This is a genomic window from Duganella rivi, from assembly GCF_009857435.1.
GTDB lineage: Bacteria > Pseudomonadota > Gammaproteobacteria > Burkholderiales > Burkholderiaceae_D > Rugamonas > Rugamonas rivi.
Genome location: NZ_WWCK01000004.1, coordinates 57,672 through 288,357, shown reverse-complemented (window position 1 = coordinate 288,357; position 230,686 = coordinate 57,672). Strand labels below are relative to the sequence as shown.

The 230,686-nt window shown below is 61.3% G+C and carries 202 protein-coding genes and 4 tRNA genes (2 of these 206 only partly in view); 126 read left to right on the top strand and 80 right to left on the bottom strand.

Annotated features, from left to right (window positions below):
- A protein-coding gene (locus GTP45_RS13715; protein ID WP_161014448.1) for a sensor histidine kinase crosses the window boundary here: on the top strand, nt 1–144 show its final stretch. It extends 990 nt beyond the left edge of the window; 144 of the gene's 1,134 nt are visible here — the last part of the coding sequence; the start codon falls outside the window, past its left edge; it ends in the stop codon at nt 142–144.
- Here the strand turns inward: GTP45_RS13715 and GTP45_RS13710 are convergent.
- Together GTP45_RS13710 and GTP45_RS13705 are read right to left on the bottom strand one after the other, a co-directional pair.
- Nucleotides 141–362 carry a 2-hydroxymuconate tautomerase family protein gene (locus GTP45_RS13710; protein ID WP_161014447.1) on the bottom strand — a complete coding sequence of 74 codons (222 nt, stop codon included), beginning with the start codon at nt 360–362 and terminating at the stop codon, nt 141–143. The two genes, GTP45_RS13715 and GTP45_RS13710, sit on opposite strands and share 4 nt — an antisense overlap.
- Complete coding sequence (locus GTP45_RS13705) at nt 350–1,735, bottom strand: MFS transporter (RefSeq protein ID WP_161014446.1); 1,386 nt, start codon at nt 1,733–1,735, stop codon at nt 350–352. The genes GTP45_RS13710 and GTP45_RS13705 overlap by 13 nt, the downstream gene beginning before the upstream one ends.
- Nucleotides 1,736–1,834: 99 nt before the next feature.
- Between GTP45_RS13705 and GTP45_RS13700 the strand changes: the two genes are divergently transcribed.
- Nucleotides 1,835–2,707 carry a LysR family transcriptional regulator gene (locus tag GTP45_RS13700; protein WP_161014445.1) on the top strand — a complete coding sequence of 291 codons (873 nt, stop codon included), beginning with the start codon at nt 1,835–1,837 and terminating at the stop codon, nt 2,705–2,707.
- A gap of 24 nt (nt 2,708–2,731) precedes the next feature.
- Here the strand turns inward: GTP45_RS13700 and GTP45_RS13695 are convergent, their stop codons facing one another.
- Nucleotides 2,732–2,995, bottom strand: a complete 264-nt coding sequence (locus GTP45_RS13695; protein WP_161014444.1) for a hypothetical protein — start codon at nt 2,993–2,995, stop codon at nt 2,732–2,734.
- A gap of 148 nt (nt 2,996–3,143) precedes the next feature.
- On the opposite strand from GTP45_RS13695, the gene GTP45_RS13690 reads away from it, so the two are divergent.
- Nucleotides 3,144–4,121: a ribonuclease T2 family protein gene (locus GTP45_RS13690; protein ID WP_161014443.1), complete on the top strand. Its 978-nt coding sequence runs from the start codon at nt 3,144–3,146 to the stop codon at nt 4,119–4,121.
- A gap of 10 nt (nt 4,122–4,131) precedes the next feature.
- Here the strand turns inward: GTP45_RS13690 and GTP45_RS13685 are convergent, their stop codons facing one another.
- On the bottom strand, nt 4,132–4,875 hold the full coding sequence (locus tag GTP45_RS13685; RefSeq protein ID WP_161014442.1) for an SDR family oxidoreductase: 744 nt from the start codon (nt 4,873–4,875) through the stop codon (nt 4,132–4,134).
- A 109-nt stretch (nt 4,876–4,984) separates the two neighbouring features.
- Between GTP45_RS13685 and GTP45_RS13680 the strand changes: the two genes are divergently transcribed.
- From GTP45_RS13680 to GTP45_RS13655, 6 genes are all read left to right on the top strand, one after another.
- Nucleotides 4,985–5,914, top strand: a complete 930-nt coding sequence (locus GTP45_RS13680; protein ID WP_161014441.1) for a LysR family transcriptional regulator — start codon at nt 4,985–4,987, stop codon at nt 5,912–5,914.
- Between the two features lie 14 nt (nt 5,915–5,928).
- Nucleotides 5,929–6,990: an SGNH/GDSL hydrolase family protein gene (locus tag GTP45_RS13675; protein WP_161014440.1), complete on the top strand. Its 1,062-nt coding sequence runs from the start codon at nt 5,929–5,931 to the stop codon at nt 6,988–6,990.
- Nucleotides 6,991–7,054: 64 nt separating this feature from the next.
- A complete protein-coding gene (locus tag GTP45_RS13670) occupies nt 7,055–8,578 on the top strand; it encodes a hypothetical protein (RefSeq protein WP_161014439.1) in 1,524 nt (507 codons plus the stop codon).
- The gene (locus GTP45_RS13665; RefSeq protein ID WP_161014438.1) at nt 8,578–9,144 is read left to right on the top strand and encodes a hypothetical protein; all 567 of its coding nucleotides are present in this window, start codon (nt 8,578–8,580) and stop codon (nt 9,142–9,144) included. Before GTP45_RS13670 ends, GTP45_RS13665 begins: the two co-directional genes overlap by 1 nt.
- Before the next feature lie 11 nt (nt 9,145–9,155).
- On the top strand, nt 9,156–9,551 hold the full coding sequence (locus GTP45_RS13660; RefSeq protein WP_161014437.1) for a hypothetical protein: 396 nt from the start codon (nt 9,156–9,158) through the stop codon (nt 9,549–9,551).
- Nucleotides 9,552–9,653: 102 nt separating this feature from the next.
- Complete coding sequence (locus GTP45_RS13655; protein ID WP_166454622.1) at nt 9,654–12,038, top strand: glycoside hydrolase family 127 protein; 2,385 nt, start codon at nt 9,654–9,656, stop codon at nt 12,036–12,038.
- Here the strand turns inward: GTP45_RS13655 and GTP45_RS13650 are convergent.
- Together GTP45_RS13650 and GTP45_RS13645 are read right to left on the bottom strand one after the other, a co-directional pair.
- The gene (locus tag GTP45_RS13650) at nt 12,025–13,992 is read right to left on the bottom strand and encodes an AsmA family protein (protein WP_161014436.1); all 1,968 of its coding nucleotides are present in this window, start codon (nt 13,990–13,992) and stop codon (nt 12,025–12,027) included. The two genes, GTP45_RS13655 and GTP45_RS13650, sit on opposite strands and share 14 nt — an antisense overlap.
- Nucleotides 13,993–14,024: 32 nt before the next feature.
- Nucleotides 14,025–18,437, bottom strand: coding sequence for a DEAD/DEAH box helicase (locus tag GTP45_RS13645; protein ID WP_161014435.1), 4,413 nt, complete (start codon nt 18,435–18,437; stop codon nt 14,025–14,027).
- A 101-nt stretch (nt 18,438–18,538) separates the two neighbouring features.
- Here GTP45_RS13645 and GTP45_RS13640 point away from each other — a divergent pair, with 101 nt between their 5' ends.
- The 4 genes from GTP45_RS13640 (at nt 18,539) to GTP45_RS13625 (ending at nt 28,305) form a co-directional block, all read left to right on the top strand.
- Entirely contained in the window at nt 18,539–22,249 is a 3,711-nt protein-coding gene (locus tag GTP45_RS13640) for an ATP-binding protein (protein ID WP_161014434.1), read from the top strand.
- 96 nt (nt 22,250–22,345) lie between these two features.
- Nucleotides 22,346–25,084 (top strand): bifunctional diguanylate cyclase/phosphodiesterase, encoded by a 2,739-nt coding sequence (locus GTP45_RS28705; RefSeq protein ID WP_229258454.1) that lies wholly within the window; start codon nt 22,346–22,348, stop codon nt 25,082–25,084.
- A gap of 12 nt (nt 25,085–25,096) precedes the next feature.
- The gene (locus tag GTP45_RS13630; protein WP_161014433.1) at nt 25,097–27,388 is read left to right on the top strand and encodes an FdhF/YdeP family oxidoreductase; all 2,292 of its coding nucleotides are present in this window, start codon (nt 25,097–25,099) and stop codon (nt 27,386–27,388) included.
- A complete protein-coding gene (locus tag GTP45_RS13625; RefSeq protein ID WP_161014432.1) occupies nt 27,385–28,305 on the top strand; it encodes a bestrophin family protein in 921 nt (306 codons plus the stop codon). Before GTP45_RS13630 ends, GTP45_RS13625 begins: the two co-directional genes overlap by 4 nt.
- Nucleotides 28,306–28,319: 14 nt before the next feature.
- On the opposite strand, the gene GTP45_RS13620 is transcribed toward GTP45_RS13625, so the two are convergent.
- The 3 genes from GTP45_RS13620 to GTP45_RS13610 form a co-directional block, all read right to left on the bottom strand.
- Entirely contained in the window at nt 28,320–29,582 is a 1,263-nt protein-coding gene (locus GTP45_RS13620) for an EAL domain-containing response regulator (protein ID WP_161014431.1), read from the bottom strand.
- Nucleotides 29,579–31,207 (bottom strand): methyl-accepting chemotaxis protein, encoded by a 1,629-nt coding sequence (locus GTP45_RS13615; RefSeq protein WP_161014430.1) that lies wholly within the window; start codon nt 31,205–31,207, stop codon nt 29,579–29,581. The genes GTP45_RS13620 and GTP45_RS13615 overlap by 4 nt, the downstream gene beginning before the upstream one ends.
- Before the next feature lie 62 nt (nt 31,208–31,269).
- Nucleotides 31,270–32,721 (bottom strand): aminotransferase-like domain-containing protein, encoded by a 1,452-nt coding sequence (locus GTP45_RS13610; RefSeq protein ID WP_161014429.1) that lies wholly within the window; start codon nt 32,719–32,721, stop codon nt 31,270–31,272.
- A gap of 157 nt (nt 32,722–32,878) precedes the next feature.
- Here GTP45_RS13610 and GTP45_RS13605 point away from each other — a divergent pair, with 157 nt between their 5' ends.
- The 6 genes from GTP45_RS13605 to GTP45_RS13580 all read left to right on the top strand — a co-directional run bounded on the left by GTP45_RS13605 (nt 32,879) and on the right by GTP45_RS13580 (nt 39,717).
- Nucleotides 32,879–34,288 carry a sensor histidine kinase gene (locus GTP45_RS13605; protein ID WP_217363354.1) on the top strand — a complete coding sequence of 470 codons (1,410 nt, stop codon included), beginning with the start codon at nt 32,879–32,881 and terminating at the stop codon, nt 34,286–34,288.
- Entirely contained in the window at nt 34,275–34,898 is a 624-nt protein-coding gene (locus GTP45_RS13600; protein ID WP_161014427.1) for a response regulator transcription factor, read from the top strand. Before GTP45_RS13605 ends, GTP45_RS13600 begins: the two co-directional genes overlap by 14 nt.
- Nucleotides 34,899–34,996: 98 nt before the next feature.
- The gene (locus GTP45_RS13595) at nt 34,997–35,398 is read left to right on the top strand and encodes a response regulator transcription factor (protein ID WP_161014426.1); all 402 of its coding nucleotides are present in this window, start codon (nt 34,997–34,999) and stop codon (nt 35,396–35,398) included.
- A gap of 4 nt (nt 35,399–35,402) precedes the next feature.
- The gene (locus GTP45_RS13590; protein ID WP_161014425.1) at nt 35,403–37,331 is read left to right on the top strand and encodes a putative bifunctional diguanylate cyclase/phosphodiesterase; all 1,929 of its coding nucleotides are present in this window, start codon (nt 35,403–35,405) and stop codon (nt 37,329–37,331) included.
- 14 nt (nt 37,332–37,345) lie between these two features.
- Nucleotides 37,346–39,004 (top strand): methyl-accepting chemotaxis protein, encoded by a 1,659-nt coding sequence (locus tag GTP45_RS13585; protein ID WP_161014424.1) that lies wholly within the window; start codon nt 37,346–37,348, stop codon nt 39,002–39,004.
- 47 nt (nt 39,005–39,051) lie between these two features.
- Nucleotides 39,052–39,717, top strand: a complete 666-nt coding sequence (locus GTP45_RS13580) for a FecR family protein (protein WP_161014423.1) — start codon at nt 39,052–39,054, stop codon at nt 39,715–39,717.
- Here GTP45_RS13580 and GTP45_RS13575 read toward each other — a convergent pair.
- Entirely contained in the window at nt 39,707–40,699 is a 993-nt protein-coding gene (locus GTP45_RS13575; RefSeq protein WP_161014422.1) for a zinc-dependent alcohol dehydrogenase family protein, read from the bottom strand. The genes GTP45_RS13580 and GTP45_RS13575 overlap by 11 nt on opposite strands.
- A 125-nt stretch (nt 40,700–40,824) precedes the next feature.
- Here GTP45_RS13575 and GTP45_RS13570 point away from each other — a divergent pair, with 125 nt between their 5' ends.
- Nucleotides 40,825–41,742 (top strand): LysR family transcriptional regulator, encoded by a 918-nt coding sequence (locus tag GTP45_RS13570; RefSeq protein WP_161014421.1) that lies wholly within the window; start codon nt 40,825–40,827, stop codon nt 41,740–41,742.
- Here the strand turns inward: GTP45_RS13570 and fur are convergent.
- Nucleotides 41,705–42,157, bottom strand: a complete 453-nt coding sequence (gene fur, locus GTP45_RS13565; RefSeq protein WP_161014420.1) for a ferric iron uptake transcriptional regulator — start codon at nt 42,155–42,157, stop codon at nt 41,705–41,707. The genes GTP45_RS13570 and fur overlap by 38 nt on opposite strands.
- A 306-nt stretch (nt 42,158–42,463) precedes the next feature.
- Between fur and GTP45_RS13560 the strand changes: the two genes are divergently transcribed.
- The 3 genes from GTP45_RS13560 to GTP45_RS13550 are packed head-to-tail and all read left to right on the top strand — an operon-like array spanning nt 42,464 to nt 46,754.
- On the top strand, nt 42,464–43,708 hold the full coding sequence (locus GTP45_RS13560) for a porin (RefSeq protein WP_229258453.1): 1,245 nt from the start codon (nt 42,464–42,466) through the stop codon (nt 43,706–43,708).
- Nucleotides 43,709–43,743: 35 nt separating this feature from the next.
- On the top strand, nt 43,744–44,157 hold the full coding sequence (locus GTP45_RS13555; RefSeq protein ID WP_229258452.1) for a phosphate ABC transporter substrate-binding protein: 414 nt from the start codon (nt 43,744–43,746) through the stop codon (nt 44,155–44,157).
- Complete coding sequence (locus GTP45_RS13550) at nt 44,154–46,754, top strand: bifunctional diguanylate cyclase/phosphodiesterase (protein ID WP_161014418.1); 2,601 nt, start codon at nt 44,154–44,156, stop codon at nt 46,752–46,754. The genes GTP45_RS13555 and GTP45_RS13550 overlap by 4 nt, the downstream gene beginning before the upstream one ends.
- Here GTP45_RS13550 and GTP45_RS13545 read toward each other — a convergent pair.
- Genes GTP45_RS13545 through GTP45_RS13535 form a run of 3 tightly spaced genes read right to left on the bottom strand, consistent with a single transcriptional unit; the run spans nt 46,751 to nt 50,727 of the window.
- On the bottom strand, nt 46,751–48,856 hold the full coding sequence (locus GTP45_RS13545) for a TonB-dependent siderophore receptor (protein WP_229258451.1): 2,106 nt from the start codon (nt 48,854–48,856) through the stop codon (nt 46,751–46,753). The genes GTP45_RS13550 and GTP45_RS13545 overlap by 4 nt on opposite strands.
- Nucleotides 48,857–48,892: 36 nt before the next feature.
- Nucleotides 48,893–49,513, bottom strand: coding sequence for a helix-turn-helix transcriptional regulator (locus GTP45_RS13540; protein WP_161014417.1), 621 nt, complete (start codon nt 49,511–49,513; stop codon nt 48,893–48,895).
- Complete coding sequence (locus GTP45_RS13535) at nt 49,510–50,727, bottom strand: MFS transporter (RefSeq protein WP_161014416.1); 1,218 nt, start codon at nt 50,725–50,727, stop codon at nt 49,510–49,512. Before GTP45_RS13535 ends, GTP45_RS13540 begins: the two co-directional genes overlap by 4 nt.
- A 123-nt stretch (nt 50,728–50,850) precedes the next feature.
- Here GTP45_RS13535 and GTP45_RS13530 point away from each other — a divergent pair, with 123 nt between their 5' ends.
- Together GTP45_RS13530 and GTP45_RS13525 are read left to right on the top strand one after the other, a co-directional pair.
- Entirely contained in the window at nt 50,851–51,189 is a 339-nt protein-coding gene (locus tag GTP45_RS13530) for a hypothetical protein (protein ID WP_161014415.1), read from the top strand.
- Between the two features lie 47 nt (nt 51,190–51,236).
- Nucleotides 51,237–51,764, top strand: coding sequence for a hypothetical protein (locus tag GTP45_RS13525; protein ID WP_161014414.1), 528 nt, complete (start codon nt 51,237–51,239; stop codon nt 51,762–51,764).
- On the opposite strand, the gene GTP45_RS13520 is transcribed toward GTP45_RS13525, so the two are convergent.
- The 3 genes from GTP45_RS13520 to GTP45_RS13510 form a co-directional block, all read right to left on the bottom strand.
- Complete coding sequence (locus tag GTP45_RS13520; RefSeq protein WP_161014413.1) at nt 51,712–52,737, bottom strand: transporter; 1,026 nt, start codon at nt 52,735–52,737, stop codon at nt 51,712–51,714. The genes GTP45_RS13525 and GTP45_RS13520 overlap by 53 nt on opposite strands.
- Before the next feature lie 6 nt (nt 52,738–52,743).
- Nucleotides 52,744–53,583, bottom strand: coding sequence for an HDOD domain-containing protein (locus tag GTP45_RS13515; protein WP_161014412.1), 840 nt, complete (start codon nt 53,581–53,583; stop codon nt 52,744–52,746).
- A gap of 198 nt (nt 53,584–53,781) precedes the next feature.
- Nucleotides 53,782–55,065 carry a D-amino acid dehydrogenase gene (locus tag GTP45_RS13510; RefSeq protein WP_161014411.1) on the bottom strand — a complete coding sequence of 428 codons (1,284 nt, stop codon included), beginning with the start codon at nt 55,063–55,065 and terminating at the stop codon, nt 53,782–53,784.
- Between the two features lie 98 nt (nt 55,066–55,163).
- Between GTP45_RS13510 and GTP45_RS13505 the strand changes: the two genes are divergently transcribed.
- Nucleotides 55,164–55,661, top strand: coding sequence for an Lrp/AsnC ligand binding domain-containing protein (locus GTP45_RS13505; protein WP_161014410.1), 498 nt, complete (start codon nt 55,164–55,166; stop codon nt 55,659–55,661).
- A 39-nt stretch (nt 55,662–55,700) separates the two neighbouring features.
- Nucleotides 55,701–57,236: a hypothetical protein gene (locus tag GTP45_RS13500; RefSeq protein WP_371874451.1), complete on the top strand. Its 1,536-nt coding sequence runs from the start codon at nt 55,701–55,703 to the stop codon at nt 57,234–57,236.
- A 110-nt stretch (nt 57,237–57,346) separates the two neighbouring features.
- Here GTP45_RS13500 and GTP45_RS13495 read toward each other — a convergent pair whose 3' ends face one another.
- Genes GTP45_RS13495 through GTP45_RS13480 form a run of 4 tightly spaced genes read right to left on the bottom strand, consistent with a single transcriptional unit; the run spans nt 57,347 to nt 61,910 of the window.
- Nucleotides 57,347–58,495, bottom strand: coding sequence for an HlyD family secretion protein (locus GTP45_RS13495; RefSeq protein ID WP_161014408.1), 1,149 nt, complete (start codon nt 58,493–58,495; stop codon nt 57,347–57,349).
- A 17-nt stretch (nt 58,496–58,512) separates the two neighbouring features.
- Nucleotides 58,513–59,949: an efflux transporter outer membrane subunit gene (locus GTP45_RS13490; RefSeq protein WP_161014407.1), complete on the bottom strand. Its 1,437-nt coding sequence runs from the start codon at nt 59,947–59,949 to the stop codon at nt 58,513–58,515.
- A 12-nt stretch (nt 59,950–59,961) separates the two neighbouring features.
- Nucleotides 59,962–61,479 (bottom strand): MDR family MFS transporter, encoded by a 1,518-nt coding sequence (locus GTP45_RS13485; RefSeq protein ID WP_161014406.1) that lies wholly within the window; start codon nt 61,477–61,479, stop codon nt 59,962–59,964.
- Nucleotides 61,476–61,910 carry a MarR family winged helix-turn-helix transcriptional regulator gene (locus GTP45_RS13480; RefSeq protein ID WP_161014405.1) on the bottom strand — a complete coding sequence of 145 codons (435 nt, stop codon included), beginning with the start codon at nt 61,908–61,910 and terminating at the stop codon, nt 61,476–61,478. Before GTP45_RS13480 ends, GTP45_RS13485 begins: the two co-directional genes overlap by 4 nt.
- 143 nt (nt 61,911–62,053) lie before the next feature.
- On the opposite strand from GTP45_RS13480, the gene GTP45_RS13475 reads away from it, so the two are divergent.
- Together GTP45_RS13475 and GTP45_RS13470 are read left to right on the top strand one after the other, a co-directional pair.
- Nucleotides 62,054–62,527 (top strand): hypothetical protein, encoded by a 474-nt coding sequence (locus GTP45_RS13475; protein WP_161014404.1) that lies wholly within the window; start codon nt 62,054–62,056, stop codon nt 62,525–62,527.
- 37 nt (nt 62,528–62,564) lie between these two features.
- A complete protein-coding gene (locus tag GTP45_RS13470; protein WP_161014403.1) occupies nt 62,565–63,845 on the top strand; it encodes an NAD(P)/FAD-dependent oxidoreductase in 1,281 nt (426 codons plus the stop codon).
- Here GTP45_RS13470 and GTP45_RS13465 read toward each other — a convergent pair.
- Both GTP45_RS13465 and GTP45_RS29310 read right to left on the bottom strand, forming a co-directional pair.
- Entirely contained in the window at nt 63,832–64,557 is a 726-nt protein-coding gene (locus tag GTP45_RS13465; RefSeq protein ID WP_161014402.1) for a sensor histidine kinase, read from the bottom strand. The genes GTP45_RS13470 and GTP45_RS13465 overlap by 14 nt on opposite strands.
- 74 nt (nt 64,558–64,631) lie before the next feature.
- Entirely contained in the window at nt 64,632–66,257 is a 1,626-nt protein-coding gene (locus GTP45_RS29310) for a response regulator (protein ID WP_161014401.1), read from the bottom strand.
- A gap of 164 nt (nt 66,258–66,421) precedes the next feature.
- Here GTP45_RS29310 and GTP45_RS13455 point away from each other — a divergent pair, with 164 nt between their 5' ends.
- Complete coding sequence (locus tag GTP45_RS13455) at nt 66,422–66,841, top strand: hypothetical protein (RefSeq protein WP_161014400.1); 420 nt, start codon at nt 66,422–66,424, stop codon at nt 66,839–66,841.
- Between the two features lie 44 nt (nt 66,842–66,885).
- Here GTP45_RS13455 and GTP45_RS13450 read toward each other — a convergent pair whose 3' ends face one another.
- From GTP45_RS13450 to GTP45_RS13440, 3 genes are all read right to left on the bottom strand, one after another.
- Entirely contained in the window at nt 66,886–67,863 is a 978-nt protein-coding gene (locus GTP45_RS13450) for a GGDEF domain-containing response regulator (RefSeq protein ID WP_161014399.1), read from the bottom strand.
- A gap of 205 nt (nt 67,864–68,068) precedes the next feature.
- Nucleotides 68,069–70,261, bottom strand: a complete 2,193-nt coding sequence (locus GTP45_RS13445) for a hybrid sensor histidine kinase/response regulator (protein WP_161014398.1) — start codon at nt 70,259–70,261, stop codon at nt 68,069–68,071.
- Between the two features lie 65 nt (nt 70,262–70,326).
- Nucleotides 70,327–71,145: a response regulator gene (locus tag GTP45_RS13440; protein WP_161014397.1), complete on the bottom strand. Its 819-nt coding sequence runs from the start codon at nt 71,143–71,145 to the stop codon at nt 70,327–70,329.
- A 205-nt stretch (nt 71,146–71,350) separates the two neighbouring features.
- Here GTP45_RS13440 and GTP45_RS13435 point away from each other — a divergent pair, with 205 nt between their 5' ends.
- The 8 genes from GTP45_RS13435 (at nt 71,351) to udk (ending at nt 75,105) form a co-directional block, all read left to right on the top strand.
- Nucleotides 71,351–71,587 carry a hypothetical protein gene (locus GTP45_RS13435; RefSeq protein ID WP_161014396.1) on the top strand — a complete coding sequence of 79 codons (237 nt, stop codon included), beginning with the start codon at nt 71,351–71,353 and terminating at the stop codon, nt 71,585–71,587.
- A gap of 208 nt (nt 71,588–71,795) precedes the next feature.
- Nucleotides 71,796–71,872: transfer RNA gene (locus GTP45_RS13430), tRNA-Arg, on the top strand.
- A gap of 76 nt (nt 71,873–71,948) precedes the next feature.
- Nucleotides 71,949–72,025: transfer RNA gene (locus tag GTP45_RS13425), tRNA-Arg, on the top strand.
- A gap of 57 nt (nt 72,026–72,082) precedes the next feature.
- Nucleotides 72,083–72,159, top strand: a tRNA-Arg gene (locus GTP45_RS13420).
- A 117-nt stretch (nt 72,160–72,276) separates the two neighbouring features.
- Nucleotides 72,277–72,720: a hypothetical protein gene (locus GTP45_RS13415; RefSeq protein ID WP_161014395.1), complete on the top strand. Its 444-nt coding sequence runs from the start codon at nt 72,277–72,279 to the stop codon at nt 72,718–72,720.
- Between the two features lie 79 nt (nt 72,721–72,799).
- Entirely contained in the window at nt 72,800–73,945 is a 1,146-nt protein-coding gene (locus tag GTP45_RS13410; RefSeq protein WP_161014394.1) for an alpha-hydroxy acid oxidase, read from the top strand.
- Between the two features lie 2 nt (nt 73,946–73,947).
- Nucleotides 73,948–74,436, top strand: coding sequence for a VOC family protein (locus GTP45_RS13405; protein WP_217363353.1), 489 nt, complete (start codon nt 73,948–73,950; stop codon nt 74,434–74,436).
- Between the two features lie 27 nt (nt 74,437–74,463).
- Nucleotides 74,464–75,105 (top strand): uridine kinase, encoded by a 642-nt coding sequence (gene udk, locus GTP45_RS13400; RefSeq protein WP_161014393.1) that lies wholly within the window; start codon nt 74,464–74,466, stop codon nt 75,103–75,105.
- Here udk and GTP45_RS13395 read toward each other — a convergent pair.
- From GTP45_RS13395 to GTP45_RS13385, 3 genes are read right to left on the bottom strand one after another with little or no spacing between them, the layout of a single operon-like run.
- A complete protein-coding gene (locus GTP45_RS13395; protein ID WP_161014392.1) occupies nt 75,102–75,896 on the bottom strand; it encodes an alpha/beta fold hydrolase in 795 nt (264 codons plus the stop codon). The two genes, udk and GTP45_RS13395, sit on opposite strands and share 4 nt — an antisense overlap.
- Nucleotides 75,893–76,861, bottom strand: a complete 969-nt coding sequence (locus GTP45_RS13390; RefSeq protein ID WP_161014391.1) for a D-2-hydroxyacid dehydrogenase — start codon at nt 76,859–76,861, stop codon at nt 75,893–75,895. Before GTP45_RS13390 ends, GTP45_RS13395 begins: the two co-directional genes overlap by 4 nt.
- Nucleotides 76,858–77,808: a LysR family transcriptional regulator gene (locus GTP45_RS13385; protein ID WP_161014390.1), complete on the bottom strand. Its 951-nt coding sequence runs from the start codon at nt 77,806–77,808 to the stop codon at nt 76,858–76,860. Before GTP45_RS13385 ends, GTP45_RS13390 begins: the two co-directional genes overlap by 4 nt.
- A 124-nt stretch (nt 77,809–77,932) precedes the next feature.
- Here GTP45_RS13385 and GTP45_RS13380 point away from each other — a divergent pair, with 124 nt between their 5' ends.
- From GTP45_RS13380 to GTP45_RS13360, 5 genes are all read left to right on the top strand, one after another.
- Complete coding sequence (locus GTP45_RS13380) at nt 77,933–78,145, top strand: hypothetical protein (RefSeq protein ID WP_161014389.1); 213 nt, start codon at nt 77,933–77,935, stop codon at nt 78,143–78,145.
- A complete protein-coding gene (locus tag GTP45_RS13375; protein WP_161014388.1) occupies nt 78,142–79,008 on the top strand; it encodes an alpha/beta hydrolase in 867 nt (288 codons plus the stop codon). Before GTP45_RS13380 ends, GTP45_RS13375 begins: the two co-directional genes overlap by 4 nt.
- 142 nt (nt 79,009–79,150) lie before the next feature.
- The gene (locus GTP45_RS13370; protein ID WP_161014387.1) at nt 79,151–80,377 is read left to right on the top strand and encodes an efflux RND transporter periplasmic adaptor subunit; all 1,227 of its coding nucleotides are present in this window, start codon (nt 79,151–79,153) and stop codon (nt 80,375–80,377) included.
- Between the two features lie 4 nt (nt 80,378–80,381).
- Nucleotides 80,382–83,570 (top strand): efflux RND transporter permease subunit, encoded by a 3,189-nt coding sequence (locus GTP45_RS13365; protein WP_161014386.1) that lies wholly within the window; start codon nt 80,382–80,384, stop codon nt 83,568–83,570.
- Nucleotides 83,570–85,066, top strand: a complete 1,497-nt coding sequence (locus tag GTP45_RS13360; protein WP_161014385.1) for an efflux transporter outer membrane subunit — start codon at nt 83,570–83,572, stop codon at nt 85,064–85,066. The genes GTP45_RS13365 and GTP45_RS13360 overlap by 1 nt, the downstream gene beginning before the upstream one ends.
- A 157-nt stretch (nt 85,067–85,223) precedes the next feature.
- Here GTP45_RS13360 and GTP45_RS13355 read toward each other — a convergent pair whose 3' ends face one another.
- Nucleotides 85,224–85,559: a hypothetical protein gene (locus tag GTP45_RS13355; protein WP_161014384.1), complete on the bottom strand. Its 336-nt coding sequence runs from the start codon at nt 85,557–85,559 to the stop codon at nt 85,224–85,226.
- 157 nt (nt 85,560–85,716) lie between these two features.
- Here GTP45_RS13355 and ligD point away from each other — a divergent pair, with 157 nt between their 5' ends.
- Nucleotides 85,717–88,164 (top strand): DNA ligase D, encoded by a 2,448-nt coding sequence (gene ligD, locus GTP45_RS13350; protein ID WP_161014383.1) that lies wholly within the window; start codon nt 85,717–85,719, stop codon nt 88,162–88,164.
- On the opposite strand, the gene ku is transcribed toward ligD, so the two are convergent.
- Nucleotides 88,145–88,984, bottom strand: a complete 840-nt coding sequence (gene ku, locus GTP45_RS13345; RefSeq protein WP_161014382.1) for a non-homologous end joining protein Ku — start codon at nt 88,982–88,984, stop codon at nt 88,145–88,147. The genes ligD and ku overlap by 20 nt on opposite strands.
- Nucleotides 88,985–88,987: 3 nt before the next feature.
- Nucleotides 88,988–89,854: an SDR family oxidoreductase gene (locus GTP45_RS13340; RefSeq protein WP_161014381.1), complete on the bottom strand. Its 867-nt coding sequence runs from the start codon at nt 89,852–89,854 to the stop codon at nt 88,988–88,990.
- A 199-nt stretch (nt 89,855–90,053) separates the two neighbouring features.
- Here GTP45_RS13340 and GTP45_RS13335 point away from each other — a divergent pair, with 199 nt between their 5' ends.
- Nucleotides 90,054–91,541 carry a GGDEF domain-containing protein gene (locus GTP45_RS13335; protein ID WP_161014380.1) on the top strand — a complete coding sequence of 496 codons (1,488 nt, stop codon included), beginning with the start codon at nt 90,054–90,056 and terminating at the stop codon, nt 91,539–91,541.
- Here GTP45_RS13335 and GTP45_RS13330 read toward each other — a convergent pair.
- Nucleotides 91,538–92,674 carry a thiolase family protein gene (locus GTP45_RS13330; RefSeq protein WP_161014379.1) on the bottom strand — a complete coding sequence of 379 codons (1,137 nt, stop codon included), beginning with the start codon at nt 92,672–92,674 and terminating at the stop codon, nt 91,538–91,540. The genes GTP45_RS13335 and GTP45_RS13330 overlap by 4 nt on opposite strands.
- Nucleotides 92,675–92,761: 87 nt before the next feature.
- On the opposite strand from GTP45_RS13330, the gene GTP45_RS13325 reads away from it, so the two are divergent.
- The 8 genes from GTP45_RS13325 to GTP45_RS13290 all read left to right on the top strand — a co-directional run bounded on the left by GTP45_RS13325 (nt 92,762) and on the right by GTP45_RS13290 (nt 103,870).
- A complete protein-coding gene (locus tag GTP45_RS13325; protein ID WP_161014378.1) occupies nt 92,762–93,328 on the top strand; it encodes a TetR/AcrR family transcriptional regulator in 567 nt (188 codons plus the stop codon).
- 26 nt (nt 93,329–93,354) lie between these two features.
- Nucleotides 93,355–93,561, top strand: coding sequence for a hypothetical protein (locus GTP45_RS13320; protein ID WP_161014377.1), 207 nt, complete (start codon nt 93,355–93,357; stop codon nt 93,559–93,561).
- A gap of 164 nt (nt 93,562–93,725) precedes the next feature.
- The gene (locus GTP45_RS13315) at nt 93,726–95,210 is read left to right on the top strand and encodes an ATPase domain-containing protein (protein WP_229258450.1); all 1,485 of its coding nucleotides are present in this window, start codon (nt 93,726–93,728) and stop codon (nt 95,208–95,210) included.
- Nucleotides 95,211–95,220: 10 nt separating this feature from the next.
- Entirely contained in the window at nt 95,221–95,625 is a 405-nt protein-coding gene (locus GTP45_RS13310) for a response regulator (protein ID WP_161014376.1), read from the top strand.
- A gap of 322 nt (nt 95,626–95,947) precedes the next feature.
- Nucleotides 95,948–97,594: a SulP family inorganic anion transporter gene (locus GTP45_RS13305; RefSeq protein WP_161014375.1), complete on the top strand. Its 1,647-nt coding sequence runs from the start codon at nt 95,948–95,950 to the stop codon at nt 97,592–97,594.
- An 88-nt stretch (nt 97,595–97,682) separates the two neighbouring features.
- Nucleotides 97,683–99,845, top strand: coding sequence for a sensor histidine kinase (locus GTP45_RS13300; RefSeq protein ID WP_161014374.1), 2,163 nt, complete (start codon nt 97,683–97,685; stop codon nt 99,843–99,845).
- A 49-nt stretch (nt 99,846–99,894) separates the two neighbouring features.
- Nucleotides 99,895–102,078, top strand: a complete 2,184-nt coding sequence (locus tag GTP45_RS13295; protein ID WP_161014373.1) for a two-component system response regulator — start codon at nt 99,895–99,897, stop codon at nt 102,076–102,078.
- 16 nt (nt 102,079–102,094) lie between these two features.
- Nucleotides 102,095–103,870: a DUF885 domain-containing protein gene (locus GTP45_RS13290; RefSeq protein ID WP_161014372.1), complete on the top strand. Its 1,776-nt coding sequence runs from the start codon at nt 102,095–102,097 to the stop codon at nt 103,868–103,870.
- A 9-nt stretch (nt 103,871–103,879) separates the two neighbouring features.
- Here the strand turns inward: GTP45_RS13290 and GTP45_RS13285 are convergent, their stop codons facing one another.
- Nucleotides 103,880–104,539: a sigma-70 family RNA polymerase sigma factor gene (locus tag GTP45_RS13285; RefSeq protein ID WP_161014371.1), complete on the bottom strand. Its 660-nt coding sequence runs from the start codon at nt 104,537–104,539 to the stop codon at nt 103,880–103,882.
- Nucleotides 104,540–104,688: 149 nt separating this feature from the next.
- Here GTP45_RS13285 and clpP point away from each other — a divergent pair, with 149 nt between their 5' ends.
- A complete protein-coding gene (gene clpP / locus GTP45_RS13280) occupies nt 104,689–105,282 on the top strand; it encodes an ATP-dependent Clp endopeptidase proteolytic subunit ClpP (RefSeq protein ID WP_161014370.1) in 594 nt (197 codons plus the stop codon).
- Here clpP and GTP45_RS13275 read toward each other — a convergent pair.
- The 3 genes from GTP45_RS13275 to GTP45_RS13265 form a co-directional block, all read right to left on the bottom strand.
- Nucleotides 105,263–106,174 (bottom strand): NAD-dependent epimerase/dehydratase family protein, encoded by a 912-nt coding sequence (locus tag GTP45_RS13275; RefSeq protein WP_161014369.1) that lies wholly within the window; start codon nt 106,172–106,174, stop codon nt 105,263–105,265. The genes clpP and GTP45_RS13275 overlap by 20 nt on opposite strands.
- A gap of 198 nt (nt 106,175–106,372) precedes the next feature.
- The gene (locus GTP45_RS13270) at nt 106,373–106,894 is read right to left on the bottom strand and encodes a Csu type fimbrial protein (protein ID WP_161014368.1); all 522 of its coding nucleotides are present in this window, start codon (nt 106,892–106,894) and stop codon (nt 106,373–106,375) included.
- Between the two features lie 227 nt (nt 106,895–107,121).
- On the bottom strand, nt 107,122–108,096 hold the full coding sequence (locus tag GTP45_RS13265; protein ID WP_161014367.1) for a hypothetical protein: 975 nt from the start codon (nt 108,094–108,096) through the stop codon (nt 107,122–107,124).
- Nucleotides 108,097–108,267: 171 nt separating this feature from the next.
- On the opposite strand from GTP45_RS13265, the gene GTP45_RS13260 reads away from it, so the two are divergent.
- From GTP45_RS13260 to GTP45_RS29010, 10 genes are all read left to right on the top strand, one after another.
- Complete coding sequence (locus GTP45_RS13260; protein WP_161014366.1) at nt 108,268–109,143, top strand: urease accessory protein UreD; 876 nt, start codon at nt 108,268–108,270, stop codon at nt 109,141–109,143.
- Nucleotides 109,144–109,157: 14 nt separating this feature from the next.
- Nucleotides 109,158–109,460: an urease subunit gamma gene (locus tag GTP45_RS13255; protein ID WP_092269656.1), complete on the top strand. Its 303-nt coding sequence runs from the start codon at nt 109,158–109,160 to the stop codon at nt 109,458–109,460.
- An 11-nt stretch (nt 109,461–109,471) separates the two neighbouring features.
- On the top strand, nt 109,472–109,798 hold the full coding sequence (locus tag GTP45_RS13250; protein ID WP_161014365.1) for an urease subunit beta: 327 nt from the start codon (nt 109,472–109,474) through the stop codon (nt 109,796–109,798).
- A gap of 8 nt (nt 109,799–109,806) precedes the next feature.
- A complete protein-coding gene (ureC, locus tag GTP45_RS13245) occupies nt 109,807–111,507 on the top strand; it encodes an urease subunit alpha (RefSeq protein ID WP_161014364.1) in 1,701 nt (566 codons plus the stop codon).
- 2 nt (nt 111,508–111,509) lie between these two features.
- Entirely contained in the window at nt 111,510–112,019 is a 510-nt protein-coding gene (gene ureE, locus GTP45_RS13240) for an urease accessory protein UreE (protein WP_161014363.1), read from the top strand.
- The gene (locus tag GTP45_RS13235; protein WP_161014362.1) at nt 112,019–112,699 is read left to right on the top strand and encodes an urease accessory protein UreF; all 681 of its coding nucleotides are present in this window, start codon (nt 112,019–112,021) and stop codon (nt 112,697–112,699) included. The genes ureE and GTP45_RS13235 overlap by 1 nt, the downstream gene beginning before the upstream one ends.
- A 9-nt stretch (nt 112,700–112,708) precedes the next feature.
- Nucleotides 112,709–113,332 (top strand): urease accessory protein UreG, encoded by a 624-nt coding sequence (gene ureG / locus GTP45_RS13230; protein WP_161014361.1) that lies wholly within the window; start codon nt 112,709–112,711, stop codon nt 113,330–113,332.
- A gap of 116 nt (nt 113,333–113,448) precedes the next feature.
- Nucleotides 113,449–113,988, top strand: a complete 540-nt coding sequence (locus GTP45_RS13225) for a HupE/UreJ family protein (protein ID WP_161014360.1) — start codon at nt 113,449–113,451, stop codon at nt 113,986–113,988.
- Between the two features lie 250 nt (nt 113,989–114,238).
- Entirely contained in the window at nt 114,239–115,024 is a 786-nt protein-coding gene (locus GTP45_RS13220; protein ID WP_161014359.1) for an NF038120 family PEP-CTERM protein, read from the top strand.
- Entirely contained in the window at nt 115,021–118,245 is a 3,225-nt protein-coding gene (locus GTP45_RS29010; protein WP_161014358.1) for a S8 family peptidase, read from the top strand. The genes GTP45_RS13220 and GTP45_RS29010 overlap by 4 nt, the downstream gene beginning before the upstream one ends.
- A 21-nt stretch (nt 118,246–118,266) precedes the next feature.
- Here the strand turns inward: GTP45_RS29010 and GTP45_RS13210 are convergent, their stop codons facing one another.
- Nucleotides 118,267–118,833, bottom strand: coding sequence for a 1-acyl-sn-glycerol-3-phosphate acyltransferase (locus GTP45_RS13210; protein ID WP_308494606.1), 567 nt, complete (start codon nt 118,831–118,833; stop codon nt 118,267–118,269).
- A 193-nt stretch (nt 118,834–119,026) separates the two neighbouring features.
- Here GTP45_RS13210 and GTP45_RS13205 point away from each other — a divergent pair, with 193 nt between their 5' ends.
- The 8 genes from GTP45_RS13205 to GTP45_RS13175 are packed head-to-tail and all read left to right on the top strand — an operon-like array spanning nt 119,027 to nt 125,105.
- Entirely contained in the window at nt 119,027–120,367 is a 1,341-nt protein-coding gene (locus tag GTP45_RS13205; protein ID WP_161014356.1) for a sigma-54 dependent transcriptional regulator, read from the top strand.
- Entirely contained in the window at nt 120,368–120,496 is a 129-nt protein-coding gene (locus GTP45_RS29005) for a hypothetical protein (protein ID WP_267876197.1), read from the top strand.
- A 53-nt stretch (nt 120,497–120,549) separates the two neighbouring features.
- The gene (locus tag GTP45_RS13200) at nt 120,550–121,605 is read left to right on the top strand and encodes a hypothetical protein (protein ID WP_161014355.1); all 1,056 of its coding nucleotides are present in this window, start codon (nt 120,550–120,552) and stop codon (nt 121,603–121,605) included.
- A gap of 49 nt (nt 121,606–121,654) precedes the next feature.
- Entirely contained in the window at nt 121,655–121,942 is a 288-nt protein-coding gene (locus GTP45_RS13195; RefSeq protein WP_217363352.1) for a hypothetical protein, read from the top strand.
- The gene (locus GTP45_RS13190) at nt 121,939–122,604 is read left to right on the top strand and encodes a C39 family peptidase (RefSeq protein ID WP_161014354.1); all 666 of its coding nucleotides are present in this window, start codon (nt 121,939–121,941) and stop codon (nt 122,602–122,604) included. Before GTP45_RS13195 ends, GTP45_RS13190 begins: the two co-directional genes overlap by 4 nt.
- A gap of 14 nt (nt 122,605–122,618) precedes the next feature.
- Complete coding sequence (locus GTP45_RS13185) at nt 122,619–123,029, top strand: hypothetical protein (protein ID WP_161014353.1); 411 nt, start codon at nt 122,619–122,621, stop codon at nt 123,027–123,029.
- Between the two features lie 10 nt (nt 123,030–123,039).
- Nucleotides 123,040–124,098, top strand: a complete 1,059-nt coding sequence (locus tag GTP45_RS13180; protein WP_308494605.1) for an acetate kinase — start codon at nt 123,040–123,042, stop codon at nt 124,096–124,098.
- 59 nt (nt 124,099–124,157) lie between these two features.
- Entirely contained in the window at nt 124,158–125,105 is a 948-nt protein-coding gene (locus GTP45_RS13175) for an MBL fold metallo-hydrolase (protein WP_161014352.1), read from the top strand.
- A gap of 75 nt (nt 125,106–125,180) precedes the next feature.
- On the opposite strand, the gene GTP45_RS13170 is transcribed toward GTP45_RS13175, so the two are convergent.
- Both GTP45_RS13170 and GTP45_RS13165 read right to left on the bottom strand, forming a co-directional pair.
- Entirely contained in the window at nt 125,181–126,236 is a 1,056-nt protein-coding gene (locus GTP45_RS13170) for an alkene reductase (protein WP_161014351.1), read from the bottom strand.
- A gap of 11 nt (nt 126,237–126,247) precedes the next feature.
- Nucleotides 126,248–126,538, bottom strand: a complete 291-nt coding sequence (locus GTP45_RS13165; RefSeq protein ID WP_161014350.1) for an ArsR/SmtB family transcription factor — start codon at nt 126,536–126,538, stop codon at nt 126,248–126,250.
- Nucleotides 126,539–126,666: 128 nt separating this feature from the next.
- On the opposite strand from GTP45_RS13165, the gene GTP45_RS13160 reads away from it, so the two are divergent.
- Nucleotides 126,667–127,674, top strand: coding sequence for a hypothetical protein (locus GTP45_RS13160; protein WP_161014349.1), 1,008 nt, complete (start codon nt 126,667–126,669; stop codon nt 127,672–127,674).
- A 2-nt stretch (nt 127,675–127,676) separates the two neighbouring features.
- Here GTP45_RS13160 and trbK read toward each other — a convergent pair whose 3' ends face one another.
- From trbK to GTP45_RS13135, 5 genes are read right to left on the bottom strand one after another with little or no spacing between them, the layout of a single operon-like run.
- Entirely contained in the window at nt 127,677–127,874 is a 198-nt protein-coding gene (trbK, locus tag GTP45_RS13155; protein ID WP_161014348.1) for an entry exclusion lipoprotein TrbK, read from the bottom strand.
- A 2-nt stretch (nt 127,875–127,876) separates the two neighbouring features.
- A complete protein-coding gene (locus GTP45_RS13150; protein ID WP_161014347.1) occupies nt 127,877–128,236 on the bottom strand; it encodes a DUF1304 domain-containing protein in 360 nt (119 codons plus the stop codon).
- Nucleotides 128,237–128,259: 23 nt separating this feature from the next.
- On the bottom strand, nt 128,260–129,201 hold the full coding sequence (locus tag GTP45_RS13145) for a M14 family metallopeptidase (protein WP_229258449.1): 942 nt from the start codon (nt 129,199–129,201) through the stop codon (nt 128,260–128,262).
- A gap of 58 nt (nt 129,202–129,259) precedes the next feature.
- Nucleotides 129,260–129,634 carry a DP-EP family protein gene (locus GTP45_RS13140; protein WP_161014345.1) on the bottom strand — a complete coding sequence of 125 codons (375 nt, stop codon included), beginning with the start codon at nt 129,632–129,634 and terminating at the stop codon, nt 129,260–129,262.
- On the bottom strand, nt 129,631–132,900 hold the full coding sequence (locus GTP45_RS13135; RefSeq protein WP_161014344.1) for an nSTAND1 domain-containing NTPase: 3,270 nt from the start codon (nt 132,898–132,900) through the stop codon (nt 129,631–129,633). Before GTP45_RS13135 ends, GTP45_RS13140 begins: the two co-directional genes overlap by 4 nt.
- 182 nt (nt 132,901–133,082) lie before the next feature.
- Here GTP45_RS13135 and GTP45_RS13130 point away from each other — a divergent pair, with 182 nt between their 5' ends.
- Nucleotides 133,083–133,700, top strand: coding sequence for a glycoside hydrolase domain-containing protein (locus tag GTP45_RS13130; protein ID WP_161014343.1), 618 nt, complete (start codon nt 133,083–133,085; stop codon nt 133,698–133,700).
- Between the two features lie 2 nt (nt 133,701–133,702).
- Entirely contained in the window at nt 133,703–133,990 is a 288-nt protein-coding gene (locus tag GTP45_RS13125) for a hypothetical protein (protein WP_161014342.1), read from the top strand.
- Here the strand turns inward: GTP45_RS13125 and GTP45_RS13120 are convergent.
- Nucleotides 133,987–134,451, bottom strand: coding sequence for a hypothetical protein (locus GTP45_RS13120; RefSeq protein WP_161014341.1), 465 nt, complete (start codon nt 134,449–134,451; stop codon nt 133,987–133,989). The genes GTP45_RS13125 and GTP45_RS13120 overlap by 4 nt on opposite strands.
- A gap of 133 nt (nt 134,452–134,584) precedes the next feature.
- Here GTP45_RS13120 and GTP45_RS13115 point away from each other — a divergent pair, with 133 nt between their 5' ends.
- Together GTP45_RS13115 and GTP45_RS13110 are read left to right on the top strand one after the other, a co-directional pair.
- Nucleotides 134,585–135,013 carry a hypothetical protein gene (locus GTP45_RS13115; protein ID WP_161014340.1) on the top strand — a complete coding sequence of 143 codons (429 nt, stop codon included), beginning with the start codon at nt 134,585–134,587 and terminating at the stop codon, nt 135,011–135,013.
- Complete coding sequence (locus GTP45_RS13110) at nt 135,010–135,270, top strand: hypothetical protein (protein ID WP_161014339.1); 261 nt, start codon at nt 135,010–135,012, stop codon at nt 135,268–135,270. The genes GTP45_RS13115 and GTP45_RS13110 overlap by 4 nt, the downstream gene beginning before the upstream one ends.
- A gap of 42 nt (nt 135,271–135,312) precedes the next feature.
- On the opposite strand, the gene GTP45_RS13105 is transcribed toward GTP45_RS13110, so the two are convergent.
- A complete protein-coding gene (locus GTP45_RS13105; protein ID WP_161014338.1) occupies nt 135,313–136,182 on the bottom strand; it encodes a pirin family protein in 870 nt (289 codons plus the stop codon).
- A 14-nt stretch (nt 136,183–136,196) separates the two neighbouring features.
- Nucleotides 136,197–136,796 (bottom strand): FMN-dependent NADH-azoreductase, encoded by a 600-nt coding sequence (locus GTP45_RS13100; protein WP_161014337.1) that lies wholly within the window; start codon nt 136,794–136,796, stop codon nt 136,197–136,199.
- Nucleotides 136,797–136,910: 114 nt separating this feature from the next.
- Here GTP45_RS13100 and GTP45_RS13095 point away from each other — a divergent pair, with 114 nt between their 5' ends.
- A complete protein-coding gene (locus GTP45_RS13095; RefSeq protein ID WP_161014336.1) occupies nt 136,911–137,822 on the top strand; it encodes a LysR family transcriptional regulator in 912 nt (303 codons plus the stop codon).
- Here the strand turns inward: GTP45_RS13095 and asd are convergent, their stop codons facing one another.
- Entirely contained in the window at nt 137,823–138,668 is an 846-nt protein-coding gene (asd, locus tag GTP45_RS13090; protein WP_161014335.1) for an archaetidylserine decarboxylase, read from the bottom strand.
- A gap of 103 nt (nt 138,669–138,771) precedes the next feature.
- Between asd and GTP45_RS13085 the strand changes: the two genes are divergently transcribed.
- The 6 genes from GTP45_RS13085 to GTP45_RS13060 all read left to right on the top strand — a co-directional run bounded on the left by GTP45_RS13085 (nt 138,772) and on the right by GTP45_RS13060 (nt 145,727).
- Nucleotides 138,772–140,991 carry a TonB-dependent receptor plug domain-containing protein gene (locus tag GTP45_RS13085; RefSeq protein WP_161014334.1) on the top strand — a complete coding sequence of 740 codons (2,220 nt, stop codon included), beginning with the start codon at nt 138,772–138,774 and terminating at the stop codon, nt 140,989–140,991.
- 23 nt (nt 140,992–141,014) lie between these two features.
- Nucleotides 141,015–141,380, top strand: coding sequence for a hypothetical protein (locus tag GTP45_RS13080; RefSeq protein WP_229258447.1), 366 nt, complete (start codon nt 141,015–141,017; stop codon nt 141,378–141,380).
- Nucleotides 141,377–143,650: a GAF domain-containing protein gene (locus tag GTP45_RS13075; protein ID WP_161014333.1), complete on the top strand. Its 2,274-nt coding sequence runs from the start codon at nt 141,377–141,379 to the stop codon at nt 143,648–143,650. The genes GTP45_RS13080 and GTP45_RS13075 overlap by 4 nt, the downstream gene beginning before the upstream one ends.
- The gene (locus GTP45_RS13070; RefSeq protein WP_161014332.1) at nt 143,651–144,565 is read left to right on the top strand and encodes a LysR family transcriptional regulator; all 915 of its coding nucleotides are present in this window, start codon (nt 143,651–143,653) and stop codon (nt 144,563–144,565) included.
- Between the two features lie 123 nt (nt 144,566–144,688).
- A complete protein-coding gene (locus GTP45_RS13065; RefSeq protein WP_161014331.1) occupies nt 144,689–144,979 on the top strand; it encodes an H-NS histone family protein in 291 nt (96 codons plus the stop codon).
- A 127-nt stretch (nt 144,980–145,106) separates the two neighbouring features.
- Entirely contained in the window at nt 145,107–145,727 is a 621-nt protein-coding gene (locus tag GTP45_RS13060) for an LON peptidase substrate-binding domain-containing protein (RefSeq protein WP_161014330.1), read from the top strand.
- Here the strand turns inward: GTP45_RS13060 and GTP45_RS13055 are convergent.
- From GTP45_RS13055 to trpS, 3 genes are all read right to left on the bottom strand, one after another.
- A complete protein-coding gene (locus GTP45_RS13055; protein ID WP_161014329.1) occupies nt 145,724–146,683 on the bottom strand; it encodes a DMT family transporter in 960 nt (319 codons plus the stop codon). The two genes, GTP45_RS13060 and GTP45_RS13055, sit on opposite strands and share 4 nt — an antisense overlap.
- Before the next feature lie 11 nt (nt 146,684–146,694).
- Nucleotides 146,695–146,913 (bottom strand): DUF1294 domain-containing protein, encoded by a 219-nt coding sequence (locus GTP45_RS13050; protein WP_371874464.1) that lies wholly within the window; start codon nt 146,911–146,913, stop codon nt 146,695–146,697.
- Between the two features lie 71 nt (nt 146,914–146,984).
- Entirely contained in the window at nt 146,985–148,034 is a 1,050-nt protein-coding gene (gene trpS, locus GTP45_RS13045; RefSeq protein ID WP_161014328.1) for a tryptophan--tRNA ligase, read from the bottom strand.
- Nucleotides 148,035–148,266: 232 nt separating this feature from the next.
- Here trpS and GTP45_RS13040 point away from each other — a divergent pair, with 232 nt between their 5' ends.
- Nucleotides 148,267–150,135, top strand: a complete 1,869-nt coding sequence (locus GTP45_RS13040) for a CocE/NonD family hydrolase (protein WP_161014327.1) — start codon at nt 148,267–148,269, stop codon at nt 150,133–150,135.
- Nucleotides 150,136–150,140: 5 nt separating this feature from the next.
- Here GTP45_RS13040 and GTP45_RS13035 read toward each other — a convergent pair whose 3' ends face one another.
- The 3 genes from GTP45_RS13035 to GTP45_RS13025 are packed head-to-tail and all read right to left on the bottom strand — an operon-like array spanning nt 150,141 to nt 152,828.
- Complete coding sequence (locus GTP45_RS13035) at nt 150,141–150,932, bottom strand: substrate-binding periplasmic protein (RefSeq protein ID WP_161014326.1); 792 nt, start codon at nt 150,930–150,932, stop codon at nt 150,141–150,143.
- Entirely contained in the window at nt 150,929–152,149 is a 1,221-nt protein-coding gene (locus tag GTP45_RS13030; protein ID WP_161014325.1) for a TCR/Tet family MFS transporter, read from the bottom strand. The genes GTP45_RS13035 and GTP45_RS13030 overlap by 4 nt, the downstream gene beginning before the upstream one ends.
- A 19-nt stretch (nt 152,150–152,168) precedes the next feature.
- Nucleotides 152,169–152,828, bottom strand: coding sequence for an HD domain-containing protein (locus GTP45_RS13025; RefSeq protein WP_161014324.1), 660 nt, complete (start codon nt 152,826–152,828; stop codon nt 152,169–152,171).
- Between the two features lie 197 nt (nt 152,829–153,025).
- Here GTP45_RS13025 and GTP45_RS13020 point away from each other — a divergent pair, with 197 nt between their 5' ends.
- Both GTP45_RS13020 and GTP45_RS13015 read left to right on the top strand, forming a co-directional pair.
- Nucleotides 153,026–153,520 (top strand): chemotaxis protein CheW, encoded by a 495-nt coding sequence (locus GTP45_RS13020; RefSeq protein WP_161014323.1) that lies wholly within the window; start codon nt 153,026–153,028, stop codon nt 153,518–153,520.
- Nucleotides 153,521–153,594: 74 nt separating this feature from the next.
- Nucleotides 153,595–155,217, top strand: a complete 1,623-nt coding sequence (locus GTP45_RS13015; protein WP_161014322.1) for a methyl-accepting chemotaxis protein — start codon at nt 153,595–153,597, stop codon at nt 155,215–155,217.
- 91 nt (nt 155,218–155,308) lie between these two features.
- On the opposite strand, the gene GTP45_RS13010 is transcribed toward GTP45_RS13015, so the two are convergent.
- From GTP45_RS13010 to GTP45_RS13000, 3 genes are all read right to left on the bottom strand, one after another.
- A complete protein-coding gene (locus GTP45_RS13010) occupies nt 155,309–155,977 on the bottom strand; it encodes a ribonuclease HI family protein (protein WP_161014321.1) in 669 nt (222 codons plus the stop codon).
- The gene (locus GTP45_RS29185; RefSeq protein WP_161014320.1) at nt 155,977–156,717 is read right to left on the bottom strand and encodes a YXWGXW repeat-containing protein; all 741 of its coding nucleotides are present in this window, start codon (nt 156,715–156,717) and stop codon (nt 155,977–155,979) included. The genes GTP45_RS13010 and GTP45_RS29185 overlap by 1 nt, the downstream gene beginning before the upstream one ends.
- 116 nt (nt 156,718–156,833) lie before the next feature.
- The gene (locus GTP45_RS13000; RefSeq protein WP_161014319.1) at nt 156,834–157,058 is read right to left on the bottom strand and encodes a hypothetical protein; all 225 of its coding nucleotides are present in this window, start codon (nt 157,056–157,058) and stop codon (nt 156,834–156,836) included.
- A 226-nt stretch (nt 157,059–157,284) separates the two neighbouring features.
- Between GTP45_RS13000 and GTP45_RS12995 the strand changes: the two genes are divergently transcribed.
- The 8 genes from GTP45_RS12995 (at nt 157,285) to GTP45_RS12960 (ending at nt 169,403) form a co-directional block, all read left to right on the top strand.
- Nucleotides 157,285–160,443, top strand: coding sequence for a penicillin-binding transpeptidase domain-containing protein (locus GTP45_RS12995; protein WP_229258446.1), 3,159 nt, complete (start codon nt 157,285–157,287; stop codon nt 160,441–160,443).
- Nucleotides 160,444–160,525: 82 nt separating this feature from the next.
- Complete coding sequence (locus GTP45_RS12990; protein WP_161014317.1) at nt 160,526–161,878, top strand: hypothetical protein; 1,353 nt, start codon at nt 160,526–160,528, stop codon at nt 161,876–161,878.
- Between the two features lie 11 nt (nt 161,879–161,889).
- Nucleotides 161,890–162,474 (top strand): hypothetical protein, encoded by a 585-nt coding sequence (locus GTP45_RS12985; RefSeq protein ID WP_229258445.1) that lies wholly within the window; start codon nt 161,890–161,892, stop codon nt 162,472–162,474.
- 4 nt (nt 162,475–162,478) lie between these two features.
- Nucleotides 162,479–163,561 (top strand): hypothetical protein, encoded by a 1,083-nt coding sequence (locus tag GTP45_RS12980; protein ID WP_161014315.1) that lies wholly within the window; start codon nt 162,479–162,481, stop codon nt 163,559–163,561.
- Nucleotides 163,558–164,595, top strand: coding sequence for a hypothetical protein (locus tag GTP45_RS12975; protein ID WP_161014314.1), 1,038 nt, complete (start codon nt 163,558–163,560; stop codon nt 164,593–164,595). The genes GTP45_RS12980 and GTP45_RS12975 overlap by 4 nt, the downstream gene beginning before the upstream one ends.
- 89 nt (nt 164,596–164,684) lie before the next feature.
- On the top strand, nt 164,685–166,712 hold the full coding sequence (locus tag GTP45_RS12970) for an SPFH domain-containing protein (protein ID WP_229258444.1): 2,028 nt from the start codon (nt 164,685–164,687) through the stop codon (nt 166,710–166,712).
- A gap of 6 nt (nt 166,713–166,718) precedes the next feature.
- A complete protein-coding gene (locus GTP45_RS12965) occupies nt 166,719–169,022 on the top strand; it encodes a bifunctional serine/threonine-protein kinase/formylglycine-generating enzyme family protein (RefSeq protein WP_161014313.1) in 2,304 nt (767 codons plus the stop codon).
- A 36-nt stretch (nt 169,023–169,058) separates the two neighbouring features.
- The gene (locus GTP45_RS12960; RefSeq protein ID WP_161014312.1) at nt 169,059–169,403 is read left to right on the top strand and encodes a zinc ribbon domain-containing protein YjdM; all 345 of its coding nucleotides are present in this window, start codon (nt 169,059–169,061) and stop codon (nt 169,401–169,403) included.
- Here the strand turns inward: GTP45_RS12960 and GTP45_RS12955 are convergent.
- Complete coding sequence (locus GTP45_RS12955; RefSeq protein ID WP_161014311.1) at nt 169,387–170,058, bottom strand: GNAT family N-acetyltransferase; 672 nt, start codon at nt 170,056–170,058, stop codon at nt 169,387–169,389. The genes GTP45_RS12960 and GTP45_RS12955 overlap by 17 nt on opposite strands.
- A gap of 158 nt (nt 170,059–170,216) precedes the next feature.
- Between GTP45_RS12955 and GTP45_RS12950 the strand changes: the two genes are divergently transcribed.
- Both GTP45_RS12950 and GTP45_RS12945 read left to right on the top strand, forming a co-directional pair.
- A complete protein-coding gene (locus GTP45_RS12950; RefSeq protein WP_161014310.1) occupies nt 170,217–170,615 on the top strand; it encodes an OsmC family protein in 399 nt (132 codons plus the stop codon).
- Nucleotides 170,616–170,619: 4 nt separating this feature from the next.
- Entirely contained in the window at nt 170,620–171,498 is an 879-nt protein-coding gene (locus GTP45_RS12945) for a pirin family protein (RefSeq protein WP_161014309.1), read from the top strand.
- Here the strand turns inward: GTP45_RS12945 and GTP45_RS12940 are convergent.
- From GTP45_RS12940 to GTP45_RS12900, 9 genes are all read right to left on the bottom strand, one after another.
- Nucleotides 171,495–173,063, bottom strand: coding sequence for an adenylate/guanylate cyclase domain-containing protein (locus GTP45_RS12940; protein ID WP_161014308.1), 1,569 nt, complete (start codon nt 173,061–173,063; stop codon nt 171,495–171,497). The two genes, GTP45_RS12945 and GTP45_RS12940, sit on opposite strands and share 4 nt — an antisense overlap.
- 39 nt (nt 173,064–173,102) lie before the next feature.
- Entirely contained in the window at nt 173,103–174,647 is a 1,545-nt protein-coding gene (locus GTP45_RS12935) for an FHA domain-containing protein (RefSeq protein WP_161014307.1), read from the bottom strand.
- 94 nt (nt 174,648–174,741) lie between these two features.
- A complete protein-coding gene (locus tag GTP45_RS12930; protein WP_308494603.1) occupies nt 174,742–175,806 on the bottom strand; it encodes a PP2C family protein-serine/threonine phosphatase in 1,065 nt (354 codons plus the stop codon).
- The gene (locus tag GTP45_RS12925) at nt 175,803–176,297 is read right to left on the bottom strand and encodes an SH3 domain-containing protein (RefSeq protein ID WP_161014306.1); all 495 of its coding nucleotides are present in this window, start codon (nt 176,295–176,297) and stop codon (nt 175,803–175,805) included. Before GTP45_RS12925 ends, GTP45_RS12930 begins: the two co-directional genes overlap by 4 nt.
- Before the next feature lie 6 nt (nt 176,298–176,303).
- Nucleotides 176,304–177,833, bottom strand: a complete 1,530-nt coding sequence (locus GTP45_RS12920; RefSeq protein ID WP_161014305.1) for a hypothetical protein — start codon at nt 177,831–177,833, stop codon at nt 176,304–176,306.
- Nucleotides 177,834–177,836: 3 nt separating this feature from the next.
- The gene (locus tag GTP45_RS12915) at nt 177,837–180,275 is read right to left on the bottom strand and encodes an FtsW/RodA/SpoVE family cell cycle protein (RefSeq protein WP_229258443.1); all 2,439 of its coding nucleotides are present in this window, start codon (nt 180,273–180,275) and stop codon (nt 177,837–177,839) included.
- On the bottom strand, nt 180,275–181,312 hold the full coding sequence (locus tag GTP45_RS12910) for a serine/threonine-protein kinase (RefSeq protein ID WP_161014304.1): 1,038 nt from the start codon (nt 181,310–181,312) through the stop codon (nt 180,275–180,277). Before GTP45_RS12910 ends, GTP45_RS12915 begins: the two co-directional genes overlap by 1 nt.
- Before the next feature lie 54 nt (nt 181,313–181,366).
- A complete protein-coding gene (locus GTP45_RS12905) occupies nt 181,367–181,795 on the bottom strand; it encodes a glycine zipper domain-containing protein (RefSeq protein WP_161014303.1) in 429 nt (142 codons plus the stop codon).
- Nucleotides 181,796–181,935: 140 nt separating this feature from the next.
- Nucleotides 181,936–182,466 (bottom strand): GNAT family N-acetyltransferase, encoded by a 531-nt coding sequence (locus GTP45_RS12900; RefSeq protein WP_161014302.1) that lies wholly within the window; start codon nt 182,464–182,466, stop codon nt 181,936–181,938.
- Nucleotides 182,467–182,602: 136 nt separating this feature from the next.
- Between GTP45_RS12900 and GTP45_RS12895 the strand changes: the two genes are divergently transcribed.
- The 6 genes from GTP45_RS12895 to GTP45_RS12870 all read left to right on the top strand — a co-directional run bounded on the left by GTP45_RS12895 (nt 182,603) and on the right by GTP45_RS12870 (nt 188,862).
- Entirely contained in the window at nt 182,603–184,036 is a 1,434-nt protein-coding gene (locus GTP45_RS12895; protein WP_161014301.1) for a M20/M25/M40 family metallo-hydrolase, read from the top strand.
- A 58-nt stretch (nt 184,037–184,094) separates the two neighbouring features.
- Nucleotides 184,095–184,334, top strand: a complete 240-nt coding sequence (locus GTP45_RS12890; RefSeq protein WP_161014300.1) for a hypothetical protein — start codon at nt 184,095–184,097, stop codon at nt 184,332–184,334.
- 32 nt (nt 184,335–184,366) lie between these two features.
- Nucleotides 184,367–184,750, top strand: a complete 384-nt coding sequence (locus GTP45_RS12885; protein ID WP_161014299.1) for a hypothetical protein — start codon at nt 184,367–184,369, stop codon at nt 184,748–184,750.
- 61 nt (nt 184,751–184,811) lie between these two features.
- Complete coding sequence (locus GTP45_RS12880) at nt 184,812–186,194, top strand: TolC family protein (RefSeq protein ID WP_161014298.1); 1,383 nt, start codon at nt 184,812–184,814, stop codon at nt 186,192–186,194.
- Complete coding sequence (locus tag GTP45_RS12875; protein WP_161014297.1) at nt 186,191–187,564, top strand: multicopper oxidase family protein; 1,374 nt, start codon at nt 186,191–186,193, stop codon at nt 187,562–187,564. Before GTP45_RS12880 ends, GTP45_RS12875 begins: the two co-directional genes overlap by 4 nt.
- A 41-nt stretch (nt 187,565–187,605) precedes the next feature.
- On the top strand, nt 187,606–188,862 hold the full coding sequence (locus GTP45_RS12870) for a voltage-gated chloride channel family protein (RefSeq protein ID WP_161014296.1): 1,257 nt from the start codon (nt 187,606–187,608) through the stop codon (nt 188,860–188,862).
- Here GTP45_RS12870 and GTP45_RS12865 read toward each other — a convergent pair.
- Nucleotides 188,819–190,393: a mechanosensitive ion channel family protein gene (locus GTP45_RS12865; protein WP_503826743.1), complete on the bottom strand. Its 1,575-nt coding sequence runs from the start codon at nt 190,391–190,393 to the stop codon at nt 188,819–188,821. The two genes, GTP45_RS12870 and GTP45_RS12865, sit on opposite strands and share 44 nt — an antisense overlap.
- Nucleotides 190,394–190,569: 176 nt before the next feature.
- On the opposite strand from GTP45_RS12865, the gene GTP45_RS12860 reads away from it, so the two are divergent.
- Nucleotides 190,570–190,654 (top strand) — tRNA-Leu (locus GTP45_RS12860).
- 163 nt (nt 190,655–190,817) lie between these two features.
- Here the strand turns inward: GTP45_RS12860 and infA are convergent.
- The gene (infA, locus tag GTP45_RS12855) at nt 190,818–191,084 is read right to left on the bottom strand and encodes a translation initiation factor IF-1 (protein ID WP_161014295.1); all 267 of its coding nucleotides are present in this window, start codon (nt 191,082–191,084) and stop codon (nt 190,818–190,820) included.
- Between the two features lie 479 nt (nt 191,085–191,563).
- Between infA and GTP45_RS12850 the strand changes: the two genes are divergently transcribed.
- Entirely contained in the window at nt 191,564–191,755 is a 192-nt protein-coding gene (locus tag GTP45_RS12850) for a hypothetical protein (protein ID WP_161014294.1), read from the top strand.
- 7 nt (nt 191,756–191,762) lie between these two features.
- On the opposite strand, the gene GTP45_RS12845 is transcribed toward GTP45_RS12850, so the two are convergent.
- From GTP45_RS12845 to GTP45_RS28675, 3 genes are all read right to left on the bottom strand, one after another.
- The gene (locus tag GTP45_RS12845) at nt 191,763–192,419 is read right to left on the bottom strand and encodes a PEP-CTERM sorting domain-containing protein (protein ID WP_229258441.1); all 657 of its coding nucleotides are present in this window, start codon (nt 192,417–192,419) and stop codon (nt 191,763–191,765) included.
- A gap of 188 nt (nt 192,420–192,607) precedes the next feature.
- On the bottom strand, nt 192,608–192,898 hold the full coding sequence (locus GTP45_RS12840; RefSeq protein ID WP_161014293.1) for a hypothetical protein: 291 nt from the start codon (nt 192,896–192,898) through the stop codon (nt 192,608–192,610).
- Nucleotides 192,899–192,978: 80 nt separating this feature from the next.
- Entirely contained in the window at nt 192,979–193,674 is a 696-nt protein-coding gene (locus GTP45_RS28675) for a PEPxxWA-CTERM sorting domain-containing protein (RefSeq protein WP_161014292.1), read from the bottom strand.
- Between the two features lie 245 nt (nt 193,675–193,919).
- On the opposite strand from GTP45_RS28675, the gene GTP45_RS12830 reads away from it, so the two are divergent.
- Together GTP45_RS12830 and GTP45_RS12825 are read left to right on the top strand one after the other, a co-directional pair.
- Nucleotides 193,920–194,759 (top strand): hypothetical protein, encoded by an 840-nt coding sequence (locus tag GTP45_RS12830; protein ID WP_161014291.1) that lies wholly within the window; start codon nt 193,920–193,922, stop codon nt 194,757–194,759.
- Nucleotides 194,760–194,835: 76 nt separating this feature from the next.
- Nucleotides 194,836–196,977, top strand: a complete 2,142-nt coding sequence (locus GTP45_RS12825; protein WP_229258440.1) for an acylase — start codon at nt 194,836–194,838, stop codon at nt 196,975–196,977.
- 6 nt (nt 196,978–196,983) lie between these two features.
- Here the strand turns inward: GTP45_RS12825 and GTP45_RS12820 are convergent, their stop codons facing one another.
- Genes GTP45_RS12820 through GTP45_RS12805 form a run of 4 tightly spaced genes read right to left on the bottom strand, consistent with a single transcriptional unit; the run spans nt 196,984 to nt 200,269 of the window.
- A complete protein-coding gene (locus GTP45_RS12820) occupies nt 196,984–197,358 on the bottom strand; it encodes an HNH endonuclease (protein WP_161014289.1) in 375 nt (124 codons plus the stop codon).
- A 17-nt stretch (nt 197,359–197,375) separates the two neighbouring features.
- On the bottom strand, nt 197,376–198,551 hold the full coding sequence (locus GTP45_RS12815) for a trans-sulfuration enzyme family protein (RefSeq protein WP_161014865.1): 1,176 nt from the start codon (nt 198,549–198,551) through the stop codon (nt 197,376–197,378).
- Nucleotides 198,545–199,912 carry a pyridoxal-phosphate dependent enzyme gene (locus GTP45_RS12810; RefSeq protein ID WP_161014288.1) on the bottom strand — a complete coding sequence of 456 codons (1,368 nt, stop codon included), beginning with the start codon at nt 199,910–199,912 and terminating at the stop codon, nt 198,545–198,547. The genes GTP45_RS12815 and GTP45_RS12810 overlap by 7 nt, the downstream gene beginning before the upstream one ends.
- Before the next feature lie 60 nt (nt 199,913–199,972).
- A complete protein-coding gene (locus tag GTP45_RS12805) occupies nt 199,973–200,269 on the bottom strand; it encodes a DUF4148 domain-containing protein (protein WP_161014287.1) in 297 nt (98 codons plus the stop codon).
- Between the two features lie 172 nt (nt 200,270–200,441).
- Here GTP45_RS12805 and GTP45_RS12800 point away from each other — a divergent pair, with 172 nt between their 5' ends.
- From GTP45_RS12800 to GTP45_RS12790, 3 genes are read left to right on the top strand one after another with little or no spacing between them, the layout of a single operon-like run.
- Nucleotides 200,442–201,002, top strand: coding sequence for a thymidine kinase (locus GTP45_RS12800; protein WP_161014286.1), 561 nt, complete (start codon nt 200,442–200,444; stop codon nt 201,000–201,002).
- 50 nt (nt 201,003–201,052) lie between these two features.
- The gene (locus GTP45_RS12795; RefSeq protein WP_371874449.1) at nt 201,053–201,928 is read left to right on the top strand and encodes an alpha/beta hydrolase family protein; all 876 of its coding nucleotides are present in this window, start codon (nt 201,053–201,055) and stop codon (nt 201,926–201,928) included.
- A gap of 10 nt (nt 201,929–201,938) precedes the next feature.
- Complete coding sequence (locus GTP45_RS12790) at nt 201,939–202,757, top strand: trypsin-like serine peptidase (RefSeq protein WP_161014284.1); 819 nt, start codon at nt 201,939–201,941, stop codon at nt 202,755–202,757.
- 52 nt (nt 202,758–202,809) lie between these two features.
- On the opposite strand, the gene GTP45_RS12785 is transcribed toward GTP45_RS12790, so the two are convergent.
- Nucleotides 202,810–203,394 carry an exosortase/archaeosortase family protein gene (locus GTP45_RS12785; protein WP_161014283.1) on the bottom strand — a complete coding sequence of 195 codons (585 nt, stop codon included), beginning with the start codon at nt 203,392–203,394 and terminating at the stop codon, nt 202,810–202,812.
- A 290-nt stretch (nt 203,395–203,684) separates the two neighbouring features.
- Nucleotides 203,685–205,049: an MFS transporter gene (locus GTP45_RS12780; RefSeq protein WP_161014282.1), complete on the bottom strand. Its 1,365-nt coding sequence runs from the start codon at nt 205,047–205,049 to the stop codon at nt 203,685–203,687.
- 256 nt (nt 205,050–205,305) lie between these two features.
- Here GTP45_RS12780 and GTP45_RS12775 point away from each other — a divergent pair, with 256 nt between their 5' ends.
- From GTP45_RS12775 to GTP45_RS12700, 16 genes are all read left to right on the top strand, one after another.
- A complete protein-coding gene (locus GTP45_RS12775; RefSeq protein WP_161014281.1) occupies nt 205,306–207,534 on the top strand; it encodes an NADP-dependent isocitrate dehydrogenase in 2,229 nt (742 codons plus the stop codon).
- 72 nt (nt 207,535–207,606) lie between these two features.
- Nucleotides 207,607–208,137, top strand: coding sequence for a hypothetical protein (locus GTP45_RS12770; protein WP_161014280.1), 531 nt, complete (start codon nt 207,607–207,609; stop codon nt 208,135–208,137).
- Nucleotides 208,138–208,247: 110 nt separating this feature from the next.
- Nucleotides 208,248–208,793, top strand: coding sequence for a hypothetical protein (locus GTP45_RS12765; RefSeq protein ID WP_161014279.1), 546 nt, complete (start codon nt 208,248–208,250; stop codon nt 208,791–208,793).
- Entirely contained in the window at nt 208,786–209,313 is a 528-nt protein-coding gene (locus GTP45_RS12760) for a hypothetical protein (protein ID WP_161014278.1), read from the top strand. The genes GTP45_RS12765 and GTP45_RS12760 overlap by 8 nt, the downstream gene beginning before the upstream one ends.
- A 3-nt stretch (nt 209,314–209,316) precedes the next feature.
- Nucleotides 209,317–211,614 carry a secretin GspD/PilQ domain-containing protein gene (locus GTP45_RS12755; protein WP_161014277.1) on the top strand — a complete coding sequence of 766 codons (2,298 nt, stop codon included), beginning with the start codon at nt 209,317–209,319 and terminating at the stop codon, nt 211,612–211,614.
- Nucleotides 211,615–211,619: 5 nt separating this feature from the next.
- Nucleotides 211,620–212,099 carry a prepilin-type N-terminal cleavage/methylation domain-containing protein gene (locus GTP45_RS12750; protein ID WP_161014276.1) on the top strand — a complete coding sequence of 160 codons (480 nt, stop codon included), beginning with the start codon at nt 211,620–211,622 and terminating at the stop codon, nt 212,097–212,099.
- On the top strand, nt 212,099–212,473 hold the full coding sequence (locus GTP45_RS12745; protein WP_161014275.1) for a type II secretion system protein: 375 nt from the start codon (nt 212,099–212,101) through the stop codon (nt 212,471–212,473). The genes GTP45_RS12750 and GTP45_RS12745 overlap by 1 nt, the downstream gene beginning before the upstream one ends.
- Nucleotides 212,474–212,479: 6 nt before the next feature.
- Nucleotides 212,480–212,950, top strand: a complete 471-nt coding sequence (locus GTP45_RS12740) for a type II secretion system protein (protein WP_161014274.1) — start codon at nt 212,480–212,482, stop codon at nt 212,948–212,950.
- On the top strand, nt 212,947–213,366 hold the full coding sequence (gene gspG / locus GTP45_RS12735) for a type II secretion system major pseudopilin GspG (RefSeq protein ID WP_161014273.1): 420 nt from the start codon (nt 212,947–212,949) through the stop codon (nt 213,364–213,366). The genes GTP45_RS12740 and gspG overlap by 4 nt, the downstream gene beginning before the upstream one ends.
- Nucleotides 213,367–213,375: 9 nt before the next feature.
- The gene (locus tag GTP45_RS12730; protein WP_161014272.1) at nt 213,376–214,560 is read left to right on the top strand and encodes a type II secretion system F family protein; all 1,185 of its coding nucleotides are present in this window, start codon (nt 213,376–213,378) and stop codon (nt 214,558–214,560) included.
- An 18-nt stretch (nt 214,561–214,578) separates the two neighbouring features.
- Nucleotides 214,579–216,225 carry a GspE/PulE family protein gene (locus GTP45_RS12725; protein ID WP_161014271.1) on the top strand — a complete coding sequence of 549 codons (1,647 nt, stop codon included), beginning with the start codon at nt 214,579–214,581 and terminating at the stop codon, nt 216,223–216,225.
- On the top strand, nt 216,206–216,976 hold the full coding sequence (locus tag GTP45_RS12720) for a hypothetical protein (protein WP_161014270.1): 771 nt from the start codon (nt 216,206–216,208) through the stop codon (nt 216,974–216,976). The genes GTP45_RS12725 and GTP45_RS12720 overlap by 20 nt, the downstream gene beginning before the upstream one ends.
- Entirely contained in the window at nt 216,973–217,488 is a 516-nt protein-coding gene (locus GTP45_RS12715; RefSeq protein WP_161014269.1) for a hypothetical protein, read from the top strand. The genes GTP45_RS12720 and GTP45_RS12715 overlap by 4 nt, the downstream gene beginning before the upstream one ends.
- A gap of 140 nt (nt 217,489–217,628) precedes the next feature.
- Nucleotides 217,629–219,443 carry a hypothetical protein gene (locus tag GTP45_RS12710; protein ID WP_161014268.1) on the top strand — a complete coding sequence of 605 codons (1,815 nt, stop codon included), beginning with the start codon at nt 217,629–217,631 and terminating at the stop codon, nt 219,441–219,443.
- A gap of 276 nt (nt 219,444–219,719) precedes the next feature.
- Nucleotides 219,720–229,649 (top strand): polymorphic toxin type 10 domain-containing protein, encoded by a 9,930-nt coding sequence (locus GTP45_RS12705; protein WP_161014267.1) that lies wholly within the window; start codon nt 219,720–219,722, stop codon nt 229,647–229,649.
- On the top strand, nt 229,634–229,936 hold the full coding sequence (locus tag GTP45_RS12700) for an Imm27 family immunity protein (RefSeq protein WP_161014266.1): 303 nt from the start codon (nt 229,634–229,636) through the stop codon (nt 229,934–229,936). Before GTP45_RS12705 ends, GTP45_RS12700 begins: the two co-directional genes overlap by 16 nt.
- A gap of 505 nt (nt 229,937–230,441) precedes the next feature.
- Here GTP45_RS12700 and GTP45_RS12695 read toward each other — a convergent pair.
- Nucleotides 230,442–230,686 carry the 3' portion of a hypothetical protein gene (locus GTP45_RS12695; protein ID WP_161014265.1) on the bottom strand. Its footprint extends 22 nt past the window's final position, so only the last 245 of its 267 coding nucleotides appear in the window; its start codon lies off the right edge, out of view; it ends in the stop codon at nt 230,442–230,444.

Sequence of the window (230,686 nt, the reverse complement as noted above, 5' to 3'; positions counted from 1 at the left end):
GGATGGGGCATCGGCCTGCCGTTCGTGCGCAGTGTGGCCGAGGGGCACGGTGGCAGCGCCGCTGTCGACAGCGCAGCCGCGACCGGCACCACCTTCATCATCGACATTCCGGTCGATTGCCGGCCGTATGTCGCGACGGCTTAGGACTTTGCCGCGGCTTCTCTGGCGCGCTTGCGCAGCGTGGTAACCGCCGTGCCCCCGACGCCCCAGTTGTCGGTTTCCACTTCGTCGATGATGACGAAGGTAGTGGCCGGATTCTTGTTCAGCACTTTTTGCAGCAAGTCGGTCACGCCCTGAATCAATTCCTGCTTTTGCTCAGCGGTCGCACCTTCATTGGTGATGCGGATATTTACGAATGGCATAGCTTTTCTCCTTGGTTAAAAATCGTCAAATAGGCCAACAGGGCGCCGCCCAGCAGCAGCGCCGTCGATACGGCCATCGCGGCTTCGATGCCGGCCAGAATAGCAGCCGTGGTCGGCGTTGCCACCAAGGCGCCGTACACCGCCACCCCCATCGCGCCACCCACCTGGCGCGCCGTGTTCAATACTGCGGACGCCGTGCCCGCTTGCTGCTTGCTGACCGAGGCCAGGATCGAGGTGGTCATGGCCGGCACCGCCAAGCCCATGCCGGCCGGGATCAGCGCCAGCCCCGGCAGCATGGCCCAGAAACTCGCCGATTCCGAAATCCCGAATATCCCCAGCAGCGCATAGCCGCTGCCGCCGATCAAGCCGCCAATTATCATCGGCAGCCGCGAGCCAACGCGTGCTTGCAGCCAGCCGCTAGTAATGTTCGCAAACAGGAAGGTGCCGGTCAGCGGCAGGAAAATCAGTCCCGCATGCAGCACCGAGAAGCCGCGCACTTTTTGCAGGTAAAAACTCAGCACAAAGATCACGCCATAGTAAGCAAAGTTGACGAATACGCCGAACAGCACGGCTGGCGTAAAGCCGGTCAGCCTGAATAATTGCAGTGGCAGCATGGGGCCGGCGCTGCGTTGCTCAACGCGGATAAACAGCACGCCCGCCGCCACGGCCACCAGCAGCGCAGCCAGCACCGCCGGATGCGTGAGGCCCAGCGCATGCACTTCAATCACTGCGCCGATAAAAGCGGTCAGCGCAATCACGGCCAGCACTTGCCCCGGCAGGTCGAAGCTGCGCGCCGGGCCGCTGTGGCGCAGCGCCGGCACCACGCGCAGCGTCAGCCAGAAGCCGAGCACGCAAATCGGGATATTCACCCAGAAGATGCTGCGCCAGCCAAATGCCGACATCAGCAAGCCGCCCAGCACCGGCCCGGCCGCAATCGACACGCCGCCTGCCGCCGTCCACCACGCAATGGCCTTGGCCAGCATGGCGCGGTCTTGCGCGTAGACTGCATTGAGGATGGACAGCGAACTTGGCACCAGCAAGGCCGCGCCGATGCCTTGCGCAGCGCGCGCTAGGTTGAGCGACAAGGCATCCGGCGCCATCGCGCAAGCGAGCGAAGCCAGCGTGAATAGCGCAAAGCCGCCAAGGAACACGCTGCGTGAACCAAAGCGGTCGCCCATGGCGCCGGCCGACAGCAGGAACACCGCAAAACCCAGCGTATAGGCGTCGACCACCCATTGCAACTGGCTCACGCCCGCTTGCAGCTCGCGGCCGATCTCAGGCAAGGCTACATTCACAATGGTAACGTCCAGCTGGACGATGATGAAGGCAAAGCTGCAAGCGAGCAGAATGGCCAGGGATGGAGAGGATTTCATGATGACGCCCCGTGTATCGATATTGCCACTATAGGCGTAACAACGCATCATGAAAAATGAATTATACTGAATCAATAATTCTTTAATTGAGAATGAATCATGGAACTCTCATCCCTGCGCATCTTCAAGACCGTGGCTGAGGAGGGCGGCGTGACCCAAGCCGCTGCCCGTCTCAACCGCGTGCAATCGAACGTCTCCGCGCGCCTGACGCAGCTGGAGGAATCGCTGGGCGTCACGCTATTCCACCGTTCCGGGCGGCGCATGCTGATCACGGAAGAGGGCGAGCGCCTGCTGGCGTACACCGAGCGCCTGCTGCAATTAGCGGACGAAGCGCAGGAAGCCATGCGCGGTGACCGCCAGCCGTCCGGCCCGCTGCGCATCGGTTCGATGGAAACCACGGCCGCCGCGCGTCTGCCGCAAGTGCTGGGACAATTCCACCGCCAGTATCCGCAAGTGGACTTGCTGCTCGATACCGGCCCCACCGATTATTTGGTGCAAGCCGTGCTGAATCATCGGGTCGATATGGCGCTGGTGGCCGCGCCAGTCGAGCGTCCCGAGTTGATGCAATTGCCGGTGTTTGATGAAGAGTTGGTGCTGCTGACCGACAGCCTGCACGGCCCGGTTAAATCGCCAACGGATGTGGCGCGCCGCACCTTGCTGGGATTCCGCAGCGGCTGTTCCTACCGGCGCCGCCTGGAGCGCTGGTTCGCTGAAGGCGGCGTATCGCCGGCGCGCATTGCGGAATTTGGCACCTACGAGGCCATCATTGGCTGCGTGGCGGCAGGCATGGGCGTGGCGATGATGCCGCGCGAAGTACTGAAGCTGCGCGAGTTGTCTCAATCCGTCCGCATTCACACCTTGTCCGCCGACATGGCGCGCGTGCAAACCATGTTGATCTGGCGGCGCGATATCGCCCAGCACGCGGCCCGCGATGCCTTTGCTGCCGCATTCGACGCGCTGCAAGAGCGCTAACCGAAGCGGCAAAACGGCCTTGGCTTACTGCTTTACCGGAGGCTGCTCGGTCGTGGTCGGCGGCGTGGTGGTTTGCGGTGGCACGTCCGGGGTAGGCGCATTTGGATTTGGCTGGGTCGCGGTGCCGCCTTCCGTGGCCGGCATGTTGCTGACTGGCGGCGTGGCCGGAGCCGGCGTGGCTTCAGGCACTGGTGGCGGTGCGGTTTCCTTTTTCTGGCAGCCGCTGATAACGGCCACGGTAGCGATCAGTGCGCAAGCGATTTTGCCGGTGAGATGCAGTGGTTTCATGGTGGAATTCCTCCTGTTGGATGGCTAGAATGTCCATCGTATCCATTCCTGAGATCCGTCGTGTCGGCGTGCTTGCAGTGCGCTTGTAGGACTACTGCCCGTGCTTGCGGTTAGAATATTGGCATTTCGTTCAACACCGGGGGATTCCATGCGTCGTTACCTTGCAGTCGCACTGTTGGCCTTGTTCTCGCTGGAGTCTGGCGCCAGTGAATCGGCCAACGGCAGCTTCACCGCCACCAAGAGTTGCGAGGCATTTTCCTCCTTCGCCAAGCGCGCCAATCCCGGCGAGGTAAAAGTCGCCGCCGGCACCGCTTACACCGTTCGCGAAATCAACAAGACCGACTACGACTGGCTGCGCGTTGAAGTGCCGGGCGCGCAACCGTCGCTGCGCTGGGTGCAGCGCGAGTGCGGCACGCCGTCGCTGGATGAAAAGCAGTCCGGCCGTCCTGCGCCGGAAGCATCGGGCGAAGTGTGCTCGGCGCCGAATCAGCAAGACAGCTACGTGCTGGCCATCACATGGCAGCCGGGCTTCTGCGAACACGCCAAATACAACGGCAAGAAGCCGGAATGCGACGCCATGAACAGCGGCGCGCTGGAAGCCAAGACGCTCAGCCTGCACGGCCTGTGGCCAAACAAGAAGGAATGCGGCACGCAGTACGGCAGCTGCAACGGCCCGGCCTTCGCGCTGAGCAAAGACACCATCGAGAAAATCGCGCCGTGGATGCCCAACTTCTTCTACGAGCGCAGCTTCGGCGCGTATGAGTGGAACAAGCACGGCAAATGCCAATCGCTGCCGCCGGACGATTACTTCATCAAGGCCGTATCGGCAGTGCGCGTGGTGAACGAATCGGAAGTGGGCAAGATCGTGCTGGGCAATACCGGCAAGAGCTTCAAGGTGCAGGATTTCTTCGACCGCGTGAAGAAACGCTACGGCGATAAGGTGGCCGACACCATCACGCTGGTCTGCGTGCAGCGCAAATATCTGCAAGAGATCCGCGTATCGCTGGCGCTGGACTTCAACACCGAGCGCGACCTGCCGCAGATGGTGGCGAACGCGCGTCCGGCAGGCCCGCGCGTTCTCGGCTGCGATGACGAGATTTATGTCGAAGCAGCCGGCAAGAACTAACGCTTAAAGCTTACGCTGCGAAGCCGCCGTCGATCAGCAGGTCGGCGCCGGTAACGAAGGCTGCTTCAGGACCAGCCAGGTAAGCCACCATCGCTGCCACTTCTTCTGCTTTGCCGTGGCGTTTCAGTGCCATCAGGCCGTGCAGGGCGGTAGCGAAATCGCTGTCGGCCGGGTTCATGTCGGTGTCGACTGGGCCAGGGGCAACGTTGTTGACGGTGATCTTGCGGGCGCCCAAGTCGCGCGCCATGCCTTTGACCAGACCGGTCAGCGCCGATTTGCTCATCGCGTAAGCGGCGCCGCCTTCGAACGGCATGCGCTGGGCGTTGGTGCTGCCGATGTTGATGATGCGGCCGCCGTCTTTCATGTGCTTGGCTGCTGCTTGCGATGCCACGAACACCGAGCGCACGTTGATGGCAACGGTGCGGTCGAAGTCTTCCAGCGAGAATTGGTCGACTGGGCCCAGGGCCAGCACGCCGGCGCTGTTGACCAGGATGTCCAGGCGGCCGAAGCGTTCTGCCACGCTGTCGATGGCTTTGGTCAGGGCTGCTGCATCAGCGGCGTCGGCTTTCAGGGCGATGGCTTCGCCGCCGGCGGCCTTGATTTCTTCGACCAGTGCTTCGGCAGCGATGGCCGAGGCAGCGTAGCCGATGGCGACTTTGGCGCCTTCGCTAGCGAGGCGACGGGCGGTTGCAGCGCCGATGCCGCGCGAACCACCGTTGATGAAAGCTACTTGACCGTTGAGTTTGGTGTTCATGATGTTTTCCTTTCGGGTTGGTTGATGAACACAGTATGGTCTTCCCCGGCTTGTCTTTGTAGTCATGAATTTGCGTGTACAGTTTCAACCTTTGGTATAAGATAAGCGCATGTTTACCGAACTCAGCAGCTATCTCGATGCCTTTATTGCCTCTGCCGACGAGGGCAGCTTCTCTGCGGCCGCGCGCCGTCTTGGACTGACGCCGGCGGCGGTCAGCAAGAGCGTCAACCGGCTGGAGCTGCGGCTGGGCGTGCGCCTGTTCCAGCGCAGCACCCGCAGCTTGGCGCTGACCACCGACGGCGAGCGCTTGTACGGGCAGGTGCGCCTGCCGTGGAATGAAATCGGCGATGCGCTTACCGACCTGAGCCAGGGCGCGGGCAAGCCGGCCGGGACGTTGAAAGTATCGCTGGCCTACACCGTGGGGCGGCAGTATTTCGTGCCGCTGCTGGAGGAATTCTCGCGCCGCTACCCGGACGTGGTGCCCGACCTGTATTTCGATAACCGGCAGGTCGATTTGATCGCGGAAGGTTTCGACATCGGCATCGGCGGCGGCATTGAATTGACCGATGCGCTGATCGCGCGCGAACTGGCGCGGGTTGATATTGTGCTGGCCGCATCGCCGGCCTATCTGAAAGCGCACGCCGCGCCCACCACGCCGCAGGAATTGACGCGCCATCGCGGCCTGCTGCGCCGTTCGCTGAGCACTGGCCGCCTGGTGCCGTGGACGCTGAAGCATCGCAGCGGGCAGGAGATCGTCGCCAGCGTGCGCCCGGTGGCGGTGCTGGACGACCCGGAAGCCATCGCCCGCGCCGCAGCGTGCGGCATGGGCATCGCCATGCTGCCGCTGCCGCACGCCTTGCCGCTGCTCGATAGCGGCGAGCTGGTGCGCGTGCTGCCGGACTGGCATGCGGAGACGCGGCCGCTGTCGATCTACTATTCCAGCCGCAAGCTGGTGCCGGCCAAGGTAAGAGTGTTTGTTGATTACATGGTGGAGCAGTTCCGCGCCAGCGGCCACGCCAAGCGCTTCCGCCAAGACTAAAAGGAGACGGTTCGATGAAGTTCCAGGCAGGATTTGTAGCATTGCTGTTGGCAGGGCAGGCATGGGCCGGTGTCGGCATTCAAGCCGATAACGCGCAGTTGCAGTACACCGGACGTATCGACTTTGCGGATCGTACGCGCCCCGTGTTGTCGTGGCCCGGCACCAGCATTGAAGGGAACTTCACCGGTTCGAGTCTCGCGGTCAAGCTGGACGACCAGTTGGGCAAAAACTTCTTCAACGTTTTCGTCGACGGCAAACTGGCCGTGATCGAGGCGGCGCAGGGAAGCAAGAGCTATGCGGTCTTCAACGGCTTGCCGGCCGGCGCGCACCACTTCCTGATCACCAAGCGCACCGAGGGCGAGGAGGGCGGCACGGTGTTCCAGGGACTGGAACTGGCAGACGGCGGCAAGCTGCTGCCGCCCCCGCCGCGCAAGCAGCGCCGTATTGAATTCTTTGGCGACTCGATCACCAGCGGCATGGGCAATGAATCGCCGGACGACGGCCCCGATGACCTGCGCAAGGACAAGAATAACTACATGTCCTACGCTTCGATCACGGCGCGCGCGCTCAATGCCGAGGCGCACATCACCTCGCAAAGCGGCATCGGCGTGATGATCAGCTGGTTCCCGTTCACCATGCCGGATTTTTATGATCAGCTGAGCGCCGTCGGTAACAACGACAGCAAGTGGGATTTCAAATCGTGGACGCCGGACGTGGTGGTGGTCAATCTGTTCCAGAACGACCGCTGGCTGATCGACCGCGAGAAGCGCCTGTCGCCAATGCCGGACGACGCGCAGCGCATCCAGGCTTATCGCACTTTTGTGCAGAAGATCCGCGCCTTGTATCCGCGTGCCTACATCGTCTGCGCCTTGGGCAGCATGGACGCGGTGCAGGAAGGTTCCAAGTGGCCGGGCTATGTGCGCACGGCGGTGGATCAGATGCGCGACGGCGGTGATCAGCGTATCGACACCATCGTCTTCCCATGGAACGGCTTCGGCGGACATCCGCGCGTGAAGCAGCATCAAACCAATGCCGCGCTGCTGACGGCCTTTATCCGCCAGAAGGCCGGCTGGTAAGTTTTATCAAAAAAACATTTTTAATATACAATCTCCGGTAGGAATTTTCCTACGGGGGAGATTGATGCGAAATGTCATCGGAGTGTTGGCCGGGGTGATGCTGGCGGGCGGGCTGTCGGGCTGCTCGTCGCTGCGCATCCATAGCGAGGCGCGGGACAAGCAGGGGCAGGCGGCGCAGGAGGCTTATAAAAAGGTCGACCTGTCGGCCATCTTCTCCACGGCTTCCGATAATCTGAACAAGCAGCTGGTGACGGAGCTCGATTCGCAAGACCGGTTGGGGGCGGCGATCCGCGCCACCGATTTGGCCGCCATCGTTCAGTCGAGTAACTTGCATAACAGCGTGGTGGCCAAGATTGACCAGCGGCTGCTCGAGGTGGGAGGTGCAACGGCGACCTCGCCGGAGGCCATGCAAAAGTATCTCGACAAGCTGTCGACGTTTAAAGAGATCAAAGAGGCGCAAGAGGATGTAACGCGCTACTTCAAGCGCGCCGGGCTGCCTGCGCCGCAATGTAATCAGCCAGTCCCGGACGCGATACAGCAGGCGCTCCAGAATGCCTCCGGCAATCTGCGGTTTGGCATCCAGGGCCAGCTGGATAAGGCGGCCCGCACCTGCGCTAAAGCTGCGGAACTGGGCACGGTATGGAATAGCTTCGACGGTTCGGAAATCGCCAAAGCCGTGGCAACCGCCAACGCCGACCAAAAAGATTACGACGCGCTTGCCGCCGCATCGAAGGTGCTGACCGTCGCTTACAACAAGGCCCGCAAAGAGTACGACGAAGCAGCCGCCCAGGGCGACAGCGAAGAGAACAAGAAAAAAGTCCAGGAAAAAGCCAAGCAGCTTGGCGATGCGATCGACAAGCTGGATCAGGCCAAGGACGCCATTTCGACTGAATTCATCAGTCAAGAGCGGATCGACGCGGTGCAGAAGTTTGTCGATGTGGTGCTGCGCGGACTGGAAGAGGGCAAGGCTCCGAGCGACGCCACCTCGGCGCAAGCCGCATTCATCCTGATTCCGCAGCAAGTGGACAGCTTCAAGAGCGCCATGGCAGCGGCCCAAACGCCGATGCTGGAACCGCTGGCGATCCGCAAGAACCTTGAACAGATTAAGCTCGATGCCGCCAAGCGCGAACTGGCGCTGCTGAAGCGCCGCATCCAGCTATCCACTCAAATCGTGGATGCGCTGAATACGGAGTTGATGGCGTTGTCCCGCGCCTCGCGCCAGCTGCATGAAGCCAGCAGCGACGGCAAGTCGTCGCTGGATGCGCTGTACGGCAACGGCCCGGTGATGCAAGCCTTCGCCAAAACCAGCGGCGCCGATGCGACCAAACTGTATGACGCCGTCGCTACTTATCTTGATGATCAGGCCCGTTTGCGCCCGACCGTGGACAAGCTTAAGTACCAGCGCTTGGCCACCTATCACCAGGTTTCGCTAGTCTATGCCGAGACCAATGCGCGCCAGTGGATGAATCTCATCGCTGCATCGGTGGATCAAACCGCGGAATCGGCCAGCGGCGGGCTTAAGCCGGACACCATCAACCAAGCCATTCAAGCATTGGCTTTGTTCTGGATCGCTCACGGAGTGAATTGATGAAAATATCCTCTCTCTTTTTGTTGGCATTGCTGGCGCTGGGCGGCTGCGCTTCTACGCCTCAAGCCGCGCTGGATCAAGCCAACCACGGCGCGGCGCTATCGATGGGACTATCGGCGGAACTGCAGCGCTTTAGCGAGCAGGAACAGCGCGTGATGGCGATCCGTCAGGCAGAAATCGCCAGGAACAATGCAGCGGTAGCCGCCGTCAGCGCGGATCAAGAGTACGACCTTGCGCTGCTGCGGGCGTCGAACCGCAAGGCAGAAACCGATTTGTACAAAACGCTGCTGGCGCTGAGCGACGCCCGCGCGGCCGCTGCAAAAGCGGCGCTGATCGACGCTGAGAAGGCTGCCAAAGAGTTCGATAACTTGCTGGCCGCGCTGCCAGACCGCACCAAAGAAATCGACGGCGTAACTACTGCGCTGACTGCGCTCGGGCGGCAGTTATCGGCCGGCGAACGCTATCACGCGGCCAAGGATTTTGTCGATCCCGTGCGCAAGACCATCAAGGATAGCAAGGAAAAAATCGAAGAAGCAAACAAGGCGGCACAACCCAAAATTGACTAACGGAGAGTGTGATGGCTGATAATCCCCCATTGTTGGCGGCAGCGTCCAACAGCCCGGAGATGCTGTATGTGCGCATGTACCACGAAACCATCGATGCGTTGAACAGCGCCATCGCCAAGTGCGACGTGCTGGCCACCAGCGCGACCGATGCTGGTGTGCGCTCCGACGCTCGCGCCAGGTATCTTGAGGCGCGGCGCGACAAGCATTTGGCCGAAGAGCTTTACTATGCTTGGGAAAGCGGTAGCGACACCACCGTTCACGCGCCGTCGCAGGAGGTGTTGGACGTGACTATTAAACTGGCCAAAGAGCTTGCCGACATCACTACCTCCGAGAAAAAACTGACGAAGATTATCGAGCTATTCACCAAAGTTGCAACGGCCTTCACCTCGTTGCATCCCAATGCCTGAGATGGGCATTATGCGGAAATCGTCATTTTTTAGGGCCGTACCCTACAAGACGAAGTAAAGCTGGAAGCTTACATTACTAGCTTGACCAACTCTCCGGCCTTTATGATGCGCTACGCACCCTCATTCCATCATCGTCGCTTGTTGTTGCAGGGAGCCGCTGGCGTGGCGCTGGGTTCTGCCTGGATTTCACCAGCATCGGCCGCCGCCGCGCATAACGTGATCGCAGCCAAGGCCAGGGCGCTGCCGCTATCGTCGGTGCGCCTGCTGCCATCAATCTACGCCGACGCGCTGCAAGCCAACCAGGCCTACTTGCTGCGCCTGAGCGCCGACCGCTTCCTGCATAACTACCATCGCTTTGCCGGCCTGCCGACCAAGGGCGCAATCTACGGCGGCTGGGAGTCCGACACCATCGCCGGCGAGGCGCTGGGCCATTATCTGTCCGCGTTGTCGCTGATGTACGCGCAAACCGGCACGCCGGCGCTGAAGCCGCGCATCGATTACATCGTGGCTGAACTGGCGCGCGTGCAGCAAGCGCAAGGCGATGGCTACGTGGCCGGCTTTATGCGCAAGCGCAAAGACGGAAAAGTGGTCGACGGCAAAGAGATCTTCGCGGAGATTATGCGCGGCGAAATCCGCTCGGCAGGCTTTGATTTGAACGGCTGCTGGGTACCGCTGTATAACTGGCACAAGGTGTTTGCAGGCTTGTTCGACGCGCAGACTTACGCCGGCAATCAGCAGGCATTGCAAGTGGCGCTGGGCCTCGCGGGCTACATCGATAAAGTGTTTGCGTCGCTGAACGACGAGCAGGTGCAGCAGGTGCTGGCTTGCGAGCATGGCGGCATCAACGAGAGCTTTGCCGAGCTATATGCGCGCACGCAGGATAAGCGCTGGCTGTTGCTGGCGCAGCGCCTGTATCACACCAAGGTGCTGGCGCCGCTGGCGCAAGGCCGCGACGAATTGGCCAATCTGCACTCGAATACGCAAATCCCCAAGCTGATCGGCCTCGCGCGCTTGCACGAATTGACCGGCCGCCAAAGCGACGCCGATGCGGTGGACTTTTTCTGGAAGCGTGTCACGCAGCATCACAGCTACGTCATCGGCGGCAACGGCGACCGTGAATACTTCTCGGCGCCTGACTCCATCGCCGCCCACATTACCGAGCAAACGTGTGAAGCCTGCTGTAGCTACAACATGATGAAGATGACGCGCCATCTATACAGCTGGGCCCCGGATGCGGCTTACTTCGATTACTACGAACGCGCGCACTTGAACCACATCCTCGCGCATCAGAATCCGCGTACCGGCATGTTCACTTACATGACGCCGTTGATGTCCGGCGTGGCGCGGGAGTTTTCCAGCGAGGAGAATGACTTCTGGTGCTGCGTGCTGTCCGGCATGGAGAGCCACGCCAAGCATGGCGATTCGATCTATTGGGAGAATGGCGATACGCTGTTCGTCAATCTCTACATTCCTTCAACGGTGGAATGGAAGGCGGCGCGGCTTGAGCTGAACACCGGCTATCCGTACGAGGGCGATATCGATCTGAAGGTGCGGCGCTTGGCAGGGCAGCGCGAGTACACGCTGGCATTGCGCATTCCTGCTTGGGCATCGAGTCACACAGTGCTGGTCAACGGCAAGCCGCACGCGGTCAACAAGGACAAGGGCTATGCGTTGATACGCCGCCGCTGGAAGGCTGGCGATACGGTGCGCTTGTCGCTGCCGCTGGAGTTGCGGATGGAGGCTGCGGCGGGAAATGCCAACGTGGTAGCGCTGCTGCGCGGGCCGATGGTGCTGGCGGCCGATCTTGGCCCGTCGGATAAGCCGTTCAGCGGTCTCGCGCCGGCGCTGGTGGGGGCGAATATTCTCGGTTCGTTTGCGGAAGCGGATAAGCGCAAGGCGGTGTATCGCAGCGAGGGCAGCGGGCGTCCGGGTGATATGAAGTTCACGCCGTTCTATGCGCAGTATGAGCGGCGCGCGGCGGTGTACTTCAATGCGTACACGGAGGCGGAATGGGCGGCGTCGGAAGTGGCGTTCCGCAAGGAGGAAGCGCGGTTGAAGGATCTGGCGGATCGCTCGGTGGATGTGATGCACCTGGGCGAGATGCAGCCAGAGCGAGACCATGACCTGCAATCGGATATTTCATACCCTGTGTCCTACCGTGGCCGCAATGGCCGCGATGCGCGCACCGGCGGCTACTTCAGCTTCCGCATGAAGTGCACCAACGGGCCGCTGGTGCTGCAAGCCAGTTATTGGGGCGAAGAGCGCAATCGCGACTTCTACATCAGCATCGATGGCGAGCGGATAGCGCACGTGAAGCTGGACGGCAGCCATCCGGGCGTGTTCATCGACGAGGAATACGCGGTGCCGGAGAGGCTCACCAGCGGCAAGGCTAGCGTGACGGTGCGCTTCGAACCGGAGCCAGGCCACACCGCCGGGCCGGTATTCGGCGTGCGGTTATTCACGCAGCGTGCCGTCACTTCTTCTTGATCGGCTGTGTTTTTGCGACGCTGCGGGTTTGATTGGCTTGCGCCAGCGCGGCGGCGCAGTCTACCGGTTCCACTTTGCCGGGATTGACCAACGGGATAATCGCAGCCACCGGATTGACCATGGTTGCCAACGCCACCGCCGCACCAGCCTTGAGCGCCAGCGGGCCTTTCTGCGGGCCGACATCGGGGTTGGTGAACGTACCCTTGGCATACAGCGGCGTGCGCAGCGAGATAATGCGCACGCCCTTGGTTTGCGGCCGCACGTCCAGATCCAGCGTTTCCTTGGCCATGTTCACATTGCCGCTCACGTTAATCACTGCTTCCTGCGTATCGACCACGAAGCGGCGCGTCTGCGCTTTACCGTTTTCCACCACGAAGTCGCCGGCCGCGCAGTTCAACTGAATCTGCTTATCGCCAAACAGCTTAACGAAGACCAGATTGGCGATGTTCAGGCCAGCCGCTTCCAATATGAATTTGCTGACGGAGCCTTCGCTGACCGTAGCGCCCATCTCGCCGCTGGACGTCGCCAGCATGGCAGACACCGAGTTGCCCCTGCCGGCCAGCGCAGCATCGGCACTCACTTCGCCCACGCTGGCCTGCATCGATTCCAGTTTTGGGAATAGCTGACGGATCTTCAGGTGGCGCGCGGCCATGCGGATCTGCGCGTCGATCTGCTTCTGGCGACCATCGAGCTTGATGTTGGAGGTGATGTCGCCACCCGCCATGCCGAAGTTGAGCGGCGTGAGCGTGAGAACTTTGTCCTTCATGATGATATGAGTGTCGATGTCTTGCAGCGGAATGTCGTGTGTGCGCACCAGCTTCTTGCCGCTGAATTTAACGTCGGCGTCCAAGGCATCCCATTTGGCGGTGTTGAATTGTTCGGCGGGGAGAGCCTTGTTTTCGGCCGTGCCGTTGGTGCCGATGGTGGGGCCGAGGTCTTCCAGCCGCAGTTGGCGCGAGGTGATTGTGCCTGTCAGCAGCGGGCGTGGTTTGCGTGGCGTATAGGCCAGCGTGCCTTCAAGGTCGCTGCCGCCGACGGTGCCGCTGAAGTTCTTGTAAGTCCAATTCCATACCTCGCCGGATTTTTTACCAATCAAGCGGCCGGTGGTAGCGTAGGGCGGCGTCGTGGGCAACAGCACGCCGGTTAGCGGATACAGGTCGGCCATGCTGGCGCCGGCCAGTGACAGTTTCAGATCAAGTCCTGCAGGGGAGCGCGGGTCGGTCACCATGCCTTCGATAGCGATTTTGTTCTTGCCCAGATTGGCGTTGGCTTGCACCGGGAAGTTGGCGTGTTCATCGCGTAGTGCCAGCACTTTGCCGATCTTGCCACCACCGGTGACCGGTGCGTTGCGGTAGCTGCCGCTGAGATCAAAGCGCAGGCCGTATTGTTGGGCGTCCTGGTTGATGCCGCTGGCTTTGGCGCGCAGATCGAGTTGAATGGCGTCGTCAAGATAGCGCAGATCGCCTTCGCCTAGCGTCAGGCGCTGGATATCGATGTCCCATTCAGACGGGCCGTTGTCTTTGAACGTCCACGTATTGCTGCCATCCGCGCGGCGCTGTGCGGCAACATTGACTTTATCGACGGCGAGGTCGGTGATGGCGACTTCCTTGTGCAGCAGAGGCAGCGGATGCAGCGCGACCTCAATGCTGCCGATATCGACCAGCCGCGGGCCGCTGGTCGTCCAGGTGGGATTGGCGATGCTGACATTGGCTGCGTTGATGCGCGGACGCGGCACGTAGCGCCGCCAGCCTGCTTCGTCGCCGCGCTCCCAGCGCACGCGCAGATCGCCGTTGATGGCGAACTCGCGGCCTATGGATTCGGACACGCGCTTGTTGATCCACGGGCGGGCGCGATTCCAGTCGAAAGTCAGCACGAATATGACAGCCGCGACCAGCACCAGCAGCAGCGCGGTGGACAGGCCAAGCACGATTTTGAGTGGGCGTGATAGTTTCATGGTTGCCCATGCTACGCCGCGCGTGTCCGGTGTTATGTGCGCCACGCCACAGAGGAGTTAAACCGGCGGCTTGCCCACGAGGTAGGCGTGCAGGAGTTCGCGGTCTTCTGAGCCGAGCAGGTAGTGGAATTCCCCGCCACCTGCGTAGCGACGGGCAGGCCGTCGCGGAACAGCACGCGGTTGCCCGCCAATGCCGGTACTTTGTCGCCGGGGAGCAGGGTGCCGCAAAGGTTCAGCGGGTCGATGGCGGAGATGCACACGTAGCTGCCGTCGTGCGGACGGCGGCGCATGTCGCGCAGCAGCGGGATGGCTTCGGGCAAGGCGAATTGTTCGCCCGAGAGACCGGCGACAAAGCGGCCGCCGCGAATTTCGCCGCGCGCTTCAAGGCGATGGTAGACCGGCAGCAGTTCGCGCCAGCTTGGCATCCAGGCCGCCTCGCGCTCCAGCAGCCGCCAGAACATCACGCCGTAGCGCCGCAGCAGCGTCATCGCCACGTGTTCCAGCACCGCCGGCTCGGTGCGCGGCTTGCGTCCCGCCGGCGCCGCAGTGCGCGCGCCATCGCCTCGGCGGATGATCGCCCAGCGGCCGGCTTCTTCCATCGTCGGGCCGGCGCCTCGGCGGCGGCGCTTGTCGTTGCTGGCGCGCTTGTTGGCGGGGACGAGCATCGCGCGCAAGCCGGCGTAGCTGTCGGCGTTGACCAGGCCTGTCGCTACCAGCTCGCCTAGTGTGTTCTCCAGCTCTACCGGCAGCAGGCGCGCGTCGTGCGATAGCTCATCGAAGAACATGGCGCCGTGTTGCTGCAGCGTTTCCAGCACGCGGGCCGCGCGCGGCGATAACTGCACATCGCCCGCCGTTGCGGGCAGCGCGTGCCACGCGCTCACTTGGCGGCGCGGCAGCAGCACCAGCGGCGTGCTGCGTACCGGCCCGCCCGCCGCACTGGCTGGCGCACCGACACGCGTCCACACGATTTTGCCAGCCCTGCATAAGTCATCCAGCCACAAAGCCGAATAGTCGCGCAGGCGCAGGGCTAGTAGATCGCTTTCCCATGCACCGGCGGCGGCTTCGTAGCCTTCCAGTTGCGTCAGCAATTCCGGCAGCGCATCGATACCTTGCAACTGCGAGTCCGGCGCGAGGTGCTGCCACTCGAACAGGAAGCGCATGAAATCCTGCCGCTCGACCGGTTCGATCTCGCGCCGCAGGCTCTTGATCGTGTAGCGATGAATGCGCGCCAGCAGATGCCGCTCGCACCATTCCTCCGCCGTGGCGCCGGGCGTGAAGCGGCCGCGCATGACGTAGCCCTCGCTCTCCAGCTGCGTCAGCGCGATGACGACCGTGGATGCAGGCAGCGCAAGCGGCGCCGCAATCGCCGCTACCGTCTGCGGACCAAAGCCACTCAAGCGCGCCCGCAAAATCTCCACCAGCGCCGCATCCCGCGTCCACTCCTCGTCGCTCCCGCCGCTCCGTGCAGCCTCCGCCCCCTCAGCGCCGCCCGCCACCATCGCGCCGTCCGCCGCCGCAACCTTCACGCTCCCCGGCGGCTGCGCGCACGTCGCATCGGGCCACGCGGCGCGGGCGCAGGCCGCTCGCTCGCGGGCGATCCAGAGGTCTGCGCCGCTGTGCGCATCTTGCAGCCGCATGGCGCGGCCGCTGGCCGCAAGACCATCTATCCATTCCTGCCAGCCGCTTTCCCGCGCCACCTCGAACGGCGTAACGCAAGCCAGCGACATCAACGCCTCGTGCATCTCATCGCTATTGCGCACCGTCGGCCAAGCCTCCGCCGCCACCGCCGCAATTGCGCCCACATCCAGCGCACCCATATCATCGGTAGACGCCGGATCCGTCCAGCGCCGATTCATCACCGCCTGCGTACGCCGCTCCTCTAGCGGTGCGTCATCCAAAAACGCATACGGCCGCGCATTCAAAATCTCCATCGCCAGCGGGGAGGGTGCAGGCAAATCACGCGCCAACAGCCGCACCTCGCCAGCCTCCATGCGCCGCAACAGCGCCAGCCAGCCTTCGCTATCCATCGCCTCGTGCAGGCAATCATCCAAGGTTTGATCCACCAGCGGATGGCTAGGCAGCTCGCGCTCTCCAACGATATTCTCCAGGCACGCCGCCTGATCCGGGAACACCGCCGCCAGCAAATCGTCACTCTTCATGCGTTGAAGCTGCGGCGCGACCTTGCGCCCGCCGGTAAAGCGCGGCAAGGCCAGCGAAGTGGTCGCATTCCACCGCCAGCGCACATTGAACAAGGGCGCATCGAGCAAAGCCTGCACCAGCACATGCTCCGCTGTGCTGGACTTCAAATAGCGCCATACCTCATCGAGCGGAAAACTATGGCTGTCCGACAGCGACAGCACGATTGCATCCTCGGTGGCCGCCGCCTGCAACTCAAAATTAAACGTGCGGCAGAAGCGCTTGCGCAGCGCCAGCCCCCACGCCCGATTAATCCGGCTGCCGAACGGCGAATGCAGCACCAGCTGCATGCCGCCCGATTCATCGAAAAAGCGCTCCATTACCAGCGTATCGCGCGTCGGCAGTGCGCCGAGCGCGGCCCGCGAACGCGCCATGTATTCGGCAATCTGACGCGCCGACGCATCCTGCAAACCGAGGTGCTCCATCAGCCAGTCAACGGCGCTGTCAATCGCCTCCTCGCCATCCGGCGCCGCCGCCAGCAAGCGGTCAATCTCGCCACGCAGCCGTGCGACGCCCATCGATAATTCATCACTGCGCCCCGGCGCCTCACCGAGCCAGAACGGAATATTCGGCGCCGCGCCATGCGCGTCCTCCACCCGCACCTTGCCGGCTTCAATGCGCTGGATGCGATACGAGGTATTCCCAAGCTGGAAGACATCGCCGGCCAAACTCTCGACCGCAAAATCCTCGTGCACCGTGCCGATGTTATGGCCCTGCGGTTCCAGCAGCACCGTGTAATCGGCGTTGTCCGGTATCGTCCCGCCAGACATGACCGCCGTCATCTTGCCGCCGCGCCGTCCGCGCAGCGTGCCGCTGACCGTATCGCGGTGCAGATACGAACCGCGCACGCCTTGGCGGCTGGTGTAGCCATCGGTCAGCATATGCAGCACATCGTCATACTGCTTGCGCTGCAATTGCGCGTAGGGCGAGGCGCGAAGCAGCATCTGATACAAGCCTTCTTCGCTCCACTCGCGGCAAGCCACTTCGGCCACGATCTGCTGCGCCACCACGTCCAGCGGCGCAGGCGGGATGCGCAGCGCATCCAATTCATCGCGCCGCACGCAATCCAGCAGCGCCGTGCATTCGATTAAATCATCGCGCGAGGTAGGGAACAGCCGTCCCTTGGGTAGTCCGCCAACATGGTGGCCCGAACGGCCCACGCGCTGAAGGAATGCGGCAATACTGCGCGGCGAACCAATCTGGCACACCAGGTCCACATCGCCAATGTCGATGCCCAGCTCCAGCGAAGCGGTAGCGATCAACACCCGCAACTCGCCGCGCTTGAGACGCTGTTCGGCATCCAGCCGGTATTCCTTGGCTAAGCTGCCGTGGTGCGCGGCCACGTGCTCTTCACCCAGGCGATCCGCCAGATGGCGCGCCATGCGTTCGGCCATGCGCCGCGTATTGACGAAGACCAGCGTGGTGCGGTGCATGACGGTCAACTCGGCCAGCCGGTCGTAGACGCGGTCCCACACGTCATTTGCCATTACGGCTTCCAGCGGCACCGGCGGCAGTTCGAGATTCAAATCGCGCGCCCGCACGTGGCCTACGTCCACCACCGCACACGGACGCCCAGTCCCGGCCAGGAACTGCGCTACCGCCGATATCGGTTTCTGCGTAGCCGACAAGCCAACCCGCACCGGCGGCTGCGCGCACAGTGCGTCCAGCCGCTCAAGACTCAGCGCCAGGTGGCTGCCACGCTTGCCGCCTGCCACCGCGTGGATCTCGTCCACGATCACCGTGCGCACGCCTGCCAGCATGGCGCGGCCGCTGTCCGACCCTAGCAGCACATACAGCGACTCCGGTGTCGAAACCAAAATGTGCGGCGCGCGCTTGCGCATGGCGTTGCGTTCGGCCTGCGTAGTGTCGCCGGTGCGCACCGCCGTGCGGATGCCGTGTGGCGGCAGGCCCATGTCCTCCAGCGCCTGGCCGATGCCTTCCAATGGCGCCAGCAGGTTGACGCCGATATCGTTGGACAGCGCCTTCAATGGCGATACATACAGCACCCGTGTCTCATCGGGCAGCGGCGTGTGGCGGCTTTCACACACCAGCGCATCGATGGCGGCTAAAAAAGCGGTGAGGGTCTTGCCGGAGCCGGTCGGCGCGGCAATCAGCGTGGTCTGGCCGGACTGGATTAACGGCCAGGCGCGCCGCTGCGCCTCCGTCGCGCCGGGGAAGGCCGCTTCAAACCACGCCGTCACGGCGGGATGGAAGCGATACAAATCGGCAGCGTGCAGGGCGTCATTCATGAGGGCTAGATGGCGACGTTGGGACGGATCTCAATCAAACGTAGAGTTGTTTCTAAGCATGATAAGCTTGGAAACATTGTAAATCATGAAGCAAGCTAGCCATGCCCAACTCTGTGCCCCACGATATTCCCCGGTTTTTAACCGCGCCCGGCGAGATGGGCGCGCGTATCTGGGCGCATGACTGGGAAAGTACGCCACTGGGTCCGATCGCCGGCTGGCCGCACAGCTTAAAGACCGTGATTAACCTGATGCTCAACTCTCCGCAGCCGATGTGGATGGGCTGGGGCGAGCAGGTGACGTTTTTATACAACGATGCTTACATCGATGTCCTCAGCATGGCCAAGCACCCGTGGGCGCTGGGCCGGCCCACGATCGAGGTCTGGGCCGAGATCTGGGACTATTGCGGGCCGCTGGTGGAGCGTGTGTTCACGCACGGCGTTTCCACCATGGCCGACGACGTGCGCCTGTTCATGCGCCGCGGCGACTTCCTGGAAGAGACCTTTTACGCCTTCTCCTATAGCCCGGTGCGCGACGAATCGGGCAATGTGGCCGGCCTTTTTTGCGCCAACCTGGATGTCACCAGCCGCCACCTGAACGCACGCCGGCTGCATACGGTGTCGGATCTGAGTAACAGGACGCTACAGGAGAAAACGGTGCAAGGCGCCTGCGCCATGGCGCTTGCCGTCATCGGCGAGAATCCCAGCGATCTGCCGTTTGCGCAGTTGTACCTGGCCGGCGGCGACAATCCGGCGCAACTGCTGCAAGCCACCCACCCGGATATTGAAGATGCCGGTACGCTGTTTGCGGTGGACGCGGTGCTGGCCGACGCTGCGTCGCGCGTGATTGCATTGGATGCCGCCCCGGTACGCGGCCTGCCTCCCGGCCTGGCGCAACAGTCCTTGCGCCAGGCGCTGGTACTGCCTTTGCAGGATTCCACGGCGGGGAACGCGATCGGCGCCCTGGTGCTAGGCGTGAATGCGGCGCGGCGGCTGGACGAGGACTATCGCAGCTTTCTTGAATTGATCGCCGCACAAACCGCCAACGCGATCCGGCAGGCGCGCGCCGCCGAGGATGAGCGTTTGCGTGCCGACATGCTGGCCGAACTGGATCGCGCCAAGACCCAGTTCTTCAGCAATATCAGCCACGAGTTCCGCACGCCGCTCACGCTGATGCTGGGGCCAATCAACGATGCGCTGCAGGACGATAGCGCGCCCTTGCCACCGACGCAGCAGGAGCGCTTGAGGCTAATGCAACGCAATGCGCTGCGGCTGCAAAGACTGGTCAACACGCTGCTGGAATTTTCGCGCGTGCAGGCTGGCCGCGCGCAGGCTCGTTTTGCGGCTGTCGATCTGGCGGGACTGACTGCGGATCTGGCCAGCAGCTTCCGCTCCGCGATTGAAGGTGCAGGCATGCGGCTGGAGGTGGATTGCCCGGCGCTGGAAGCGCAGGTGTACGTTGATCCGGCGATGTGGGAAAAGATCGTGCTGAACCTGATGTCGAATGCGTTCAAATTTACCTTTGAAGGCGAAATCCGGGTGCGCCAGCGCATCGTCGGTGACCAACTGCGGCTGGAGGTGGCCGATACCGGCACCGGCATTCCGCACGATCAGCTGCCGCAGCTGTTTGAACGTTTTCACCGCGTTGAGGGTGCGCGTTCTCGTACCCACGAGGGTTCCGGCATCGGCCTGGCGCTGGTGCACGATTTGGTGGCGCTGCATGGCGGCCAAATAGGCGTGGAGAGTGTGGTGGGGCGTGGCACGGTGTTCAGCGTTGCTATACCGCTGGGATCCGCCCATTTGCCGCAAGCGCAGCTAGGCGTTACGGCCTCGCCGCTTGCTTCAACCGTCGCCGCCTATGTCGCGGAAGCGGAAAGCTGGGCGCAACCGAGCGGCGTTGCGCTCACCGGCGACGGGGCGGATGCCGATGCCGCCGTAGTGAGTGCATCCCATGGCCGCCTGCTGGTGGTGGACGACAATGCCGACATGCGCGACTACCTGCAACGGCTGCTGCAAGCGCAATGGCAGGTGGAGGTCTGCACCAACGGCGTCGAGGCGCTGGCCGTGGTGGAGCGCAATCCGCCTGACTTGATCCTGTCGGATGTGATGATGCCGCAGCTTGACGGTTTTGGCTTGCTGGCGGCGTTGCGCGCCCATCCTGCCACGCGCGATATTCCGTTCATGCTGTTGTCGGCGCGCGCCGGCGAGGAAGCGCGGCTCGAAGGCCTGCAGGCCGGCGCCGATGATTATCTGGTCAAGCCATTCTCCGGCCGTGAACTGGCGGCGCGCATTGAAGTGCTGCGGCTGCGCCAGCGCATGCGGGTGGTGGAAGGCACAGCGGCACGCCGCTTGCGCAGTGTGTTCAGCCAGGCGCCGGTTGCCATCGCCATCCTGAATGGCCCGGATCATGTGTTTGAACAGGCCAACGACTACTATCAGCAATTGGTCGGGCCGCGTGCCCTGCTAGGGCAGACGGTGCGCCAGGCTTTCCCGGAACTGGCGTCGCAGGGCATCTATGAATTGCTGGATGGCGTGCTGGCCAGCGGCCAGCCTTTTGTCGGCCGCTCGGTACAGCTATTCATGCGCCGCCAGCCGGATCAGGCGCCGAGCGAGTGCTGGTTTGACTTCGTCTACCAGCCTTTGCTCGACGACGCCGGCAGGCCGTATGGCGTGGCGGTGGTGGCTTTCGACGTGACGGAGCTGGCCGCAGCCAAGCGCGCGGCGGAATCGGCCAACCGCGCCAAGGATGAATTCCTGGCGATGCTGGGCCACGAGTTGCGCAATCCGCTGGCGCCCATCGTCACTGCCTTGCAGCTGATGCGCATACGCGGCAGCGACTTCGCGCTGAAAGAGCGCGCCGTCATCGAGCGCCAGACCAAGCACCTGGTGGCGCTGGTGGACGACTTGCTTGATGTCTCGCGGGTGGCCGAAGGCAAGGTGCAATTGCAGCGCAAGCCGGTGGAAATGGCAGAAATGATCACGCGCGCAATTGAAACCGCTAGCCCCCTGATCGAACAACGGCGCCATCAACTGGCGCTGGATGTCGCGCCTTACGGCCTGGTGGTGCTGGCCGATCCCGTACGCTTTGCACAGGTGATATCCAACCTGCTGGCCAACGCCGCCAAGTACACGGAGCCCGGCGGGCAGCTTGCCGTGCGGGCCAGGCGCGAAGGCGAGCAAGTGGTGGTGGAGGTGGAGGACAACGGCATCGGCATCTCGGCCGAGATGCTGGGCTCCGTGTTCGAGCGCTTTACGCAAGAGCGGCAGGCTCTGAGCCGTTCGCAAGGAGGGCTGGGGCTTGGATTGGCCATCGCGCGCAGCATGATGGATCTTCATGGCGGCAGTGTCGAAGCACGCAGCGGCGGCATCGGCTGCGGCAGCACCTTCACGGTACGCATGCCATTGCTACAGCAGGCCGCGCATCAGGCGGCAAGCGTGGCGCCGCCGCCGTGCGACATGGCGACGGGCTGCCTGACGATTATGGTGGTGGACGATAACGAGGATGCTGCGCGCGCACTGGGCGAAGGCCTTGAACTGCTGGGACATAAGGTGTCGGTGGTGTTTAGCGCACCGGAAGCACTGTTGCTGGCGCCGCAGTTTCGTCCCGATGTAGGCCTGCTCGACATCGGCCTGCCGGGCATGGATGGCTATGAACTGGCGATGCGTTTGCGCGAGTTGGACGGCGCCCAGTCCATGCGCCTGTTCGCCGTCACCGGCTATGGACAGGAAGCCGACCGCCGCCAAGCAATGGCAGCCGGGTTTGAACAGCACCTGACAAAACCTATCGATTTGACCCGCCTGATTACTTTGTTGTAGAGACCCTAAACCTTGGTATAGCTTGATATACCAAGATCCGATTTCGCCCTGCCGTTCCCGCAACTATATTGACGACTAGTCAAACCGGGAGGGCATATGTTCATCCAACACTACAAGAAATTGACCGCCGAGTGGCTGATGCTGGGGTTTGTGCTGGCCCTGAGCGGTTTGCTGATCGTGTATTTCGTCTGGAATGAGCGCGGCCTGATCATGGCCTCCAACGTTGAGCGCATGCGCTTGCAGACGCTGATCATCGACGAGAACCTGAGCCACCAGCTGGAGGGCGTGCGCAGCGCCTTGGACAGCATGCGCGCCACGCTGCATGGCGCCAGCTCGTGCAGCGCCGATTGCCGCCGCACCTTGCTGCAATCGCTCAAGCGCGCCATGCCCGGCGTGCGCGCCTTGCTGGTGTTGGATCGCAAGGGCGACATCGTACTGTCCGACGACGACCTGCGCGACCGCCGCCTTGACGATCACGATTACACCAGCCGCGTGGAACGCATGCGCGACCCGGACACCATGTACCTGTCGCAGCCCTACGAAAACACGCCGGGTGTCTTTAACATCAAGCTGTCGATGGCGGTGATCGGCGCGGACGGCTCCAACGACGGCGCGGTCAGCGCCATTCTCAATCCCGAATACTTCGACGCCGTGATGCGCTCGGCCCTGTACGCGCCGGACATGAATAGCGCCATCACAGAGGACAGCGGACGCCGCATCCTGTTCGTTCCCGCAGACCCCACCGCCATGCGCAATACCAGCGCCGCTCCCGATCCCTTCTTCGTGCGCCATCAGCGCAGCCGCCGCGCCGAGACGGTGCTGGACGGCCCATCCACCAGCGGCGAGCAGCGGCTGGTAGTTCAGCGCACCATGCTGCTGCGCGGGCTGGGGCTGGACAAGACGCTGGTGGTCAGTCTGGGGCGCAATCAAGCCCTGATGGCGGCCGGCTGGCACAGCATGGCGTGGACTTGCGGCGTGGCGTGGCTGGTATTCGGCCTGACGTCCAGCGGTGCGCTGGTGCTGGTGCAGCGCCGCCGCCGGGTGCTGGAGGATTTGGCCGAGGCGCGCGCCAATGAGCAGGCGCTGGCGGCGGAAAAAGTGGAACTAGCGCTAAACGGCGCCAATCTCGGTTTGTGGGAATGGAATATGGTCGATGACGTGCGCACCGTGGACGGCCGCGCCGCCGCCATGCTGGGCTACACGCGCGATGAACTTAACTCCGGCGCCATCGACTGGCGCACCTCGGTCAAAGACGACGACATTCCAGCCATCGAAGCGGCGTTGAGCGCCCATCTTGCCGATAACTCGCGCTCCTTCGAGGCCGAGTACCGCATGCGCCACCGCGCCGGCCACTGGATCTGGGTGCAGAGCCGGGGCAGGGTGGTGGAGCGCGCCGCCGACGGCAAGCCGATGCGCATGCTCGGCACGCGCATGGACATCAGCGCCCGCAAATTGGCGGAAGCCGAAATCGCCCATCTCGCGTTTTACGACGGCTTGACCAATCTGCCGAACCGCCGCCTGCTGTTGGACCGCCTGCATCACGCTATCGCCAAGGCTGCGCGCGGCGGCAATCATGGCGCGGTGCTGTTTGTCGATCTCGATAATTTTAAATCGCTCAACGACACCATGGGCCACGACATGGGCGACCGCCTGCTGGAAATGGTGGCGTTCCGCCTCAGTGAAGTCACGCGCGAAAGCGACACCGTGGCGCGCCTCGGCGGCGATGAATTCGTGATCCTGCTGGAAGACCTGGGAGAAGACCAGCAGCAAGCCATGGGCAACGCCGCCGCTGTCGCCGGCAAGGTGCTCGATTCGCTGAGCCGCTGCTACACGCTGGACGCGCACGAACTGCGCAGCACCCCGAGCATCGGCGTGGTGCTGTTCGGCGCCGAGCATCACACCATCAACGACTTGCTGCGGCAGGCCGATATGGCGATGTACGAAGCCAAGGCGGCCGGCCGCGCCACGTTCCGCTTCTTCGATCCACACATGCAGGTGGCGCTGGACGCATCGGCCACGCTGGAGGCGGATTTGCGTTTCGCCTTGCAGCGCGATGAGCTACGGCTGTATTACCAGCCGGTGGTCGGCCATAGCGGCAGCATCACCGGCGTGGAAGCACTGCTGCGCTGGCAGCATCCGCAGCGCGGCTTGATCCCGCCGGGCGACTTCATTCCGCAGGCAGAGAAGTCAGGCCTGATCGTGGAACTGGGCCAGTGGGTGCTGGAAGCGGCTTGCCGCCAATTGGTGCAGTGGGCGGGCAGCGCCGATAACGCGCACCTGAGCATGGCCGTCAACGTCAGCGCGCGCCAGTTCCGCCAGCCTACCTTTGTCGATCAAGTGCTGGCGGTGCTGGAGCGCACCGGCGCCGATCCGCGCCTGCTCAAGCTGGAGCTGACCGAGAGCATGCTGCTCACCGATATGGATGACGTGATCGCAAAGATGACAACCTTGAAAGCCCATGGCGTCGGCTTCGCGCTGGACGATTTCGGCACCGGCTATTCCTCGCTCAGCTATCTGAAGCTGCTGCCGATCGATCAATTGAAGATCGACCGGTCGTTCGTACACGACATGCTGCTCACCCGCCACGCTTCCAGCATTGTGCGCGCCATCATCACGCTGGCCTACAGCATGGATCTCGCCGTGGTGGCAGAGGGCGTGGAGACGCGCGATCAGTGGGAAGCGCTGGAAGCCTTTGGCTGTAATGCTTTCCAGGGATTTTTGTTCGGCCGCGCGACGCCGGTAGCGGAGCTGGCACTGGCTGTACTCCCCGGTGGCGATACAGACTGTACTCCTTCTTCGAAGCAGCTCGCCGCTATGCTGGACATGTCGATATAAGGGAGCATAAGCATGGCCATCAAACCCTATCACCACGCTGCCGCAGGCTGGGGCGCACTGAAATACGTGGCGATCAATCTGCTCAAGGAACGGGTCAGCGGCATCAATTACAAATCGCTGTTTGCACAGAACCAGCCGGACGGTTTCGATTGCCCCGGCTGTGCATGGCCCGACCGCGAGCACGCTTCCACTTTCGAATTCTGCGAGAACGGCGTCAAGGCCGTGGCGGCCGAATCGACCAGCAAGCGCGTGACGCCGGACTTCTTCGCCCAGCACACGGTAGCGGAATTGCTGATGCAATCGGATTATGAACTGGAGCAGCATGGCCGCCTGACGCATCCGATGGCCTACGATCCGGCAAGCGACAAGTACGCGCCCATTGCATGGGACGACGCCTTCAAACTGATTGCGGACGAACTGAATGCGCTGGACGATCCGAATCAAGCTGCGTTCTACACCTCCGGCCGCGCCAGCAACGAGGCGGCTTTCTTGTATCAGCTGTTCGTGCGCGCTTACGGCACCAACAACTTCCCGGATTGCTCGAATATGTGCCACGAAGCGACCAGCCGTGGCTTGCCTGGCACGGTCGGTATCGGCAAGGGCACGGTGACGCTGGACGACTTTGAACACGCCGACACGCTGCTGATCTTCGGCCAGAACCCGGCCACCAATCACCCGCGCATGCTGGGCGAGCTGCGCGAATGTGCGCGCCGCGGCGCCACCATCGTCTCCATCAATCCGCTGCGCGAGCGCGGCCTGGAGCGCTTTACCAGCCCGCAGCACCCGGTTGAGATGCTGACCATGTCCAGCACGCCGATCAGCTCCATGTTCGTGCAGCCTAAGCTGGGCGGCGACCTTGCGCTGATCAAGGGCGTGGCCAAGCGCGTGCTGGAACTGGATGACCGCGCGGTGCTGATCGGCCTGCCGCGCATACTGGATATGGATTTCATCAACGAGCACACGGTCGGCTTCTCCGAGTTTGCGCGCGACCTGCGCGCGGAAAAGTGGGCGCTGCTGGTGGACGATTCCGGTGTGCCGCGCTCGCAGATCGACCAGCTGGCGGATATTTACATCAAGGGCGAACGCGTAATCGCCACATGGGGCATGGGCCTGACCCAGCACAAGAACTCGGTGCCGACGGTGCAGATGCTGTCCAACCTGATGATGATGCGCGGCCAGATCGGCAAGCGCGGCGCGGGTTTGTGCCCGGTGCGCGGCCACTCCAATGTGCAGGGCGACCGCACCATGGGCATCGAAGAGCAGCCGACAGCCGCTTTCCTCAACCGCATGGAACGCGTGTTCGGCTTTGCGCAGCCGCGCCATCACGGTTACGACGTGGTGGCCACCATCGGCGCCATGGCGGAAGGGAAGGTCAAGGTGTTCATTGGCCTTGGCGGCAACTTCGCCATGGCGACACCCGATACGCCGCTGACTTTCAAGGCGCTGCAATCGTGTGCGCTGACGGTGCAAATCGCCACCAAGCTAAATCGCGGCCACTTGATCCACGGCCGCAAGGCGCTGATCCTGCCCACCTTGGGCCGCACCGAGATCGATCTGCAAAACGGCAAGCCGCAAGGCGTGACGGTGGAGGACTCCATGAGCATGGTGCACATCTCATTCGGTTTGAATAAGCCTGCTTCGCCGAACCTGCTGTCGGAAATCGCCATCGTCTCGCGCATGGCCGAGGCTACGCTCGGCGGGCGCCATCAACTGAAGTGGAAGGCCTACCGCGACGATTACGCCATCATCCGCGATGACATCGAAAAAGTATTCGATGATTTTTACGACTACAACGCCCGCGTCGCCAAGCCTGGCGGCTTTCACCTCAGGGTGGCATCGCGCGAGCGCGAATGGGTAACCACCAGCGGCAAGGCGCAATTCGTGCCGCAGAAGATTGACCTGGATACGCCGATCCGCCGCGCCCAAGCCAAGTACGGCAAGCGCTTGATGGTGATGATGACCACCCGTTCGCACGACCAGTACAACACCACCATCTATGCGCTGGACGACCGTTATCGCGGCGTGTTCGGCATGCGCCGGGTGATCTTTATCAATCAGCTGGATATCGATATGCTGGGCATGAAGGCAGGCGATTGGGTCGATGTGGAAAGCGTGTGGGATGACGGCGTGGAGCGCCGCGCTGGCGGCTTTATGTTGGTGGCTTACGATATCCCGCGCGGCTGCATCGGCGCCTACTACCCGGAGACCAATCCGCTGGTGCCGCTGAACAGCGTGGCCGACGGCGCTGGTACGCCAACCTCCAAGTCCATTCCAGTGTTGCTCACGCCTGCGGAATCATCATGATTATCCGTCCGCCAACCAACTGGTTGCGGATGCTGTTCGTATGGGATGGCTCCGTACTTAAAACCATCGTGCCGCAGTTGCTGCTGATCCTCGCGATCAGCGTGCTGGCGGTAGTCACCCGCGGCCATATTTTCGGCGCCAGGATTCCGCTGGATACGGTGCCATTCCCGCTGGTGGGCGTCAGCCTGGCGATCTTTCTCGCCTTCCGCAACAACGCGGCCTATGCCCGCTACGTGGAGGCGCGCCAGATCTGGGGCCGCATCCTGATCGCGGCGCGCGCGCTGACCTCGCAGGTCATCAACTATCTGCCCGAAGACGGCGACGGCTTTGAGCGCAAGCTGTTCGTGCAGCGCCTGATCGCTTTCGTGTACGCGCTGACGCACCAGCTGCGCGGCACCGATCCGTCCGAGGATCTGGCGCGCTACCTGTCCCGGGAAGAAGCGGAAGAACTGCGCGGCATGCACTACATCCCGGTCGCGCTGCTGGATCGCATCCGCCTGATGCTGGCGCGCGCCGGCCGCAAACGCGGTGCGGGCGAACCGCTGCTGTGGATACTGGATGCGCAAGTGAGCGAACTGGCCGCGTCGGTCGGCGGCTGCGAGCGCATCTCGAATACGCCGATCCCGTTTGCTTACGGCGTGCTGGTACACCGCACCGTCTACCTGTACTGCTTCATGCTGCCATTCGGCCTGGTGGCGGATCTGGGCATGGCCACGCCGCTGGTGTGCGTGTTCGTCGCCTACACCTTGTTTGCGCTGGAAGCCATTGCGCAGGAAATTTCCGAGCCATTCGGCACCGATCCTAACTGCCTCGCGCTCAACGCCATGACGCGCAATATCGAACGCTCGCTGCTGGAGCAGTGCGGCGAAGAGATGCCGGAACAGCTGGAGCCGTGCAAACGCTATAACATCTCGTGAGGAATGCGGCTGTTTTATGGCCGCAGCTGTATGACCGTCCCCGTCACTTTTCCTGCCGCAGCTGATTTTTCGCGCCACAGCGGCAGTGCACGCGCGTGCATGGGCCGCGCGATCAAATAGCCTTGCGCCAGGTCGCAGTTTAATTCCCGTAGCAGTTGGCGGTCTTCTTCCAGCTCGATGCCTTCTGCTACCGTCGTCACGCCCAGTTCACGGGCGGAGGCGATGGTATGGCGCAGCAGCGGCAGCATGTGCGGGCGCTTGGCGGCGCCGTGTATCAGGCGGCGATCCAGTTTCACTTCGGTGAAGGGGAAGCGCGACAGTTGCAGCATGGAGGCATGGCCGGCGCCGTAGTCGTCCAGCGCGAGGCCGAAGCCGTGCATGCGCAGCTTGATGAGGATGCGCAGCGCGGTCGCCAGATCGGCGATTTCTTCGTGTTCGATAATTTCGAAGATGATGGCGCGCGGCGGCACGCCGGCCTGGTTCACGGCCGTGATCAGTTCTTCGGCGAGGTGAGGATCGGCCAGCGATAGCGGCGACAGGTTGATGGAGATCGGCAGCGACAGGCCTTCGGTGTGCCAGCGTTTCCAGTCTTGCAGCGCCATGCGGACAACTTCCACGGTCATCACATCGACCAGGTTGGCAGCCTCGGTTTGCGGCAGGAAGCAGGCAGGGGAGAGCAGGCCGTGTTGCGGGTGGCGCCAGCGGATCAGACCTTCGGCGCCGCGCAGCGAGCCGTCTTGTAGGGAGGCTTTGGGCTGGTAATGCAGTTCGAATTGGTGGTGATGCAGGCCGCTTAGCACTTCGCCGGCGTCGGGACGCGGCAGGCCGGCGTCGCAGTGGGTGCGCGCCGGAGCGGTGTTGCGGGCGCTGGCTGGCTCGCAGTTGAGTGCAGCGTCTTGCAGCGCCTGGGCGTTGAGTGGCTTGGGCAATGCGGCCAGCGCGTCAAGGCCGAGCGCGGACGCGAGTGTGAGTGCGGCGTCGTGCAGGCGCGCGCTGTGGCGGCTGGTGATGATGACGGGAAGGCCCGGTTCAAGCATGGAGAGCGCTTGCAGCAGGTCTGGGCCGTCCATATCTGGTAGGTCTAGTTCCATGATGACGAGATCCGGCGGCGCCGGCAGCGATTCAATCAGCTCCAGCGCGGCAGCGCCATTGTCAGCCCAGCCGTTGACGATGATGCCGGCAAGGCGGCATTGCGCGACGGCGGTCTCGAGATCCGAGCCGCTGCCGTCAATCAGGACGGCGCGCAGGGCAGGAGCGGTATCATGGTGAGCACTCATACGCGGACGGTGCGGAATGCCACGCGGCCGTCGGTGATGACTTTGGCGGTGCTCTTGTGAGGCTGCCGCGCGGCGCCGATCTTGAAGCGTGAAACGGCTTGCTCAAGCTGGCCCGATTGTTCTTGCAGCGCCTGCGCTGCGGCGGCGACTTGTTCCACCAGTGCGGCGTTCTGCTGCGTGCCTTGATCCATCTGCATCACGGCGTGGCTGCATGCGAGGATGCCGGCGTGCTGCTCGGCGCTGGCGTGCTTAATCTGCGCCATGATTTCTTCCACGCGGGCGACGCTGTCGACGATATCCTGCATCGCGGCCGCCGCTTCGCTCACTTGCTGGTCGCCGGCGCCGGCTTGCGCCACCGCCGCCTGAATCAGCGCGCCGATATCGCGCGCCGCATCGGACGAGCGATGCGCCAACTGGCGCACCTCGCCGGCCACCACGGCGAAGCCGCGGCCGGCATCACCGGCACGCGCCGCTTCCACGGCCGCATTTAGCGCGAGGATGTTCGTCTGGAAGGCGATACCGTCGATCAAACTGATGATGTCCGCCATTTGCGCCGCCGAGGCGCGGATCGACTCCATGCGCACGGTGACGGCGGCTACGGCTTGCCCACCTTTGCTGGCTGCACTGGAAGCATGCTGCGCAAGGCTGTTGGCGCGCGCCGCGTGATCGGCATTCTGCTGCACGGTCACGGTCAATTCTTCCATCGCGGCCGCCGTCTCCTGCAAGCTGGATGCCTGCTGCTCGGTGCGCGCCGACAAATCCAGGTTGCCGCTGGCGATTTGGCTGGAGGCGGCAGCGATCATCTCCGTATCCGAACGCACCTGCGTTACCAGTTGGCTGAGGTTATCGCGCATGTGCTCCATTTCGTACAGCATGCTGCTACGGTCGCCCTCTCGCAAAGTGATCGCGCGCGTCAAATCGCCGTCGGCGATGCAGGCCGCAGTGCGCGCTGCCTGATCCGGCTCGCCGCCCAAATCGCGCCGCAAGCGGCGGATGATGGAGGCTGCCACGGTGATCGAAATCAGCATCGCTGCGGCGCCCAGGCCCAGCATTTTGATACGGGTGGCCGTGTAAGCTTCGGCCGCTTGCTCGCGTGCCTCGCGCATCAGCGTTACCTCGTTGCCGATTTGTGCAGCCAGCGTTTCGCGGCAGGCGGCCAGCATGGGCTTGACGTGTTCATTCAGGTAGGTGCGGGCTTCCTCGTCGCGGCCTGCCTGCACCAGCGCGATCAACTTGTTCTGGCCCAATGTGTAATCCTTGTACGCTGTCACCACTTTTCCCAGCGCGGCACGGCCCGCAGGCGTGACGACGCGCTTATCCAGTTCGGCGATGCTGGCTTCCGCATCGCGGCGATAGCCCTCGATGCTCTCGACCTGGCGCGCGCGCACGCTGGCGTCAGTAGTGAGCATCAGGTTGCGCAGCGAGACCGCGATATCGGTCACGCGCAGGCGCACGTCGGTGGCCAACTCGATCTTGGGCCAGCGGTCATCGGCCATGGCGGCAGTGGCGGCATTGAGCTTGGCCTGTTCCGACAGGCCCAGTGCAATCACGGCGGCGAGGAATAAGCAGATCAGGCCAAAGCCCGTGAGCAGGAGATTGGCGACCTTGATGCGAGCGGTTTTCATGACAGTTTTACCCTGTGGAGTGGCATGCTGTCAGAATAAGTGAGACCGTGCCTGGTCGATGGCTACAGATTGGCCTTTTTGCGGGGAGTACAGTTGGTCAGTTCCTCGGCCAGCAAGCCCAGTGTGCGCACGGCCGCTTCCACTTCCGCTGTCCACGGATAGCTGTAGTTAAGACGAATGCAATGTTGGAAAGCGTCGCCGGTGGCGAAGATATTCCCGGCGCCGACGCTGATGCCGCGCTCCTGTGCCCGCGCATACAGTTCCAGCGCCCGCACGCCGTCCGGCAGATTCACCCACAGCAGGTATCCTCCCGCCGGCGTCGATACACTGGTTCCCGGCGGGAAGAAGCGCCGCACGGCTGACGCCATGATGTTGGCCTGCTGCGCGTAGGTCTTGCGCACTTTGCGCAGGTGGTAATCGTAGCCGTCGTTCTTCAGGTACTCGGCAATCGCCAGCTGCGGCAGGGCAGGCGTGTTCAGGGTATTGAGGAATTTCAGCTTCTCCACTTGCGCCCTGTAGCGACCGGGCAGCGCCCAGCCGATGCGGTTGGCGGGGCTGAGCGTCTTGGAGAAGGAGTTGCAGTGCAAGACCAGGCCGCGCGTGTCGTAGTTCTTCAGCGAGGTGGGATGGACGTCGCCGTAATACAGCTCGTGATAGACATCGTTCTCGATGACCGGCACGTCGTGCCGCGCCAGCATCTCCACCATGGCGCGCTTGCGCTCATCGCTCATTTGGAAGCCCAGTGGATTCTGGAAGTTGGGCATGACCATGCAGGCCGCTACGCCTTTTTCTACTATCGCGCGCTCCAGTGCTTCGAGGTTGATGCCGTGCGCCGGATCGGTCTCGATCTCCACCACGTGCATGCGCATGCGCTCTATCGCCTGCAGCAGTGCGTAATAGGTAGGCGACTCCACTGCGATCACGCTGCCCGGCGGCGCCACGGCTTGCAGGCACAGATTGAGCGCCTCGGTAGCGCCGGTGGTGACGATGATCTCACCGGCATCGACCGACAGGCCGTTTTCCAGGTGGCGGCGGGCGATCTGGCGGATCAATTCAGGATTCCCGGGCGGCAGGTCGGCGGTCATGCCCATTTGACCGACGCGGCGCCCCAGCGCGTTGGCATATTGGTTCAGGCGCGCCCATGGGAAGGACGCGGGATCAGGGTAGGGGGAGCCTAGCGGTACGCTGCCTTGCTTGATCGAGCGCAGGGTGGTGAGCACGAACTCGCTGGTGTCGAGCGTTGCGCCGCGCGCCATCGCGGCCGGCGCGGGCGGTTCATCGGCGACGGTGCTGGCCTGCACATTCGGCTTGCGGCGCACGAAATAGCCCGATTGCGGACGGCTTTCGATCAAGCCTTGGCTCTCCAGCAGCAGAAAAGCGCGGATCACGGTCGAGACACTGAGGTTGTGGTGTTGGCTGGTCTGGCGCACGGAAGGGATTTTCTCTCCTTCGCGGATCACGCCTTGTGCGATCTGGCTGGCGATATCGGCGGCCAGCGTTTCATACAATTTCACGTTCGCTCTCCCCGGTGATGCGTTACCCATACCGGAGTATAGGGTGCAAGCCCGTCAAACCACACTATAATTAAGTAGGTTGCCAATATAACCCATAAGGATAGGCATGTTACGGGTACCCCGCACTCCCTGGATGTCCGCGCTTCTAATTTGTCTCATGCTGTTGATCTTTGCGATCGACACCTTCTCGCCGCTCGACATGGCCATCGCCGTCATGTACGTGGTGGTGGTTCTCATCTCGTCCAGCATATGGGGCCGCCGCGGCGTGCTGCAAGCGACGGCCAGCTGTATCGGCCTGACGCTGCTGTCCTATGTGCTGACGCATAGCGAGGTATTTTCCGCGGCAGCTTCCGGCCGCTTGCTGGTCGGGCTGTTGGCAATTTGCGTCACGTGCGTGCTGGTTCTGCGCGGCCAGGCCGCCACCAACGCCTTGCTGGCGCGCGAAGAAGCGCTGCGCCGCAGCGAGGCCTTTTTGGCCGGCACCCAGCGCATCAGCAAGACCGGCAGCTTTAGTTTCAAGACGCCCAGCGGCGAGATGTGCTGGTCGGACGAAGCAGCCCGCATTTATGGCTATCCGCTGGATCTGAAGCCGACCATGGAGCTGGTGCTGGCCCACACCGCGCCGGAGGATCGCGGCATCGTGCAGGCTTCGATGGAGCAGTCGCTGCGCGGCGAGAGCGAAGTCGAAGTGCGCCACCGCCTCCTGATGCCGGACGGCGAACTCAAATACGTGCATGTGCTGGCGCGTCCGCGCCACACCAATGATGGCGAGATCGAATATCTGGGCGCGCTGACCGATGTGACGGCGGCGGTGCTGGCGGAGCAGGCGCTGCACCGCTCGCAGGTGCAACTGGCGCACGCCACCCGCGTCACCATGCTGGGCGAGCTGGCCGCTTCCATTGCCCACGAGGTCAATCAGCCGCTGGCCGCCATCTCGACCAACGGCGAGGCCTGTCTGCGCTGGCTGAATCGCCCGCAGCCCGAGTTGGACGAAGCTCGCGCCAGCGTCACCAGCATCCTGGAAGCCAGCGCCCGCGCCACCGGCGTGATCAAGCGCATACGCGCGCTCGCGCGCCGCAGCGAGCCGCAGCAGGCGGAGTTGGATTTGAAAGCGGTGGCGGAGGAGAGCGTGGACTTGGTTCGGCGCGAACTGAATAACAACCATGTGGCGCTGATGCTAGGCCTGACGCCCAATCTGCCGCCGGTGCTGGGCGACCGCGTGCAGCTACAGCAGGTCTTTATCAACCTGCTGATGAACGCGATACAGGCCATGGCAGCGTGCCCGCCGGGGCAAGCGGTGCTGACGGTGCAAACGTACCTGAATGCGGACGGCGCGCTGCAAGTCACTGTTAGCGACTCCGGCCCCGGCATCCCGCCGGCCGCCGTTCCGCGCCTGTTTGAAGCCTTCTACAGCACCAAGGAAGACGGCATGGGCATGGGCCTGCCGATCTGCCGCTCCATCATCGAAAACCACGGCGGCCGTATCTGGGCCAAGCCTTCCGCACCAGACAGCCCGGTGGCCGGCGCCACCATCCTCTTCACCTTGCCCGTCCATGACTCCAATTGATTATTCAGACTCGCTGATTTACATCGTCGACGACGAGGCGCCGCTGCGCGACGCCATCTCCAGCCTTTTGCGTTCGGTCGGCATGCAGATTGCCAGTTTCCCCTCGGTGGCCGCGTTCCTGGCCGAGCCGCGCAAGGAAGTCACCAGCTGTCTGCTGCTGGACGTGCGCATGCCGGGCGTGAGCGGGCTGGATTTCCAGGCCGAGCTGAATCGCGACGGCGTGGCGCTGCCCATCATTTTCATGACCGGCCATGGCGATATTCCGATGTCGGTGCGGGCCATGAAGGCCGGCGCGGTTGATTTTTTGGCAAAACCATTCCGCGACCAAGACCTGCTGGACGCCATTCACACGGCGCTGGCGGCCGACCGCGAGCGGCGCGAACGCGACCAGGCCCGCAACGGCGTCACCGCGCGCTATGCCACTTTGACGCCGCGCGAACGTGAAATCATGGCGCTGGCTGCGCGCGGCTTAATGAATAAGCAAATCGCCGGCGAGGTTGGCACCAGCGAAATCACGGTCAAAATCCACCGTGGGAACGCCATGCGCAAGATGCAAGCCAAGACCTTTGCCGACTTGGTGCGCATGGCCGAAGCCCTGGGTTTAGCCTGACCTATACCCTCGTATAATTTTCACAAACTCGCCCTGACTGTATTGTTCTCCCATGCGCTGGACGGCCGCGAGTCGCCGTCCGAACATGGGAGTAGCCAGTGTCTTATCCTGATCCACAATTTTCCAGTATCGCCATCGTTGACGACGACGCCGCAGTGCGCGTCGGCCTGCGCAGCCTGTTACGTTCCTACGGCTACGCTGTTGAAGTCTACGATTGCGCGGCGGCCCTGCTGGCGGCCGGCGCGCTGAATCAACACCATTGCGTCATCACCGACCTGCAAATGCCGGGCATGAGCGGCATCGAGCTGCTGGAGCAGTTGCGCCGCGACGGCAATCCTACGCCGGTAATTCTGATGACCGCCTTCCCTGAAGCTGCCCTGCGCAAGCGCGCCTTCCAGGGCGGCGCCTCCTGCTTTTTGAGCAAGCCCTTTGAAGCGAACGAACTGCTGCTGTGCCTAAAACAAGCCAGCGGCAACGCCACCACTCACGTCGAGGAGTAATCCCATGAATCACACCACCAGCAGTTCGCGCCGATTGATTTATATTTTGCTGCTGCTGGTGATCATCGCCAGCGTCACGCTGTCGGTTTTCATGGAGCGCACCGCGCACAATATCCGCCGCAACGAGACGCCGCTGCTGAACAGCACCATTCCGCAATTGCGCTACCTGGGCGATTTCGAAAGCGCGGTGCTGCGCTATCAACTGGCCTTCGACAAACGCTTCACCGATTCGATTACGCCGGATCGCTTCCAGTTCCTGGAAAGCATGGGCCGCAGCGAGATCGACGCCACCCTTGCGCAACTGCGTCCCAGCCTGGGTGATGGCCCGGAGCTGGGTGCACTGCGCGATGGCTCTCAGCGCATCGTCCAGATGGCGCCGGAGTTTGAACGCTATATCGGCCGCAACCCCGCTGCTGCGCGTGCAGTCCTGATCAAGATGAACGAAGAAGTCAAGCGCCTGCGCCTGCGTATCGACGACATGCAGCAGCACGTGCAGGAGGAGATTGTCGACAGCGGCAGCATGGCGAATCACGCCATCGGCTGGATCACGGGGCTGGTGCACGTATTCGACGTGCTGGCCCTGGTGACCTGCGTGTTCATGATGTACCACGTGCGGGCCCGCGTTCGCGTTGAAGATGAATTGAGCCATCAGGCGCGCCATGATCCGCTGACCGGGCTCGCACATCGCCGCAGCTTCGAGGCGCGTCTTGACTCGCTGCCTGAGGTACCGCACGTGGTGGTACTCGGCACGATTGACCGCTTCTCGCGCATCGTCGGCGGCTTTGGCCACGCCTTTGGCGACCGTATCATGGTCGGTTTGGCACAGCGCATTCGCGGCGCGGCGGAACGCAGCGGCGGCGAGGTATTCCGCCTCGACGGCGCCAACTTCGCGATCCTGTACCGTATGGCGTGCGAGGACGTGGAGTTTGCCGAAGCCCTGAGCGGCCTGCGCGACGAGGTGCGCAGCCCTTACGATTGCGAAGGCCATGAAATCTTCACCACCTTGAGCCTCGGCGCGGTCAGCTTCCCGCTGCATGGCGAGACACCGGACACCCTGCTGCGCAACGCCGACGCCGCGCTGCAGGCAGCGCGCAAAGCGGGCGGCGACCAGCTAGTGGTGTACTCGCATCAGCTCAACGCCGCAGCGGGCGAGCGGCTGGACATGGAGTCGCTGCTGCGCCACGCGGTGGAGCGCAACGAGCTGGAACTGCATTATCAGCCGCAGCAAGCGCTCAACGACGGCGGCTTGATCGGCTTTGAGGCGCTGGTGCGCTGGCGCCGGCAAGGCAAGCTGATTTCACCCGCGGAGTTCATTCCGCTGGCCGAGGAATCGGGCTTGATCGTCGCTATTGGCAACTGGGTGCTGGAAGAAGCCTGCCGCCAGATCAGCGTATGGCAAGCGGAGACCGGCCAGCGCGTGGTGGTGGCGGTGAATATCTCGCCGCGCCAGTTTGCCGCGCCGGGCTTCCTGGCGCATCTTGAAGACCTGCTGGCTACGACGCATGTCGATCCGGCCTGCCTTGAACTGGAGATTACCGAAAGCGTGATGGTGGAAGATGCGGAAAGCGCCATCGCCCTGCTGCACCGCCTGCGCGCCCTGGGCCTGAAGCTGGCGATCGACGATTTCGGCACCGGCTATTCCAGCCTTGCCTACCTGTCGCGCTTCCCGATTCATAAACTGAAAATCGACCAATCCTTTGTCCGCAATATGCATGCTGTCAGCGAGCAGGGCGCCATCGTGCAGGCCACCATCAGCCTTGGCCACAGCCTGGGCCTGACCGTGATCGCCGAAGGCGTGGAGTCCGAGACCCAGCGCGCCATGTTGAGCAACTGGCGCTGCGACGAGATACAAGGCTATTACTACAGCCGTCCTTTGCCGGCGGCATCCGCATTGAACTTCCTCGAAGGAAGCCTGCAATTGCAGGCAGCATAATTAAGGAGATTGCCATGAAATGGTTCTGCAACTTGAAGATCGCCAAAAAACTCAACGTGGTGGTTGCCGCCGTGCTGGCGCTGATGATGGCGCTGGGGGTGTTCTCCGTGTTCCAGCTGTATGAGCTGGATCGCGTGACCAACGAAATCGACCACCGCTGGGCGCCGGGCGTGCGCAATGCGCTGGACGTGAAGTACGGCCTGACCCGCTTCCGCACCTTTGAGCTGTTCCACGTGGTGTCGACCGAGCCGGATATCCTGCGCAAGTACGAGCAGGATATGGAAAACCAGATGCAGCAAGTGCAGCAATCGCTGACGGCGTACGCCTCGCAACCGCGCAGCAGCGCGGAGATGGAGATTATCGGCCGGCTGCAAACCTCGCTGAATGCCTATCGCGGCGCGGTGCGGCAGGTGGTGGCACTATCGCGCAGCGGCGACGACATCGGCGCGCTGGCGGTAGTGCGCGGCGAATCGCGCAAGTACGACTTCGAGGCCATGGATTTGATCGACCAACTGGTGGCGATCAACGAGACCGGCAGCGCGCAGGCGGCGCAATCGGCTGATCAAACCTACCTGCATGCGCGTCACCTGATCTTCGGCTTCATGGCCGGCGCGCTGGTGCTTGGCCTGCTGCTGGCTGGCCGCGTGGCGCGTTTGATCTCGGTACCATTGGCGCGTGCGGTGGAAGTAGCGCGCCGCGTAGCTGAAGGCGATCTGCGGGTAGACCCGGACATCGCCGGCAAGGATGAAACGGCGGAGCTACTGCGCGCCATGAACAAGATGAGCGCCAACCTGCAACGCATGGTGACGCAGGTACGCAGCGGCACCGACACCATCGCCACGGCGTCGGCGCAAATTTCGGCCGGTACCGGCGACCTGGCGCAGCGCACCGAAGGGCAGGCGGCCACGCTGGAAGAAACCGCAGCAACGGTAGAGGAATTGACCAGCACCGTGGCCAACAACGCTGACAAGGCCGAGCAAGCCTACAAATTGATGGATCAAACGGCGACCGTGGCGCGCGAAGCCGAAGCAGCCGTATCGACGGTGACTGCGACCATGGAACGCATCAGCACTTCGTCGCGCAAGATCGGCGACATCGTTGGCCTGATGGACAGCATCGCCTTCCAGACCAATTTGCTGGCGCTGAACGCGGCAGTGGAAGCGGCTCGCGCGGGTGAACATGGCCGCGGCTTTGCCGTGGTGGCGGGCGAGGTGCGGGCACTGGCCCAGCGCAGCGCGCAATCGGCGAAAGAGATTAAAGAGTTGATCGCACATTCGCTGGCGGAAGTCAGCGGCGGCAGCCGCGCCGTGCAAGACGCCAGCGCCACCATCGACGACGTGGTGCAAGGCGTGCTGCGCGGCGCCACGCTGATGGGCGACATCAGCAACGGCACCCGCGAGCAAAGCCTCGGCCTGCAACTGGTGAACCGCACGCTGGCGACCATGGACAGCGTGACCCAGCAAAACGCCACGCTGGTGGAGGAATCGCTGGCCGCCATCGTTTCGCTGCAAGAGCAAGCCGAGCGCCTCGCGCGCAGCGTCAGCCTGTTCAAACTGGCCGCCCCGCGCGAAGAACTGACCGTCATAGACATGCCGGCAGCAGTAACGCCGAAAGCCAAGCCACGTCCAGTTTCTTCAAACAACGGCCTCAATTACGTGGCAGGACTAGTCTGAATGTATTTGATGTATGCTTGCGGTTTTGGTATCGGAGCATACAGGCCATGCGGCACATCCTTCTAAGTTTATTGCTGGTGTTTAGCGTGGCCAGCGCACAGGCCGCGCAGGTTGCGGGCGTGGTGGTGCAGGTGAGTGGGCCAATGAGTGCGCGCTCGCCGGCGGGCACGGTGAAAGCTTTGCAGGTGAAGTCGGAGGTGGAGAGCGGCGATACGCTGGTCACTTCGGCCGGTGCGTACGCGGTAGTGCGGTTTATCGATAACAGCGAATTGGCGCTCAAGCCGGGAACCACGGTGAAGATCGACCAGTTTGCGTTTGATGAGGCCAAGCCGGAAGCCGACGTCGCCGCGTACACACTGGTGAAGGGCGGTTTGCGTTCGATTACCGGTTTTCTCGGCAGGCGTAACAAGGATAAGTTTTCGATGAAGACGCCTAGCGCCACTATCGGCATACGCGGCACTACGTTCTTCCTTGAATACTTGACCGGCAAGGGGGATGTTGATGCATCGCCGGGTTTGGAACCGGGCTTGCACGTGCATGTGAGCGCGGGCGGCATCTCCATCGTCAACAGCGCCGGCGAGTTCCGCTACGATCCCGGGCAGTTCGGTTTTATCAAGGACGATAAAACCAAGCCGGTGAAGATGTTCACCAATCCGGGCATGCAGTTCACTCCACCAGCGTCCTTCGGCGACGCAGAAACCCTTACGCCGTAAGCTCTACCACTATTTTGCCGCGCGCAGTGCCCTCGGTGAGCGCACTGTGGGCGGCACTGACGCTGTCTGCGCTCAGCGTGTAGCGGGTTGAATCCAGCATTACTTTCAGTTTGCCCTCGGCGATCAATGCGCTGGCTTCGCGCATGATGTGGCCGTGGTTGTCGCGGCCTTCGCCGGTCAGCAGCGGCATCAGGGTGAACACGCCGGAGTAGGTCGCCGCGCGGAATGACAGCGGCGCCAGCGCGTGCGTTCCCCAGCCCAGGCAGCTGACGACGTGGCCGTGGTAGCGGCGCGCGGCGCGGAAAGAAGCGTCCAGCACTGCACCGCCGACGGTGTCGTAGACCACGTCGAAACCTGCGCCGCCGGTATGGCGCAAAACATAATCTTCCACTTCGGATTCCCTGTCGATAAAGATGGCGCCCATGCTTTCGATGGCGGCGCGCTGGCTTGCGCTGCCGGTGGCGTAGACTTTCGCGCCCAGCGCCACCGCCAATTGCACCGCCATGTGACCGACGCCGCCTGCGCCGCCTTGCACCAGCACTGTTTTACCGGCGCTGACCCGGGCACGATCGACCAAGCCTTCCCACGCGGTGATGAAGATCAGCGGCAGGGCGGCGGCTTCGCGCATCGACAGGCTGTCCGGCATATGAGCCAGCAGGCGCGCGTCGACGGCGACGTATTCGGCCAGTGAGCCGGCCACGCCGCCGACGCCGCCGGTCATGCCGAAAACGCGGTCGCCGGGAGCGAAGGCCGTATCATTGCCTTCACCCACGCTCACCACCACGCCGGCCATATCGATACCTAGCACCGCTGGCAGCACGGCGCGCGCGTGATCGGCTTTGCCGGCGGCGATCTTGGTGTCGAGCGGATTGACGCCGCTGGCGTGCACGCGCACCAGCACCTGTCCGGGGCCGGCGGTGGGGCGTGCGATATCCTGTTGTGTAAGCGGTTCGCCGAAGGCGTTAAGTACGATGGCTTGCATGATGACTCCCGAGGTTAATTGATGGAGTCATTCTGCGGCCACAGCGCGCAACAAAAAACAGGGCAAGCCAGGACGCAGTATCCCGAAATCGTGAATAATCACGCTACAGGAGAGGGAGAGCGAAGATGGACAGGTTGGATGCCTTGAAGGTTTTTTGCGCAGTAGTGGACACGGGAGGCTTCAGCCGCGCCGCCGCCAAACTGGGGATTTCCACCTCTTCGGTCACGCATCAAATCGGCCTGCTCGAGGCGCACTTCGGCGTCAAGCTATTGAACCGCACCACGCGCAGCATGTCGCTCACGGACGAAGGCCGCCGCTGCATCGAGCAAGCGCGCCGCCTGTTGGACGAGATGGACGAGCTGGAATCGAGCATGAGCGACTCGCTGCACGAGCCGCGAGGCAGCCTGCGCGTCGATATGCCGGGCATACTGGCGCAGCGCTACGTGGCGCCAGCCTTGCCGCGCTTTCTCGCTGCTTATCCTGAATTGAGCGTGCGCCTCACGGCCAGCGACCGGCTAATCGATATGGTAGATGAAGGCGTGGACGTGATGCTGCGCATCGGTGAGCTGCCCGATTCTGCGCTGGTCGGCCGCAGCATCTTCAAGAACCAATATGTCTGCTGTGCCTCGCCGGACTTTATCGCTAAATACGGCAAGCCCGAACATCCAGATGACTTGGACCGCTTGCCCTGCCTTACCTTCATCTATCCCAAGGCGCGTCAACTGCGGCCATGGAGCTTCCAGCAAGACGGCCAGCCGTTCACCGCCATGCCGCGCGGCGTGGTGTCGATGGATCACGTGGACTCGCTGATTGAAATGGCGGTGCAGGGCGGCGGCATCGTGCAGCACTTGTCGGTGTCGCTGATCGAGCAGCTACGCAGCGGCGCCTTGGTGCCAGTGCTGGAGCAGTGGCAGGCCGCAGGCCCGGACGTTTCGGTGCTATACCCACAGCGTCACCAGCGCGCCGCCAAGATCAAGGTGTTTGTCGATTTTGTAGAAGACGTGTTTAAGTCCGCCGCAGCTTCTTGGCCGCCATCGGCTTGATGGTTGCGGCGCAGTCGCCGCAAAAACCATATAGCGACAGCGAGTGCTCGTGCAGCACGAAATTGCGCTCGGCCGCTACCGCTTCCTGGCGCTGTTCGATTTCAGCGTCGAGGAATTCTTCCATGCGGCCGCAGTTGGTACAGATCAGGTGATCGTGATGACCGCCCTCATTCAATTCAAACACCGAGGCCACCGATTCAAAGTGGCGGCGAATCAGGATGCCGGCGTCGGCAAACTGCATCAGCACGCGATAGACCGTCGCCAATCCCATATCGATATTTTCATCGTGCAGCAGGCGATAGACGTCGTCCGCACTCAGATGCTTGCTCTTAGATTCCTGGAACAGTTGCAGGATGCGTAAGCGGGGCAGGGTGGCTTTCAAGCCGAGTTTGCGCAGTTCTTGAGGGATATCCATGTGTCTCTATAATGATAATGATTCCTATTCTCACTATATCTGAAATTTATTTTCTTAGCAATGTACGAGTGAATTCGATATCCCCGTGATATCAGAATTGATTTAAGCGCATCAAAAATGTGTGATTTCTGGAGAGTATTTGCTCTAAAGCATCGACAATTGCTTTTTGGAAGTATAAAGTTGATGGCTCTAATTAAATACCTCGGTCCGGCACCCCATCCACGTGCCACCTGCCGAACAACCCCCGCCCAGCCCAAATAAACGCTGCTACTGCGTGGATCACGCACGCGCGTAAGGAACTGTGTAATGAACGTCAATCTTTCGATTCTGCGCGCCATTGCGGCCGTTGTCGCGATGCCGGGCTGCGCCACCGCAGCGCTGGCAGGCGAAGACACGCCGCGCGCGAGCTTCGGCGGGTTCGGCACGGTGGGCGTGGTGCACAGCAGCGACGAGCAATCGGATTTCACCGCCAACGGCCTCAATCCGGGCGACGCCGGCTACAGCCGCCGCTGGGGCGCCGCCGTCGATAGCCGCGTGGGCGTGCAGCTTGGCGTGAACATGGACAGCAAGTGGTCGGCCGTGCTGCAACTGGTATCCGAGCGCACACTGCAAAACAGCTATGCGCCGGTGGTGGAGTGGGCCAACATTCAATACCAGGCGACGCCGGATCTGAGCCTGCGCGTAGGCCGCATTGCGCTGCCGCTGTTTTTGACCGGCGATTATCGCAAGGCCGGTTATGCGCTGCCGTGGGTGCGGCCGCCGGTGGAACTGTACGGCGCTATTCCGATCTCCAACAGCGACGGCGTGGACGCCAGCTATCGCTGGCAGAGCGGCGATATCAACCACGTCACGCAAGTGTCGTTTGGCCGCGCCGACATGCCGCTGACGCCTGGCGCGCGGGCGCAGGCGCGCGGCTTGGCTGGCGTGTCCAATACCACCACGGCCGGCGCGCTGACGGTGCGCGCCAGTGTGCTGACGGCGGAGCTGAGCGTGGGCCTCGCGCGCGACCTGTTTGACGGCTTGCGCCAATTCGGCGCGCAAGGCAACGCGCTGGCCGATGAATACGAACTCGCCGCCAAGCGTGCCGTGGTCTACTCGCTCGGTTTCAATTACGATCCCGGCCACTGGTTTGCGATGGGCGAGATCGGCCGCATTAATGCCAACTCCTTCCTCGGCGATAAGACTGCGGCCTATCTCGGCGCCGGCTACCGCATTGGCGATGTCACGCCGTACGTCGTGTATTCCGCCTCGCGCGCGAACATGGAAACTGCGACGGCAGGCCTTGACCTCAGCGCCATGCCGCCGCAGCAAGCGGCAGTGGGTGCGCAGTTGAACGCAGGCTTGAACCAATTGCTGGCGACGATCCCGCGCCAGCACAGCATCAGCGCCGGTGTGCGCTGGGACTTGTGCCCGAACTACGCGCTCAAGCTGCAGTACGACCGCATCACGCCGCACCAAGGATCGAACGGCACTTTCATCAACGTGCAGCCGGGCTTCCGCTCCGGCCAGCCGATCACGGTGCTGAGCGCCGTCCTTGATTTCGTGTTCTGACCATGCAGCAGCTATTCACAATTTTGCGATGGCGGTTGCTGCTAGCAGGCTTGCTGCTATGGGGCGCGGCTGCGTTTGCGTCGGCGGCGGACTTGGTGGTCGTGGTCTCGGCCAAGAGTGCCGTGACGTCGCTGCGCGCCGAACAGGTGGCGGCCATCTTCATGGCGCAGACCGGCCGCTTCCCTAGCGGCGAGGAAGCGATTGCGATTGATCTGCCGGTCGGCAGTCCACTGCGCGATGAGTTCTACAACAGGGTCGCGGCGCGCACGCCGGCCTTGATGAAAGCCTATTGGACCAAGATGGTGTTCACCGGCCGCGGACAGCCGCCGCGTGAGCTGCCCAATAGCGCCGCCGTGCGCAAGATGGTGGCCGATAATCCGGCCATGATCGCCTACATCGACCGTTCGGCGCTGGACGCCAGCGTCAAAGCCATACAGGTGATGCCATGAGTTCGACCACGGAAACCCTGCGCGCGCGCTGGCTGCGGCGCGGTCTCGACACCCACGTCTCGCTGCCGCTGTTCGCCTTGCTGCTGCTGGTGGCGATTTGGGTGGTGACCTTCCACGAGATCGACGCCGAGCGCGAACACGCACAGGAAGCGGCCACCGATTCGCTGCACGAAATGCTGGGCACCTACGAAGCCCAGGTAGCGCGCAGCATCGACGGCATCGATCAAACGCTGCGCATGCTGAAATACGCGGTGGAGCGCAAGGGCGCGCTGGGCGCCTTGCCGGAGCTGGGCCGCGAGGGCTTGCTGCCGCCGGGCGTGGTGTTCGTGGTCAGCATCGTCGACCGCAACGGCATGACGGTGGCCAGCAATCCGAGTGCGCTGCCGATTTCGGTGGCGGAGCAGAACTACTTCAAATTCCACTTGGAGCGCGACAGCGGCGCCACCTACGTCAGCCCGGCCACGCGCGATGCGGCCAATAGCGAATGGCATTTGCACTTCACGCGCCGGCTCGATGACAGCAACGGCAACTTCGCCGGCATCGTCATCGTTGAAACCGATCCGGCTTACTTCACCAGCAGCTATGAACGCAGCCGCCTCGGCGAGCGCGGCATGCTGGGCCTGGTCGGCACTGACGGCGTGGTGCGCGCGCTGCGCAGCGGCGACAAGATGACCTTCGGCCACAAGCTGGACGCCCGCATCGGCAAATACAGCGGCATGCGCGAGCTGCACGGCATCGGCTTGAATGTGCTGATCGGCCTCGATGAAAAAGAATTGATGGCCGGCTTTGAGCGCCAGCGCCGTGAAAAGATTTGGGAAGCCGGCATTCTAAGCGGTGCGCTGGTGTTCGTGACCGGTCTGCTGTGGTTGTGGTCATGGCAGGGCGCGCGCAATCGCACCCACATGCGGCGCGCGCAGGAAACCTATGCCGCCGCATCGGCCGCCAGCCTTGATGCCTTCTTCGTCATGCGCGAAGTGCGAGACGAACGGGGCGTGATTGTCGACTTCAAGATCGTTGACGCCAACGTGCGCGCGGAGCAGATGACCGGTTGCAGCAAGCACTACCTGTGCGGCACTACGCTGTGCACATTGATCCCGGAAGCGCGCGACAACGGCATGATGAAGCATCTGATCGACGTCACGCGCAAGGGCGGCGTGCACGAACAGGAATGGCAAAACACCGTGCCGCTGCTGCGCGCGCGCTGGCTGCACCAGCAAGTGGTGGCGGTGCAGGGCGGCCTGGTTGCCATCGTGCGCGACATCTCGGAGCGCAAGCTGGCCGAGGAGCGCATGGTGCACCTCGCGCACCACGACACGCTCACCGGCCTGCCGAACCGCAGCCTGATTGCCGATCGTCTCGACATGACCATCGCGCAGGCGCAGCGCAATGGCGGCTCGGTGCTGGTGGCGTTTATCGATCTTGACGGTTTCAAGCTGGTGAACGATGGCCTGGGACACAACGCCGGCGATGAGCTGCTAAAGGTGGTGGCGGAACGCATGTCCGGCTGCCTGCGCGCGGCCGACACCGTGGGCCGCTTCGGCGGCGATGAATTCGTGCTGCTGCTGACCGAGCCGGGATCGGGCGTCGATGCCGCGCCGGTGCTGGAGCGCGTGCGTGAAGCGGTGCTGCAATCGATTTGCCTGTGCGGGCAAGAGGTGCAGGTTAGCTGCAGTATCGGCGTGGCGGTCTACCCGAACGACGGCACGGATGCGGAAACCCTGCTGATGAACGCCGATGCGGCCATGTACCGCGCCAAGGACAAGGGCAAGAACAACTGTCAGTTCTACACCCGCGAGATGAACGCCAGCATCGAAGAGAAACTGGTGCTGCTGGAAGGCTTGCGCAATGCACTGGACGACGGCCAGTTCCGGCTCGTGTATCAGCCGAAGGTCGACCTGCACACCGGCCGCGTGTTCGGCGTCGAAGCGCTGGTGCGCTGGGATCACCCGGAGCACGGCGTGATCGGGCCGGATCGCTTCATCCCGCTGGCCGAGGAAAGCGGCATGATCGTGGCGCTGGGCGAGTGGGTGCTGCGCACTGCCTGCGTGCAAAATCGCGCGTGGCAGGATGCGGGCTTGCCGCCGCTGTGCATCTCGGTCAACGTCTCGCCGCGCCAGTTCGAGGAAGCGCGCCTGGTCGAACGCGTGCAGCAGGCATTGGCCGATAGCGGCCTGGCGCCGGAATGGCTGGAACTGGAAGTGACGGAAGGCGTCATCATGCGCGATTTGCAGCAGGCCGTGGCCAAGATGGCGCAAGTCAGGGCGATGGGCGTGTCGTTGTCGATCGACGATTTCGGCACCGGCTATTCCAGCCTGTCGGCGCTGAAGTCGTTCCCGATTTCCACGCTGAAGATCGATAAATCGTTTGTGCGCGACCTGGGCCGCAGCAGCGGCGACGAGGCGATTGCCAGCTCCATCATCGGGCTGGCCCACCGCCTGCGCTTGCGCGTGATTGCGGAAGGCGTGGAGACCGAACAGCAGCGCAGCTTCCTGCGCGAGAACGGCTGCGACGAGATGCAGGGCTATCTGTTCAGCCGTCCGCTTCCTCCGGCACAGCTGGCGGCGTTACTCAACGCGCCAGCCATGCAAGCAGCTTAGTACGACCAGGTCAGCGTCGCGCTGCCGTTACGTGGCGCGGCGTAGTAGGCCTGCGTCCAGTACAAGCTGGTGAGGTGCTTCTTGTCGTTGACGTTGTTCAGATTGACCGACAGCGCCAGGTGCTTGTCGATGTCGTAGCGCGCCATCAAACCCAGCGTTCCGTACGACGATTGCACCGAGCGGATGCCGCCGCCTTGATCGACCGAGGTCTCGCTCTGCCATGCGAAGGTGCTGCCCACCTTCAGCGCCGGCAGGCCCGGTAGCACGTAGGTGGTGTTCACGCGCAGCGTGGTGCGCGGCACGAAGGTGCGCACGGCTTGACCATGGTCGCCTTTCAGCGAAGTCAAACGGGTCAGGCCTGCGCTGGCTTGCCAGCCTTTGGCCACTTCGCCCGACAAATCAAACTCGAAGCCCTGCGATTCCGCATTCACGCCGCGGTAGTAGGTCTTGGTGCCGATCATGCCCGCTGCTTCGGCGGTGTTGTCTTGCCTGGTCTTGAAGATCGCGGCCGATGCATTGAGCTTGTTGTTGAACAGCGCGGCTTTCAGGCCGGCCTCGGTGGTCTTGCCTTCGATCGGATCGAGCGGCGTGCCGGTGGCGTCGATCTCGCTTTGCGGATTGAAGATCTCCGTGTAGCTGGCGTAGGCCGACAGGTCGCGGTTGATGTCATACACCACGCCCACGTATGGCGTAGTTTTGCTGGCCGACTTGTACTTGCTGGTGCCGTAGGAATTGCCATTGCTCTTGGCGCGCGTGCTGTTTAAGCCTGACAGCAGTTTCCAGTCGTCGGCCAGATTGAAGCGGGCGGCCAGGAACACGGTGTTGCGGCGGTCTTCGTAGTTGCTGCCGTCGGTGGCGGCGTCGAAGCTTGGTTTCGGATAGTTGCCGTCAAATGCGGTTTGGCCCGGCATCTCGGTGCCGATGCCTTGGCCGTAGTGCGACACGTCATTCAGCTTGGAGCGCGACCAGTTGTAGCCGAAGCTGAGGTCATGCCGGCGGCCGCCCAGTGCGAATTTGCCATCGACCGAGATATCGGCCAGCGTTTGCTTCTGATCCGCCGCGTACTGCGAAGGGTAGGAGTACAAGCCGCCACCACCCACCTTGTTGGGCGTGCCGTAAACATAGAGCAGATCCGAGTCCGATTTGTCGGTGATGTAATTCAGCGTGCCTTGAACCTTCCAGCCTTGGCCGAGGTTGTGGTTCAGTTCCACGAAGCTGGTGTTGGTGGTGGTGTCCCAGCGCGACCAGTTGGCCGAGGTGCTGGTGCCGATCGGGTAATCGGTCGGGCTGCCGTCGGCATAGTTGAGCGGCAGCGCGCCCCACATCACGCCCTTGTTGCGATTGGCTTCGTAGGTGTGGCCGACACTGAGCAGGGTGTCTTTGCCCAGCTGTGCCTCGACCACGGCGTAGGCCACGGTTTTCTGTGGCGAATAGCGGTCGAGATAGGAGTCGCTTTCCTGCTGCACCAGCACGGCGCGGCCGGCCACGCTGCCGCTTTCATTGAGCTTGGTGCTGACATCGCCTTCGACGCGGCGGTTGCTCCACGAGCCGAGCGTGACGCTGGCGCTTGCCGTGGTGCTGGCGGTAGGGCGCTTGCGGATGAAATTGACGGTGGCCGATGGATTGCCGGTCGACGCCATCAAGCCGTTGGCGCCGCGCACGATGTCGATACGGTCGTACAGGGCGGTATCGAGATCGCCTTGCACGTTGCCGAACACTTGCGGCAGGCCGATGCCGTCGTACTGGAAGTTGACCACGTCGAAGCCGCGCGCGGTGTAGTAGGTGCGGCTGGTTTCGACTTTTTCGACGGTGACGCCGGTGGTGGCGGCCAGCACCTGGTTGATGTTATCGAGCTTGAAGTCGTCCATCAGCGCGCGGGTGACCACCGAGACCGATTGCGGGGTCTCGCGCAGCGTCAATTCCAGCTTGCCGGCGGACTTGGTCTCGCGGGCGGTGTAGGTATGCTCGGCGGCGCCGGTGACCGTCACAGTTTGCAGTTGGGTGTCGGGCGCATCGGCCGGGGCATCGGCGGCGACGCCGTGGCCGGCGTAAATCATCGACAGCGCCAGCAGCATGGGGCGCAAAGGCAGGTGACGGGGCATGCACTACTCCTTGAATAAGAATGAGAATGATTCTTATTATATGGATTTAATGACATAGACGCAACGTCGCGCTCCGGCCAGCATGTGCTCGACGCGGCCGACCGAGCAATCGGGGCCGAGCACGCGCTGGAAAACGTCCAGCTCGGAGCGGCAGAATTGCTGGCATTGCTGGGCGGCGGCGCAGATCGGGCAGTGGTTTTCGATCAGCAGCAGGCTGCCGTCGTCCTGCGGCTGGAGTTCGGCCATGTAGCCTTCGGCGCTGCGCGCTTGTACCAGCGCTTGCACGCGCTCGGGCAGGGTGCGGCTGCCGGCCAGATGCTCGCGGTAATCGCGTTCGCTGGCCGCTTCGCGCGAGCCGATCAGCTTATCGAGGCCGGCGTCGCCGAACAGGGCGCGCACTTGGTCGATCAATTGCAGCGTCAGCTCGGCGTGGCGGTCGGGGAAGCGGGCGTGGCCGGCGGCGGTCAATAGCCAGCGGCGCGCAGGCCGGCCCGGCTTGTCGGCCACCTCTTCATAAGTGACCATGCCTTTTTCCTGCCATGATTCCAGCTGCTTGCGCGCGCCCATCGAGGTCAGATTGAGCAGCGCGCCCAGTTGCTGGGCGGTTTGCGGACCGCGGGTCTTAATCAGGAACAGCGTTTGCTCGGCGGTGTTCATGGCATGGCGCCTTCCACGCGGGTAGTCATGCTGTGGTGCCATTGGTGCATGCGCCATGCCGACCATGCGCTGAGCGCCGCGCCCAGCAGCAGGATCAGGCGGGTGTCGATCAGTGTCAGCACGGCGCCAGCCAAGGCCATGATGATGTTGGCCAGGCAGAAGGTGGTTGAGATCAAGCCCATTACCGCGCCTTGGCCATGGGCGCCGCCGAATCGTTCGGCGCAGTAATTGGGCACGATGGCGTTGTAGAACGAATGCGGGATGCCGTACAAGATGATGCAGATCAGGCCGAGCGTGGCGTTGCTGGCGGCCAGCAGGGCAATGATGGCCGCCACGGTGAACGCGTAGATGCGCGCGCGCAGCAGCGGCTCGCCCTTGAATGGACGGCCGGCGACGATGGTGGTGGCGGTCATCACGGCGCACATGGCGGCGGTGACCCAGGCGATGCCTTGGGCGCCGTAGCCGGGCACTTCCACCAGCCACAGCGGGTAGAACTCGTAGAACGCGGTCACGCCGCAGGTGTAGGCCAGCGTCACGATGAAGAGGCTGCGCAGATCCGGTTCGCGCAGCAGGTTGAGCGAGTGGCGGTCGCGCGCCACTTGCCACCACGAGGTGGTAGCGCTGGAAGCGGCTTCGCGCGGCAGGGTAACGGCGACCAGCGCCGCCACCAGCAGCAGGGCGGCGACGGCGACCCAGAACGGCGTGGTGATGCCGAATTGCAGCGTGGCGCCGGCCAGCAGCGGCCCGGCCAGCCAGCCCATGTAAAAGGCGCCGTTCAGCCACGACAGCGCTTTGCGGCGCAGGTCGCCTTCGAGACGGTCGGCCAGCAGGGCGCGCGCGACCGAGCCGCTGCCTTCCAGCAGGCCGGTGACGAAGCGGGCGACGATGAACAGGGGGTAGTTCTCAATGATCAGCGCACCGGCCGTGACGGCATGGCCGATGGCGGCGCCGACGGCGGTAATCAGCAGCACCGGGCGGCGGCCGTAGCGATCCGACATCGGGCCGAGCAGGGCGGAACCGATCAGCAGGCCGAGCGGATTGATGGTCAGCGCCAGGCCGAACAGCAGCTTGGGCGGCAGGCCGAGGAAGGTATTGAGGCCATTGGTAGCGCCGGCAGCGAACAGTGGCGGCAGGATCGGATACGGCAGCGCTGCACCGATGGTGGAGAGCAAAGCCAGCAGGCAGGCGGAAGCAATCAGTAAATGCGTTTTCATGCGCTCTACTGTAAGCCTGGCTGAACAATAAGTAAACAAAAAAGTTTATAAATCCGATGGTTCGATAAATATCAAATTGGCTCGGCTTGCTTGACCGCAGATATCAGGCGCAAGATGGGTGACATGGAAACCGAGACCTCACAAACGAATGAGCAACTAGCGCCGCTGGATCAGCGGCTGACGGCAGTCGAGCGTAATCTGGCTGTGCTGACCGTGGAGGTTGCCGTGTTGACCAAGACGGCAGCCACCAAAGAAGATCTGATGCATCTTCACCGGGTGCTTGGCGCCGACATAGCTCGAATTGATGCCACGTTGGCCGCGATGCTGCAAAACGGTGCCACCAAGGCTGACTTGGCAGCGCTTGAGACGCGCATCATGAAGTGGATGATCGCCACGCTGATCGGCGTCGGCGCTTTAAATTCCACGCTGGTGCTTATCGTGGTCAAACTCATGCAGCCTTGAAAAGCAAGGCTGTATCATACGGTCTTTCTTATACAAGCAATCTCAACATGAAAGATTGGTTTGCCGGCGAGCGCGGGGCGTATTTTTTTCTTTGGCTCGGCATTGGCTTGATTGCGCTGTTTGGCGCGCTGGAGTATCGCTTTCCCAAGGCCGGGCAGCTGGAGACGGCGCGCGGGCGAGTGACCTGGCAGCAGGAGACCCGTGGGGCGCTGTATTTCATCCTGTCGGATAAGCAGCAGCTGGTGTTGTATGCCAAGGGCGATGCCGATGGCCAGCAGCGCGCGGCGATCCGCGATGCGGAGATGTACCCGATTTTGGTCAGTTTCCTGCGTGCGCAAAAAACCGGCATCGGCTTCGCGCCCGGCGATTTTTATACTGCTTATGGTGTGTCCGTCGGCGGCAAGCAGGTGGCCAGCCTGGACGAGGTGCGCAGTGCTTACCGCCGCGATAATATGATCGCGCTGGCGATGGGCACCGCTGCCGCGCTCGCGGGTGCCTGGCGCGTGCGCGCGCTCGGCGGCGCTAGCGCACGTCGCGCTGGCGGCGGAAGGCCAGCCAGCCGGCGATCACGGTAAAGCTCGCCACGATCACCACGATGATCAGGAAGCCGTGCCTGGATTCCGCCAGTGGAATGCCGCCCACGTTCATCCCCATCAGGCCGGCGATGATGTTGATCGGCAGCGCCAACACGGTCACCACGGTCAGCACGAACAGGCTGTGGTTGTTGGCCTCGCTGGCCAGCGCCGCAATTTCTTCCTGGATTAATTTGATGCGTTCCTGCAGCGACGCCATATCCGCCAGCACCATCGAGAATTCCTCGGTCGATTGACGCAGTTCCTGCGCATCGATCTCGGCCATCCATGCCGGCGGCTTTTGCAGCAGGCGGAACAGTGCCGATGGTTCCGGCGCCAACAGGCGCTGCAGCCGCACCAGCACCCGCCGCAGGGCGCCAAGGCTGGCGCGCTTGGTGGTCAGCTTGCCGGCCAGCAGGTTGTCTTCGATGCTGTCCACGGTGGTAATCGCGTCGCGCACGATTTTGATCAGCGCATCGGCCTGGTCGCGCAGCAGGTGGATCAGCAGCTCGACCGACGAGCGGATCGGCTCACCACTGCGCACCGCGTTGCGCAGGCTGTCCACCGCGCGCAGCGGCTTGCGGCGCGCGCTGATGACGATTTGCTTCTCCACGCTCAGCCACAGCGTCGAGATGTCGGATGGCTCGAACGAGAAATCGTGCAGCACGTCGTTGACCACCGCGATCAGGGTATTGTCGGCCAGCTCGATGCGGGTCGAGCGCGGGCCTTCGTGCAGGCTTTCGTAGAACTCGTCCGGCAGCGTCACGTGCTCGTGCAGCCACTTTTCGCTGGCGGTGTTGGCCAGGTTGTAATGCAGCCAGATGAACTCGTGCGGATGCTGTTCGCGCTCTTTCAGCCACGCGCAGGCGGCGTCGCTATCGAGCGGCTGGCCTTTGCCATCGCCGCTGCGGCCAAATAAATAGCCGCATACCAAGCCGGAGGGATCAGAACCGTAGGACAGCGGCGCGCTCTGCATCTGTGCTTACACCAGCAGCGCGGCGCTCATCTCGGCCGCATCGCGTTTGGCTTCTTCCAGCATCGCCGCCAGTTTTTGCTCGTCGATGAACAGGTCGATGGCGGAATCGGAATGCGGCGGCAGGTCGCGCTGCGGCTCTTGCAGCGGCGATTTCATCGGCGTCAGGTGATTGGCCAGCAGCAGGGTGTCGAGCAGCGTGTCGGGCGGGATCGACATGAAGCTGTCGCGCAAACCTTCGATGGCGTCGGCTACCGGCTCAGGGATGCACAGTTTGCGCATCACTTCGCGGGTGATGATTTCTTCGCTGGCCGAGTGCCAGTTCTCTGGATCTTCATCGAGCAGACCGGGGAATTCGTCGGCGCGCGACAGCAGGTAGAAGCCGCCCACCTCGTGCACGATGCCGGCAAACAGCGCGGTGTCTTCGTTGACGCCGGTAACGTGGCGCGCGATCAGGCGGCCCAGCGCGGCCACGGCGATGGTGTGATCCCACAGCTTTTCGGCCTTGTTGCGCAGTGCCGGGTCGCTGATTTTGCTGCCGAACTGGCGCACCACCATGGCGGCCGCCAGCGCGAACAGGTTCTGGTAGCCGATGCGCATGATGGCGCCGCGCACATTGGTCACCACCGGTGCGCCGGCGCGGTTGAACATGGCGGAATTCGAGATGGCCACGGTCTTGGCGGCCAACAATGGCTCCGCCAGCACCAGGCTGATGGCGGTGTCGATCGGGCAGTCGGGATCATCCAATGCCAGTTGCACGCGCAGCGCCGCATTGACGCTGGTTGGGAAGACGAGTTCGCCACGAATGGCGAGGGCCGCGATGTGGCCGTATGCTTCGAGTTTATTCATGGTCAAAATTATACGCAGGCTTGGCCCCAATCTCAACGCCATGCGGAAGCTTATCGGCAGTAATCATCAGCAATGCGACAGATCGCGTTGCGATTGTTGATGGGATGCGGAGGGGAGCGGGATATTGCGCGGGGAGGGGGCACGCAAGGGAGCGCTCGCGGCGCCGGGATCGGGGCGCCGCGAACGGGGAAAGCTAACTCAGGCGTTGACCAGTTCAGGCTGGCGCGCGCCGTGTTCCTTGCTGTAGCGGCTGACCGACAGGTCGTCGGCGCGGATGGCCGGACGGCGCGACGAGATCAGGTCCGACAGCAGTTGCGCCGAGCCGCAGGACATGGTCCAGCCCAGCGTACCGTGGCCGGTGTTGACGTAGAGGTTGCGCAGGCCGGTGCGGCCGACGATCGGCGTACCGTCCGGGGTCATCGGGCGCAGGCCGGTCCAGAAGCTGGCCTCGGCGGTGTTGCCGGCGCCGGGGAACAGGTCGTTGACCACCATCTCCAGCGTTTCGCGGCGGCGCGGGTTCAAGGTCTTGTCGAAGCCGGCGATCTCGGCCATGCCGCCGACGCGGATGCGGTCGTCAAAGCGGGTGACGGCGATTTTGTAGGTTTCGTCCAGAATGGTCGACACCGGTGCGGCGTCGGCGTTGACGATAGGGACGGTGATCGAGTAGCCCTTCAGCGGGTAGACCGGGATTTGCACCAGCTGCTTCAGCAGCGCGGTCGAGTAGGCGCCCAGCGCGACCACGTAGGATTCGGCGGTCACCAGTTCATCGCCGCATTGCACGCCTTTGATGGTGTCGCCTTCGCTGACCAGGCCATTGATGTCAACGCCGTAGCGGAATTTCACGCCCAGTTCTTCGGCCATGGCGGTCAGGCGGGTGGTGAACAGCTGGCAGTCGCCGGTTTCATCGTTCGGCAGGCGCAGGCCGCCGACCAGCTTGTTGCGGGCGAGGCCCGGCTCGGCGCTGACCAGTTGTTCGCGGCTCAGCAGCTGGTACGGCACGCCGGTTTCTTCCAGTACGCTGATGTCTTTGGCGGCGGCGTCCATTTGTTCCTGGGTGCGGAACAGCTGGGTCGTGCCTTGCTGGCGGCCTTCGTACGCGATGCCGGTGGAGGCGCGCAGCGCCTTGAAGCAGTCGCGGCTGTACTCGGCCAGGCGCACCATGCGCTCCTTGTTGACGGCGTAGCGCTCGGCATTGCAGTTTTGCAGCATCTGCCACATCCATTGCAGCTGGAACAGGGTGCCGTCAGGCGTGATGGACAGCGGCGCGTGGCGCTGCAACATCCATTTCATGGCTTTCAGGGGGATGCCGGGGGCGGCCCATGGCGAAGCGTAGCCGGGAGAAATCTGGCCGGCGTTGGCGAAGCTGGTTTCGAGGGCGGGGCCCGGTTGGCGGTCAAGCACGGTCACGTCGTGGCCGGCCTTGGCCAGATAGTAGGCGCTGGTGACGCCGATAACACCACTACCCAAGATCACTACGCGCATGCTGTCCCCCGATTATTTAGCTACCAGATATTCCGCTATGGTATGCTGGTTGGGGTAGTGTTTGTTACTATATATCTTACTAAAAACAGTGGATTTTCATGCGAACTCAGAAAGAATCGGTCCGCGGGCTGGACAAGCTTGATCGAAAGATACTACAGATCCTGCAGGAGGATGGGCGGATCTCGATGAAGGATCTGGGCGAGCAGGTGGGCTTGTCGACCACGCCCACCATCGAGCGCGTCAAGCGCATGGAGCGCGATGGCGTGATTACCGGCTATCACGCGCGGATCGATCCGCCGTCGCTGGGGGCCAAGTTGCTGGTATTCGTGGAGATTACGCTGAACCAGAAATCCGGCCCCGCGTTCGAGCAGTTCCGGCGCGAGGTGCTGCGCATCCCGGAGGTGCAGGAGTGCCATCTGGTGTCGGGCGACTTCGACTACTTGATTAAAGCGCGCATCCACGAAATGGCCGAGTACCGCAAGCTACTAGGCGAAATGCTGCTCAGCCTGCCAGGTGCAGCGCAGTCGAAAAGCTATGTGGTGATGGAGGAAATCAAAGAGACGCTGACCTTGTCCACCGAGGTGGTGCAGGGCTGATACAATGCCATAATGGCATCACAACCAACTGGAGCAGGCGTGAATAGTTCTTCGCAGCTTGTCGTGCGTTCGCTGGACGAGCACTTGTCTTCTGACCAGAGTTTTAGCTCCGCTTACGCGCGGGCGGTGGGCGCGATCGCCGGTAATGAAGGCAGCCTCACGCTCGCGCAGTTCGCCGCTGTCACTGAGATCGCCGGCGATGGTCAATCCTCCGCAGTTTTTACCGCTCTCGTTTTGAACGCGATTGAATCCGGCGTGGAAGTCGACTGGGCGCTGAATGCGTTGAGCCGCAGCTGCACCGGCATCGACCAGCAGGCGCGCGAGCATGCGCTGGGCATGGTGATTCCGCTGCTGGCGCTGCACGGCGCCGATGCCCGCGCTGTAGCCCAGCGCTTGGCGAAAGCCTTATCGGTACGTCTATCGCCGGAAAATCTGAACCGTTTGCCGCCGGCCGAGGAGCGCGGCATCCTCGCCAACTTGGGCGAGCAGGCGCGCCGCCTGGTGCGCGGGCGTTCGCTGGCCGACGCGGTGGCGGATTTCGGCCGCACTGCCGGCCAGCTGGAACTGGTTGACCATGCGCGCAACTTCCAGTCCGGTGACATCGATCAAGCCGCACTGCGGGAATTGGTCAGCACGACCACTGCGGCCATCGCGCAAGACATCAGCAACTACGTTGAACAAGCGCGCTTGCTGTCGGTGGGCGAAGCGGCGGCGGCCTCGCTGGTCAGCGCCGCCAGCGATTTGAAAAACCAGGTGACGCAGCGGCTGGTGCTGGTCGAACAGCGCATCGCTCACGAACGCCGTCTGCTGATCGAAGAAATCGACGACGCCGTGCACGACGCGGGCAACGCCATCGAGCTGGCGATGACTGATCGCCTCAATACCGACAAGTGGAAAGACGAAGACGTGTGGGCCAGCATGGGCCGCAATCAATTCGGGCAGGAGATGGAACGGCGGCTCGATCGCATCGTGCGGCGCAAGGAGCAGGCCTTGCAGCTGCTGCAGGAAGATTTGCGGCTGTTCCAGTCGGGGATGAAGCTGGGGCAGGCGACCGTGTTCCAGCGGCAGCATCATGCGGCGCTGGCCAAGCTGATGCCGCGCATGCGTATCGGCACGCGCATTGTGAACAAGCTGGATACGGCGGCGAATATCACCCTGGCTGGTGGTGCGGCGGTGGCTGCCAGCACAGGTACGGCGGCTTATCTGATCGGCGCTGCGGTGGTGTTGCCGGTGGTGGCGCCGGTTGCGCCGTTTGTCGGCGGCGCGGTGCTGCTGGCGGGCGCGTTCAAATGGTTCACCGATGGCGGCAAGCGCAAACGCACCGAGATCCGTGATAAGCGCATCGCGTTTGAAGAGGAGCTGCGCAAGCAGCTGATGGCGGCCGAGCAGTCGTTCAATACGCAGCTAGATCTTGTGGCGGAAGGCTTTCGCGACTCCGCTGTGCAGCTACTCACGCCGATCTTGCTGGAAGCCGAAGCGGCCGGCCGCGTGCCTGGCATGCGCCAGCGCATCGCCGACCGCGTCATCACGCAAGCGCAAGCCGCGATCCGCCAGCTAGACGCCGAACTAAGTTAGCGGGGTAGCGGCTGGCGCCATGCCGAACCCCGCAAGGCGCTTGCCGTGGGGTCTGACCCCGTACGGGGTCAGACCCCGCTGTACCGGGTTCAAGGACGCATCAAACCAAGTTACAAGTTACGGGCGATGATCTCGTCCGCAACCCGCGCTGCTTGTTGCAGCGGCTGCGTCAGGGCTTGCGTGCTGTAGACCGGCGCTTGCGGCATCGCTGCACCCAGTACCGCGCCGTCGGTTTTGCTGACGTCCACTTTAACGGTGGTCGACAAACCAATGCGCAGAGGGTGTTCTTTCAGTTCCTTCGGATCGAGCGCAATCCGAACCGGCAGGCGCTGTACCACCTTGATCCAGTTGCCGCTCGCATTTTGCGCCGGCAGCAGCGAGAACGCGCTGCCCGTGCCGGCCGACAGGCCCACCACGCGGCCATGAAATTCCACTTTGCTGCCATACATATCGGCCTCAATCCTGGCCGGCTGGCCGACGCGGATGTTCTTCAATTCCGATTCCTTGAAGTTGGCATCCACCCACAGCTGATCCAGCGGCACAATCGCCATCAGCGAGGTGCCCGGCGTGGCGCGCGCGCCTATCTGCACGCTGCGCTTCGCCACATAGCCCGACACCGGCGCCAGGATGGTGTTGCGGCGCGACGCAAGCCACGCTTGCACGTAATCCGCTTTCGCCGCTTGCACCGCCGGATGCTGCGCCACACTCACGCCGCTCACGCCAGCCTTGGCCGCTTCTTCCTGCTTGACCGCCACCGCAATCGCTGCGCGCGCATCATCCACCGCCTGGCGCGCATGTTCGACTTCTTCACCGGAGACGGTGTGGTCGGCCGCCAGCGGCTTGCGGCGCGCCAGATCGTCTTCGGCATTCTTCAACTGCAGCTTGCGCTGCGCGACGGTGGCGTCGTACTGCGCCACGTCGGCGTAACGCTGGCGTTGCTGGCGCACGGCGGCGCCCAGCCTGGCGTCCGCCTGCGCCAATGCGATGTCGGCATCGGCCGCGTCCAGCTGGATCAGCGGCGCGCCGGCTTGCACCATCTGCGTTTCATCGGCGCGGATCTCGGTCACGTTGCCGGTCACTTGCGACGACAGGTTGACCAGGTTCCCGCCCACGTAGGCGTTATCGGTCTCCTGCACCTTGGACAGCACGCTCTCGTAGTAGACCGCGTACGCCGCGCCGGCGGCGATGAAGGCCAGCGTGATCCCCGCCAGCACGGCCTTGCGCTTGTTCTCGTTTGGTTTGGTGATTTCAGTGCTCATGATGTGATCCGTTGATTTTATTTGGTGGCGGTCGCCAGCGGCGCTTCTTCGTGATAGCCGCCGCCCAGCGCATTGGTCAGCGCGACTTCGGCCAGTAGTTGTACTTGTTGCAGATAAAGGCCGGCGTCCTGCTGTTTGAGCAGGGCCAGGCGCGCATTCAGCACGCTGCTGTTGTTCGCCAGTCCGCGATCCAGGCGCGCCTGCGCCGACGCCATCTGCGCGCGCGCCAAGCCGGTGGCTGCGCTTTGCTGCACGATCTGCTGCTCGATGCCCTGCAACTGCGCGCCGCCTTGCGCCACTTCGCGCACGGCTTCGACAATGGTCTGGTTATATTCGGCGATGCGCTCGTTGCGGTTGGTGCGAGCGCCGTCCAGTTGCGCATCGAGGCGCTTGCTGTCGAACAGCGGCAGCGACACGGTCGGGCCGATGTACACGGTGCGGCTGGCGGTTTGCAGCAGGTTCTCCAGCTTGACGCTATCGAGGCCGATGGAGCCGGTCAGGTTCACATCAGGATAGAACGCGGCTTTGGCGGCGTCGATCTTGCTGAGCGATGCCTCCAGCTTCCAGCGCGCCGCTTGCAGGTCAGGGCGGCGCGCCAGCAGTTCCATGCCGAGACGCGCGGGCAGGGCGTGCGGCGCGGAGTTCAGCGCCACCGGTTTCAAATCGGCCAGCGCGGTGTTGTCAGCGCCGGCCAGCGCGCGCAGGGCTTCGCGTTCGTGTTCAATATCGGCCTTGAGTTGCGCCTGCTGTTTGCGGATCAGGTTCAGATCCGCTTCGGCGGCGCGCTGTTCATCGGCGTTGGCAAGGCCGCGCGCGATGCGCTTGGCCTTATCCTGCACCAGCGCGTTCTGCGTGGCCGCCAGTTGTTCGGTATTCGCCAGGCGCGCCCATGCGCCTTGCAGGCGGAAGTAGCTCTGGGCGATGGAGGCTGCCAGCGCTTGCTCGGCTTCGGCGTAGGCGGCGCGGCCAGCGTTCAACTCACCGACGGCGGCCGCCACTTGCGCGCGGTTCTTGCCCCACCAGTCGAAGTTGTAGCGCAGGTCAAGGCGCAGTGTCTCCTCGGTGAAGTAGGCGCCGCCGATCGGGGCAGGGAACAAGCCGGTGCCCGAGTAGCGCTGGCGATTGGCGTTGGCATACGCCGAAATGTCTACGCCCAAATCCGCCACGCTGCGCGACAGCGAGGAGCGCGCGGTGCCGATATGGGCTGCCGCCACTTCCAGCGATGGGCCGCTGGACAAGGCTTGCTTGATGATGGCGTTCAGCTGCTCGTCATGGTAGGCAGTCCACCACTGCGCTTGCGGCCAGCCTTCGTTTGCCAGCTTGATGTTGGCGGAAAGTTCTGCGCCGGCGATGTCGCGCTTGGCCAGTGCGTGATTGTCAGGCGCGATTTGCGCGCAGCCAGCCAGTGTGAAGGCTGCGGCGAGGGCCGCCGCCAATACGGTAGTTTTTTTCATGTGAAGCTCTCCTCAATCCATCGCAGCGTGATCGACTGCGGCCGGTGCAGTTTTCGCCGGAGGTTTAATCAGCAATAGCAGCGGAATCACGCACAGCGTTGCGATCATCATCAGCCAGAAGTCGTCCACGTAGGCGATCATCGAGGCTTGACGGGTGATCTCGTTATTCAGCGAGGCTGCCGCTTGTGGCGTCGCCAGGTTGTCCAGCAGCGCCGGGTTGGCGGTGGTGACGTGTTCCGTCAGCGAGGCATGCACGATCTGCGTATTGCGTGCCAATAGCGTCTGCACCAGCGCGATGCCGATCGAACTGCCGATATTGCGTATCAGGCTGTAGATCGCCGTGCCCTCGGCGCGCATCTCCGGCGACAGCGTGGCAAAGGTGGCGGCGCTCAGCGGCACGAACACCAGGCCGAGGCCCAAGCCCTGAATCACGCCCGGCCACACGATGTCGCTTTGCGACAGCACCAGCGTGTACTGCGTCATCTGCCATAGCGAGAAGGCGGTGATCAGGAAGCCGGTCGCCAGCAGCACCCGCAGGTCGATCTTGCCGACCAGGCGGCCCACAAACATCATCGCGATCATGGTGCCGATGCCGCTGGGCGCGGTCACCAGGCCGGCGATCTTGGCCGGATAGCCCATCAGGCTTTGCAGCATCGAGGGCGTCAGCGCGCGCGTCGCGTACAGCACCAGGCCCACGATGAAGATGAACAACAGGCCGCTGACGTAGTTGGAATTTCGCAGCAGCCGGTAATCGAAGAAGGATTTGCCGGCAGGGCGCGTGGCCGTGTGGGCGACAAAGTAGGCAAAGCTCATTGCCAGGATGATGGCTTCGATCCACGTCTCGGTGGCGCTGAACCAGTCATTCTGTTCGCCGCGATCGAGCAGCATTTGCAGCGCGCCGATGGCGAGGCTCAAAGTGGCAAAGCCAAACGCGTCGAACTGCATCTTGCGCGGCGCCTCGGTCTTCTTGATGTAACGCCAGATGCCGTAGAAGGCCATCGCACCGACCGGCACGTTGATGAAGAATACCCAGCGCCAGTCGTAGCTGTCGGTCAGCCAGCCGCCCAGCGTGGGGCCGAGAATCGGGCCGATCATCACGCCCATGCCCCACACGGCCATGGCCGAGCCGTGCTTCTCGCGCGGATTGATGTCGAGCAGGGTGGCTTGCGACAGCGGCACCAGCGCCGCGCCGAAGATCCCTTGCAGCAGGCGCGCAATCACGATCTCGGTCAGCGAACCGGACAGGCCGCACAGCACCGAGGCCACCGTGAAACCCGCCACCGAAGCGAGGAAGATGTTTTTCTGGCCGAAGCGGTCGCACAGCCAGCCGGTCAGCGGCGTGGCAATCGCGGCGGCCACGATGAAGGAGGTCAGCACCCAGGTAATCTGATCCTGCGAGGCCGACAAGCTGCCCTGCATGTGCGGCAGGGCGACGTTGGCGATGGTGCCGTCCAGTGCCTGAATAATCGTCGCCAGCATGATCGAGATGGTGATCATGCGGCGGTTCAGGCCGTCGTTGCTTGTACTCATGGAAGGGTTTCGATGTTGGCCTGAATGGCTTCGAGGAAGGTGGTGACGATGCGCAGCGTTTCGGGATCGACATTGCCCAGCAACTCGCGGCGGAAGGCGTCGGCTTCTTTCCACACGCTTTGGTAGATTTCTTGCCCGGCCGGGGTCAGGCTCAGCAGCTTGACGCGGCGGTCGGTGGCGGACGGCGTGCGCACCATGTAGCCGGCCTTGACCAGCCGGTCGACGGTGGCCACCATGGTCGGATCTTCCACGCCGGCGCGCGCGGCCAGCCGGGTTTGCGACGGCGGTTCTGTTTCCTTGGCGGTCAGGGCGATGGCCATCCAGCTGGCCTGGCTCAGGTTCAAGTGCTTGAGGCGGCGGTCAATCGCCAGCCGCCAGGCGCGGGCGGAACCGTGCAGCGCGGCCGAGAAGCGTTCTTCTATAGAAGACATATGATTTAACAGCTAATAGTTAGTTATCGAACGATTAGTTTAGCATAGGTAACTTATGTTCGCTAGCGCACGGAAACTTACTGGGGGCGCGGCTATGATGTTAACTGAGCAGTTTCGCTCGTACCAAAGAACAGAGACACATCATGAAAGCCAAGTTACTCGCCATCAGCCTGCTGGCCTTGTCAGCCTCCGCCTTTGCCTCCGATGTAGGCGTTTCCATCAGCGTCGGCCAGCCCGGTTTCTATGGCCGCATCGACATTGGCGACTATCCGCCGCCGCAAGTGCTGTACCGCCAGCCGGTGATTATTGAGCGCCCGGTGCGCTACGTTGAGACCGCGCCGATCTACTTGCGCGTGCCGCCCGGCCACGCCAAGCATTGGAGCAAGCATTGCCACGCTTACCATGCCTGCAATCAGAGAGTGTTCTTCGTGCAGGACAACTGGTACAACAACACCTATGTGCCGCGCTACCGCGAGCGCCACGGCGGCCCGGATCGCCGCGACTACCGGGATGACCACCGGGACGACCATCGTGGTGATCGCCATGATGACCGCGATCACGACCGTGGTCACGGCCGGGGGCACGACAAAGGTCACGGCCACGATCGCCGCGACTGATCACGCGGCGTAGCAGCGCCGCCACCAGGAGAATGTTTTGCAAAGTAAATTCGTGATTGTTGGCGGCGGGGCAGGCGGGCTGGAGCTCGCCTGTAAATTGGGCCGCAAGCTGGGCCCGGAGGCTGTGATGCTAGTCGACAGCCGGCTATTCCATATCTGGAAGCCGTCGCTGCACGAGGTGGCGGCCGGCACGCTGGATGTGCATCAGGAAGGCTTGTCTTACCAAATGCTGGCCCATGACAACGGCTTCACCTTTGTCTACGGCCCGATGCAAGCGCTTGAAGCCGAGCAGCGCTTGCTTACCGTAGCCGCCATCAATAGCGGCGACGAGCAAATCCTGCCTGAGCGTCAAATCCGCTACGACCAGCTGGTGATTGCTGTCGGCAGCACCTCCAATTATTTCGGCGTGCCCGGCGCGGCCGAACACACCATTTCCCTCAATGCCACCGAAGATGCCGAGCGCTTCCGCCTGACCTTGCTCAAGCGCCTGACGCTGGCCGAGTTGAAACGCGATGGCGGCGTGGACGTGGTCATCATCGGCGGCGGCGCCACCGGCGTTGAGCTGGCGGCCGAATTGCGCGAGGCCAGCGGCGTGTACGCGACTTACGGCTTCCGCCAATTGCAGGCCGAGCGCGACGTGCGCATCACCTTGCTGGAAGGCGCGCCGCGCATCCTCGCGCCGCTGCCGGAAAAAGTGTCGAGCGCGGCGCTGGCGCTACTGCGCGAGCGCGCGGTCAATGTGGTAACCGATACCCGCGTCACCGCCATCGATGCGGCTGGCGTCACGGCCGGCGATACTGTCTATCCGGCCCACATCGTGGTGTGGGCAGCCGGCATCAAGGCGCCGGATTTCCTCAAAACGCTGGGCCTGCCGACGGTGAAATCCGGCCAGCTGGACGTCGACGGCACGCTGGCCGTCAAGGGCGTGGCGGGGATTTACGCGCTCGGCGATTGCGCCGCTTGTGCAGGCCCGGACGGCAAGCTGGTGCCGCCGCGCGCCCAAGCCGCACACCAGCAAGCCGATTATCTGCTGGAGACTTTCCTGCGCCAGCAAAAAGGCCAGCCGCCGCAGGCCAAGCCTTACGTCTACCGCGATTACGGTTCGCTGGTGTCGTTCGGCCAGACCACCTCGGTCGGCAGCTTGATGGGTTCGCTGAAAGGATTGAGCTGGTTCGTCGACGGCTTCGTGGCGCGCATGATGTACGTCAGCCTGCACCTGATGCATCACAAGGCGGTACTGGGCACGGTGCGCACGGCGGTGCTGGCGCTGGCACGCTTCCTGATCAAGCGCACCACGCCGCTGGTCAAGCTACACTAGCCGGCGCCGGTTTCGGCAGAATCATGGTCAGTACGACGCCGCGCTCGGCGCCTGCCGCCAGGGTCAGCGTGCCGCCCAGGTAGGCAGCCCGCTCGCGCGCCATGCGTAGGCCGAACTTGCCCGCCGATTGGCCGGCCGGCACGGGCTTGCTGAGGCCGACGCCATTATCCTTCACCGTCATCATGACCTCGTCCTCGTTGTCGTCGACGATGACATCCACCTCGGTCGCTTGCGCGTGCGCGCTGATGTTGCGCAGCGCTTCTTCCAGTGCATGCAGCAGCACGATGCCGTGGCTGCGCGGGCATTCGAGTTCCTCTTCCGGCAAGCTGCACCGCGCAATGATTTGGCTTTGCGCGCCAAACTGCGTGACCAGCTCCTCCAGCGCCACCCGCACGCCGAGGAATTCCAGCTTGTCGTTCCACAGTTTGAGCTGCATCTGCCGGTTGGTTTCGACGATTTGGCCGAGCAGCCGCTTCATGTGGCCGGCGCGGTCTTGCAGCGCCTGGTCAGGCGGCAGCTTTTGCATCAGCAGGCCAAGGTGCATGGTGAGCGCCGTCAGCGACGAGCCGAGGCTATCGTGCAGCTGACGCGACAGCGAGCGGCGCTCGTTGTCCCAGCAGGTGTGGACATGGCCCAGTAGCTCGCTCAGGTCCGCGCTGCGCAGAGCATCATGCTGGGGATGTTGTTGGTCTTGCGGTGCCGGTACGGACATGGTTTTCTCTGTAAAGTCGGACGGAAGACGGTTTGTTCCGATCATACCCGAGCTTTGCAAATCGGGGCGCACGACTATTGTTTGAGAGCTACAGGTAGTTGGGCGCAGGTATCGATCACGCCCATCAACTGGTCGATATCGACCGGCTTGACCAGGTGGCGGTCGAAGCCGGCGTCCATCACGCGCCGCAAATCTTCGGCCAGGCCGTAGCCGGTGAGGGCGATCAGCTTGATGTCGCGGGTGGCGGGATCGGCGCGCAGGCGGCGCGCCACTTCATAGCCATCGATGCCGGGCAGGCCGATATCGACCAGGGCCAGGTCGGGCATGTAGTCTCGCGCGGCGCTCATGCCCAGCAGGCCGTCGGCGGCCGATCGCACCTCGTAGCCGTAGACGCCCAGCATCATGGCCATCATTTCGCGGCCATCCTCATTGTCTTCGATCAGCAGCACGCGCGGCTTGCCGTGTTCGCTGTGGGCGGGCGCGGCCGGCGCCGCCGCCACGTGGTGTTCGATGCGCGGCAGGCGCAGCGTGAAGGTGCTGCCGCGATCGGCGCCCTTGCTGTCGGCGGAGATGCTGCCGCCATGCAGTTCCGCCAGCCGTCGCACCAGCGACAGGCCGATGCCAAGTCCGCCTTGCGAACGATCGAGGGTGCTGCTGCCTTGCACGAACACGTCAAACACATGCGGCAGCAGCTCGGGCGAAATGCCGACGCCGGTATCGCACACGCTAAGCACCACCTCGTCATTCTCCGTCCACGTGCGCACCGTGATGCGGCCGCCGGGCTGGGTGTACTTGAGGGCGTTGTCGATCAGGTTGCTGGTAATTTGCTCCAGCCGCGTGCTGTCGCCGTCGATCCAGCCGGAGTCGAGTTCCTGCTCCAGCTGGTAGTCGGTGCTGCGGCCGGTGGCGCGGTAGGTCTCCAGCGATTGCGCCACCAGCGTGGCGAGGTCAAGCGGCGCCTTGCTCAGCAAAATTTTTCCCGACATGGCGCGCGACAGGTCGAGCAAATCATCGACGATGCGGCCAAGGTGCTGGCTTTGGCGCTGGATGATTTTCTTGGCGCGCTGCACCCCATCCACCGACACGCCCGGCAAGCCGATCAGCGAGGCGGCGCTGCTGATGGCGCTCAGCGGATTGCGCAGCTCGTGGCCCAGCATGGCGAGGAATTCGTCCTTGGCGTGGTTTTGCCGCTCCACGGTTTTGCGTTCCTCGATCTCGCTGGTGAGGCGCTTATTGCTGGCGATCAGTTCGGTAGTGCGCTGGCTTAACTCGCGCGCCTGCTTCTTTAACTCCTCGTTCTTGATGGCCAGCGCCACGAACACGGAAATCTTGGCGTACAGGATTTGCGGAATCACCGGCGTGAACAGGAAGTCCACCGCGCCGTGCTGGTAAGCCTTGAGCCGATCCAGTTCATCGGCCAGGAACGCCGTGATGAAGATGATGGGGATGTCGGCCGAGCGCGCGCGGGCGTGGATAGCGGCCGCCGTTTCAAAGCCGTCCATGCCCGGCATGTTGACGTCCAACAGGATCACGGCAAAGTCGTGCATCAGCACCTGGCGCAAGGCGTCCTGGCCGGAGCGCGCCGACAATACGTCATAGCCTTCCTGCTCGGCCCATTGGGCGAGCAGGCTGGTCAACGCGAACAGGCTGTTGGCGTCGTCGTTGACTACGAGGATCTTGGGTTTATCGATTTTAGGCACGGCGGTCTCTGCCACGAAGCATCAAACGATCATAGCAAGCACATATATGAATGTCAAAAGAGCACATCAATCGAACGCAACAATGGGGAGGTTCGCTTCCGCACAGACTTGAAAATGCCCTGCTGGCACAGTGTCCGGGGACTTCTACTGAAAGGGAAATCATCATGAATATCGATACTGTCGTGGACAAAGAGTATTTGGGGCTGGGTTTCCGCGAACTGGCCGATGCGCCGACCAGCGCCTTGCGCGGGCTCAGCGCCAAGGATGCCAAGGCGCTGGCGCAAGCGTTCAACGTGCACACCGTGCGCGAACTGGCCAACCTGGAGTTTGTGAAATGGGCGGCAGCCATCACCACGCTGGCCGATCAGGAGCAGGCAACGCCGCAAGAGCAGGCCAAGGAAACCCTGCTGGATAGCGGTGTGGAGATGACTTTCCCGGCCAGCGATCCAGTGTCGGTGGACGCCGGCATTACCCGCATCGAAGTGGCGCCGGAGACGGTCGATGCGCACGACGATCACCAGCACGCGACCAAGGTGGCGCAGAGCACGGCAAAAGGCTTGAAGGAAGAGGCCGGTGCGCACTAGTTGCGCAGCGCAATGGCGGGCGCTGCAAGGCCCGCCATGAGGCATCATGCCGGCGTGGCCGACATGGTATGGTGCTGAGTCGGCGGCGCGGCCATCATCTGCGCCGTGCAGCAGCGGTTCTTGCCGGAGCGCTTGGCTTCGTACAGCGCGCCATCGGCGGCGGCAATCAGCGCTGCCACTTCGCCGGCGTCGTCGGGGAAGATGCCAACGCCGATGCTGGTAGACAGCTTCAACGTCAGGCCGTTGACTTGGTAGGGCTGCGAGACAGCGTCGATCAGCTTGTTGCACGGTTCCTGCGTATCGCCGACAGTGGCGATATTGCCCATCACGATTACAAACTCGTCGCCGCCGACGCGCGCCACCGTGTCTTCCTTGCGCGAGCAGCCGACCAGGCGCTGCGCCACCTGCTTGAGGATTTCGTCGCCATACGCGTGGCCGTGGGTGTCGTTGATGGCTTTAAAGCCGTCGAGATCGAGGTACATCACGGCCGCCTTGTTTTGCTGGCGCGTCGCGTGTTGTAAAACAGTCGCAATACGGTCTTCCAGCAGGCGCCGGTTCGGCAAGCCGGTCAGCGGGTCGTGCAACGCCAGTTCCTGCTGCTGGCGGCTGTACTGCGCCAGTTCGCGGTACAACAGGCGCACTTCCAGCATGTTGTGGATGCGCTTGTGTACTTCCATCAGGTCGAACGGTTTGCTGATGAAATCGCGTGCGCCGGCCTCCAGTGCAGCGATCTTGAAGCTTGGCTGGGCGGTCAGGGCCAGCACTGGCAGATAGCCGCCTTGCTCGATTTCCTTCAGGCCTTTCATGACCTGGAAGCCGTTCAGGCCCGGCATTTGCAGGTCGAGCAGGATCAGGTCGTAGCCGTGCTGGCGGTGCAGTGGGCACACTTGCTCGGGCAGCATGGTGGATGACACATTGGTATAGCCGGCCTCGCGCAAGATCTCCAACATCAGTTCGACGTTGTCTGCGCTGTCATCCACTACCAGTATCTTGGCGTTTAGGATCTCGTCTGGGCTCGGCATAATCAGGGTCTCGTTCGGTCTCGGGTGTGCTTAATACTAATTCGATAATAACCCATGCTTCGGTGCTGCGGCGCACACAAGCGCGGGGTGATTTCCGTGTGGAAACTATTGTACGCCTATTTTGACGTTATTGTAGTGTATCAAGCGTTTTTCACATTGCTTGTAGGACATTCCCTCGTCTGCAGGTAGGAGTGGAAGATTGCACCTAGGCATGACGGTGGACGGCGCTGGTGGCGGCCACCTTGGCGATCAGTTCATTGGGCTCCACCGGCTTGGCGATGTGGGCCAGGAAACCGCTGGAAAGCGCCTTGATGCGATCCTCTGAGCGCGCAAACGCGGTTACGGCAATGGCCGGCAAGTCGCCGCCGCGCGACGGCCCCATGGCGCGGATGCGATCGAGCAAGCCGTAGCCATCCACCTCCGGCATGCCAAGGTCGCTGACCATCAGGTCGGGACGTTCGTGTTGCAGTAAAGTCAAGGCCTCAGTGGCGGTGGCGGCGGTGAGCACCTCGGCGTTGCAATCGCTGAGGATGCGCTTGATCAGCTCGCGCGCATCGTCTTCATCGTCCACCACCAGCACTTGCAGTCCGGTTAAATCATGCGCCGCAGCATGCTCTGGCGAGGGCGCGGCGGCCGGGGCGGCGTGCAAGCCGTTGTTGCGCGGCAGCCGCAGCGTGAAGCAGGCGCCGCGTCCTTCGCCCTCGCTGGTCGCGCTGATGGTGCCGCCATGCTGCTCAACCAGGTGCTTGACGATCGACAAGCCCAGTCCCAGCCCCCCGTGCTGGCGGGTGGTGGTGGAATCGGCTTGGCGGAAACGCTCGAATACGTGTCCGAGGAAGCTCGGCGTGATGCCGATGCCGCTGTCGTGCACGCTGATGGCGATGCAGTCGCCGTCGCGCTGCACGCCGACCCGCACCGTGCCGCCGCGCGGCGTGAATTTGATGGCGTTGGTCAGCAAATTCCACAGCACTTGCTGCAGGCGGTTGGCGTCGCCTGCCACCATGCCGGGCGCGGGCGCGAAGTCCTTGTCGATGCGGATTTGCTTGGCCTCGGCGGCCGGGCGCACCGACTCGATGGCGGCCGCCGCCAGTGCGGCCGGCGCCAGCGGCTGCATTTCCAGCTTGACCTTGCCGGAGGCGATGCTGCTCATGTCCAGCAAGTCCTCGATCAGCTGGGCCTGGGCGCGGGCGTTGCGCTCGATGGTTTGCAGGCCGCGTTCGAGATCGTCGCGGTCGCGGCTGCCGCGCCGTAGCACTTGCGCCCAGCCGAGAATGGCGGTGAGCGGGGTGCGCAGTTCGTGCGACAGGGTGGCGAGGAATTCATCCTTGAGCTGGCTGGTGCGCTCGGCTTCGGCGCGCGCCTGGCGTTCGCTGTCGAGCAGCACTTCGCGCTCGGCGGCGGCTTGCTGGGCGATCTCGTACAGGCGCGCGTTGTCGATCGCCACAGCGGCCTGCGCGGCGATGCCGCCGATGATGCGTTCAGTGCGCTCGTTAAACATGCCGGGCTGCGGATGGCCGAAGAACAGGCTGCCGATCACCGCGCCGCTGCGCAGCGCCACCGGCACCGCGAGGTAGCTGCGCACCGCCGGGTGGCCGGACGGGATGCCGTGGTGCGGTCTATTGTTGCCGTAGCGCGGGTCTTGCAGTACGTCGTCGCAGCGGATGGTGCCTTCGCCGCGCAGGCTGGGACCGAACAGCCCGGTGGCGCGCGGCTGGCCGAATTGCGAGAACGAGGGCGGGGCGCCGGTCGACAGCGTGTGCAGGGTCAAGGCTTCGCCGGCGCTGTTGGTGGTGTGGTAGAAGAACGCGCCGAAACGGGCGCCGCTGATGTTGGTGGCGGCGTCGGTCACTTCCTGCAGCAGCGGCTGCAGGTCGCGCTGCGAGGCCAGCATGATGCCGGTGCGGTTGAGCAGCTCCAGCACCGCGGTTTCATCGCGCAGGGCTTCCTGTGCGCGCTTGACCTGGTCGACGTCGGTGCTGGTGCCGAACCAGCGCAGTACGCTGCCATCCGCGCTATGCACTGGGTTGGCGCGCACCAGGAACCAGCGGAACTCGCCGCCGGCGCTGCGGATCGGCACTTCCAGCTCAAACGGCGTGCCATCGCGGCGCGATTGTTCCCAGTGCGCTTGCATGGCAGCGAGGCAGTCGGGGGCATAGACTTGCTGCCAGCCGTCGCCGCCCATTTGCTCTGGAGTGGTGCCGGTGTAGTCATACCAGCGCTGGTTGTACCAGACCATTTCGCCGTCCTGCTCGGCGATCCACGCTAATTGCGGCATAGAGTTAGCCAGTGCGCGCAATTCCAGCTGGCTTTGGCGCAAGGCTTCCCTCGCGCGTAACAGCTCATCTTCGTGCGCGTTCGGCGCGAGAGGCGAGGGGGCGATAGGGTCGTTCGGAATCATGCAGGCATTTTAGCGCCAAGCCCGGTGCCTGCTCCGCACGGTTGGCGTGCGGCATGATTGTGGCCTCAGCGGTTGTTTAACTGTGCCGAAATCTGCTCCAGCGCGGCTTGCAGCTGTTCGATATCGTAGGGTTTTTGCAACGATTGGGACGGGAATTCGAGGTGGCGGGTCAGTTCATCGCCATAGCCGGAGGCAAACAGCAGCGCCAGTTGCGGCGCTTGTTTCAGCGCTGCGCGGGCCAGATCGACGCCGGAGATGCCGGGCAGGCTGACGTCGGTAAACAGCACGTCGAAGGCCTGCGCGCCCAATTGCGGCAGCGCTTCTTCGCCGCTGGACACGGCTTGCACCTCGTGGCCGAGCGCGCGCAGGGTTTCGCAGACCAGGTAGCGGGCGTCGGCGTTGTCTTCCACCACCAGCAGGCGCAGCGGCGCATTGCTGTCGGCCAGCGGCGCGATGGCGGCCGGCGTCAGCGTGCACAAGACGCCGGACACGCCGCCGTCCTGCGGAATCGGCGTGTAATATAGATCCAGTGCTTGTTGTTCTACACGGTGGTTGCGGCAAACTGGCAGGCGGCAGCCGCGAAAGCTCAGGCTGCGGCCGTTGCGGACTTCGCTGATGGCGGCGCTGTTCCAGCTCCATGCGGGCGGCTGCATGGACGGCACTTGGCCACCGGGTGGGCGCAGGCCGGGCATGCCGGTCAGCTCGGCGTAGGCATCGTTGTAGACCATGATTTGCTCGGAGCCCCACATCAGCAGCATGGCTTGCGGCGAGTTGAGCATAATGCTGGTGGTTAGCCGCAGGCTAGCGGGCCAACCGGCGGGATCGCCCAGGGCGGTGTGCGACCAATCGGGAGCGGGTGGCGTGACGGCGGAGGGAACGTTCATTCGTGTGCGAGTGCAGTTCTGTTATTGATTTCATTGCATCGTACACGGTAAAAAAAAAGCCCGCTACAGGAGCGGGCTAAATCTATTTCCTTGGAGGAGAATAGAGGAGACAGGTGAATGATGCTGCATTGCGCAAACGAAAGCAAATTTAGATTGGTAATGTGCGTAATCACTGGCATGAATGAAGTTATCAAAGGAAGAAGGAATGTCTACTGTCACCACCGTGATTAAACACCGCAAGGTGAAGATTGTTGTGCTGGAACAAGGCGCAGACATCGCTGCGCATTGCCGCGAGGGCGATATTGCCATCTTGCCGGATGCGGCCGGGTGGTGGATCAAGTTTGTCGGCGCCGGGGGCGAGGTCGATTGCTATGGCATCCCTTATCCCTCCTATAACGAAGCACTGTGGTCGGCCAAGGCCGCGGCCGAGTTCGGCACTTGAGATGCTTTCTCCTATGACGAGGGGCTAGACAAGCCAGGGGAGTGTCCCTATAATGCTGCTTCTTTCGAACGGCACGCTGTTTGAAAGAGATGCAGCAAAGCAGTTTTGCGGAGCAGTTGATTCGGTGGCTAGTACGGCGAACCAACTAAACGATAGAAAATATCGAACTTTGCAAAACAAAATTAATGCTTTATAATGCTTGCACAGTGCGGCTGTAGCTCAGCTGGATAGAGTACTTGGCTACGAACCAAGGGGTCGTGGGTTCGATTCCTGCCAGCCGCACCACTAGTTTCACCGGGAGAGTTGGAAGATTCTTCTGTTTTCTACAAGAAAGTGCTGTTATAATCGCTTCTTGTTTTGCGCGGCTGTAGCTCAGCTGGATAGAGTACTTGGCTACGAACCAAGGGGTCGTGGGTTCGATTCCTGCCAGCCGCACCAGATTTAAAGTTGGATAGACTGTCGAGTCTGTCTAATAGCAGTAGATGTAAAAGTTAAGCGGCTGTAGCTCAGCTGGATAGAGTACTTGGCTACGAACCAAGGGGTCGTGGGTTCGATTCCTGCCAGCCGCACCAAACATGTAAAAAGGCCTGAAGAGCAATCTTCAGGCCTTTTTGCTTTATGCCTTGCGCTAGATTAGATCCTGTCTCAGGCATGCACGATAGGCAATCCCTCTTGACTGGGAGGCTATCATGGCGAATGATCAAAGTATTGAGCTACGCGTCTCGCTGCAGGAGCGTCAAATGGAAACGCTGGTGGAGATCGTCGAAGAGATCCGCACCAATTACGTCACGAAGGCTGAGTTCCGCGAGGCCATGGCCCAGCAGTCGGCAGATTTCAACGCTGCCCTTGTTACTCAGCGTGCCGAATTCAGGGCTGGCCTTGCTACGCAGAGTGCCGATTTTAAGGAGGAGCTTCGTCTTCAACGCATTGATTTCAAGGAAGGGTTGGGTGGGCTCAGGGCGGACATGAAGGAGTATGTCGGCGAGCTGCTTACCCATTATGCGACCAAGGAAGATCTGGCGAAGGTCGTACAGTATTCGCGCAATTGGGTGATTAGTGTCGGCATCTCCCTTGCCGCGTTGCAGTTCACCATGCAACTTGCATTCTTCCAGTGGTATATCCACCTGCGCTAGCCGCTCCGCCGCATACATCCCTATTGGCATTTTCTTAAAAATGCCCGATTATCTCTCGATAATCACTATGGGAGACGGCATGACCATCATCACCAACATTGAAGACCTGCGCGTGCTGGCGAAGAAGCGCGTGCCGCGCATGTTTTACGATTATGCTGATGCCGGCTCATGGACTGAATCCACCTACCGCGCCAATAACGAAGACTTCGCCAAGATCAAATTCCGCCAGCGCGTTGCCGTCAATCTGGAAAACCGTTCGCTGGCCAGCAGCATGATCGGACAGGACGTGGCGATGCCTGTCGCACTCGCGCCCACCGGCCTGACCGGCATGCAACACGCCGACGGCGAAATCCTCGCCGCCAAGGCCGCAGAAAAATTCGGCGTGCCGTTCACCTTGTCGACCATGAGCATTTGCTCGATCGAAGACATCGCCGCCAATACCAGCAAGCCGTTCTGGTTCCAGCTGTACGTGATGAAGGACCGCGATTTCATCAACCGCCTGATCGACCGCGCCAAGGCCGCCAACTGTTCGGCGCTGGTGCTGACGCTGGACTTGCAAGTGCTCGGCCAGCGCCACAAGGATTTGCGCAACGGTTTGTCCGCACCACCCAAGATGACCATCGCCAATCTGCTCGACCTTGCCACCAAGCCACGCTGGTGCCTCGGCATGCTGGGCACCAGGCGCCGCAGCTTCGGCAACATCGTCGGCCACGCCAAGTCGGTATCGGATATGTCCTCGCTGTCGTCGTGGACGTCGCAGCAGTTCGACCTCAGCCTGTCGTGGAAAGACGTGGAGTGGATCAAGCAACGCTGGGGCGGCAAGCTCATCATCAAGGGCATCATGGACGGAGAGGACGCGCGCCTGTGCGTCGAAAGCGGCGCCGATGCGCTGATCGTCTCCAACCACGGCGGCCGTCAACTGGACGGCGCGGAATCCTCGATCGGCGCGCTGCCGCGTATTGCCGATGCGGTCGGCAAAGAGATTGAAGTTCATATGGACGGCGGCATTCGCTCCGGCCAGGACGTGATCAAGGCACTGGCGCTGGGCGCCAAAGGCGTCTACATCGGCCGTCCTTTCCTGTACGGACTGGGTGCGATGGGCGAGCAGGGCGTCAGCAAGTGCCTCGACATCATCCGCAATGAACTGGATTTGACCATGGCCTTCTGCGGCCTGCGCGATGTGCGCCAGGTCGATAAAAATATTTTGCTACCGGGGAGTTTTTGACGATGCTGGATCAAGCAGTAGGCCACACTTACATTTTCGGTGAAACGCTGGCGCCGAGCCAGCGCATGCACATGGTGCTGCTGGGCGTGAACGACGTGGCCAAGTCCGCGAAATTTTACGAAGCGCTGGGCTGGCGCCGTTCGCCCACCAGCAGCGATGGTTTCGTAAAATTCAATATGGACGGTTATGCAATAAGCCTGATCAATCGCACCGACCTGGCCAACGATGCGCTGGAACCGACCGCCAGCAAATCCGGCTTCTCCGGCGTGGCCCTGATCCACATGGCGCGCCAGCCCGAAGACGTGCCGCGCATATTGGCGCAAGCGGAAAAAGCGGGAGGCGTCGTAGTCAAGCCGGCCACCCGCACCAACTGGGGCATCGCCGGCTACTTCAAAGACCCGGACGGCCACCTGTTTGAAGTCGATTGGGAGCCGGTTTGGGTATTTGATGACGCCCACAACCTCGTGGTCGACAAGCTTTCCGGTGCGTAGGGCCTAGCGATCCGGTATCATAGCGGGATGAATCAGATTTCCTCCCCCCCATTTATTATCGGCGTCGCTGGCGGTAGCGGTAGCGGCAAGTCTACCGTGTCCCAGCAAGTGCTGGCCGCGTTCGGCGCTGATATGGTTTCGGTCGTCATGCAGGACGATTACTACTGCGACCAAACCCATTTGTCCCCTGAACTTCGCCCACAGCAGAACTACGACCATCCGAAAGCGTTCGAATGGCCATTGTTAGTGCAGCACGTGCAAGCCTTGCGCAACGGTGAATCGATCGAGATGCCGGAGTACGACTTCACGCTGCACAACCGATCCAACCGCACCATCCCGGTCAAGCCGGCGCCGGTGATTGTGATCGAAGGCTTGTTTGCCCTGTACGACCCAGACCTGCGCGACCTGATGTCGCTGAAGATCTTTGTCGATACCGCTTCCGACATCCGCTTCATTCGCCGCATGCAGCGCGATATCGAGGAACGCGGCCGCTCGGTGGAAAGCGTGATCGGCCAGTATCTGGAGACCGTGCGCCCGATGCACCGCCAGTTCATCGAGCCAACCAAGCGCTATGCCGACGTCATTCTGCCTCACGGCGCGAATGAGCCGGCGGTCGATATCATCACCACCAAGGTGGCGAGCGTTATCGAGCAACTGAAACAATCCTAACGCGCCTCCAGCAACTGCGTCACCGCTGCGATGATCGCGGCGGGTTCTGCTTGTTGAACTTCACTCACGCGAATGTCGCCGAAAGGCTTGCGCGCCTTGCGCAGTTGATCGGCGCTCGTTTCCAGACCATCCAATTCCGAAGCCCTTGCGCGCCAGTAGGTCAGCTTGGCGGTTTGCGCGGTTTGCGCGGCCGCCAGGGCTGGGCCGATTTCGCCGTTGATGCTGGACGCAGGGTAGGCGCAGCCGGCGCCGGGCTTGCCTTGCTCTGCGGCGGTCAGGCATGCCACTACGGCATCCAGCTTGGCGCTACGATCGGCCGGCAACGCATCTTCATGCATCGGCTCCACCAACACCAAGCCTGCGACATTGGCGCCGCGCGAGCGCAAGGCGAAGTGCTGCGCGATCATCGCGCCATAGCCTGCACCCACCAGCACAAACGGCCCTTCCATGCGCGCGTTTTTGATCAGGAAGTTCAAGTCCTTGCTGGAGTTGGCGACCGTCGATGCGCGGATGATCGGATCGCTGGAGCCAAATCCTGCTCGGTCGTACACGCAAGCGCGCGTGCGCTGTGCCACTTCCGGCAGCACCGCCGACCAATCCCATCCCGCGCGGCCGGTATCGGCCTCAAACAACACCGTCGGCAAACCCTTGCCGGTGCAGTACATATTGAGCTTGCGTCCACCCACATCCACTTTAACTTGCGGCCCGGCGAGAGCATCTTGCCCCGCCGGCGGCGCTGCATAAACGCTGGCGCTGGCCAGCATGGCGGCGATCAAAGCGGTGCGCATCATGGCGTCACCACATTGCGAGGTGTACCTGCCGCCCAAGCTTCAATATTGTCGATCAGCTGATCGACCAGCGTTTGCATGGCCTGGGTGCTGGCCCACGCCGAGTGGGGCGTGAGGATGAAGTTGGGCAGGCGCAGGTTGAGCAGGACGTTATCGGCCGGTGGCGGTTCGGTGATCAGCACGTCGAAGCCGGCGCCGGCGATCACGCCGGTGCGCAGCGCGTCGGCCAGCGCAACTTCGTCTACCAGGCCGCCGCGCGCGGTGTTGATCAGCAGGGCGCTGCGTTTCATGCGGATCAGTTCTTTGGCGCTGATCATGTTGCGCGTCTTGTCGGTCAGCGGCAGGTGCAGGCTGACGACGTCCGAGGTCTCCAGCACTTCGTCAAAACTCGCTTCGCGCACACCATCCGCCGCAGCATCCGGCAGCGGCGAGCGATTGTGCACGATGACTTCCATGCCGAACGCGCGGGCGATTTGCGCGGTCGCCTTGCCAAGTGCACCGTAACCGAACAAGCCCAAACGGCTGCCAGCCAAATCAGAAATCGGATGGCCGAATAAGCAGAAGCGCTCCGACTTCTGCCACAAGCCCGCTTCAATATCGGCGCGATACGCGACCAGCTGGCGGCGCAGTGCAAGGATCAATGCAAACGTATGCTCAGGCAGCGTATGCACCGCGTAGTTGCGGATGTTGGTCACCACGATGCCGCGCTCTTTCGCCGCCGCCAGGTCGATGATGTTGGTGCCGGTGGCCGCGACCGCAATCAGCTTCAAATCCGGCAGCTGCGCCAGGTCGTCCGCCGACAGCGGCACCTTGTTGGTAATGCAGATGGTGGCGCGCGCATCGCGCAAACGCTGCACGGCGTCGCCCGCGCGCGTCAGCGGATACTCAGTCCACTCATGCTCAAACGACGGCTTGCGCACATTGGCGATCACGCTGTCGCGGTCAAGGAATACGATGCGGTGGGTCATATGGTTATCTCCGTAGATGCGGTACGCGGTGGGCCTTTCGGCAAGCGCATCGCAGGGTGATTCGAAAACAGTTCGGCTATCCACTCGACGAACACGCGCACCTTGGCCGATAAGTGGCGGTTCTGCGGATACACCACGTGCACCGGCAGCGCGTCGCTGATCCAGTCATTGAGGATGATTTCAAAGCGGCCGTCTTTAATCATGGGCTCCATCAGGAAGTTCGGCATTTGCACGATGCCCAGTCCCGCCAGTCCCGCCGCCGTGTACGAGTTGGTGTCGTTCACCGCGATCAGGCCGGGCAGGGCGACTTGTACACGCTCGCCGTCGCGCGTGAAGTCCCAGTCGAAGATTTTACCGGTGCGCGACGAAAAATAGTTCACGCAGCGATGGCGCAGCAAGTCGTTCGGATGCGCTGGGCGGCCATAGCGCTGCAAATAGCCCGGCGTGGCGCACGTAACAAAGTGCAGGATGCCGACGCGCCGCGCAATCAGGCTGGAATCGCCTAGCTGGCCGCCGCGCACCGCACAGTCCACGCCTTCTTCGACCAGATCCACCGTGCGGTCGCTGGCGCCGAGCTCCAACTGAATATCCGGGTAGCGTTCAAAAAAGTCGGGCAGGGCGGGGACAATCACCTCGCTCGCCAGGCCAGTCGGCGCATCCACCCGCAGCCGCCCGGAGGGACTGAGCCGGGTGCGCGACAGCGATTCCTCGGCCTCGCGCACGTCCGACAGAATCCGCAGACAACGCTCATAATAGGCGGCGCCGTCGGCCGTCACGCTCACGTGGCGCGTCGTCCGATGCAATAATTTGGCCGCCAGCGACGTCTCCAGGGACTGGATCAGCGTGGACACCGTCGCCTTGGGCAACTTCATATTTTCCGCCGCGCGCGTGAAGCCGCCGGCGTCCACCACCTGTACAAACACTTCCATCGCTTGAAGTTTATTCATCTTTCACCCTCATTGTTCGGGATTCTGAACAATCAATTCATCTTTGCCGTATTTATCGGATTGTAGATCAAGTTTAAGATTGCTGTACTGCACAAAGGAAATGACGAAGAAAGGAGGACTTATCATGAAATATCGGGATGCAATTTTTGCAACGATGGCACTGGCGCTTTCGTCAGTTGCACTGGCAGGCGTGGTATATACCGACGCCTACTCACACACCGCGAAAGCGGAAGTTCGTGGCGTTCGCGCCCTCACGCTGGCGGCTAGCGGTGACGAGATCGTTTGCGATCCTGCTACCATGTTGTCCTCCAATGAATCGGGCACGGTACAACAATGAACAATCCAGTAGAGAAGCTGCCGACCCTGTCGGATCAACTGAAAATCCGCGCGCTTGAAGTCAAGGGCGCGGAAGGTTCGCTTGCGGCGCGTCTCTACACCAGCGGCGATGCCGGCGCCAAGCGCGACACGTTGCTGGTCTTCTTCCACGCCGGCGGCTTTGTCGGCGGCGACCTGGAAGACGCGGATATCTTCCTGCGCCACCTGGCGGACGACAGCAAGCACGTAGCGGTGCTGGCCTCGGCCTACACCCTGGCGACCGAGAAGCCGTTCCCGGCAGCGGTAGAAGATGCACACGCGGTGCTGTTGTGGGCCAAGAAGAACAAGGCCAAGCTGGGATGGACAGGCAAGCACTTGCTGGTGTCAGGGATCGAAGCGGGCGCGAATCTGGCAGCAGTGGTAACGCTGATGTCGCGCGATCGCGGCGGCCCGGCATTGACGGGCCAAATCCTGATCATGCCGATGCTGGATCCCGGTCTCACCACCTGCTCGATGCGCGAACTGCAGGCGGCGCCGGAGCTGCTGGACGTGGCCGACGCTTGCGCCAAAGCCTACCGCGGCTACCTGCCGAATGCTGCCGACCGCACCCACCCGTATGCCTCGCCGCTGCAATCGAGCCGTTTGAAAAACCTGCCGCAGGCATTGATCCTGTCGACGGAAGACGACCCGCTGCGCGACGAAGCGGAACAATATGGCGCCAAACTGGCCTCGTGCGGCGTTAAAACCACTGTCCGGCGTATGCAGCCGGCGCCCCTTAACGATGTTGGGGCACGCAACGAATGCGCTTGTCGATGTCAAGCGCTGGGAGAGATCGCCGGTTTCATCGCCGGACTGGATCGGTCTGAGACGCCGCCAGCCGCATAGGATCCCCCGAACCCTTAGCAGTATCTGAGTCACGTCCCCACCGGCTTGCCGGCGGGGCGCTAGTACCGTGTTTTCTCGATTTTCCTGAGACCGCCCGGTGCCGCCTTTTCTATTAATTATTTTCATATAAAAAGGATTTCAAATGAAAAACATTAAATCAATGACCGCTGTAGCCCGGCCGCTGGCCGCCGCTATGGCGCTGGCGGGCCTGGCCGCGTTCACCCTTTCCGGTTGCGGCGAAGCGAATAGCAAAGCTGCCGAAGCACCGGCCGGTGCGGGCGGGCCTCCGATTTCGGCTGCGGCCGTGGTCGAGAAAACCATCATCGAAACGCAGGAGTTCTCGGGCCGCCTGGAGGCCATTGAACAAGTGCAGATTCGTCCACGCGTCAGCGGCTTTATCACCGCGATCAACTTCAAACCAGGTTCGCAAGTGAAGAAGGGCGACGTGCTGTTCGTGATCGATCCGCGTCCGTACCAAGCGGAAGCCAATCGCGCCGAAGCCGCCGCCAATTCGGCGCGCGCCAAGGCCGATCTGGCCAAGGTGGAACTGGTTCGCGCTGAAAAACTGCTGGCCGATAAAGCCATCGCCCAGCGCGAGTACGACGCTTCGGCATCGGGCTACAAGCAGCTGGACGCCGACGCCCGCGCCGCGCAAGCGCAGTACGAAGCGGCCAAGCTGAATCTGAGCTACACCCAGGTCACCTCGCCAATCAACGGCCGCGTATCGAAAGCGGAAATCACGCTCGGTAACCTGGTGGATGCGTCGGCGGTGCTGACCTCCGTGGTGTCGCTGGATCAGATCTACGCCTCGTTCGACGGCGACGAAGACACCTACCTGCGCGTTGGCGCCGCTGCCCACCAAGGCAAGCCGGCCACCGTGAAGATCGGCCTCGCCAACGAAACCGGCTTCCCGCATGAAGGCAAGCTGGAATTCGTCGACAACCAGCTGGACGTCCGTAGCGGCTCGGTGCGCATGCGCGCCACCTTGGCCAATACCGACGGCGCACTGGTGCCAGGCCTGTTCGCCCGCGTGCAATTGGCAGGCAGCACCGGCGCCAAGCCGGCAGTGCTGATCAACGACCGCGCTGTCAACACGGATCAGAACCGCAAGTTCGTGTTCGTGGTCGACAAAGACAACAAGGCTGAATACCGCGCCGTCACGCTGGGCCAGCAAATTGATGGCCTGCGCGTAGTGCGCGATGGTCTGAAGCCGGGCGAGAAGATCGTCGTCAACGGCCTGCAACGCGTGAAACCTGGCGCGCCGCTGACCCCGACCGTGGTGCCGATGGATTCCGATCCGCTGGCAGCCAACGTAGCTAAAAAAGAAGAGAAAGTCGCCGTCGCTAAGACTGGCACCTCCAAGGAATAATTAAATGAATATCTCTCGATTTTTCGTCGACAAGCCGATCTTCGCGGCGGTGCTGTCGATCGTTATCTTCGTCGCCGGCTTGATATCCATCTTCAAGCTGCCGATCTCGGAGTACCCGGACGTGGTGCCGCCGTCGGTGGTGGTGCGCGCGCAGTATCCGGGCGCGAATCCGAAGATCATCGCTGAAACCGTGGCCGCGCCGCTGGAAGAACAGATCAACGGCGTTGAGAACATGCTTTACATGTCCTCGCAAAACACCTCGGACGGCGCGCTGGCGCTGACCGTCACCTTCAAGATCGGCACCAACGTCGAGCAAGCTGAAACCCAGGTGCAGAACCGCGTTCAACGCGCGCTGCCACGCCTGCCGGAAGAAGTGCGCCAGATCGGCGTGACGACGGTGAAGGCATCGCCTAATCTGACCATGGTGGTTCACTTGAATTCGCCGAACGGCCGTTACGACGACCTGTATCTGCGCAATTACGCTGTGCTGAACATCAAGGATCAACTGGCTCGCCTGCAAGGCATGGGCGAGGTACAGCTGTTTGGTTCGGGCGACTACGCAATGCGCGTCTGGCTCGATCCACAGAAAGTAGCGCAGCGCGGCCTGACCGCTGGTGACGTGGTGAGCGCCATCCGCGAGCAGAACGTGCAAGTGGCTGCCGGTGTTATCGGCCAAGGCCCAAGCAAAAACGCTGACTTCCAGCTGACCGTTAATACGCAAGGCCGTTTGCAGTCGGAAGAAGAATTCGGCAACATCATCCTGAAGACCAACGCTGACGGCGCGGTAACGCTGCTGAAGGACGTGGCTCGCCTGGAGATGGGTTCGAACTCCTACGCTCTGCGTTCGCTGCTGAACAACAAGTCGGCAGTGGCGATCCCAATTTTCGAAGCACCGAACGCCAACGCGTTGCAACTGTCGGCTGACGTGCGTGCGACCATGGCTCGCCTGTCGAAAGATTTCCCGGAAGGCGTCGAATACAGTATTGTGTACGACCCGACCCAATTCGTGCGTGAATCGATCCGCTCCGTGATCCACACCCTGGTTGAAGCAATCATCCTGGTGGCACTGGTGGTGATCGTGTTCCTGCAAACCTGGCGCGCATCGGTGATTCCGCTGCTGGCCGTTCCTGTGTCGGTGGTGGGTACTTTCGCCGTGATGCTGGGCTTTGGCTTCTCGATCAACACGCTGTCGCTGTTCGGCCTTGTGCTGGCTATCGGTATCGTGGTCGATGATGCGATCGTGGTGGTGGAAAACGTCGAGCGTAATATTCACGACGGCCTGGCGCCGCGCGAAGCAACCATCCAGGCGATGAAAGAGGTGAGTGGCCCGATTATCGCGATTGCGCTGGTGCTGTGCGCCGTGTTCGTGCCGATTGCGTTCGTGTCTGGTCTGTCCGGCCAGTTCTACAAGCAGTTCGCGCTGACCATCGCTATTTCGACCGTGATCTCGGCATTCAGCTCGCTGACCCTGGCGCCTGCGCTGGCCGCAGCCCTGCTGAAGCCAACCAACGCACCGAAAGATGCGCTGACCCGCGGCATGGACAAAGTATTCGGTGGCTTCTTCACCTGGTTCAACCGCTTCTTCAACCGCGCTTCGCACAGCTATGAAACTGGCGTGACCGGCGTATTGAAACGCAAAGGCTCGTCGTTGGTGGTGTACGCCGTGCTGGCCGTGGCTGCGGGCTTCATGTTCAAAGTCGTGCCGCCGGGCTTCGTTCCAGCGCAGGATAAGCAGTACCTGATCGGCTTCGCACAGCTGCCTGACGCAGCGTCGCTGGATCGTACCGACGCTGTGATCCGCAAGATGTCGGACATCGCCAAGGAAATCCCTGGCGTGGAGAACTCGATCTCCTTCCCAGGCTTGTCGATTAACGGCTTCACCAACGCGCCTAACGCCGGTATCGTGTTCACTGGCCTGAAACCATTCGACCAGCGTACCAAGCCTAGCGAGTCGGCCGAAGCGATTGCCGCTGAAATCAACAAGCGCATGGGCGCCATTGAAGGTGCGTTCGTGATGGTGCTGCCACCACCGCCAGTCAATGGTCTGGGCACCACCGGCGGCTTCAAGCTGATGATCGAAGACCGCGACAACTTGGGCTACGACGCGCTGTACAAAGCTGTTCAGGCAGTGCAAATGAAAGCATGGCAGAACCCGAAACTGGCTGGCGTCTTCTCGAGCTACCAGATCAACGTGCCGCAGCTGTTTGCTGATATCGACCGCGCTAAAGCCAAGCAATTGGGCGTGCCGCTGAATACGATCTATCAGACCTTGCAGATCAATCTGGGCTCGCTGTATGTGAACGACTTCAATCAGTTTGGCCGTACCTATCAGGTGCGTGTGCAGGCTGACCAGCAATTCCGTTCGCACGCAGAAGATATCGCACAGCTGAAAGTCCGTAACGACAAAGGCGAGATGATTCCACTGTCGTCGCTGATGCGCGTGAAAGACAGCTATGGCCCGGATCGCGTACAGCGCTACAACGCTTATGTGGCTGCTGAGATCAACGGCGCACCGGCTCCTGGCGTATCGTCGGGCGAGGCGCAGGCTGAAATGACCAAGATCGTCAACGAAGTTCTGCCAAAAGGCATCGGCTACGAATGGACAGAGCTGGTGTATCAGGACATCCTGTCGGGTAACACCATGATTTACGTGTTCCCACTGTGCGTGCTGCTGGTGTTCCTGGTGCTGGCTGCGCAATACGAAAGCTGGACGCTGCCGCTGGCCGTGATTCTGATCGTGCCGATGTCGATTCTGTGCGCGCTGATTGGCGTGAAGCTGACCCACGGCGATAACAACGTGTTCACCCAGATTGCGCTGTTCGTGCTGGTTGGTTTGGCGTCGAAGAATGCGATTCTGATCGTGGAGTTTGCACGGGAGCTTGAGCATCATGGCCGTTCGATCGTGGAAGCCGCGCTGGAAGCATGCCGTCTGCGTCTGCGTCCGATTCTGATGACGTCGATCGCATTCATCATGGGCGTGCTGCCGCTGGTGTTCTCGCACGGTGCAGGTTCGGAAATGCGTCATGCAATGGGCGTTGCGGTGTTTGCCGGCATGCTGGGCGTGACCTTCTTCGGCCTGTTCCTGACGCCGGTGTTCTACGTCCTGCTGCGTACCCTCGCAGTGCGTCTGGAGAAGAATAAACCTGCCGCGGCTGGCGACGCCGCTCCGGCAAAATTGGAAGGGACTCACTAATGAACAAACTGCATATGATCGCAAAAGGCGTCGCGCCGATTCTCGCGGCCTTGCTGATGACCGCGTGCGCTGCACCGGAATTCAAGCAGCCTGCGATGGACGTGCCGACCGCGTTCAAAGAATCGCAAACCCCTGAAGCGGCGGCGGTGAAGACCGCCGCCGACGGCAGCACCTGGAAACAGGCGCAAGCCGCCGAGGCGCAGCCGCGCGGCGAGTGGTGGCTGGCTTTCAATGATCCGGCCCTGAATGAGCTGATTAACGAAGCCACCCGCGCCAACGCCAATCTTGCAGTGGCTGCGGCTCGCGTCAAGCAGGCCCGCGCGATTGCCGGTATCGCTGAAGCAGACCGCATCCCGCAAGTCGGCGTCAACGCCGGTGCGCAGCGCCTGCGCCAGTCGGACGTGGCACTTGGCCTGCCGGCCGGTACGCCGGTCGATCCGGCCAAGGTGTTCACGGCCAACCTGACCGCCAGCTACGAGGTCGATTTGTTCGGCCGCGTATCGTCCAACGTGGCGGCAGCGCGCGGCGATGCGGCTTCGGTTGAAGCCAACTATCGCTCGGTGCTGCTGGCCGTGCAGGCCGACGTGGCGCAGACTTACTTCCGTCTGCGTTCCACCGACGCGGAACTGGAAACGCTGAACCGCACGGTGCAGACGCGTGAAGAAAACGTGAAGGTCAACCAGCGTCGTTTCGACCTGGGCGACATTGGCGAATTCGATCTGTCGCGCGCCAAGACTGAATTGGCGACTGCGAAAGCGGAAGCCATCGGCTTGCAGCGTCAACGCGTGACCACCGAGCATGCGCTGGCGGTCTTGCTGGGCAAGCCGGCGGCCAGCTACACGGCGGGTAACAGCCCGTTGCTGGACACGGCGCTGCTGCCGGTGATTCCTGCCGGTCTGCCGTCCTCGCTGCTGGAGCGCCGTCCTGACATTGCCGCGGCACAGCGCGCGATGGAAGCGTCGAATGCGCGTATCGGCGTGGCCCGTTCGGCCATGTTCCCATCGCTGGTGCTGAACGCGAATGCAGGCGGCACTTCGGGTAATACCGTGGCCGATGTGTTCAAGTGGAGCAGCCGTTCGTGGCTGCTGGGCGCAGCGCTGTCGATGCCGTTGATTGATGGTGGCCGCAATAAAGCGAACATCACCCGCAGCGAAGCGGCGCTGGAGGAATCGGTTGGTGCGTATCGTCAAAGCGTGCTGACGGCGTTCGCGGAAGTGGAAGACAATCTGGCAGGCCTGCGTATTCTGGCTGGCCAGACGGCGCAGATTGATGATGCTGTTGTTTCCGCGCGCCGTTCGGCCGATTTGGCGCAGAAGCTTTACACGGCGGGCCGTTCAAGCTATCTCGATCTGCTGGATGCGCAGCGTAACCTGGCTGCAGTGGAGCGTAGTGCGGTGCAGTTGCGCGGCAATCGTGCAGTCACCACGGTGGCGCTGATACGCGCGCTAGGCGGTGGTTGGGGCGATGCTGCGCCGACCACACTGGCGCAGAAGTAAAGAAAAAGGCGAACCCCAAAACGGTTCGCCTTTTTTTCGGGGTAAAGCCGGCGCCACGTGTTGGCGCCGATTTCGGCGCACCGTGGCATTGCGTGCTTTACCCCGCACACCGGACGCAGGGGTCTGACCCCTTGGGGTCAGACCCCCACCTATCGGGTTATTTTGTAACGACTGGAGCAGGTGCGGCTTCTGCTTTTTCAGCTTTGGCGTGTGCTTTGGCTTTGGTCTTGGTTGCCTTGGCGTGTGCGTCGGCCTTGTCGGCTTTTTCTTCAGCCTTGGCGACAGCGACGTCTTTCTTGGCGTCGGCTTCTACCTTGGCGGTTTTGGCTTCTGCCTTGATTTCGGCCTTGGTTTCTTTGGCTTCGGCTTTGACGGCAGCTTTGGTTTCCTTGGCTTCGGCCTTGGCGGCAGCTGGAGTTGCAGGAGCTGGGGTCTGCGCGAATGCAGCGGTTGCGAACAGGCCGGCGATCAGGGTAGCGATTACTTTAGTCATGATTCAATCCTTTGGTTTTCAGGTTTCGGGCCCGGGACAATTCCCGCGTCTCTGAGCAGAAAACGCGGCCTGAAGACGTCTCGTTGACGGTCTTTACAATCGCTTACATGTTCGTCACCGCACGGTATCTAGGGGAAAACGCGCCTACGCTGAGCGAATGAAAGGCTCGCTCACAACATATAAGTCCAAACGCAACTTCGCTGTCACGCCGGAACCGGTGGAGGGAGGCGAGCAGGGTGTTGGCACGCTGAGGTTTGTCATTCAAAAGCATTGGGCCTCGCGCTTGCATTACGACTTCCGGCTGGAACTGGATGGCGTGATGATGAGTTGGGCCGTGCCAAAAGGCCCGAGCTACGACACGCACGATAAGCGCATGGCGGTGCATGTAGAGGATCATCCGATTTCGTACAACGATTTCGAGGGCACGATACCGCCGAAGCAGTACGGCGCGGGCAAGGTAATCATTTGGGATAAGGGGACGTGGCTGCCGCTCGACGATCCGCACAAGGCACTCAAGGCCGGCAATGTGAAGTTTGAACTGCACGGCCACAAGATGCACGGCCGCTGGGTGCTGGTGCGCATGAAAGGCAAGGGCGAGAAGCAGGAGCCATGGCTGCTCATCAAAGAGCATGACGAGTACGCGCGCCCCGCCTCGGAATTCAGCGTCATCGATGAAATGCCCGACAGCGTGAAGGCGCTACCGATGCCGCGCGCCAAACCTTCCGTCGCCGATGCTCGCGCCGCTGCCGCCGTCACGCGCTCGCCCGCCGATGCGCCGAAAGCCGCGCTGCCGGAAGCGCTGGCGCCGCAGCTCGCCACGCTGGTGGACGCACCGCCAGCATCGGCGGAAGACTGGCTGTTCGAAGTGAAGTTCGACGGCTACCGGCTGCTGACTCGCATCGACGGCGCCGACATCCGCCTCTTCACCCGCAACGGCAACGACTGGACGCACAAGCTGCAACCGCTGCAAGCGGAACTGAAACGCCTTAAACTCCCCAGCGGCTGGTACGACGGTGAGATCGTCGTTCACGATGAACAAGGCCGCCCCGACTTCGGCCTCCTGCAGAACGCTTTCGACGAAGATCATCCAGGCGATATCGTTTACTTTCTGTTTGACCTGCCATTCCACGACGGCCACGATCTTCGCGACCTGCCGCTAGAACAACGCCGCGCCGCACTGGAGGCCACATTGGCCAAGCGTAAAAGCGACATCGTCCGCTACAGCACCGCCCTCAACGCGGAACCGCAAGAGATGATCGCCGCCGCCTGCCAAATGGGCCTGGAAGGCATCATCGGAAAACGCCGCGACTCGCGCTACACCGCGCGCCGCAGCGGCACGTGGATCAAACTCAAATGCGGCCAGCGGCAAGAATTCGTCATCGGCGGCTACACCGATCCACAAGGTTCGCGCGCCGGGTTCGGATCACTACTGCTTGGCACCTACGACGAACACGGCAAACTCCACTACGCCGGCAATGTCGGCAGCGGCTTCAACGCCGCTTCACTGCGCGACCTGAAAACCAGGATGGACAAACTGCATGCGGAAAACAGCCCGTTCGCCCCAAGCCGTGACATCGACAAACACGCCCATTGGCTCAAGCCCACGCTGGTAGCGGAAGTCAGCTTCGGCGAATGGACTCGTGCCGGTTCGATCCGCCATGCCGTCTTCCAAGGTCTGCGCAAAGACAAACCAGCCAACGCCATCGAGCGCGAAAGGCCCGCCATGAACATCACCAATCCCGATCGCGTCATCGATAAACAAAGCGGCGCCACGAAAATTGATTTGGTTCGCTACTACGGACTGGTAGCAGAACTCATGCAGCCGCACCTCAAAGGCCGCCCAGTGTCGCTGGTGCGCGCACCGGAAGGCGTGGGCGGCGAACTATTCTTCCAGAAGCACGCCGACATCGCCAAGATGCCGGGCGTGAAGCAATTCAAGCAATCGCTCGATCCCGACCACCCGCCGATGCTGGAAGTGCCGAGCAAGGAAGCGCTGCAATCCACGGCGCAGATGAATGTGATCGAACTGCACACCCAAAACGCCAACGGCAGCAGCTACGAAAAACCCAACCGCATGATCTTCGACCTCGATCCTGGCGAAGGCGTGGAGTGGCCGCAGGTGCAAGAAGCCGCGCAACTGATGCACGCTTTCCTCACTGAGCTTGAACTGCCGGCCTTCTTGAAGACCAGTGGCGGCAAGGGCCTGCATGTCGTGGTGCCGGTCAAGCCCGCTTATGGCTGGGATGATGTGAAAGCCTTCTCGCAAGCCATCGTCACCCACATGGCGCAAACCATCCCGGATCGCTTCGTGCAGAAAAGCGGCCCGCGCAACCGCGTCGGCAAAATCTTTATCGACTACCTGCGCAATGGACGCGGATCCACCACCGTATGCGCATGGTCGGCCCGCGCGCGGCCAGGACTGGGCATCTCGGTGCCGCTGGCATGGGACGAACTGCCAAAACTGCACAGCGCCGATCAATGGACGGTCGCCAACGCCCACACCCGCCTGGACGTTGGCAACACACCGTGGGACGATTACGCCAAATCCGCCAAGGGACTGGCGGCCGCCATGAAGCGCATGGATTTCAAGCCCGGCGGCGCTTAGCTGCGGGCTTGGCGGCGGCGGGCCGTTTGCCGAGACTATCTTGAAGCAGCGCCACCAGATCCACCACGTTCGACGACTTCGGCGTTTTCGCCTGGGGCTCGGCGGCGGTGATGGTCTTGGTCTGGCCGGCCTTGATCTTCTTCTTCACCAGGGCCATGACGTCCTCTTTATACGTATCGCGATACTGCTCCGGCTTCCATTCCTCGCTCATGCCTTCGACCAGCGACAGCGCCATTTGCAGCTCCTTGGTGCTGATGCCGGCCGCCTTCAAGGTAGCAGGCGGCAGTTTGAGTTCTTCCGCATCGCGGATTTCAGTCGCGTAGCGCAGCGTATTCAACACGATTTTGTCCTCGACGCACACCAGCGCGCACAGGTGCTGCTTGGTGCGCATCACCACTGTGGCGATGCCGATCTTGTCGGCCTTGCGCAAGGTCTCGCGCAGCAGCGCATAGACCTTGGCGCCGCCGCGCGCCGGGGCGAGGTAGTAGGGCGTTTCAAAATAGGTGAGCGGCACCTCGGACGCTTCCACGAAAGCCACGATATCGATGGTCTGCGTGGCTTCCACGTTGGCGCGTTTCAAATCCTCATCCGACAGCACCACGTACTCGTTGTCCTCGTACTCATAGCCTTTAACGATATCGTCCCAAGTCACCTCCTTGCCGGTATTCTTGTTATAGCGCTTGTAGCCGACCGGGGAGAAGTCGCGTTTATCGAGCATCGTCAAATCAAGGTCATGTTCCTGCACCGCCGTGTACAACTCAACCGGGATATAGACCAGCCCGAAGCTGATCGCCCCTTTCCACAAAGCGCGAGCAGCCATAGTTCAGCCTCCAACCGAGCCGGTAATCGGCAGCACAATGCCACTGATGTAGCTGGAGCAGCAGGGCGCGGCCAGGAAGACGTAAGCCGGCGACAGTTCCTGCGGCTGGGCGGGACGCTTCATGTCGGTATCGGCGCCAAATTGCGCGACCTTGTCGGGCGGCGCATCGGCAGGATTCAGTGGTGTCCACACCGGCCCCGGCGCCACTGCATTAACGCGGATGCCTTGATCCATCAAGTTGGACGCCAGCGACTTGGTGAACGCGTGGATCGCGCCCTTGGTGGTCGAGTAGTCGAGCAAATGCTCCGAACCCTGCAAGCCGGTCACCGAGCCGGTATTGATAATCGCGCTGCCGCGTTTTAGATAGGGCAGCGTCGCCTTGGCCATGTGGAAGTAGCCGTAGACGTTGGTTTTCATGGTGAGGTCGAAGCGCTCCTCGGTCAGATCGGCGAGTTTTTCCTCGTGCTGCTGGTAGGCCGCGTTGTTGACGAGGATGTCGATCCCGCCGAAACGCTGATTGGTCTGATCTGCCGCGTCACGGCAAAACGCCGGATCGCGCACATCGCCGCGCAGCAGCAGACAGGCTTGCCCCTCGGCTTCGACGTAGCGCTTGGTATCCTCCGCATCCTGGTCTTCGTTCAAATAGACGATGGCGATGTCCGCGCCTTCGCGCGCGTACAGCACCGCTACGGCGCGGCCGATGCCGGAGTCGCCGCCGGTAATCAAGGCCGTCATGCCGGCCAGCTTGCCGCTGCCGGCATAATCGGTCGCGAGGAATTCGGGTTTCTGCTGCATGTCCGCCTCCAGCCCCGGCTTGTCGAGGTGCTGGGCCGGTTGCGGCGGAACGGGGTAGGAATGTTGAGCGCTCATGCTGTTCTCCTCAATATTGAAAGAACAGTATTGGCGCGGGCTGCGAGCATGACGGTACGCTCGCTCACATATGCAATCAAACCACGCCCTGCAAAAAAAGTCTGATCTTTAATGCAAAAAATATTGCTAATTATGAACTTTATGGCACACTAGGAGGAGAGACACTTTTAAAAATAGATCCAAAGCAGGGAGTACCATCATGGCGGACGTATTGAGCCGGTTGAATAGCACGGGCGTGTTTTTTAATCCTAGCGGCGACCGCCGCGCGGAATTCCAGTCCTGTTGCGGGGAGATGTTCTCGCAGCTGGTGCTGTGCGACAGTGTGGACGCCACCGGCGCCGCCTTGGTCAAGCGCGAGACCGACCTGCTGATCCTCGACCTAAATGGCTTCGATCACTTGAACGAACTGGCCGGTGTGGGCGCGCTGATCCGCAGCCGGGCGGGCGCGGCGATCCTGGTCTTGTGCGCGTATGAGCACAGCGCATGGCTGCCGGAGCTGATGGCTTACGGCACCTTCGACTACCGCATCTGCCCGGTACTTAACGACGAGCTGCAACAGGCCGTCAAGCAGAGTTTGGCCGTGCCGGCCGATGCCGCCGCAGCCATGCAGCAAGAATTACTGGACAAGGAAAAAGAACTGCGCGATCTGCTGGGCGTGCAGCGCAGCTTGCAGCGCGCGCTGAGCGGCATCGACAACATCGCCACCATGTCGTCGCAAATCTGCCTCGCGCTGTGCAATTTCCCCGGCGTGCGCCACACCTCGCTGCTGCACATGAAATCGCGCGGCGACCTGCAGCTGGTGGCGCAGGAATCGCGCAACCACCTCGATCTCGGCCGCCTGCTGCAGCGGCGCGACCGCTTGCTGCAATCGCCGCTGCGCGACAGCTTCCCGCCGCTGATGGCGGTGTCGCGCGGTGAGCTGGTGCTGCTGGACGCGCCGGAAAAATCGGGCGACCCGGAATTGGCCATGCAGCTGCACGACCGCAATGTACGCATGGTGCTGGCGCTGCCGCTGCGCGCCGAACCGGGCGGGCCGGAGATGGGTTCCATCTGTTTGATGTTCGACCGCCACATCACCTTCTCGCGCGAGCAGTTTGCCTGCTTCGCCAGCTTGGCGCAGTTTGTCAGCTTCGGCTTGGGCATGAGCGAATTGAAGCACCAGAACGATGCGCTGTCCGGCCAGTTGTCGCAGATGAGCACCATCGATACGGTGACCGGCGCTTCCAATCGCCGTGCCGGAGAAGACAATCTCGATAACGAAATCCGCCGCGCGCGCCGTTACGGTTTGCCGCTGTCGGTGCTGACGTTTGATGTCGGCAGCTTCCGTTCTGCAAACGATTTATACGGTTCTGCGGTTGGCGATCCTGCCTTGCGCAAGATTGCGGAAACGGTGCTGGGCCGGCTGCGCACCTCGGACACGCTGGCGCGTATGCGCGGTGAAGAATTCCTGATCGTCGCTACCCACACCACCGCAGCCGATGGCATGCGCCTAGCCGAAAAACTGCGTACCGCGATTACCGAAGCTGATCTGCCGGGCGCTGGTTTTGGCGCTACCGTCAGCATCAGCCTTGGCGTGACGCAGGTGGGTGCGGACGAGGGCAGTGCGACCGTGCTGGATAGGCTCGACACAGCGCTGCACCGCGCCAAGCGCGCGGGCCGCAACTGCATCGAGCTGGCGACGGCTTAAATCTTCTCAAGAATGGTGGCGATACCCTGGCCGCCACCGATGCACTGGGCGGCCAGCGCGTAGCGGCCGCCGGTGCGCGCCAGCAGCGCTGCCGCCTTGCCGGTGATGCGCGCGCCGGTTGCACCAAGCGGGTGGCCGATGGCCATGCCGCCGCCGTCGATATTCAACACCTCCGGCTTGATCCCCAGTTCGCGCACGCAGGCCAGCGCTTGCGAGGCGAAGGCTTCGTTAATTTCCGCCACATCGATATCTTCCGCCTTCAGGCCTGCCAGCTTGAGGGCTTTTTGCGTGGCTGGAATCGGGCCGATGCCCATCAGCGCCGGATCGCAGCCGACAGCGGCCATCGAGACGATGCGCGCGCTTGGTTGCAGGCCGTGCTTGCGGGCGAATTCCTCGGTGGTCACCAGCACCGCCGACGCGCCATCGGTCAATGGCGACGAGGTGCCGGCCGTGACTACGCCATGTTCTGGATCGAACACCGGCTTTAACGACGCCAGCGCTTCCAGGGTGGTGCCGGGGCGGATGCAGCCGTCTTCCGCGATTACTTCGCCGCTGGCGGTGGTGATCGGGACGATTTCGTCTTTCAGCAAACCGGCGGCGCGGGCGGCGGCGGCTTTCTGATGCGATTGCAGGGCCAGCAGTTCCTGGTCGGCGCGCGACACTTCGTATTTGCGGGCGACGTTTTCGGCGGTGTCGCCCATGCTGATGTAGGTATCGGTGTCGGCCAGCAGCTGCGGGTGAGGGGAGAAGTTGAAGCCACCCTGCGGCACCATCGTCATCGACTCCACGCCGACGCACAGATAGGCCTCGCCGAGACCGGCCTCAATGTTGGCGGCGGCAATGTGCACCGCCGACATCGACGAACCGCAGAAACGGTTAATGGTCATGGCGCTGACTTCGTGCGGGAAGCCGGCCAGCAGCGAAACGATGCGCGCGAGGTTGTTACCCTGCGAGGATTCCGGGTAGGCGCAGCCGAGGATCACGTCGTCCAGCAACTTCGGCTCGACGCCGGTGCGCTCGATCAAGCCCTTGACTACTTGTGCGCCGAGATCGTCGGGGCGTACTTCGGCCAGCTTGCCCTTGCGGGCGAAATGAAAGGGCGAACGCGCGTAGGCGCTGATGACAGCTTTCATGATGGTTACCTTTTGATGATAGTCGTAATGTTTGATATATTACGCTCGTCATGTATAATGTCAATAGGGTTGAAGTAGGAGACGAATATGAAAGTCAGTAGAGAACAAGTGGCGCTCAACCGCGAGCGCATCGTGGAAACGGCGGCGCGGTTGTTCCGCGAAAAAGGCTATGACGGCATCGGCGTGGCCGATTTGATGAAAAGTGCCGGCCTGACGCACGGCGGCTTCTATGGCCACTTCGCTTCGAAAGAAGATCTGCTGGCCGAGGCGGCCGCGCACGCGCTGAAACAATCGGTGGCGCGCTGGGAAGGCTATCTGGCCGAGGACCGCGCCACGGCGATGGAAAAGATCGTCGACGGCTACCTGACCAAGCAGCACCGCGACCATCCAGAAAAGGGCTGCTCCGTCACCGCACTCGGCGCCGACATCGCCCGCCTCGGCGCTAAAGCGCGCCATGCTGTGACGGAAGGATCGAGCGCCCAGATGGCCGTCCTGGCTCAGTTGATGCCGGGCGCAGACGACGCCGAAAAACGCAAACAAGCCATCGCCACCTACGCCGCCATGGTCGGCGCCATCGTCATCTCCCGCGCTGTGGACAACGAGGAGTTGTCGATGGAAGTGCTGCAAGCCGTCAAAGATTCGCTGCCGGGTTGAGCTGATTAGGCGGTTGCTGCTGCTGATTGGATTGGCTTCACCACTACCCGCAGTACCTGACGACGCCCGAACTCCGACGCGCCTACTCACCAGACCTGATCCGCCACATCCTATTCGGCGCACTGGTGCTGTCCGGCTCGATTAGCCTGCTCAACGTGCTGTTCAAGCGCCGCCGTAGTCTCAACGCGGTGGCGGGCGTGCTGGTGCTGATCAGCGTAGCAGCCGGCGGCTAACATAATCTTACGCACAGCTTTCACAGGTCACTCTGGTCAAGATCAAGCGCTAATTCTGGTACGCTAACGTACGGTGACGACGTGGATGCGCGCCTACGATTGCAGTGACTCGATTAGCCTGTATACTACGGTTCGAATGCTGTGCCGGGAGTGGGCAGCGCCTTATGATCACCATTTACCATCTGCCACATCATATGACTTCCGTTTCGACTAATAGCGCCGCCATAGAGAAACGCATTGCCCTGCTTCCCACCGGCGTCTCGGGTCTGGATGAAATTCTTGGCGGTGGTTTCCCGGCGCATAGCGTGTATCTCGTTCAGGGTTTGGCAGGTAGCGGCAAAACCACCTTGGCGTGCCAGATCGGCTTCCATCATGCACACCAAGGCAAGAAAGTGCTGGTTCTAACGCTGATCGCAGAAAGCCACGGCAAGATGCTCAACCATTTGAGCAGCTTCTCCTTTTTCGATGAGGCTCTGGTCAGTGAGCGCATCGTGTTTATCGGAGCGTATCCCGATTTGATAAAAGGCGGCCTGCGTCAGCTGCTCAAATCGATTGCCGCGACATTAGGCGAACAACGTCCCGACATCATGATTATCGATGGTTTTCGTACGGTGCGCGACGCCCAACCCTCAGATGTCACCCTGGCTGAGTTCATGTTGTCTCTCAATTCCCTGGTATCGACTATGGGGTGCACGACGTTTCTGCTGTCGCCCACGGAAGGCAATACTGCTGAGTCGGAAAACACGCTGGTTGACGGATTGATTGAGCTCAGCCAGTATGAACGTGGCATGCAACTCATCCGCGAAATCAAGGTATATAAGCTGCGTGGCAGCAAGCACATGCTGGGCCGTCATGTCTGCGAGGTCGATCGGGATGGCTTGGTGGTGTATCCGCGACTGGAAGCGGTCAGCACGAGCGCGAGTGTATCGTTGCCGATATCCCGGCAACGCCTTGGGTTCGGTATTGAAGGGTGGGATAAATTGACCCGTGGCGGCGTGGAGATCGGCTCGACCACAGCGTTATTAGGCAATCCCGGCGCCGGCAAGACCTTGATGGCCCTTCACTTTATTTACGAGGGGCTGAAGCGTGGCGAGAATTGCCTGATCGCAGGGTTTTATGAGTCGCCCGTCCGTCTGGTGGCCAAAGCGACCGGCGTAGGTATTAACTTGCGACCATATCTGGAAAATGGGGCATTGCAGATCATCTGGCAGCCGCCGTTGGAAGTGCTTGCCGATAGCCTGACCCAGCGCTTGCTGTTGAACATCAAAGAACGGGCGGTCTCCCGGCTGATGCTCGACGGTTTGGATGGCTTGCGCGACATTATCCTCCACGAGGATCGCTCACGTTCGTTCATTGCCGCTTTCGTTAATGAACTTCGCTGCCGCAATGTCACCACCTTCTTTACACAAGAGCTCCCCTATTTCGGCCAAGGGCAGTTACAAGGGGACATATCGGCCTCGCAGCTGTTCGAAAACATCATCTTGCTTCGCTACGTCGATGTCAAAGGTATCAACCAACGCCAGATTGGCGTACTCAAGCTTCGCGAAAACGGCTACGACGCTGCAAACCATACTCTGGTCATCAGTGATGATGGCATGTCGATTGAGGGCGCACTCGGTGGGCCTGTAATACCCGACACCCCGCTATAAACGAGCGACCATGAGTGATCAAACAGCGATACTGGAAGCCAATCCAGGCGGACAACTTATCCTGGTGGTAGATGATGAGTTTGATGTGCTATCGACCTACCAACTGCTGCTCGAGTACCATGGATTTCGTGTTCGCGTTGCCGGGAACGGCCGTGATGCCCTTGCAGCGGCCGCCGCGGAGCCGCCGGCAATTGTGCTGTCGGACTTCATGATGCCGGTGATGGACGGTGGTGAACTGTGCCGCAAGTGGCGCGCTGATCCTCAACTAAGCCACATTCCGTTTATTCTCTCCAGCGCGGGCATTATGCGCAAAGATATTCAGATACCATACGATAGCTTCTTTAGAAAGCCATTGCGGATCGACGAATTAGTTGACGAGATTAATCGTCTGCTGGCGCCTTCACAGCCCCGTTAGGCTCGGCGGCTGCCGAGCTCTGGATGCAAGAACTCGGCGATTCTGCCTCGTTTCTTCTTTCCGTAAACCTGGAACCTATGGTGGATTCAGTCGACGACGCGCCATATGAGGGACTGAGGGACGAACCGGCCGCCTGACCACGCGCCCGCAAAAGTTTCCGTCGAAGAGGTAGCCTGGCGTTCGCTCATTGTGACGATGATCCGATCGCAACAAACCGATGTTTTAGATTTAGCAATTTGCCCGCTTATGTGTTTTTCGGATTAGCTAATTTGGATTTCGCATTTAGGGTAAACTGTCGGGATTTTCTGTATTTGGAATCACGATGCTGCAATGGTTGAAGTTATACCGGCGTGACCAACTCCCGGGCGATATCAGCGCCGGGCTGGTGGTGGCGATGATGATGATCCCGCAAGGCATGGCCTATGCCATGGTGGCGGGCCTGTCGCCAGTGGTCGGTATTTATGCCAGCATCTTGCCGCCCATCGTCTATGCGTTGTTCGGCAGCAGCATGACGCAGTCGGTCGGCCCGATGGCGATCATCTCGCTGATGACCGCCGCGGTGATCGGCCCGATGGCGCCAGCCGGCTCCGCGTTGGCCGGCGTGCTGGCCGCGCAACTCGCGCTGGTGTCGGGCGCGGTGCTGCTGCTGTGCGGCCTGCTGCGCATGGGTTTCCTCGCTAATTTCTTCTCGCGTCCGGTGATGAGCGGCTTCACGGTCGGCTCGGCCATCGTCATCGCTTTCGATCAACTCCACACGTTGCTGGGCGCGGAGCTGCCGCATTGGCACGCGCCGAGCGCCGCGCTGGGCATCGGCGCGCTGGCGTTGCTGGTGCTGGCTCGCCTGTACGGAGCAGGGCTGCTGAAGCGCTGCGGCCTGCCGCCGGTGGTGGCTGATATCGGCGCCAAGCTTGCGCCGATGATCGTGGTTCTCGGCGGCATAGCGCTGATGTCTGCCACCAGTTTGGCCGACATGGGCGTTCGCACCACCGGCGCGATTCCCGCCGGCCTGCCGCATCTTAATCTAGCTTCCTCCAGTTCGCATTGGCGCGCGCTGCTGCAACCGGGCTTGCTGATCGGCTTCATCGTGTTCCTGATGTCGATGTCCGGCGCGCAAGCGCTGGCGCTTAAGCGCAATGAGAAGCTGGTCAGCAATCACGAGTTGATCGGCCTCGGTGCGGCCAACGTTGCCAGCGCCTTGTCCGGCGGCTTCCCGGTGACGGGCAGCCTGTCGCGCTCCGCTGTCAACTTCGCTGCCGGCGCCAATACGCCGCTGGCTAGTTTGATTACCGCCGCGCTGCTGGCCTGCGCGCTGCTGGCTCCAACCGGCTGGTTGTCTTTGCTGCCGTTGCCAGTGCTGGCCGCGACCATTATCGTCGCCGTGCTGGGCATGCTGGAGATGGGCATTCTGCGCACCGCGTGGCAGTACGACCGCGGCGATGCGCTGGCGTGGGGCGCGACCTGCCTCGGCGTGCTGGTGCTGGGCGTGGAGGCTGGCGTGATCATCGGTGTGGCGCTGTCGATGGGCACCTTGATCTGGCGCGCCAGCCGGCCGCACATCGCGGTGCTGGGCCGCATCGCCGGTACTGAGCATTTCCGCAATATTGAACGTTATCCAGCCGAGACGCAGCCGGAATTGCTGGTGCTGCGCATCGACGCCAATCTGTTTTTCGGCAATGTGGAAGCGGTGAGCCAGCGCATCGAATGCGAACTGGCGACCCACCCAAGCGCGCGCCACCTGGTGCTGGTGATGTCGGCCGTCAGCTCGATCGATACCACCGCCCTGATGGCGCTGGCCGAGCTGAACCAGAGCGTCAAGCGCCGCCAAATCGGCTTGCATCTCGCGGAAGTGAAGGGGCCGGTAATGGATCGTCTACGCAATAGCACGCTGCTGCCTGAACTCAACGGCAAGCTGTTCCTCAGTACCGCCAACGCCTGGGATCAATTACATACCGTCAAGGATGTTGCTTGAGCGCAAATATCCATGGACTTCGTACCCGTTTAAACCTATGATCTAAGTCGTAGCACAACCGAGATTAACCCCAAAGAATGGTTTTCCGATGTTGGTTCGACTTGCCCGCCGTCTAGGAAGAGTATCGATCGCCGTATTCGTCAGCGTGACGCTGACCGCCGTGGTGACGCTGGTTCTGACGACGTTTGCGCTGTATTTCTACCAGGTCGAGCGCGCGCAGCGCTGGGAGCAATTGCACAAGACGCTGGCCAACAGCGCCGACGAATTGGCCGCCGCCGTTGCACTGCCGGCGTGGAATTTCGACGAAACGCAAATCATCACCATCATGAAGAGCGGTTTGAGCAACCGCGATCTGTACGCCAGCGCGGTGGCGCCGGTGGCCAGCAATCACCCGTTCATCCTTACCCGTAACGAACAACAGCAATTGGTGCCGTCCGAGCGCCTGCCGACCAATCCCGAACTGTTATCCGAGCAGCGTCCCATCGTGGCGGGCGGCCAGAATATCGGCACCATCACCGTGTACGCTTCGCCGGCAGTGCTGATCGAGCAGCTGCGCCAGCGCCTGTACACCATCGCCGGGCTGATTTTCGTGCTGGACGTGACGCTGGTGCTCAGTCTCTACCTGCTGCTTTGGCAGCTGATCCTCAAACCGCTGACCAATATCGAGCGCTATGCCGCCAGCGTGAAGGCGGGCCAGAATCCCGGCGCCTCGCCACCGCGCGACTGGTACACCGGCGAATTGAAAACGCTGAACGCCTCCATCCGCGACATGGTGCGCTTGATGGAAAGCCGCTACGTCGCCATGCACGCCAGCGAGGAGCGCTTGCAGATCGCGTCCAGCGCGGCGGCCATCGGCATCTGGGACTGGAACATCATCACCGATGAAATGGTGTGGGATGAGCAGATGTATCGCCTGAACGGCCTCGAAGGCCGCAAGCTGGAACGGCCTTCCGACACCTGGCGCACGATGGTGCACCCGGACGACGCCATTCCCACCGAGATGCTGCTACAGCAAGCGCTGAACGGCACCGCCGAATTCGACGTTGAGTTCCGTATTATTTGGCCGGATGGCTCGCTGCATTACCTCAAGGCCGACGCCATGATCTTCCGCGACGCCGAAGGCCACCCAATGCGCATGGTCGGCGTGAACTACGACGTCACCGCCAGCCGCATGGCGGAAGCAGAACTGCGTCGCCATCGTATCCATCTTGAAGAGCTGGTGACCGAGCGCACCAACGCGCTGTCGGTGGCGGTGCGCCAGGCGCAGACGGCCAACCGCGCCAAGAGTACCTTCCTCGCTAACATGAGCCACGAGCTGCGCACGCCGCTGAATTCCGTGATCGGCTTCTCGCGCCTGATGGCGGACTCCAAGAATATGCTGCCGGAAGAGAAGCGCAATCTCGCCATCATCCACCACTCCGGCCAGCACTTGCTTACGCTGATTAACGACATTCTCGAATTGTCCAAGATCGAGGCCGGCCGCGCCGTGCTGCAAACGGAAGTGGTGAAACTGGACGATATGCTGCAAGAGGTAATCGACATGGTCAGCATGCGCGCCGGCCAAACCGGCGTGGAGCTGGTGCTCGATAGCGTTGGCCTGCCGGCCAGCGCGCGTGTGGACGGCACCAAGCTGCGGCAGGTGCTATTGAATCTGATGTCGAACGCGGTCAAGTTCACGGCGCAGGGCAGGGTGACGCTGCGTGTGCGCGGCACCACGCGTAACGGCGCCTGCGAACTGACGTTTGCCGTGATCGACAATGGCCCCGGCATCGCCGCCGAAGACCAGGCGCGCATCTTTGAACCCTTCATCCAGGCCGATGGACCGGTCGCGAAAGAGGGGACGGGCCTCGGCCTGACCATCTCGCGCGAATTCGTCCAGCTGATGGGCGGCACGCTGGCGCTGCAATCGGCGCCGGGCGAAGGCGCCACCTTCCACTTCACGGTCACAATGCAGGTCACCGACGAAGCCCCGGCATCCGGCGAGGATGAAGTGAGCGTCCTGGAACCGCTGCAAGCCGGGCCTGCGCTCGCGCACAAGGATTTGCAGCGTCTCGACCCAGCACTGCGAGATGAGTTGAAGACCGCCTTGCAAGAACTGAATCTGACACGCGTGGCCGCGTTGCTGGATCCATTGCCGCCGGAGCTGGGCGACGTGGTGGCGCGTATCGAGCACATGATCCAGCTGCACCAGTATCCGCAGCTATGTGCGCTGCTGGACGAAGCGGGTACTGAATTGGAGCCCCAAGCCTGACGGGTATATCATAGTAGTTGAGCAGTTGACTAAGGCGAGAGAGTTTTACATGCACCGGGATTTGTCGGAACAACACACCAAGGGCGAAGTGCTGATCGTGGAAGACACGCCGGCCTCGCTCAAGCTGCTGAGCGACCTGCTGACGGAAGCCGGCTACTACGTGCGCCAGGCGCCTAACGGCGAGCTGGCCTTGTGGACTGCGCAATCGCGTCCGCCGGAGCTGATCCTGCTCGACATCCGCATGCCCGGCATCGACGGCTTTGAAGTCTGCCGCCGCTTGAAGGAGACGCCGGAGTTGTCCCAAGTACCGGTGATCTTCCTGTCGGCCCAACATGACACCGACGACAAGGTGCGCGGCTTTGAATTGGGTGCGGTGGACTTTATCGCTAAGCCGTTCCAGGCCGAAGAAATCCTCGCCCGCACCGACGCCCACGTAAAACTGGGCCGCGCCCAGAAAGCGCTGGCCAGCGAGCGCGCCTTGCTGGAAGAGCGCGTAGCCGAGCGCACCGCGGAATTGGCCAAGGAAGTAGACCAGCGCCGCGCCAATGAAGAATTCATGCGCCTCTCCAGCCAGGTGTTTGAAGCCACGCAGGACGCCATTGTGGTGACGGATCGCGACGGCCGCATCGTCGCCACCAATCCGGCCTTCACGCAAATCTCCGGCTACACCGCCGAAGAGGTGAGGGGGCAGAATGCCGGCCTGCTGTACGCGGGCGAGCAGGATACCTCGTCCTTCAGCGCCATGGTGCAGTCGGTGGTCACCACCGGCCATTGGTCGGGCGAGATCCTGGCGCGCCGCAAAAACGGCGACACCTATCCGGGCTTGTTAAGCGCCTCCGTGGTGCGCGACGAACAAGGCCACGTCATCAACCACGTGGCGGTGTTCATGGACATCACCGAACGCAAGGCCGAGCAGCACCTGATTGACTTCCTGTCCAACCACGATGCCTTGACCGGCCTGCCGAACCGCATGCTGGCGCGCCAGCGCTTCGGGCAGACCTTGTCCGCAGCACGCCGCGAGGGCCGCTGCGTGGCCGTCATGTGTCTTGACCTTGACCGCTTCAAGAGCATCAACGACTCCTACGGCCATGACATGGGCGACAAGGCGCTGCAAGTGGTGTCCAAGTATCTGAGCGAGACCGTGCGCGAAAGCGATACCGTCACCCGCCAGGGCGGCGACGAATTCCAGATCATTGTTGCCGATGATGCGCAGCTGACTGAAACCATCGCGCTGGCGCAGAAGATCCTGGCCGGCTTGCGCAAGGAGCTGGTGATCGACGGCCAGCAGATTACCGTCACCTCCAGTATCGGCATCGCTGTCAGCCTGACCGACGGCGAGAGCTTCGATGAACTGGTGCGCAACGCCGACACGGCACTGTTCCGCGCCAAGGAAATCGGCCGCGATAACTACGCCTTCTTCACCGAGCGCATGGATGCGGAAATCCGCGACAAGCTGGCGATCCAGAGCCAGCTGCGCGGCGCCATCGCGCGCGACGAATTCGAGGTTCACTACCAGCCGCAGGTCTGCCTGAAAACCGGCGCCATGGTCGGCGCGGAAGCGCTGCTGCGCTGGGATAACGCAGTGCTGGGCAAGGTGCCGCCGAACCGCTTCATCCCGCTGGCCGAGGAATATGGCCTGGTCAATTCCATCGGCGAGTGGGTGCTGGAGAGCGTGTGCGCACAAATGAAGGTGTGGCAGGATCAAGGCCTCGGCCAGATCAAGGTCGCAGTCAACCTGGCGGCGGGGCAGTTTGCCAACGACGCCACCGTGCCTTACGTGGAAACCACGCTGCGCAAATTTGGCGTGGCGCCGGCCTACCTGGGCCTTGAAATCACCGAGGGCACGGTGATGGGCGATCCGAATAAAGCCGTGGCGGCGCTGCGCCGCTTGAAAGACATCGGCGTCAGCATTTCGCTGGACGACTTTGGCACCGGCTATTCCAGCCTCAGTTACTTGAAGCGCTTCCCGATCGACGTACTGAAGATCGATAAATCGTTCGTCGACGATGTGACGACCAATAGCGCCGACGCGGCTATCGCGCTGTCGGTCATCTCGCTGGCACACAACTTGAATATGCGAGTCATTGCCGAAGGCGTGGAAACGCGCGAGCAAGTGCAGTTCCTCAGCGAGCGCGGTTGCGACGAGATGCAGGGCTATTATTTCAGCCGACCGGTCAACGCCGAAGGCTTCACCGCGCTGCTGCGCGAACGCCGTAATTTATTGGAAATGTAATCTACTCTGGAGCCTTATGGAAAAGAAGTTCAGCACCGCCATTGCCGGTGCAGTCATGCTGGTATGCCTTAACGCCGCTGCGGCTACCGCGCCCGCAGTGAAAGCCGGCCCCGCCGACGCGCAGTTCAAGGCGATCTACACCCAAGAGTGGAAATGGCGCCTGAGCCAGAAGCAGGAAGACGGCGAAGATGATGACGACAGCGGCGTATCGCCGTCGCTGCCGCGTATCGATGTCGCGACCCAGAACAACCGCCTCGCCTATTGGCAGGGCGTGATGAAGAAGCTGGACGGCATCAAGGAGTCCAAACTGTCGGCCCCTGAACGCATCAACTACCAGGTCTACAAAGCGCAGATCGCGGCGTTCATCGCCGCCCAGCAGTTCCGCGAATACGAAAAGCCGCTGAATGCCGATACCGCCTTCTGGTCGAATATGGCCGGCACCGCGCGCCGCCCGATGACCAAGGAAAAAGAATTCCGCGATTACCTCAAACAGCTGGCCGACGTGCCGCGCTACTTCAACGAGGAAATCGTCAACATGCGCGCCGGCCTGGCGCGCGGCTTCACGCCGCCGAAAGTGACGCTGGTGGGCCGCGATGGCTCCATCACTTCCGTGACCGACGCGAAAACGCCGCAGGACACCGTGTTCTACCTGCCGTTCAAGACCATGCCTGCCTCCATGCCGGCCGCGCAGCAGGAAGAACTGCGCGCGCAGGCGGTGAAGGTCATTCAATACACCGTGATCCCAGCGCACCAGGCGCTGTTGAAGTTCATGCGCGAAGAGTATGTGCCGAAGGCCCGCGAGGACTTGGCGGCGGAGAGCCTGCCGGACGGTAAAGCGTACTATCAATCGAAGATCGTCGAATTCACCACCACCTCGCTGAGCGCGGATCAGATTCACAATATCGGATTGGAAGAGATGGCGAAGATCCGCGCCGAAATGCAGGATGTGATCAAGCAGGTTGGTTTTAAAGGCGATCTGCCGGCCTTCCTGCAATTCCTGCGCACCGATCCGCAGTTCTACGCCAAGACGCCGGAAGAGCTGCTGATGCGCTCCGCGTGGGTGGCGAAGAAGTTCGACGCCAAGGTCGGCCAGTACTTCGGCTATCTGCCGCGCCGCCGCTTTGCGGTGATCCCTGTGCCGGACGATCAGGCGCCGTTCTACACTTCCGGCCGTGGCGGCCCGGGCGTTTATCTGGTCAACACCTACAACTTGCCGTCGCGCGCTTTGTACAGCATGCCGGCGCTGACGCTGCACGAATCGGCGCCGGGCCACGCCTTCCAGATGCCGGTGGCGCTGGAGCAGAAGGGCCGTCCGGCCTTCCGCAACGCTTACATCTCGGCCTATGGCGAAGGCTGGGCGCTGTACAGCGAACGCCTGGGCGTGGAGATGGGCATGTACGAAACGCCGTATGAAGTATTCGGCATGCTCAGTTATCAGGCGTGGCGCGCATCGCGTCTGGTGGTCGACACCGGCGTGCATAGCAAGGGCTGGACGCGCAAACAGGCGCAGGACTACCTGCGCGAGAACACGGCGCTGTCCAATCACGAAATCGAAACGGAAGTGGATCGCTACATTTCGTGGCCGGGCCAGGCGCTGTCCTACTACCTGGGCGAGATGAGCATCATCAACGCGCGCAAGAAAGCCGAGAAAGCGCTGGGCCAGAAGTTTGACATCCGCGCCTTCCACGACACCGTGCTGCAACTGGGTTCGGTGCCGCTGCCGGTGCTGGAAGCGCGCATCGATCTGTTCATCGCCGAAGGTGGCAAGAGCCCGTATCCTGATCTTGAATAATCTGACTTTTTAAGCGGCCAAGGCGAGGGCGTACGCGGCATCGTTGGCGCAAGCCCGCGTATGCAGCGATATGGGTTGTTCCTCGCCGAGCAGTGCGACTATCGCCGGCACGTCGATGCTGTTAATGGCGGCGTGGAAGCGGCGGACTAAATCGCGGTTGAGCTTTTCGCTGGCCGCGATTTCTTTTTCACGCAGGAGCCGACGCCGCGCGCGGGACAGGTGCTGGCGTACGTTCTCGGTCTTGGCTCCCAGCGCCGCTGCGATATCGGCGTGGCTGCATTCAAATACCTCGTGCAGCACCAAGGCCAGTCGTTCGGACGGCGTCAGGCACGCCAGCAAGCGCGCTAGCGCTTCGCCCATTTCTGCGCGCTGCAACAGCGTTTCTTCCGGCGCCGGGGGCGTCGCTTCCGGCATCAGTTCTAAAGCGGTGCGCGCCGCCGTCGTATCCCGCTCTCGCTTGCGCAGGTGGTCGATGGATTGATGCTGCACCACGGTCGTCAGCCATGCGGCCGGTGTCGCCAGCGTTGCTATCTCTACGCTTTGCCACTTCAAAAAACAATCCTGCACCACGTCTTCCGCCTCTGCGTCATTGCCGACGATGCGGCAACTGATGGCTTTCAGGCGGGGGCGTAGCTGCTCAAAGATGGCGGCATCGGTATCGATAGGCATGGCGTGTCTCCTGTCATGGGGCTGGCGTCACTTGACGCTCGGCGCGGCCCGGATGTGACACATGGCCAGAATATTTTTGTGTTGTCACACGGCGGTAGGCGGCGAGCGTCAAGCGGGCAGTGACTCAACTCTACCGCAAAAGGACAATCATGACTGGCTTGGTGCCCACCGTTATCGACCACACGGGGCGCGGCGAACGCGCTTTCGATATTTACTCACGCCTGCTGAAGGAGCGCGTGATTTTCCTGGTCGGCGAGGTGACCGAGCAATCGGCCAACCTGATCGTCGCGCAGTTGCTGTTCCTCGAATCGGAAAATCCAGAGAAGGATATTTCGCTTTACATCAATTCGCCCGGCGGCTCGGTGTATGCCGGCATGGCGGTGTACGACACCATGCAGTTCATCAAACCGGACGTGTCGACGCTGTGCACCGGCTTCGCTGCCAGCATGGGCTCCTTCTTGCTGGCGGCCGGCGCAATCGGCAAGCGCTACGCCTTGCCCAACGCACGGCTGATGATCCACCAGCCGCACGGCGGCTCGCAAGGCGTGGCAGCCGACATCGAGATTCAAGCGCGCGAGGTGCTGTACCAGCGTCATCGCCTCAACACCATCCTCGCTGAGCGCACCGGAAAAACGCTGGCCCAAATCGAAAAAGACTCAGACCGCGATAATTACATGGCGGCCAGCGAGGGCGTCGAGTATGGCCTGATCGACCGCGTGCTGCTTACGCGTGAGGATGATTAGGGTGCCGCATGTCGTTGGCGATCCAGTCCAGCACTGATGGGCGGTGCGGCTGCCAGCCCAACTGCTTGCGGGCGCGTTCGCCGCGTACGCGGCTGTTGGAGCCGAGGCCGTAGGACGCCATCTCGTAACCCCATTCTTCCTTGGCTTGTTCCAGCGGCCAGTCCTGCGGCTCGCCCAGATTCAAGGCCTTGGCGATGGCGGCACTCATGTCGCGGAAGGCGGCTTCGCCGCTTTCGACAAAGTAGAACGCGCCAGCTTCGGTCTTGTCCAGGGCCAGCAGGTACAGGTCGACCACGTCGTCGATGTGCACGTTCGACCAGATGTTGCGGCCCGGCCCCACATGGCGCACGATGCCGCTTTTGCGCGCTTGCTTGAGCAAGCGTGGCAGCTGCACCGAGTCGCGCGGCAGTGCGCCGTGGCCGTAGATCAATGTGTTGCACAGTACTGCCGAGCGCACGCCCTTGTTGGCGGCGTCCAGCACCAGCTTGTCGATGCCGACGCGCGCGGCTTTGTCTGCGGTGGCTTCGGGGAGATTGTCTTCGTGGTAAATGCAGTCGGTGCCTTCGCCACCGGAGGCGTCTCCGACGATGCTGGAGCCGCTGGTGTGCAGGAACACTTTGCCGGAGCCGGCCAGCGCGTCTACAAACGCTTCCACCGCCGCGCGGTTGTCGCTGCTGGCGGCGTTGATGACGGCATCGGCCACCTGGGCCTGGGCGATCAGCAGATCACGGTCGGTGAGCGTGCCCAGCACGCCGGTGACGCCGATCTTTTTCACTTCATCCAATTGCTCGTGCTTGCGTACCAAGCCGACGACCTCGTGCCCGGCCTTGACCAGGCCTGCGGCGATTGAGCTGCCAATAAAACCTGCCGCGCCGGTGATAAATACTTTCATGCTGTGCTCCATTCAAATTCGGAAAACAGCAGTATGGGGACGAAGTCCGGGCGCAACTAGACAACAACGCGCAAAGTTCAATTGAGCGAGCGTCAACAATTAAAACAGAAAGTAGAGGGGAGTTTCGCGCGGGTTTGGGCGCTGGGATACTGCCGGAACGCGTAGCCTTGTGTGCGGGCTGCGGTGGTAGAGCGGTGTTTAGAAATATACGGTAGCGGTGATGGTCGACTTGTAAGCGTCAGGCTGTGGCGTTGCTTGCGCTGGGATGTTGCCGTAGACCGTCAGGGTTTGCGACGAACCAGTACCGGTGCCGGACACAGTGTCGGTGCCTTGCGTAGTACCCCAGTTGGCGCCGCCGCTGCTTTGCTTCAGGGTGTAGGACACGGTGCTGGTGTTGGCGCCAGTGCCGCTCAACAGACGCGAAGCAACGGTAGAGCCGGTGCCGGTGCCGGCGCTCAGACCCACGTTATAGGGCGTGGTGTTGGTGCAGGTGACGCTCAGCGTGGTGTTGGTGTTGACGGCCGTGGCCAGCACGCCTTGCGCAGAGCCGAAGTTCAAGGCGTTGGCGGCGATGGTGCAGTCGGCGATGATGGTCAGGGTGACGTCAAAGGTTGCGGTCTTGGTGCCGTTGCTGTAGACGGCCGCACCGCTCAGCAGCGGCAGCAGGGCGGCGCCGAGGGCAGTTGCCAAAGCAGCGCGGGACAGGGTTTTGCTAATCATGATGGCCTCCATTGAGTTAATCGGCTAGCGCGTTCAAGACAACTTTAGTTTCCGCGCTTCAATGGATTCAATTATTCCTCAACCGAAAAAACGCTGCTTTTGCCGCAGGTGGAGGAACTTTTGGCGGCGTAGAAAACCCCAAAATATTTTGCTGTGCGGCACGTTTTTACAACAGCCGGTGTTTGCTCGCGGCGAGAAATCGTGGCAACGCCGCGAGGCGAGGCGGGTCAGCTACCGAAGTGCACGTTGAAAGGATAGCGCATGGCGCAAGGCTTACCGCTGCACAGCGCCGGCGTGAACTTCTGATTGCCGAGCAGGATCTTGATGACGTCGGTCAGCTGCTGGTCAGGCGACGAGTAGATAGAAATGGCGGTAGCGCGGCCGGTCGCGTCAATATCGACAATCGCGCGGAAGTCGCCCTGCGCCATGACATTGTTTTGTGCCTTGGCCAGCCAGCCGAAAATCTCCGCCGTGCCTTTTTCCGGGTAGGGCGGTACATCGTCATGGTGCAGTAGCGGATAGCTGGCGCGGAATTGCTGTTGCTGCTGCGGCGTCATCTGGGCGTAGCCTTTGTCGAACGGCACGCTGGTGCCGTAAGCGACGTCGTGTCCGAAGCGGTAAATGCTATTGCTGTCCCGCTCGTGCAATTTGAATTTTTCCGCTTCGCCTTCGGCCCTCGTTGGCGGCGTGTAGTCGGCCGCGTTGATGGTGCGCTGGTTGCCGGCAAAGGTAATCTTGCCATCGCCGAAACCACCCGGTTCATCGTTCGTCCATGGCCCCTCATAGCGGCCGCCCAGCGTGTAGGTGACGGCGCCGCGCCCTTCGCGCTTGCCCGCCTTCCACTCGCCGTCGTAGCGGATGCCGTCCTTGTACAGAATGCTGCCGGTGCCCTGGCGCAGGCCGCGCTTGTATTGGCCTTCATACTGCCAGCCCTCGGGCGACTTCTCGTAGCCGTCGGCCAGCATGCCTTGCGCCATGCGGCCTTCAAAGCTGCCGATCTGTTCTTTCTTCACGAAACGCAGCAGCTTGCCGTCGCCCTCGGCGTAGCCGTTGACGCAAGGGCCGCTCCAAGTGACGGTTTCATTGGCGACTTCTACCTCGGTGGGCAGGATCACGCGGCAGTTGTCGGCGCCTAGCGTGGCGGCTTGGGCGCTGCCGATAGACAGCAGCGTGATCAAGGCAGGGAGATGTTTTTTGAGCATGAAGTTATTATACAAACATTTCCTAAAAATAAAACTCTCACAATCTCTCGCCGACGCGCACCAATTTAGTGCTAATTGCCGTGTATTGGTGCATGTGGCCGCGAGTGGCCAGTGTTTCCGCTGGCACAATGATTGCATAGGACAGAACATTATTTAACGATGTCCTGCCCTATGCCAGACTGCACTGCACCGCGAGATTTTTCTGCCGCCGCCAGCCATGGCGCGTGGCAGGCTAGTCTCACCCTCGGCTTTGCGGACGACGCCGGCACCACCCGGCTGTTTAACAAGCTTCACTACGGCCCGCTGCGCGTGCAAAAGGCCTTGTACCCGGAAGACGCCAAGGTCTGCCAGGCCATCATCGTTCACCCGCCGGGCGGCGTGGTTGGCGGCGATCAGTTGGAGATCGACATCGGCGTCGGCGACAACGCCCATGCCTTCATCACCACGCCCGGCGCGGCCAAGTGGTATCAGGCCAACGGCAAGGTTTCGCATCAAGCCGTGCACCTGCACGTGAATGAAAACGCCGCACTGGAATGGCTGCCGCAAGAAACCATCTTCTTTGATACCGCTAACGTCGTGCTCGACCAGCACGTGGCGCTGGCGGCCGGCGCCACCTTCCTTGGCTGCGAAATTCTGTGCATGGGCCGCAGCGGCTCGGGCGAAGTATTCAACACCGGCAGCATCCGCCAGCGCAGCAGCATCCGCCGTGAAGGGCGGCTGATCTGGTGGGAGCAGGGCGTTATGGTGGGCGGCCGTCTCGATAGCCCGCTGGCGCTCAATGGCCACACTGTGTGCGCCACGCTGATCGCCGCCGGCAAACCGCTGCCGGCCGCCGTGCTCAATGACTTATTGACGCAAATCCGCGCCGACATCGCCGCCGACGGCGAGCATGTTTTCGGCATTACCCACACCAAGGGCGTGCTGGTAGCACGCCATCTCGGCGGCGACAGCGAAACCGCGCGCCGCCTGATGCTCAACGTATGGCGCCGCGTGCGCCCGCATCTGCTGGGACGCGAGGCCGTTACGCCGCGCATCTGGCAAACCTGAGAGAGAACAACGATATGGATTTGACTCCACGCGAAAAAGACAAGCTGTTGATTTTTACCGCGGGTATTGTGGCCGAACGCCGCCTTGCCCGTGGCTTGAAGTTGAACTACCCGGAAGCGGTGGCGCTGATTACCTGCGCCATCATGGAAGGTGCCCGCGACGGCAAAACTGTCGCAGAACTGATGTCCGACGGCACGCGCATACTCACGCGCGCCGACGTCATGGAAGGTATCCCTGAAATGATCCCTGACATCCAGGTCGAAGCGACGTTCCCAGATGGGAGCAAGCTTGTGACTGTCCACAATCCCATCCCATAAAGGAGTTCATCATGATCCCAGGTGAATACAAGCTTGAAGAGGGCGAGATCGGCCTGAACGTGGGCCGCGAAACGGTCAGCGTCGTGGTCACCAACCAGGGCGACCGTCCGGTGCAAATCGGCTCGCATTTCCATTTTTTTGAGGTCAACTCGGTGCTCAAGCTGGAACGCTGGAAGGCTTACGGCATGCGCTTGAACATCGCCGCCGGCACCGCCGTGCGCTTTGAACCGGGTCAGCAACGCACCGTTGAACTGGTGAAGCTGGACGGCGACCAGGAAGTGTATGGCTTCAACGGCAAAGTCATGGGCAAGTTGAACTCCACACCACCAAAAGATTAAAGGCTCTCATGGCTACAATCTCGCGCCGCGCCTATGCGGAGATGTTCGGCCCCACTACCGGGGATCGTATCCGTTTGGCGGACACAGAACTGTTTATCGAAATTGAGAAGGACTACGCCGTCTACGGCGAGGAAGTGAAGTTCGGCGGCGGCAAAGTGATCCGCGACGGCATGGGCCAGTCGCAGCGCGTGGCCGCCGACGTGATGGACACGGTCATCACCAACGCGGTGATCGTCGATCATTGGGGCATCGTCAAGGCGGACATCGGCCTGAAAAACGGCATGATCGCCGCCATCGGCAAGGCCGGCAACCCGGACATCCAATCGAATGTGACGATGGCGATTGGCGGCGCGACCGAGATCATCGCAGGCGAGGGCATGATTGTCACTGCCGGCGGCGTTGACACGCACATTCACTTCATCTGCCCGCAGCAGATCGAGGAGGCGCTGATGAGCGGCGTGACCACCATGATCGGCGGCGGCACCGGCCCATCGGCCGGCACCTCGGCTACCACCTGCACGCCGGGGCCGTGGCATTTGCACTCGATGCTGCAAGCGGCCGATGCGTTTCCGATGAATCTCGGCTTCCTCGGCAAGGGCAATGTCAGCTTGCCGGCGCCGTTGCAGGAGCAGGTGCTTGCCGGTGCTATCGGCTTGAAGCTGCACGAGGACTGGGGCAGCACCCCGGCCGCCATCGACAACTGCCTCACCGTGGCCGACGAGATGGATATTCAAGTCGCCATTCACAGCGACACGCTGAACGAAGGCGGCTATCTGGCCGACACACTGGCCGCGTTTAAAGATCGCACTATCCACACCTTCCACACCGAGGGCGCGGGCGGCGGCCATGCGCCGGACATCATCGCGGCGGTGGGCGAGACCAACGTGCTGCCATCGTCGACCAATCCTACGCGGCCGTACACGGTCAATACGCTGGACGAGCACCTGGATATGCTGATGGTGTGCCATCACCTTGACGCCGCCATCACTGAGGACGTGGCGTTTGCCGAATCGCGCATCCGTCGCGAGACCATTGCGGCTGAAGACATCCTGCATGACATCGGCGCGATTTCGATGATGTCGTCCGACTCGCAGGCCATGGGCCGCGTTGGTGAAGTCATCATGCGCACCTGGCAGACGGCGCACAAGATGAAGGTGCAGCGCGGGCCGCTGGCGCCGGATACGTCGCGTGCCGATAACTTCCGCGTGAAGCGCTATGTCGCCAAGTACACCATCAATCCCGCCATCACGCACGGCATCGCGCACGCGGTGGGTTCGGTCGAAGTGGGCAAGATCGCGGATCTGGTGCTATGGAAGCCGGCCTTCTTCGGCGTGAAGCCGTCGACGATTCTGAAAGGCGGCATGATCGCCGCCGCGCAGATGGGCGATCCGAATGCATCGATTCCAACGCCGCAGCCGGTGCATTACCGGCCGATGTTCGGCTCTTACGGCGGCGGCTTGAAAAAGTCGTTTACCTTCGTGTCTCAAGCGGCATACGACGCCGGCATTGGCGATCAGCTCAAGCTGAATAAAACGCTGATCGTCGCCAAGGGCATGCGCGCGCTGCGCAAGTCGGACATGATCCACAACTCGCTGGCGCCGAAGATGGACGTCAATCCTGAAACCTATGAAGTGCGCGCCAATGGCGAGTTGCTGGTCTGCGAACCGGCTTCTGTGCTGCCAATGGCGCAGCGTTATTTCCTGTTCTGATCATGCTGACCTTACATACCAAGATTCCTCATGCCGAGGCCATTGCAGCGCAACTGGTGCTGCCGTATGAACTGCGCGAGAAGTGCCGCCTGCGCGCCACACTCGATACCGGTGAAGACGTCGCCGTGTTCACGGTGCGCGGCACGGTGCTGCGCGATGGCGATCTGCTGACCGGCGAAGACCAGCGCGTGGTGCGCGTCGTCGCCGCACCGGAGCCAACGTACAAAGTCACTTGCGCCGATGCGCATGCGCTGCTGCGTTGCGCCTTCCATCTCGGGAATCGCCATACGCAGGCGCAGGTTGGCGATGGTTTCCTGCGCATCCGCGCCGACGCGGTGCTGAAGGAGATGCTGGCCGGTTTGGGCGCCACGGTAGTTGAGGAATCGGCCGCATTCGAACCGGAGTCCGGCGCATACGGCGGCGGTCACGGTCACCATCATGACCACGGCCAAGGCCCGTTGGCGCCGATCCCGCTGCGCCAAAAAATCCACCGCCCAAGCGACGCGAAATAATGCAAGCTGCCGCGCTTTTGAATTTGCTGCAATTCGCCAGCCCGGCCTTGCCGATTGGCGCTTACAGCTATTCGCAAGGGCTGGAAGCGGCGCTGGAAAATGGCATGGTGCGCAACGCCGACACGGCGCGCGCATGGATAGCTCGTCACCTGCATGAAGTGGTTGCGCAATGGGAAGCGCCCATCGCGTGGCGCTTGATGCAGGCGTGGTCGCAACGCGACTGGCGCGCCGTCAGCGACTGGAGCGAAAAATTCATCGCCTCGCGCGACAGCGCCGAATTCCGCGCCGAGACCATCCAGATGGGCTACTCGCTCACCAAGCTGGTCGCCGAATTAGGCATTACCGATGCCGAGATGCTGGCGCAACTCCAGGCGGAAAGCGAAGTCGCACTGCCGACAGCCTTCGCCTGCGCCGTCGCCGCGCTGAATATCCCGCACAGCGAAGCGCTGCTGGCGATGCTGTTTGCATGGGCCGAAAACCAGGTGCTGGTGTGCGTGAAGTCGGTGCCGCTAGGGCAGGTGGCCGGCCAGCGCATGCTGCTGTCGCTGCGCGCCGACATCGAAGCCGCCGCCCGCTACGCGCAAACCGTCAGCGACGATGATATGTGCAACTGGGCGCCGGGCCTGTCGCTGCTGTCGATGCAGCACGAAGTTCAATACAGCCGTTTATATAGATCGTGAAAGAATAATATGACTACTTCAAATCCTCTGCGCGTCGGCATCGGCGGCCCTGTAGGTTCAGGCAAAACCGCGCTGTGCGAAATGCTGTGCAAGGGCATGCGCGACCATTTCGATATGGCCGTCATCACCAATGACATCTACACCAAGGAAGACATGGAAATCCTGCTGCGCGCCGACGCACTGCCGGCCGAGCGTCTGATGGGCGTGGAAACCGGCGGCTGCCCGCACACGGCGATCCGCGAAGACGCGTCCATCAACCTGGAAGCCATCGCCCGCATGCAGGCCGACTTCCCGAACCTGGATCTGATCCTGGTTGAATCAGGCGGCGACAACCTGGCCGCTACCTTTAGCCCGGAGCTGTCCGACCTCACCATCTACGTGATCGACGTCGCTGGCGGCGAGAAGATTCCGCGCAAGGGCGGCCCGGGCATCACGCGCTCCGATCTGCTGATCATCAACAAGACCGACCTGGCGCCGCACGTTGGCGCGGATCTCGACATCATGGCGCGCGACGCCAAGCAGCAGCGCGGCAGCCGTCCCTTCATCTTCACCAATCTGCGCAGCGGCGAAGGTGTGACCAAGGTTATCGACTTCATACGCGAACAAGGCCTTTTGGGCCAAACCCCACACTAAGAGGTCGTTTAAAAAAGCCCGCAACTTCGTTGCGGCTCCTCGCCGTGCAAATGCACTGTCTTCGTCGCCGCGCCTCGTTGCGCGCATTTTTAAACAACCTCTACGGAGCACACACAATGAAAAAAATCGCAGCCTTGACGCTGGCCCTCGTTAGCACCGCAGCCTTCGCCCACACCGGCGCTGGCGCGCACTCGCACGGCTTCCTGGCCGGCTTCGCGCATCCGTTCACCGGCCTCGATCACTTGCTGGCGATGCTGGCCGTGGGCGCATGGAGCGTGCGCCAGCCTAACGCCAGGTGGCTGCCGGCGACCTTCGTCGGCATGCTGTTGGCCGGCGTGGCAACCGGCGCTGCGGGCTTGGTGGTGCCGGGTCTGGAAACCGGCATCGCGCTGACGGTGGCGCTGATGGGCGTACTGCTGGCCGTCGCTGTGCGTCTGCCCGCAGCGGCAAGCACCGTGATGATCGGCGCGTTCGCACTCCTGCACGGTAACGCGCACGGCCACGAACTGCCGCAAGCGGCGAGCGCCGTTGGCCTGCTGATCGCAAGCTCGCTGCTGGTCTATGGCGGCAATGTGCTGGGCCGTGTCAGCCCGGCGCTGGCCGTGAAGGCCTCGGGTGCGGCAATCGCCGCCACCGGCGTGATGCTGGCAGTGTAACCAGCGGTAATACGCGTATCTTGGTCGCAATTGTTTGTTTCTACAGGCAATTGCGTGCATTGTGGCGTGAAAGCCGCAGCATGCACCATGCAAGTAACCGTGCTTTTTCATAGCTAAAAGTAAATTTTGTACGAAAGAATGGCTAAATTACAATTGATCGTTTAGGCTTAAAATACTACCGGTATTTTTGGTAGCGATAACATGGGATGGCATCACTTCGGGTTTTAAACTTAAAGGGAGAGTCATCCATATGAACCGTTTGTTCCGATATTCCAAGCTTGCCAGCCGGATCGCGCTGGCGTGTTCCGCCATCGCGGCGCTGCCGTCCAGCCATGCCGGCACTATAGACTTTGAAACCGTCGCCAACGTGGTCACCCCGGTGCTGGCCGCCGAGGACACGATTTATGCCGGCCGCGACCAGTTCCTCACGGGCGGCTTCCTGGCCACTGTTAGCGATAGCAATTTCGCGCAGGGCCAGCCGGATTACGAGCCGGGACTGGCCGGCGCGGTGCTGACCAATTCCGTTTCCTGCACCCTCAATGCTTGCCCGTACGACAACACGCATTTCTTTGCCGGCTTGAACGGCGGAAGCCTGGCGCTGGAGCGGCAGGACGGCGTGGCCTTCCAGCTAAGCAGCCTGAATTACGGCTTTATCGCGCGCGACTGGGAGTTGCCGCCCCTCGTGTACGGCCGCCTGACGGTGCAGGCGACGCTAGCGGGCGGCAGCGTGATCACGCTGGAACACGACATGCCGGCGGAGATAGGCATGATGGGCAGCTGGGATTTGAGCGCCGAGCTGGGCGCGCAAGCGCTCAGTCACGTGACGTTCAGCGCCTGCGTATTCGACGACGCCGGTGCATGCGTGAACGATGACACCACCTTGAACCTGGCCCAGTTCGCGCTGGACGATATTCAGGTCAGCGCGGTGCCCGAACCTGCGGCGGCGCCGCTGCTGCTGGCGGGACTGGGCCTGCTGGGCGCGTGGCGCCGGCGCGGCAAGGCAGCGGCAGCAGCGATGGCGGGAGGTGCGGCATGAACAAGCTCCTCATTTCTGCCGGCACGCTGATGCTGCTTGGCCTGGTTCAAGGCGTCCACGCGGCGGAAGCGCGCATGCCTTACCTGGTGCAGCTGGACGGCAAACCGGCCGCTTCCTACACGGGCGGCATCGCCAGCCTGAAGGCGACTATGCCGGTCGCCGGCCAGAAGCTCGCGCTCGATTCTCCCGATGTGCAACGCTACGGCAGCTACCTGGAGCAAAAGCAGCGCAGCCTGCTGGCAGTGGCGCCGCAGGCCAAGCTGCTGCACAGCTACAAGCTGGCCTACAACGGTTTCTCCGCCATGCTGACGCGGGCCGAAGCGCGCGCCTTGAAGGCGCAGCCCGGCGTGCTGTCGGTACAGCGCGAGCAGGCGCGCCAGGTCGATACCCATTACACCCCGACCTACCTGGGGCTGGACGGCCCCAACGGCTTGTGGAGCAAGGCCGGCGGCGATCGTAAGGCCGGCGAGAACATCGTCATCGGCGTGATCGACACCGGCCTGTGGCCGGAAAACCCGGCCTTTGCCGACCGCGTCGACGCCCACGGCGCACCGACCTTCGATAGCAGCGGCACGCTGGCTTACGGCGCGCCGCCGGCCAGCTGGAAGGGCGCCTGCGTGGCAGGCGAGGGCTTCAGCGCCCAGAGCTGCAACAACAAGCTGATCGGCGCGCGCTATTACAACGACTCGTTCAAGGCGGACGGCCGCACGCTGCACTGGACGGAGTTTGAATCGCCGCGCGACTCGGTCAACGCGGTCGGCTCGCGCGGCGGCCACGGCACGCACACGGCGTCCACTGCGGCCGGCAACCACGGCGTGACGGCGCGCCTGGACGGTGTTGCCGCCGGCCTCGCTTCCGGCATGGCGCCGCGCGCGCGGCTGGCCGTCTACAAGGTGTGCTGGACTTACAACGATCCCGACGCCGTGGAAGGCTCCACCAACAAGTGCTACCCCGGCGACGCCATCGCGGCGGTGGAGCAGGCCATCAAGGACGGCGTCAACGTGCTGAATTTCTCGATCAGCGGCGACCCGTTCTCGGTGGACGACCCGGTCGACCAGGCTTTCCTGGGCGCGGCCAACGCCGGCATCTTCGTCGCCACCTCGGCCGGCAATGCCGGGCCGTACTACGTGCCGTCGGCGCACGGCGTGCCGTGGATGACCGCCGCAGCCGCCGCCACCCACGACCGCCAGACCGGCGCCGAGGTGACGCTGGACGATGGCACCCGCTTTGTCGGCGCCTCGCTGAACAGCGCGCCGCTGCCGGCCAGCCGCGCAGTGCTGGCGCGCGATGCCGGCGCCACGCCGTTCGAGCAGTTGTCCGAGGCCGACCAGGCTGCGCGCAGCCAGTGCTTCACGGCGGCTGACCGTGCCGCCAACGGCGCCAGCGCGGCCGGCGCGCTTGACCCGGCCTATGTCAAGGATCGGGTGGTGGTGTGCGAGCGCGGCGTCAATGCCCGCAAGGACAAGAGCGTGGCGGTGAAAGAGGCCGGCGGCGTCGGCATGATCATGGTCGACAACAACAATGGCCTGGTGTTCGACGTGCAGTCGCTGCCGTCGGTGCATGTCAGCACCCAGGACGGCGACACCATCAAGGCCTACGTGAGCAGCCATCCCGACGCGCGCATCGCCATGTCGGCCTACGGCTTGCAAGCGAACCCGGCGCCGTCGCCGATGGTGGCGCCGTTCTCCTCGCGCGGGCCGGGCGTGGCGCCCGGCCTGTTGAAGCCCGACCTGGCCGCGCCCGGCGTCGAAGTGCTGGCTGGCGTCACGCCGGTCAAGACCGAGGCCGAACGCAACGCCATCGCGGCGCAAGGCAAGGCCAGCGGCGCGGCGTGGAACTTCTTCACCGGCACCTCGATGGCGAGCCCGCACGTGGCCGGCCTGGCGGCATTGCTGATGCAGCAGCACCCGGACTGGTCACCGGCGGCGATCCGTTCGGCGCTGATGACCACGGCCGGCCCGACCGAGCCCGATATCTACGTCGAGCCATGGGCCAGCAATTCGCCGTGGGGACAGGGGGCGGGCATGGTGCAGCCGCTGCTGGCCACCGATCCCGGCCTGGTCTATGACCTGGCGCCGAACGACTACATCCGCTTCCTGTGCGGCGCCAATTCGATCAGCGTCAGCGCCGAGCAGTGCCAGCAAAGCGGCAAGGTAGCGGCCACCAACCTGAACCAGCCGAGCATTGTGGCGCCGGCGCTGATGGAGCAGCAAAGCTTCGTGCGCAGCGTGACCAACGTTGGCGGCAAGCCGGCCATCTACACCGCCACCATGAGCGGCCTCGAAGGCTACAGCTACAGCGTGACGCCGTCCACGCTGGCGCTGGAGCCGGGCGAAACCAAGTCGTTCACGGTGGCGCTGAAGAACGTCAACGCGCCGCACTGGGAATGGCGCTATGGCTCGCTGGAGTGGCGCGACGGCGAGCACCTGGTGCACAGCACTGTGGCCGCGCGCGCCATGGTGCTGGACGTGTACGAGTACCTGAACTCTTCGCGTCCGGCCGACAACAAGCTGCTGCCGATGTATGCTGGCTTCAGCAGCAAGCTGGCGATACAGAAGTCCGGGCTGACTGCGGCCAAGCGCACCACCTTTACCCGCGCACCGGGCAAGTGGGACGACTATGGCGTGGCCGACTGCCGCGCCGGCGGCAGCGCCAGCGTGGCGGCCATGAAGTTGAGTATCCCGGCCGGCACCACGGCGGCGCGTCTTGCCACCTACTATGCGGACACCGCCGCCGTTGGCCAGGGCACGGACAATCTGTACCTGATGATCCTGAATTCCAGCGGCGTGCTGGTCGGCATCAGCGACACCGAGTTCACCAGCGAGCACGCGCTGCTTGGCCTGGCCCCCGAGCCGGGCGACTACACGGTATGCGTGGCGGTGAAATCGAGCTGGGCGGAAACCTCGACCTTCGCCATCAGCAGCTGGATACTCAAGCCGGGCCAGCAAGACGCCAACATGAAGGTGCTGTCGCCTTCCGCCACCGCGCCGGGGGCATTCGGCACGCTGGCCGTGTCGTGGAACGGGCTCGATCCGGCGCAGCGCTACTTCGGCCTGGTGCAGCTCAAGGTGGACGGCAAGGTGCAGTCGAATATCCGGGTGATGGTCGATTCCAGCGCGCAGGGCGCGCCGCTGGAGTTGCCACAAGCGGAGGCGCTGTTCGGCGGTAATCTGCCGCGCACGACACCGATGAAGTTCCAGCGCGAGCCGGGCGCGCTGTAAAGGCAGGAGGTGGCTCCGCGCTTAGTTGCGGGGCTCGGCGCGGCGCTCGGCCAGCACGATGGGCGCCGCGTTTTCTGGATACAGGCCGAGGTGGCCGTCGTACACGGCGCGGATGGCGGCCATATCGGCTTCCTGGTCACCGGTCAGATGCAGGTGATCGACCACGCCCAGGGTCTTGTTGGGATAGTCGATGTAGACGAGGCACAGCGGCACCTTGGCTTCCAGCGCCAGGTGATAGAAGCCGCTCTTCCAATGCGGACGGTAAGCGCGCGTGGCTTCCGGCGTGATGCCGACCCAGTACCAATCGGCCGCGTTCATGCGTTCGGCCTGCGCGCGGATCATGCCTTGCGGCGCGCTGCGATCCACCGGCTCGCCGCCGAGGGAACGGAACCAGCCGCCCAGCGGCGTTTTAAACAGCGAGTCTTTCGCCAGCCAGCGGAACGGCAGGTTCAACGCCCACTTGCCGAACAGGCCGACCATGAAGTCCCAGTTCGACGTATGCGGATACACCACCGCGATGCCGCGCGGGCCCGGCAGCGGGCGGTACAGCATGCGCCAGCCGAACAGCTTCAGCACGCGCAATGCCATACGCTGACGCCAGCCCGGCAGGGCCGTCGTCTTTAATTCAAAATCATTCATCTCACTACATCCCGTATTTTTTAATATAGACTCACTATTGACAGGTTGTTATCCACCTGTTCAAAAAAGCAGCGCGCATTCTATATTGGCCTCGGCGGTGGCACAAGCTTGAACTTTTCTCATCATTTCCCGTCCAATGGGCATGACGACGAAATCGATACTCTGCGTGGGCGTCGGCGTACCGTGTCTGCCGGCAGGTTGGGAACTGATCGCAGCTGCCACGCCGGCTGAAGCGCGCCGTCATTTCAGGGCGCGGCCTTGCGCCATCGGCCTGCTGCTGGTGCAGGAGACGGACAGCTGTGAAGACCTGAACGCCTTCTTGCTTGATCACTGGGCGCTGCAATGGATAGCCGTGCTGCCGCCTGCCGCCCTGGAGCAGGCGTGCTGGCGGCAACTGGTGCGCGACCATTGCATTGATTACCACACCAGTCCCGTGGACAGCGAACGGCTGCGCCATGCGCTCGGCCACGCGCTGGGCATGGCGGCGTTGCGCGCGGACGCGGATGGCGCATCGCCGCGCGCCGTTGGCGACGCCACGCTCACTGGTCAAAGCGCCGCCATTACGCGCTTGCGGCGGCAGATCGTCAAGGTGGCGGCGGCCAGTGCGCCGGTGCTGATCTGGGGCGAGAGCGGCAGCGGCAAGGAGTTGGCGGCGCAAGCAGTGCATGCGCATTCGCCGCGCCGCAAAGGGCCGTTTGTGCCGATTAACTGCGGTGCGATTCCTGCCGCGCTGATTCAGTCGGAGTTATTCGGCCACGAACGCGGCGCCTTCACCGGCGCGGCGCGCGACAAGCGCGGCTTGATCGAAAGTGCGCAGGGTGGTTCGATCTTCCTCGATGAAATCGGCGATCTGCCGATGGAATTGCAAGCCAATCTGCTGCGCTTTTTGCAGGAGAAGACCATCTACCGCGTCGGCGGCACGCGCAGCATTGCGGTCGATGCGCGCGTGATCGCCGCCTCGCACGTCAACTTGACGCAGGCCGTGCAGCGCGGTGCGTTTCGTGAAGACCTCTACTACCGCCTCAATGTGCTGGCGCTGGATGTGCCGCCGCTGCGCGAACGGCGCGACGACCTGATGCCGCTGGCCGAACATTTTTTCCATACCTTCTCCAGCGAGCGCGCGCCGCGCCTGAAAGGCTTCAGCAGCCGCGCCGCGCAAGCGATCCGCGATTACGACTGGCCCGGCAATGTGCGAGAGCTGATTAACCGCGTGCGCCGCGCCATGGTGATGGCGGAAGGACGGCTGATACTCGCGCAAGACCTCGGACTGGAAACCGGCGCACCGGCGCCGCAGCAACTGGATGACGCGCGCATCCGCGCCGAGCGCGACGCCATCGACGCCAGCCTGCTGCGTGCCGGCCGCAACATCACGCTGGCCGCGCGCGACCTGGGCGTATCGCGCATGACGCTCTATCGCCTGCTGGCCAAGCATGGCATGGCGGGATCGTCACGCCCGAGTTACACCGACGGCCAGAGCGAATGAATGGCCGAGCTGTCACACCGGCGTGACGATGTGCTATCGCCAAACGCCGCCCGCCACAACAGCGGCGGCGCTTATTCCTTGCAGATCAAGGGCTTGCCGGCACTGGCACCAAGCTTGCGAAAGAAGTGAGACCGGGGATATTTGCCCCGGCCCATTCCTCAAACTGTAAGGTAGGAGCAGCTATGAAAAAAACTTTGATCGGGGCAGTCATCGCGCTGGCCTTTACGCAGGCTTATGCGCAAACGGCGACCACGCAGAACGGCGCCGGCGTCAGCGCCAACGATAATTCCAGCGCCTCGCTGGACAGCAGTACCAACACCCACACCAGTACCAAGACCAGCACCAATACAAGCACCAATACAAGCACCAATACAAGCACCAGCAGCGATGCGAGCACCAGAAACAGAAACAACAATAACAGCAGCAGCGGCGAGGCTAGTGCCAGCGCTATTGGCGGCGTGGCCGCCAACAACGGCGGTACGGCGACATCGGCTTTTAGCAACGCGTTCAACACCTCCACCGCCAACGCCACCAGTACCTTGAACGGCACGGTGGGTGGCAACATGGTCGATACGATCGGCAACTACGCCGAGAACAGCGGCAGCAGCACTGGTGGTGCGGGCGCTGGCGGCACGGGCGGCTATGCCAGCGGTGGCAGCGCGTGGGCCACCAGTGGCCGGGGTGGCAGCTCCTATGGCGGTAGCGGCGGCAGTGGTGGTGTCGGCGGCAGCGCTAGCAACGGCAGCGCCTCCAACGGCGCGCCGTACGTGGGGGCAGGCACCGGGGGGAATGGCGGTACCGGTGGCAGTGGTGGCGCAGGCGGCGAGGCCAGTGCCGGCGATACCGGTGCGGCGTCGGCCAACGGCAGCACCGGCGCGGCGGGCGGCGCGGGCGCAAGCGGCACCGGCGGCACGGCCTCCAATGGCGATGCGACCAATGGCAGCGCGACCGGCGGCGCTGGTGCGGCAGGCGGTACGGGAGGCGCCGGTACCGGCGGTGCAGGCGGCACAACCGGCGCCACCACTGCGGGCGCGGCAACTGCTGGTTCCGGTGCGGGCGGCGTAGGTGGCGCGGCTGGTTCGGCATCGGCCAACGCCGGCACCTTCAATGCCTACAACGCCATGAGCAACGTCGGCCAATCGGCGGCGGGCATTCTGGTGGTGGCGCAGAACAGCGGCATTGCGGCGCTGATCCAGCAAAGCGTCAACGTGCAGTCCAACCTGTCGCTGGGGCGTTAAACACGGGGCGGGGCGCTTGCGTCCCGCCTTGATGAAAGGGAGGACAGGTATGTACACAGCTTTCATATGCGCGGCCGTGTTGCTGCAAGCCTTCGACAGCGCGCCGGTGAGCGATGAGCGCCTCGCCGCCATGCATGCAGGGGCGGACACGGTCAACAATGACATGCTATTAAACGGCGCAGTCACGGAGAACACCACGTCGCATGTGGTGAGCGGCGCGAACACGATTAGCAGCGGGGCGTTCAGCAATGCGTCGGGGTTGCCAGTGGCGATACAGAACTCCGGTTCGAATGTGCTGATTCAAAACGCCACCATCATCAACATTCAGATGCAATGAAGATCATTCCTCTACTGCTGCTGGCGTTAAGTGCGCAAGCGGCTGACCTGCCTGCGCTGAACGGCGGTGGCAGCTACGCGCTGCACGTCACCAGTGTGAAAGAAGCGCGATTCCGCTCAACGGTGCGGCAGCACTTTGATTTTAGCTGCGGCTCGGCGGCGGTGGCGACGCTGCTCAGCTATCACTATGACACGCCGGTCTCGGAAGAAGCGGTGTTCAATGCCATGTATGCGCACGGCGATCAGCCAAGGATACAGCGCGAGGGATTCTCGCTGCTGGACATGAAGCGCTACCTGGCGCAGATCGGCTTCAGTGCCGATGGTTTCATGCAGCCGTTGAATAAGCTGGCCGAGGCGCGTTTGCCCGCCATCGTGCGCGTGGCGGAAAACGGCTATTGGCACTTCGTCGTCATCAAGGGCGTGGACGATGAGCGGGTGCTGATCGGCGACCCGGCCGGCGGCACCCGGGCCATGCGCCGCGATGCGTTCGAGGCGGCGTGGCCGGATCGGCTGCTGTTCGTCATCCATCACTGGAAGGGGCAGCCGCACTTCAATCAAGCCAATGACTGGAACGTCGCGCCGCGCGCGCCGCTGGGCGAGGCTATTGAGCGCTCCAGCCTGACCAATATCACCTTGCCGAAAAACGGCAGCGGCAACTTCTGAACGGAGGCGCTGCCATGTACAAGCATTTATGGAGTGCGCTACTGCTTTGCGCAGCAGCCGCGCACGCTGACCCCACCGACAATTGGGCCGCCGTTGACGATGGCGAGTTGGCGCACACGCGCGGCGGCTTCGATTTCGGCAACGGCATGCTGGTGTCATTAGGTGTCGAACGTTTGGTTTCGATCAATGGCACTGTTGTAGCAAACACGCATTTTTCCATCCCCGATATGACACAGTTGAGCGCTGCGGACGCATTACAGGCCAGTGACGCCATGGCTGCCGTGCTGGTGCAGAACAGTCTTAACGATCAGGCCATACGCACCCAGACCACGATCACTACCACGGTCGCCAATCTGGCCATGCTCAAGGCCATTAACTTTGAAAGCAGCCTGCGCGATGCACTGAATAGCGCGGTCGGCAAATAAGGGGATGCACATGCAAGCACAAGCACGAATGCTGGCCGCAGCGCTGCTGGCCAGTGGAATCGCCGCGGCCGCGCCGGATCCAGCCGTCGGCACGCCGCCGCAAGATGGTCGGCCGCCAGCCGTGGCGCCGTTGTTTGAACAGCCGGGCGTGCTGACGCCGCGCGGCAAGTTCGTGTTGGAGCCGTCGCTGCAATTTGGCTACTCATCGAGCAACCGCGTGGTACTGGTTGGCTATACGATTATCCCGGCGCTGTTGATCGGACTGGTCGATGTGCGCGAGGTCAAGCGCAATACCGCCACCGCCGCCATCACCGCGCGCTATGGCTTGAGCCGGCGCGCCGAGCTGGAATTGAAGCTGCCGTATGTGTACCGCTCCGATTCCACCGTCAGCCGCGAGGTGTTCACCGGCACCGGCGTGGATCGCGTGTTCGATACCAGCGGGCGCGGCATGGGGGATGCCGAGCTGGCGGTGCGTTATCAGCTGAACGAGGGCGGGGCGGACAAGCCTTACTACGTGGCCGGCTTGCGCTTCAAGTCGCGCACCGGCACCGACCCGTTTGACGTGGTGACCGATTGCAGCAAGCGCTGCGTCGGGCCGAACGCCAGCGGCACCGGCTTGCCGCTGGATCTGCCGACCGGCTCCGGCTTTTATGCCTTGCAGCCTAGCGTGACGTGGCTGTACGCCAGCGATCCGGCCATCTTGTTCGGCAGCGTCAGCTATCTGTACAACTTTAAGCGCAGCAACGTCAACCGGCAAGTGCTGGGCGGCGAGTTTGAGCCGCTGGGGAAAATCGAACCGGGTGGCGTGATCGGCTTTAACTTTGGCGTCGGGCTGGCGCTGAACGACAAGGCGCTGATCAGCTTTGGCTATGACCACAGCTCCATCGCCCGCACCCGGCAGAACGGCGTGCCGGTGGCCGGCTCGGTGCGCACGCAACTGGGCACGCTGCTGACTGGCTTCTCGTACCGGATCAGCGACAAGCGCACCATCAACATCGCCGTCGGCGCCGGGCTCACGCGCGACACGCCGGACGTACAGCTGTCGTTCCGCTTGCCGTCCACGTTTTAACAGGATTCTTGTATTTGAGGTATTGTAGTGCTCCTGATAATTCTCACAATAGGGGAGCCATGAGCACACGTACCTTGACCTTGATGATTGCAGCGCTGCTGGCCAGCGCGACCGCGCAGGCGGGCGCGCCGTTTGCCAAGTTCCAGGCGCCCGGTTTTTATCGCACCACGCTGGGTGATTTTGAAATCACGGTGCTCAACGATGGCACGCTGGATCTGCCGGTCGACAAGCTGCTCAAGCAGCCGCCGGCCAAGACCACGGCCGCGCTGGATAAAGCGTTCCAGAAAAGCCCGCTGCAAACCTCGGTCAATGGCTTCCTGATCAACACCGGCAGCAAGCTGGTGCTGATCGATACCGGCGCGGCCAGCTTGTTCGGGCCGACGCTGGGGCAGTTGCTGGGCAATCTCAAGGCTTCGGGCTATAAGCCGGAGCAGGTGGACGAGATCTATATCAGCCATATGCATGGCGACCACGTCGGCGGCTTGGCGTCCAACGAGCAGCGCGTGTTTCCGAATGCGGTGGTGCGGGCCGGCAAGCTCGACGCGGACTACTATTTGAATCCGGCCAATCTGGATAGGGCTTCCGCCGACGCCAAGGATAATTTCCAAGGGCCGATGGTGTCGATCAACCCGTACGTCAAGGCCGGCAAATTCCAGCCGATTATTGCGAACACCGAGTTAGTGCCGGGGATTAAATCGTACTTCAATGGCGGGCATACGCCGGGCCACATCACCTACGTGGTGGAGAGCAAGGGGCAGAAGCTGGTGCTGCTGGGGGATTTGCTGCACGTGCAGGCGGTGCAGTTTGATGATCCGGGCGTCGGCATCCAGTTCGACACCGACAGCAAGATCGCGATAGCCGAGCGCAAGGAAGCATTTGCGGCGGCGGCCAAGGATGGTTACCTGATCGGCGCGCCGCACTTGTCCTTCCCCGCGCTGGGGCATGTGCGGGTTAATGGCAAAGGCGGCTACGTGTTCGTGCCGATCAGCTATACGCAACCGCGTTAACCCTAACCGAGGCAGGGGTCTGACCCCGTATGGGGTCAGACCCCGGCAGCGACTCGGGGTTTGCGGTACTAATTATTAAGCAAGCGCTGGATAGTCGGTGTAGCCTTCTTCGGTCGCGCCGTAGAAGGTTTCGGCTTTCCAAGGATTCAGCGGGGCGTTGGTTTTCAGGCGCTCTACCAGATCCGGGTTGGAGATATAGTCCTTGCCAAATGCGATCGCATCGGCGTTGCCGCTATCCAGCAAACTCTGCGCGACTACCTTGTCCATTTTTTCGTTGGCGATAAACACGCCGCCGAATTCCTTCTTCAGCAGTGGGCCCAGGCTGTCTTCGCCGACCGCCTCGCGCGCCGCGATGAAAGCGATCTTGCGCTTGCCCAGTTCGCGCGCCACGTAGCCGAAAGTTTCGGCTGGATTGGCATCGCCCATATCGTGCGAATCGCGGCGTGGCGCCAGGTGCATGCCGACGCGGTCTGCGCCCCATACTTCAATCACGGCATCGGTCACTTCCAGCATCAGGCGGGCGCGGTTCTCGATCGGGCCGCCGTACTGGTCGGTACGCTGATTGGTTTTCGATTGCAGGAACTGATCCAGCAGATAGCCATTCGCGCCGTGGATTTGCACGCCGTCGAAACCGGCTTTCTTGGCGTTTTCCGCGCCTTTTTTGTAGGCGGCAACGATGCCGGCGATTTCCTCGGTTGCCAGCGCGCGCGGCACTGGGTACGGGCGTTGCGGACGCAGCAGGCTCACGTGGCCCTCAGCAGCAATCGCGCTGGCCGACACTGGCGGCTCGCCATTCAGGAAGCTAGGATCCGAGATGCGGCCCACGTGCCACAGCTGGGCGAAGATCAGGCCGCCCTTGGCGTGCACGGCGGCGGTAACTTGCTTCCAGCCTTCCACCTGTTCGTCAGACCACAGGCCCGGAGTGTCGGCGTAGCCCACGCCTTGCGGGGTGACAGCGGTGGCTTCGCTCAGAATCAGACCGGCGCTGGCGCGCTGCTCGTAGTACTTGGCCATCAGCGCGTTGGGCACGCGGCCGCCGCCAATGGCGCGGGCACGGGTCAGCGGCGCCATGACGACGCGGTTTTTCAGAGTGAGGGCGCCGATGGTGATCGGATCGAACAGAGTTGGCATGATAAGGTTCCTTAGAGTTGCATTTGATCGATGAAGGCCTTGATGACTTCTTCATCACGTTTGAAATAGTTCCACTGGCCGACGCGCTGCGACGTTACCAGCCCGGCCTTGACCAGCACGGCAAGGTGGGCGGACATGGTCGATTGCGACAGGCCGGCCCGACGGTCAATCATGCCCGCGCAGACGCCCAGGCTCAGCGGGTGCTGCTGCTCTGCGAAGAAAACGTCCGGTTCCTTCAGCCACGCCAAAATCTGGCGTCGCATCGGGTTGGCGAGGGCTTTGTGAATTGCGTCGATGTCCATGGTGGGCTATATGTATCGTGTTTTTCCGATTTCAATATCGCCATCTTACGATATAAAAGAAAATCGTGCTGGCGGCCGAAAAATCCTTTATGTTATGGGAACATTGTTGGAAATTTAACGGGGTCGGTATGTCGAGTTCTTATCTGGATGTGGCGGTGGGGCTGTCCTACACCTTCCTGGCGGTGAGCCTGCTGTGCAGCGCCACGCGGGAAGCGATTGCGTCGCTGTTCCAGACGCGCGCCAAGGTGCTGCTCGATGGCGTGCTGACCATGCTGCATGAGTCGGCTGCGCGGCCTAAGCTGCGCGGCGTGTGGCCGTCGATGCTGCGCCTGTTGCGGATCGACGGCGGCTTCGGACTGGATAAATTGAATGATGCGTCGCTGACGGCGCAGGTGATGCAGCATCCGCTGATCGTCGGCATGGCGCAGCAGGGGCGCATGCCGTCGTACATTCCATCGGCGATCTTTGCGCGGGCGTTGGTGTCTACGTTGACCGCGAAGTACGGCAAGGGACAGACGGCGGTGGCGCTGCTGAATAGCGTCGGCAACGAAGGACTTACGCGTACTCTGCTGGCCATCATGGGCGACGGGCCGGACGATGCGGCGGCGCTGGAGAACGCGGTGCGCATCTGGTACGACACCGTGATGGATCGCATCAGCGGCTGGTACAAGCGGCGTTCGCAGTTCGTGCTGTTCTTGGTGGGACTGTTTTACGCGTGCGTGATGAACATCGACGCGCTGCAATTGTCGAAGCGTTTGTGGAGCGATTCTGCGCTCACGGCGCAACTGGTGCAGAAAGCGGAAGCCGCGCAACCGGCCGTCGCGCCGGCGATTGCTGCCACGCCGCTGGAGCAAACCAAGCAAGCCAAAGCACAAGCCGAGGTAGTGCAAGCCTTGCCAATCGGCTGGCCATCAGCGCGCTTTGAAAACGCGAGCAGCGCAGGCACGTTCATGGTGGCGCTGCTGTTCGCCCTAATCGGCTGGACTGCAACAGCCTTCGCCGCCTCGCTGGGCTCCCCATTCTGGTTTGACGGCATCGGCTGGCTCCTGGCCCTGCGCGGCACTGGCGCCAAACCTGCCAGCGACACCGCCGCTACATCATCAACCACGATCACGCTGCCGAGCTTGCGGCAGTAAGCTTATTTGCCGCGCTCCGCACACTTGGACGATTGAATCGCGCGCTCGGTAATGCTGTCGATGCGCTTGATGGCATCCGAGGTGCACGAGGCGCTATCTACGGTGTGCAGTTGCGGCTTGCTGTTCATTTCCTTGTAGCCGGTGACGACCAGGGCTGCCGTGGCGCAGGCCAGCAGGATCCAGTTGAATTTGGTTTGCATGGTCAGGCGGCGAAGTGCAGGGCGAGGCCGATCACGGCAGGCAGGGTTTGAATCAGCAGGATCGAGCGTTTCACAGTGACGCCACCCCAAACGCCGGCAACCGCTACGCAGCTCAAGCCGAACACGGTGAAGGCCGAAGCGATGGCCGCGTCAGGATGCACAAAGCCGACCACTAGCGCTGCCACCAGGAAGCCGTTGTAGCAGCCTTGGTTGGACATGGCTGGTTGGACGATTTCCGCTTTCTCTTTACTCAGGCCGAACACGCGGCGGCCGCGCGAATTGAACAATACTGTTTCCAGCAAAACGATGTAGACGTGAATCAGCGCCACCAAAGCGGTGACGATTTGCGCAGCCAGCTGCATGAGGGAGTCTCCTTGTTTTAATTTTAGAATGATGGATAGGCGCGGGTGAGATAGTACCATTCACTGTTGGCGCCGGCCTCGCTGTCGGGGAAGAGGATGCGGCCGTCGAATTCGGCCAGTACCGGCGTGCCATCCACGCGGCGGCCGATTTCTTCGCCTTGCTGGACGGGATCGAAGCTAGACCAGCTGCGGCTGAAGGTGTCACCAGCGTCTTGCTTATCGTAGACGGCGACCATGCTCAGGGCTTCCATGTGTTCCGGCGCGGTCGGCTCTGGCGACGGCGCATCGATCAGGCCGAGGAAGGCTAGCGTATTCAGGATCGCGCGATACGCTACCTCGGGCGCTTGTGGATCGTTGTGTTGACCGCACTCCAGCGTCAGCGCGTAGCCGCCGACGGAGCGCATGTATTCGGTGGTGCCCATGCCGTAGCGTAGGACGGTTTGTAATTCGGAGCTGCCATTCATGCGCCGCTGCACGCCTGCACCGTAAGTCCGCAGCCAGCCATCGACGAAGCGTCGCACACCGAGGCGCCGCGCCAGCGCGCGCTCTTGTTCTTCATGCTTGAACGGCTCCAGCGGCCCATCATTGTTACGCGGGCCGACCATCACAAACGGTTCGCTGGCCGCGTTGAACGAGTGCAGATCCAGCAGCACCTCATGCTGCGCCAGCAGAGGACACAGCCAGTTAGCCACACGGTCCTCAAAATCTTGTGGATTCGAATTCGGGAATAAATTGCGATTTAGATTGCGCTCACCAGCCCGCTCACTTTTGGCGTAGGCCAACGGATTAGTCACCGGAACAAACGTCACGGCGCCCCGACGGATAAGCAGGGCTCCATTGTCTAGCTCCTGCATCACCCGCAAGATCGCTTTGGTGCCGCAGGTCTCATTACCATGCACGGCTCCGGTGATGATCAGGCGCGTACCGGAAGATTGGCCACTATATTGATGGGAAATGAAGTGCATATTGTTTGACCAGTAGAGAAGCGCTGCGGGCATCAGCCGGCAGCGCTGCCGGTCTTGCTTAGTTTGGCGGGTTGTTGCTGATCTGCGGATCGTGCTCGAACTTGCTGTCGGACTTGCCACGGATCTGGAATTTGAGATTAACGCTTAACATCAACGGCTTGGTATTGGCATCACTGATCGTCAGCAGCTTGCCGCTGAGGCTGACACTTGGTGACGTCAGCTGGGCGTTGTCGGTAGGCGTTACGTCAGCGCCGGTGAAGATGATGTCGTAGCCGGCGGAATCGAAGATCTGATAGTTGATGACGGTGTCGGCCTCGGTGATCACAGGAATTGCCGGCGACGTAGAAACATCAAAGCCGCTAGGCTTGGCTGGATTCGGCTTGACGAAAACAAGAATATTGACGAAAGACGTGGATGGTGGATAGGTACTCATGAAGTCGCTTTCTTAGCTGGGTGGGTGGAAAGGTAGTACAAGTAGGCCGCGTCGCGGTAGGGCATCGCGTCCAGTTGTTTTTTGATTTGCTGGACCTGCTCCATTTGGCCGAGGCAGGCATGGGCTTTCACCCATGGGGCCAATAGTTGGAAATCGTTGCTGTCTTTGACCAACGGGCGTAGCAAGTCGCGCACCGCCTCACAGTGAAGCGAGGCTGTTGAATCGTTTTGTACGGCGGCTAAATCGGCATTCAGCAGCAATGCATCAATCGTCGCATCGCGAATGGTGATATCGGCAGGAGCGGCTGTGCCAAGCTGTTTTAGCTTCTCTACAGTGGGCCGTAAACTTTGGAGCGCGGTTGCAAATTGCCGCTGCTTCATAAGTAGAGCGGCTTTTCTTTGCTGAACCAGCGCTAGCATGACTTGCAAGTTGAGTCGCTTGGGCTCGAGCTTAATAAGATCGGAAAATATCTGTTCCAGTTTTTCTAGATGGCTAAACGATTGAGCGACAGTCTGCTCCCTGTCGGTATCAAGTACTCGCAGTTCTGCGATATACATCTTGCGTTGCCAATTGTGGTTGCTCGGATCTTTCTCAACCATGCTTTTTAGCAGAGCAAACGCTTGCTGTGCGTCGTGATAGCTGCCAGCGATATCACCGTTTGCTTGTTTTAACTCTGACTGGCGTGACCATGCCCCGGCAAGCTGATTGCCCCACAAGGTATCTTCAGGATAGGTGGCGTGAAGTGTTTGTAATAGCTTCAACGCACGGCCATACAGCGACTCGGCTTGCATAAGTTGGCCTAGCTGGACTTGCGCGGTGGCTTGCCATGACAAGCTATCGGCGAGATCTACCGTCAGTTGCTTGTCCGCAGGCGTTTTCATATAAGCCCGCGTTTTGAATTCGACCGACAGGGCGAATGCATGGGCGGCGCGCTGGGCGTCGCTGCGCTGCAAAGCCAGCGTGCCGAGGCTGTTTTGGGCGTACGATTGCTCTATCCAACTACTCACATCGTCCGGCGCCGCTGCTGCTTGGCGGTTGGCGTAGGCGAGGTATTCGTCGAAGTACTGCTGAGCCTTTTCCCAGTTTTTCTGGTCAAAGTGAATTTGCCCCAGCCAGAAGGCGTTTTCGCCGGCGCTCTTTAGCAGATTGATGTCGCTGGACCGGGCGCGGAGTTGCTGTTGCAGGATGTCGCGGCCCGCTAGTAACGCGGTGTTGGCACCAGCCGGATCGGAGCGGGCAATACGCACCTCGGAAATCAATTGCAGCGACTTGGCGCGCTGGGCCAGCGCGACGTCGCTATCGGTTGCACGTGTAGGATCGGACAAGTATTTCAGTGCGCGCGTGCTGACACTGTCCAGCAGGTCGAGCTTGCCCAGAGGCCGGAGTTTGTCGGCGAATTCTCCGAGCATATAGCCCATCAAGCTTTCCGCTTCGGTGCGGTGCGCCTCTGCTTGCGTTTGGGCGGAGCGGGCGGTGAGGCCGAGAGCGGCGGCGAGGATGGCTAGGCTGGTAACGACGATCATCACGGCCATCCGCATGCGTTCGCTACGGCGTTCGCTTTGGAGGGAGGATTGGATGAAGTCTTGTTCTTGCGGTGTCAGGCTCAGGCTGCTCGCGCTCAGCAGTTCGCGGGCCTGATTGGTTTGGGTGCCGGAGGGCAGCAGCATGTCTCGCTTGCGGCCGCTGTCTTGCCAGCGATTGGCTTGGGCGCTGATGCGGCTGCGGACTTGGAGCGCTTGGCGGTGTTCCTCGATCCACGCTACTACGCGCGGCCAACGGCGCAGCAGGGCTTCGTGGGCGAGGCCGAAGAATGGGGCGCCGCCCTGTAAATCGCTGACGAACAAGTGTGCGTCCACCAGCGCTTGCACCAGCTTGTTCTGCGCATCGTTGCGCAGGGCCGACCAAAGCACGCGGCGCGAGCTGACGGTCGCCTCGTCTTCCGCCACCAGCACCAGTTGCGACAACACGTGTGGCAGGGCGGCGATCTGGGCGCTTCCTAACGCCGAAATCACTTGTTCGGCGCGCGCGCCAATCGCGCCTTCCAAGCCGCCCATGGCGTGGAAGGCTTCGTGGCTCAGTTCGCCATCGGAACTGCGCTGGCGATACAGCTCTTGCAGGCAGTATTGCAGCAGCGGCAGGCTATCGGCGCCGGCGCGGGCGGCGTTGCACAACACTTGGTCCAAGCCTTCGCCATGCTCATCAACGGTGTAGCGCAGTTGCGCCACTTGCGCCGGGTGGCGCACGATTTGGGCGATGTCGGCACTGCCAGGCGGCGTCAGGTCGAAGTGGCCGCCGCTCAGTTTCAAATTCATCAGCGCCGGGTAGGACGCCAGATGCGGATAAAAATCGTTGCGGCAGGCCAGCACCAGCTGCATGCAGGCCGAGCGCGCCAATTGATCCAGCACGTTGATGAAGACGGCGCGCTCGGCATCGCTAACATGCGGCAGCCGGAACACTGCCTCGAAACGGTCAATGAATAGGAGCAGTTGGATGGACGGCAGCTGGCGCTGCAATTGCTCGATCAACAGCGGCAGGTCGTGCGCCATGCGCTGGGCTAGCGCCGCCGCGCTGGTGTTTTCAAACAGCAGTTTGCCGTCGATTTCGGCATCCAGCAGCACGCTGGCCAGCGTTTCGAGCAGGCCGGACTGGCCCATATCGGCGCAATCCAGCTGCACATGCTCGCTGATGGCGAGGCCAGACTCGGCCGGCGCAGCACCGGCCTTAAGTGCCGGAATCAGGCCTGCCTGCACCAGCGAGGTTTTGCCGGCGCCCGACGGCCCCAGCACCAGCACCATCGCGCAAGCGGCTTGGGCCTGCGCCACCACCACGTGTACCAGTTGATCGACACTCAGCTTGCGGCCGAAGAAGATGGCGGCGTGCTGTTCCTCAAAAGCTTCCAGTCCGCGGAATGGCGAGGCGTGCAGCCAGCTGCCCTGGCTTACCTCATCGTCATAGCTGAGCTCCGCCAGCAGACGGTAGCCGCGCTTGCGAATGGTTTCGATGTAGCGCGGCTCGGTGGCCGAATCGTCCAGCGCGCGGCGCAGCTGGGTGATGATTTTGTGGATGGCGTTGTCGCTCGGCGAGACGTCGCCCCAGCACGCGTCCAGCAGCGTTTCGGCCGAAATGACCACGTGCGGATGTTGGCAAAGATACAGCAAAACATCCATTGCCCGCGGCTCCAGCTGGCGGTTTAGCACGCCGCAGCTGAGCGTATTCGTGGCCGGATCCACCCGCCATTCGCCGAAACGGAAACTCTTATGCTTCACATCCACCTTCTTTGCTCTGGAGGAAAATCTTTTGCAATCAAGGACTTATTGGCCGGAAGGTTTTCGGAAGGCCATGATAACTACATCTGGTTAAAGTCATTGCATCGAAATATAACATTATCTTGAGAGAAATAGTTAAACAAATGCCACATGCAGGTTTTGCCAATTTTTACGGAGTCCCCATGACTGTTCTGACCGGCGTGAAAGCACCGTTTGAACTTACCCAATATGCAATATCGATCAAGCAACAGGGGATAGATTTCGCCATGCGGCATTACAGTCACCAGGCGGGCAAGAGCCTGTCGCTGGCCGAGGCGAGGGCGCTGACCGATGCCGGTATCCAGATCGGCGTGCTATGGGAAACGCCCGATCCGCACCTCAGTTACTTCAGCCGGGCGCAGGGGCTGGCTGACGGCGCGGCGGCCTATCTGATGGCGCAGTCGGTGATCGCCCAGCCATCGGGATCGGCGATTTATTTTGCGGCGCCGGATGTGGCGTGGATCGACGGCGCGGTCACGCGCTATTTCGAAGGCGTCAACCAGGCTTTCCGGGCGGCCGGGCCGGCGGAGCGCCAGTACCAGGTCGGCGTCTATGGCGCCAGCGCCTGCTGCGAAGCCATCATGGCGGGCGACCTGGCCACGGTGGCGTGGCTGGCCAACGACGGCACGTCGGCCGCCGGCTACCACCTGCGCCAGCTGAACGACGCCGCCACCTTGCCGGTGGACGACGGCCAGCGCATCAGCGTCGGCATGCTGTGTAACAGCCCTGACCATCCGGCCGGCTTGTTCCGGGTGCTGTGACGATGAATATTTGCTTTACCGAGACGCCTTCGCGCAAGACCGTCAAGCCGTCGAAGACTGTGTTCCTCAACAATACCGGGCAGGATGTGACCTTGAAGTTTGTCACCGCGCCGGATTTGAAGTTGGCGGCTTACACCATCAGCACCGGCATCAGCGCGGCCATAGACCGTATCCGGCTAGGCGCCAGCGATTATTATTCCTGCCACAGCCAGAATGTCGCCATTCCCGGCGACTGCACGGCGGTGCTGACCTTGTCCAACAGCGTGCTGACCATGGCCATTTCAGGCTAGTGCATCTCGATCACGTCAAATGGCGATTGGGTGGAACCGAGGAAGGCCATGACGGCGCGGGCGCGGTCTCCTAATTCGTAGCCGCGTGTGGAGTCCACCACGCTGCGCAGGCCGGGGATGATCTCGCTGATATGCGGGCTTTCGTAGGCTTGCACCAGCAGCACCGCCAACTCGGTGGCGCGGCCACGGTTGTTGCGCATGCGTTCTTCCAGCACCGCCAGCAGCGCGCGTTGCATGCGCGGCGTAGGATTGACGATGTAGCCGAATACCAGCGGGGTATTGCTGATCGCATCGCACAAGCGGCGCTCGATATCATCGGGCTTCACATCGGAAGCGATGTCGAAATAAGCGCCATTCCAGCGCGTGCGTTCGTAGGGGTGACCGGGCGGGAAGGAGTCGGCGGTCTCAAAGCCAAGCAGGTGGCTCAGGCGGCGCAGCCATTTAATCAGGGTGGGCATCATGTCACTATTTTATCCGTTGAGACAGCGGTCTGCATCATTCACGCCGCAAGTGCGATGCGTCAATGCCATGTTTTAGTGCCGTGCCTATGCTTCTATAACGCCGAACACTCTCGGCTTCTTATAGGAGAAGGCCATGGCATCGGATTTTTATAAGTATTTCAAGGAGAATATGGACAGTCTTGGGTTGGACTGTCCCGAGACGCTTTTTGCGACCAAGGGCACGGCGGTGAATACGGCGGCGACGATTTTGTCGGCTATTCAACAGCATGGCTCGAAGGTGACCGTCGCGGAATTGATCGGGGCCGGGACTGGGCTTGAGAAGCTGGTTTATCTTGGCGCCTTGCGAGCGTCGTTTTATGTGGGCGCTGTCATTGGCAGCATTGCGGTTGCTAGCGGCCGATCGCTGGCTGGCGGCACTTCATTGTCCGATGTGTTGATGGCCGCTCGAAGCAATAATCTGCACCGGCCTTGGCTGCCAAGCGTTTTGATGCACTGGCCCGGGATCTGCAAGCCACAGGTGAACGCGAGAAAGCACTATCGGCAGTCGTGGAGCCGGCTATGAAGGATCAACTGGCGCTGCTGCTTTATGGCTGCATTTTTGCGGCGTTGGCGTGGGTTTCGTGGCACTGGTGGGGGGGCTACATCACGTTCGTGGTGCTGGTGATTCTGCTGCTAGGCTACGCTGTCGATAATTTTCAGCTGCGAAGGCAGGTGCGCGGGCTGTTGATGGAGCGCGATCAGCGGCAGCGGAAAAATGCTTTGCAGCGCTTGGTGGCAGGTCTGATCGCGGCGCGCGAACACAAGGCCGGGAAAAGATAAAAGGCAGCCGCAGGCATCGCGTGCCTGCGGCTGTTGTGACTATTACGCTTGGGCTTCTTCACCCAGTTTGCCGGCGCGGAAGTCTTCCACGGCGGCGAAGATTTCGGCTTGGGTGTTCATCACGAACGGGCCGTACTGCGCGATCGGCTCGTTCAGCGGCTGGCCGGCGATCAGAATGAAGCGGCTGGCTTCATCACTCGTGATGGTCACGCCGTCGGCGCCCTTGGTGTTGGCAAGGATCGCCATGCGGCCCGACGCCACAGCCTTGCCATCCAAATTTACCGAACCGCGATAGGTGAAGATGAACGCGTTATGACCTTCCGGCAGTTGCTGGCTAAAGCTGGCGCCAGCCGGCAGATCAACGTCGATGTACAGCGGTTCCGTTACTTCGCGCTGCACCGCGCCGTCTACACCGTGGCTGCGGCCTGCAATCACTTTGACCTTGGCACCTTGCTCGGTCGAGAACACCGGCACATCAGCACCGTTGAAGTCGCGATACCATGGATCGCGCATCTTGTCCTTGGCCGGCAGGTTGAGCCACAGCTGGAAGCCTTCCATCACGCCGTCTTCTTGCTCCGGCATTTCAGAGTGAATCACGCCGCGGCCCGCCGTCATCCATTGCACGCCGCCGTTGGTCAGCAAGCCTTCGTTGCCGGCGCTGTCTTTGTGGCGCATGCGGCCTTCGATCATGTAGGTCACCGTTTCAAAGCCGCGATGCGGGTGGCTAGGGAAGCCGGCGATGTAATCGTTGGCCTGGTCGCTGCCGAAGTTATCCAGCATCAGGAACGGATCCAAGCGGCGTTGCAGCGTTTGGGTGAGGACACGGTTGATCTTCACGCCTGCGCCGTCCATGACGGCTTGGCCGGTGATGATGCGTTCTACGCTGCGTGGGGTTTTTACTTGATCAGTCATGTCCTTCTCCTTGTTTAAACCAGAATTGCGTTGATTTCTGCTTCGGCCTGCGCTTGTGCTTTGCTGACAGCTTCCGGGCCCATGCCCAGACCTTCTGCGAACACGTACTGCACGTCGGTCAGGCCAACAAAGCTCAGGAACATCTTGATGTGAGCCAGTTGGGTGTCGCTAGGGCCGTCACGGTGCACGCCGCCACGCGACAGGGTCACGTAGACTTTTTTACCGGTCAGCAGGCCGATTGGGCCAGTTGCGCCGTACTTGAAGGTCACGCCGGCGCGGGCAATCGCGTCGAACCAGGTTTTCAGCTGCGCGGTGATGCCGAAGTTGTAGGTCGGTGCACCGATCACGATCACGTCAGCGGCTTGCACTTGGGCAATCAGGGCGTCGTCCAGTGCTACGCGGGCGGCCTGCTCGGCGGTGCGCTGGTCGGCCGGGGTGAACAGGGCCTGCAGGGCAGGCTCGTCCAGCACTGGGTGCGGGTTGGCGGCCAGGTCGCGGCGGGTGACGGCGGCGCCGGCGTTGGCGGCGACGATCTTGGCGACCAGTGCGTCTGCCAGACGGGTGGATTCGGAACCTACGCTACGGGCGCTGGAGTTGATTTGCAGGATGTTCATGGTGTTGCTCCTTAATGTCGGGTTAGTGCTGCGATGGAGTAACTTTAATCGTTTCAAATCTGATGCGGAAGCCGTTAAAATGGATAACATTAATCCACTGATGGAACAATCACTATGGAAATCGATCCCGGCGACCTGCTTTTGTTTGCCCGCATCGTTGAATGCGGCAGTTTTAGCCTGGCGGCGGAGCGGGTGCAGCTGCCCAAGTCGACGGTCTCGCGGCGCATTACGCTGCTGGAGGGCAAGCTGGGGGAGCGGCTGCTTCAGCGCACCACGCGCAAGCTGGTATTGACGGAGTTTGGCGCCAGCCTGCTGGAGCACGCCCGCAAGGTGGCCGACGAGACCGAGGCGGCCGGCGCGCTGGCCCAGCACCGGCAGGGCGCGCCGAGCGGTTTGCTGCGGGTGTCCATGCCGGCCGACTTTGCCAACGTGGCGATGAGCGCGATCTTGGCCGAGTTCATGCACCGCTATCCGGCCATTTCGCTGGAGCTGGATTTGTCGCCGCGCCGGGTGGACTTGGTGGCGGAGGGCTTCGACCTTGCCATCCGCATGGGCAATCTGCCGGACGACGCCACACTGGCTGCGCGGCGGATCACGTTCAGTTCGCTGGCGCTGTACGCCTCGCCCAAGTACACCAATTTCCGCGGCCTGCCCGAGCACCCGGACGATTTGTTCAAGCATGATTTGCTGAGTTTGCCGCCGCGCTTGAATGGCTTGATCCGTTGGCATCTGCTGCGCGGGAAGACGTCATGGGAACGCGAGCTGCCGGTGCGGCTGCTGGCCAATTCGCCGGAACTGCTGGTGCGCATGGCGGCCACAGGCATCGGCATTGGCGCCTCGACCGAGGCGATTGCGCGGCCTTATGTGCAAACGGGGGAGCTGGTGCGGGTGCTGCCTGAGTGGGGCTTCCCGGAGGTGACGGGCTGGGCGGTGTTCCCAGGACGCCGGCTGATGCCAGCCAAGACACGGGTCTTCATTGATACGCTGGAAGCGGCCTTTGCGACTGGTCGCTCAGCGGGGATGTGATTACTTCAGCTGTCCCATTTCTTCGCCCAGTTGAACCGGGCCGGCCGGTTGCCACGCCGAGTTGAACTTCAGCACATCCTTCTGGAACAGCATCACCACGGTGGAGCCGAGCAGGAAGCGGCCCAGTTCATCGCCTTTTTTCAGCACGATGTTTTGATCGGTGTAGCTCCACTCGGTCACTTGCGGCAGGCGCGGCGGGTTGACTACGCCGTGCCACACGGTGGCCATGCTGCCGACAATGGTGGCGCCCACCAGCGTCATCACGAACGGGCCGTGGGCGGTATCGAACACGCACACCACGCGCTCGTTGCGGGCGAACAGGCCGGGAATGCCGCGCGCGGTGGTCGGGTTGACCGAGAACAGTTCGCCCGGCACGTAAATCATGCGGGTCAGCTTGCCGTCGATCGGCATGTGAATGCGGTGGTAGTCTCGCGGGCTCAGGTACAGGTTGGCGAAGCTGCCGTGCTGGAATTGGGCGGCCAGCGTGGCGTCGCCGCCGACCAGCGCGGTGGTGGTGAACTTGTGGCCCTTGGCTTGGAAGATTTGGTCGTCTTCGATATCGCCGAATTGGCTGATGCGGCCATCGACCGGGCAGACGTAGGCGGCGTCGGCCAGCGGGCGGGCGTCGGGGCGCAGGGCGCGGGTGAAGAATTCGTTAAAGGTCTTGTAGTTGGCGATATTGGGATCGAGCGCCTCGCTCATATTGACGTTGTAGCGGCCGACGAACCAGCGGATCAAGCCAGTCGTGTACTTGCCGGCCTTGGCGCCAGCGACACGGCCAGCGAAATTGGTCAGCGCGCTCTTCGGGAGCAAATATTGCGGCAAAACGGCGAGACGATCGGACACGGTAGCAAATCCATACAAATTAACGATCGCGCATTATAGCGTCACCCTTTGGAAATACGGCATAATGCTTGGCGTTACTCGTCCTGCAACTTGCTAAATTCGTATGATGCTATCCCGCCTGACGCCTATCGCTGCTGTTTCCTTGCTTGTTGCTGCTTCTGCTGCGCGGGCGGAGGATGCTGAACGGCCTAAGCAGGAGGAGATGCAGAAGGAGGAGATGCAGAAGGTGGAGATTAAAAGCTCCGCTGCTAAATACGATGCGCGCCGCGATGATACCGCTAGCAAGACGGTGGTCAGCAGCGAGGAAATCCAGAAATACGGCGATACCTCGGTCAATGATGTACTCAAGCGCCTGCCCGGCATTACGATCGGCGGCGCGGCCGGCCGCAGCGGCGGCGAGATCCGCATGCGCGGCCTCGGCGCCGGCTACACGCAGATTCTGATTAACGGCGAACGCGCTCCGGCCGGTTTTTCCATCGACAGCCTGGCGCCGGACGTGATCGAGCGCATTGAGGTGCTGCGCGCTGCCAGCGCGGAATTCAGTACCCAATCGATTGCCGGCACCGTCAATATCGTCTTGAAGAAGGCGCTGAAATCGGCCCAGCGTGAGCTGAAGTTCAGTGCGGCCAAGAGCAGCAAGTCGAGCTCGCCGAGCATGAGCTTGCAGATGTCGGACAAGAGCGCCACCACCTCGTATTCGCTGGGCGCCAACGCATGGCGCTTCAACTACAAGCGCATGACGCCAACATGGGAAAACGGCGCCGATGGCGACGGCGTCCCAACGTACGCCCGCGCCTCCACGTGGCAAGACCAAGGCAAGGGCGACGGCTTCAACCTGTCGCCGCGCATCAATTGGATCTTGGACAACGGCGACACCGTCACCTCGCAAACCTTCCTCAACTGGAATCGCTTTGCCAGCAACAGCCACGGCCGCACCGAGACCGCCTTCGGTGCAGGCCCGGACTACGACCGCACCGACAACACCTACAGCAACCACAACGGCTTCGGCCGCACTGACCTGAACTGGGTGCACAAGCTGGAAGAGGGCGCCAAGTTCGATCTCAAAGCCGCCGTCAGCGAGGCCCGCAGCAGCGCCGATTCGCTGCAACTGGCCGGCAGCATGGGCTTGCCCGCCAACCTGTTCCGCACCGTGCACTCGGAAAGCGAGGAGCAGGGCTTCAGCACCCAAGGCAAGTATTCGACCCCGTACACCTTCAGCAAGCCGGCCGAAGGCGAACCTGAAGCCACCGAGCACTCGCTGTCGATGGGCTGGGACGCCGGCGTTACCCAGCGCGACGATTTGCGCGTCCAGCGTGACGCCGACCTGCCGGGCAGCTCGCCCATGAACAGCGACGAAGGCTTCACCGCCAAGGTCACGCGGCTGGCGCTGTACGGCCAGGACGAATGGAACATCACGCCGCGCTGGTCGATCTACACCGGCCTGCGCTGGGAAGGCCTGGACACCCGCGCCGACGGCGGCAGCATCGACGCCGTGCAAAACCGCTCCAGCGTGTTCAGCCCGCTGATGCAAACGCTGATCAAGCTGCCGAATAAAAAAGACCAAGTCCGCTTCGCGCTGACCCGCACCTACAAAGCGCCGGCCACCGCCGCGCTGATTCCGCGCAAGTTCACCTCGACCAACAACAGCCCGACCGAGCCCGACCGTCGCGGCAATCCCAATCTGAAGCCGGAACTGGCGCTCGGCCTGGACGCCTCCTTCGAACACTACTGGGGCGACGGCGGCCTGCTGAGCGCCAGCGCCTCGGTGCGCCGCATCGAAAACTACACGCACCAAGGCCTGTTCTTCCAAGACCAGCGCTGGGTCTCGACCGCCATCAACGACGGCCGCGCCGAAACGCGCGGCATCGAGCTGGAAGCCAAGTTCCCGGCCCGCGTACTGGTCGACCACGCGCCGAACCTTGACCTGCGCGCCAGCGTCAGCCGCAACTGGTCGCGGGTGGATGTGGTGCCCGGCCCAGACAACCGCCTCGACCAGCAAGTACCGCTGAGCGCCACCGTCGGCATCGACTACAAAACGCCGGACGGCCAGATGAGCACCGGCAGCAATTTCAGCTTCCGCAACGGCGGCCTTGCACGCCTGAGCGGCACGCAGGGCGGCTACACTTCGGTGCGCCGCGATCTGGACGTCTACGCACTGTGGAAACTCGATACGCAGAACAATTTGCGGGTGGCAGTCTCCAATCTGTTGGCCCAAGACTACACCACCGAGAGCCTCTACAACGACGGCAACAGCGCCATCAACCGCACCACTGTTGCGGGCGGTGAAACACAGCTGCGCGTAACGGTAGAGACGCGCTTCTGAGGGTGGTATGATTCCTAGGTGAATTGATTCGCCTAGGGAACATCCTGAAAACCCCTGACGCCACCGATATGCTCCAGCCCGACGAAGCGAGCTTGCGCCTGGCGCTGGCCGAGGTGCGCGATTTACAGCGCACCGTCGCGGCCTTGCGCTCGGAGCTGGAGCAAGCGCATCAAGAGCGCCAGCGCCAGGTGCAGGATGCGGTCTCGGCCGCCCAAAGCGATATCCTGCAATTGCGCGACACCATCGTTGCCCTGCGCACCAGTCTCGAAAAAGCGGCGCAAGAGCGCATCGACGCCCAGCAGCAGGCCGCCGCCGCCCATCACGCCGAAATCGCTCACCTGCACGACACCATTCGCGCGCTACGTGCCGTGCTGGAGGAAAAAGCATGACAGCCAGCGACCAGCAGCCGGCCCTCAACGCCCAGCGCAAGCGGCTGCGGCAGGTTGAGTTGCTGCTGGAAGTGTCGCGCCGCATGGCCGCTTACGACACGCTGGACGAAATCCTCAACGCCCTGGTGGAAGTAACCACCGAAGAACTCGACGCTGAGCGCGGCACGCTATTCCTCAACGATGCCGAGACCGGCGAGCTGTTCTCGCGCGTAGCGCAAGGCAATATCCAACGCGAGATCCGCTTCCTCAACCACACCGGCATTGCCGGCCACGTGTTTACCACCGGCGAGGCGGTCATCATTGCCGATGCGTATGCCGATGCGCGCTTCAACCGTTCCATCGACGAGCAAACCGGCTTCGTCACACGCAACATTCTATGCGTGCCGATCAAGACCGTGAAGGGCGAGATTATCGGCGTGTCGCAAACGCTGAACAAGCGGCGCGGCAAATTCACCCGCAACGATCTGCAATTGCTGGAAGCGCTCACCACGCAAGGCACGCTGGCGCTGCAAAGCGCGCGCTTCCTCGAAAGCATGAAGAAGATCCGCCGTCAGGAGATGGAATTTATCGACGTGGTGTCGGAGGTCACGGCCGACATCAAGCTCGGCTCGCTGCTGCAAAAGGTGATGGGCGAGGCCACGCGCCTGCTCAACGCCGAGCGCTCGACACTGTTCCTCAACGATGAAAAGACCGGCGAGCTGTGGTCGGAGGTCGGGCAGGGCCTGGAGTCGCTGCAAATCCGTTTGCCCAATAACGCCGGGATTGCGGGCGCGGTGTTCACCTCGGGGAAGACCATCAACATTCCCTACGCCTATGCCGACCTGCGTTTCAATCCGGCATTCGACAAGCGCACCGGCTACTTCACGCGCTCGATTCTGTGCGTCCCCATCGTCAACAAGGCCGGCAAGCTTATCGGCGTGACACAGGTGCTGAACAAGCGCGGCGGCCCGTTCAGCAGCGAGGACGAATCGCGACTGCGCGCCTTCACCGCGCAAATCTCGATTGCGCTGGAAAACGCCAAGCTGTTTGCCGACGTCCAGCAGATCAAGAACTACAACGAGGCCATGCTGGAGTCGATGTCCAACGGCGTGATCACGCTGGACAGCCAGGAAAAGATCGTCACCTGCAACGAGGCCGGCCTGCGCATCTTGCGCACCAATGCGGCCAGCATCGTCGGCACGGCGGCCGGCGAGTTCTTCGGTGGCGCCAACAACTGGATCATGGATCGACTGCGGCAGGTGGAGGTCAACGAGTCGGCCGAGCATCTGATGGACGTGGAGCTGGTGCTCGGCGAGGAAACGCGTTCGGTCAACCTCAGCGTGCAGCCCTTGCTGTCGATGGAAAAGAAGCGCATCGGCTGGATGCTGATGATCGAAGACATCTCCAGCGAAAAGCGCCTGCGCTCGACCATGTCGCGCTACATGGATCCCGGCATTGCCGACCAGATGGTGGCCAATGGCGCCGAAATGCTGGGTGGCAAAAACGTGCCGGCCACGGTGCTGTTCTCCGATATCCGCAGCTTCACCACCATCACCGAGCAGTTGGGTGCGCAGGGTACGGTGACCATGCTCAATGAATACTTCACGCTGATGGTCGATTGCATCCAGCGCGAAGAGGGCATGCTCGATAAATTCATCGGCGACGCCATCATGGCCGCTTTCGGCATCCCGGTCGGCCACGAGGACGACCCGGATCGCGCCGTGCGTGCCGCCATCGCCATGGTCAACGAGCTGCGCATCTGGAATCTGGTGCGGGCGGGCGAGGGCAAGCCGCCGGTGGAAATTGGCATCGGCCTGAATACCGACCAGGTCGTGTCCGGCAACATCGGCTCCAAGAAGCGCATGGACTACACCATCATCGGCGACGGCGTGAACCTGGCGGCGCGGCTGGAATCGGCCTGCAAGCAATACGGCGCGCGCATCCTGATCAGCGAATTCACCTACCGGGCGCTGCGCGGCACCTACCGCACGCGCGAGGTCGATATCGTGGTGGTCAAGGGCAAGACCAAGCCGGTGTCGATTTACGAGGTGCTCGACTACCACACCGAGGAAAGCTATCCCTCGCTGCAAGAAGCCATGGGCCTGTTCCGCAACGGCCTGCAAAGCTACCGCAAGCGCAACTGGAACGCCGCCTGCAAGGTGTTTGAGGAAGTGCTGGCCCTGAATCCGCGCGATCAAGTGGCTGAACTGTATGTCGACCGCTGCCGCCACATGGCGGTCAATCCGCCGCCAGACAATTGGGACGGCACGTTTATCATGGAATCCAAGTGAATGAAAATCCCCCGGAGTACGCTGGAACAGTGGCAGGTGCTGCAAGCCATTATTGAGTGCGGCGGTTATGCGCAGGCGGCCGAGGCGCTGCACCGCAGCCAATCCTCGGTCAGCTACATGGTCGCCAAGCTGCAAGAGCAATTGGGCGTGGAGTTGCTGGAAATAGACGGCCGCCGCGCGCGATTAACCCGGAATGGCGAAGCCTTGCTGTCCAAAGCGCGCGAGTTATTAGGCGACGCTTTCCAATTGGAGCAATTGGCCGGTAGTTTGGCCGAGGGCTGGGAGCCGCAAGTGAGCATTGCAGTCGATAGCCTATTCCCGGTCGAATTACTCGTGCAAGTGCTGCGCGATTTTGAACCGTGGGCAAAACATACGCGCGTGAATCTGGAAGAAACCGTGTTATCCGGTTCTGAAGACGCCTTGCTGGAAAAGCGCGTGGATATTGCGATTGTCAGCCGTATTCCTTCCGGCTTTCTCGGCGATGCATTAATGGATATCGAGTTTGTCGCCGTGGCCCACCCTTGCCATCCATTGCATGCGCTGGGGCGGGAACTGGAAGTCGATGATTTAAGCCGCAACCTGCATATCGTGGTGCGCGATTCAGGCACCTTGAATCCGCGTGACCATGGCTGGTTGAATAGTAATCAGCGCTGGAGTGTAACCAGTCCTCATACCCGGCTTGAAATGATTTGTAATGGAATTGGCTTTGGCTGGCTGGCGGAACACAAAATCCGAAAACAATTGGAGCAAGGCCTGCTCAAGCCTTTGCCCTTGCGCGTAGGGCAGCGCCGCAAACTCGCCTTATCGCTAGTGGTGGCCAATCCTGAATTGGCCGGGCCGGCCACTTGCCGCTTAGCTAATTTAATCCGCAAGGTTGTCGTAGACGGAATACAGGTGCGTCCATTATGTGAATGACGCGTGCATTTAAGTTGTGGAAAATATTCACTTTTATCGCTATATTGGAATATCGCTAGAGTGCAGCCGCCAAATTATGGTAAATTGCGCCTATCAAATAACCCTCGCAACGAAGGAATTAAGATGACGACTTACCAGGAATACAAAGCGAAGATCGCTGAACTGGAAAATTTGGCTGAATCTGCCCGTAAAAACGAAATTACGCAGGCGAAAGAAAAAGTCGCGGCTATCATGCGCGAATACGGCCTGACCATTGCGGATCTGGGCGGCGTAGCCAAGGTTAAAACGTCCAAGCCGCGCGCTCCGGTGCCAACCAAGTACCGTGACGACGCTACCGGCCAAACCTGGACGGGCCGCGGCCGCGCTCCAAAATGGCTGGAAGGTAAGAACAAAGACGATTATCTGATTAAGTAATTCGCCTTCCAAGGCCGGCGCCGAGGTTATATTCGTATAACCCGGCGCCGGCTTTTTTATTCTCGGCGCGCGTTAATTTTTGTAGCGCAGCCAGCCGAGCGAGGGCATTTCATGAGATGATAGCGAAATGCCATCGATCCCTCTGTTCCCGCTGAAGACGATCTTGTTTCCTGACGGCCATTTGCCGTTACAGGTGTTTGAAGTGCGCTATCTCGATTTAGTGAAGCGCTGCATCGCCAAGGGAGAAGAATTCGGCGTGGTCTCGCTGCTGGACGGCAGCGAAGTGCGCGTGCCCGACCAGCACGAAACCCTGTCCGCCTGCGGCACCATGGCGCGCATCCTCGACTGGTCGGCGCCGCTGCCGGGCCTGCTGCAAATTTCCTGCATCGGCACCACGCGCTTCCAGATCAAGTCGGCGGAGCAGCTCAAGCACGGCCTGTGGATGGCCGAGGTGGACGAGGTGGCGGAAGACATGGTGGTGCCCATCCCGACCGAGCAGCAGGACGTGGCCAACGCGCTGGGCGCGCTGATCCGTTCCTTGCAGAAGAAGCAGATTTCCACCGCCAATATGTCGCTGGCGCCGCCGTACCGGCTCGATGAGGCGGGTTGGGTCGCCAACCGCTGGTGCGAACTGCTGCGGCTGGACATGGAAGAAAAGCAGCGCCTGCTGCTGCAGGAAAATCCGGTACTGCGGCTGGAGCTGGTGCAGGACGTGCTCAGCGAGAACGGCCTGCTCGACAACATCTAATCGGCGTGTGCCTCGCTGGGATCTTCCAGCGCATGCACCCGCACCGACCACATCACGCCAGCAATCAACAGCACCACGGCGGCAATCTCCAGCGCGCGCGCCAGTTGCTGCTTGTAGATAAAGCCGTACAGCAGCGCAAACAGCGTCTCGAACAGGATGAGTTGACCGGACAAGGTCAGCGGCACTTTGCGGCTGGCGACATTCCACAGGTGATTGCCGATCACCGAGGCGCCCAGGGCCAGCAGCGCGTTGACGATCCAGAACACCGTCCAGTCGCGGCCGCTGGCAACTGCTGCCGCGCCGGTTACATCGCCATGGAAGATGGCAAACGCCACCAGCGCAATCACCAGCGCAATCAGGCCGCTGGAAATGCCGTACAGCGACGACCACTCGCCACTGCTGAAGTGTGGATTGCGCTTGAGGTAGCGCGCGTTATCGACCGAATACCACGTCCAGCAGGCCAGCGCGCCGGTCGCGCACAGCACGCCCAGCAGCTTGGCGTTGAACGGCATGCCGTTGCCCACGTCGTGCGTGAACACGTCGATATTGATGCAGGCGATGCCGGCCGCCACCAGCAGCAGCGGCAGCAGCAGTTGCTTGAGCGGCACCGAGCCGTGATCCTTGTGGCCCATCAGCGTGACGGAAATCGGCAGCACGCCGATGATCAGCGAGGTCGCAGCCACGCCGGCCAGCTTCACGCCCAAGGCCAGCAGCATGTAGTAGACGATGTTGCCGGCCAGCGCGTGCTTGACCATGGCGATAATATCGTTGCGATCCAGGCGGCGTAGCAGCGGCGGCAGGCGCATGCCCATCAGGCTGGCGGCGATCAGGCCGTAGGCGATGTAGCGGCCGCACGCCATTTCCAGCGGCGTGAAGGCGCTCAGGAACACCGGCGTGATGAACACCATGCCCCACATCGCGCCCGCCAGCAGTCCACACAACACGCCGTGCCACATCGTTGAAGTCCTCAGTCGAGAGTATTGAGAGCAGTGCAGAGCCACCAGACGGCAGCGAGGTTGGCCGCTACGCTAGCCCAGTAGGCCAATTGAAACGACGTCTTGACCGTTTTATGCCGCAGCGTCTGTTGCGCCAGCAGGCCGCCGGGCCAGCCGCAGCACAGGCCGAGCAAGAGCAGGGTGCGCTCGGGGATGCGGCGGCGCTGCTGGCGCGCCGCCGACTTGTCGATCGCGTAGGCGACGAAACAAGCGATGCTGGCGGCGCCGTACAGCGACGCCAGCCATAGCCATGCGGCCGGAATCAGAAGTAGCTCAGGCCGAGCGCGGCCTTGACTTCGTCGGCGGTCTGCGCCGCCACTTCGCGCGCGCGCATGGTACCTTCTTTCAGCATCTGCATGATGTAGCCCTTGTCTTGCGCCAGCTCTTCGCGGCGGGCGCGGATTGGCGCCAGCATTTCCTGCAGCACCAGCTCCAGGCGCTTCTTGACGATGGAATCGCCCAGGCCGCCGCGCACGTAGTGGGCTTTCATTTCTTCCAGCTTGTCTTTTTCAGGATCGAAGGCGTCCAGGTAGATGAAGGCAACATTGCCTTCCAGGTGGCCAGGATCTTCCACGCGCAGGTGCAGCGGGTCGGTGTAGACCTTTTTTACGGCGGCGGTGATCTCGGCGGCGCTGGCGCCCAGATTGATGGTGTTGCCCAGCGACTTGCTCATCTTGGCCTTGCCGTCGATACCCGGCAGGCGGCCGATGTCCGGCACCAGTGCTTTGCACTCGACCAGGATTTCCTTGTCGGCGATGCGGTTGAAGCGGCGCACGATTTCATTGGTCTGCTCGATCATCGGGATTTGGTCTTCGCCGACCGGCACCAGCGTCGCTTTGAAGGCCGAGATGTCGGCCGCTTGCGAAGCAGGGTAGGTCAGGAAGCCGGCCGGGATGTCGCGCTCGAAGCCGCGCAGGGCGATTTCGGTCTTCACGGTCGGATTGCGCTCGAGGCGGGCCACGGTGACCATGTTCAGGTAGTAGAAGGTCAGCTCGGCCAGTTCTGGAATCTGCGACTGGATCAGGATGGTCGACTTGGCTGGGTCGATGCCCACAGCCAGATAGTCCAGCGCCACTTCAACCACGTTGCGGTGCACCTTGTTGGTGTCGTCCATATTGTCGGTCAGCGCTTGCGAGTCGGCCAGCATGATGAATTGCTTGAACTCGTGCTGGTACTGCACGCGGTTGCGCAGGCTACCGACGTAGTGGCCGAGGTGCAGCGGGCCGGTCGGGCGGTCGCCGGTCAGAATGATTTGCGGGCCTTTCGGCGCGACGGCGACGGCTTCGGTAGTGGACTGTTCAGGCAGACTCATCAGGGTTCCTTTGCTTGCCCCGGTCTGGATGTAAAAACGCCACCAGACGAGGGCGGCGTTGATAAAAATATCACATCACTAGTGTAGACAGTGGCCGCTCGCGCTAGGAGCGGCGCCAATACGTGCGGGTGTGAAGTGGGGCATAAAAAATCATGGCCGTATGGTTGCAGTTTGGTGGCGGTCTGTCAAGGGTGGTATATTGTCCCACTGGAAACTTTTTCTTGGAGCCGATATGCGCCGTACTGTTGTTGCAGCATTGCTTGCTTTTTCTTTCCCCGCCTTTGCGCAAACGCCGGCCATGGCGCCGGATATCCCAGCCAAGTTCGATATCGCCATTCCCAACGCCGACTATATCAAGCGCGATGTCATGATTCCGATGCGCGACGGCGTCAAGCTGCACACGGTGATCGTGGTCCCGAAAGGCGCCCAGCACGCGCCCATCGTCCTGACCCGCACGCCGTATAACGCCAGCGGCCGCGCCAATCGCAATGCCAGCCCGAGCATCCTCGCCACCGTCGGCCAGGGCGATGAAACCATGGTCAGCGAAGGCTACATCCGCGTATTCCAGGACGTGCGCGGCAAATACGGCTCGGAAGGCGACTACGTGATGACGCGCCCGCTGATCGGCCCCCTCAACGCCAGCCGCACCGACCATTCCACCGATGCGTGGGACACCATCGACTGGCTGGTGAAAAACATCCCTGAATCCAACGGCAAAGTCGGCATGATCGGCTCTTCGTACGAAGGCTTCACCGTGCTGATGGCGCTGGTGGACCCGCATCCGGCCCTCAAAGTCGCCGTGCCGATGAGCCCCATGGTCGACGGCTGGCGCGGCGACGACTGGTTCCACAACGGCGCCTTCCGCATGCCGAATCTGGCTTACATCGCCCGTCAAACCGGCGCCAAGAGCGGCGGCAAAGACATGGCCACCGGCGTTTATGACGATTACGAAGGCATGCTGCGCGCCGGTTCGGTCTCGAATTACGCCGCCAGGTTCGGCCTCGATCAGCTGAACTTCACCAAGAAATTGTTCGAGCACCCAGCCTACGATAGCTACTGGCAGCACCAGGCGCTGGACAAAATCCTCGCCAGGCGCGCGCTGAAAGTGCCGACCATGACGGTGGTCGGCTACTGGGATCAGGAAGACATCTACGGCGCCTACGCCGTATATGAAGCGCTGGAACCGAAGGACAGCGCCAACGACAAGAACTACCTAGTGGTCGGCCCATGGCGCCACAGCGGCGTCAATTACGAGGGCTCCAGCCTCGGCGCGCTGAAGTTCACCGGCGACACCGCGCTGGAATTCCGCCGCGACTTCATGCAGCCTTTCCTCGATCAATACCTGAAGGACGGTGCGCCGGTTGCCAATACGCCGCCAGTGCTGTTCTACCAGACCGGCATCAATCGCTGGCAGAAACTGCCGCAATGGCCGGTGGCGCAAGCGGCCAAGCCGATCTACCTGCAAGCCGGTTCCAAACTGGGCTTCGATGCGCCGCAAGAAGGCTACGACGAATACGTCTCCGATCCGGCCAAGCCGGTGCCGTTCGTACCGCGTCCGGTGCGCATGGGGGATGGCAATGTGTGGCGTCCGTGGCTGGTGAGCGATCAGCGCAGCTTCTCCGACCGTCCAGACGTGCTGACCTACGTGACCGAGCCGCTGAAAACCAAGGTACAAATCGCCGGCCAGCCGATGGTCAACCTGTTTGCCGCCACCACCGGCACCGATGCCGACTGGGTGGTGAAACTGATCGACGTCTACCCGGACGAAGTGCCGTCGCAACCGGAGCTGGGCGGCTACCAGCTGGGCATCGCCATGGATATTTTCCGTGGCCGCTACCGCAACAGCCTTGAAATGCCATCGGCGATTCCGGCCAACTTGGTGGAGCGCTACCGTTTTGCGCTGCCGAATGCGAATCACGTATTCATGCCGGGCCACCGCATCATGGTGCAAGTGCAGTCAAGCTGGTTCCCGCTGTACGACCGCAATCCGCAAACCTATGTGCCGAACATCTTCTACGCCAAGCCGTCCGATTATCAGAAGGCGACGCTGAAGGTGTATCACAACAGCGCCGTTGAATTGCCTATCGTAGAAACGAAATAAACGGTTTAGCGCGGACGCACGCTGTCATTCAGCACGTCCGCGCGGAAGTAGTGCAGATAGCCTTCCATGATTTGATTGGACTTGCCGGCTTTTTCCAGCGCCTCGCGGATCACCGCCTGGTCTTCCGGCTTCAGCGCGTTGGAGATGTAAGCGCCGCTCTGGTGCCATGGCAGTTCCGGGATCGCCTCCGTCTTCAGTTTGTCCTGCAAGCCGTGCACGCGCGGATCGCGGCGGATCGCGCCGGCCATCAGCGTCGGCCCCATGATGGTGACGTCGGCGGAACCAGCGTGCAGCAGGCGCGCCACGCCAATCACATCCACCTCCATGAATAAACGGCCTTGCTTTTGCAGCTCGTCGATCAGCGCCGCGTAAGGCTCGCCGTAATCGAAACCGCGCACCACCGCCACGCGCAGTTCCTTGCGTGCCAGCAGATCCTGTGCACTGGTAATCGGCGCGCGGCCGTTGTTCACGGAGATCAGCATGGCGCGATGATTAATCATCGGGATAAACGTGCCGAATTGATCGCGCGCCGGCGTGCGCGACGCCGGCACCAGCACGTCCGCCGTGCCGGCCTTGAACATCGCTACTTGACGCGCACGCGGCACCACGGTGAATGCGAACTGGCAGCCAACCTTGGGGCCGATGGCGCGCAGCAGATCGGGATAAATGCCTTTCACGCTCAAGCCATCGACAATCACGCTAGCGCCGTTGGCCGACACCGGCGCAGCGATCTCGCGCGAGCAGCCGGCCATCGCGTTATGGGCGGCAAACGCCATCAACAACAATGCCCACCTCATGCTGGCACCGTATGCTTGCCGAAGTAGCGCTGCGCCACGACGATGGCGATCGCCTGCATCACGGCGCAGACGAAGAAGGTGCTGCCGACGCGCCAATCGCTGGAAGAGAGGTGGCTGACCTCTGCCAAAATCGCGGATCCCAGCAGCGGCATGATGATCACGCCCACGCTGCTGATCGATTGCAGCGATCCCATTAACTCGCCTTGCTCGTTCGGCGGCGTGGTCTTGGAGATCAGGCTTTGCAGGGCAGGGCCGATGGCGAACGACAGCACATTGCACATAATGAGCACGTACATCATCCAGCCTTGCGTCGCCAAGCCATACAACAGATAAGTGATGGCGCCGGACACCAGACCAAGCACCGACAGCTTCACTTCGCCGAAGCGTTTAATCAGCACGCCCAGCAAACCGGCTTGCACCACGGCCGCCGTCAAGCCGACGCAGAACAGCGCGGCGCCGTTCTGGCCCGGCGTCCAGTTGAAGCGGAAGGTGGTGTACAGCACCCAGGTCGTTTGCAGCATCATGGCGGCCAGCGTGACCAGCGTGTAGGTGACGATCAAACCGCGAATGTCAGTACGGCGCGCCAGCTTGGCCAGCGCGGCGAGCGGATTAATCTTCGACAGCGTGAACGGCGAGCGGCGATCTTGCGGCAGCGATTCCGGCACCACGAAATAACCGTAGACGAAGTTCGCCACCGACAGCGCACCTGCCACATAAAACGGCAAGTGCAAATCAACGCTACCCAGCAGCCCGCCCAGCATCGGCCCGCAGATAAAGCCGAGGCCAAACGCCGCACCGACCTTGCCGAAGCTCTTGGCGCGGTTCTCCGGCGTCGAGATGTCCGACGCGTAGGCCGATGCCACCGACATGCTGGCCGACGACATGCCGCCGATCACGCGGCCGATGAACAGGCAAGCCAGATTCGGCGCCCACGCGGTGGTGAAAAAGTTGATCGCCATGCCGGCCATGGAGTACAGCAGCACCGGGCGGCGGCCGACGCGGTCGCTGATCGCGCCCAGCATCGGCATAAAAATGAATTGCATCAAGCCGAAAACGGCGCTCATCAAGCCATACCAGTAGGCTTGATTGTCGCGCGAGCCGGTGAACTCTCCCACCAGAACCGGCAGCACCGGCACAATCAGGCCGATGCCCAGCATGTCGATGAAAACGCAGATCAGTACAAAATTCAGATTACCAGCAGTTACAGGTTTGCTCATGGATACTCGACATCTCAGGTTACGGCGCGGCCGGGCTAGCGGCCCATTCAGCAATAAAGTTGTCGCGGAAGGCGATCAGTTCATTCAAGCGGTTTTCGGCCAAGCGGCGGCCGGCCGCGGTTTGCATCTTGCCGGGCAGGGTGGCCAGCTTGGTGTCGATGTGATCGAGCGCGTAGGCCTTGTCATTGAGGTCGCGGTGCAGCGCCATCGGATCGTCCGGGTGCGCCAGCGCCGAATCCATGCGTCCCGCCGTGTAGAACAGGCGCGCCAGCCCGACCGCGCCCAGCGCGTCCAGGCGGTCGGCGTCCTGCACGATCTTGGCTTCGATGGTCTCGGGGCGGATGCCGGCCGAGAAGCTGTGGCTCTCAATGGCGTGCGCCACGGCGGCCAGCTTGTTCGGCGGGAAATCCAGCTCGGCCAACTGGCGGCTGGCCAGCCGCGCCGCCTTGCGCGAGGCGAGGTGGCGCTCGGGATCATTCTTGGGCAAGTTGACCAGGTCATGCAAATAGCAGCCGGCCAGCACGATCAGCGGATCGGCTTCGGGATAATCGTCCAACAGCAGACTGGCGTTACGCCAAACCCGGTGCAGGTGGTTGGTGTCGTGGGCGCCATCGATGCCCGGAGCCGCGTTGGCCAAGGCGACCAGGCGCGGGTGCCAGCTATTGAGCAAGCTATTCATCGTTCTCCCTGAATGTGGACGATTTTGCCAAATCATACAGCCTCGCGCATGGCTTGTGCAGGGTAAAAACCGTGGTTGAAATAATAATCTGAATATTGCAATAAGGTTATTTATTGCCGCAGCGCATTTAATTGGTGCTATTGACCTTGACTTGGGGTAACATTACGGTCAGTCACTTTAGCAATGAAGGAAAACCAATGTCTAACGTAAGCGAACTGCACGCCACGGCCAACAATGCCGGCGAGTATCTGGCCTTTACCCTGGGCCAGGAAGAGTACGGCATCGATATTCAAAAAGTCAGCGAAATCCGCAGCTACGAAACCCCGACCCGCATTGCCAATGCGCCGGAATTCGTCAAGGGCGTAGTCAACCTGCGCGGCATCATCGTGCCGATCGTCGACATGCGCATCAAGTTCAACCTGGGCACCCCGACCTATGACCAGTTCACCGTGGTCATCATCCTCAACATCGGCCACCGCGTGGTGGGCATGGTGGTGGATCGCGTGTCGGACGTGACCACGCTGCTGCCGGAACAAATCAAACCGTCGCCGGAAATCGGCTCGGCCATGAATACCGACCACATCGTCGGCCTCGGCACCATCGACGAACGCATGCTGATCCTGGTCGATATCGACAAACTGATGTCCAGCGCGGACATGGGCCTGATCGAAAGCACCGCACTGGCAGCGTAATTCCCACCGGGCGTGTCCCGATGCTGCTGTCCCGTAGTTTTGTTTTGGATTTACTGTGAGAGGTAGGTGCAAGAATGAATATGTTGGCGAATATCAGTATCGGAAAACGCCTGGCTTTGGGCTTCACGATCATTTTGGCGTTTGCGATGCTAATCACCGGCATCAGCGTTTGGCGCTTGCAGGGCGTGGCCACGGCCACCGCCGACATGATGCAAGTGCCGCTGGCCAAGGAGCGCATGATCTCCGACTGGTCGGGCAAAATTGATAGCGGTATCCGCCGCACCACCGCCATCGCGCGTAGCAGCGACCCTTCGCTCGGCGCTTACTTCGCCGAAGAATCCAAGGCCTCCTCGGCCGCTTCCTCCGAACTGCAAAAGAAAATCGAAACGCTGATCTCGGATGCGGACGAGAAGGAGCTGTTCACCCGCATCGGCGAGCAGCGCAAAGTCTATCTCTCCTCGCGCGACCAGATCGCCAAGCTGAAAACGGCCGGCGAACTGGAAGAAGCCAACAAGGTTTTTGAAAACGTGTTCCGTCCTGGGACTGCGGCTTACCAATCGCTGATCGTTGAACTGCTGAAGATGCAGCGCGCGAAAATCGACGCCTCCGCCGCGCACATCGATGATATCGCTTCAAGCAGCCGCAATCTGTTGTACGTGCTGGCGCTGCTGGTGCTGGCCTTTGGCGTCACTTGCGCCTGGCTGCTGACCGCTGGTATCACTGGCCCGCTGCAAGAGGCGGTGTCGGTGGCGCGCCGCGTGGCCGATGGCGATCTGACCGCGCATATCGACGATAGCGCCAAGGATGAAACGGGCCAGTTGCTGTCGGCGCTGAAGGATATGAACAGCAGCTTGCTGACCATCGTGACCGAGGTGCGTAGCGGGACGGATCACATCACCACCTCGTCGTCGGAAATCGCGCAGGGTAATCAGGACTTGTCGCGCCGCACCGAGCAGCAGGCGGGCGCGCTGGAAGAAACCGCATCCTCGATGGAAGAATTGACGTCGACCGTGAAGCACAATGCGGACAACGCGCGCCAAGCGAATCAGCTGGCGGCATCGGCGGCGCAGGTGGCGGTTAAAGGCGGCGAAGTGGTGGCGCAGGTTGTGGGCACCATGGATTCGATCAACCAGTCGTCCAGCAAGATCGTGGATATTATCGCGGTGATTGATGGTATCGCGTTCCAGACCAATATTTTGGCCTTGAATGCGGCAGTTGAAGCGGCGCGCGCCGGTGAGCAGGGTCGTGGCTTTGCCGTGGTGGCGTCGGAAGTGCGTAATTTGGCGCAGCGTTCGGCATCGGCTGCTAAGGAAATCAAAGCGCTGATTGGCGACTCGGTTGAGAAGGTGAATCTGGGTAGTAAGCTGGTGGCTGATGCCGGTAACACGATGGGCGAGATTGTCTCCAGCGTGCAGAAGGTCAGCGACATGATTAGCGAGATTACTGCGGCCAGCAGCGAGCAAAGCGCCGGCATCAACGAAGTGAATCACGCGATTGGTTCGATGGACGCGGTGACGCAGCAGAACGCGGCGCTGGTGGAAGAAGCTGCGGCTGCGGCGGAATCGATGCAGCAGCAAGCAGCAGCGCTGGCGAAAGCGGTAAGCGTGTTCAAGGTAAATGACACGGGGTTTACCCCGCGTACCCCAAGCGCAGCCCTAAATCGTCGTCCGCTGCAACTAGCTGCCGCCCGCAACTGAATTTGCCGGAACCGCATAACCCGCACTGCGGCGACCGAGGGTCTGACCCCGTACGGGGTCAGACCCTAAACTTTTGGGGTGACAGCGCGGCTCAATCGCGCGCCCGGTCTCCGATAGCATGCTGCGACAAGCGGTCTGCGTCACCGTTGCGGTGGCGCGGCACCCAGCGCAGTTGTACAGCGCCCAGCGCCGACATCAACTCCACCACGCGCGCCCGATGCTCCTCCAATCCCTTGGCGCCGCGCGCCGCGCCCAGATTCACATCATTCACCACCACTTGGCTATCGCCGCAGACGGCAAGCTCCGTCGCCCCCATCTTGACGGCCGCCTCCAGCAGCGCCGTCAGCGCCAGATACTCCGCCTCGCTGCTATTTCCATGCCCCGCGCGGCGGCTAATCTCCACCCGCTGGCCATCTGGCCCGCACAACAGCGCACCAATCCCAATCTGTCCCGGATTGGGATGCGCCGAACCATCAAACCATCCACGCCAGGCGGCAACCGGCTGCATGCCAGCCTTCCGCACCGCCAGCTTATGCGCGGCATTCGCCCGTCTTGCCAAGCGCCGCTCATCGTCGCGCAACCGCAACTGCTCGCGCTCGGCCAATAACTGCGTCAACCCAGCCACACCAGCGGCCAACGTCAGCACCTGAAGCAAAGCCTGCGCCTCGCTTAACTGCGAGCGCGCCGCCAAACGACGAGCGGCCACGCGCTCGCCCTTGAAGGCGGCCGTGGCCAAACTCTCAAACTCAATATGTTCCATTAATCGCGACGACGGTTATCCGGGTGATGATCATACCTGTTCGGCACACCGTCGCCATCACGGTCGCGGTCATAGCGGTTAGGAACACCGTCGTGATCACGATCACCGCGTCCATGATGATCGCCGCGATTGTCGTGGCGGTCGTAGCGATTCGGTATGCCGTCATGATCGCGGTCGCCGCCAGGGCCGCGCTCCCAGCGCGCTTCTTCGCGATACCAGCGGCCATCGCGCTCCGTCCAGCGAGGCTGTGCATAGACATAGCCCGGACGCGAAGCAATCCAATTACCGCCTACCCAAACGTGGCGATTAGCGCGCCATTCCCAATAGCCGGGCGCCCAGATATAGCCGGGGCGCGGCTCGGGAATCCGTTCATAACGCGGAGGAGGCGGCGCAACCGTGATGTAGTCAACGCGCGAAGGACCGTTATCGACTACCATCCAGCCGGCAGGCGTCAAACGCCAGCCGCCATCGGCGCGTACCCATTCAGCAGGACGCCAGTAGCTGCCGACACGTTCGCGCTCCCAATGGCCGCCGGCCCAAACGTGGCGATGACCGTCCCAATTCCAGTAGCCGGGCGCCCAGATGTAGCCGCGGCGCGGCGCTGGTACGCTCTCGAAACGGGGCGCCGGCGGTGCGTTGCCGATCACGAGGCTGACGCCGACCTGCGCGGATGCGATGTTAGGGGTAAAAGCTGCTGCGCTCAGCGCAAGCATGGCAGTGGCGAAAATTGGCTTAAGCATGATATGTCCTCCGTCTTCTAGACTACGCTGGTTCCAGCGCTTGGAAGAACTATATCAAGTGGTACAAGGCCTTGCCTTGAATGATGCAGTTTCTTACATATGACACAAAACTGTATTTAGATCGCGTTGGCTTTCTTGGCATCGGCTGCCAGCGTGGTGGCGCGTTCTTCCAGCAGCGATTGCAGCTTCTGTTCAGCGGTCAGGCGCTTTGCGCTGACGACCACCACTTGCATGTTTGGATCTTGCGCTGCCACGTTGGATTGATCGAGGGCGTAAGTTGCGCCGCAGGCCAGAGCCACAGTAACGACGAACAGGGCTTCGAAGTTTTTCAGGACGTTCATTTTGCTTCCTTTCGGTGGTTAAAGTGAGTTTCGATGTGCTCACTGTATCCAAAGCCTCGTCAAGCCGCACCGGGATTGCGACGAGCCGCATTTTTAGCGGGCCAAAATGCGTTTTGGCGCGATAAGAGGCTGGTTTTTCCTGAGTTTTTCCTTGCCCCTCTGCTAAGCAAAAGCAGATTCCGACCACCAGCGCGAGGGGCATATGCCGCGACTTATCCATTCGAACATGCAACCGAGGCCTGTGCGCCGTGGCTTCCCAACGCGGATGGCATGGGTGGTGCTGGCGGGCCTGTGCGTGGTACTGGGCGGCGGCGCGCTGATCGCCGGCCATGCGCGTCACCTGGCTGCGGCGACGGCCAGCACGCCGCAATCGGCGGCTAACGTTCGGGCGGCGAATGCCTATCGGGCGGTGCTGCCGGGTGTGGCCTTCACGGTGCCTGAGCAGGCCGGCGTCAGTACGACGCTGCATCCCGATGGCGCGCTGTTGATTGCGGCAGGCTTGCAAGCCGCACCGCCGGTGCGGGTGGATCTGTGCAGCCAAATGCGCAGTCCGACCGATCCGCGCTTGCTGCCGCTGCGTCTCGGCTATCGCTTCGATGACGTCAAGCGCTGGGTGGCGCGCAATCAGGAAGCCAATGTGCAAATCGCTCTGCGCAACGTGCTGCTGGTGGCGGATCGCAGCAATGACGCGGTGCCGGAGATTCAAATTGAGGGGACGGCGCGCGCCGATTTCACCGATCCGCTGAGCGAGCCGCTGCAACTGAGCTGGCGCAGCAGGCAGGCCGACACCCGCTGGTTGAGCGACGCCAGCTTCGGCCAAGTGGAGCAGGGCGCTAGCGGCCAAGTGGCGCTGCGCCAGCAAGGATGGCTGCTGTGGGGCGCGAATGCCGCGCTGCGCATCGAACGCCGCACCAATGCCATGTGCCCGCAAGCCGGCGAGTTGCTGGTGCAGATGTATCGGCCGGCGCCCGCTGCCGCCACAGCCAACATCATGCCGGCGCTGGTTACCGCCTTCCCGGCACGCGGCCGCGCTGTCAGCACCTATCTCGCTCCCGGCTCCTACCAGATTCCCGCTGCTGCCGCCGGCGCACTGGAAGACCAGTCCTTGTTCGAGCAACTCCAAGCCCAGGGCCTGATCCGCCTGGCGCGCAGCGGCGCGATCGAAATCGCTCCGCGCGATCTGCCGCAATGGCAAGCCGCTGCCGCCAGCGAACGCGCTGCCGAACTGCGCGACTGGAAGCAAATCCAGCCCGGCCCCGCCACGCACAAACTATTCAAGCGCCTTTACTACCAGGCTGACGGCGCCTACGTCCGCCAACAAATCGACATCTACAACAGCGAACGCCGCTTGCTGGCATGGCGCGTCAAAGCCCCCGATGGCCTGGCAATAGAGTGGGCCGCCAGCACAGGCGCCAACGCAGCCATCGGCAACGCGCCGGTAATGATCGCCACCACCAGCCAAATGCCCGTCGCCGCAGCGCGCCTCTTCGCGTCGCTGCCGCAAGGCTGGCAAGCATGGACTCGCGTCGCTCGCTGGCCGCAAGCCGGCGATAGCGGCGACGTCCGTCCAGTAGTCCGTCTCAGACTAGCACTGCCTGGCCCCGCCAGCGGCGGCGAAGTCCTGCAAATGCTGGTCGCCGGCCACGTTGGCAGCGGCGTTACCGGCGCTGACGCGCGTTTCGCTCCCGCCTGCACCGGCCGCGCTTGCGTTAACAGCAGCGACGTCCAACAAATCACGCTCACGCTGCAAGCTGGCGCGCGCAGCGTGCAACTCGACGTCCAGCCACTGGACTTCAACGCGCCGGAAGACCAGAAATACCGCCATCTGCGCGTGGCCGGTGGACGCCTGATCTGGCAGCCGCTCGTCGCAACCGACAGCAACACATCCCGCGCTGCGGCCCCATCGCCAGTTCAACTGCAAGACCGCAACGGCACGAACCTGTGGATCGACGGCGCGCCCACCGAATCCGCCATCGAAGCCGGCCTCGCACCACTGCTAGGCCTCAATCCCGAACATAGCAACAGCATCGCCGGCATGCTGGCACGCCTGCCCAGCGACGGCGCCGTCAACGCCAAGCTCACACTCGACTTGCCACTGCAAGCCCTCAGCCAGCGCGTACTCGATTGCGTCGCCATGCAGCGCGGCCGCTGGGAAGCCGGCCGCTGCGCCTTCGGCCAGCCCATTCCTGAAGGCCGTCACGCCGGCGTCATCATCCTCGACACTGAAACCGGCGATATACTCGCCGCAGCCGGCGCCGGCACGGGCCGCGTCACCAGCACCAACTGGGCCGAAGTGCGCGACTTCGACCGCACCAGCCCCGCGCGCAGCCCATTGCGCCTGCCAGCCTTGCAGCACGACGGCGGCGCTCACCAAAGCCCCGGCTCGACCTTCAAAGTAGTGAGCGCACTAGGACTGGAAATCGCCGCCCAAGGCGACCCGCAGATCGACGCACTGCTAGGCGGCATGCCGCTCCCCGCCATCAATAAGCTGGCGGCGCAGCGAGGCTACGGCTTCCAAACCGACGCCGCCGCCTATCCGCTCAATCCGCGCCTCGCGCATATCACCAACTACCGCGAACAAAGCCTGGATCGCCGCGCGCAGGAAGGCCGTCTTGGACTGGCGCAAGCGCTGACCTACAGTCTAAATACCTGGTTCGCTTGGTCGAGCGAATTGAGTGACCGCAGCCTGTTCGGCCGTCCAGACGGCGGCGCGCCCGACCTGCAAGCGCTGGACGCCGATGCGCTAGACGGCATCCGGCCCATCGTCGCCGCCGCACATCGCCTTGGCTTCGAACAGTCGCTGCGACTAGACGGCGGCCTGCTGCCGGCGGATTTCAACTGGCGCACATGGGACGCATTGCAAGCCACGCCCGCCCACATGGATCCTATCCATACTCGCCACGAGCTGCGCCAAATGGCCATCGGCCTGCGCATGCAGACCACGCCGCTGCAAATGGCGCTGGCCTCGGCGGCGGTCGGGCAGGGCAGAGTCGTCACGCCGCGCATGCTGCTGTCGCTGGATCGCAAAGACAGCGTGATGCAGCCTGCACCGCCGCTCGGCATCCGCCTAGACCGCATCAAGGCCGGCATGAAAGGCGTGGTCGATGTCGGCACTGGCGCGGGCGCATTCCGTGGCGCGGCGCTGGCCGGCGTGCGTCCCGGCTTGTACGGAAAAACCGGCACCGCACCCAGCGGCGACGACACCGCGACCGTCTGGTTCACCGGCTGGCTGGAAGCAGGCAGCTTGCCGGGCCAGACACACCGCCTGGCGATGGCGGCCTTCGTCAGCCACTCCGACGCCACCGGCGGCGAGCACGCCGCGCCGGTCATCGCCGCCATCCTGTCCACGCTGGCATCGCAGAACCATGAACAGAAGGGGAAATAGCCTTGTAAACGGAATAATGAAATCTGCCTTTTTATGGCATGCTGGAGGAGCTTTTTGATTTATCCAACTCACACAGGACTTTATGCGCTTGCCAGGAACCCGGTACCAGGAGCACGGCTGGGAACAAGTGCGCAAGCTGCTGGGGCTATGCTCATTGCAGGCCTTCCGGCAGATTGAGATGCACCATGTGCTCGAACCCGGGCAGCACGCCGTGCTGCTCGACGCTTATACCGATGCGGTAGCGGCATCGCTGCGCGCCAACGCCCGCACCGCGCGCGGCGAGGCGGAGGGCAATAGCTACGGCGAGAGTGTCTATGAACTTTCGCTAGGCTTGCTGTTTGAATTGCAGGCGCAGACCGCGTACTGGACGGCGTTCGTTGCAGCCATGGCGGTTGAATATGCTCGCAGTGGCGCGTTCTGGCTCGACGCCAGCGCCGAGGGGGTGCTGCGCAAGAAGGTCAATGACATGTACGCCACCCTGCGTGACAAGGTCGATGCGGACAACTACATCGTCGCCACAGGGCGCGACTGCTCGCCCAACAAAATCTACACTTACCGCATGCTGGATACGGCGTATCGCGAGATCGCGGGCCTGTTCGCAGCGTGGGAGCATAACGCCGCGCAGGTCGGGGCGATCTTGGGCCGGCCGCTGGCCGGTACGCCGATCGAGGTGCGGCAGATGAAGTCCATCGGCGGCTGCAAGGCCGAGTGGATTATCCGCTGGAGCGAGTCGCTGGAGCAGTTCGGTGGTTCGCCGGGGCCGCTGCATACCAAGTCCAAGCGTTTCGCCAGCTTGAAAAATAGCCCGGAGAAGATCGCGGCGCTGCTGGCGGAGATTGGCGATTACGAAGAGCTGTCATCCAATATGGACAGCAGCGAGGATTGGCAGGGCGAGGCCGGTGAAGCAGCGGCCTGGCTGGAAGACTATTGGCGCGTGATGAGCGAGTCCGAACAAGCGGAAGCCAGCGGCCAGCAGCAAGACGATGACCGCATCCTCGCCGCGCAGGAGCCGGATGACACGGACGTCGACGCCGCCACCACCGGCCACGCCCACGCCGGCGTACAGCCGGGCGAGGCATCCGTCGCGCTGGATGACGATTTCGCACTCAGCGATACGGAACTGGCCATCGAGCAGGCCCGCGCGGGCGAGCTTTCTCTGCCCCTCCGCTATCTTGAATTGGCGCGGGCCGCGCAGGAATCCGGCAGCTGGACTGTCCGCATGCTGCGCGACGAATCTTTGCCGATCCGCCTCGCCGTGTACCACAAGCTGCTAGGCGCCGCCGACGATACCTACCCGGACGCATGGCTAGACCCGGCCACCGGCGAGCTGCCCACCTTGCAGCAGTTGGCGGCACTCGACCAGATTTCGATGCCGACGCTGCGCAAGCGCCGTAATGAAGCTATCGCCAGGCTGCAAGCAGCGGGCGCGCGATGAAGGAGAATGATTTGAACTCAGCACAAGATGATCTGGACGCGCGCCTGCAAGAACGCTTGCTGCTGTCGCACCCAACGCCGGGCGACCGCCTGATGCTGGCCGACGCCACGCTGTTGGCCGCGCTGGACGGCACACGTCCGCTAACGCCTAACGAACGTCAAGCCTTGTCCGCATCGCCACTGACCCTGCGCCGCTTCCGCCAGCTATCACTGGAACGCCATGCGTCAGCGCAGGCGGCGGCCAACGACCTGATATGGACCGGCAGCAGTGGCATGCTGCGCGCCGCCTCCACCGCATCGGCGGCAGAAGCGCTGGAATCGCTGGTCACTGACGATGGCCACTGGACTTTGCACTTCTTGCCGCAAGACGGCGGCTGGCAAGTGATTCTGAGCTTGTCGGCGGAAGCGCCATTCGCCGCACGCTTATTGCGCGAGCAGCCGCAATTACGCGTGATCGACGGCGGCGGCGCCATCGTGCTGCAAGGCCGCCTGGATGCGGACGGCGAATGCGAGCGCACATGGCCGTTTGCCACCGCGCCGGCATCGCACTTTCAACTGTATGGAGCCGGCTTTGCCGTTGAACCGGTAGCGCCGTAAATTTATGGGATTGTTTAGCCGTCGTCGCAAGCCGGCCGCCGATTTCGGCGGCTTAGGCGAAAACGTCATCGCGCTGCGGCTCGATGCGGGCGATATCGCGCCGGCGCAAAGTACGGTGGTGGTCTTCAATGCTGCCGGCCACGCGCGCCGCGCCGCCGCCGGGCGAGTGTCGTGCGATCAGGGCGAGATGGCGTTTTGTTTTCATCCGGGGCCGTACACGGTGGACTTGACGCCGTTTGCAGCCGCGCCGGAGTGGGGCTTGCGCTTGCGGTTCGTGGTGGACGCCAATCCACGCGTATTACAGCAGCGCTTTGATTTGTATTTGTACAGCGAGACGGCAGGGCGGCTGGCGCTGAAGGATTTTGCAGCGTCAGCGGAGTTGGCGTTGCAAGCAGAATTGGCACAAGGGGCGCTCGATCTGCCGCCGTGCACCACGCTGGAAGAATGGCACACATTCCGCGCCGGCCTCAATCAATTGATGTACATGCGCTACGGCGTCACGGTTGACGATTGCGTGCCGGTCGATCTCGGCGAACAAGTCGACTACGCCGCAGTACTCCAATCTCGCCCGGTTTCCGTCATTGCGGCGGATATGCCCGCCGTCGAGCCGCAGCCTGACGCCGTCGCGGAGGTCGCGCCAGCCGCATCCTCGAGCAGTATGGACGCGGCGCAGCAGGATGCGCGGGCGTTGCGGCGCTTGTTCATTGAGCCGCCGGTGCTGAGCGGCGCGTTGCGCTTGCTGGTGCTGCCCGAGGGGATCGCGATCTTCCAGCAGCATCAAGCCTTGCTGCTTCGTCTCGGCATGGCTGCGCTTAACGTCAACACCATGCCCGCCTTGGCGTGGGCCGCGCCGGATCAGCCGTTGGCTGCCGCCGACCAAGTCCGCCGCGGTGCGCAAACGCTGATCGCGCAATCCGCGCTGGACGAAAGCTGGGCCCTGCTAGCCCGCCTTCAACTTGCCGATCCGCAGCAATGGCCGCAACTGCTGGACGAAGCAGACCGCATCTGCGCCAACCTTGAAACCGGCCTGTCGCTGCGCCGTATTCCGCACACTCCGCACATTCCGCGCACGGAGCCTACGCTATGACCACCGTCTCCGCCAGCACTGTTCCGACCAACGCCGAGTGCCGCTGCGTGCTGGCCGATGGCCGCATCTTGACCATCACCGCCAGCCGCCGCCCACGCGCCAACCGCGCCGACGTTAAATGCAGCGTGCCGAACGCGCCTGCGATCGCAGAGCATATGCAGCAGGTGGTTCGCCTCGCGCGCCACACCGAGGTACGCCTCGACAGCCGCGACCAGGTGGTGCTCAGCATGGACATCACGCCGGCCGCGTCGGACCGCGAGTGGGAGCTGGCCGCCGTACTGGCCGACCGCATGGTGCGCGGCCTGCATCCCGCCGCACCCACCACCGCGCAAGGTAGTTCCGACGCATGGCACCTCGGCCGCGTCACTGGCGCCGTGCTCACCGCTGGCCGGGCCGCCGCGGCACCGCTGGCCGCCGCGCCGCCCGCTGCGGAGCCGCTGCATATCACGCACCTCGGCGCCTTGAGCGGCCATGCCGACCTGTCGTCCGCCGTCTCCACCGTCCGCACCTGGTTCCCGCTGCACAGCGGTGGCGTCAATGACACGCTAGGCTGGCTGGAAGTCAGCGTGTTTCCGCTGGATGCCCCGGCTGCCAGCGAAGAAGACAGCATCGCCGCCCCAAGCCTCGACCTGGCAGCCCAACAAGACATCCGCCAAACACTGGCCGCCGCCCGTCACTTCGACGGCAAAGGCCTGAACCGCTGGCGTACCGTGGTGCGGTTCGGCCAGCCGCGCTTCCAGGGCGGCTCCTACCAACTGGCGCTGGTGATGGCCGACCGCCTCGCGCGTGGCCGCGAGTTCGTGCCGCGCGGCCGCATTATCGCCACCGGCTGCTCCAGCGCATGGCACGCCGGCCGGGTCGACACCGTGGAAGGCCGCGAACCCAAGCTGGAATTAATACTCAATCAAGTAAACCGGGGCGACCGCGTGCTGCTGCCCAAGGACTGGCAAGACCATCTGCCGCCCGGATTTGGCGCCGGATTACGCGAAAAAGGCGCCAGCTACGCCTGCATCGACAAGATTGGCATGATTTAAACCGTGCGCAAGAAGCAAACCGGGCGCTCCCTGCTAAAATCGCCACATCGCAGGGTGGCCCAAGTGATGAATCGTAGAAGGAGTCTGACATGTTCCAAATGTTTCGTTTTGGCGGCGTTAAATGCCCGCGGTGCGAGCACAAAAACGGCGACCAGTCGGGCTACTGCAAGCACTGCGGCTTGACGCTGGGCGCGCCGCGCAGCGAACCAGTCCTGCGCGACAACCGCTGGATCCCTGGCGATAACGAACTGGCCGTCTACTTCGGCGTCAGCAGGCTGTCCGGCATTTTCACCAAGACGCTGCGCGTGCCGGCCACCACGCGCGCCTACATTCTGCAAGCCGACAAAGCCACCGAGGTGCCGCAGGGCGAATACGAAATCGAAGGCTTCTTCTCCCGCTTGAACAACCTGCTGCGCGACCAGCATGCTGAAATCCTGATCACGCGCAGCTTGCCGCTGCCGGTTGAGTTCTCGTTCAGCGACTTGCACACTGCCGAGCATCTGAAAATTTCGGCGCGCTTCACGGTCTCGGTTCGCATCGAAAACGTGCCTGCATTCGCGCAGCACTTCATGACCGTGCCGGGCGTGGTCAGCACGCTGCATCTGCATGAACTGCTGGAACCATCGGTACGTCAGTTGGCGGCGGAATTTGTCGGCAGCCGCTCGATGCGCGAGATGGCCGTCAATGGCGACTTGCGCCTGCAACTGAACGAGCGTCTGCAAGCCGCGCTCAAACTGCGCCTCGCCAGCTACGGCCTGGCCGTGGATGGCGTGGAAACCGCCGCGCTGCGCCACGATAAATTCGATCACAACCGCGAACGCATCGGCACGTTGTGGCTGGTGGCGGATGAACGCCACGTTCAATTGGAGCACGTCAAGCAGTTGGACGAAATCTACAACCAGGAAGAATGGCAAGCCATCTGGCGCGAAGAGCAGAAGATGCACTCGGACTTCCGCCGTGCCGAGTTGCGGCAGGACGCCAGCATCAACAAGGCAGAGCTGACCCTGAAAGAGGCCGAGCGCGCGCAGGCATTGCGGGCGCGCGAGGTCGAGTTGTACAGCCGCGTGATGGAGTCCAAGACCCGCAAGGTGGCGCTCGACAAAGGTGCAGGCACGGTGCTGGCCGATCTTGAGCATGAACTGGCCCGCAGCAAGGCGCACCGCCAAGGCGAGCAAGCGGATTGGGAGCATGTGCGCCATCTCGCGCAAATCCGCATGCGCACGGAATTGGAAGTGCTGCAGCAAACTGGCGCCGAACAGCGTCAATTGGCGCAACAGCGCCTGTCGCATCAGCTGCGCCAGCAAGCGATTGAGAACCAGATCGCACAAGCTTTGCAGATCGAAGACGAATCGCATCGCCGCAGCGAACTGGCTGCCTTGCGCCAGCGCGAGAAGGACGAGAAAGCGCGCGAGCTGCAAATTGAAGCCGAAGCGCACGCCGCCCGCATCCAGGGCATGACGCTGGCTAACGCAGCGCGCCGCCGCGAGTTGGAGCGCGTACAGGAATGGGAAGATCAATTGGCCTTGGCGCGTCAACGCGACCTGCTGCGCGAAGATGCAGTCAAGGATGCCGCCAACGCCGTGCAGGTGGCCGAGATCAATCAGAAAATCGAAGACCTCAAGCGCAGCGGCGCGCACGCCGATTCGGTGGCCCAGTATGAAAAACTGCTGCGCACCATTGAGGCGGACGGCATTCACGCGCGCCAGAATCAGGCCAACGTCAAGCAAGCCATGCTTGATCAAATCGCGGCGGAAGAGCAGCGCCTGATGCTCAAACAGCGCGAACAGGAAGCCGCCTGGCAGCACGAGTTGCGCAAGCTTGAAAACGAACGCGCTGCAGCGTTGAATCTCCAGCAATCGCAGCAAGATCACGAAATCCGCCGTATGGAAACCGTCAACCGTTTGAGTGATCTCGCGATTGCAGCGGTGGCCGCGCCATCCAACGTGGAGGCGGTGGCGCAGATCATGAAACTGAAGATCCAGGGCGGCATGACGCCGGAGCAAATACAAGCCCTGGCGCAGGTGGTGGCGGCGGAACACGGCGTATCGCCGCTGGAGGCGGCGCGCCTGGCTTATGAACGATTACTGAAGGAGCGGGAACCGCGCGATGCGGAGTAGTCCACCATGATGCAAACAGCACGAGACAAGATCCGCGAACTGCGGGCCTTACATGACGACGGTTTGTTGAGTCTCCAGGAATTCGACCGTCGCAAAAACGCCATCCTCGACGCGGAATACGCGCCGCCGGGAGGCAGTGCCGCGCCGGTCGCTTTACCGCAGCGCCAAGGCACGGAGCTAGGCTTGATGGCCGGGCAGGAGATCGGCCCGCAAAATCGCCGCTATCGCCTGGAGCGGCTGATCGGCATGGGCGGCATGGGACAAGTGTGGCTGGCTACCGACTTGGCCACGCATGCGGAATTAGGTCACAGCGAATTGGTGGCGCTGAAAATCCTGCCGCCGCAACTGACCCAAAGCGCCACCCACGCCAAGCTGCTGATCGAAGAAGCCACGCAGGCGCGCAAGCTGGCGCATGAAAACATCGTCCGCGTCTACGAGTGGGCGCAGGATCCGGCCACCTCCAGCTACTTCATCATCATGGAGTATCTGGAAGGGCAGGACTTGGATGCTTACTTGGCCGAGCAGGGCGCGCTGTCGCTGGATGCGGTAATCAAGCTGCTGTCGCCGGTGGGCGAGGCCTTGCAGTACGCGTGGGACAAGCACAAGCTGGTGCACCGCGATATCAAGCCGGGCAACGTGTTCCTGACCAAGCGCGGCGAGATCAAGCTGCTGGACTTCGGCATCGCCTCGCGTGCGCGCAGCGCCGGCAGCAGCCTGGGTTTGCAAACGCCGAACGCAGGCACCGCCGGCTATCGCGCGCCGGAGGCGGGCACGCATCAGCGTCAACCTTCCCCTAAGCTGGACGTGTACGCGGTGGCGGTGATGGTCTATCAACTGCTGGAAGGCCGCATGCCGTTTGACGATATGCGGCCGGCAGATTTTCATCCATCGCCGCCGCGCGGCTTGAACGACCAGCAGTGGAAGGTGCTGCAAGAGGGCTTTGCATACCTGCAGGAGCGTCGGCCGTCCTCGGTGAACGAGCTACTGAACGCCTTGAGCGATGCTGCTGGCCCGAGCGAGGCCGAATTGACCGCCCGCGCAGAACAGGCAGCGCGTGACCGCGAGGCGCGTGAAGCTCGCGAGCAGCAGCGCCAGAAAGAGTTGGCGGCGCAAGCGGAGCAAGCGCGCGCCGATGAAGAGCGGCGCAAGGCGATGCTGGCGGAGTTGGCTGCGCGCCGTCAGGCCGAAGCGCAAGCGGCAGCGGTGGAGAAGCAGAAGCAGGAACAGCAACGTCGCGCGCTGGAAGCCAAACAGCGCGCCGAGGCCGAAGCTGCGGCGCAAGCACGCAAGCAGGTATTGCGCGAGCAGTTGCTGGCACGCCGGGAAGCCGACGCCAAGAAAGCGCGCGAGGAGCGTGAGGAACAGCAGCGCAAAGCCAATCAGCTGAAGGCCGAAGTGGCGTACCGGCAGGAGCAGGAGCGCCATCGCAAGCAGCAGGCCGAACGCCATGCAGCGGAGTTGGCGGCAATGACCTCGCATACGCCGGTGGCTGACGCCAACGGCGTGTTGCGCGACCGCTTCCTCGATGGATCGGGCACCGGGCCGGACTTGGTGCTGATTCCGACGGGCCGCTTCCAAATGGGCTCTCACGAACATGAGCAGGCGCTGGCCATCAAGGCAGGCGCGCAGAAAAATTGGCTGGAACGCGAACTGCCGCAGCGCTGGGTCGGCATCGATCATTCGTTTGCAATGGGCCGTTATCCGGTGACAGTGGGCCAATGGCGTCGCTTCGTCAAAGACACAGGCTGGGAGTCGCAGTCCGATACCGACTGGCGCGCGCCGGGCTTTGCGCAGAACGACGAGCATCCGGTGGTGGGCGTTAGCTGGATGGACGTGCAGCTATATCTGCGCTGGCTGTCTGAAAAAACCGGGCAAGTCTATCGCTTGCCGACCGAGGCGGAATGGGAGTATTCGTGCCGCGCCGGCACCAAGACCGCCTTCAGTTTTGGCGATACCATCAATCCAGACCAGGCCAACTACGACGGCCATTACACCTACAACGGCGGCCAGCGCGGCGCGTATGTGCAGGGCACCAGCAAGGTCGGCGCGTATCAGCCGAATCCCTGGGGTTTGTTTGATATGCACGGCAACGTGTGGGAGTGGACGCAGGACGTGGTGCACGATAACTACGCCGGTGCGCCGACTGATGGCAGTGCGTGGGAGCAGGGCGGCGATCCTGCGCGGCGCGTGCTGCGCGGCGGCTCGTGGCTGTACAACCCGCGCTACCTGCGGTCGGCGGTGCGCAATGGCTTTTCGGCGGTGCTGGCGAATGATATCGTCGGCTTTCGCGTTGCCCGCAAGCTGGCATAAGGTATACTCTCGGACTTTGAAAAGTCAGGATCACCTATGAGCGCCTTGCCACCATGCCCTAAATGCAGTTCCGAATATACCTATGAAGATGGCGCGCAGTTGGTGTGCCCTGAGTGCGCGCACGAGTGGACTGCCGGCGCTGCCGATGCAGCGGAAGAAGGCGCGCGCGTTTATCGCGACGCCGTCGGCAACGTGCTGCAAGACGGCGATACCGTCACCGTCATCAAGGACTTGAAGCTGAAGGGCGGTGGCGGCGTGGTTAAAGTCGGCACCAAGGTGAAGAATATTCGCCTGGTCGATGCCGATCACGATATCGACTGCAAGATCGAAGGCTTTGGCGCCATGAGCCTGAAGACGGAGTTCGTTAAAAAGGTGGTTTGATCGTCACCGTGGAGAATGGCGCATGCACGCGCCAGCCGATGGTGGTGTAAAGCCCCCGGCCGGCTTCGGTCGCCACCAGCACGCGCTGCGCGGCTTGCGATTGCTGCGCACCGCTCAACGCCGCCATCACCGCCGCGCCCAGACCTTGGTGCTGGTGCGCGGGCAGGGTGCCGATGCGGTCATAGATAAACACCCCTTCATATTCCACGCCGTAGCCGCTGGCGGCCAGCGTGTCGTCTTCCGCGAAGATGCGCACCGTGGTGACCGGGAATTCGGTCTGCACTTGCAGCCAGTAGCCGGGCGGCAGCGATGGCACGGGACTGCGCCCCGGCTCCCTGGTCATCAAGTATCCCGGAGGCTGCAATTGCCAGCGCGGCGGCACCAGTGAGGCCAAAAGCGCGGGCGCGCCTATCATCTTGATGAACACGTGTGGCTCGTGGATTTCGCGCGCGATGTCGGTGATCTCCGGCGTAGGGCCGGCAAACACATAGCGCCGCAATTCTTCCGGCGTATTCGTATCCAGCCGCAGTCCCCCGCGATATGGCGCCGGCTGCGGCAAATTGCGGCCAATCGAACGCGCGCGCAGCCAGCGTTCGAGCAGTTCGGCGTCTCCCTGTTGCGGTGATAAAGCGTGTATTTTCGTGGTCGGCAGCATGCTGTTTTTCAGACGTTAAGCATAAGAGCAACGATACCGTTGTTTGCCCGCGAACTCAAAACTTTATTGTTGCCGGCGAATAGTCTTTTAGTAGAAGCACAAGCCTGCCATTCGGTGTACATTGTTGGTTCTGAATTAACCGCCACAAGGAACACCGAATGACTATCAAAGCCCTGCGTGATCAATCCCTGCCGATGCGCCACATCGTCCATGTACGCAATCACATTATTTCGACCGATGGCTCGGTGGAAGAAGGCGGTAATGACGCCGGCCCGTCGCCGCACGATCTCTACGATGCTGCACTCAGCGCTTGCAAGGCGCTGACCGTGGTGTGGTACGCCAAGCGCAAGAACATCCCGCTGGAGCACGTGGAAGTCAGCATGGAGCGCGACGCCAGCGAGGAACGTCAAGGCACGTACCGCCTGGCCGCCACGCTGCACTTGACCGGCGATCTGACCGAAACGCAGCGCGCCGAGTTGCTGTCCGCCGCGCAGAAATGCCCGATTCATAAGCTGATGACGTCTGTGACCACCGAAATCACCACCGTGCTGGGGTAAGACCATGACTATTTCGAATCTGTTGAAGGGCCACGAAAAAGATTTGGGCGGCGGCTTCGTGGTGCGCCGCTATTTGCCGTCCTCCGTCAAGCAGGCGGTGGGCCCGTTCATTTTCTTCGACCATTTCGGCCCGGTCGACGTGCCGGCTGATGCCGATCACGATGTGCGTCCGCACCCGCATATCGGCCTCGCCACCGTGACTTATCTGTTTGAAGGCGCGATGGATCACCGCGACAGCCTGGGCACCTACCAGCGCATCGAGCCGGGCGCGATTAACTGGATGACGGCCGGTCGCGGCATCGTCCACTCCGAACGTACGCCGAAGGATTTGGTCGGCGTACCGCACCGCACGCATGGCCTGCAACTGTGGGCTGCGCTGCCAGCGGCGCATGAGGAAGAGGAGCCGGGCTTCTGCCACACGCCATCCAGCGCGATTCCTGAGTTGACCATCGGCGGCGCGGATATCCGCGTGTTGATCGGCACCGCATTTGGACAAACCTCGCCGGTGCAGACTTACAGCCAAACGCTGTATCTGGACGTCGCCCTCAAGGCTGGCGGTGAACTGGCGCTGAGCGACCTGCCGGCAGAAGCGGCCATCTACCCGATCAGCGGCGAACTGGAAGTAGACGGCGCTGCGCTAGCTTTGCACAACATGGCCTTGCTGGATAGCGCCAGTACGCGCTTGGTGAAGGCTAGCAGCGACGCACGCTTCGTCATCATCGGCGGCGAGCCGCTGGACGGCCATCGCCATATGTATTGGAACTTTGTCTCTTCACGCAAAGAGCGCGTGGTGCAAGCGGCGGAAGATTGGGAAGCGCAACGCTTCCCGCAAGTGCCCGGCGAAACCGAGCGCATTCCGCTGCCGGCCAAGCGTCCTGCTTAAGACTTGTTATCGAGGGCGCTAATCGCCTGATGCAGCACGCCGCGCAGATTGCGCGCGGCGTCTGCGTCGATGCGGTCGAGGTCTAGATACAAGTCATGGCCATCGCCGGAGTGGCTAAATACTTTGGTGGTGTTGCCGTCTTCGTCGAGCAAGCCGTCAATTGCATACGGCACCACTTCGCGGGCGATGCCCTTCATATGCACCGGCGCCAGCGCGTGGCCTGCGGCGATATCGCGCACCAATGCAAAGGTCTCGTAGCTGGCCGCAATGCCGCCTGCCGGCGCGATTGATTGCAGGCGCGCTGCCAGGTTCGCTTCCGCTCCCAGAATCGTGTAGTCCATGCGGTCGGCGCTGCCAAAGTTACCGACGTTGCAGTAGCCGGTGTTAATCCCCATGCGAACCATCAGCGGTGCCTCTACGCCGCGCTTGCGCCATTGGACGTTCAGTTCGGCCAGCGCGTTTTGCATCTCCACCGCCATGCGCAAGCAACTGCGCGCATCTTCGGCCGTGCCCTTGGTTTCGGGATCGCCGAAGAAAATCAGCAACGCGTCGCCAATGAATTTATCGATAGTGCCGCCGTGACGGATGGCGATGCTCGACATGGCGGTAAAGTACTCGTTGATCAATTCCGTCAGCGCTTCCGGTTGTAGCGACTCGGTCAGCGCGGTGAAGTCCTTGATGTCGGAGAAGAAGATGGTGAGCTTCTTGCGCTGTGTGCGCAGCGACACTTCCATTTCGCCGCTGAAGATGCTCTTGTAAATCTGCGGCGACAAGTAGTGCGAGATCTTCATCGATACCGATGCGAGGAAATCATTGGCGCTCGCCAGTTCTCCATTCATCCCGCGTATCACCGCGTTCTGGCGACGCTGCAGCAAAATGAAACCGAGGCCGATGACCGCCATCAGCAGGAAGTAGGCCAAGCTGTATTTGAAGGAGGATAGGCTGGTGCTGATTTCGTCCTGTATCTCGATTTCCTGCAAGCCGCGCACGTCGCCAACCTTCCAGTCTTTTTTCGGACTGTCTGGGTGGCTGTTGTGGCACTGGACGCAGGCGGCGCTCATCAGCACCGGCGCAATCAAGCGGACTTGCGACGCGGTGCCGCTGCTTGTGGCCAGTACCAGCGGTGGCTGTTCCGGCGCTTTGCGCAGCGATGCCAGCGACGTCTTTTCGAAGTCGTCCAACTGGTGCGGCGCGCGGCCACGGAATGGATAGTCCGAGATGAAGCGGTAGCTGACGTTGGACTGCTTATCTGCGATTACGCGCCCCAGTTCCAGCGACAGCGTGGCCGGAATCGGAATCGCGCCCTGCACGGCTTCGTAGTTGTGAATGACTTGCGTGTCCTTGCCGTGATTTTCGAGGATGCGTCCCACCACCGCGCTGCCGTAGTAGCTGCGGATGCTGGTGATCATGGAATTGAGATCGCCGGCTTGGCTGCGTAGACGCGCTGCGGCGATGTTTTGCATGTCCAGCCACACGGCCAGAGGCAGGCCGGCCAACAACAGAATTAAGGCGGCAAGCGCGACGCGCTCCCAGCGGCGGGTATGTAACTTCGGGGTTTGGCGCATGGCGAATGGCTAGATTTAGTTGCAAATCTAGCCATAATATCACGCAGTAGACAGGGCGTTGGCGGCCACAGTGGAATACATATCGTTAGTGCCGGTGCGGATGATCCAGTGTTCCGGGTACGGATCGCTGGCGAAGCGGGTGTGGCGCGGTACGCGGCTCAGTTTATCCAGCGAGACGGCCGGCGCCAGCGCGGTCTCCTTGCCGGTTAATTGGTCGAGGTGCCAGAAGCCGCCGTCGCGGTGGAACAGCAGCGGCAGCGCGGCTGCGTGCGGCGCAGCGGCGAAGGACTTGACCGGGTAGCCCGGATGCGTTTCCGGTGCGAGCAGGTAGAAGCTCTCGGCGTTGGCGCCGTCGTCCACGCGGTGCAGGATCACGCCGTGCGGCATGATGGCCGATACGGACAAGGTGACGATGCCCTTGATGCTGGCGCTGAATTCAATCCGCATGCCCAGTCGCAGCGCGGTCGGCTTGTGCTTGCCGGGCCACACGCCGTCCAGCAGGATGCCGTAGCGCGACACGTCTTCAATTTCAAAACCCAAGCCGGAGCGGCGGATCACCGCATGGCGGCCAGACAGGCGGCGCGTCAGGCCGTTGGTGTCCTGGCCGTCGGCCGTGTAGTGGGTGAGCAGCACGTCCGATTCAGGATCGACCAGTTCAAAACGGCCGATCACGCATTCTTCCATGGCGAACAAGCGGATCTGGCGCTGCGCACCGGCTTCCGGCGCGGCGTTCACCAGCGAGGCTGCTGCGCTTTGGTGCGGATGCAGCGCGGCTGCTTGCGGCATGTCGATTTCGATCAGGTCTTCGTCCCACGCGATAGTGGTGAAGCCCAAGTCCACTTTGCCGGCCGGTGCGTTCAAGTCGAGGCGGGCGATGCCGGCGTTGCGGGCGGTGACGTCGATATCGAGACTGTCGCCGCCTTGCGCGCTGACGCGGGCAATCGACGCGTCGTCCGCCATCACGCGCACGTTCTTGTGGGTGCTGAGGAAGATGCGGTGGATTTCGGTCAGCGAGGCGTCGAGGCGCGGCACCAGGATCACGAAGGTGCAGACCCATTTGCGCGCGGCCATGCCGGCATGCTGGCTAAGCAGCTCGATGCTGATCTGGTACTGGCCATGCTCCTTGCCGCGCGAGGAAAACTCGACGAACACCGGGCGCCATTCGCCATCGACGGCGCGCACGAAGTGCTGGCGCGAGGCGCCGTGCGGGATCAGATCCGATTGCAGTTGCAGCGTCAGTTGCGGCGCGCAGGCTTCCGGCATGCCGCGCAATTCCATCTTCAGCGTTTGACGGCCGCCGGCGGCGCGCGGGTCAAAGCCGCTGATGTGCAGTTGCGGGCGCTCGGCGTGGGCGCGCAGCAGGGGGCGGGCGTAATTGGATGGCACGGAGGTGTGCGGTTCCGGTTCGGCGGCAGGGACGGCATTCAGCACCGTGGCCGGCGAGGCGGCACGGGTAGTACGCAGGGCAGTCAACAGGTCGAAGCTGGAAGGCGCTGCTTGGGCGTGTCCGCCCTCACAATTCTGCTCTCCCGGTAAGACCCAATAAGTGCAATGCGGGTGCTGGGCATTACTGCATTTTTTCATGACAAACCGACCGATGGGATACCCGTCAGTTTATGCGGTTTTCACTCTGTTTGGCAAACTTTGCAACCATATTTGCGCTTGGTCTGTGCGCTTGTCAAAAATGCGACGGAATTGGTGCGGTGGGTAGTACCGTTTCGTCAATATTTCGAGCGAAACGCAGCACGATGGCGCTGAGATTGTCGATGTGGAGCTGGGGCGGCGGATGTTGCGCGTAGTCGGCGAACAGGGCGTCCAGCGCATCGGCGGCATTTGCAGTGCGCAGCAGGGCGGGCCAGCGCTCAGTCCACGCCTGCGGATGGGCGCACGACCAGAAACCGTCGGTGGCCAGCAGGTAGGTGGCGTCGGCGCGCACGGTCAGCACGCGGCGGTCTGGCAGGTGGCGCAGGAACGGCGGCAGGTTGGAGGCGTCCAGCGGCAGCAGGCCGTCGTCCAGTACTTGCGGATTGGCGAAGGCGTTACCGAGGATGTAGGCTTGCGAGATTTGCGGGCGGTGTTCGCCGTGCACTTGCTGCCACCATTCGGCTTCGCCCAGCAGGCCATGCATGGCGTAGGCGGTGGCGGGGACGTGATCGATGGTGAGCGGCTGCGCGGCTTGCGGCGTGATTTCGTACAGTCGCGAGTCGCCGGCGTGGTACAGCATTGGCGCCTGGCCGGGCGGGATTTCCAGCAGCGTGAGCGTAGTGCCGGGACGGCGGAAGGTGTCATGGTCGTCGGGTCGGCTGAAGCGGGCTTGCAGGGCGCGGTGCAGTTGGTCGAGGTGCTGGCTGAGTTGCGCTTGCGTGGCGCAAGCGGGGATGGTCAGCAGGCCGGTGGCGACGGCTTCGGCGGCTTGCCGTCCGTGCCCGTGGCCGCCCATGCCGTCCAGGACTGCGAGGCGCACGTGGCCTTGCGGCCAGTTGTTGAGTTTTGTCGTTTGCGCGGTTTGGTCGCGCAGCAGGACGGCGCGGCCGTCGGCGTCGATGAGCAGCAGGTTGTCCTGGTTCTCCGGCACTTGCAGCTTGCTGATGCTGGCCATGCTGCGGGCGGCGATGTCCAGCGTGGGGCCGAAATTGAGTTGGTCGGTGATGCGTGTCATCGGTGCAGGCGCGGGCGCGCGGGATGCGAAAGGCCACAGCTTAGCCGAAAAACCGGCTGCGGCGGTGGGTGGTGTGTTGGTCATTCGTCGCCTCGGCGCAGCCACAGGCTGTTAGACCAGCCGGTTTCTTGATGGCCGTCGATGACGGTTTTGATTTGCCACCAGTCGCCGTCGTGCGTGCCGGTGGGCGTGACGATAGCGCCGGCTGGCACCACGATGACGCGGGCGGCTTGCACGCCGGGCGCAGCGCGCAGGTTTAGGTCGCGGTGGACGCGGAATGGCTTTCCGGCGATGGCGTCAGCTGCCAGCGATGTGCTTCCGCCGGCCGGGCGCGCCGCCGCGTCAGGGGCAGCGGTTGCGCCAGTTGCGATGGCGTGCGTGTTGGCGGCGGCCGGAGCGTGCGTGGCGTACAGGATCAAGCTGCCAAAGCCCCATGCACCGGCCACGGTGATGAACAGCGCGCGGGCGTTGGGACGCTTCCACCAGCTGCGTGGCGTCAGATACGCGGCCAGGAACAGCGTGACGATGAGGCCCGCAGCGAAGGCCGCGATGGCGTGGAGTTGGACAGCTTCCATGATGGCTTAAGCCTCGAAGCGCAGCACGTAGTGGCCGGCGACCAGGTGGTGGCCGTGTGGCAGCAGGTAGGGTGCATCGCCTACGCTGGCGACGAATTGCAGCTTGTCGTCCAAGTGGTAGAGCGCTTGCGTGGCGCTTTGGCGGGCGATGGTATAGCCCTTGGAGACGGCTTCAAAGCTGAAGGCATTGCGCGACAGGCCAATGCGGTCGGCGCTGGAGGTGCTGCTATCGCCGGCGCTGTTGGCACGCTTGAGGAAGCGCGGGGAGTCGAGTAGGCGAAGCGCTGCCAGCATCGGCGAGTTGCGGCCGAAGGTGAAGCGCGCGCCGCTGGCGACGCCGGTGCTGATCGGCTGTGCGAGGCAGACCATGGCGCGGTAGCGGTCTGCCATTTCCGGTGCGGCGGGCAGCAGGCGCAGGGTGCGCGTGTCTACGGGAGAGAAGGTGGCCGGGGCTTCGATGCGCTGGCGGCCTTCGGCCGTGCAGGCGTATAAATCGTCGGCGGCATCGACGATCAGGCTGATGGCGGGCGAGCCGTCGGCAGAGAGAGCCATGGCGCGGTTGAACGGCAGCTCCAGCGCTTGAGCGCCGGTGTCGCGATAGCGGCTCAAACGCGGCAAGGCCAGCGCCACGAGGCTGACGCGCTGCTGCGAGACCGGCGCATAGGTCGCGTCGCTCTCGCCTGGGCGGTTGATCGGCTTGTGGCTGGCGGCTGCCGGGATTGCGGTGAGGTCAATCGCTTTCGCATTCGCGCCTGAGCGGCTTTGCCAGACGGCGTGCGGAGGCGGCGTCGTGTTGGCGGCTTCGCTTTGCATGCCTGCGCGCGCCGGCAAGGCCGAGGTGCGGGCGATTTTCAGCAGCAGGCGTTGGCTGTCCGGCGCTTTGACGGTGTAGTAGCCGCTGCGCGGATCGTAGGTGCAGGTAAACGCGCCTTTGGGGCGGATCTGCACTGTCGGCGGCGCATCGGGGCCGTCGTTGATGATCAGTAGTGCGGCGTCCGGGCCGAACGGCCAGCCTTGCACATCCACGCCGCCTTCGCCGCCGATCAATGCCAGCCGCTGGTTTGGATAGATCGGGCAGACCGTATGCCAGATCGCGCTGTCGCGCGAGGCGGTAACGTTGTAGAGGATTTTTTCATCGGGCGCGGGCAGGTACACCGCATGGCCAAAGCGGACTTCGATTTCATCGGGAGCCAGCGAGGCATCGCCCACCACGTCGTAGCGCACCTGGTCGCTGCCCAGCAGATCGCCGAAGTCTTTTTGATGCAAGGCCGCCAGCGTTTGCGCCAAATCGCGGGCGCGGGAGCCCCGTGACAAGTGGTAGTCGTCATCGACTTCTTCCTGCGGCAGCATCAAGGTCACGTGCGAGAAGCAGCGGGTGGCGGCGCGGCCTTTATGCTCGCGCGGGCAGCGTTCCAGCAGGTCGCGCAGCAGCGGGCGGCGCGAGAACAGGGCGAGGCCCGGGGTTTGCCAGATCGCCTCGGCGTTGAATACGTCGGGAATACGGCCCAGGACTGCGTGTTGGACATAGGTCGGCATGATTCAAACTCCTTCTGAAGATATCGCACTGAAGGTAAGCAGAGGGCAGAGGAAAAACAGCAGATGGCTGCCGCCAGCCGACAGAAAACTCATGGGCTGGCCCATGATGGGGAAGATGGCGAGGTTGGTGCCCCACGAGAGCAGGAAGTGGCCGGCCACGAACGCGCCGCCGCCGCATAAGGCGAAGTAGCGGAAGCGGCCCAGCCACGCGTGGCGGAAGTTGCGTGCTGCCGTGCCGCTGCGGTAGGCCTGCAATGCGGTCAGCACGATGCCGATCAGGAAGGCCGCTTGCACGGCCCACAGCAGCAGGCCGCCCAGCAGGCCGTGGCGGTTGAGGAAGAACGACGCGGCAAAGTCGTCTTGCACGGCGGGGATCTGGATAACGCTGCCGGCGTTTTGGCTGAGCGTGCGCAGGCCTAGCCAGTGGTCTGCACCGAACCAGCCGCCGTCGCCGATGGCGCGCGCGCCCAGCAGCAGCTGTTGGCCGGTGTGCGGATGTTCGGCGGGGTTGAGCCAGACGAGGAAGCGATCAGCGTAGAAGCCCCAGCGTATCAAGTCGTCGGTGCCGTTGAGACGCAGGTAGACCACGGCGCTGACTGCGGCGAATGCGCCGCTGAGCAGGATGGCGGTGAGGACGTGGTTGCGGGCGGCGCGGGCGTAGGCGAGGCCGATGCCGGTGCTCCAGATCAGCAGCAGGATTAGCGGCGAGAAGTCGTCTACCTGTACCAGTGCGAGGCCGAGAAGGGCGAGGAATAGCAGCGCAGGCGCGATCAATTGCAGCCAGCGCGCACCGTGATCCGTGATGCGTTGCGGGCCGTTGTGCCAGTTGAAGCGCAGCGCGAGGCAGTGGGCGGTGAGCGCGGTGAGAGCAAGCTTGGCCAGTTCGACCGGTTGCAGGTCGAAGACGCCGGTTTCATCGCCCCACAGGACTTGCGCGGCCAGTGCGGCCAATGCCACGGCGGCGAATAGGGCGAGGATCCATTCGATGGTGCGCTGCTGGAGATGGACGCCGCGTGCCGCCTGATAATTGGCCCACGCGCGCAGCATGCCGCCAAGGCCGGCACCGACGGCGAGCATGGCGGAGGATTTTTGGTAGTAGCGCAGCCACGATGATTCCGGCGCGCCGAGACCGAGCTCCAATTGCGCCAGCAAGCCGATGGCGAGTAGTGTGACGCCAGCGGCCGTGGCAAGCGTCAAGCGCCCCGGCAGCGCAAGCCACAACAGCAGCGCTCCAGCACCAAGCAGCAGCGAACAAGCCGCACCAGGCGCATATCCCGCCCGCTGCGCCACCAGCGCAAGCAAGCCTACAGCCAGCACTCCCACCGCCGCCACTAGCCCGGCGCCTTGCGACCACCATCCCAGCTTCGCGGTGGCGATGGCGAGGCAGATGGCGCAGAGAGCTAGGCCGGTGACAATGATCTGGCCCGGGCCGCCGCTCCAGAGGGTGCGTTGCTGCCATTGCCAGCTGATTTGCTCTGGCAAGCGCTGTTCTGGCTCGGCGTACAGTTTAACGTGGCGGCTGGGATGCAGCCTCAGTTGATCGCCTTCGGCGGAGACCTGGAAGCGTGTGTGGCCGATGGTGATGGCGCTCACGCCTGCCAGTGCAGCCTCCTGTTTGCGTAAGTCCGCTTGATCGGCCAGCACGGCGGCGCGCTCGCCATCGGGATTGCTTGCCACCAGTTGCAGCCGCCCGTTCACGCGCGCGATTTGCGCGGCTCCCGGCGTGACTTGCTCCAGTCCGAGCCGATTGTCGCAATACAGATTACCGCCGAAGGACAGCGGGCGTGCAATCGTCAGCGGCAGTGGCATCACGCGGTTCCATACTGCCAGCGCCTTGCTTGCCATGCGCGAGTCCGGGCAATTACTCAGAGGGCTGCCGTCGCGATACAGCACCGCGCCGTCGTAGCGCCACGCATGACCATCGCGGCTGAAGCTTACTTCGCGCGCGTCCGTAGCCAGCACCTCAAACACCGCGCCATCAACTTGAAAACGATGCATGCCTTGCAGTGATGCGCTGCCAAGCCGCTGCTCGGACGAATCACGTACCAGCACCACTTGCTTACCAGCGCTCAGATTCCGCATAAACCAGCGGCCATCCGCATCGCGGCGTAGTGACAGGTGCTGGCGATCCGTCTGCGGCGCGGCTAGTTCACGCTGGCCCAGGGTCACGCTCTCGCCGGAGGCAAGCGTCACGTCTATCGCGGAAGGCAGCCATGCAGCAGGCGCGCGCAGCAAAGCCAGCACCTGCAAACCGCACAAGCCAGCCAGCACCGCCAGCGTGAATGTCATGGCGCTGTGCCGGGCAGCCGCGCGGGCCAGCATAGGCAGCGCAACGGCCACGCCGCCTGACAGCGCCTCCATCGCGCGCTGCGCCAAAGAAGGCCGCAGCACCAGGCGATGCGGCATATTGCGCGCCGCCGCGCGGGAGTTGGAGCGCATCATCAAGCCTCCTGCAAAGCTGACCAGCCATTGACCGCAGTCGGACGGCGCATGCCCAACACCGGATCCACAGCATCGAAAGCGCCGCGCGGCGGCTTGACTCCCTGCGCCGCTTGCAGCATGCGGCTAATCTGAATCGCATGGCGCGGACGCTTGGCCGGATCGATTTGCAGCAATGTGCGCAGCAGTTCCAGCGCCGCATCGCGTTGTTCGACGGGGAGGGCGGCGGCAAAGCGTTCTTCCTCCAGCGGTTGCAGCGCTTGAGGTATCTGTCCGCCGTTCCGGCTGCGCAGCAGATCCGCACCCGCCACATGATGCTGGCGATACGCCACGCCGCAATCGGCGCAAAAGCGCAGCGGCACGCCGCCTGCAACCAAAAAATACAGCATCGCGCCCAGCGAAAAGTAGTCGCTGCGCGCACCGGTCGCATAGCCGCCCCCGTCGGCGGGAAAGAATTGTTCCGGCGCCTGCCAATTGGCGGTGCCGGCATAGGAGTGCGCTTGCACGCTGCCCAACTCGCGGTTAGTCCCGAAGTCCGCCAGCTTTACCGTATTCAGATGAGGATCAAGCAGCACATTGGCCGGCTTCAGATCAAGATAACGCCAGCCGTATTGGTGCACCTTGGCGAGCGCCTGATTGAGCTGGGCGATCCAGCCCAAGGCCTGCGCCGGCGGCACGCTCTCGCCGCGTCCCTTTAGCGCCACCATGTGCTTACCCAGATCGGCGCCCATCAGTTCCAGCGCCAATACCGGCAAGCCGTCATGCCAGCCGCTGTCCAGCAGGCGCACGATGTGCCGCTCATCCCAAGGTTCCAGCGATTGCAGGAACGCGATTTCGTTATTGGCAGCCGCAATCCAACGCTCGCGCAATGTCGGCGCGGCGCGTTCCATTTGTTCTTGATTGATTAACTTGATGGCCACGTCGCGCGTGGCTTGCGGCCCGCTGGCGCGCCAGATGATGCCGTAGGCCGAACCGCCGATCTGCTCGCGCAGCCGATAATGGCCCAGCTCTAAGGCGATGATTGCGTCTGCTGTCGTCATAAATCCCCCCGTCGCAGACTGCAAGCGGGGGGAGGAGGAAACTACGTTTGGAAATTAACGATCCCAGCGATCACGATGGTGATGATGGCGCTCTTCGCGGTACTCGCGGTAGTAGTAAGGGCGGGCCGGTTCAACATAGACCACGCGTGGAGGCGGCTGGTAGTAGCGCGGCGGCGGTGCGTAGTACACCGGGGCTGGACGCTCGTAGTACACCGGCGCTGGCTGCGAGTACACGCGGGTTTCAACGTAGCCTCGACCATGGCCGCGATAGTAACGGTCATCGGAAGTGCGGATGCTGTTACCCACCGCTGCGCCGACCAAGCCGCCGACGATGGCGCCATCGCGGCCGCCGGCGCTGTTGCCGATCGCTGCGCCGACCACAGCACCGGCCACCGTGTTGAAATCACGGTCGCCCGCGAAGGCCGACGACGATACTGCTGCAGTGGCCAGTAACGCTACACCCAATATTTTTTTGCTCAACATGGTAATCCCCTTGCTGTGGCTTGAACCGGAATGATTCGTTAGCCAGTGACTCCACTATAAATCCCGGCAAATTAATTACCACGTCTTATACACATGCTTACAAACCGGCGTTGCCCGTAATGGCTTGTAACAATTAGAAATCAAAGCGTTAGCGCTTCCCACTCGGGGCGCAGCAGGCTGAAAATGGTCACGTCCTGATAGCGGCCGTTGATGAAGAATGATTGGCGCAGCGTGCCTTCGGCCCGGAAGCCGCATTTTTGCGCCACGCGCACCGAGGCCACGTTCTCCGGCGCGGTCAATAACTCCAGGCGGTGGTAGGGATGCACTTTAAACAGATAATCGACCAGTAGCTTGCAGGCCTCGGTGACATACCCGCGCCCGGCCAACTTGGGATCGAACAGGCGGTAGCCGATTTCACGCGTCACCGGCGTGCGGCTCTTGAAGTGGGTGATGACGCCGACCACGTGGTGCGCTGTATCCTCGATTACAAAAAGCTCGCTATCATCGGTTACAAAACCGTGCTGCATAAACTCCTTGCGCATGGTTTCCGGCGATTTGAAATGGGGCGAGAAATAATCGCCGCGCGAGGGAAGGTCGTTGACCAGCGCGATGAAGGCGTTTAAATCGGCGGTAACGAGGTGACGGACGGTGCAGAGTGAACCCTTGAGCATAGGTGCTTTCTTCCGGCAGTTGAAGTTACATCGTAGAGCAACTGCGATAGCAAATCAACATGGATGACAAGATCATCATGATCGGTTATCGTCTCAGGCGATCTTGCTACCCACTTTTTACCTGAACAGGAACCGCATGAAATCCGTCTTCCAAAAATCCCTGTCGCTGACCGTATTGGCCAGCAGCTTGCTGAGCGCCGGCGTATTTGCCGCATCGGCCAACGATCCCGCCACGCTGGGCCAGATCCGCGACAGCGCGATGAAGAGCGACTGGGCCTATGAGCGCCTGGCCGATTTGACCGACTTGGTAGGCCCGCGCCTGTCCGGTTCCGCCGGTGCGGCGGCGGCGGTGGAGCAGGTGGCGGAAGCGATGCGCAAGATCGGCGCCAAGGTCACGCTGCAACCGGTCAAAGTCCCGCACTGGGTGCGCGGCGCCGAGACGGCGGAACTGGTGGAATACACCGGCCGTCCTGCCGGCATTACGCAGAAAGTGGTGCTGACTGCCTTGGGCGGTTCGGGCGCGACGCCCGCCGCCGGCCTGACCGCGCCGGTGATTATCGTGCGCAGCTTCGATGAATTGAAAGCCAAGGGCGCGCAAGTGAAGGGCAGCATCGTGCTGTTCGACGTCGCCTTCGATCAGGAGATGGCGGATCGCGGCCACGCCGGCCCAGCCTACGGCCGTGGCGCGGGCTTCCGCTTCGCCGGCCCTAAACTGGCGGCCGATATGGGCGCGGCGGCAGCGCTGGTGCGCTCGGTCGGCGGCGCCAACTACCGCATTCCGCACACCGGCGCGACCGGCGTGGTGGAAGGCGCGCGCATTCCTGCCGCCGCCGTGACGGCCGAAGATGCGATGCTGATGAGCCGTCTGTCGGCACGCGGCCCGCTGAAAATGCATCTGACCCTGACCCCGCAAAACCTGCCGGAAGCCGATAGCTACAATGTGATCGCCGACCTGCCGGGCACCGACAAAGCCGATGAAGTGGTGATCGTCTCCGGCCACCTTGATTCGTGGGATCTGGCCACCGGCGCGCACGACGACGGCACCGGCGTGGCCGGCGCGATGGCGGTGATCGATACCCTGAACAAGCTGAATCTGAAGCCGCGCCGCACCATCCGCGTCATCGCGTGGATGAACGAGGAAAACGGCACCCGTGGCGGCAAGGCCTACTTTGAAGCCAATAAGGACAAGCTGGACAAGCACTTTGCCGCGATTGAATCGGACAGCGGCGGTGGCCGTCCATTCGGCTTTATCGGCAGCGTCACGCCGCCGATGGTGAAGTATTTCGCGCCGCTGAAATCCGCGCTGGAGCCGATCGGCGCCGGCATCTTTGAGCGTCATGACATTGCCGGTGCTGCCGACACCGGCCCGCTGGAACGCGCGGGCGTGCCGGTGTTCGAGCCGCTGGTCGATTCGAGCAGCTACTTCAGCTACCACCACACGCCGGCCGACACGCTGGATAAAGTCAGCCCGCTGGAGCTGAAGCGCCACGTCGCCGTCATGACCTCGCTGACGTGGTACCTGGCGAATATGGAAGAGAACATCGGCCGCGTGCCGCAGCAGCCGGAGTAAGCGAACGGCAGGAGTTTGACGATGGTGGTATGCTGTAATCCACAGTAGGGAGGCCATCATGAACAAGCTCCATTACAAAGGCTGGGAGATACTCCCAACCGCGCTGCCGACTGCTAATCACCAGTGGTCGGCCAGCTGCGACCTCGAACGCATGGGCGCCGACGGCATAGAAGTATTCGAAGGCGCCACCATGCAGTTCGTACGCGATACCGAAGACGAAGCGCTGCGTGCTGCCTGCAACGAGGCGTACATCCAGATCGATAACATCCTGGCCGATCCATCCGTGCGTTTGGCCTGAACGGCGCATCCGGCTTGTGATAACATTGCCGGATGACCGCTCTGTTTCGATCCTTCGTCGTTTGGCTGATGCTGCTGGCGCTCCCGTATCAAGGGTATGCCGCAGCACAGATGCAGCTGTGCGCCGTTCCGTCGGCGCAGGGGGCTGCTGTGGCCGCGGCAATGGAAATGCCATCAGGCCCGCACGATCACGCTGCGATGCTGGCGGCGCAGCAGCTAGGTAGCGATAAAGCTAACCATCACACCAACTTGAAGTGCAGCGGCTCCGCATGCTGCTCTGCTGCGGCGCCGCTGCTAACGCTGGCGATTCCGTCACCGTTGCTGCCATCGGCTGCTGCTGTACCGTTCTATTCCGATTCCCTCCCTGCGGTCGATCTGGCCCACCCTGAACGTCCCCCTCAAGGCCGCTGCGCCTGACTACACCCAAGCTCCGTCTGCGAGCTGCATTTTTCATAACGATTTTTTTGAGGTAGTGGACATGAACTGTCTGTATAAACTCGCCGGTGGCGCCAGCGTGCTGCTGCTGTTGAGCGGATGCGCGTCGCTGTCAGGCGATGGTGGTTTTAGCGCAGCTGCCGGCATCAGTGAACAACGCACCGGCGCTAGCGCCAGCGTCGCTGGACGCTTGCCGCGCAATGAAGATGACGCGCGCGCATTGGCCGCTGTCATCGGCAAAAAACTGGAGCAGCCGCTGGCTGTTGACGATGCTGTGCAAATCGCACTGCTGAATAACCGCAGTCTGCAAGCCAGCTATTGGTCGCTCGGCGTGGCAGAGGCAGACTTGGTGCAGGCTGGCCGTCTGCAAAATCCGGTGCTGGACTTTAAACGCAGCCATGGCGGCGGTGAAGTAGGCATCGAGCGCACCTTGACCTTCAATCTGATTGGCCTGATTACCGCGCCGATGGCGAGCCGCATCGAGGGGCGCCGTTTTGAGCAAACCAAACTGCTGGTGGCGAATGAGGCGCTGAAAGTAGCTGCCGATACCCGCCGCGCGTGGGTCGATGCGGTGGCAGCGGCGCAGATTGCCGACTATGCCAAGCAGGTGCAATCGTCGGCGCAAGCCGGCGCGGAACTGGCGGAGCGCATGCGCAAGGCCGGCAATTGGAGTTCGCTCGATATGGCGCGCGAGCAGGCCTATCACGCACAGACGGTGGCGGATGCGGTGCATGCGCAGAAGTCCGCTGTCGCCGCGCGCGAAAAGCTTACGCGTTTGCTGGGATTGAGCGGCGAGCAGGCGGCGTCTTTCCGCTTGCCAGATCATTTGCCCGATTTGCCTGCTGCGCCGCGCGAGTTGGCGGACATCGAGCAGATCGCCGTCGATCAGCGTTTGGATATTCAAGCCGCCAAGCTGGATACCGAGCACACCGCATCCACGCTGGGTTTGACACGCACAACGCGCTTTATCAACGTGCTGGATTTGGGCGTGGTGCGCAACACCGAAGGCGGCACGGCGACGCGTGGTTACGAGTTGTCGCTGGAGATTCCGTTGTTCGATTGGGGCTCGACCCGTGTAGCGCGCGCGGAAGCGACCTATATGCAGTCGGTGAATCTGCTGGCGCAAGCGGCGGTTGATGCGCGTAGCGAGGCGCGTGAAAGCTATGCCGACTATCGTGCATCGTACGATCTGGCGCGTCATTACCGCGATAATGTCGTCCCGCTGCGCAAGCAGATTTCCGATCAAACCCTGTTGCGCTACAACGGCATGTTGATGAGCGTCTTCGAACTGCTGGCCGACGCGCGTGAACAAGCGACCGCCGTCAGCGGCTACATCGCTGCGCTTAAAGATTACTGGACTGCGCAAGCCAACCTGGAGGCCGCGCTGGGCGGCCGTCTGCCATCGAATAGAGGAGTACAACCATGACTAACCGCAGATCTTTTTTGAGCGGTGCAGCCACGTTGATCGGCGCCGGCATGGTGAGCAAAGCTGGCGCGGCCTCGCTGCCGGAAGCACCGGTGCAATCGTCGGCGTCCACGCAAGGGCCACTGACGCCGCCGAACGGCCGTCCATATAACCCGGTCGTTACGCTGAATGGCTGGACGCTGCCGTGGCGGATGAAGGATGGCGTGAAGGAGTTTCACCTGGTGGCCGAACCGGTGGTACGCGAAATTGCGCCGGGAATGACGGCTAATCTGTGGGGCTACAACGGCCAGAGTCCTGGCCCGACCATCGAGGTGGTGGAGGGCGATCGCGTGCGCATCTTCGTCACCAATAAACTGCCGGAGCACACCAGCGTGCATTGGCATGGACAGCGGCTGCCGAACGGCATGGACGGCGTGACTGGTCTAACGCAGCCGGGCATCCAGCCGGGTAAAACCTTTGTCTACGAATTCGTCGCCAAGAATGCGGGCACTTTTATGTATCACCCGCACGCCGATGAGATGGCGCAGATGGCGATGGGGATGATGGGCTTTTGGGTCACGCATCCACGCGATCCCAAGCTGCATGCAGTGGATCGGGATTTCGTGTTCCTGCTTAATGCCTACGATATTGAGCCGGGCAGCTACACGCCCAAGGTCAACACCATGACGGACTTTAATCTGTGGACTTTCAATAGCCGCGCCTTCCCCGGTGTTGATCCGATGGTGGTGCGCAAGGATGACCGGGTGCGCATCCGCGTTGGCAATCTGACCATGACCAACCATCCTATCCATTTACATGGGCATACGTTTGAGGTGACGGGGACTGATGGCGGCTGGGTGCGGCCATCGGCGCGCTGGCCGGAGGTCACGACCGATATCGCGGTCGGGCAGATGCGGGCGATTGAATTTGTGGCCGATGAACCGGGCGACTGGGCCTTCCACTGCCACAAATCGCATCACACCATGAATGCGATGGGACACAATGTGCCGACCATGATCGGCGTCGATCATAGCGGCGTGGCGCAGAAGATCAACAATCTGGTGCCGGGCTATATGGTCATGGGCGACAAGGGCGGCGCGATGGGCGATATGAAAATGCCGCTGCCGGAGAATACGCTGCCAATGATGATGGGCGATGGGCCGTTCGGTGGCCTCGATATGGGCGGCATGTTCACCGTGGTGAAGGTGCGGGAAGGGCAGGCCCGTAACGACTACAAAGATCCGGGCTGGTACAAGCACCCGAAAGGCACCGTGGCGCACGAATGGACTGGCGAACTCCCCGCTGCCCCGCGCGCACCCGGCGCTCCACCGTCCAAACCATCAGAAGCCATGGACGTGAAGCGGGACGGGGATATGCATCACCACCACTAACGCTAGAAAGGTGCGGCGGGATTTGCTAGTATCGGTAGTTCATGAAAAAGCTTTCCCGCTACCCGGAACAAATCGCCCTGCTGCCGTATATCGGTAAGTGGACGGCGCTCGCTGGGCTGATTGCTGTGCTGAGTGGCACGGCGTCAGCCCTTTTCCTGTTTGCGCTCGATGCCGCAACCAATTGGCGCGAGTCGCATCGCTGGATTATTTGGCTGCTGCCATTGGCCGGCTTCGCGGTCGGCTGGCTGTATCTCAAGCTCGGCAGCAGCGTCGAGGCCGGGAATAATCTGCTGATCGACGAGATTCACGATCCCAAGAATGTGGTGCCGCTGCGTATGGCACCGCTGGTATTGGTCGGCACCGTAGTCTCGCACTGGTTCGGCGCGTCGGTCGGGCGCGAGGGCACGGCGGTGCAGATGGGCGGCACGCTGGCCGATCAGCTGACGCACATCTTCCGCCTGCGTCACGCCGAGCGCCGCATCGTGCTGATGGCCGGTATCAGTGCCGGTTTCGCGTCGGTGTTTGGCACGCCGCTGGCCGGTGCGATCTTTGGTTTGGAGGTGCTGGCGATAGGCCGCTTGCGCTACGACGCGATTTTCCCTTGCATGGTGGCTGCAATCGCAGCCGATCAAGTTGGCATGGCGTGGGGCGTGCATCATACGCATTACGCCATTAGCAGCATTGCGCCGATTACTTTGTGGGGCGTGGCGGCGGTGCTGGTGGCGGGTATTGTGTTTGGACTGGCCGGCATGGCCTTCGCTAAGTCCACTCATGCGGCATCGGCTTTCATGAAGCGTCACATAGCGTATGCGCCGTTGCGGCCGATGATAGGCGGCGCCGTGGTGGCGCTTGCGGTGTGGTGGTTGGGTACGCGCTACATCGGCCTTGGCATCCCGGTGATGGTGGAAGCGTTCCAGCAGCCAGTAGCGCCGTGGGACTTCCTGGGTAAATTCGCGTTCACGGTGGCTTCGCTAGGCAGCGGCTTCAAAGGCGGGGAGGTGACGCCGCTGTTCTACATCGGCGCGACTTTGGGCAATGCGTTGGCGCCGTTGCTGCATCTGCCGTTTGCCCTACTGGCGGGACTGGGCTTCGTGGCGGTGTTTGCCGGCGCGGCCAACACGCCGCTGGCTTCGACCATCATGGCCATCGAATTATTCGGCCCGCAGATCGGGCCTTACGCGGCGCTGGCTTGTGTAGTGGCCTATTTATTCTCGGGCCACAGCGGCATCTACCGCGCCCAGCGCGTTGGGCTGATTAAGCATCGCTTACCGCCGGTGGCGCGGGATCGGAAGCCTTAGCCATCGCTGGTGCGCGGTGCCATTCCTCTTTCGGTATGACATGCGAGCTTGCCGGTTCCTGTACGAAGTGCGGCGAGGTGATTTGTACCTCGTATTCGTTGAACACATCGATGATCTGCTGGTGCAGCCGGTTTAGCACCTCGGCGCGCTGGCGCGGGGTTTCTACCGTGGCGTAGGCCACCAGCCGATATTCGGGATAGAAGTCGGACAGCGCCGCCTGCATCACGTACGGCTTGGGTGAGCTGGCGATATCCTCGGTGCGGTGCGCCGCCAGTTCCAGCAGGGCGTGCACTTGCCGCCAAGGCGTGTCGTAGCCGATGGTGACGGTGGTATCGAGCACAAAGCCGGTGCCCGGATAAGCGCGCGAATAATTCTTGCTGGTGTTGGACAGCACCCAGGCATTCGGCAGGGTCACCTCTTCGCCAAGGCCGGTGCGCAGGCGCGTTTCGAACATGCCCAGCTCCACCACCGTGCCTTCCGCATCGCCGACGCGTACATACTCGCCCTTGCGCAGCGAACGTGAATACATCAGGATTAAACCGCTGGCGCCTTGGCCGACGATGCTGGAAGCGCCGATTGACACCATCAAACCAACCAGCACCGACAATCCCTGAAAGGCCGCTGTCTGGGCGCCGGGCAGGTAGGGATAGGCCATCGCCAGTGCGAACAGCCAGATCACCACGTTGGCGATGCGGCGCGTGGGCACGGCGGTGTCCCGATCCAGCCAGCCTGCTTGCAGCTCGCCGCTTTCCACCCGCTGGAATATTGAGCCCAGTGTCAGTATCACCAGCCGCGCGATGACCACAATCACCGCCACCAGCAGCAGCCCGGGGAGGGCGTTGAGGAAACCCTGCACGACATCGGTCACCACGGCGATCAGGTAATCCTGCAGCCGCTCGCCCCAGCTGCGCGAGTAAGGTACTTTGCCCATGACGAACGCCACCCACAAATACACGGCGACGAGGCGCAGCGCCAAAGACAGCAGATTGACGCAGTGGCGCGCAAAGCGCAGATAGTGTTCGGCATCGAGCACGCGCACGTTTTTTACTTTGACGCGGCCCAGATGGCGGCTGATGCCTCGTGCCAGACGCTTGCCGGTCCAGCGCTGCAGCATGGACAAGCCACGCAGCACCAGCGCCAAAAGCAGCGTAGCGGCAGCGCACAGCGCCGCAGCGATCAACAGGTAGCGCGGGCTGGATTGTTCACGACGCTCGGCCAGCGCCTTGGTTAGCTGGGCGGCGCTTTCGGTGGCGACGCTATCAGTGGTGTCGCCGGCCAGCGGGTTGATATCGGCCGGGGTGACGAGGAATAGCAGCGCGCCGTCCAGCATCACCTGCGTGCCTTCGTTGATCGGATGGATGGCGGTGCGTTGCGGTCCATTGCCGGCGAGGGCGGAGTCGAGCCGCTTGCGCGCACCGGCTGCGCGGTCGTCGGGCGTAAAGCCGGCCAGCGCCGCACGGAAGATGAAGATGGTACGGTTGGCAAATTCCAGTTTGGCAGTTGGCCGCGCGGCAGGTGCTTCGGCGGCGATGGCGCCGCCGCAAAGCAGCGTGATGAGCAGGGCGCATAGCGGGGCGCGTCATAATCTGCGGAGAGCGGTCATGAACATCCTCGTGGCATCGGCATTAGCAATGATGCCATGTTATCGGATTCTATAGTTGTCTGGCAGTTACGGCTGGTTCATGGCATAATACCGGGCTTGTGTGGGCTCCGATGGTGAAATTGGTAGACACTGCAGACTTAAAATCTGCCGCCGCAAGGCGTGCCGGTTCGATTCCGGCTCGGAGCACCAGCCCCACATGCACCTTTCCCGGTTGGCGCCCGCTGACTTTTGGGTTTTGCTAGTTCCGCAAAATTCCTTTCTCGCGCTGTTCTTCGTGGTTATTTAGTTGGAGTAACGACCCCGTCGGTCAGTTGACCGACAGTGCGTTGCGATGGAGGCGTCAGGGGCGAACTCAGCGCCTATTGCGGAAGTTCGGGCGAGAGCCCGTTGATCTCGGCGAGTCGATATGACGGAACGTGATCCGGCCCTTGCTTAAATCGTATGCGGACAGTTCAAGGGTGACGCGGTCGCCGGCAAGGATACGAATGAAATTTTTTTTCATTCGGCCTGCGGTGTAGGCAATCAGGTTGTGGCCGTTTTCTAATGCGACGCGGAAACGGCTGTCGGGGAGGATTTCCTGAACAACGCCTTGCATTTCAATCAGTTCTTCTTTTGCCATGACTTAAATCCCCCGCATGAGGTGGATTTGTCGAGCTTGTCCGCCGAAATCCGACTTGGCGAGCTTGTACGAAACAAACTTGTGTTCAAGCGAACCTGCTGGCTGCGCTTCAACGAAATCACTTATATTGGCCATGACATCATGGCCACCGGTATGCGGCCTGATCTGGCCAATACCTTTTAACCTGCTAAACCAATGGATAGTTCCTGTATATGTACTGATATGCTGCTCCTGGCTGTGGATGAATGATCCCAACTCTAAAGTAGAGCCATGGTCGAGAATCGGACAGGAATGGGCTAGGCCTAAACAGGAAGGAAACAGGACGGTGACAAAGTACCGAGGTGGGACACTCAGTGTACAGCAAAAGGTGGTATTAACCTAATAACGCATAACCTCCCCATCTTGCGTCGCCGCGGCTTGACTTGACCCGGCTGCACGGCGGAGAATGCCTTCCCCCGTCGTGAATGTTGAGTTGAGAAATGGCGTCTGAAAAAGCAGTGAAATTGGTGTTGGCCGGTGCAATGGTGGCCGTGGTGCTGGGTGTTGCTGGCTACGTGGTGGTGTTCTGGCATAACTACACCGGCTGCCAGCAGCTGGAGGCGGAGGCGGCTAAGAATGGCAAGCCGATGTCTTGTGCCGAAATCAAAGCCGCCGCCAAGGCGCAACGCTAAAAGCGCACTACACTCCTTTGCGGCGCCGTGCCGCAAGGCCTAGCAGGGCCCCACCACCAAGCAGCATGGCGTAGGTCGATGGCTCCGGCACCGCCGTCACGTCATACAGCGCTACCGAGATGCTGGCGTGGCCTTGGTAATTGGCATACCACGCGCCGTTGTAGTACTCGGCCGCGCCCGATGTCACGCCACCCCACGCAAGGTAATTCGAGAAAATCGGCGACACCGCTTGCACCGCAAAGTAGTAGGTGCCGGCACTCAAGGCTACAGAAGGCATGTTGAAGAAGTGGTTGTCGATGCTGTAGCCGTAGTTGCTGCCGATGTAGGTAGTACCCAGCGTGCCGCTGCTGCCCGAAGCGACCACCGTACCCGGTAGGCCGCCCATGCCATCGGCCAGTAGGAATTGCCAGTTAATGGCGGTCGGCAGGTTGGCGCCGGTATTGAATACGCCATAGCTGGCCGACATCACAACCGCATTGCTGCCGATGGTGAACATCTGGGCAGCATAATCATCGTAGAAGCCGAATGCCGGGCCGCAATTGGTGTTGAAGATGCAGTTGCCGTCCGTGATGTCGGTGCCTGAATCGTAGATGGTTGCCGCTTGGGCGCCAGCGCTGGCTAAGCCCAGCAGCAAGGCGGCAACGGCGATAGGGCGCATTCTCATTGCTTTTGTCATCATCATCTCCCCTGTTTTTGGTTGTACTGCAGCTTTCAATCTAGGAGTTGATGAATCAACTTTCAATTTGAATGTAATAAATATATTTTCTTCGTTGTTATTCGACACCAGACCTTGACAGTAGGCATAAAAAAAGCCCGCAAACTGCGGGCTTGGGACAGGCTTGGGGCGCGCGCTTAGGCCGCTTCCACCAGCTTGAAACCGGCCCACGACAGCGTGGTCACTTCCACCACCAGCACTTGCGGATCCGGCTGGATGTTGCTGGCGAGACGGTAGACGGCGTCGCGCACTTCGTTGATGGTCTCCGCGCCGCTGTAGCAGTACTCGCCTTGCGGCAGGTAGTAGCCATTGCCGTCGTCGGCCTTGATGGCGCCGGCCACGTTGTACTTGGCCATTTCGACGTTGACACGGTCAAAGGTGTCACTGTTGGCAGCAGGGTAGGAGACGCGAATGATGTAGTTAACCATGTTAAATCCTTATTGTTGAAGCCGAATCATGGCATAAAAAAACGCGCCGTAGCGCGTTTTTTATTGGATACAGCCAACAATCAAGCCTGGCGGCGGCGACGGCGCGCGATCAAGCCGACCATGCCCAAACCAGCCAGCATCATGGCGTAGGTTTCTGGTTCCGGTACCGCGGCGATGGCCGAGGTAGCGGTGGTGGTGAAGGTGGTGTAGTTGCCGTACTGGTTGTTCACGTAGCTTTGGCCGCTCGGTACGCCGTAGCCGCCGTAGTAGCTCGAAATGCCGACGGCGTTCTGGCCCACCGAGACGTTACCGAGCGTGATGGTGAAGGTCGCGGTCGAGCCCAGCTGGTAGACCGATTCCGTGTACTGGCCCCAGAAGGTGAAGGTCTTGTAACCAGCCACGGCGGCCATATTTTCCGAGGTGTCGCCATTGCCCAGCGACAGGTCGAGGCCGGTGGTCGAGAAGCCGGTGCTCCAGTAGCCTGGCGCGTGGTTTTGGCCAACGAACGCGTCCGGCACGGTCGCGCCCAGGAAAGTGGCGCTGTCTGGTACGTAGATGGTCAGACCGTCCAAACCAGTGTGGGTGCCGGCATAGCCTTGGCCGAGATTCTTCACGGTGTAGGTGAACACGTACTGGTTGGTTTCACCGACCACCGCGTCGGCGGCCGAGGTGATCTGGTACTGGTTGGTCAGGTTGGTCTCAACGGCGCCAGCCATGGTGCTGAGGGCGGCTGCAACGGCGAAGGCGGCCAGCTTGAGGGAGGTCTTTACCATCATGTTATTTCTCCAGAGAATTAATATTTACTTCCATGAATCTAAGATAACACGACGCTGATGGCTTGTCGTTGTCAGAGTGGAATGTTCGTTGTGTCTTCGCAAAAAAACAAAGCCCCGAGCAGGCGGGAAACCTGTCGGGGCTTTGCGTCAATTGGCGGAGAAAGCACGTTTGACTGAGTAGAAGTGTAGTTTTGCTTTCTTAAAATCGCCTTAGTAGAATGTTGGACGGAATTCGAGGATATCTAATGCAAATCAAAATCAATGACGTACTGCGCGCTTACATCGAGCCGCTGACCGAGAGTGAATACCAGGCGCTGGAGCGCAGCATCCTGACCGAGGGCTGCCGCGATGCGCTGGTGCTGTGGGAAGACGTGCTGGTGGACGGCCACAACCGCTACCAGATCTGTCAGGAACACGGGGTGCCATTCAAGGTGATACAAAACACCAGCTTCCGCACCTTGGAAGATGTGAAGCTGTGGATGATCGATAACAATCTGGGCCGCCGCAGCATCTCCGACTACCAGCGCGGCGTGCTGGCGCTGCGCAAGAAGGAAATCATGACGGCGCGCGCGCTGGAGCTGGCGGCCGAAGCGGCTGCCGAAGATGCGCGCATCGCACCGGCGGAAGGCGAAGAAGCGCCGAAGAAGCAAGCCGCCATGCCGCTGGCATCGCGCGAGGACATCGCCCGTGCCGCGCGCTTGAGCACTGCGACCATCGGCCAGATCGAAAAAATTCAGAAGACCGCGACGCCGGAACTGGTGGAGGCGGTACGCGCCGGCACCATTTCGATCAACGCAGCGGCCACTGTGGCATCGCTGCCGGAAGAGGTGCAGCTGGCCGCAGTCGCCGGCGGCAAGAAGGAGCTGCAAAAGGCCGCCAAGGAAGTGCGCGAACTGCGTGCTGCCTCGCGTCCAGCCAAGGAGCCGAAGGAAGCCAAGGCCGCACCGGCCGTCGACTACAGCGATATGCCGGCCGACGTGCAGGAGCTGCGCGCCGAAAACGCCGCACTGCGTCAAAAGAACGCCGCCCTGCTGGAAGAGATCACCGTCCTGCAGCGCCGTCTCTCCGAACTGGCCAACGCTTAAGATGCGGAACGCGCTCTCCTTGATTTGTTTAGTTTCGGTGGGCGCGGCAGTTGCGGCGCCTGTGGCCCCAGTAGCAATGGTCGCTCCTGCGAACGAAGCGGCGCGCCTGAAGGCCGCCGCCAAGCGCGTCACCATCTTGCGCGATAAATGGGGCATCCCGCACATTTACGGCAAGACCGACGCCGACGCAGTATTCGGCATGGTCTACGTGCAGGCGGAAGATGACTTCCACCGCGTGGAGCTCAACTTCATCAACGCCATGGGACGCCTGGCGGAAGTGGAGGGCGAGGCCGAACTGTATAAAGACCTGCGCATGAAACTGTTCATCAATCCCGATGAACTGAAGCGCCAATACGCAGAAGCGCCGGCCTGGCTGAAGAAGCTGATGAATGCGTGGGCCGATGGTCTCAATTACTACTTGCAAACGCATCCCGAAGTGAGGCCAGCGCTGCTCACGCACTTTGAACCGTGGATGGCGCTCAGCTTCAGCGAAGGCAGCATCGGCGGCGATATTGAAACCATCGACATCAAGCAGCTGCAAGCGCTGTATGCGGACGGCGCCAAGCTTCCGCTGATGCCGCCGGTACTAATGTCGTCGAGCGATGGCATTGATCTGGATAAGGAACCGGGCGGCTCCAACGGTTTCGCCATCGCGCCGTCGCACACCAGGAACGGCCACGCGCTGCTAATGATTAACCCGCACACCTCGTTCTACTTCCGTCCCGAAATCCAAGTCCACAGCGAAGAAGGCTTGAACGCCTACGGCGCGGTGACGTGGGGCCAGTTCTTCGTCTACCAAGGCTTTAACGACCGCGTAGGCTGGATGCACACCTCGGGCGGCGGCGATGTGATCGACGAATACCTCGAAACTATCAGCGAACAAGGCGGCCAGTTCTTCTATCAGTACGGCAGCGAACAGCGTCCGTTGAAAGCGGTGAACATCGCGCTGCCTTATAAAACCAAGGACGGCATGGCCAGCAAGACGGTGCGCGTCTACTACAGCCATCACGGCCCGATCGTGCGCGCCAAGGACGGCAAGTGGATTGCCGTGCGCCTGATGAACGAGCCGCTGAAAGCGCTGACGCAATCCTTCATCCGTACCAAGGCCCGCAACTACAAGGCTTTCTACAAGTCGATGGCGCTGCGCACCAATTCGTCTAACAACACCGTGTACGCGGACGCCGACGGCAATATCGCTTACTTCCACGGGAATTTCATCCCGCGCCGCGATCCGCAGTTCGACTGGAAGCATCCGGTGGATGGCAGCAATCCGTCCACCGAGTGGAAAGGCCTGCACGAAGTTAAAGAGACCATCACGCTGTTCAATCCTAAGAACGGCTGGATCCAGAACACCAACAACTGGCCTTACACGGCAGCCGGTGCATACAGCCCTAAGGTAAAGGACTATCCGGCCTATATGTCGATGAATCCTGAGAACCCGCGCGGCATCCACGCCGTGCGCGTGCTGGAAAATAAAAAGGACTTCACCATCGACAGCCTGATCGCCGCGTCCTACGATAATCAGCTGCCGGCGTTTGAGCCGCTGCTGCCGCAACTGTTCGCCGCCTACGACGAACTGCCAGCCGATGATGCGCGCAAGGCCGCACTGGCGCCGCAGATCGCCGCGCTGCGTGGCTGGGACATGCGCTACACGCTGGAGTCGACCGCCACTTCGCTGGCGATCTACTGGGCGCAGGATTTGTGGACGACTTACCAGCCGGCTGCCAAGGCCAAGGAAGTGCAGGTGCTCGATTACATCCAGGCCGCTGTCACGCCGCAGCAGCGCATTGAAGCGCTGGAGCGCGCGGTCGCCAAGCTGACCAAGGACTTTGGCAACTGGCAAACGCCGTGGGGCGAGATCAATCGCTTCCAGCGCTTAACCGGCGACGTGGCGCAGCCGTTCGATGACAGCAAGCCTAGCTTGCCGGTGGCTTTCGCTTCCGCCAATTGGGGTTCGCTGGCGGCGTACGGCATGACCTCCAAGCAGACGACGAAACGCATCTACGGCGAACGTGGCAACAGCTTCGTGGCAGCGGTGGAGTTTGGGCCGCGCATCAAGGCGCGCAGCATCTTGGCGGGCGGGCAGAGTGGCAATCCGGCTTCGCCGCATTTCTACGACCAAGCCGCAATGTACGCGCGGGGTGAATTCAAGGACGTCCTGTTCTACAAGGCGGACGTGGAGAAGAACCTCGAACGCCGCTACCACCCGGGCGAGTAAGGATGGTTAGGCCGCAGGTGCTTCTTCGCTAGGCTCTGCGGCCTTCGCCCATTGCAGATTCTCGACCTTGTTATTGCGGACGTTGCCGTCCTTGTGGCGCACTACCGGATACTTGTTCGGATTCGGCAGGTAAGTCTCGGCCACCAGGTCGTGGACGAAGAACTCACCAGTGCGCGAACCGCCGCGCAGCTTGACCTTCAGGCCTTCCGGGTACAGGGTCGGTTTCAGGGCGCTGACCTTGGAGCCGGCCGCCAGCAGCACGCGGCCGTCCCTGGACACCTTGTAGTAGTCGCTGCCGACAACCGGCTTGGCGCTGGCGACGATGATCGAGTAGGCGAAGGCCAGCGCCAATACGATGGCAATAATGAGTATGAATTCCATGCGCAGAATATTAGCAGTTAAATAGCGTCCAGCGAACTGCGAATATCGGCCTTTAAATCCCCTATATCTTCAATTCCAACCGACAGCCGGATCAAGCCGTCGCCGATGCCCAAGGCTGCGCGCTGGGCGGCCGGGATGCTGGCGTGGGTCATCAGGGCAGGGTGTTCGATCAGGCTTTCGACACCGCCCAGGCTCTCGGCCAGCGCGAACACCTTGCAGCTTTCGAGGAAGCGGCGCGCGCCCGGCAGGTCGGTTTTCAGATCGATGGAGATGATGCCGCCGAAGCCGTGCATCTGGCGCTTGGCCAATGCGTGCTGCGGGTGTGATTCGAGGCCGGGGTAGAACACTTTGCGGACTTCCGGCTGCTGCTCCAGCCATCGCGCCAGTTCCAGTGCGCTGGCGCAGTGGCGTTCCATGCGGATCGCCAGCGTTTTCACGCCGCGCAGGGCGAGGAAGCTGTCGAACGGGCCGGCGATCGCGCCGACGGAATTCTGCAGGAAGGCCAACTGCTCGCACCACGCTTTCTGGTGCGGTTCTCCACCCACCACCGCGATGCCGCCGATGATGTCCGAGTGGCCGTTCAAATACTTGGTGGCCGAGTGCACCACGATGTCGAAGCCGTGTTCCAGCGGGCGTTGCACGATCGGGCTGGCGAAGGTGTTGTCGGCGATAGCGATGATGCCGCGCTCGCGGCAGATTTTGCCGATCGCCTGCAAGTCCGCCAGCTTGAGCATGGGATTGGTCGGCGTTTCGACCCACACCATTTTCGTTTCGGGCTTGATCGCGGCCAGCAGGTTCTCGGGATTGGTCAGATCGACGTAGCTGAAGTCATGGCCGGCGCTGCGGCGGCGCACACGCTCGAACAGGCGGTAGGTGCCGCCGTACATATCGTCGCCGGCGATGATGTGCGAGCCGGCGTCGGCCAGCTCCAGCACTGTCGATATCGCCGCGAGGCCGGAGGCAAAGGCGAAAGCTTGCGAACCGCTCTCCAGATCGGCCACGCAGCGCTCCAGTGCCCAGCGCGTGGGATTGTGCGAACGGCCGTAATCCAACCCTTTGTGCACGCCGGGGCTATCCTGCACGAAGGTGGAGGTGGCGTAAATCGGCGGCATGATAGCGCCGGTGGACGGATCGGGCGATTGGCCGGCGTGGATCACGCGCGTGGCCAGTGCGGCTTTTTTCTCGTTCAAGATAACGTCCTTCGCAGATGGTTGAGTAAATCGTAGCGGGTGATCAGGCCGTAGAAAGTGTCGCCTTCGGCCACCACGGCGGTCAGGCCGCGATCCAGCACATCGCGCAGCGCTTGCAGATCCGCGCCCGGCGCGAGAATTTCCAGCCGCCGTGTCATGGTGCTGCCTACCTGGTGATTGAAGCGCTCCGGCTGCGTGCCGACCGACAGCAGCAGATCCGATTCATCAATGATGCCTGCCAGCTGGCCTTTTTCCAGCACCGGCAACTGCGCCACATCGGCAGCGCGCATGCGGTTGAAGGCGATCATCAGCGTGTCCTCGGGCGTGACGCTGATGACTTCACCAGCATCGAAGCGGCGGCCGATTAAATCTCGGAGATCCTTATGCTGCGGGCGTTCCAGCAAACCTTGATCGCGCATCCAGCCATCGTTGTAGACCTTGGACAGGTAGCGCGTGCCGGTGTCGCACACAAAACTGACCACGCGTTTCGGCGTGGTTTGTTCGCGGCAGTAGCGCAGGGCGGCGGCCAGCAGCGTGCCGGTAGACGAGCCGCCCGGTATGCCTTCTTCTTTCAGCAAGGCGCGCGCGGTGGCGAAGCTTTCGTGGTCGGTAATGGTGTAGGCCTTCTTTACTGCCGTCATATCGGCAATCGCCGGGATGAAGTCCTCGCCTATGCCTTCCACCGCCCACGAGCCGCTGGTGTCGGAGACGTGGCCGGTTTCAATGTACTCGGCGAGGATGGAGCCAGCCGGATCGGCCAGGATAAATTCGACGTGCGGCGCGACTTTGCGGAAGTAGCGCGTCAAGCCGGTCAAGGTGCCGGAGGAGCCGACACCGACCACGATGGCATCGACTTGATGCGCCATCTGCTCCCAGATTTCCGGGCCAGTGGTGGTTTCGTGCGCCAGTGGATTGGCGGCGTTGTTGAATTGGTCGGAGTACCATGCGCCCGGCATCTCGGCGGCCAGCCGCGCGGCGTAATCCTGGTAGTACTCGGGATGGCCCTTGCCGACATCGGAACGGGTGGTGCGCACCTCGGCGCCTAGCGCCTTCAGGTGCAGCACTTTTTCGGTCGACATCTTGTCCGGCACCACCAGCAGCACGCGGTAGCCTTTCAAACGCCCGACCAGCGCGAGACCGAGGCCGGTGTTACCGGCGGTCGCCTCGATGATGGTGCCGCCGGGCTTGAGCAAGCCTTGGGCTTCGGCCGCTTCGATCATCGCCAGACCGATGCGGTCTTTGATCGAGCCACCGGGGTTTTGCGATTCCAGTTTAAGGAATAGTTGGCAAGGGCCGGTGTCGAGACGGGTAATCTCGGCCAGTGGCGTCTTGCCAATCAGGGTGAACAACGCGGGTTTGCGCATATTTGTCTCCTTGCTGCATTAAAAGCAAGTATGCGCCATTTCCGCCAATATTGCTGCTTCTTACAGCGCGGTGTCTTGCACGGCGCCTTTGTGTTCGCTGCGGTAGGCGGCCAATTCAGCTTTCACTTCAGCGTGGGTTTTGGCTTTGACTTCTGGCTGGCCGACGCGCGGGTCAGGATACTGCTCGCCGTCGCGCAACTCGCCGCGCTGGATGGCGGCCAGGGTTTCGGCTTTTACTTCAGCGCGGGTCTTGGTCGAGACGAAGCTGGTGTTGCCGGAGTATTCACCGATCTCTTGCGCCGTGGCGGCAGTGGCAGCGAACAGCGCGGCGGACAGGACGAAGGCGATGGTTTTCATGGTGCGGCTCCTTGAGTTTGTTGGCTAGGCGTTGTTGCCCGATGTGTGAATATTAAAGCGCATCCGATTAAATAGATAGCTAAATATACTAATCAACACGATAGAAATAATTGATCGGGGCGCATATAATTCCCGGCGTCAAGGGCACAACAACACCAACAGAAGGCTTGCAGTGGCAAAACTCTATTTCCGATACTCTGCGATGAACGCAGGCAAATCCACCGCAATGCTGCAGGTGGCGCACAACTACGAGGAACAGGGCCAGCAAGTGCGCCTGTTCACGGCGGCGATCGACAACCGTTACGGCGTCGGCAAAGTTACCTCGCGCCTCGGCCCGCAGCGCGAGACCGAAGTGTTCGACAAGGACACCGACTTCCTGCTTACCATCGACAAGAAAATCGCCTGCCTGCTGGTGGACGAGGCGCAATTCCTGAGCAAGGAACAAGTCAAGCAGCTGCACCAGCTGGCGCAAGTTCGCGGCGTGCCGGTGATTACCTACGGTCTGCGGTCGGACTTCCTGGGCGAACCGTTCCCCGGCTCGGCCTACCTGCTGGCGCTGGCGGACGATATCGAAGAAATCAAAAACATCTGCAGCTGCGGCAAGAAGGCGACCATGAACATCCGTGTCGACGAAAACGGCAAGCGCATCAAGGAAGGCGAGCAGATCAGCATCGGCGGCAACGAGAGCTACCGCCAAGCCTGCGGCCGCTGCTTCTACAGCGAAATCCACTGACGGCCATGCCCCCATCGGTCACCGATCTTCCTGCGCTGGATAATCGGCGCGTGAAAACCAGCACCGAGGACGTGCTGGTCGACCGCGTTATTCCGGGTGAGATATTGGTGATCGCTTTCGGCTTTGTCTCGTGGGAGACGCGGCCGGATTTTGATTTTTACGGCCGGCTGAAAAAGCTGGAGCAGGCGAGCGGGCGGCACATCAACAAGATACTGGTGCGCGACTCGGGCAACGCGTGGTATCACCGGCGCGTTGATGGGCTGGGCATGCATCCCGATGAAACAGCGGCTAGCCTACGCGCGCTGATCCGCGAGATCAAGCCGAGCAAAGTCATCACCATCGGCCAATCGATGGGCGCTTATGCAGCGGTGATGTACGGGATGCTGTTGGACGCGCAGCAAGTGCTGGCGTTTGGGCCGCTGTCCTTCCTCGATCCGCAGCAGGCCTTGCTGTACCACGACCGCCGCTGGTTGTCGGTGATGCGCGATCTGGCCGCCAACCCGCCGGTTTCGGGCTACTACGATTTGCAGACGCTGGGCCGCAACAAGGCCGGCGCGCTGCCGGAAATGCACATCATCTTCGGAACCAAGCCGGATCAAGCCACCAAAGAATCCGTCAACTTGGATGCGATGCATGCGCACCGTCTGGCGGCAGTAGGCAATTGCACGCTGCATCCGTATCCATATTCCGGCCACGCAGTTGTGCAGCACCTGATCGACACCAAGCGCATCAACGCACTGCTGGCGCGCATCATCATGAATTTGGAAATAGCGGAAGAGGCGAGGGAAGTCACCGCCGACTGGCACAAGTGGATCGCCGAAAACCTCAAGCTCGGCAGCTCCCCGCAAGAACTGATCGACATCCTCCAGCACCACGGCTTCTCCCACGCCAGCGCCTCTGCTGCCGTCGCATCAAAGAGACTGTAGGATTCAGTCTATGGACACGCGAGGACATATTTTCTTTTTAAGCAGGGCCGTAATGGTTGCTCTGACTTTTCTGGCGATGGCTTCGGCGTTTTGTCAGGAATCGCTTCGTAAGCCAGTTGATCCTAGCGGGACTCTTGCGAAGCTGGTGGGCGAGGTGTCGCAGCCCCAGAGCGAGCTAATCGGGAATGCATTCATTGTTGGGCAAAACGGCTGCCATATTATGACGAACCTCCATGTCGCGTATGGCAAATCGAAAGATATGGCGACAGGTAAAGTTGAGTTATTCGATGAACTAGCTGTTGGACACGTAGTGAATTTCGCTTTCAACCTCGACGCCCAAACTGGCAGATTCAAGGGATCGATGACGGCAAAAGTTATCGAGTTTGGCAGTTATCAGGAGGGGACTAAGCGTGGGCTAGTGGGGGACGTAGCGGTACTGCGTCTGGAAAGTTGCCTGGGTAAAGAATATGGAGCTTTAATTTTTGATAGGCCCGAGCCGGGACAGCGCACGCCCATTGGACGGTTGAAAACTATTAGTTCAGTAAAAATGCCTGACGAAAGACGCGCAATTGTTTCTCAGGAAGGATGTTCAGCCGAACGCATAACCACAGTTACCGGCCTTTTCCTATCAAACTGTGACATGCCGCCCGGATCATCAGGCTCGATGGTGCTGGAAGAGCACAATGGCAAATGGCATCTTGTCGGGATGCCGGTTCGGCAACTTACCGTGGTTGGTGAAACCCCGGTTGGGATTGCGATCTATGTGAGCGCGCTGAACAAAATTCTAGACAGCGCGCTCGGCAAAGAAGGCTTGCCTGCCGGGCCTTAGTGTGTGCTAACTAAAACCCAATCTGCCATCGATTGCCAGATAAATCCGCCGTTTATGCTCGATGAAACGGTGTGAGTGCAAGTGCTACCCCCTCGGCGATCTCTTTGTCGTTCGAGAATAAGTCGGAGCGCACCTCGTTCCTCTTGGTTTCGAGATTAAGCCTGAACGGGAGCGAAGCGCCTCCGTGCGTACTCAGCACGAACTCGCCGCTCGGGGCAAACATGCTGATTCCAACTGACAAACCCACTGTCGTGCCGTCATGCCGCATGGTGTCGTCGCCAGCGCCCTTGGTGAGCTTGCGGCGTTGCTGCCCATCCCACACGGCCGATACGCCCGATAGTTCCGCGGGGCGGAGTACCAATTGCGGGCGCACAACCAATGCCGCTCCCGTTTCGCTGCTCACTCGCTGAACTAGGTGGCCGAGCGCCTGCAAATACGCCTGCCGGCGCAGGGCGCCCGTTCCGCTATCGTAAATGCCGCCGACCTCCGCTATTTCCTGATTCCAGATCGTGTCGTAGCTGTTCTGGTCGAGTATCAAGACCTGGTAACCCGACGCGCGTAGTTGCTGGTGGAGCTGTTGTTTCAAGCCGTTGATGCCGGCTTCCAATTCCACTGATTCGACTTCGGGAGGCAGCATTAAAATCCGCGCATTGGTCGCTGGGCGACGAAATCCCGGTGCGACTTCATTGTCTGCTGGGAGCGGAAGGGACACGGATGCGCAAGCGCTAAAGAGAAGGGGCAAGGTAAGAAGCAGCAGTCTTTTCATGGATGAGGCGATGAGTATTGCGATGGGCATGAGGATAGCATCATGCTCACCCTTAAAATACGCAAAATCTCACTTCTGCCCATGCTCATGGCTTCTGAATGGAGAAATGAAAACGCCTACTCCGGGGAGTGGGCGTTTGAACCATCGGCGTCGATAGGGCTTTAAGCCGCGTCGCGCGCCGGTTCCAGCTTGCGCATCACCGGCGTCTTGAATTCGAAGCGCTTGATTTCGCCGACCATCAGCAGGTAGCACAAGATGGTCACCACGGCGTTGGCGCCGACGAACACCAGCGCGCCCGAGAACGAGCCGGTTTTCTCCAGGATGTAGCCGATCACGATCGGTGTGGTGATGCCGGCCGTATTGCCGAAGGTGTTGAACAGCGCGCCGCTCATGCCGCCGGCTTCTTTCGGCGAGGTATCCGCCACCACCGCCCAGCCCAGCGCGCCGATGCCCTTGCCGAAGAAGGCCAGCGACATCACGGTAATCACCAGCCAGTCCGCTTCCACGTAATTGCAGATGATCATGGAGGTCGACAGCAGCATGCCGCACACGATCGGCGTCTTGCGCGCCACCGATTGCGTTTTGCCGGCCTTGATCAGGCGATCCGAGATCACGCCACCGAGCACGCCGCCGAGGAAGCCTGCCACCGCCGGCAGCGCCGCCACAAAGCCGGCCTTCAAAATCGTCATGTGGCGTTCCTGCACCAGGTACACCGGGAACCAGGTCAGGAAGAAGTAGGTCAGGGTGTTGATGCAGTACTGGCCGATGTACACGCCCAGCAGCATGCGGTTGCCCAGCAGCTGCTTGATGCAGGCCCACGTGTCGAGCTTGGTGGTGGCCGCTGCCTTGTCTTTGCTCTCCAGATCCACCAGCGCGCCGCCGGCTTCGATGTAGGCGACCTCGGCAGCATTAGCGCGCGGATGGTCTTTCGGGCCGTACACGGTCTTCAGCCATATAAAGGCCATGATGATGCCCAGTCCGCCCATCACGAAGAACACGCTCTCCCAGCCGAACGAATGCACCAGCCAGCCCATGATGGGCGCGAACAGCACGGTGGCAAAGTACTGCGCCGAGTTGAAGATGGCGGCCGCCGTGCCGCGCTCGCTGGTTGGGAACCACGACGAGGCGATGCGCGAGTTGCCGGGAAAGGAGGGCGCTTCAGCTGCGCCGATCAGCAGGCGCAAGGTGAACAGTGCCGCGACCGCAGCTGCGCCGGTAAAGAAGCCGACGCCGCCCATCAGCATGGTGAACAGCGACCACAGGAAGATGCTGAAGAAGTAGGTAATCTTGGAACCGAAGCGGTCAAGCAGCCAGCCGCCCGGCAATTGCGCCAGCACATACGACCATGCGAACGCGGAGAACACAAAACCCATTTGCACCGGTGTCAGGCCCAGCAGCTTTTTGAGCTCCGGGCCGGCGATCGCGATGGTGGCGCGGTCGGCGTAGTTGATGGTGGTAACGGCAAACAGTACGGCGAGGATCATCCAGCGGACGCGGCTGGCTTGCTGCGGGTGAGGCGTGGTCATGCGAAGTCTCCTTACTTTTGGTTCGATGATCATAGCCTAGATATCAGACATCATACAACTGAATATCAACTACCAGTTTGCCAGTAAACGTTTAACTTGTTGATTTTAATGCACATGCACCATCAGGGTGCTCCCGTAAGTTGTATGATGACAAGAGTCCCCATAATCAGAGTGTCATCGTTTGCACAAATTAGGGGGGGAAGGTTTAAAATAACGGGCGGAATTAACTCCACAGATCGTTTACGAGGGAATGAACATGGCAACACAAAATTCAAAAATCATTTACACGCTGACTGACGAAGCGCCACTGCTGGCAACATATTCCCTGCTGCCTATCATCAAGAAGTTCACTGCACCGGCTGGCGTCGACGTGGTTTCCAGCGACATCTCCGTTGCTGCGCGCGTGTTGGCCGAGTTCCCTGAATTCCTGACTGACGAACAAAAAGTCCCGAATAACCTGGCTGAGCTGGGCGCACTGACCCTGAAGCCGGAAGCCAACATCATCAAGCTGCCGAACATCTCGGCATCGGTAGCCCAGCTGCAAGCGGCCATCCGCGAATTGCAAGGCAAGGGCTACAAGCTGCCGGACTACCCGGAAGACGCAAAAACCGACGAAGAAAAAGCCCTGAAAGCCCGCTACAGCAAGTGCATCGGCTCGGCCGTGAACCCAGTGCTGCGCGAAGGTAACTCGGATCGCCGTGCGCCGATGGCAGTGAAGAATTACGCCCGCAAGCACCCGCACTCGATGGGCGAATGGAGCCAGGCATCGCGCACCCACGTGTCGCACATGCACGCCGGCGACTTCTACCACGGCGAAAAGTCGATGACCCTGGACAAGGCCCGCAACGTCAAGATGGAACTGATCACCGCGTCGGGTAAAACCATCGTGCTGAAACCGAAGGTCGCGCTGCAAGCCGGCGAGATCATCGACTCCATGTTCATGAGCAAAAAAGCGCTGCTGGAGTTCTACGAGAAAGAAATCGACGACGCCTACAAAACCGGCGTGATGTTCTCGCTGCACGTGAAAGCGACCATGATGAAGGTCTCGCACCCAATCGTGTTCGGCCACTGCGTGCGCATCTTCTACAAGGAAGCGTTTGAAAAACACGCCAAGACCTTCGAAGAGCTGGGCGTGAACGTCAACAACGGCATGGTCAACCTGTACGAGAAAATCGAGAAACTGCCGGCATCGCAGAAAGAAGAGATCCTCAAAGACCTGCACGCTTGCCTGGAACACCGTCCTAAGCTGGCCATGGTCGATTCGGCCAAGGGCATCACCAACTTCCACTCGCCAAACGACGTGATCGTTGACGCATCGATGCCGGCCATGATCCGTATCGGCGGCAAAATGTGGGGCGCCGATGGCCGCACCGCCGACGTCAAGGCGGTCATGCCTGAGTCGACCTTCGCCCGTATCTACCAGGAGATGATCAACTTCTGCAAATGGCACGGCAACTTCGACCCGACCACCATGGGCACCGTGCCTAACGTCGGTCTGATGGCGCAGCAAGCCGAAGAGTACGGCTCGCACGACAAGACCTTCGAAGTAACCGAAGGCGGCACTGCCAACATCACCGACCTGGACACCGGCGAAGTGCTGCTGACCCAGACCGTGGAGCAGGGCGACATCTGGCGCATGTGCCAGGTGAAAGACGCGCCGATCCGTGACTGGGTCAAGCTGGCCGTCACCCGCGCCCGCAACTCCGGCATGCCTGCCGTGTTCTGGCTGGACCCATACCGTCCGCACGAAAACGAAGTGATCAAGAAGGTACAGGTCTACCTGAAAGAACACGACACCAAGGGCCTGGACATCCAGATCATGTCGCAAGTGCGCGCCATGCGTTACACCCTGGAGCGCGTCTCGCGCGGCCTGGACACCATCTCGGTGACCGGCAACATCCTGCGCGACTACCTGACCGACCTGTTCCCGATCCTGGAACTGGGCACCTCGGCCAAGATGCTGTCGATCGTTCCGCTGATGGCGGGCGGCGGCATGTACGAAACCGGCGCTGGTGGTTCGGCTCCTAAGCACGTGAAGCAGCTGGTGGAAGAAAACCACCTGCGCTGGGATTCGCTGGGCGAGTTCCTGGCGCTGGCCGTGTCGCTGGAAGAGCTGGGCATCAAGGACGGCAATGCAAAGGCCAAGATCCTGGCCAAGACGCTGGACGCTGCAACCGGCAAACTGCTGGACAACAGCAAGTCGCCATCGTCGCGCACCGGTGAATTGGACAACCGTGGCAGCCACTTCTACCTGTCGCTGTACTGGGCGCAAGCTCTGGCCGCGCAGACCGAAGATGCTGAACTGGCTGCTCACTTCGCGCCACTGGCAAAAACGCTGGCTGACAACGAATCGAAGATCGTCTCGGAATTGAACAGCGTGCAGGGCAAGGCACAGGATATCGGTGGTTACTACTACCCAGATCCAGCCAAGACCGCAGCTGTCATGCGTCCAAGCGCAACCTTCAACGCGGCCATCGGCTCGTAAGAAGAAGTAAAGCCGTTCCCGCCTGTGTGGGAAGGGCGTTGACTGCATGCGGCGTCCGTGCGAGGATGCCGCATGAGCAGCCTGCTTGAATGTAGCGTGCTGGCGCCCGAGTGGCTTTGCCGGCATAGCGACATCCTCATCTACCTGGCGCCGTCGTTGGTCTTGGCGCTGTTGATCCGTGCTTTATCGGCGCGGCATCCCTTCTTTTTCCTCTTCACTGTAGCGGGCACCATTTGCCACGAGCTTGCGCATTTCGTCGCGGGCATGCTGACGGGCGCGCGTCCGGCCGCGTTCACCGTCATTCCTCGGCGGATCGGGCAGGGCTGGGAGCTGGGATCGGTGCGGCTGACGCGGGTACGCTGGTACAACGCCGCGCCATCGGCCTTGGCGCCGTTTGCGGTGGCGGTGCTGCCGTTCGTGGTGGCGTGGTGGCGCACCCGCAGCGGTTTGGATTTCCAGTGGATCGACGTAGCGCTGGCGTTTGCCGTCGCGCCGCAATTCCTCGCCTGCTGGCCGTCGAGCACCGATTGGAAAATCTCGCTGCGGTCGTGGCCTTACATTGTTATCGTTTTAGCGGCGTGGTGGCTGACTCTGGTCACTTAGAATGGCGAGTGAGTGACAATTGGTGAGTTTCTAATTTGAAAATGTTTGTTACAATAGGAAATTATCGATTCGGCCATAAGTCATAGGCCCTTGCTCATCCTGACTGCACCGTGGAAAAAGTAGTTCTGATTGGCCGCTTTTATTACCGCCGCTTTTATTCCATGCAACCGCTTGCAGCCACGCTCGTCGCAGCGCTGGCTATTGTGTCCGCCATCTGTGCCGTGAGCTGGTTGATGGCGGCCGAGCGGCAACGTACTGCCGCTGAGGAATTAAGGGCTCTCTCCCTTCTCGTCGCAAAACCGGCTGCCGCACCAGCCATGGTTGCTGCCAGTAGCATTGAGCGAGATCTACCCATTTTTTCAAGTGCATCACTGACTGCAGATTTCCATGCGCTTGCTGCCGATGTGAAATTGCCGCTCGATGAAGTGAGCTATACGCTGGACAGTAGTGCAAATCAACCATTCTTGCGCTACCGGGTCACGTTGTCCGTCAAGACCGGCTATCCAGAAATACGCAAGTTCGTTGCAGCGATGATGGCTGAATTTTCTAATGTGACATTGGATAACGTTCGCTGCAGCAAGGAGAATGCGGTCGCCACGCTGCTGTCCTGCCAGCTGGGGTTCTCTGCGTTTTATCGCAAGGCGGGACATGGATAGCCGGCGCCGTTGGACGGTGCTTGCGCTTGCATTTGCCGGCACGGTTGCCGCGATTTTCTATCCGTTCGATGACGCAACGAGCGATGCTGCCTATGATGCTGCGCCATCGCTAGCTGTGGCGCAGCGGGCCATTCCGACACCGAAATCCGCATTGCCAACACCTGTCATGGAGGCGCGCGCCAGCTGGATTGCCGCCGATGCCAATCCTTTCGAATCCAAGGCATGGCAGCCGCCACAGCCAGTCGCCGCTACATCGAGAACCGTTCAACCGGTGATTGCGGCAGAAGCGCCGCCACCGCCGCCACCGCCTCCTTTGCCGTTCAAGTTTATCGGACAGATGAACGATGGCTCGGACCTGATTGTCTATTTGAGCAGCGGCGAGCAAGTGGTTGTCGCACGCTTAGGTGATCTGCTGGACGGCGGCTATAAAGTAAGCACCATTAGTCCGACCAACATTGAATTTGTATCGGCTTCATCTGGTCTAAAGCAGTCGTTGGCTATTCCAGCAAAGGAAAATTAGCGCATGCGTTTCTCAGTTTTTGGCCGCGCGCGGCGGCTTGCTTTTACTTTTATTTTTATCGCGCTGGCGGGGTGCGCGGCCGAGAAGCATCATCGAGCAGGCATTAGCGCGCTAGACAGCAGGGATTATCCAACTGCGGTCAGCGAGCTTGCACAAGCGGCGCAACTTAAGCCTGGCGACCTTGCTTATCGTCGTGACTGGTTGCGTGCTAGAGAGATATCGAATGAAAAACTGCTGGCATCGGCCTTGGTGGCGCTTGCTGATGGCAAGCGGGATGTTGCGGAGCGTGCGTACCGCGATGTACTGCAATATGATCGCGACAATGCCCGTGCGCTAGCCGGCCTTGAGCGGCTGGCGGCGCTGGTGCGTGCCGATGAAGATGCAGAGGCGGCCGCTGCCGCGCTGAAAGCGGACGATATGATGAAGGCGCAAGAGTTTACCGCGCGCGCCTTGAAAGCGGCGCCATCGCATGCTGGTGCTTTACTGGTCCGGCGCGAGATTGAGGCGATACAAGCTCAGGAGCTTTTGATCGAGCCATTGCTGGGGGCGATCTACAAGAAACCGATTAATCTGGAATTCCGCGATGCTAGTATCAAATTTGTGTTTGATGCCTTGTCGCGCACTACGGGCATCAACTTTATTTTCGACCGGGATGTCAAAACCGACCAGCGCACCACCGTCTTTCTTCGCCAGACCACGCTGGACGATGCCATCAGCGTGATGCTCTCGACTGGTCAGTTGGAGAAAAAAGTACTCAATGCCAGCAGTGTCTTGATATACCCAAACACGCCTGCCAAAGTGCGTGAATATCAGGACTTGCTGGTGCGCGCTTTTTACATGGCCAACGTGGAAGCCAAGCAGGCGGCGAGCATGCTCAAAACGGTGTTGAAGCTCAAGGATGTCTATGTCGATGACAAATACAACTTCTTGATTCTGCGCGAAAGCCCCGAGACCATCGCTCTGGCTGAAAAGCTGATCCGCTTGCAAGATTTGGAGGAGCCGGAAGTGATGCTGGAAGTTGAAGTGCTGGAGATAAATCGCTCCAGCTTGCTCAACGCCGGTATCCAATGGAGCAATCAGCTCACGGTTACACCGCTGGGTGGCACCACCACCGGCAACGGCAACGGTAATACGGCATCGACGTCGACCATGAAATTAAGCGACCTGAAGAACATTACTTCAGATGGCTTGGGGATCACGGTACCGAGCGCGACGATCAATCTGCAAAAGACCAATGGCGACGCCAACTTGCTGGCAAACCCGCGTATTCGCGTGCGCGACCGTGACAAGGCTAAGGTCATGATCGGCGACAAGGTGCCGGTGGTCACGACCACCAGCACGAATAATTTCGTCACCGAGAACATTCAGTATCTTGATGTGGGACTCAAGCTGGAGGTTGAGCCGGATGTGCACTTGCGCGATGAGATCGGTTTGAAGCTGAGTCTGGAAGTAAGCTCGCTGGTCTCGTCGGTGAAGACCAATAATGGCTCTCAGGCCTACCAGATCGGCACCCGCAATTTCACCACTGCATTGCGACTCAAGGATGGCGAAACGCAGGTGATGGCAGGCTTGATCAGCGATGAAGACCGCTCAGCAGCAAACAAGATTCCCTTGATCGGCGAACTGCCGGTGTTGGGGCGGCTGTTCGGTAGCCAAAGCGATACCCGGCAAAAAACTGAAATCGTGATGTCGATCACGCCGCACCTGATCCGCAATATTCAGCGCAAGGAGGCAACGGCGGAATCGTTCTGGTCCGGAACCGAGGCGACATTGCGTAATCGTCCTCTGTTGCTGCGGACGCTGGAGGCCAAGCCCGGCGATAAGGCGGCCCCGATCACGCCTGCCGGTGTTGCGCCGCCGAAAGCGGCGCCACAGCCATCTGCCCCAGGCGCGCCGAGTCTGAAATGGGAAGGGATCGAAAAGGCAAGGGTAGGGCAGGAGATGACGCTGTATCTCAATCTCGATAGTGCCGACGCGGTGCGTGCGGCCTCTTTGCAGCTGGGCTATAACCCCGCTGAATTCGAGATTATTTCGGTCGAGGATGGCGGCTATTTTGGCAAGGCAGGTCAAACTGCCTTTAGCAAATCCATCGATGCGGCAGGCGGGCGCACATCGGCCAGCATCAACGGCGGCGATGCCAAGGCCAAGGGCGCCGGCCGCCTGCTGGCGGTGACGGTCAAAGCCAGGAGTCCGACTGCGGGCGGCGACATTTCCCTCATCGCTACCACCTTGGTCGGCGCGGAAAAGGCCATACGCACGCCGGGCTTGCCATTGGTTCACCGGGTGAACGTTACCCCATGAGTGCGATGATTACCTCCCGCCGAGCTGGGTTCAGCTTGATCGAACTGCTTGCCGCTGCTGCCATTCTCGGGATTCTGGCAACCGTGGCAGTGCCGGTGGTGCAAACGACCATGCGGCGCGAGAAGGAGCATGACTTGCGCGTGGCCTTGCGCGACATCCGTCAGGCGATCGATGCCTACAAGGCTGCGGCGACAGCGAAGCGCATCGTAGTCGCCAGTGGCGCCAGCGGCTATCCACCGTCTCTGGATGAACTGGTGAGAGGGGTGGAGGATGCCAATAATTCCAGCGCTCCAAGGCAGTATTTTCTGCGCCGCATACCGCGCGATCCATTTTCTGCCAACAAGTCGCTGCCAGCGGCGGACACTTGGGGCGTGCGCAGCTTCGATTCGCCGCCGCAAAACCCGCGCGCAGGCAGTGATGTTTTTGACGTGTATTCAAAGGCGCAGGGGGCGGGCTTGAACGGCGTGCCTTACGGAGAGTGGTGATGCGGCGAGCCAAGGGCTTCACCATGATTGAATTGCTGGTCACGCTAGCGATCCTCGGAATGCTGGTCTCGCTGGCCGCGCCGCGCTACTTCGGCAATATCGATAAGGCCAAGGAGGATGTGCTGCGGGAGGACTTATACCTGTTGCGCGATGCGATCGACAAGTTTTATTCTGATCGCAACCACTACCCAGAGAAACTGGATGATCTGGTAACCGGATTGTATCTGCGGAAGATCCCACCTGATCCGTTTACCCAGAGCTCGCGTAGCTGGGTGCCGGTTGCACCGCTTGACCCGAACCTTGGCGCGGTGGCCGATGTGCGCAGCGGCGCGCCGGGCAAAGGCCGGGACGGCACGTTGCTGAAGGATTGGTGAGCCGCCATGCGCAACCAGAGCGGGTTCAGTTATGTGATCGTGATGTTTCTGGTGGCCGTGCTGTCGCTTGTTTCAGTGCGGGCGCTGGAGTCGACGCTGACGCGTGAAAAGCGCGACAAGGAGGCGCAGTTATTGGAAATCGGCATGGCTTATCTGAAAGCGATCGAGCAGTACTACAACGAAGCGCCGGGGAGTGCCCAGAGCTACCCGGCGGAATTGGATGCCTTGCTGTACGACGACCGATTGACCCGGCCACAGCGTCCTTTGCGCAAGTTGTTCCGTGATCCCATCAGCGGCAGCGCGGAGTGGGGCGTGGTGCGCAATGCGGCGGGGGCGGTCATCGGCGTGCATTCGCTCTCGGCTGGCAAGCCGTTCAAGCAGCAGGGCTTCCCTGCCGAGTTGCAGTCGTTCGCGGGTGCACAGCGCTACAGCGACTGGAAATTTATTTATCAACCTCCTTTACAGGGACAGAAATGAAACAAGAATTGGTCCGCAAGGCACGCGGATTTACCTTGCTAGAGTTGCTGGTCGTGATCGTCATCATCGGCCTGCTGGCGGCGTTCGTCGCGCCAAAGTACTTTGGCCAGATTGGACGCTCAAAAGTTCAGATCACCAAGGCGCAAATTGAGTCCTTTGAAAAAGCACTGGACCAATACCGCATCGATACCGGCCATTACCCGAACGCTACACCCGGCCTGATCGATTTATATGTGCAGCCAAGCAATGAGCCTAACTGGCACGGGCCTTACCTCAAGAAAGGTGTGCCGAAAGATCCGTGGGGTAACGCCTATGTCTACAAAATGCCGGGCAGCGATGGCCGCGAGTACGAAATCAGTTCAGCTGGCGAAAGCGGCAGCGCCGAGGGCACTGCCGCGATTCGTAGCTGGGATTGAGGCGTCCGTTTGAAATTCCAGGCCAAAATATTGACGTCTGCGCTGGCGGTCGAAGTCAAAGAGATAGACGCCGCCGGCGAGAGCGAGGCGCGCCAGATGGTTTCCGGCGCGGGAGGGCGTATTCTGGAAATTCGCCCGATCAGCACGACGTGGCAGATCCGTGCTGCCCGCCCCAATTTCAATCTCGGTGTGTTTAACCAGCAGCTGCATTCCCTACTTGAAGCGGGGCAGACCTTGGTCGACGCCATCGACGTGCTTGGCCGTAATGACAAACGTGCCCATCACCGGGTGGTCTACGACACCCTGTTGCGCTCGCTGCGCCAAGGTAATCAGCTATCCGACGCGATGCAAGCGCTGCCGTCAGTTTTTCCTTCCTTGTATGTGGCGATGGTGCGTTCAAGCGAGACCACCGGCACCATCGGCGCATCGATCCGCCGCTTCATGCAGTATCAACAGCAGGTCGATGAAATCCGCAGCAAGCTAACCGCCGCCGCTACCTATCCGGCGATCTTGCTGGGCGTCGGCTCGCTGGTGATTTCGTTCCTGATGCTGTATGTGCTGCCGCGCTTTAGCGAGGTCTATGACGAAGCTGGCAGCATGCGCAATGGCAGCGTCGGCTTCGTGCAGTGGTGGGGCGCGTTTGTGCGCAACAACGAGTTGCTGGCGTGGAGCATGGTGTTGTTTGCCTTGGCGCTGCCGGTGGTGCTCATCTTGCAGCCGGCAACCCGGCTTGCTTTACATCGGCGCATGATGGCTTCGCCGTGGATAGGCGGGCGAATCAAGGTGCTGCAACTGGCGCGTCTGTACCGCACATTGGGCATGCTGCTCAATAGCGGTGTGAATGTGCTGGCGGCGATGCGCATGACGCGCGACTCGTTGCCGGTCGTGATGCACCAAGGCTTGGAGCGCGCGGTGCGCCTCGTCAGCGAGGGGCGGCCGCTATCGCAAGTGATGCGTGAATGCGGCATGAGCACGGAAGTGGCGGAACAGTTACTGGTGGCGGGAGAATCGTCCGGCAACTTGGACGACATGATGGGCCGGATCGCCGATTTTTATGATCAGGAGACGGCGATCTGGATCGACACCGCTGGGCGTTTGATCGAGCCGGTGCTGATGCTGGGTATCGGCTTGGTGGTGGGCGCAATCGTGCTGCTGCTCTACAGCCCGATTTTCGACTTGGCCAATATCGTATGATTTTTACTGGAACCTTGCATGACTTTTGAACTGGGTGACATTGCCAGGGCTAGCGCGAACAGTGCGCACGCATCGCAATGGCTGAGCACATTGGCGGAGCGGCACAGCCTGGAACGCGCGGCTGCTTTGACGGTGAGCGCGGAGCTGCTGGGATACCGCATCGTGGATGGCGCGCAGTTGGCTGCGCTCACACCCGCATTTGACTTGACGCCCTACGGCGCGATGCTGGAACGGCTGGCGCTGGTTGCTGACATGGAGGGGCGGCGGGTGGCGATTATCGGCTTGCCTTTGTTGACGGGCTTGGGCGCCTGGCTGGCGGGCTTGCCGTTGCAGGATGTGTATCTATGTGATCCTTTGCAGCTGCAGCGTGAGCTGGAGTCGTACGAGTCGTCGTTTAGTGCGGTTGCCGACGCGGTTGGCGAGGAAGAGGTATGGCACACGGAGCGCGATGCCAGCCTCGATTTGACGCTGACCTCTATTCAAGGGGAATCGAGCCCTGCGATCAAACTGATTAACTCCACCGTGTTCGACGCGCTGCGGATGGAGGCCAGCGATATTCACATGGAGTCCTTGCCGCAGGGGCTGGTCATCAAATTCCGCATCGATGGCGTGCTGAATCGGATTGCCGCGGTCAATAATCCCGCCCTCGCGGAACAGGCCATCGCGCGCGTTAAGGTATTGGCCGAACTCGATATTGGTGAAAAGCGCGTGCCGCAGGACGGCCGCTTCCGGGTCGCATCCAAGGGCCGTGATATCGACATACGCGTATCGATCATGCCAAGTATTTTTGGCGAGGACGCGGTGCTGCGGGTGCTGGATAAAAAAGCGCTGATGGATAGCGTGCAGCGGCTGACCCTCGGTTCGCTGGGCTTTGATGCGCAGACCCAGCAATTATTGCGGCGGTTGGCGGCCGAGCCATACGGCATGATGCTGGTAACCGGCCCCACCGGCAGTGGCAAGACCACTACCCTGTATGCGGCACTGACCGAAATTAATCACGGCGAGGACAAGGTCATCACCATTGAAGATCCGGTTGAGTATCAATTGCCGGGGGTGTTGCAGATTCCGGTCAATGAAAAAAAAGGGCTGACGTTTGCGGTTGGCCTGCGCTCGATTTTGCGCCATGACCCGGACAAGATTTTGGTCGGCGAGATCCGCGATCCCGAAACCGCGCAGATCGCCGTGCAGTCTGCGCTGACCGGGCACATGGTATTTACTTCGGTGCACGCGAATAACACCTTTGACGTGATCGGGCGCTTTATTCACATGGGGGTGGATCCTTATAGTTTCGTCTCTTCGCTGACCGGAGTAGTCGCGCAACGTCTGCTGCGGCAGAATTGCTCGCACTGTTCTGAGCCGGTCGTCATTGATTCCGAGTTGCTGGCCGATTCCGGCATCACCGACGCCCACAACTATCGCTTCCATGCCGGCCGTGGTTGCAGCGAATGCCGCAATACCGGCTATCGCGGGCGTCGCGCTGTTGCCGAGGTATTGCGCTTGACGGATGAAATACGCGAAATGATCGTGGCGCGCGCATCGATACGCGCCCTAAAGGAGCAAGCCCGCCTGCAAGGCACGCGGTTTTTGCGTGATGTCGCGCTCGATCTGGTCAAGGAAGGCCATACCACTTTACAAGAGGTGAATCGTGTTACGTTTGTGGCCTGAGCAAGTGACGCTCGGCGTCTTCCCCAATGCCTGTTGGTTGCAGCGAGGGCGCCAGACAGAGATCGCCGCAACGGACGTGGTGCGGCCAGCGGCGGACGCCGCCTTATTCGATGTAGTCGATACCTTGCTCGCGCAACGGGGGGCGCTGTTCAGGCGGGGGGCATCGGTGGATGTGCTGGTTTCCGATGCGGTCGGCGCGACCATGGCCTTGCCTTGGCAGGATAGCCTGGGATCCACTACGCTAGTCCGCGCGTATGCGCGCATGCTGCTGGAATCCGAGGGCCGGCTGGATAATGCAGCGTGGACGGTGGACGGTGGTTTTCGCCATTTCGGCGGCAGTGGCCTGGGCGTTGCCTTGCCTGATGACTGGATCACGCAACTGCAGCAAGTGCTCGGCAAACACGGTTTGCGGCTGCGCAGTGCTTTACCGGTATCCGCAGCGGCCTACTGGCAGTTCGATCGAATGCATCGCCGCCATCAAAACGTGCTTTTGCTGGATGAAGGTAGCCGCGTGACGGCCTTGTTGTACCGCGCTAAACGGCTATATGCGCTGGATGTACAGCCGCTGCTCAACGATGCCGGCGAAAACGCCGAGCGGCTCTGCCGGCGCTTGCGTGCCTTGTATGGCGAGGTGTTCGACATCTGGATTTGGTCGCTTGGCGACGGCACTGCGCTGGCCAAGATGGTTGCGCGATGCCTGCCCAATGCCAAGGTAAATTCGCTGGCGCTGGGCCACTGGAGGCGCAATTGAGTCAATTCCATAAAGTCCTCGCGCCTTGGCCGCGTTACACGCGCTGGGTATGGCTGCTCTGCGCGCTGCTGGCTGCTGGCGCCATCGTGGTGGCGGTTGACGCGTATCGCCTCGGCGCACAAGCGGCGGCCGACCAAGAGCATCTGGCCCAGCTGCATAAGCTGGCAAAACCGAAAGTGCAGCCCAAGCTGTCTCGCAGCGAACTGGAAGAGCAGAAGCGCTGGGCCTCCCTGCGCGCCGAAAAGGCGTTCGACTGGTATCCAGTCTTTGTCGCGCTGGAACGCAGCAGCGAGGCGGACATCGAGCTGCTGGAGTTTGAACCAGACAAGGCTGGGCGCAGAATCGTGCTGCGCGGCGAGGCGCGCAATACGGAAGCGCTAAGAGACTATCTGGAGCGCTTGTCTGTACAAAACGCGTTTGCTGAAGTCTATCTCGCGCATGAGAAGACTAAGCTTAGGGATGGTTTCGTCACATTAAGCTTCGAAATCAGGGCGCGGATCTCAACGCCATGACAGTCCGCGCTCTTGCGGCTGCCCCATGTTGACATTATTTCCAAACAGAAAATTTTATTGTAGAGTACTAGTTGCAAAGGCCTCGGTATGGGCACCAACAAGCCCATCGCTCTCATTTTTATTCGCTTCTTTTCCCCACTATGCAAAAAGGCCAAGAATCTTCCCCCAACGCGATGATTGATTATCGAGCAAGCTCTTTTTTTCTTCTGGCACTGCTGTATCTTTTTATTCCTTCGGTACTAGTTTTAGTCTATTTTTCGCAATGGCCTATCGCAGTCATTTTGATGGCGGGATCCGCGCTGTTTTTTTTAGATCCGAGAACTTTGTGGCAAAGAGGCCAATTACTCTCTGTTTTCTCCAACACGTGGCCCTACTTGTTTATATCAGCAGGAATAGTGTGGTTGTCCGGAATATTGCCGCCCTTTGCGGAAAACGCGGATTGGTTTAAGCACTACGCTATTTTTAATGATTTGGTAAATCAGCCTTGGCCTCCGAAGTTCATTGTTGGCGATGGGATCTCAACATTGAGATATTCATTGAGCTATTATGTAATTCCAGCACTTACGGCCAAGTTTTTTGGCGCGCCTTTTTTATCTCTTGCAATCTTTATTTGGACCACTATCGGTTGCTATTTTGCATTGATACTTGCTTTTGGCGAGCAATTGAATGCTAAAGCGCAGTGTTTTGCAATTGGGATAATTTTTCTGCTGTTTAGCGGAGCCGATATCATAGGTGCTTATCTGATAGGGCCTTTTCCGCCTCCTTCTACGTCTCTTATGCACCTCGAATGGTGGGCGAGTTTTGGAGAGCTTCCTTCATCGATAACTAGCATTTTCTGGACGCCTCAGCATCTTATAGCTGGCTGGGTTGGCGCATTTTTATTTTTTAGATATCCGATCCAGTCAGTACGAAACGCAGGTGTAATTGTTTGCGCCTCTGCCCTATGGTCGCCATTTGTCGCTGTGGGCTTAATTCCTACTTTCACTTGGGCTGTCTGTAAGGTTGGCCTTCGTGAAGCATTGTCGAGGTCGAATTTTGTAGCGTCGCCAGTCTTGCTGTTAATTTCCGCCTTGTTTTTGACTAACGGATCGGAAGGGATACCATTTTCTTTGATATGGGATACGAAAGAATTTTCTGCGGCAGCGTGGATTTTGTTTATTCTGCTGGAATTCTTTTTCATCGGATTGGCTCTCTGGATCTTAAATCCAGCGGCAAGATCAATACTTTTAATTCACGGCGTCTTTATTTTATTTCTTTGCTTCTTTAAAGTTGGTTTTTATAATGACCTGCTTATGCGGGCATCGATCCCGTCGCTCGGGATAATGGCAATTTTCACTGCTAAATCGCTTGTTTGCCCGGGTGATATGTTAAAAAAAACGCCAATTTTCATACTGTTTTTAGTTGGCCTATCAACGCCATTTACCGAAATATGGCGGGGAATTGTTTCTCCCCGGTTAAAAGATGTTGAAGTAGTTTCCTTATTTGATATTGTTGGCGACAATATGAGTCTGAAGCCACAATATCTTGTTTCATCTGTAGAAAAAATCAAGCTTCTTCCCGCGGTGTACAACGAAAGCAGCCTAAAGTTCACGCCGTTTGGCGAGGCCAAATTTGATGTAAATTTGAACCGTGTTAGTTCAGATTCATACGCCGATGTTGCGATGGTATCGCAGGCGGTAGTATTGCCCAAGGGATACTATAAACTTACTGCAACGCTCGATTGGAATATTACTGCGCAGACTAGCGGAGGAATTGGAGGGCATATTTCAGTACATAGCCTGAAGCGGCTCATTCCAGTACATGAATCGCAGGAGAGTGACAAATTAGTATCATGCTATTTTCACAGTGATGGAAAGCCTTTTCAAATTTCATTTGGACTTGGTGGGTGGACTGTTGGAAAAGGATTTATTCAATTAAAGAAAATAGACATTAGTCCAGTAAAAGACTTTCTCTAGGCCGCTAGCGAGGCGCGTTGGTGGGCGATATCCGGGCGCATAACACAAAGCCCTAGGCAATCCCCCTTTCTACATTCTTTTTGATAAAAAAACTTGCCGATTGTTACTTTGTGTGTATTTTGGCTCAATTTTTTTGAGGCAAAATGCAGTCCGTTTGTGTAACTTTAAGTAAATTTAAGCAAATCTTAATGTTGCTTGTTTTGTGACGTGGGTGGTTGCAGAGGTATCGGCAACTGTCCACGCGCGCGTCTTTACCAATCCCAATTGAACTAATCTATGCACACCCACATCGCCCAAGCCTGCCGCTCGCTTTTGCTCGTTATTGTCAGGGGGCTCTTGGTCTTAATGATGTTCTGCGCCGCCCAGCCGGCGCTGGCGCAGAATGGCGCGCAGTTTGTTTCGCAGAGCGTCTCGTCTAGCATGGACATAGGTACCTCGTACTCGGTATCGGTAAGGATGAAAAATATCGGCACCACTACTTGGACGCCGGATACCTACGGCCTTGGTGCTCAGGCTCCGGCTAACAATTGGGATTGGGGAGTGGCCCGGGTACCTCTTTCGACGTCGGTTGCGCCTGGTGAAACGTACACCTTCAGGTTCAGTGTGAAGCGGGCAGCCCCTGCCGGTGTCTACAATTTCCAATGGCAAGTGGTACAGGAAAATGTTGAGTGGTTTGGCGATACCTCGCCCCTCGTTTCTGTCGTGGTGTCTCAACCTGGCAACCCGTTGCCGACGCTGACCGTCACGCGTAATCCTTCGCCGATGGTGCTTGGAAGAACGTATTCCATCACCTGGAATTCGACCAATGCCACGTCGGTATCCAATGCCTGCACCGTTGACCATCCAGGCCCGGGTTACTCTGGAAGCAGCACTTTCCCCCCCAGTGGCACCCTGACCAATCTAGAAACCTTTGCAGATGGTATCGACAACCCCTCTACCTGCGTCTGGACCGCAACCGGTCCCGGAGGAAGCGCGCAGGTCACGGAAAAGATGATAACCGTGTTGCCGCCGGCCCCGACGCTGACAGTGAAGCGTAATCCATCGCCCATGGAACTCGGGAAGACGTATTCCTTAACTTGGAGTTCGACCAACGCAACCTCGGTAAAGAATGACTGCAGAGTCGATCATCCAGGTCCAGGGTACTCTGGCACCAGCACCTTTGCTCCCAACGGCAGCCTCACCAACCTGGAAACCTATGCAGATAGTGTTGGTAATCCATCCACTTGCGTATGGACGGCATATGGGTTCGGTGGCACCGCAACAGTGACGGAGCGAATGGAGACCATCATCCCCCCGCCAACGCTGACCGTAACGAGGAATCCGTCGCCGATGGTGGTGGGGAAAACCTATTCCCTCAGCTGGGATTCGACCAATGCTACTTCGGTAAGCAACGACTGTACCGCTGATCATGCCGGTCCGGGGTACTCTGGCAGCAGCACCTTTGCTCCCAGTGGCAGTCTCACCAATCTTGAAACCTTTGCCGAGCGTGTCGGTAACCCTTCCACTTGCGTCTGGACCGCAGTCGGTCCCGGGGGGACGAAGAAGGTTACGGAAAAGATGGAGACGATTGTGAAGCCGCCGACGCTGACGGTCACTCGCACGCCGTCCCCTATGGCTGCGGGGCAGAACTACACGCTGACGTGGGCATCGACTGGCGCAACCTCGGTTACCAGCGTTTGCACGGCGAGCGGCACCGGCTTCAACGGGACCAACAGCTGGGATGCAAACGGCACCATGACGGCCACGGCAAATCCCGCATGGGCCAATTATCCGTCTACGTGCATCTGGACGGCGGAGGGGCCGACTGGCAAGACGACGGTTACTCAAACGATGACCACCAGCCCGCCCAAGGCTATCAGTGCGGAATGCTTGGCCGTGACTCCGGCCAGCGGAAGCTTTACGGCAGCGACAGGTGGAGGGCTGTGGGGCAACAATAGTGCAGGCTATTCGACCGATTCCAGTATCCCAACCGCGCTTATTCATTCTGGCCTGCTCAAGGCGGGGGAAAGCGCGTTCGTCAATGTACTGCCCCTTGACACGCTGAAAAAGCTGAACGGCACAACGGCGAACGGCGTTACTTCCTCTAGCTGGGATGAGCCATGGTGCGGCATGCGATTGTCGCTGGCGCCACAGCCAACCATTAGTGTGAAACGCACACCGGCAGTCATGGTGGTGGGACAACCGGCTACCGTGACGTGGAGTAGCTCCAACGCTGCGGGCTGGGCTCGCAGCTGCACGGCGAATGGCCCTGGCTACACGGGCTATAGCACTTTGCCGGCATCGGGCTCGGAGACGATTACTCCTAATGCTAGCTGGGTGGATAATCCATCGACTTGCACGTGGAGTACCACCGGCCCGGGCAACCCCGGTAGCTATGTCGAGACAGTGGCGACGGCTGCTGTAGGGGGGGGTGCATCCGATGCACGCTTCGTGTCGCAGGACGTCCCGACCATCATGAGTCCGGGGAAAACGTATCCCGTCACCATCCGCATGCTGAACACGGGGACTGCGACTTGGACCGCGGGTAACAACTATCGACTGGGAAATCTCGACGATAGCTTGACGTGGGGTGTAAATCGCGCGCTGCTGACCTCCTCGGTCGCGCCCGGCCAAATCGCCGAATTCAAGATGACGGTAACGGCGCCTTTTGTATCGGGCGTCGTGCCATTCCAATGGCAAATGCTGCAGGAGCAGGTTGGCCGGTTCGGCGCCGTTACCCCTGATGCCGCCGTTGTGGTTAGTGGCTTCAACGCGCCGGCAGCGACGTTATCGGTAAGCCCTAACAATGTGCGCGTTGCCGGCACCGCCAAGGCGACGCTGACCTTCAAGGGTTCTGCGACCGAAACCGGGCGGGTAATCAAAACGCTGGAAGTGTCCCAACGCCAGTACGGATCGAGCAGCGTGGTACAGCTGCCCCCGGTGAAAAACGGTACCGGTGCCAGCCTGAGTCTACCGGCCAACTATACGGTCGCCGTGCCGGCCGGCCTGTACACATTCCAGTTGCGTGGTATTGACGATGCAGGCAACGATGGCTTCTCACCCCCGGTGATTGTTAACGTGACCAATAGCAGCCTGCTGGGCTTGATCAGCGGCGTGCGCATTGACGCGGACAACAAGCCGCGGCTGATCGGCTGGATATGCCAGCCGAGTGTGAGTCAGGCGTTGAATTATCAGGTATTGCTCGACGCGCCAACGACGGATTTGGGCGGTATCTTGCTGACATCGGGCGTCGCCAACGTGGCGACCGAGCCCGACAATGCTGCAGTCCAGAGCCAATGTCAAACGCCGGGCAGCGCTCACCACTTCAATGTTGACCTGAGCGGATATACGGCGCGGTATCCCGGCCGCACCCTGTATGTAAAAGCGCCCGCCTACAGCGGCAGCGACAGTTTAGTCCTGCCTTGCGCGGACAATACCTGCACCATGCCGGGGGCCTTGCGAGTGGGGATCACGACGCCGACGCAGGGGCAGAGCTTTGTGCTGCCTAACCCCGCGTTCCTGCGGATGAAGGTGACAGGACTGGCAGGCTCGCTCGATGAAGTTGGCTTCTATGTCAATGGTAGCTGGATCGCTGCTACTGCTGAAGCCGACGCGCCAGGGGCCTATTCGGTGTCGAAAGCGCTGGCCGCCAGCGCGACGCCATACGTCGTCTACGCGAAAATCCGGCAAGGCAATACCACGCTGTTTAGTGCGCAGAGTCAGTTCAATGTGGTGTCAGCATCGGCGGCGATTATAACTAGTCCGTTACCGAACACCACCATCACTGTTGGTTCGCAACTTCTTCTCAAGGCCAATGCGCCAACTAACGCGCAAACCCTTAAGTTTTTCGCCAATTCGATTTTCATTGGCGACGCAGTTAAGTCCAACGACGAATGGACATACACATGGAAACCATTGGCCGCAAAGACTTACAGCATCAAAGCTGTCGCCTACGATGTCGCGGGTACCGTCATTAGTGAGTCTATCCCTGTGACAGTTGTAGTGACTTCCAGCACTTCGCAGCCTCTCGTTGGGATCAATATTCCGACGCCACATCTGGGCAACCCGAATGCGGGAAGCTTGCCCGGCACGATGACCGTCGGCCCGAATGGGGAGGCAGTCTATTCGATACCGATCGACGTTCCGCCTGGCACGGCCGATATCGAGCCTGACTTGACGCTGAATTATTCCAGCACGTCTCCCAATGGCGTACTGGGCATGGGCTGGAGCTTGTCGGGCCTGTCATATATTGAGCGATGCGCAAAGACGATCGCGCAAGACGGCGTGTATGGGCGCATCAGCTTGAATAATAGTGATCGGCTGTGTTTGGATGGCCAGCGCCTGATCCGCGTTGATGGCGATAATTCGGACGATAGTTACTGGAGCGTCGGTACGACTTACCGAACTGAAAGCGATATCTTTGCGCGCATTTCGCGCCAAGCGGATGGCGGCTTCAAGGTGGAGTGGCGAGATGGACGGATTTCTTATTTCGGTCTCGATGCCAATGCTGCGCTTCCATCACAAGGCGCTGTTAAATGGGGACTGTCGCGCACCGAAGATCGGAAGGGGAATTACCTGACGGTGTCCTATAACGCCTGTACTACGGGCGGAGAATGCCAACCGGCCGCCATTCGATATGGCGGGTATGCCAAGGGTACGACCCAGCGCATGCCGGACATCGCTGTCAGATTCGATTACGATGATTCTCGGCCCGATGTACAACTTGCATACATTGGCGGCGTGCGCGTAGATACAGCCAAGCGCATGAGCCACATTCGTACCTATATCGATACGGCTGCCGATGGCACTGGCGGTACACTGGTGCGTGACTACGGCATTCACTATATTCAGAGTGAAACCGGTGGCCGCAGCTTGATCGACTGGATCGAACTGAAAGCAGTCAATCCCGCAGATGGGACAATTGAAACGCTGCCGCGTACTGACTTTAAATGGGGGCTTGGCGGCGCACCAACTTTGAAAGCAACATCTGTCGCTCCGTTCGTCCTGCCATACTTCCCCGGACGTGACCCCTCGCGCTTGCAGGGTGACGTCGACGGATCCGGCCGCACTAGCTTCGTTGCGCTACAAGCGATTGCTTGCGGCCTGTCGAATGAGCCACCATGTGTCGATCCGACCATCCAGCCTCACCTAACGGGAGCGGTTAAAATCCGCGCGCCCAATGGTAACGAGAGTGAGACTACGTTGGATATTGACGCCATGGGTATTAAGTCGACATTTGCCTACGGTGCAAATAGCGCGTACATGAGCGATCTGAATGGTGATGGTTTTGATGATATTGTTCTGGCTGACACCACCAACAAGAAGTGGGGCTACTGCATCAACAATGCTAAAGGAGCACCCGTCACGTTCAGTTGCCAGGCTGGCGGTGATGGCACTCCGGCGCCGGTTAATTTGCGTGGCGATCGTAAGGCGCACTTGATTGGTAAGATTAATCGAGACGGTATCGCGCGCGACTGCACGTATGTCAATGGCGCCATGAGCTGTAGCGACTTGAAATTCAATGGGATGCCGTCGTTGCTCACCAGCGAGCCGAGTCTGACCAGCTTCGACTTCCTCAATATCAACGAAATTTCGCTGAGCCGGCAGCCCAAATCCGACTTTTACTCGGTCTGGGGGACTCTGGTACCTGCGGCTAATCCAGCTGACCCATACGAGATTCGCTCCCCCGATCAGCGCTTAGACCGGATTAACGGTGTGACGATTTGCTTTAATCAAATCGATGGTATGGCCTGTAATACTCCAGTCCAATCGAAAAGCGTCGGGAAAACGCTGCTGACTGTTGACTCGGCAGATCAGACCGGTGACTTCAACGGTGATGGGCTGACAGATTTTATTTACAGCATACGCAATGCTGGTGCAAATAATGGCCGTTACATCTGCCTCAGCAAAGAGAATGGTGTCGATTGCAAGCCGGATACGAGTCTGAACAGCTTCGCGCCGTTTTATGACACTACTTCAGCGGACGCTACCAGTGGCGCCAAGATCGCGGACCTGCTAGGAGATGGCGTAACCCGTCTGCTGTTTAACACAGCCCGGACCTCTATAGAGGGACCGTTCACTCCTAAGACCTATCTCTGTGCTTACGGTGTCGCTGGATTTAGTTGCGATCTCATTGCCCGCACAATTGAGTCGGTGCCGGAGAGCCAGACTGTGTTTATCGACGACAGTGGTGTGCCTGCGCTACTGATCAAAACCGGTTCCGACATAAATGGCAAGCCCGCATGGGTTCCAATGACGCTCGTGGCGCCTGCGGCGATGGATCGTATCGTCTGGGTAAAGAACGGCATCGGTCACGAGACTGAGGTTGACTATGCTCGTGGAGACGATCCTGCTGTCTATGTGCGTAAGCCCATTGTTAATGGACAAGTCCTGGCGCCGACTTATCCTGCCGCATTTGTCGCCCCCGGCGTAATGGTGAAGCAATTACGTGAAACCAGTGGCGGAGCTGGCAAGCTGGTAAAAAATTACCAGTATGGCGGTGCGTTGGAGGATGTGACCGGTCGCGGCTCGTTGGGCATGGCGGTGGTCAAAGAGAGCGATCCTGATACCAAGATCGAGAACACAGTTTATTACAGTCAGGCTTACCCGACGGTTGGCCTGCCGCTGCGGCAGTTAGTCCAATCGGTACGGGGGCGCACAATTGACCTGAGCGATACGTCGACCGACTACACAATTGTCGCAACGGTACCGATGGCGCCGCAGGTGCAGTGGGTTCTCGCTACCTCGATAACGAGCGTACAGAAAGACCTGTCGGGTGCAGACATGGGGACGGAAGTAGTTAAGATTGACGACTACGATACCTATGGCAATGTACTGCAGAAGACCGCAACAAGCAGCGCTGCCGGCGGCACCTTTGTATCGACGGTGGTGACACCGGTGATCCCTGATACGACCAATTGGCTCGTTGGCTTGCCTTCATCATTAACGGAAACCAGAGCTGGGCCGGTAGGCGATCCAATCCAACGTAAGATTGACTTTACCTATAAAGACGGCCTGCTCGACACCGAGATTGTAGAAAATAACACGCCTCTGCGTGTGAAGACGACGCATGGACGTACCGCTTTCGGTCTGGAAGAAGCCCTTACACAAGAATGGACAGACCCTAAAGGCGTAGCGCAGAGCCGTGAAGTCGTGCGACGTATTTTCGATACCGCTAAAGGCCGTTTTGCAGAGAAAATTAGCAATGCACTGGGCCATACGGACAGCTTGCTTTATAACGCGCAAACTGGCCTGCCGAAAAGCCGGACTGACGCAAACCAGCAGAAGACAGAATACACGTACGATGCCTTCGGCCGTATTAAGAAGGCTAAGTTTGCCAATGCAAATGAAACGCTCAGTTACTACAAGCAGTGTGTTAATGACAGCGCTTGTCCGGCTGGTGCAACAACCGTGGGGGTACGCGAGTATTCACGCGGTACAGATCACATTGCTGTGCCCGAGGCGCGCTACCTGAACGCCGCCGGCAAACCCGTAAGCATTAGCACGTGGGGTTCACAGGGGCGCCAGATCGTCGTGGATTACGGCTACGACAATCTGGGACGTCTTGATAAGGTTTATCGTCCTCGTTTTGTGAATGACATCGCTTACATAGCCGCCAGCTATGAGTACGATGATTTAGGACGTGTGACTGGCGTAACCCGCTGGGACGAAAACAATACGCCGCAAAAATCAATCGTGAAATTTGATGGCTTATTGACGACTTATCAGAACCCAGAGTTGTTCGAGACTGTTGAAACACGGGACGTGCAGGGACATCTAATTGAAGTGAAGGATGCCGCGGGCAAATTTACCAAGATGGGGTATGACGCCTTTGGTAATCTCAAGACGACAGAAGATCCGAACGGCAACATCGTAACTGTTAAATATGACAATCTGGGCCGCAAGACTGATCTAAGCGATCCTGATTTGGGTTGGATCCACTATGACGTGGATGCAGTCGGCCGCGTTTACCAGCAAACCAGTCCAGAGGATCGTCTAGCTCAAGGTCTCACCACTTTTGAGTACGACAAGCTCGACCGCATGACGCGTAGGCTGGAGCGCGATCTGGACAGCCGCTGGGTATTCGATACAGAGTTGCCATCGACAGCCCCGGCGAAGGGTAAGCTCGTTAGTGCAAGTACTTGGAAGAAGTCGCCGGCAGTGGCGGACTACGAACGCACCTATGAATATGACGCGTTCGGCAATCCGAAGGAGATACGCCGTACTAGTGCCAATGGTATTCACGTCAGCACCTATAAATATGACGCTTGGGGGCGCCTGAGCAGTGAAAGTGCAGCACCGAGCATAGGCAAGAGTAAGACCTTTGTCCGCCGGTACGACGACATGGGGCAGTTGGCCGGGCTGGAGCGTGATGGTGTGATCCTGTGGAGTATTGCAGACGCGGATGCGGCTGGCCGCCCGATGCTCACGCAATTGGGCAATGGATTGACAGAGAAACGCGAGTTCAATCCTTACTCCGGCCGGCTGACCAAGATCAACGTGCTCAAAGGAGCTTCGCCGTTATTACAGCAAAACTACGCATATAACCCTAGAGGCTTGCTATCGCATCGCGATGCCTTCTGGCCAGGCGCCAGCTTCATGGAGGACTTCACGTATGACGGTTTGAACCGTCTTGCAACGAGTACGGTGGGCAGCGTCAGGCTTCAGTATGGCTATGACGAAGCCGGCAATTTGAAGCACAAGGACGATCTCAGCACGACTGAGGACTACACCTATTTCTCGCAGAAATTAGGGGAGGGCTCTCTGCCGCACGCGGTTAAGAGGTTGCCTGGGTCATCCGCCGATTTTGCATACGATAAGAATGGCAACCTGAGAAATGGCGCGGGCCGACAGCTCACTTGGAAGAGCTTTAACATGCCAGCGACCATCACCAAGGGCAGCTTCACCAGCACCTTTACTTATGGTGCCGAGCACCAGCGGGTACGACAGGACCGTGCTGGTGGCGCTAATCCGATATCGACCGAGTATCTGGGTATGCAGCAGCTGGAGTCGGTCAGTAATAAGGTGACTGCCACCCGCAGCTACTGGCCGATCGGCAATGGCGTTGACGTCGATGTCGAGGCGGGCGCAGCCAATACTCGCTGGATGCACGTGGATGCGCAGGGCAGCGTGATGGCGATATCAGACGAGAATGGTGACATAAAAGAATCTACAGCTTACGACCCATGGGGCAAGCGCCGCGAGCTCGGCGGCGTCCCAGCCGGACGCGGCAGTGCTACGCCAGATGTGATCGACGGGGTACTGGACAGCACCGGCTATACCGGCGAGGAAATGCTCGATCAGTTGGATCTGGTGCACCTTAACGGTCGCGTCTACGATCCGGGAATTGGCCGCTTCATCAGCGCCGACCCGTTTGTGACCGATTGGAGTAATGGGCAGAGTCTGAATCGGTATAGCTATGTACTCAACTCGCCGTTAAACTACACCGATCCGAGCGGTTATGAAGAGCAGAGCGTCCCGTCGGTGGTGGTCACCGGCTCCCTCAATGGTGCCTTAGGTTCATCTGGTGGCAGCATTGGTGCTGGTTCGAGTAGCTCAATTGCGGGTTCGAAGCAAGGTCCGGCTGCTACGGTAACGGTGCGTGGAAAGAGCCAGTCGGCAAACAGCGGATTCAAGGACCATTCGCGCAGATCACTAGGCGACCCGTTGCAGGGCATCGTGCAGGAATTCCATGATTACGGCACGAATGGGAACGGTGAGCAGATTCTAGGAACGAGCGCTAGGCGCGTTGAGATGACTGACCATGCTTCCGGTCAAGTTGGAACCATGATTGGAATTGCAGCGAGTGGTTTGCCAGTTGATAGAGCTGTTGTTGGCATATATCGAGGGTATCAATTTGTCAATGCGGCACGTGCGGCCAAGTCTGTTGCGAATCCTATTTCGAATACATTTGCGCGGGTTGTACCTCGTGGCCTTAAACCGACGACACTGGCAAAGCCTGGCGATCTGGATGTCTTTGTCACGAACGCCAGTGAGTTAAGGGGTTTATCAAACGCGCAAATTGCTGAGAAATTAACCATTCCTGAGCTTCCCGGCGGGTTTAAAGTGATTGAATTCCCAAGCGCAGGCATTGAAGGTATCGCTTCGCCCGTATTTAGAACAAACCCTGGGTTTATACAAGGTGGTCGGACTGCTGGAGGTGCGGCAGAGTTCGTGATCCCCAATGGTCCGATCCCATCAGGAGCAATAGAATGGATTCCACATTGATGAGTATTCAACTCTTCGAAACCAAGATTGAAAGTGCTTGGATAATCGAAAACGGTAAGCTTGTTGCTGATGTTAACGGGCGCCGTATTAATAACTTGATAAAGAGCGAGTTAGACGAGGTGGCTCGTTCAAGTGATGGATGGTCGGTACTTTATCTGGACAAAAAGGATGGGCGTTATTGGGAGCTCAGTTACCCCGACAGCGGCCTGCATGGTGGCGGTGCACCATGTTTAGTTTTTATATCCCCCGATAAAGTTTCGGAGAAATATAAAATCTCGCACACATGACGGCCCCCACTTGCTGGCCGACTGTTCCGGCAAGCCGTCGATCTTAGCTATGCGCCAGGCTGGCGGTTTGCCTTCAGGCAAAGCAGAGTGCTTAACGTGCATTTCGTTGACGATATGTGGGAAGGGCTTGCGGGAGCCCCCGCGCCCCGTGGCATAGGTCACACATGACGCACGCTGACACGAGCCCTTAAAAGCTCCCGTATGCTGTTGAATTTGCGGGATAAATCGTGTCAGACACTTTACTGCTCGTGAGCAGCCGCCGACACGGCGGCCGTTCTGCATTTCCAGCAAAATCAAAGCATTAGGCTGTCAGCCATTGTCTGCCGGCGATACGTGGTGAAGCCGTGCCATGAAGGCTGCAAACTCGCCGCAATCTTCCCTCAGATTCACCACATCAACCACCTCACTACGCTGGGCAGGATGCCAGATGTATCCCACATCTGGATTTTCAGGCGATGTCGCTGCGCGCCATTCTCACCGACTCAGGGCTGCGCCCCGAGACCCATCACCGGCGACCAGCCAGGTGAACAAATCGATTACATGACGGTGCCGCCTGGTGAACACGGCGAGTACAAATCGGGAACATGCAGATAACAGAAAGGGTACATGCCGAGTACAAAATGGGGACACGGGCGCGGCCCGCGTGCATCCGTTTTGCATCCGCCATGTAGATAAAACGTTGAGAAAATGTTGTATCGGCGTTGAGTTTATGTAGATTTTTTGTTGAGTCCTTCACCAGCGGCAGCGCTG

Excerpts from the sequence above, each read along its gene's own strand:
- GTP45_RS13505 (WP_161014410.1), top strand. The coding sequence starts at position 55,164 with ATGCGAACTCAGAAAGAATCGGTCCGCGGGCTGGACAAGCTTGATCGA.
- GTP45_RS12980 (WP_161014315.1), top strand. The coding sequence starts at position 162,479 with ATGGGATTGTTTAGCCGTCGTCGCAAGCCGGCCGCCGATTTCGGCGGC.
- GTP45_RS12870 (WP_161014296.1), top strand. The coding sequence starts at position 187,606 with ATGAAAAAGCTTTCCCGCTACCCGGAACAAATCGCCCTGCTGCCGTAT.
- GTP45_RS13270 (WP_161014368.1), bottom strand. The coding sequence starts at position 106,894 with ATGATTAGCAAAACCCTGTCCCGCGCTGCTTTGGCAACTGCCCTCGGC.
- GTP45_RS13075 (WP_161014333.1), top strand. The coding sequence starts at position 141,377 with ATGACAGCCAGCGACCAGCAGCCGGCCCTCAACGCCCAGCGCAAGCGG.
- GTP45_RS13145 (WP_229258449.1), bottom strand. The coding sequence starts at position 129,201 with ATGCACTTCATTTCCCATCAATATAGTGGCCAATCTTCCGGTACGCGC.
- GTP45_RS13110 (WP_161014339.1), top strand. The coding sequence starts at position 135,010 with ATGAAGGATCAACTGGCGCTGCTGCTTTATGGCTGCATTTTTGCGGCG.
- GTP45_RS13165 (WP_161014350.1), bottom strand. The coding sequence starts at position 126,538 with ATGGACATCGACGCAATTCACAAAGCCCTCGCCAACCCGATGCGACGC.
- GTP45_RS13260 (WP_161014366.1), top strand. The coding sequence starts at position 108,268 with ATGCCAGACTGCACTGCACCGCGAGATTTTTCTGCCGCCGCCAGCCAT.
- GTP45_RS13315 (WP_229258450.1), top strand. The coding sequence starts at position 93,726 with ATGATCACCATTTACCATCTGCCACATCATATGACTTCCGTTTCGACT.
- GTP45_RS13660 (WP_161014437.1), top strand. The coding sequence starts at position 9,156 with ATGGCTGATAATCCCCCATTGTTGGCGGCAGCGTCCAACAGCCCGGAG.
- GTP45_RS13235 (WP_161014362.1), top strand. The coding sequence starts at position 112,019 with ATGCAAGCTGCCGCGCTTTTGAATTTGCTGCAATTCGCCAGCCCGGCC.
- GTP45_RS13515 (WP_161014412.1), bottom strand. The coding sequence starts at position 53,583 with ATGAATAAACTCGAAGCATACGGCCACATCGCGGCCCTCGCCATTCGT.
- GTP45_RS13685 (WP_161014442.1), bottom strand. The coding sequence starts at position 4,875 with ATGAACACCAAACTCAACGGTCAAGTAGCTTTCATCAACGGTGGTTCG.
- GTP45_RS13305 (WP_161014375.1), top strand. The coding sequence starts at position 95,948 with ATGCTGCAATGGTTGAAGTTATACCGGCGTGACCAACTCCCGGGCGAT.
- GTP45_RS13180 (WP_308494605.1), top strand. The coding sequence starts at position 123,040 with ATGCAAGCACAAGCACGAATGCTGGCCGCAGCGCTGCTGGCCAGTGGA.
- GTP45_RS13195 (WP_217363352.1), top strand. The coding sequence starts at position 121,655 with ATGTACACAGCTTTCATATGCGCGGCCGTGTTGCTGCAAGCCTTCGAC.
- GTP45_RS13560 (WP_229258453.1), top strand. The coding sequence starts at position 42,464 with ATGAACGTCAATCTTTCGATTCTGCGCGCCATTGCGGCCGTTGTCGCG.
- GTP45_RS13550 (WP_161014418.1), top strand. The coding sequence starts at position 44,154 with ATGAGTTCGACCACGGAAACCCTGCGCGCGCGCTGGCTGCGGCGCGGT.
- clpP (WP_161014370.1), top strand. The coding sequence starts at position 104,689 with ATGACTGGCTTGGTGCCCACCGTTATCGACCACACGGGGCGCGGCGAA.
- GTP45_RS12875 (WP_161014297.1), top strand. The coding sequence starts at position 186,191 with ATGACTAACCGCAGATCTTTTTTGAGCGGTGCAGCCACGTTGATCGGC.
- GTP45_RS13625 (WP_161014432.1), top strand. The coding sequence starts at position 27,385 with ATGATTATCCGTCCGCCAACCAACTGGTTGCGGATGCTGTTCGTATGG.
- ureE (WP_161014363.1), top strand. The coding sequence starts at position 111,510 with ATGCTGACCTTACATACCAAGATTCCTCATGCCGAGGCCATTGCAGCG.
- GTP45_RS13070 (WP_161014332.1), top strand. The coding sequence starts at position 143,651 with ATGAAAATCCCCCGGAGTACGCTGGAACAGTGGCAGGTGCTGCAAGCC.
- GTP45_RS13125 (WP_161014342.1), top strand. The coding sequence starts at position 133,703 with ATGAATATTTGCTTTACCGAGACGCCTTCGCGCAAGACCGTCAAGCCG.
- GTP45_RS13540 (WP_161014417.1), bottom strand. The coding sequence starts at position 49,513 with ATGAACACCGCCGAGCAAACGCTGTTCCTGATTAAGACCCGCGGTCCG.
- GTP45_RS13255 (WP_092269656.1), top strand. The coding sequence starts at position 109,158 with ATGGATTTGACTCCACGCGAAAAAGACAAGCTGTTGATTTTTACCGCG.
- GTP45_RS13665 (WP_161014438.1), top strand. The coding sequence starts at position 8,578 with ATGAAAATATCCTCTCTCTTTTTGTTGGCATTGCTGGCGCTGGGCGGC.
- GTP45_RS13575 (WP_161014422.1), bottom strand. The coding sequence starts at position 40,699 with ATGCAAGCCATCGTACTTAACGCCTTCGGCGAACCGCTTACACAACAG.
- GTP45_RS12990 (WP_161014317.1), top strand. The coding sequence starts at position 160,526 with ATGCGCTTGCCAGGAACCCGGTACCAGGAGCACGGCTGGGAACAAGTG.
- GTP45_RS12745 (WP_161014275.1), top strand. The coding sequence starts at position 212,099 with ATGCGGCGAGCCAAGGGCTTCACCATGATTGAATTGCTGGTCACGCTA.
- GTP45_RS13710 (WP_161014447.1), bottom strand. The coding sequence starts at position 362 with ATGCCATTCGTAAATATCCGCATCACCAATGAAGGTGCGACCGCTGAG.
- GTP45_RS12970 (WP_229258444.1), top strand. The coding sequence starts at position 164,685 with ATGTTCCAAATGTTTCGTTTTGGCGGCGTTAAATGCCCGCGGTGCGAG.
- GTP45_RS13440 (WP_161014397.1), bottom strand. The coding sequence starts at position 71,145 with ATGAACGTTCCCTCCGCCGTCACGCCACCCGCTCCCGATTGGTCGCAC.
- GTP45_RS13105 (WP_161014338.1), bottom strand. The coding sequence starts at position 136,182 with ATGACTGATCAAGTAAAAACCCCACGCAGCGTAGAACGCATCATCACC.
- GTP45_RS12755 (WP_161014277.1), top strand. The coding sequence starts at position 209,317 with ATGCGTTTCTCAGTTTTTGGCCGCGCGCGGCGGCTTGCTTTTACTTTT.
- GTP45_RS12920 (WP_161014305.1), bottom strand. The coding sequence starts at position 177,833 with ATGCCGACCTATGTCCAACACGCAGTCCTGGGCCGTATTCCCGACGTA.
- GTP45_RS13040 (WP_161014327.1), top strand. The coding sequence starts at position 148,267 with ATGCGCCGTACTGTTGTTGCAGCATTGCTTGCTTTTTCTTTCCCCGCC.
- GTP45_RS13605 (WP_217363354.1), top strand. The coding sequence starts at position 32,879 with ATGCTGTTGATCTTTGCGATCGACACCTTCTCGCCGCTCGACATGGCC.
- GTP45_RS12955 (WP_161014311.1), bottom strand. The coding sequence starts at position 170,058 with ATGCTGCCGACCACGAAAATACACGCTTTATCACCGCAACAGGGAGAC.
- GTP45_RS12900 (WP_161014302.1), bottom strand. The coding sequence starts at position 182,466 with ATGCTCAAGGGTTCACTCTGCACCGTCCGTCACCTCGTTACCGCCGAT.
- GTP45_RS13585 (WP_161014424.1), top strand. The coding sequence starts at position 37,346 with ATGAAATGGTTCTGCAACTTGAAGATCGCCAAAAAACTCAACGTGGTG.
- infA (WP_161014295.1), bottom strand. The coding sequence starts at position 191,084 with ATGGCAAAAGAAGAACTGATTGAAATGCAAGGCGTTGTTCAGGAAATC.
- GTP45_RS12740 (WP_161014274.1), top strand. The coding sequence starts at position 212,480 with ATGCGCAACCAGAGCGGGTTCAGTTATGTGATCGTGATGTTTCTGGTG.
- GTP45_RS13675 (WP_161014440.1), top strand. The coding sequence starts at position 5,929 with ATGAAGTTCCAGGCAGGATTTGTAGCATTGCTGTTGGCAGGGCAGGCA.
- GTP45_RS13535 (WP_161014416.1), bottom strand. The coding sequence starts at position 50,727 with ATGAAAACGCATTTACTGATTGCTTCCGCCTGCCTGCTGGCTTTGCTC.
- GTP45_RS13415 (WP_161014395.1), top strand. The coding sequence starts at position 72,277 with ATGGCGAATGATCAAAGTATTGAGCTACGCGTCTCGCTGCAGGAGCGT.
- GTP45_RS12925 (WP_161014306.1), bottom strand. The coding sequence starts at position 176,297 with ATGGAAGCTGTCCAACTCCACGCCATCGCGGCCTTCGCTGCGGGCCTC.
- GTP45_RS12890 (WP_161014300.1), top strand. The coding sequence starts at position 184,095 with ATGAACAAGCTCCATTACAAAGGCTGGGAGATACTCCCAACCGCGCTG.
- GTP45_RS13100 (WP_161014337.1), bottom strand. The coding sequence starts at position 136,796 with ATGAACATCCTGCAAATCAACTCCAGCGCCCGTAGCGTAGGTTCCGAA.
- GTP45_RS12935 (WP_161014307.1), bottom strand. The coding sequence starts at position 174,647 with ATGAAAAAATGCAGTAATGCCCAGCACCCGCATTGCACTTATTGGGTC.
- GTP45_RS29010 (WP_161014358.1), top strand. The coding sequence starts at position 115,021 with ATGAACAAGCTCCTCATTTCTGCCGGCACGCTGATGCTGCTTGGCCTG.
- GTP45_RS12975 (WP_161014314.1), top strand. The coding sequence starts at position 163,558 with ATGACCACCGTCTCCGCCAGCACTGTTCCGACCAACGCCGAGTGCCGC.
- GTP45_RS12840 (WP_161014293.1), bottom strand. The coding sequence starts at position 192,898 with ATGGTTAACTACATCATTCGCGTCTCCTACCCTGCTGCCAACAGTGAC.
- GTP45_RS13250 (WP_161014365.1), top strand. The coding sequence starts at position 109,472 with ATGATCCCAGGTGAATACAAGCTTGAAGAGGGCGAGATCGGCCTGAAC.
- GTP45_RS12780 (WP_161014282.1), bottom strand. The coding sequence starts at position 205,049 with ATGACCACGCCTCACCCGCAGCAAGCCAGCCGCGTCCGCTGGATGATC.
- GTP45_RS13200 (WP_161014355.1), top strand. The coding sequence starts at position 120,550 with ATGAAAAAAACTTTGATCGGGGCAGTCATCGCGCTGGCCTTTACGCAG.
- GTP45_RS13695 (WP_161014444.1), bottom strand. The coding sequence starts at position 2,995 with ATGAAACCACTGCATCTCACCGGCAAAATCGCTTGCGCACTGATCGCT.
- GTP45_RS13055 (WP_161014329.1), bottom strand. The coding sequence starts at position 146,683 with ATGTGGCACGGCGTGTTGTGTGGACTGCTGGCGGGCGCGATGTGGGGC.
- GTP45_RS13510 (WP_161014411.1), bottom strand. The coding sequence starts at position 55,065 with ATGCGCGTAGTGATCTTGGGTAGTGGTGTTATCGGCGTCACCAGCGCC.
- GTP45_RS29185 (WP_161014320.1), bottom strand. The coding sequence starts at position 156,717 with ATGCTTAAGCCAATTTTCGCCACTGCCATGCTTGCGCTGAGCGCAGCA.
- GTP45_RS12825 (WP_229258440.1), top strand. The coding sequence starts at position 194,836 with ATGGTCGCTCCTGCGAACGAAGCGGCGCGCCTGAAGGCCGCCGCCAAG.
- GTP45_RS13130 (WP_161014343.1), top strand. The coding sequence starts at position 133,083 with ATGACTGTTCTGACCGGCGTGAAAGCACCGTTTGAACTTACCCAATAT.
- GTP45_RS13485 (WP_161014406.1), bottom strand. The coding sequence starts at position 61,479 with ATGAGTACAAGCAACGACGGCCTGAACCGCCGCATGATCACCATCTCG.
- GTP45_RS13600 (WP_161014427.1), top strand. The coding sequence starts at position 34,275 with ATGACTCCAATTGATTATTCAGACTCGCTGATTTACATCGTCGACGAC.
- GTP45_RS13190 (WP_161014354.1), top strand. The coding sequence starts at position 121,939 with ATGAAGATCATTCCTCTACTGCTGCTGGCGTTAAGTGCGCAAGCGGCT.
- GTP45_RS13310 (WP_161014376.1), top strand. The coding sequence starts at position 95,221 with ATGAGTGATCAAACAGCGATACTGGAAGCCAATCCAGGCGGACAACTT.
- GTP45_RS28705 (WP_229258454.1), top strand. The coding sequence starts at position 22,346 with ATGTTCATCCAACACTACAAGAAATTGACCGCCGAGTGGCTGATGCTG.
- GTP45_RS13015 (WP_161014322.1), top strand. The coding sequence starts at position 153,595 with ATGAATATGTTGGCGAATATCAGTATCGGAAAACGCCTGGCTTTGGGC.
- GTP45_RS13490 (WP_161014407.1), bottom strand. The coding sequence starts at position 59,949 with ATGAAAAAAACTACCGTATTGGCGGCGGCCCTCGCCGCAGCCTTCACA.
- GTP45_RS12775 (WP_161014281.1), top strand. The coding sequence starts at position 205,306 with ATGGCAACACAAAATTCAAAAATCATTTACACGCTGACTGACGAAGCG.
- GTP45_RS13065 (WP_161014331.1), top strand. The coding sequence starts at position 144,689 with ATGACGACTTACCAGGAATACAAAGCGAAGATCGCTGAACTGGAAAAT.
- GTP45_RS13030 (WP_161014325.1), bottom strand. The coding sequence starts at position 152,149 with ATGAGCAAACCTGTAACTGCTGGTAATCTGAATTTTGTACTGATCTGC.
- GTP45_RS12750 (WP_161014276.1), top strand. The coding sequence starts at position 211,620 with ATGATTACCTCCCGCCGAGCTGGGTTCAGCTTGATCGAACTGCTTGCC.
- GTP45_RS12950 (WP_161014310.1), top strand. The coding sequence starts at position 170,217 with ATGACTATCAAAGCCCTGCGTGATCAATCCCTGCCGATGCGCCACATC.
- GTP45_RS13060 (WP_161014330.1), top strand. The coding sequence starts at position 145,107 with ATGCCATCGATCCCTCTGTTCCCGCTGAAGACGATCTTGTTTCCTGAC.
- trbK (WP_161014348.1), bottom strand. The coding sequence starts at position 127,874 with ATGCAAACCAAATTCAACTGGATCCTGCTGGCCTGCGCCACGGCAGCC.
- GTP45_RS12845 (WP_229258441.1), bottom strand. The coding sequence starts at position 192,419 with ATGAGAATGCGCCCTATCGCCGTTGCCGCCTTGCTGCTGGGCTTAGCC.
- GTP45_RS13170 (WP_161014351.1), bottom strand. The coding sequence starts at position 126,236 with ATGCCAACTCTGTTCGATCCGATCACCATCGGCGCCCTCACTCTGAAA.
- ku (WP_161014382.1), bottom strand. The coding sequence starts at position 88,984 with ATGGCTGCTCGCGCTTTGTGGAAAGGGGCGATCAGCTTCGGGCTGGTC.
- GTP45_RS13525 (WP_161014414.1), top strand. The coding sequence starts at position 51,237 with ATGAAAGATTGGTTTGCCGGCGAGCGCGGGGCGTATTTTTTTCTTTGG.
- GTP45_RS13670 (WP_161014439.1), top strand. The coding sequence starts at position 7,055 with ATGCGAAATGTCATCGGAGTGTTGGCCGGGGTGATGCTGGCGGGCGGG.
- GTP45_RS12770 (WP_161014280.1), top strand. The coding sequence starts at position 207,607 with ATGAGCAGCCTGCTTGAATGTAGCGTGCTGGCGCCCGAGTGGCTTTGC.
- GTP45_RS13530 (WP_161014415.1), top strand. The coding sequence starts at position 50,851 with ATGGAAACCGAGACCTCACAAACGAATGAGCAACTAGCGCCGCTGGAT.
- udk (WP_161014393.1), top strand. The coding sequence starts at position 74,464 with ATGAATCAGATTTCCTCCCCCCCATTTATTATCGGCGTCGCTGGCGGT.
- GTP45_RS12810 (WP_161014288.1), bottom strand. The coding sequence starts at position 199,912 with ATGCGCAAACCCGCGTTGTTCACCCTGATTGGCAAGACGCCACTGGCC.
- GTP45_RS13375 (WP_161014388.1), top strand. The coding sequence starts at position 78,142 with ATGAACAATCCAGTAGAGAAGCTGCCGACCCTGTCGGATCAACTGAAA.
- GTP45_RS12850 (WP_161014294.1), top strand. The coding sequence starts at position 191,564 with ATGGCGTCTGAAAAAGCAGTGAAATTGGTGTTGGCCGGTGCAATGGTG.
- GTP45_RS13085 (WP_161014334.1), top strand. The coding sequence starts at position 138,772 with ATGATGCTATCCCGCCTGACGCCTATCGCTGCTGTTTCCTTGCTTGTT.
- GTP45_RS12930 (WP_308494603.1), bottom strand. The coding sequence starts at position 175,806 with ATGACCAACACACCACCCACCGCCGCAGCCGGTTTTTCGGCTAAGCTG.
- GTP45_RS13590 (WP_161014425.1), top strand. The coding sequence starts at position 35,403 with ATGAATCACACCACCAGCAGTTCGCGCCGATTGATTTATATTTTGCTG.
- GTP45_RS13095 (WP_161014336.1), top strand. The coding sequence starts at position 136,911 with ATGGAAATCGATCCCGGCGACCTGCTTTTGTTTGCCCGCATCGTTGAA.
- GTP45_RS13705 (WP_161014446.1), bottom strand. The coding sequence starts at position 1,735 with ATGAAATCCTCTCCATCCCTGGCCATTCTGCTCGCTTGCAGCTTTGCC.
- GTP45_RS13140 (WP_161014345.1), bottom strand. The coding sequence starts at position 129,634 with ATGAGTACCTATCCACCATCCACGTCTTTCGTCAATATTCTTGTTTTC.
- GTP45_RS12880 (WP_161014298.1), top strand. The coding sequence starts at position 184,812 with ATGAACTGTCTGTATAAACTCGCCGGTGGCGCCAGCGTGCTGCTGCTG.
- GTP45_RS12705 (WP_161014267.1), top strand. The coding sequence starts at position 219,720 with ATGCACACCCACATCGCCCAAGCCTGCCGCTCGCTTTTGCTCGTTATT.
- GTP45_RS13650 (WP_161014436.1), bottom strand. The coding sequence starts at position 13,992 with ATGAAACTATCACGCCCACTCAAAATCGTGCTTGGCCTGTCCACCGCG.
- GTP45_RS13615 (WP_161014430.1), bottom strand. The coding sequence starts at position 31,207 with ATGAAAACCGCTCGCATCAAGGTCGCCAATCTCCTGCTCACGGGCTTT.
- GTP45_RS13000 (WP_161014319.1), bottom strand. The coding sequence starts at position 157,058 with ATGAACGTCCTGAAAAACTTCGAAGCCCTGTTCGTCGTTACTGTGGCT.
- GTP45_RS13395 (WP_161014392.1), bottom strand. The coding sequence starts at position 75,896 with ATGATGCGCACCGCTTTGATCGCCGCCATGCTGGCCAGCGCCAGCGTT.
- GTP45_RS12915 (WP_229258443.1), bottom strand. The coding sequence starts at position 180,275 with ATGATGCGCTCCAACTCCCGCGCGGCGGCGCGCAATATGCCGCATCGC.
- GTP45_RS13385 (WP_161014390.1), bottom strand. The coding sequence starts at position 77,808 with ATGAATAAACTTCAAGCGATGGAAGTGTTTGTACAGGTGGTGGACGCC.
- GTP45_RS13655 (WP_166454622.1), top strand. The coding sequence starts at position 9,654 with ATGATGCGCTACGCACCCTCATTCCATCATCGTCGCTTGTTGTTGCAG.
- GTP45_RS13295 (WP_161014373.1), top strand. The coding sequence starts at position 99,895 with ATGCACCGGGATTTGTCGGAACAACACACCAAGGGCGAAGTGCTGATC.
- GTP45_RS13580 (WP_161014423.1), top strand. The coding sequence starts at position 39,052 with ATGCGGCACATCCTTCTAAGTTTATTGCTGGTGTTTAGCGTGGCCAGC.
- GTP45_RS13335 (WP_161014380.1), top strand. The coding sequence starts at position 90,054 with ATGGCGGACGTATTGAGCCGGTTGAATAGCACGGGCGTGTTTTTTAAT.
- GTP45_RS13370 (WP_161014387.1), top strand. The coding sequence starts at position 79,151 with ATGAAAAACATTAAATCAATGACCGCTGTAGCCCGGCCGCTGGCCGCC.
- GTP45_RS12995 (WP_229258446.1), top strand. The coding sequence starts at position 157,285 with ATGCAACCGAGGCCTGTGCGCCGTGGCTTCCCAACGCGGATGGCATGG.
- GTP45_RS13220 (WP_161014359.1), top strand. The coding sequence starts at position 114,239 with ATGAACCGTTTGTTCCGATATTCCAAGCTTGCCAGCCGGATCGCGCTG.
- GTP45_RS13410 (WP_161014394.1), top strand. The coding sequence starts at position 72,800 with ATGACCATCATCACCAACATTGAAGACCTGCGCGTGCTGGCGAAGAAG.
- GTP45_RS13160 (WP_161014349.1), top strand. The coding sequence starts at position 126,667 with ATGTCGAGTTCTTATCTGGATGTGGCGGTGGGGCTGTCCTACACCTTC.
- GTP45_RS13700 (WP_161014445.1), top strand. The coding sequence starts at position 1,835 with ATGGAACTCTCATCCCTGCGCATCTTCAAGACCGTGGCTGAGGAGGGC.
- GTP45_RS13445 (WP_161014398.1), bottom strand. The coding sequence starts at position 70,261 with ATGATTCCGAACGACCCTATCGCCCCCTCGCCTCTCGCGCCGAACGCG.
- GTP45_RS13360 (WP_161014385.1), top strand. The coding sequence starts at position 83,570 with ATGAACAAACTGCATATGATCGCAAAAGGCGTCGCGCCGATTCTCGCG.
- GTP45_RS12820 (WP_161014289.1), bottom strand. The coding sequence starts at position 197,358 with ATGGAATTCATACTCATTATTGCCATCGTATTGGCGCTGGCCTTCGCC.
- GTP45_RS13680 (WP_161014441.1), top strand. The coding sequence starts at position 4,985 with ATGTTTACCGAACTCAGCAGCTATCTCGATGCCTTTATTGCCTCTGCC.
- GTP45_RS13225 (WP_161014360.1), top strand. The coding sequence starts at position 113,449 with ATGAAAAAAATCGCAGCCTTGACGCTGGCCCTCGTTAGCACCGCAGCC.
- GTP45_RS13450 (WP_161014399.1), bottom strand. The coding sequence starts at position 67,863 with ATGCCGAGCCCAGACGAGATCCTAAACGCCAAGATACTGGTAGTGGAT.
- GTP45_RS12905 (WP_161014303.1), bottom strand. The coding sequence starts at position 181,795 with ATGTTGAGCAAAAAAATATTGGGTGTAGCGTTACTGGCCACTGCAGCA.
- GTP45_RS13330 (WP_161014379.1), bottom strand. The coding sequence starts at position 92,674 with ATGAAAGCTGTCATCAGCGCCTACGCGCGTTCGCCCTTTCATTTCGCC.
- fur (WP_161014420.1), bottom strand. The coding sequence starts at position 42,157 with ATGGATATCCCTCAAGAACTGCGCAAACTCGGCTTGAAAGCCACCCTG.
- GTP45_RS12785 (WP_161014283.1), bottom strand. The coding sequence starts at position 203,394 with ATGCTGCCTCCCGAAGTCGAATCAGTGGAATTGGAAGCCGGCATCAAC.
- GTP45_RS13210 (WP_308494606.1), bottom strand. The coding sequence starts at position 118,833 with ATGGCATTGCGCGTGCTGAAGCTGTTCGGCTGGCGCATGCTGTACCGC.
- GTP45_RS28675 (WP_161014292.1), bottom strand. The coding sequence starts at position 193,674 with ATGATGGTAAAGACCTCCCTCAAGCTGGCCGCCTTCGCCGTTGCAGCC.
- GTP45_RS13010 (WP_161014321.1), bottom strand. The coding sequence starts at position 155,977 with ATGGAACATATTGAGTTTGAGAGTTTGGCCACGGCCGCCTTCAAGGGC.
- GTP45_RS13520 (WP_161014413.1), bottom strand. The coding sequence starts at position 52,737 with ATGCAGAGCGCGCCGCTGTCCTACGGTTCTGATCCCTCCGGCTTGGTA.
- GTP45_RS13570 (WP_161014421.1), top strand. The coding sequence starts at position 40,825 with ATGGACAGGTTGGATGCCTTGAAGGTTTTTTGCGCAGTAGTGGACACG.
- GTP45_RS13175 (WP_161014352.1), top strand. The coding sequence starts at position 124,158 with ATGAGCACACGTACCTTGACCTTGATGATTGCAGCGCTGCTGGCCAGC.
- GTP45_RS12710 (WP_161014268.1), top strand. The coding sequence starts at position 217,629 with ATGCAAAAAGGCCAAGAATCTTCCCCCAACGCGATGATTGATTATCGA.
- GTP45_RS13185 (WP_161014353.1), top strand. The coding sequence starts at position 122,619 with ATGTACAAGCATTTATGGAGTGCGCTACTGCTTTGCGCAGCAGCCGCG.
- GTP45_RS13340 (WP_161014381.1), bottom strand. The coding sequence starts at position 89,854 with ATGAGCGCTCAACATTCCTACCCCGTTCCGCCGCAACCGGCCCAGCAC.
- GTP45_RS12965 (WP_161014313.1), top strand. The coding sequence starts at position 166,719 with ATGATGCAAACAGCACGAGACAAGATCCGCGAACTGCGGGCCTTACAT.
- GTP45_RS13480 (WP_161014405.1), bottom strand. The coding sequence starts at position 61,910 with ATGTCTTCTATAGAAGAACGCTTCTCGGCCGCGCTGCACGGTTCCGCC.
- trpS (WP_161014328.1), bottom strand. The coding sequence starts at position 148,034 with ATGAGTCTGCCTGAACAGTCCACTACCGAAGCCGTCGCCGTCGCGCCG.
- GTP45_RS29005 (WP_267876197.1), top strand. The coding sequence starts at position 120,368 with ATGGCCGAGCTGTCACACCGGCGTGACGATGTGCTATCGCCAAACGCC.
- GTP45_RS13390 (WP_161014391.1), bottom strand. The coding sequence starts at position 76,861 with ATGACCCACCGCATCGTATTCCTTGACCGCGACAGCGTGATCGCCAAT.
- GTP45_RS12830 (WP_161014291.1), top strand. The coding sequence starts at position 193,920 with ATGCAAATCAAAATCAATGACGTACTGCGCGCTTACATCGAGCCGCTG.
- GTP45_RS12885 (WP_161014299.1), top strand. The coding sequence starts at position 184,367 with ATGACCGCTCTGTTTCGATCCTTCGTCGTTTGGCTGATGCTGCTGGCG.
- GTP45_RS12760 (WP_161014278.1), top strand. The coding sequence starts at position 208,786 with ATGGATAGCCGGCGCCGTTGGACGGTGCTTGCGCTTGCATTTGCCGGC.
- ureC (WP_161014364.1), top strand. The coding sequence starts at position 109,807 with ATGGCTACAATCTCGCGCCGCGCCTATGCGGAGATGTTCGGCCCCACT.
- GTP45_RS13405 (WP_217363353.1), top strand. The coding sequence starts at position 73,948 with ATGCTGGATCAAGCAGTAGGCCACACTTACATTTTCGGTGAAACGCTG.
- GTP45_RS13630 (WP_161014433.1), top strand. The coding sequence starts at position 25,097 with ATGGCCATCAAACCCTATCACCACGCTGCCGCAGGCTGGGGCGCACTG.
- GTP45_RS13365 (WP_161014386.1), top strand. The coding sequence starts at position 80,382 with ATGAATATCTCTCGATTTTTCGTCGACAAGCCGATCTTCGCGGCGGTG.
- GTP45_RS13465 (WP_161014402.1), bottom strand. The coding sequence starts at position 64,557 with ATGTCCGTACCGGCACCGCAAGACCAACAACATCCCCAGCATGATGCT.
- ureG (WP_161014361.1), top strand. The coding sequence starts at position 112,709 with ATGACTACTTCAAATCCTCTGCGCGTCGGCATCGGCGGCCCTGTAGGT.
- GTP45_RS13545 (WP_229258451.1), bottom strand. The coding sequence starts at position 48,856 with ATGCCCCGTCACCTGCCTTTGCGCCCCATGCTGCTGGCGCTGTCGATG.
- GTP45_RS12790 (WP_161014284.1), top strand. The coding sequence starts at position 201,939 with ATGGACACGCGAGGACATATTTTCTTTTTAAGCAGGGCCGTAATGGTT.
- GTP45_RS13640 (WP_161014434.1), top strand. The coding sequence starts at position 18,539 with ATGCCCAACTCTGTGCCCCACGATATTCCCCGGTTTTTAACCGCGCCC.
- GTP45_RS13455 (WP_161014400.1), top strand. The coding sequence starts at position 66,422 with ATGAATATCGATACTGTCGTGGACAAAGAGTATTTGGGGCTGGGTTTC.
- GTP45_RS13115 (WP_161014340.1), top strand. The coding sequence starts at position 134,585 with ATGGCATCGGATTTTTATAAGTATTTCAAGGAGAATATGGACAGTCTT.
- GTP45_RS13380 (WP_161014389.1), top strand. The coding sequence starts at position 77,933 with ATGAAATATCGGGATGCAATTTTTGCAACGATGGCACTGGCGCTTTCG.
- GTP45_RS12945 (WP_161014309.1), top strand. The coding sequence starts at position 170,620 with ATGACTATTTCGAATCTGTTGAAGGGCCACGAAAAAGATTTGGGCGGC.
- GTP45_RS13325 (WP_161014378.1), top strand. The coding sequence starts at position 92,762 with ATGAAAGTCAGTAGAGAACAAGTGGCGCTCAACCGCGAGCGCATCGTG.
- GTP45_RS13020 (WP_161014323.1), top strand. The coding sequence starts at position 153,026 with ATGTCTAACGTAAGCGAACTGCACGCCACGGCCAACAATGCCGGCGAG.
- GTP45_RS13690 (WP_161014443.1), top strand. The coding sequence starts at position 3,144 with ATGCGTCGTTACCTTGCAGTCGCACTGTTGGCCTTGTTCTCGCTGGAG.
- GTP45_RS12910 (WP_161014304.1), bottom strand. The coding sequence starts at position 181,312 with ATGACGACAGCAGACGCAATCATCGCCTTAGAGCTGGGCCATTATCGG.
- GTP45_RS12700 (WP_161014266.1), top strand. The coding sequence starts at position 229,634 with ATGGATTCCACATTGATGAGTATTCAACTCTTCGAAACCAAGATTGAA.
- GTP45_RS13620 (WP_161014431.1), bottom strand. The coding sequence starts at position 29,582 with ATGAGTGCTCACCATGATACCGCTCCTGCCCTGCGCGCCGTCCTGATT.
- GTP45_RS12960 (WP_161014312.1), top strand. The coding sequence starts at position 169,059 with ATGAGCGCCTTGCCACCATGCCCTAAATGCAGTTCCGAATATACCTAT.
- GTP45_RS13645 (WP_161014435.1), bottom strand. The coding sequence starts at position 18,437 with ATGAATGACGCCCTGCACGCTGCCGATTTGTATCGCTTCCATCCCGCC.
- GTP45_RS13265 (WP_161014367.1), bottom strand. The coding sequence starts at position 108,096 with ATGCTCAAAAAACATCTCCCTGCCTTGATCACGCTGCTGTCTATCGGC.
- gspG (WP_161014273.1), top strand. The coding sequence starts at position 212,947 with ATGAAACAAGAATTGGTCCGCAAGGCACGCGGATTTACCTTGCTAGAG.
- GTP45_RS12725 (WP_161014271.1), top strand. The coding sequence starts at position 214,579 with ATGACTTTTGAACTGGGTGACATTGCCAGGGCTAGCGCGAACAGTGCG.
- GTP45_RS13495 (WP_161014408.1), bottom strand. The coding sequence starts at position 58,495 with ATGAGCACTGAAATCACCAAACCAAACGAGAACAAGCGCAAGGCCGTG.
- GTP45_RS13290 (WP_161014372.1), top strand. The coding sequence starts at position 102,095 with ATGGAAAAGAAGTTCAGCACCGCCATTGCCGGTGCAGTCATGCTGGTA.
- GTP45_RS13275 (WP_161014369.1), bottom strand. The coding sequence starts at position 106,174 with ATGAAAGTATTTATCACCGGCGCGGCAGGTTTTATTGGCAGCTCAATC.
- ligD (WP_161014383.1), top strand. The coding sequence starts at position 85,717 with ATGAAAGGCTCGCTCACAACATATAAGTCCAAACGCAACTTCGCTGTC.
- GTP45_RS13285 (WP_161014371.1), bottom strand. The coding sequence starts at position 104,539 with ATGCCTATCGATACCGATGCCGCCATCTTTGAGCAGCTACGCCCCCGC.
- GTP45_RS13150 (WP_161014347.1), bottom strand. The coding sequence starts at position 128,236 with ATGCAGCTGGCTGCGCAAATCGTCACCGCTTTGGTGGCGCTGATTCAC.
- GTP45_RS13475 (WP_161014404.1), top strand. The coding sequence starts at position 62,054 with ATGAAAGCCAAGTTACTCGCCATCAGCCTGCTGGCCTTGTCAGCCTCC.
- GTP45_RS12805 (WP_161014287.1), bottom strand. The coding sequence starts at position 200,269 with ATGAAAACCATCGCCTTCGTCCTGTCCGCCGCGCTGTTCGCTGCCACT.
- GTP45_RS13205 (WP_161014356.1), top strand. The coding sequence starts at position 119,027 with ATGACGACGAAATCGATACTCTGCGTGGGCGTCGGCGTACCGTGTCTG.
- GTP45_RS13300 (WP_161014374.1), top strand. The coding sequence starts at position 97,683 with ATGTTGGTTCGACTTGCCCGCCGTCTAGGAAGAGTATCGATCGCCGTA.
- GTP45_RS13435 (WP_161014396.1), top strand. The coding sequence starts at position 71,351 with ATGTCTACTGTCACCACCGTGATTAAACACCGCAAGGTGAAGATTGTT.
- GTP45_RS13025 (WP_161014324.1), bottom strand. The coding sequence starts at position 152,828 with ATGAATAGCTTGCTCAATAGCTGGCACCCGCGCCTGGTCGCCTTGGCC.
- GTP45_RS12940 (WP_161014308.1), bottom strand. The coding sequence starts at position 173,063 with ATGCGCCAAACCCCGAAGTTACATACCCGCCGCTGGGAGCGCGTCGCG.
- GTP45_RS13035 (WP_161014326.1), bottom strand. The coding sequence starts at position 150,932 with ATGAGGTGGGCATTGTTGTTGATGGCGTTTGCCGCCCATAACGCGATG.
- GTP45_RS13120 (WP_161014341.1), bottom strand. The coding sequence starts at position 134,451 with ATGATGCCCACCCTGATTAAATGGCTGCGCCGCCTGAGCCACCTGCTT.
- GTP45_RS13355 (WP_161014384.1), bottom strand. The coding sequence starts at position 85,559 with ATGACTAAAGTAATCGCTACCCTGATCGCCGGCCTGTTCGCAACCGCT.
- GTP45_RS12895 (WP_161014301.1), top strand. The coding sequence starts at position 182,603 with ATGAAATCCGTCTTCCAAAAATCCCTGTCGCTGACCGTATTGGCCAGC.